The sequence below is a fragment of the Pseudonocardia phyllosphaerae genome (genome assembly GCF_046546475.1).
GTDB lineage: Bacteria > Actinomycetota > Actinomycetes > Mycobacteriales > Pseudonocardiaceae > Pseudonocardia > Pseudonocardia phyllosphaerae.
This window is the reverse complement of the sequence record NZ_JBKGXS010000005.1, coordinates 171,347-360,765: the sequence shown is the minus strand read 5'-3', so window position 1 is coordinate 360,765 and position 189,419 is coordinate 171,347. Positions and strand designations below refer to the sequence as shown.

Below are 189,419 nucleotides of genomic sequence, written 5' to 3'. Positions count from 1 at the left end.
CCCCCCCCCGACGTGCCAGCCCTCCATCGACGAGGTGAGGCCGTTCATCGAGTGGCTGCCCACCATCGGAACGCCGCCGATCACCTCGCCCGGGATCCCGCTGCCCTGCAACGTGTTCATCATCTGCACCCAGTTGCCCTGCTGGTCCACGATCGACAGTTCGCAACTGCCTGCAGGCTGGGTCGAGGCACCGGAGGCCGCCACCGCAGGCAGGCCACGGGTGAGGGCGACGTGCTGGGTCAGGTCGGTGTGCGCGCGGGCGTGACGCAGGATCCGGGCGTAACCGGCGATCATCTCCGGGGCCGTCATCGCGGCACCGGCGTCACCGAACAGGAGCGGATCGTTGAGCAGCCCGGTCTCCATCCCGGCCCGCCGCAGCGCGTGAGCCAGGTAGTAGAGCGACTCCGCCGATTCCCACCAGTGCCCGAGCGAGGTGACGTCGAGCTCGTCGAGCATGCCGAGCACGATCTGGCAGAACACACCCTGGCGCTCCGGCGGCGACTGCTGCACGACGGTGTGGCCGTGGTGCGTCCAGGTGTAGGGATCCGACCAGCGCGGCGGGATCGCAGTCATGTGCTCGGGCTTGATCGCCCAGCCGAGCGCGTTGGCCCGGGCCACGAACTGCTGGGCCCACTCCCCTGTCAGGAAGTGGTCGGGGCCCTCTGCGGCCACCTTGCGCATGGTGGTGGCGAGCTCGGGCGAGGCCCAGCGGTCACCGACCTGCGGCAGGTGCCCGTCCGGGGTGAAGTGGCGACGCCCGGACTCGGTGTAGAGGAAGAAGTCGACGGTCTGGGCCATCACCAGGTGCTCGAACGAGGTCACCTCGTGACCCTTCTCGGCCCAGTCCACGGCCGGCTCGCACAGCTGCGACCACGGCTTCGTGGCGAACCGCTCGTAGAGCGCCTTCATCCCGGGCATGAAACCGGGGATCACCCCGATCGGCACGCCGGGAGCCGGGGCATACAGGCCCTTCCCCATCGGCACCGGCGCGAACCGGGGCAGGCCCGGCACGATCGTGCCGCTGCTGTTGAGCTCGTGGATCCGGCCGCTGGCTGCGTCGTAGACCAGTGCGGTGACCGTCCCCGCATGATTGGTCATGTCCTGCTGGACGACCGCCTGGACCATGCACCCGGCGATCGCCGCGTCGACGGCGTTACCGCCGCCCCGCATGGTCTCGAGCATCGTGTCGGTGACCACGGCATGTTGGCTGGACGCGACCGCCTGCGAACCTGCGACCGCAGACTTGGGGCCGACACGGCCCTGCCCACTGCTGACCATGCGGGCCACGATGCCCGCGACGACCGTGTCGCACCAGCAGCAGTCGTAGCGCTACCCGGGTCGTGTGTCGCGACATCTGTCGAATTCAGACCGGTCGCTCCCGGAGTCGCCGGGCCCCTCGATCACCGGCTGGGCCCTGCCCTTCTGAGCCTCCGTGGCAGGTCCGGCGTGACGCGGCTCCCCGGTGACCCCCACCCCACCCGTGCCGTCGCCTGCCACCGCGCCACGTAGGTTTGGGGACGTGAAGGTTCTGCTGCTCGAGAACATCCATCAGGTCGCCGCCGACGCGTTCCGCCGCGCCGGCTTCGAGGTCGACGCGCGCTCCGGATCGCTGTCCGAGGACGATCTGGTCGCGGCGCTCCCCGACGTCGACCTGCTGGGTATCCGCTCCAACACCACCATCACCCCGCGGGTGCTCGACGCCGCGAAGAACCTGCACGCGATCGGCTGCTTCTGCATCGGGACCAACCAGGTCGACCTGCCCGCCGCCTCCGAGCGCGGCGTCGCCGTGTTCAACGCGCCGTACTCGAACACCCGCAGCGTCGTCGAGCTGGTCCTCGGCGAGATCGCCGTGCTGGCCCGCCGGCTGACCGAGAAGACCCAGCGCATGCACGAGGGCGTCTGGGACAAGTCCGCGAAGGGCTCGCACGAGTTCCGCGGCCGCACCCTGGGCATCGTCGGCTACGGCAACATCGGCACCCAGCTGTCCAACGTGGCCGAGGCCGTCGGCCTGCGGGTCATCTTCTACGACACCGCCGACCGCCTCGCGCACGGCAACGCCCGCCGGGTCGGCTCGCTGCGCGAGCTGCTCGCCCAGGCCGACATCGTCAGCCTGCACGTCGACGGCCGCCCCGGGAACGCCGGCCTGTTCGGCGCCGAGCAGTTCGCGATGATGAAGCCGCGCTCGATGTTCATCAACGCCTCGCGCGGCATGGTGATCGACGAGCAGGCGCTGCGCGACAACATCCTGTCCGGGCACATCGCCGGTGCCGCCGTCGACGTCTTCCCCGCCGAGCCCAAGGCGCAGGGCGACCCGTTCGACTCGCCGCTGCGCGGGCTCGACAACGTCATCCTCACCCCGCACATCGGCGGCTCGACGCAGGAGGCGCAGGAGGAGATCGGCCACTTCGTCTCGACGAAGCTGATCGACTTCGTCACGACCGGAGCCACTCCCCTGTCGGTCAACCTCCCGCAGGTCCCGGCCCCGAGCCCGGACAGCGCGTTCCGGCTCGCCTACCTGCACCGCAACATCCCCGGCGTGCTCGCGACGATCAACAAGCTGCTCGCCGACACCGGGGTGAACGTGCTCGGCCAGTCGCTGTCCACCAGCGGCGAACTCGCCTACGTGCTCACCGACACCGACCGCGTCCTGCCCGACGACGCGCTGTCGGCCCTGAGCCAGGCGCCGGAGACGGTGTGGCTGCGCTCCTGGAAGCTCTGAGCCCCGCGTGACCGGAGCGGCCCGTGTCCCTCAGAAGGATGTGGGCCGCTCCGTCGTCTCGGCCCGGGTGCCGCGGGTGCGCGCCTTCGCCGACACCGACGCCACGTCCGACGGGTGCACCGGGCCGTACTCGCCGTGGTAGACGACGTAGTGCTCGGCCACCGCCGGGCGCCGGAAGAGCCGCGACCCGCCGTCGGAACGCCGGTACACCAGCGGCGCGCACTCGTAGCCGAACACCGCACGGGCCCAGCCGTCGCCCTCCCCCTTGCCGAGCGCGACCGCCGACCCCGACGTCCGGTGGTGCGCGGCCACGGCGAGCCGCCAGATGCCGAGCCCTGGCGGTGTCTCGGCGTCCGGGTCGGCGCTGGCCACGAGCTGAAGCTCGGCGTCCTGCTCGCCGCCCGCGACGCTGACCTCGATCCGCCGCCCCGCGGTCTCCGGGTCCGGGTACCAGTGCAGGACGGTGCGCAGCTCCTCCACCTCCGCGCGGTGCGCGGCGTGGATCCGCTGGGCCAGCTCGACCGTCCGCTTCCGGCGCAGGACGGCGTTGACCAGTTCGCCCTCATCCGTCATTCGGTGACCCCATCGTCGTGCCGCACGTCACAGCCGTCCTTCACAGTAGTTCAGGGGTGACCGGCGGGGCGAGACCCGCGTCACGGGAAGCGGCGTCGTCGCCAGGGTTCGGACCTCCAGATGATCATCGGTGCGTCGGCGCCCGCAAGCCGGTGTCGGCGGGGCCACAGGGCACCCGCGGCGCAGGCACCCGGCGGCATGGGTCACGCTGGACCGCGTGAGCACACCCGACTGGGTCCGCCACGCCATCTGGTGGCACGTCTATCCCCTCGGCGCGACGGGGGCGTTCCCCTCCGGGGACAAGGAGCCCGACGGCGCGCTGCACGACCTGCGCCGGCTGGTCCCCTGGCTCGACCACGCGCAGCGCCTCGGCACCAACGGTCTGCTGCTCGGCCCGGTTTTCGCCTCGGCCACCCACGGCTACGACACCGTCGACCACCTGCGCATCGACCCGCGCCTGGGCACCGAGACCTCGTTCGACGAGCTGGTCGCCGCCGCGCACGAGCGGGGCCTGCGGGTGCTTCTCGACGGCGTGTTCAACCACGTCGCCCCGGACCACCCGTGGGCCGTCGCGGCGCGGGAGAACCCGGACGGGCCGGAGGCGGCGCTGTTCCGCCGCGACGAGCACGGCGGGATCGCGACGTTCGAGGGGCACGGCGGGCTGCTCGCGCTGGACCACTCCCGGCCCGAGGTGCGCGACCACGTCGTCGAGATCATGGAGCACTGGCTGGAGCGCGGGATCGACGGCTGGCGCCTCGACGCCGCCTACACCGTCCCGGACGAGTTCTGGGCCGACGTGCTGCCCCGGGTGCGGCAGCACTTCGGCGACGCCTGGTTCCTCGGCGAGGTCATCCACGGCGACCACCCGGCGATCACCGCCGCGACCACGATCGACGCGCTCACCCAGTACGAGCTGTGGAAGGCGGTCTGGTCGAGCCTCAACGACCACAACCCGCACGAGCTGGCGTGGGCCCTGACCCGCCACGACGGGTTCGTCGAGGCCGGGTCGGTGCCGCAGACCTTCGTCGGGAACCACGACGTCACCCGGCTCGCCACCGTGCTCGACGACCGCAGGCAGCTGCCGCTGGCCGTCGTCGTGCTGTGCACCGTCGCGGGCTCCCCCTCGGTCTACGCCGGCGACGAGTGGGCCCAGCAGGGCCTCAAGGAGGAGCGCGAGGGCGGCGACGACGCCGTGCGCCCGGAGCTCCCGGTCGACGGCGAGCTGCCCGCCGACGCCGACCAAAACGTCCTCGCACTGCACCAGGAGCTGATCGGGCTGCGGCGCAGGCACCCCTGGCTGTACGCGGCCCGCACCGAGATCGAGGAGACCACCGACCGGCGGCTGGTCTACGTCAGCCACGGCGAGCTCGACGGCACCGCCGGCGCGCTGCGGGTCACCCTCGACTACGGCGACGGCGACGCCGCCCCGTCCTGGTCGGTCGACGAGGTCTGACCCGCCGACCTCCTGACCCGCCGACCTCCTGACCCGCCGACCTCCTGAGCCGACGGGCTACAGCTCGAGCCTCAGGTACACGCTGTTCGGGTCCTCGGCGTAGCCGGCGAACGGTGGGCACGGGACGAAGCCGTACCGGGCGTAGAGCCGCCGGGCGGGGGCGAAGAAGTCCTGCGCGCCGGTCTCCAGGCTCAGCGTGCGGTAACCGCGGCGACGGGCCTCGGTGATCAGGTGCTCCAGCACCGCGGCGGCCACGCCCCGTCCGCGGAACCGCGGGTCGGTGCGCATGGACTTGACCTCGCCGGCGTCCGGGGCGAGCTCGGACAGCGCGCCGCACCCGAGGATCTGTGCGCCGTCCCGCACGGTCCAGAACGTCACCGAGGGCTCGCGCAGACCGTCGAGGTCCAGCGCGTGCATGCTCTCGGCGGGCGACTGGCGGGCCATGTCCGCCAGGTGACCGGCGAGGAAGTCGGCGATCTCCGTGCCGGACAGGTCGTCGATACCGATACGCACCCGGCCATCCGACCACGGGTCCGGTGCGCCGCTGCACCCAGGTCAAGAGTGCCTCAAATATGCGTCCCCCTGTTCGCGGCGCCGTTATCGTCGTCACACGCGTTTTCACCGGGGAGGAGAACACCATGGACGTGGTCGTCGCGGTACTCCTGGTCGTGTTCCTTGCGGCACTCGCGATGCGGATCGGCAGCGCGGGACCGCGCCGCGGAGGTGGCCGGTACCTGGTGACCCGTCCCGGCCCGCCCGGCCCGGACCGGCGGTCACCGCGGCTCTGAATCGATGTTGCACGGGCGTTCCCCACACGATTCCGGCGTCGATATGCTCGGCGGAGACCGCTCCGCGAGTCGGCGCCGGAAAACGATGAAGGGACCCACGTGGCATCTGTCGAATCGACCCGGATCGTCGACGACCTGACCGGTGGCACCGCGGACGAGACCGTGGTCATCGGGATCGACGGCGGCCGTTTCGAGATCGATCTGTCTGCGGCCAACGCCGAGCGGCTACGGGCGGACCTGGCACCGTTCCTGGCCGTCGCCCGCCCGGCCGACACCCCGGGCGCGCGGCGTGCCCGTGGCCGCGCGCAGCGTTCGACGCGGGCGGTCGAGACCGGCGGGCCGGGCACCGACGCGGCGGCCCGCAAGGAGAACCAGGCCGTACGGGAGTGGGCCCGCGAGCACGGGTACCCGATCTCGGCCCGCGGCCGGATCCCCGCCGAGGTGCTCGACGCCTACCGCGCGGGACGCCCCGGGGCCCTGCCCACGGTCCCGGCCGAGCGGGCCCCCGCACCGGCTCGCGAGACGGAGCCTGAACCGGCTCCAGAGGCGGAGCCCGCGCAGGCCGAGCCCGAGAGCACCGGCCCGACCCGGACCTCCCCCTTCCAGGCCGCCGAGGCCCCCGCCGCCGAGCAGCCGTCCCCCCGGGACTCCGAGGACGACCCCGGCGTCCCGATGATCCACTTCAGCGGCTGAGCCCGCGGCAGACGGGACGGGGCGCGCGACCGGTGGTCGCGCGCCCCGTCCTCGTTGTTCCGGGCGCGGCTACCGTTCCGGCGACGGGATGCCGGGCGGCGGCGCGGGCAGCGGACCGGGGCTGAACCGGCCGGAGCGCTCGACGTCACGGCGCTCCAGCGTCGGCTCTGCCGCCTTCGGGCGGTACGGCGAGATCGACTGCACCCGGCCCCAGTCGCGGGTCGGGTCACCGTCGAGGTAGGTCCGCAGCTCGGTCTGCTTGCCGATCAGCTGGATCCAGCCCAGCGGCCCGCCGGCCTGCGGCGACGACCAGCCCTCGCCGTCGAACCGCATGCGGCTGCCGTCGGCCTGCAGCCGGTAGGCGGGGATCTCGGCGATCCCGCCGCTGGTGGTGAACGGGCGCAGGCACGGGCTGGCCAGCGACACCGGGTACTCCAGGAACATCGGCTGGTCCCCGACGAGGCGGGACAGCGGCGCGAGCTGCGGCGCCCGCATCGGGGCGACGGCGAGCCAGCCGTCGGCACCGAGCGAGTTGTCCTGCGCGACGAGCCGCACCTGGGTGGCGGTGCGGGCCTCCTCGGGCAGGTCGAAGCGCATCTCGCGCCAGGGCCCCTCGTCGCCGCGGCCGTCGTCGACCACGTTCTGGGCCACGACGCGCACGCGGCCGTCGGCGAGGGTCGTCGCGTACTGGATGGTCAGGCGGTTCCCGCCGCCGAGGCGGCCGGCGACGGTCAGGACCAGCGGTGTGGTCCCGGCCCGCTGGCCGTCGGTGAGCTTCGACCATTCGGTGCGCAAGGTGCCGGTCGTCTTCCCGGACTTGTCGTAGCTGCCGAACGCGGGTGCGGAGTCGCCGCCCAGGCCGCCGGACAGGACGTACTCGTACCCGGAGACGCCGCTGCCGCCGCCGGTGGGCGGCACGCCGTCGCGCTTGAAGCCGGAGCCGCCGCTGGTCGGGACGAGCAGCTGGGCGTCGGGACTGTTCGCCGGGACGGTGCCGGGCGCGAGCGGGGTGGGCTTGCTCTTCGAGCCCGGCTTCGGCGGCTGCGCCACCTTCGGCAGCAGGTCCGGGCGTGCCGGCGGGGCCATACCGGTCGGCTCGGGCGCGGGATCGAGGACGCCGTCCACCGGGCGGCGCTCGGCGAACACCCGGCTCGACAGACCGCAGGAGCCGCCGAACGGGTGGGTCAGCGCGTCCTCCCCCATCGACCACGTGTCGGCGCGGGCGTCGATGGACTCGGTCACCGAGTACAGGTTGAACCCGACGAGCAGCAGGCACAGGAGCGCCAGCGGCGCGGACGTGAGCCGCAGCGCCCGGGTCGCCCGCAGCGCCGGGAAGTTCCAGTTCCGGTTCTCGTGCTTCTCCCACCACGGCCCGACGACGGGCAGCCGCTCGATCCAGGGATGCAGCCAGGCCAGCTGGTCGGGGTGGCGTTCCTCGCGGATGCCGCGCAGGTGCTCGATCGCGGCCCACACCGCGAGCAGGAACGCGATCCCGACCAGCCAGGTGGAGAGCTCGTAGTCCTTGTAGGTGATGACCCCGTTGTTCCAGGGCACGTCCCAGTTGTTGGTGTACCACCACATGTTCGGCCCGGCCGAGGACAGCGCGGCCACCACGAGCACCGCGGACAGGAACGCCAGCCGGTTGCGCAGCGAGCGCAGCGCATCGGTGCCGGTGGCGATCGCGGCGAGCGCGATCATGCCCGAGCCGAGGCCGACCAGGTCACCGAAGTGGTGGGTCCACTTGGTCGGGGTCAGCGCGAACACGACGAACGAGATCATCGTGGACGCGACGAGGCGCTGCGCCGGGCCGAGCGCCGCCCCGGGGATGCGGGACTTGCGGACGAGCACGATGAAGCAGGCCAGCGTGCACAGGATGACCAGCAGGATCGGGAACCGGCGGGCGATGGAGCCGTCCGCGCCGCCCATGAACAGCGGGGCGTAGCGGGTCGCGACCTCGGTGTACCAGGGCCAGTTCGGCCCGATGTCCTCGCGCAGCGTCGTCGACTCCGACACCGCGGCCCAGGACTGGTCGGCGTAGGCGACCATCAGGATCGCCGACCCCGATGCGAGCAGCGGAGCCAGCACGGTCAGCGTGCCCTCGGTGCGGCAGCGGTCGCGCAGCAGGTGGAACAGCGGCCGCACCGCGGCCAGGAACGGCCCGACGGTGATGAGCCCGGCCGGGTTGGCGCCGATGGCCAGGGTGGCGGCGATCAGGCCGAGCGCCAGCGGGATCAGCCGGCGCAGTGCGACCGCCCGCTCGACCGACACCAGGGACAGCAGCGAGCACACCACGACGACCGGCTCGGGCCGCAGCCCGGAGTTGTAGGCCATCCAGAACGCCAGGAACACCGACGCGGCGGCCCAGGTGGCCGCGTGCGAGCGGCGGGCCTGGCGACCCAGGCGCGGCAGCAGGCCGCGGCTGACTAGCCACCACGAGGCGATACCCATGATCACGCCGGGCAGGCGCAGCCACAGCAGCGAGTCCGAGACCCGCACCCAGAAGGCGTAGAGGTCGTAGAACCAGCCGAAGGGGGCCTCGGCGGCGTCGTACCAGCGGTAGTAGTTGCCGACGTAGCCCGAGGTCGGGACGTCGCGGGCGATGCCGAGGGTGAAGCCGTCGTCGGTGGTCTGGCCACCGATCACCATCCAGACCAGCAGCACGCCGACGACGAGCACGTCCACCGCGCCGGGCCGGGCCCGGGACCACCACCGTCGCAGCCGGGGCGGCCAGCGGCCCGCGACCAGGCCGCCGATGTGCTCACGGAAGGCGCGGTGCGGGCGCCTGCCCCGGCGCCGGTCGACCCCGGCCAGCGCCCACAGCGCCCCGGCCAGGCTGACCGTGGCGGCGACGGTCACGGCGGTCTTCCAGAAGCTGGGGCTGGTGTCCCACCGGGTGTCCGGGGTGACCCGGACCGCGGTGCCGCTGGTCGGGTCCTTGGCGCTGTCGAGGTCGGAGTAGATCCCGACCGACTGCGGGCGGATGTCGGCGGCGAAGGTCTGCGCGCCGATGCCCAGGTCGGCCACGGTCTGGACGCCGTCGGTGCGGATGGAGACCGTGCAGTCGCGGCGCAGCGGGGCGCTCGTCAGCTCCATGCCGCGGTTGAGCAGGGTGAGCTGGCCGTTGTCGACGGTCAGCGTCATGCCGAGCCGGGCGCCCTCGGAGGACTCCGGAGGGACCGAGGAGAACACCGTCGCCGCGCCGGGGCTGCGGTCGTCGAGGCTGGTGATCGCCGCGCACGGGACGACCACCGACATCGACTGCGGCCGCAGCGCGACCAGCGGCGCGTTGACGTCGCGGGTACCGGTCTGCGCCGACGGCCAGACGATCGTGTTCTCGTGCTGCACCACCGGCAGGAACGGGACCGCGACGGCGAGCACGAACGCGATCAGCCCGAGTACGCCGGCCAGGTAGCGGCGCGTGCGGACACGCCCCGTCGTCGTCGGGGCTCGCTCCGTCGTGACCGGATCCGAGGTGAGCACCGAACGACGGTATCGAGGAGCCCGATGTGACCTCGGACGCGCCCCCGCAGCGAGGTGATCAGCCGGCCGGGTGCCGGTGCCGGTCGCGGAAACGGCGCCCGTGCAGCCACCAGCCCAGCGTGCGGGTGATCCACGGCAGCAGGACGTAGGTCATCAGCGGCGTCAGCAGCAGCGTGGTCGCGGCGACCCGCAGCACGACCGGCCAGTCCGCGATCAGCGTGCCCAGGGTGACCGTGAACAGCAGGTTCAGCGGGAAGAAGACCAGCCAGATCGTCGTCGCCTGCTTCCAGCGCGGCGGGGTCACCGGCGCCGGGCCCGCGGTCTCGACCTGCTCCGGTGGGTCGAACCAGCCCTCGATGCCGGTACGCCGCTCGGTGCGGGTCATCTCCGCGAGGCCGTCGGCGGACGAGAGCCACCAGCGCCGCTCGGGGCTCGCCTCCCAGCCGGCGAGGGCGTCGTGCGAGGCGAACCGGGCGAGCATGTGCCACTCGTCGGAGCCGTCGCGGGAGCGGACCCAGCCGCCGCCGAGGAACCCCGGGAAGCCCTCGGCCATCAGCAGGCCGGAGCGGATCCAGGCGGTCATCTCCGTGGTGTGGGCGGGGTCGGCACGGCGGGTGAAGGAGACGGTGACGGGCAGGTCGGTGCTCGTCGGGTCGAGGGTGGCGGTCGGACCGGCGGGGGTGGTGCCGGTCGGCTGGTCGCCGGTGGGGGTGTCATCGGCCATGCCCACCAGGATGACGGCCCCGCTCCCCCAGGTCGACGGCGGCCGGTGCAGGTCACAGGATCGCGCGGCCCTGTCGCGTCCGGCCTGCCGGTGCGTGCCCCTCCCCTCGCCCGGCCGGCTTCCGGCGTCGTGACCGGGTTTCGGTGTCGTCGTTCCGTTGACCGAATGACGGCGTCAATGAAACATTGACTGTAGAGTCGCGGCGTTGCCAGGCATCGCTTCAGGAGACTCCGTCGTCAGACGACCGCGACGTCGAGCAGCGACCGCAGCGGCTCCGGGTCCCCGCCGGCGGCGGCACGGGAGGCCGCGGCGTTGGCGTCCGGGGCGATCCGGGCCCAGGTGCGGGAGAGCGAACCGACCGAGCACGGGGTCGCTGTCCAGCTGGGCGACACGGAACGAGCTGATCCGGCGTTCCGCACGGGCGAGCACGTCCGGGTCGGTCAGGCCGAGGCGGTTGCGGAGGACACCGTGCTCGAGATCCAGATAGGGATCGAGGGTCACGTCCGGAAGTACTCGAGGGTCAGCCTGACCGCCTCGTCCGGCGTCAGCTCCTCCCGGGCGATCGCCGCGAGCATCGCCCGGCCCTCGTCCTCGACCTCCAGGCCGTCCACGGCCAGGTTGCCCAGCGCACTCTCGACGGCCTCCGCCCAGCTCAGGGCGGCTCCGGAGGGCGCGGTCGACGAGCTCACGACCGCGAGGGTACGGCACGACACCCCCTCGCAGCGCCGTCCGGGCGCCACTCCCCTCCCCAGGGCCGGCGGGGTACGGATCGGTGCTGCCGGGCCAGTCCCGTCGCGGCCGGGGCGACGCGCCGGGTCGCCGCTTCGTTGACTTTTCGCTGGCGTCAATGAAACATTGACTGGGTGGATGGAGGGACGACATGAACTTCGAGGAAGCCCAGCGCTGGCTGGAGCGCGCCGACCCGCAGATCGCGAAGCGGCGCGCGGCCCCGACCGAGCAGCTCGAACAGCTGAAGCAGGAGGCCGCCGACGGCGGCCTGACCCGCGACGCGGCCGCGGCCTGGTACGCGATCGTCCAGGAGACCCGGCGCCTGGCCGACGTCTACGAGCGCCACCTGATCCGCACGCTGCGCTCGGACGGGCTCACCTGGCAGCAGGTCGCCGACGCCGTGCAGGCGCAGATGTCGAGCCGGCAGGCCGCCCAGGCCAAGTGGAAGCGCCTCATCGACCCCACCCGGCGCACCACCAACGGCAACATGCGCCGCGGCGGCCGTCCGCCGAACCCGCCGCAACCGGGCTGAGCCGGGCCTCGCCGCCCCGCCGGTCCGTCCGCCGGGCACGCCCGATCGGGGCGCATCCCGCCCGCACGAAGCGTCGTTGATCAGCCGACGGAGCGTGATCGACAACGGCCGAAGGCGGGCACACACATGGGACGACGCTGGGCGACGACCGGCGCGATGGCGCTGGTGACGGCCGTGGCGAGCCTGGCACTCACGACACCGGCGGCCGCGGCCGAGCCGCCTGCGGTGCCGGCTCCCGTCCCGGCGCCGGCCGCGCCCGCCCCGCTGCCCGGCGACGACCCGTTCAACCCCTCCCCGCCCGGCGCCAACGACTGGAACTGCCGGCCGGGCGCCGAGCACCCCAACCCCGTCGTCCTCGCGCACGGGCTCACCGCCAACCGCGGCGACAACTGGGGCTACATCGCCCCGGCGCTCGAGCAGCGCGGCTACTGCGTCTTCGCCCTCACCTACGGGCAGAACCCGGCGGTACCCGCGGCGTTCCGCGGCATCGGCGGGCTGACGGCCATGGAGGACAGCGCCCGCGAGTTCGGCGGGTTCGTCGACCGGGTACTCGCCGCGACCGGCGCGAAGAAGGTCGACATCGTCGGGCACTCCGAGGGCTCGCTGATGCCGAACTACTACATCAAGTTCCTCGGCGGGGCGAAGCACGTCGACCGCTACGTCGGCATGACCCCGCTGTGGGACGGCACCCGGCTCTACGGCGTCGACCAGCTCAACCGCACCGCGCGCGGGCTCGGCCTCGACCCGGCCCTGGCCGCCACGCTCGACCCGTACTGCACGTCGTGCCGGCAGTTCCTGCGCGGCTCGGACTTCCTGAAGAAGATGAGCTCCGGCGGTGGCCCGGCCGTCCCCGGCGTGACCTACACGATGATCATCACCCGGTTCGACGAGGTGGTCATCCCCTACACCTCGGGCCTGCTCGACGGCGCCCGCAACATCGTCCTGCAGCGCGGCTGCCCCACCGACGTGGCCGAGCACATCGCCGTCTCCTACGACCCGGTGACGCTGCAGCACATCCAGAACGCGCTCGACCCGGCGCACGCGGCCCCGGTGCGGTGCGTGCCGTTCGGCCCGCTGAGCCCGCTCGCCCGACGCTGACCGTGCGGCCCGACGACCTCGCCGCGGCCGCCCGCTCCGGCACGCCGGTGACCGGCCCGGCCCTCGACGAAGCCGACCTGCACGACACCGGCCTGGCCGGGCTGCAGCTCACCGGCGGCTCGTTGGCCGGGGCGAACCTGCGCAGCGTCCGGCTCGACGGCGCCCGGCTGTACGGCGCGGACCTGCGCACCAGCGACCTCGGCGAGATCACCGCCGACACCCCGGCCGAGCTGCGGGGTGCGGTCGTCTCCCCCGCCCAGGCCGCCGCGGTGTGCACCGCGCTGGGCCTGACCGTACTGGAGTGAGCCGGCCGGAGTGAGCTGCCTGGGGTGAGCTGCCTGGGGTGAGCTGCTCAGTGGTCGCGCACGTCGTGGCCGCTGTGCTCGAAGGCCGAGCGCTGGGCGTCGGCGATCTGCCCGGCGATCCAGCCGTCGGAGCCGACCGCGGAGCCGGGCCCGTCCGAGGAGCCCGAGCCGTCCGGGTCCCCGGTGTCCGACGGGTCGCCACAGCCACCGACCGACACCGGGCCGACCTGCAGGCCGTCCCCGGAGCAGGTGCCGTCGCCGGCCCCGGACCGCGTGCCGGGGTCCGAGCCCGGGCCGGCGTCCGAGCCGGAGTCGTCGGCCGGGGACGGCGTGGCCGAGCGCTGCTGCGGGGTCCCGGCGGGCCGGTCCCCGGAACGCGTGTCCGGCGACGATCCGGAATCGGGCGACGATCCGGAGTCCGACGACGTGCGCGGCGCGGGCACGCCCGCCGGTTCCGGTGTGCGCGGCGAGGGGACGGCCGGTGCTGTGCGGGACGGCTGCCGGGCGATCTCCCGGTGATAGGCGGCCAGTGCCTCGTCGCCCGCCGCGCGGGTACGGGCGGAGCGCTGGGCGGCGTCCTGACGCACCTGGGCGACGACGGCCTCGACGTGGTCGGCGGAGGCGTCGGCACGCTGCTGGTGGGCGTTCGTGGCGTCCTGGGCGCCTGCGACGACGCCGAGCGCGACGTCGCCACCGCCGGGGAGTGACCCCAGAGCGGGCGTCGCCGCGGATGCGGCTCCGGGCAGCGAGGATCCGAGGTGCTCACCGTCGCCGGTGCCGAGCAGCAGGCCGGTCGTGATGCCCGCGACACCGACGAGGGGCACGGTCGCGAGCAGCGCTCGGCGGGCCGTGCCGTTGTGCAGGCCGTGCTGCAAGCTCTCCTGGAGACGCCTGTGCCGTCCGGTCATCGTTCCCCCCTCCCTGCTGATCCCGTAGCCCGCTGCGGAGGCGGCGAAACCTCCACGCCGATGTGACGTACGTTCAGCGGCAGCAGTTCCGCCGTTCGGCGGAGGCGCCCGAGCCGATGATGGCCGGGGCCCGGGCGGTCCGGCCAGCGCTACGGGGCAGGGTCACCCGCACGGGTCGGAATCGGGTGTGGTATTGCCCTCGTTCAGGGGCGCTGGAACATGGCGGTGACCGGGCCGTCGACCCGGTAGCCGTGCCTGCGCAGCCAGCCGTCGAGCTTCGACTCGACGGTGCGCAGGTCCGGCCGCTTGGCCGGATCGGTGCGCAGCTCCTGCTTGAGCAGCGACAGGTGCGCGGTGCGCGTGGGCAGGTGGGTCAGCTTCGCGCCGGAGGCGGCCGCCCGCAGCCCGGCGACGGCGTCCTGGGCCTCGCCGCGGGGCGCGTGCCCGCTCAGCGCGAACGACACCGCCGCGGCCAGCTGCCACGCGTCCGAGGCCGGGGACGCCGGCTGCCCCGCCGCGGTCTCCGGCGCCAGGTAGTCCGGCGTGCCGAGGACGAATCCGGTCTGGGTGAGCGTGGTGTCGCCCTGCTTGCGGGCGATCCCGAAGTCGATCAGGTGCGGGTGCCCCTGCGGGTCGACGACGATGTTGCCGGGCTTGATGTCGCGGTGCAGAACCCCGGCCCGGTGCGCGGTGTCCAGAGCCCCGGCGACGCCGGCCCAGATGCGGGCGGCGGAGACGTCGTCGACCGGGCCGCGCTCGGCGACGAGCTGGCCGAGCGAGACGCCGTCGATGTACTGCATGACGATGACCAGCCCCTCCATCCCGGCCAGGCCGGGATCGGCCGAGGCGGGCAGGAGGTCGTAGATCTGCACGCAGCAGGGATGGCGCATCGCGCCCAGGGCCGCGGCCTCGCGGCGGATCCGCTCCTCGGTCTCGGCGTCCGCGGCGTGCGCGGACTTGATCGCCACGGTCCGGCCGAGCTTGGCGTCGTGGGCCAGCCAGACGCCCCCGAAACCACCGGATCCGAGCCGGCGCAGCAGCCGGAACCGGGCACCGCGCACCGGCACGGTCGGCGGCGGTCCGGGCACCGGCGCAGCGGCGGTGTTGCGGCGGGTGGGAGCCGGGGTGCCCGACGAGCGCATCGGGCCCGCGGCGGGGTGCGCGGCCGGCCCGGTGGGCGGCGGCCCTGCGGGCGGCAGCGGCGGTGCGGAGGGCGGGGGCGCAGCCCGGGTGGGCAGCTCGACCGGTGCCTCCGGGGCGCGCCCGGAGAACCGGCCGGCCAGGCGCTCGGCGAGGCTCGGCCCCGCAGCGGCCACCGCACCGGCGCCCGGAACGGCGCCGTGGTCCGGAGGTCCCCCGTAGCCCGGGGCGCCGTGACCGGACTGCCCCGATGGCGCGCGCGGTGCGTCACGGCTCGCGCGGATCCGCTCGATCCGCGCCCGCGACGGCAGCGGCACCAGGGCCACCAGCAGCACCCCGGCCAGGCTCGCGGCGAGGATCCCGACCCACAGGTGCTCGGCGGTGCCCGCGGGCACCGCGGCGGTCAGCAGGATCAGGGAGAACGTCGAGAGCCAGAAGAACTTGGCGGGCCAGCGCGGGCCGCGGCGCAGCGCGCTGCGGGCCTGCACCGCCACCAGCAGGACGGCGAGCAACGGCACCACGCCGAGCAGCGCGACCGCGGTGACCGAGGTGACGACGTCGCCGCCGCCGACGATGCCCGCGACGCTGCCGCGCCCGAGGTAGCTGCTCTGGGTGCCGACCGAGGAGCAGGTGGCGACCCGGATCGAGGCGCTCTGCGCGGCGGTCAGCCCGGGGACGGTGCGCCCGGCGGTGGCGTCGGCGAACACCCCGCCCGCGCCCACGAACACGGCCAGTGGCAGCAGCCCGGCCGACAGCACCCCGATCCCGGCGACGAGCACGGACTCGGCGCCGCTGTAGCCGGTCGAGGAGCCGGAGCCGATCGAGCGGCGCAGCAGGATCACCACGACCGCGCCGATGGTGGGCAGCAGCCCGGCGAGGACGCCCAGCGCGGTCACCGACCAGGCCCAGTCACCGGGGCAGACGTCGGGGACACCGAGACCGCGGAACCCGGCCAGCAGGCTCGCGACGAGAGCGGTCAGCGCCTCCACGCGCCCGTCACCTCCCCGTCACCGTGCGTCCCCCGGCCGCCGGGTAGACGGCCCTTCACCCACTATCGCATCACGAGGGTGCCGGGCCCGGGGGCACGGGGCAGGGTCGGCGCACGCGGGGAGTCAGCGCACGAAGCGGTCCAGGTCGCCGGTGAAGCGTCCGAGCAGCCCCGCCAGGTCGCGCCGGTCGGCCTCCGGCCAGTGCTGGATGACCTCGCGCAGCGGGGCGAGGCGGGCCTCACGGACCTCGGCGCGGGCCTCCCGGCCTGCGTCGGTGAGCGCGACGTTCACCGACCGCGGGTCGCAGGCCCGCGGGGTCACCTCGACCAGCCCGGCCCGGGACAGCCGCGAGACCTGCCGGCTGGCCGTCGGCTTGGAGACGCCGAGCCGCCCGGTGAGCTCGGTCAGCGACATGGCGCCGTCGTCGTCGAGCAGCACCATGGCCGGGTAGGTGTAGCGGTCGACGGCGCTGTTCGGGCCGTAGCCGTTGGCCCACACCGATTCCATCGTGCGCCGCACGAGCAGGGTGATCTGCTTCTCCAGCGACTGCAGGGAGGTGTCGGGTACGGCGGCCACGGCGGGGCGCTCGGCCGTGGCGGTCGCCGTGGCCGTGGCTCCGGCGGTGGCGGTTGCAGTGGCGACGCCGCCGTCGGCCGCAGCGTCGTCGCGAATCGGACTGATCGGACTTCCCGTCATGTTCTACACCCTACAGGTATTTCCGCCCGCAACGTTGCCTCACACAACCAGACACACCGGACATGGCGGATGGGCGCGCTGCGCAGCCGTCCGGTTCACTGGGGGGCATGGGACTGACCCGCAGCTTCGGCCCGCTGTCGCCGCACGCCCCGGTGACGGTGAACTACGCGCTCGACGGCCCGCCGCACAAGCTGCTCATGCACCCCTTCCCCCGCCGCGTACGGGCGGTGGCCGGTGGGCGGACGCTGCTCGACACCCGTCGCGGCACGCTGGTACACGAGTCCAACCTGCTGCCGGTGCTCTACGTGCCGGAGGAGGACGTGGACACCTCGCTGCTGGTGCCCAGCGACCACACCACCTTCTGCCCGTTCAAGGGCGGCGCGACCTACCGGTCGCTGAAGACCGGCGACACGACCGTCGAGAACGTGGTGTGGACCTACCCGGAGCCGATCGAGGCCGCGGCCTGGCTGCGCGGGCTGGTCGCGGTGTACTGGAACGCCGCCGACGCCTGGTACGACGAGGACGAGCAGGTCTTCGCCCACCTCACCGACCCGTTCACCCGGGTCGACATCCGGCCGGCGAGCCGGCACGTCGTGGTCACCCACACCGCGCCGGACGGGCTGGAGACGGTGCTCGCCGAGTCGGGGCAGGCCGGGTCGTCAGGGCAGCCGATGGTGCTGTCCGAGACCGGACTGGCGAACCGCTGGTACCTGCCCCGCGACGACGTCCGGGTCACCCTGGCCCCCAGCGACACCCGCACCCGCTGCCCGTACAAGGGCGAGGCGGTCTACGAGAACGCGGAGCTGCCGCCGGACGTGGTGCTGACCGACGCGTTCTGGCACTACCCGGACCCGCTGCCGGAGTCGGCGCGGATCGCCGGGCTGGTGTCGGTGACCACCGGCGCCCGCGACGACGGCTCCACGGTCACCGTGACCGTGGACGGGGAGCCGGGCTAGCCCCTCCGGCCTGCTCAGCCCTCGTCGTCGGGCGGGATGAGCGCCTCGAGCGCGGGCAGCGCGGCCTCCAGGGCGGCCCGCTGGGCGTCGTCGAGCCGGTCCAGGCGGCGCCCGATGAGCGCGGTGCGGTGGCTGCGGACCTCGCGGAGCCGGTCGCGGCCGTCGTCGGAGATGCTGATCAGGACGCCGCGGGCGTCGTGCGGGTCGGGGGCGCGCAGCACCATCCCGGCCTCGTCGAGCGCGGACAGCACCCGCGACATCGTCGGGGCGGTGACACCCTCCTGGCGGGCCAGCTCGGACAGCCGCAGCGGCCCGTTGAGCTCGACGGTCACCAGCGTGGACAGCTGCAGCGGGGGCAGCGAGGCGCTGTCGTCGATCCGGATGCGGCGGTGCAGCCGCCCGACGGCGAGGCGCAGCCGCGACGCCAGCTCGTCCTCACGTGAGGCGAAGCGGTCGTCGGACTCGATCGTCCCGGCACCCGGCCCGGTGTCACCGTTCATCTGCACATGGTGCCAAACGGGTCGTGAGCATCACCATCGACCCCGTACGGGTGTCGCTCACAGTTTGCGCAGGCGGACCCGGGTGACGTCGTGGTTCGGGCCCTTGGTGAGCACCAGGCTCGCCCGCGACCGCGTGGGCAGGATGTTCTCCACCAGGTTCGGCTCGTTGATCGAGGCCCAGATCGTCTCGGCCCGCGCGACGGCGGCGTCGTGGTCGAGCTCGGCGTAGCGCCGGAAGAACGACTGGGGGTCGCGGAACGCGGTGGAGCGCAGCCGCAGGAACCGCTCGACGTACCAGCGGCGGACGTCGGCGGTGGCGGCGTCGACGTAGACGGAGAAGTCGATGAAGTCCGACACCGTCAGCGCCCCGGCCACCGCGGGCTGCAGCACGTTGAGTCCCTCGATGATCAGGATGTCCGGGCTGCGGACGACGAGCTGCTCGTCGGGGACGATGTCGTAGGTCAGGTGCGAGTAGACCGGGGCGGTGACCTCGGGGCGGCCGCCCTTGATCTCGGAGACGAAGCGCAGCAGCTTGCGGCGGTCGTAGGACTCGGGGAAGCCCTTGCGCTCCATCAGCCCGCGGGCCTGCAGCTCCGCGGTCGGGTACAGGAACCCGTCGGTGGTGACGAGCTGGACGTCCGGGTGCTCCGGGGAGCGGGCCAGCAGCAGGCGCAGCAGCCGCGCCGTCGTCGACTTCCCGACGGCGACCGACCCGGCCACCCCGATCACGAACGGTGTGCGGGCCCCGCCGGCGCCGAGGAAACGACGGTAGGCGCGGTAGAGCCGGCCGCCCTCCTCGACGTGCAGGTTCAGCAGCCGCGACAGCGGCAGGTAGACCTCGCGGACCTCGTCGAGGTCGACGAAGTCGCCGAAGCTGCGCAGCTGGTCGAGCTCCTCGGCCGAGAGCGGCACCCGGGTCGACGACGCCAGCTGCGACCACGACCGGCGGTCGAAGTCGACGAACGGCGACGCGCTCCCCCGGGCCAGCCCGGAGGGCCTGCGGGAGCCGTAGGGCAGCGCGTTCACTGGTCCACCGAGGTCAACGCGTACTCGATCACCTGGGCCGGCGTCGTGATCACGTGCAGGACGGCGTCGGCGACGGTCTCCGGATCCAGCCCGACGGCGGCGAGCCGCTCGGTGAACCGCGCGCGCAGCGGCCCGTCGGGCCAGTCGTCGGCGATCGGGGTGCGGACGAAGCCGGGTGCGACGGTGCTGACCCGCACCCCGCGCGGGGCCAGCTCCAGGCGCAGGCCGTCCGACGCGGCGTGCACGGCGTGCTTGGTGGCCGCGTAGACCGCGCCCTCGGCGGTCGGCACGCGGCGCCCGGACATCGAGGACACGTTCACCACGACCGGCGCGGTGCCCTCGGCCAGGTACGGGGCGGCGGCCTGGGTGACGACCAGCAGCGCGACGACGTTCAGCGCGAACATCGACCGCCACTGGTCCGGGCCGGTGGCCCCGTCGCCCGCGACAGGCCCGCCGTGGAAGACCCCTGCGGCGTTGACCAGCGCGTCCAGCCCGCCCAGCTCCAGGGCGGCCCGCTCGACGGCGGCGCGGGCCGCGGCGTCGTCGGTGAGGTCGGCCGGGACCGCGACCGCGCCGGGCAGCTCACCGGCCAGCGCCTCGAGCTCGTCGGCCCGCCGGGCGACCAGCGCGACGCCGGCACCGGCGCCGGCCAGGGCCCGAGCGGTGGCCGCACCGATCCCGGAGGAGGCACCGGTGACCAGGATCCGGCGGCCCGTCAGCGGGGGGCCCGGATCCTGGGACGGGGGCGTCGTCGCCGTGGTCATGGGTGCCCAACCTAGTCCCCACCGCCGGATCCGATCGTCGTGACGTCGCTCTCGGGGCGGTATCGGCGGCCGAGTATCCTCCCGTCCGAGTTCCTACGACCGCTCGAGGAGATCCCGACCGGTGACCGTCCTGCTCTCCCTCCTCGGCCTCCTCGTGGTCGCGGCCCTCACGCTCGGAACCGCCGTCTCGGTCGCCTCCGAGTTCTCGCTGACCGCGCTGGAACGGAGCCGGATCGACGCGGCCGTCTCCCGCAACGGCGACCGCCGCACCAGGGCGGTCCAGCGGGCCCACGGCAACCTGTCGTTCCAGCTGTCCGGCTGCCAGCTCGGCATCACCGTCACCACGCTGGCCACCGGTTTCGTCGCCGAGCCCGCGATCGCGGAGCTGATCCGCCCGCTGCTGGAGCTGGTCGGGCTGCCCGGCGGGCTCGCCTCGGGCGCGGCCACCGTCCTCTCGCTGATCATCGCGACGGCGCTGTCGATGACCTTCGGCGAGCTCGTCCCCAAGAACATGGCGATCGCGCACCCGATGGGCGTCGCCCGCTCGGTGGTGTGGCTGCAGGCCGGGTTCGCCGGCGCGTTCCGCTGGCTGATCACCCTGCTCAACACGGTCGCGAACGCCGTCGTGCGGCGGCTGGGCATCGAGCCGGCCGAGGAGCTGCGCTCGGCCCGCTCCCCCGACGAGCTGAGCTCGCTGGTCCGGGCCAGTGCCGAGAGCGGCAGCCTCGACGCAGGCACCGCGGAGCTGCTGGAGCGCTCGCTGCGGTTCACCGACCGCGTCGCGGAGGACCTGATGACGCCGCGGGTGCGGGTGGTGACCGTCGACGCCGAGGACACCGCCGCGGACCTGTTCGCCGTGGCCCGCCGCTCCGGGTTCTCCCGTTTCCCGGTGATCGACGGCGACCCGGACGTCCCGCTCGGGCTGGTGCACGTCAAGCAGGCCTACGGCGTCCCGGTCGCCGAGCGCGGCACGACCACGGTCCGCGAGCTGGCCCGCCCGGTCGAGTCGGTGCCGAGCTCGCTCGACGGCGACCAGCTCATGACCCGGCTGCGGTCGGCCGGGCTGCAGACCGCTGTCGTCGTCGACGAGTACGGCGGCACCGCGGGCCTGGTGACCATGGAGGACCTGGTCGAGGAGATCGTCGGCGACGTCCGCGACGAGCACGACCGCGCCGAGCAGAACAACGTGCGCCGCCTCGGCCCCGGCGTCTGGGCGCTGTCCGGGCTGATGCGCACCGACGAGGTCGCCGAGGCCACCGGCTTCGAGATGCCCGACGGCGAGTACGAGACGGTCGCCGGGCTGGTCGTGGCGCGGCTGGGCCGCATCCCCGACGTCGGCGACGACCTGCAGGTCGACGGCTGGTGGCTGACCGTGCTGCGCCGCGACCGCAACCGGGTCGCCGAGGTGCGGGTATCCCGCAGGCCACCACCCGAGTCCGCCGACGGCCACGGGGCCCAGCCGACGCAGCCGACGACACAGCAGAAGCAGGGGGCGCGCGCATGACCGGGGACCTCCTGGCGCTGCTCGGCGCCGTCGTACTGCTCGGGGTGAACGCCTTCTTCGTGATGGCCGAGTTCGCGCTGATCTCCGCCCGCAAGGACCGGCTGGAGGCGATGGCCGACGCCGGGTCGTCCGGTGCCCGCACGGTGCTCGACGCCTCCGCGCACCTGTCGCGGATGCTGGCCGCCTCCCAGCTGGGCATCACGATCGCGTCGCTGCTGCTCGGCCGGCTCGGCGAGCCCGCCGTCGCGCACCTGATCGACACCCCGCTGACCGCGGTCGGCGTGCCGGAGGCCGTGGTCTCGCCGATCGGGTTCGTGGTGTCGCTGGTCGTCGTGGTGATCGCGCACATGCTGCTCGGCGAGATGGTGCCGAAGAACATCTCGATCGCCGGGCCGGAGCGGGCCGCGATCCTGCTGGTGCCGCCGTTCCGGGTGTGGACGACGATCGCCCGCCCGTTCATCGACCTGTTCAACTGGGTCGCGAACACCACGCTGAAGCTGCTCGGGATCACCCCGAAGGACGAGCTGGAGACCGCGTTCACCTCCGGCGAGCTGTCGGAGATGATCGACGACTCGCGCCGCGAGGGTCTGCTCGACGACGAGGAGTCCGCCCGCATCGAGCGGACCCTGGAGTCGGCGCACTCGGAGGTCGCCGACGTGCTCATCCCGCTCGACGACGTCGTCTGCCTGGAGCAGAACCCGACCGTCGACATGCTCACCGCGGCCGTGGAGCAGACCGGATTCTCCCGGTTCCCGGTCCGCGGGCCGCAGGGCCGGCTCACCGGGTACCTGCACGTCAAGGACGTCCTGGACCTCGCCGACGCGGGCGGGGCGATCGTGCCGCCGCAGCGGATCCGCAGCCTGCCGGTCGTCGACGCCGGGGCGCGGCTGGACAAGGCCATGGGCACCCTGCGCGGCGCCCGGGCGCACCTGGCCCGCGCGGTGGACCAGGGCGGACGTACCGTCGGGGTCGTGACCATGGAGGACGTGACGGAGGCCTTCGTCGGCACCGTCCGGGACGCGACCCACGCACCGGGAGCCTGATGCGGTACCTGTCCGGTCCGCAGTGGCGGGCCCGGGCGCAGGCGCACCGCGAGCGGGTGCGGGCGTGGACCGGGCCGCACCGGGAGCGACGCCGGCGCGGCGAGCCGCATCCGGTGTGGGACTTCCTGTTCACCTACTACTCGCACCGCCCCGCGCTGCTGGAGCGCTGGGCGCCCGGTGTCGGCGTGACCCTGGGCGACGCCGAGGAGTTCGCCGACCGGCCCGGCTACGTGCGCACCGGCGACGGCGTCCGGTTCGACCCGTCCGCGGCACCGGAGCGGCTGCGCACCACCGCCGGGTTCGTGCACCGGCTGCTCGCGGCGACGGCGTCCCGCAGACCGCGGCTGGGCTGCTTCGGGCTGCACGAGTGGGCGATGGTGTACCGCACCGAGCGACCCCGCCACGAGGTCCCGCTGCGGCTGGGTGCCGAGGGAACCGACGCCGTCGTCGAGTCGATGCCGATCGGCTGCACCCACTACGACGCCTACCGGTTCTTCACCGACGCCGCCGCCCCGCGCAACGCGCTGCGCCCCACCCGGGACACGCAGGTGGAGCTCGAGCAGCCGGGGTGCCTGCACGCCACGATGGACCTCTACAAGTGGGCGTACAAGCTGGACCCGGCGGTGCCGTCGGAGCTGGTCGCGGACTGTTTCGCGCTCGCCGCGGACGTGCGGGAACTGGACATGCGGGCCAGCCCGTACGACCTGGCCGCGCACGGGTTCGAGCCGGTCCGGATCGAGACCCCCGACGGGCGCGCCGCCTACGCCCGCGCCCAGGCCGGGTTCGCCGAGCGCGCCGCCCCGCTGCGGGAGCGGCTGCTCGGCGTGTGCGACGCGCTGCTCTAGTCGCCGCCGTGGTGGTCGCGCACGTCCAGTGACCGCAGCCGGTTCAGCGCGGCGGCGACCTCGTGCCGGCGCGGGAGCGCGAAGTCGGCCAGGGAGCCGTGCGCGATGGCGGCAGGTCCGTCGGCCCGCAGGTCCTCGTCGAGCAGGTCGAGGGCCTCGGCGACGGTGCGGCCGTCGAGCTGCGGCGCCAGGTGGGCCAGCGCGAGCCCGACGCCGTTGGTCTGCGACGGGTCGGCGAGCTGGGACACCGCGGACAGGTCGATGTCGTCGCCGCCGAAGGTGAGCCGGCCACGTCCGCGGGCGGTGACCTTGCGTTTGCCGCGCGACTCCGGGTCGACCGAGCGCGGGTCGATCTCGCGGTGTGCGAACTCGGGGAACTCCCGGTCCTCCCCCACGGCCTCCCCGGCGATGGCGTGCGCCCGGTCGGTGACGGCGTGCACCTCGTAGTCCTGCAGCAGGATCACGGTGTCGGCGCGGGCCAGGTAGTCGCCGGACCCGCCCATGACCAGCACGGTGGAGACCCCGCGGTCGGTCCACAGTGACCGGATCCGGTCGACGAACGGCACCAGCGGCTCGGCTTCGATGAGCTCGCGCATCCGGTCGTCGCGGATCATGACGTTGGTGGCGGAGGTGTCTTCGTCGATGAGCAGGACGTCGGCGCCGGACTCCAGGGCCTCGATCGTCGACGCGGCCTGTGAGGTCGACCCGGACGCCGACTCGGTGGAGAAGTCCTTCGTGGACCGGCCCGAGGGCAGTTCGGAGACGAAGGCGCGGACGTCGACGCGTTCGACGGAGCGCTCGTCCTCGGCGCGGATGGACACCGCGTCCGGCCGGGTGACGACGAGCTCGCGGCCGTCGCCGGGGACGTGGTCGTAGACGCCGGTCTCCAGGGCGCGCAGCAGGGTGGACTTGCCGTGGTAGCCGCCGCCGACGATCAGGGTGACGCCCTCGGGGACGCCCATGCCGGTCACGTCGCCGCGGTTCGGGGTGGGCAGCGTGACGCGCAGGTCGGCCGGGCTCGCGAACGGCACGGCGTCGCGCATCGGGCGGTCGTCGATGCCCGACGCGCGGGGCAGGACGGCGCCGTCGGCGACGAACGCGACCAGCCCGTGCTCCGGGAGCGCGGCGCGCAGGGCGTCGGCGTCCTCGATGGTCTCGACGAACGTCTCTGCGGCCTGCTGGTCGGCGTGCTGCCAGGTCAGGGCCTGGTCGACGGCGTGCGGGAGCTGCTCGGTGAGCATCCGGGCGGCGGAGTGGCCTGCGATGCGGCGGCCCTGGCCGGGCATCGGGGCGCCCAGCTCGACGACGATGTCGCCGGTGTCGCGGTCGATCGTGATCGCGCTGCGGTCCAGGACCTCCTGGTGCCCGGCGTCGACGGTGAGCGGGGTGCCGTGCAGCTCGCGGCGCAGCGCGCGGAGCAGGAACCCGCCGAGCGCACGAGCCCGGTCCGGGGTCGCGTACAGCTCGGGTGGGAACTGCGCGGTGGTGCCGGGCATCCGGACCCGCAGCCGCGACGGCGGCGCGAACGGGTCGGACTGGATGCGGCGGATCTCGAGCACGAACCCGCCGGACCCGCCGGACCCACCGAGGTCCCAGCGGCCGGTGAGCGACTTGTACCGGCCGTAGCTGGCGCCGTCCATGCCGTGCAGGTCGGCGGCCAGGGCGCGGCCGTCGCCCCGCTGGGCGGTGGGCGGCGGGTCGGACGGCCGGTCGCGGCGGCCGCCGCCGGGACGGCCGCCGCTCGGGCGGGTGCGGTGTGAGCGGGTCATGCGGGTCCTTCCCCGGGTGCGGAGCCCGGACGTGCGGGAGCGTTCTGTTCTACGTACCCGCTCGTCGGGTTCCTGCACCCGGGGAAGGTCAGGCGGCTCAGCGCAGGATGAACGGCTTCACGCCGAGCTGGCTGCCGGTCGGGGTGTCGACCGTGCCGGAGCACGCGGGCATCCCGAACGGGACGAACAGGGCCGCGGTCTCGCCGGGCGGGTAGACGCGGAAGCCGCGGGCGTCCACCGGCTTGCACGTGGCCGGGTCCTGTGTCTCCGCCGGCACGATGCTCAGCTCGGCGCTCGCCCGCTGGCCCGGCGCGATCGGGAACGCCTCCCCCTGCGGCCCGACCAGGTCGGCGGGCTTGCCGACCTGGGTCCCGGCGTCGCCGGCGACGTAGGAGACGCCCGGGAAGCCCTTCATGTAGCAGGTGCGGTCGCCGACGTTGGTCACGACGAGCCCGGCGTAGACCCGGTAGCCGTCGCCGTCGTGGGTCTCGATCCGGCCCTGCAGCTCCGAGGTGTGGCAGCGCTCGGCGCCCTGTGCCGCAGCGGGTGCTGCAGGCGCGGCGGCGGGCTCGGCCGCCGAGGCGACGGAGCCGCCGGCCAGCAGCGAGGTCAGCACGGTGGCGCCGGCGGCGAGCCCGGCCAGGCCTCGTGCGGCGGTGCGGATGTGTGCGGTGCGGTTCATGTCGTCCCCCAGATCGTCATGTTCCCTATTGTCATCCTGCCTACATGAGATAAGACGCTCGGCACCCCGCACGGTTGCGCCGGGATCCCGGTCATCGGGAATTTTTCTGACCTGTTTTCGCGCGCACGAAAAAGGCCCGGGTGAACGGATGTCCGTTCTCCCGGGCCTTTCCCTGTACGGCGGATCAGGGTGCGCGGAACGCCTTGACACTCGGCTGGCCGACGCCGGGCGCCGAGCACCCACGGGTCTCGTACGGCGCGAACAGCGACGCCGTCTCACCGGGCGGGTAGACACGGAAGCCGCGGACCGGGACGGGCTTGCAGGTGGCGGCGTCGTAGGCGTCGACGTTCGACGTCGCGAACTCGGCGTGGGCCGCCTGCCCGGGGGCGATGGCGATCGGATCGCCCTGGTCACCGATCATTGTCGCCGGTGAGCCGACCTGGTGACCGTCGTCGCCTGCGACGAAGGAGAGCCCCGGGAAGCCCTTGATGTAGCAGGTCCGGCCGCCGGTGTTGGTCAGGTTCACCGTCCCGAACGCCGACCCGGCGCCGGAGTCGGTGTAGGTCGCCGACGCGGCCAGCTCCGAGGTGTGGCAACGCTCGGCGCCCGCGGCCGCCGCCGGCTCGGAGGCCGAGGCCGCGGAGCCACCGGCGACCAGCGCCGTCAGCACGGTTCCGCCGGCCAGAATTCCGCTCATCCAGCGTGCGGTGCGACGGTTGTTGGTGCTCTTCTCGCGGTCCATGGTATTCGCCCGAATTGTCATGGTGCAGCTACGGAATTCAGCTCTCGCCGAATGCCTTGATCTGGAGCTGGCCTGCGGCCGGGCCGGTCTCGACGGTGCAGCCCTTTCCGGGCTCGGGAATGAACAGGGCCGTCGGCTCGCCGTACGGCTGGACCCGGAAGCCGCGGGTCTCGACGGCGTTGCAGTCGGCCGGGTCGTAGGCGTCGACGTTCGTGGCTCGCAGCTGGGCGCTGCTCGTCCGGCCCGGCTCGAGCCAGACCTTCTGCCACGACTCGCCGATCCGATCGGCAGGGGCGCCGACTCGGGCCCCGTCGTCACCGGTCACGTACTCGACGTTCGGCGTGCCGAAGACGTAGCAGGTGTGGTCGCTGTTGTTGGTCAGGTTCACCAGGGCGTAGTTCGAGCCGGCGGCGCTGTCCTGCCAGTTCAGGGATCCGGCCAGCTCGGACGTGTGGCACCGCCCGACGCCCTCGTCAGGGCCGTTGCCGGTGGGCTCGGCCGCCGAGGCGACGGAGCCGCCGGCGAGGAGCGCCGAGAGCACGGTTCCCCCGGCGGCGAGCGCGGCCGCCCAGCGGGCGGTGCGGCGGGTGATGGTGGCGTTCGCGTGGTCCATGTCGTTCCCCCGAATCCTCATGGTGCGTACACCGGAGAAGACGGCCGACACCGCGCAGGGTTGCTCCGGGAAACGACGACGAACCGTCGCGACCCGCCCACGAGACACCGTTTCCGCAGGTCGGAGCCCTGGCGGTACGCGTCGAAAATTGCGAGAGCCGGGCACGAACCGGAGACGCCGACCCCCTCCCACGTCCCCGGCGCGATTGGGCCCGGGTCTCGGCCCGGCGCGGGGGCCGGTGGGTCGGGACCGAGGTAGCTGTGCCCGGTGGGCGTGGTGGTGCGGAACCCGTCCGGTGTCCGCTCCACGGTCCATCCGGGTTGTTCGCGGACGTGGTTGTGGAACTCGCACACCCCTCGCCCGTTGTCGAACTCGGTGTGCCCGTCGTCGGCGGCCCGTAGTACGTGGTCGATGTGGCGGACCGGGGCGTCGCAGTACGGTTCGGTGCAGCGGTTGCGGCTCCGCGCCCGGATGAACTCGGCGAGCGGGCCGGTGAAGGTGCGCCGGCGGGAGTCACCGCCGATCACAGTCCCGTCGCGGGTCAGTAAGCGGCGCAACGCCTTCCGCCCAGTGGTCGACGCCAGAATGTCCGCGGGAATCGGCCCGTAGCCGGGGATCTCCGCCGGCAGCGGGCTGTCCGGATCCAGCAGCGCAGCCAGCGGGACCATCACCTGGACTTCGACGTCCACGTCGGTCGCGGTCGTCTTACCGGTCAGTCGCTCGACCAGGGTGTCGGCCATGACCTGCGCCCGCGTACGCGTCAACGGCGCCGGGGCGCAGGACAGGTTCGTGAACGCCTTCTGCAACGCAGCCAGGCACGCAGCACCCTGGGCGACCGGCAGATACGCCGTCAGGAACGCCATCCCGTCGGTGGCCGGCCGCAGCGTCACCCGCCGCTCGGACTTCGCCTGCTCGGCACGGTCGCGGAACTTCTCCGGCGCGATCTCGGCGACCAGGCGGCGCACCAGGTCACGCAGCCGCCCGATGCCGCGGCCGGTGAGGTCGTGCTCGGCCAGGCGGGCGTCGAGCAGGGCCCGGTCTCGGGCGGACAGGTCACCGGCAGCCGTGACGATGGCCGCGACCGTGTCCTCGGAGATCTCCCCGGCCACGAACAGTGCCCGTAGGTGGGTGAACCCGTCGTGGAGATCGCGGGCGACCCGCATCCGCGACCGTGCCGTGAACGGCGAGATCTTGCAGGCCAGCCCGATCTGCGAGGCGACGGAGCGTTCCAGCTTCTCCGGCTCGCCGGCGCCGGCGGCGATCTGGTTCGCCACGTGGGTGCGGGCGAAGTGCCGCATGCGGGTCGCCCGCAACGCGGCCAGGGAGTTGTTGAGCGCGTCGAGCTGCTGCAGCTCGTCGATCAGCTCGGCCTCGGGGACGTCGGGGTCGCTGAGTGTCGCTTGTTCGATGGCGACCTGCATCAGGGTGTAGTCGACCCGCGGCACGCCACGGTCACCGGTGTCGGTGACGGGTGGTTCCTGGACCGCGGTCATGCTGCCAGCGTACCGGAAATCGAACGAGCGTGCGAATTGCGTTCGCCATCGCAAACGCTGCGACCTGCAACGATGCTGCGAGGAGCCCAGTGATCGCCACGTTCGTGACGAGGCGGTCGCCCAGCGGCCGTCCTGTCACGATCCCGGCGATCTTCGGACGGCGAGTCCGGCCTCCCGCATCCGGCAACCGGCGGTGCCCGAAGCGCGCGGGTCGCGAGCGAGGATCCCTCCTCACCGCACGTTCCTAGCGTCCGCGTCGAGCACCGAACGCCGACGACAGGAGCGCCGCGATGCACGAGCTGAACCAGCCCCACAACCTGCACCAGAACCCGGCCCGCCGGAGCCCGGCTCGTCGGAACGCACTCATCGGCACCGTCTGCGGAGCCGTGGTGTGGGTGGTGGTCGCCGCCGTCTCGTACACCTCGGCCCCGTCCACCGTGACCGCCGCGAAGCTGGGCGACGCCGTCTCCCACGAGCTGACGATGCAGCTCGGCGAGCCGGAGGGCTCGGTGCGGTGCCCGGCCGACGTCCCCCTGAAGGCGGGCACCACCACGCGGTGCACCTACATCGGCGACTACGAGCAGTACGGCGTGACCGTCACGATCACGAAGATCAACGCCGGCCTGCTCGACGACCGCACGTTCGCCTTCTCCTACGCCGTCGACCCCACACCGCTGCCGTGATCGCTCAGCCGGTGAACGCCTCGACCTCCAGCCGGCTCCCGTCCGGGCAGGCCTGCCCCGGGTGCGCGACGAACAGCGAGTCGGTCTCGCCCGGCGGGTAGACGCGCAGGCCCTTCGTCGGGACGGGCTTGCAGGCCTTCTTGCCGTCGTCGCCGGTCGCGGAGCCGTTTCCGGTAGCGGAGTCGTTGCCGGACCGGCGCAGCGCCGCCGACGCCGTCGCGCCGGGATCGAGCTCCACCGCGCTGCCGTGCCCGCCGGTCTGCGTCGCGGGCGCGCCGACCTGCTTCCCGCCGGACCCGACGTAGGAGACGCCTGGGATGCCCTTCACGTAGCAGGTGCGCGAGCCGGTGTTGGTGACGACCAGCGACGAGCCGGTCAGCGAGCCGCGCAGCTCCGAGGTGTGGCAGCGCTCGGTGTGCGTGGAGCCGCTGCCCGCACCGCCGCCGCCCGAGTCCCCGCCGCCCGCGTTCCCGCCACCCGAGCCGGCCTCCCCCGAGCCACCGTCACCCGTGTTGCCGCCGGAACCGTCGCCGCCCCCGGGACCGTTGCCGTCGCCCGCACCGCCGGAGCCACCGGAGCCGTCCCCGAACTCCCCGGAACCCGACCCCGACCTGGAGCCTGAGCCGGCGGAGCCGCTGCCGCCGGACCAGCCGGACCCGCCACCGGCGAAGTCGGCCCCGCCGATTCCCGAGCCACCCGAGCCACCCGAGCCACCGGAACCGCCGCCGTCCCCCGCCGGCACCGCGGGCGCGGCGGGCGGCGACACGCTCCCGAACGGCACCGTGCCGGCCGCCGACGGCCACTCCCCGCCGCCGTCGGTCCCGCAGCCGGCGACCAGCAATGTCCCCGCCACCGCGAAGCCGACGAGCCACCGCGTCGTCTTGTTGCGCGCGTCCATGTCAGTCCCCCGATCGTCATGGTGCGTCCGGGGTTCAGACGTGCGGGACCCGCCACGGTTGCGCCGGGACGCACCTTGACCTGAAGTCCGGTCGAGGTCCGAGGATGGTCGCCATGAGCGTCTACACCGACTCCGAGCTCGAGTTCCTGCAGGTCAAGGGCCGCCTCGGCCGACTCGGCACGATCGGGCCCGACGGCGGCCCGCAGCTGCGCCCGGTCTCCTTCCGCGTCGACCCGGCCACCGGCGCGATCGACGTCCCGGGCCGCCGGAACCCGGACACGCAGAAGTGGCGCAACGCCGGGCGCCGCCCGCAGGTGTCCTTCGTCGTCGACGACACCGGCGACGGGCCGGGCTGGTCGCCGCGCGTCGTCGAGGTCCGGGGCGTCGCCGAGCTGCTGCCCGACGAGCACCCGGCCGATCTGTTCCCCGGCGTCGGTCCGGGTGTCATCCGGATCCACCCGCGGCGGATCCTGTCGCACGTCGACGGGACGGAGAACAACCGCAGCGTGCCGTCGGCGGGGCAGCCACTCCGGGCGTGAGGCCCTCTGCGGCACCGGCACCGTCAGGCACTCCCCGGCGATGCCATACCGGTCACGCCAGGCGCACCCGGCTCACCGCGCCGTGGCCGGCGCCGGTGCCCCGGCGCGGTCCTGCACCTGCTCGATGTCGTCGAGGCTCAGGTGCGCGGTCTCCCGCGCGGAGTACGCCGACGCCGCCGAGATCAGGCAGATCGCCGTGCCGAACACGGCCACCGCCACCCAGCCGGCCGCGGTGTCACCGGCCAGCGCCGCCGCGATCGACGGCGCGAAACCGCCGAGGGCGAACCCGACCTGGGTCCCGACCGCGGTGCCGGTCAGCCGGACCCTGGCCGGGAACATCTCGGCGTAGAACGCGGGCCAGACACCGTTCACGGCGCTGTAGATCACGCCGGACAGCAGGATCCCGGCGGCGAAGACCAGGACGACGGTGCCGGTGGTGATCGCCCACAGGTATCCCGCCAGCACGACCGCCGAGCCCACGGCGCCGAGCAGGAACACCGGTCGGCGTCCGACCCGGTCGGCCAGCGTCGCGAACAGCGGGATCGCGGCGAGGGCGACGACGTTGGCGCACACCACGACCCACAGCATCGTCGACCGCTCGAGGCCGACGGTGTTCACCGCGAACGACAGCGCGAAGACCGTCATCAGCGTGCTCACCGACGCGACGGTGGCGGCGAGCGTCACGCGCAGCAGGTTCGGCCAGTGCGAGCCGAACAGGGCCGCGATCGGCAGCTGCTCGGGCGGCGCGTCCGGCGCGGCGATCTCGGACCGGAACACCGGGGTCTCGTGCAGCGTCCGCCGGATCAGCGCACCCGCGACCAGCACGACGACGCTCGCCCAGAACGGCACCCGCCAGCCCCAGCTGAGCAGTGCGTCCTCGGGCAGCAGCGCGACCGGCAGGAACACCGCCGTGGCGAGGATCTGCCCGCCCTGGGTGCCGGAGAGGGTGAAGCTGGTGAAGAACGCCCGCCGGTGCTGCGGCGCGTGCTCCAGGGTCATCGAGTTCGCGCCGGCCTGCTCGCCGCCCGCGGAGAGCCCCTGGAAGATCCGGCAGACCACCAGCAGCGCCGGGGCCAGCGCGCCGATCGTGTCGTAGGAGGGCAGGAAGCCGATCGCGACCGTCGCGATGCCCATCATCATCAGCGTCGCGACCAGGACCTTCTTGCGGCCGAGCCGGTCGCCGATGTGACCGAACATCACCGCGCCGAGCGGACGGGCGACGTAGGCGACGCCGAACGTGGCCAGCGAGAGCAGGGTGCCCGCGGCCGGGCTGGACGCCGGGAAGAAGACCTTGTTGAACACCAGCGCAGCGGCGGTGCCGTAGATGAAGAAGTCGTAGTACTCCAGCGCGCTGCCGGTCCACGCGGCGAGCGCGGCGCGCGCGGGCTGCGCGGCCGGGACGTGCGGCGGGGTCGCCCCCGGAGTGGTGGACGAGGGACTCACGGGTCCTCCAGGCGTGTGCGTCGTTGCAGGCACGGGATGTCGGTACGCGCCGTCGATCCGGCGCTTATGTACCGTCTGGTTACGTACCGAATGGTGAGTTGCCTGGCGTCACCCTGTCAAGGACCGGATTCCCGGCACCCCTCAGCCCTGCCCCACGTACGCGGTGAGGTACTCCACGACCAGGTCACCGACCATGCGCCGGTAGTGCTCGCGCCGCGCCGGATCGAGCAGGTCCCGGTCGAAGATCGCGGCGAAGGTGTAGCGGTTCGCCAGCCGGAACACGCAGAACGAGCTGATGATCAGGTGCACGTCGAGGGCGTCGACGTCGTCGCGGAACACCCCCGCCGCGCGGCCGCGCTCCAGGATCTCCCCCAGGACGTCGACGGCCGGGCCGGCCAGCCCGGACAGCACCGGCGAGCCCCGCAGGTGCTCGGCGTGGTGGATGTTCTCGATGGCGACCAGCCGAATGAAGTCCGGGTGCGTCTCGTGGTAGTCGAAGGTCAGCTCGGCGACCGCCCGCACGGCCTGCACCGGGGTCAGCCCGGCGACGTCCAGACTCCGCTCCAGCGAGCGTATCCCGACGTACGCACGCTCGAGAACCGCCAGGTAGAGACCCTGTTTCGAGCCGAAGTAGTAGTAGAGCATCCGCTTGGTGGTGCGGGTGCGCGCGGCGATCTCGTCGACCCGGGCGCCGGTGTAGCCCTGCTCGGCGAACTCCGCCGTCGCGACGTCCAGGATCTCGGCACGGGTCCGCTCCGGGTCGCGCTGCCGACCGCCGTCCTCCGGCGCTGCCACCACGGCGAACCTCCTCTGTTCGGGCTCCGCGGAGCCCGGCCGACGCTACCGGCCGGTCGGGCGACAGGGCTGGTGCGACCCGCGCCCCGTCCGGTACAACTAACCAGACGGTACAAACAACAGGAGGCATCGTGCAGCGCAGCCAGACCGCCGCCCGCACCGTCCTGACCGGGTTGATCGGCGCGGGGATCGGCCCGTCGCTGTCCCCGGCCCTGCACGAGCGGGAGGCCGCCACTCTCGGCCTCCCGCTGCGCTACACCCGCTGGGACCTCGCCACTCTCGGGGTCCGACCGGCGGACGTGGGGATGCTGCTGGATCGGGCCCGCGGCGAGGGGTACGCGGGCCTGAACATCACCCATCCCTGCAAGCAGCTGGTCATCCCGCACCTGGACGAGCTGTCCCCGGACGCCGCCGCGATCGGGGCGGTCAACACCGTCACCATCGGGGCCGACGGCGCGCTGACCGGCCACAACACCGACTGGACCGGGTTCCGCGACGGTCTGCGCGCCGGGCTGCCGGGGGCCGCCACGGCCCGGGTCGTGCTCGTCGGCGCGGGCGGGGCGGGGGCCGCCGCCGGGTACGCGCTGGCCCGCGACGGGGTCACCGGCCTGCACGTCGTCGACGCCGACGCCGGGCGGGCCGCCCACCTCGCCGCGTCCCTGCGCCCGCACCTGGCACCGGGCGCCACCGCGACCGGGCACGCCGTCGCCGCGCTCGCCGACCTGCTCCCCGCGGCGTCGGGGGTGGTGCACGCGACGCCGGTCGGGATGGCCGAGCACCCCGGCCTGCCGTTCGACGCCGCGCTGCTCGCCGGGTGCCCGTGGGTCGCCGAGATCGTCTACCGGCCGCTGGACACGGCGCTGCTCGGCGCGGCGCGCGCCGCAGGCTGCGGCACCGTCGACGGCGGGCGGATGGCCGTGCACCAGGCCGCCGCGGCGTTCGAGCTGTTCACCGGGCGCACCCCGGACCCGGCCCGCATGCTCGGCCACCTGGCCGAGCTCGCCACCGCCGAGGAGGCCTCCCGTGCCTGATGCCCCGCTCCCGACCGCCCCCAGGTTGTCGATCGCCACCGTCTGCCTGTCCGGGACGCTGGAGGACAAGCTGCACGCGGCCGCCACCGCAGGTTTCGACGGCGTCGAGATCTTCGCGCCGGACCTGGTCGCCGACCCGCTGTCGCCGGCCGGGATCGGGGCTCGCTGCCGCGACCTCGGGCTGTCGGTGGATCTCTACCAGCCGTTCCGCGACGTCGACTCCACCGACCCGGGCCGCTTCGCCGCCACGCTGCGCCGCGCCCGCGCGGCCTTCGAGGTGATGGCCGGGCTCGGCGCCGACACCGTGCTGGCCTGCTCGTCGGTCGGGCCGGACGCGGTGGACCCGTCCGTCGAGCCCGAGCTGCTCACCGGGCAGCTGCGGACCTTCGCCGAGCTGGCCGCGTCCTACGGCGTCCGGGTCGCCTACGAGGCGCTGGCCTGGGGCACCCATGTCAACACCTGGGAGGCCTCCTGGGACGCCGTGCGCGCCGCCGACCACCCCGCCCTCGGACTGTGCCTGGATTCCTTCCACGTACTCGCCCGCGGCTCCGACCCGGCCCCGATCGCCGGCGTGCCCGGCGAGAAGATCTTCTTCCTGCAGCTGGCCGACGCCCGCGAGCTGTCGATGGACGTGCTGTCCTGGAGCCGCCACCACCGGCTGTTCCCCGGTCAGGGCGGGTTCGACCTGCCGGGCTTCCTCGCCCCGGTGCTCGCCGCCGGGTACACCGGGCCGCTGTCGCTCGAGGTGTTCAACGACGTGTTCCGGCAGGCCGACCCGGTCCGCACCGCCGTCGACGCCCGCCGGTCGCTGATCGCGCTGGCGGAGGAGACCGCGCACCGCGGTGCCGGCACCGACCCGGTCGGGATCGCCGCGCCGGAGCCGGCCGGGCCGGCGTTCGTCGAGATCGCGGCGGGCCCGGAGCTGGGCCGGGTGCTGCGTGCGCTCGGGTTCGACCGCACCGGGGTGCACCGCACCAAGCAGGTGGAGCGCTTCGAGCAGGGCGAGGCCCGGATCCTGGTGAACGCCACCGGTGAGCACAGCGGCAGCGCGATCGCCGCGATCGGGCTGGAGTCGGCAGACCCGGCCGCGTCGGCGCGGCGCGCAGAGCGCCTCTGCGCCCCGCCGCTGCCGCGTACGACGGGGCCGGGCGAGGTACACCTGACCGAGGTGGCGGCCCCGGACGGCACCTCGGTGTTCTTCTGCCACCCCACCGGGGACGACGTCTGGTCCGGCGACTTCGTCGCCACCGACGAGGCGCCCGGACCGAGCCTCGGGGTCACCGGCATCGACCATCTCGGGCTCACCCAGCCCTACGACGCGTTCGACGAGGCGGTGCTGTTCCACCGCACCGTGCTGGGCCTCGAGCCGGTCGCCGATGGCGAGTTCGCGGCCCCGTTCGGGCTGGTGCGCACCCGGGCGCTGGCCGACCCGGCGCGCCGGGTCCGGCTCGCGCTGACCGTGTCGCTGCTGCGCCGCGGCGGCTGGGGCCCGGCCGTCGCCGACCCGCAGTACGTGGCCCTGGCCTGCGACGACGTCGTCGCCACCGCCCAGGCGGCCCGCACGGCCGGGGTGCCGCTGCTGGCGCTGCCCGCGAACTACCACGACGACCTCGCCGCACGTCTGGACCTGCCGGCCGCGACGGTCGAGACCTACCGCGAGCTGGGCGTGCTGCACGAGCGCGACGCCGACGGCGACCTGATCACGGTGTGCACCGAGCTGCTCGGCGGCCGGGTCTTCCTCACCCTGGTGCAGCGCACCGGGTGCCACGACGGCCACGGCTGGGCCGACGCCCCCGTCCGGATGGCCGCACACCGCCGCAGCCGGCTGGCGGGGGCGCGGGAGCCGGTTCAGGTCGCCTGATCGGTCACCGGCCGCGCGGCGAGCCGCGCGGAGTAGATCGAGTACCCGTCGAGCTTGCGGCTCACGGCGGTCGCGACGAACACCGCGGCCGCCAGCGGCACCGCGACCTGCAGCCCGGTGCCGGTCAGCTCGAGTGCCATCACCAGCCCGGCCAGCGGGGCCTGCATCGACGCGCCGATCATCGCGGCCGCCCCGACCAGGGCGAACACCCCGACCGGGGTGCCCGGCCACAGCGCCGACCAGGCGCCGCCGAGTGCGGCACCGGCGACCGCGCCGGTACACAGCGTCGGGGTGAACAGCCCACCGGAGGCGCCGGAGCCGAGGCACATCGCCGTCACCAGCGGCTTGGCCAGGGCGAGCAGCGCGAACAGTGCGAGCGGTCCGGTGCCGGACAGGGCCTGCGCGGTGAGGTCGGCGCCGTTGCCGTAGAGCTGTGGGAGCGCCAGGCCGAGCGCCGCGAGCACGGCGAAGGCGGCGAGCGGGGTGCCGAGACGCCACCACGTCGAGCGCGGCTGGTGGCAGGACACCCAGCCGACCAGCCGCACCCACGCCGTCGCCAGCCCGCCGAGGACAAGGCCGGCGGGCACCGACCAGACCAGCAGCGACGGCGTCGGCACCGGGGTGCCGAGTCCGGAGTAGACCGGGCCGACCGGCAGCCCCACCCAGGCGACGACCGTCGCGATCGCCGAGCACGCCAGCGCGGGCAGCACGACCGGCAGCCGCACCGTGCCGACCAGCACCTCGGCGATGAACAGCGCTCCACCGATCGGGACGTCGTACACGCAGGCCAGTCCCGCCCCGGCACCGCAGGCGACCAGGAGGCGTCGCTGCTCGACGGTCAGGCCGCCGCGGCAGGCGAGCACGCTCGCCCACACCCCGCCGATCAGCTTCGGCGCGGCCTCGCGGCCCAGCGACGCCCCCAGCCCGACGACGATCTCCGACAGCACCGAGGTCCCGGCGCTGCGCCGCACGCCGAGCCGGGCGTCACCGGTCCACACGGCGTCGTCGACGTCGGTGCGGCCGGGCACCCAGCGGCGCAGCAGGAACCATCCGCCACCGGCCAGCACCCCGGCGAGCAGCAGCGGCCACACCCGCCCCCACGGCCCGGCCCGTTCGACGGCGGCCTGGAAGCCGGTCCCCGCACCGGGGCCGTAGGCGAGCTCGGCGACGGCGTGCAGCAGCGCCATGAGCGCGGCGCCGGCCAGCCCGGCGCCGATCCCGGTCAGCACCAGCAGCGCCCAGAACCGCGGGGTCAGCCGGCAGTCGCCGTCCCCGGTGACGTTGGGCTGGTCGGTGGCCGCCCGCTTCGACCCGATCCGGGTGCGGAGCACCGGGGCCGGGACACGACGCCGTTCGCTGGGCCTGCGGGACACCCCCTCATCATGACCCAACCTGTCCGGACATGTGTCCCGGCCCCCGGGAAACGTCAGGCGAACGCCTCCGGCGAGGGGCAGGAGCACACCAGGTTCCGGTCCCCGTGCGCGCCGTCGATGCGGCGCACCGGCGGCCACACCTTGCGGTCGTGCACGCCCGGCGCGACCCCGGTCGGGTACGCGGCCAGCTCCCGCGGGTACGGGTGGTCCCACTTGTCGTCGGCCAGGCAGGCGGCGGTGTGCGGGGCGTTGCGCAGCGGGTTGTCCTCGGCGGGCCACTCCCCCGCGGCCACCCGGTCGATCTCCCGCTTGATCGAGATCATCGCGGCGACGAACCGCTCGATCTCGGGCAGGTTCTCCGACTCGGTGGGCTCGACCATCAGCGTCCCGGCGACCGGGAAGGACATGGTCGGGGCGTGGATGCCGTGGTCGATGAGCCGTTTGGCGACGTCGTCGACGGTCACGCCGGTGTCCCGGGTGATCCCGCGCAGGTCGAGGATGCACTCGTGGGCGACCGCACCGCCGGCACCGGTGTAGAGCACCGGGTAGTACGGCGTGAGCCGGGTGGCGACGTAGTTGGCGGCCGCGACGGCGGTGAGCGTGGCGCGGCGCAGCCCGTCGAGGCCCATCATCCGCAGGTAGGCCCAGGAGATCGGCAGCACGCCCGGGCTGCCGTAGCGGGCCGCGGAGACAGCGCCCACGCCGCCGTCGTCGCGCGGCTCGCGGCCGGGCAGGAACGGCGCCAGGTGCTCGGCGACGGCCACCGGCCCGACGCCCGGTCCCCCGCCGCCGTGCGGGATGCAGAACGTCTTGTGCAGGTTCAGGTGCGACACGTCGCCGCCGAACGCACCGGGCCGGGCCAGCCCGACCAGGGCGTTGAGGTTGGCGCCGTCGACGTAGACCTGGCCGCCCGCGTCGTGCACGGCGCCGCAGACCTCGCGGACCGCGGCCTCGTAGACGCCGTGCGTGGACGGGTAGGTGATCATCAGCGCGGCGAGCCGGTCGCCGTGCTCGTCGATCTTCGCGCGCAGGTCGCCGAGGTCGACGTTCCCGTCGGTGTCGGTGCCGACGACGACCACCCGCAGCCCGGCCATGATCGCCGAGGCGGCGTTGGTGCCGTGCGCCGAGGCGGGGATCAGGCACACGTCGCGCTCGTCGTCGCCGCGGGAGCGGTGGTACGCGGCGATGGCCAGCAGCCCGGCGAGCTCGCCCTGGCTGCCCGCGTTGGGCTGCAGCGAGACCGCGGCGTAGCCGGTGAGGTCGGCCAGCCAGGTCTCCAGCTGCCCGATCAGCTCGCGGGTGCCCGCGGTGTCGGCCTCGGGGGCGAACGGGTGCAGGTCGCTGAACTCCGGCCAGGTCACCGCCTCCATCTCGGCGGCGGCGTTGAGCTTCATGGTGCACGAGCCCAGCGGGATCATCGTGCGGTCCAGGGCGAGGTCGGCGTCGGCGAGGCGGCGCAGCCAGCGCATCAGCGAGGTCTCGGAGCGGAACTCGTGGAACGTCGGGTGCGTCAGGTAGTCACTGGTGCGGTGCAGCGCTCCGGGCAGCGCGTCGGGGGTGTCCCGGTCCAGTGCGGCCACGTCCGGCTCGGTCACCCCGAACGCCGACCAGACGGCCCGCAGGTGCTCGACGGTGGTGATCTCGGAGGTGGCCACACCGACCTCGTCGGCCGAGACCCGGCGCAGCGCGATCCCGGCGTCGTGCGCGGCGGCGACGACGGCGTCGGCGCGGCCCGGGACACGGGCGAGCACGGTGTCGAAGAAGTCGTCGTGCACGATCTCCACTCCGCCGTCGCGCAGCCCGGCGGCCAGCACCGCGGCCATCCGGTGCGTGCGGCGGGCGATGCGGGCCAGACCGTCCGGACCGTGGTGGACGGCGTAGCAGGCGGCCATGACGGCGAGCAGCACCTGCGCGGTGCAGATGTTCGAGGTCGCCTTCTCCCGGCGGATGTGCTGCTCGCGGGTCTGGAGCGCCAGCCGCAACGCGTAGTGGCCGTCGGCGTCACGGGAGACGCCCACCAGGCGGCCGGGCAGCTGGCGGGCCTGGCGCTGCCCGACTGCGAGGTACGCGGCGTGCGGGCCGCCGAACCCGAGCGGGACGCCGAAGCGCTGGGTGGAACCGACGGCGGCGTCCGCGCCGAGCTCCCCGGGCGGGGTGAGCAGGGTGAGCGCGAGCAGGTCCGCGGCGACGGCGACCAGGGCGCCGCGCTCGTGCGCGGCCGCGATCAGCGACGACGGGTCCGCGACCCGCCCGGACGCGCCCGGGTAGGCGAGCAGGACGCCGTAGAACTCGCCATCGGGCAGCTCGCCGCCGGACAGGTCGGCGACGACGAGCTCGATGCCCAGCGGCTCGGCGCGGGTGCGCAGGACCTCCAGGGTCTGCGGCAGCGTGTCGGCGTCGACGACGAACCGCGCGGACTTCGAGCGCCCGGCCCGGCGGAGCAGGGTCATGGCCTCGGCGGCGGCGGTGGCCTCGTCGAGCAGCGACGCGCCGGCGACCGGCAGCCCGGTCAGGTCGGACACCATCGTCTGGAACGCCAGCAGCGCCTCGAGCCGGCCCTGGCTGATCTCCGGCTGGTACGGCGTGTACGCGGTGTACCAGGCCGGGTTCTCCAGGACGTTGCGGCGGATCACCGACGGGGTGCGGGTGCCGGAGTAGCCGAGCCCGATCATCGGCACTGTGACGGTGTTGCGCGCGGCCATCGCCCGCAGCTCGGCGAGCATGTCGGCCTCCCCGGCCGCCGCGGGCAGCGAGGCCCCGGCCGGGCTCTCGTCGCGGATCGCGGGCGGCAGCACCCGGTCGGCGAGCTCGTCGAGGGTCGAGACGCCCAGCGTGTCGAGCATCGTGGCGAGCTCGGCGGGCTCCGGACCGATGTGCCGGTCGGCGAACGGGACACCGGTGGCCAGGTCGGCCAGCGTCTCGTGGGACTCCTGCGGGGTGCTCATGGCGCCTCCTGGGCAGGTCGGGGCGGGCGGTCGGCCCCTCCCCCTCTGTCAGTGCCCGTGGTGCGGGCGCCTGAGAGATTCACCCGAGGCTTCGGGCTTTCCCCGTCGGCGGACGGGCTCCCCGTGAGCGCCCGTCGCTTTCCAGAGGTGTCTCGACCGCGCGGTCCGTGTGCCTGAGAGATTCCGGGAAGGGGATTGCTCCTTCGGCGCCCGGCTGTGTGCACCGGGTCTCTCCCGCACGGGGTCGTCGACGTCCGGTGCCAGCGTAACGCCGATCTGCGTAGTTCCACGGCGCCGGTGAGGTTTCCGCCTCGTCACACTTGCGCCATGACCGCTTCGCAGAACACTCCGAACACCACGCCCGCGACGACCGCCGCGTTCCACATGCAGGCGATGGTGTCGTTCGGCGTCTCGCTGGCCGCCGTCGTCGTGGGGACGCTCTACCTGCCCGTCGACGCGTGGGTGAAGGCGTTCCTGGCGATCGCCGTGCTGTACGCGATCACCTCGGCGTTCACCCTGGCCAAGTGCGTCCGGGACCGGCAGGAGAGCCTGACCGTGGTCAACCGGGTCGACCAGGCGCGGATGGACAAGCTGCTGGCCGAGCACGACCCGTTCCGAGCCGTCGCGTAGGCCTGCCGGAGCGGCGCATCAATACCGTCGCGTAGGCCTGCCGGAGCGGCGCATCAATACCGTCGCGTAGGCCTGCCGGAGCGGCGCATCAGCACCGTCGCGTGAGCTAGGAGATCGCCTTGCGCGATCGGCGGCGGGCCAGCTCGTCCTCGGGGGACTCGTCGACGACGCCGCCGTCGGCCCGCTCGGCCGGGAAGTCCTTGATCACGCCGGTGATCTCGCGCATCGCGCCGGAGACGGCGATCCCGAAGACACCCTGGCCGCCCTGGAGCAGGTCGACGACCTCCTCCGGGGAGGTGCACTCGTAGACGGTGGTGCCGTCGGAGAACAGGGTGATGCCGGCCAGGTCCCGTATCCCGCGCCGGCGCAGGTGCTCGACCGCTATCCGGATGTTCTGCAGGGACACCCCCGCGTCGAGCAGCCGCTTCACGATCTTGAGGACGAGCACGTCCTTGAACGAGTACAGCCGCTGGCTGCCGGAGCCGGCGGCGTTGCGGATCGACGGCGCCACCAGGCCTGTACGGGCCCAGTAGTCCAGCTGCCGGTAGGTGATACCGACGACCTGGCAGGCGGTCGGGCCGCGGAACCCGACCAGCTGGTCGGACACCTCGTCCAGTCCGTCGCCGACCAGCGGGTCCGGGAACAGCTCTCCCTGGTCCGGCCCCTCGGGTGGCGTCTGCACCGCGCGGTCTCCCTCGCCTCGGCCCACTCGTGAGTTCCACGAGTGTCATCAGTTCCGACGACGGTAGGCGCGCCGAACGGGGCGGTCAACGCGGCTCGCCGCGCCCTACCTACCGGACGGCGCACCGATCGTGGCCGTGCGTGACCTATCCGGGCTGCGCGCCCCGGAAGTCCTCCGGGGACACCGAGTCCAGGAACTCGCGGAACTTCTCGACCTCGTCCTCCTGCTCGTCCGGGATGACGAGCCCCGCCTCGGCCAGGACGCTCTCGTCGGCGTGCACCGGGACCCCGGTGCGCAGGGCGAGGGCGATCGAGTCGCTCGGGCGGGCGGAGACGGTCACGCCGCCGTCGAAGATCAGCTCGGCGTAGAACGTGCCCTCCTGCAGGTCGGTCACCCGGACCTGCTCGAGGCGGCGCCCGAGGGCACCGATGACGTCCTTCAGGAGGTCATGGGTCAGCGGACGGGCCGGCTTCACGCCCTGCTGCTCCAGGGCGATCGCGGTGGCCTCGACCGACCCGATCCAGATCGGGAGGTAGCGGTCCCCGTTGGTCTCCCGGAGCAACAGGATCGGCTGGTTGGCCGGGAGCTCGACCCGGACCCCCACGACGCGCATCTCGCTCATCAGCCCGCCTCCCCGGCCCTGAAGGGCCTGCTGGCCGGCGCGGGGGGATTCGCAACCCCGGCCGCCCTGGTCGCCTTTGCCTCCACCACCGACACCTTCCGACGCTACACGGGCCGCGGCCCGTACGCGCACCTCCGGACGGGGTGCGACGGCGCCTTTTCGACGATCGTCACACGGCCGTCCGGCGGGCGCGGACGGGTCAGGCGTCCGCTCAGTCGTCCGCGCCGTCGCGCGGGCCGGTCAGGAAGACCAGCCGGAACTTGCCGATCTGCACCTCGTCGCCGTTGGCGAGCACGGCGGTGTCCACCGGCTCCCGGTTGACGTAGGTGCCGTTGAGGCTGCCGACGTCGACGACGACGAACTCACCGGCGTCGCGACGGAACTCGGCGTGGCGGCGGGAGACCGTCACGTCGTCGAGGAAGATGTCGCTGTCGGGGTGCCGGCCCGCGCTCGTGGTCGGCACGTCGAGCAGGAAGCGCGAGCCGGCGTTGGGGCCGCGCCGCACCACCAGCAGGGCCGACCCGGCGGGCAGCCCGTCGACGCCGGAGACCGGCTGCTCCTGGGCCGGCTGCTCCGCGTCGGCGAGGAAGTCCGCCCGGAAGACCGACGTGGTCTCCGGTGCGCGCTCCGGTGGCACGTCGCGCGGGTCGTTCGTGGTCACCTCGGGGACTCCTCCTCCGGTACGGGCCCCGGACGGGGTCCGGGCGGGAACTGCGTGGGCGGACGGTGTCGCGGTACGAGATGTCGCGTACGGGTTCGAGAACCTACCCGTACCGCACACCCCGGCGATACTCCGGCGTGGCGGCGGATGCCGCCGGGCCCGCCGGTGCGGCGGGCGGTGGGGGCAGCCGGCCGGCCGTCGCCGGGTGCTGTCGAGCGCTGACGAGCGCTGTCGAGCACTGTCGGGCACTGACGAGCGCTGTCGGGCAGCCGGTCGGTGCTGCCGGTCAGGCGTCGTCGGTGAGGCGCCGGTAGGCCTCGGCGTCGAGCAGGCCGTCGAGGGTCACGCCCTCGGCGAGCCGCAGGTCGGCGATCCAGCCCTCGGCGTAGGGGCCCGAGTTGACCAGCTCCGGGCCGGCGTCCAGGGCCTCGTTGACGGCGACGACCTCACCGGCGACCGGCGCGAACAGGTCCGAGACCGACTTGGTCGACTCGATCTCGCCCAGCGCGTCCCCGGCGGCGACCTCGTCGCCGACCGACGGGAGCTGGACGAACACGACGTCGCCGAGCTGGGACTGGGCATGGTCGGTGACACCGATCCGCACCACGCCGTCCCCGGTCTCGCGCACCCACTCGTGGGCCTCGGTGTAGATCAGGTCCGACGGAATCTCCGAACTCACACGGCGAGCCTAGCCCCCGGCGCCCGGGTGATCCATTCGGGCCCGGACCGCTCCCCCGGACGCGTCTGCCGGGCCGTCGCCGGGGCCCGCGGCCGGGGCGAGCGGACGCCGCACGGCCAGCACGAACTCCGCCAGGTAGAGCGCACCGGTCCAGAGGTAGAGGCCCACGCCCCAGGCCGCGAACGCGTGCGCGATCACCCGGACGACGGACTCCGTGGTGCCGGTGCCATCACCCAGCAGGAGCAGCGGGAACGCGTAGAGCAGCACGAAGGTCGCCGCCTTGCCGAGGTAGACGACCTCGAACGGCCCGTAGCCCCGGTGCCGCAGCACGAACACGCACACCGCCAGCACCAGGTCCCGGGCCACCAGGACCGCCACCGCCCACCAGGGCACGATGTCGCGCACCGCCAGCCCGATCAGCGCAGCCAGGATGTAGAGGCGGTCGACGGCCGGGTCGAGCATCTCGCCGAACCGGCTGTACTGGTCGAGGAGCCGGGCCAGCTTGCCGTCGAGCCAGTCGGTCACCCCGCCGACGGCGAGCACGACGATCGCCCACGCGTCGGCCTCCGGGCCGACCATCAGCCACAGGAACAGCGGGATGCCGAGCAGCCGCAGCACGCTCAGCGCGTTCGGGACGGTCAGGAAGCGGTCGTCGCCGGTCGGCGGGCCCGCGTGCTCCCAGGCCGCGTCCCGCACGGTGTCGCGCACCGTGTCCCGGACGGTGTCCCGGGCGTCGCGGACCGACTCGCGGGCGTCGCGGACGGTCTCGCGCGCGTCGCGCAGCACCGTCTCGCGGGTCGTCTCCCGCTTGTTCTCCCCGGCCACCCGGTCAGCCTAACGTCGCGTCCGGGATGTGCTGAACGCCCGCTCGGGGTGAGGATGGGCCGGTGACCGACGTGACCGAGAACCAGAACACCGGCCCCTCGCTGCGCGACGCCCTCAAGGGCGCCCAGGATCCGCTCAAGCAGCAGTACCGCGACGACCCGGAGTCCGCCGTCGTCACCCTGCACGCCGACGGCGAGCTCGGCGCAGGCGTCGCCTGCAAGGTCGACACCGGCCGGGCGATCGCCGAGGCGGGCCTGCACCCGGCCACCGGCGGCGACGGCACCCAGCTGTGCTCGGGCGACATGCTGCTCGAGGCGCTGGTCGCCTGCGCAGGCGTGACCCTGCGCGCGGTCGCCACCGCCCTGGAGCTGGAGGTCACCGGCGCCGTGCGGGCCGAGGGCGACCTCGACTTCCGCGGCACCCTCGGCGTCGCCAAGGACGCCCCGGTGGGGTTCCGGGCCATCCGGCTGACCTTCGACCTGGACACCCACGGCGCGACCGAGGAGCAGCGCGCGACCCTGGTGAAGCTGACCGAGCGGTACTGCGTGGTCCTGCAGACCATCAAGGGCAGCGCGACGACGTCGGTGGAGATCACGGGTTCGTGACCCGGTCTGCGTCGCCCGGTCGGCATCCCCCTGTCACCGGTCGTCGCACCGCTCGTCGCGCGTCGGCGACAGTTCGGCGCGCTACGCCGCGGTAGGTCTCGGGGCGCCCAGTCGGACGTCCGTACGGTTCTCGCTGCGTCCCCCGGGCCACCTCCCCCCGTGGTGCCCGGGAGACGAGCGGGAACAGTCGAGACTCGGGCGGGCTCCCCCGGCCGCCGCGGTAGGTGACACGTGATCAAGGTTGCGGACGATCTGTCGTCCGGCGATCACGTCTGCGCGATCCCGGACAGCCCCGAGCACCTCGGCGAGCTGACCGCAGGGTTCGTCTCGCAGGGCGTGGCCCGCGACGAGCGCATCGTCTTCTACGACGACGACGGCGCGGCCGACCGCCTCCTGCGCCGGCTCGACGAGGACGGCCACGACGTCGAGTCCCTGCTCCGGTCCCGCCAGCTCGACATCATCCCGCCCGAGGGCACCCGCAGGATCTTCGCGCTGCCGCTGCCCGACGTGCACGCCGGCGTGAGCGACGAGGTCGCCCGCAGCCTGGCCGGCGGCTGGAACGGCATGCGCTTCACCGGGCAGATGCACGGCACGATCGCGCCGGGCGCGGTGGCCAGCCTGCCGGAGTACGACGGCCTGCTCGCCCGCCTGGTCCGGGAGAACGACCACGCCCTGACCGCGCTGTGCACCTACGACCACGCGCACTTCCCCGGCGACCAGATCGAGATCATGCAGGCGCTGCACCGGGACCACCTGGCCCCGGTCGGCGCCTACGACGACGGCCTGCTGCGCATCGTCCGCCTCGGCCCCGGTCACGCCCGCCTCGCAGGCGAGATCGACCACAGCAACCGCACCAAGATCACCTCGCTGCTGCACTCCTCGCTCGACGCCGTGCTGCGCTCCCCCGACGCCTCCGCCGAGATCGGCCTGGACCTGGCCTCGGTCCGGTTCGTGGACGTCGCGACGGCGGCGGCACTGGTGCACGCGGCCGAGGCGTTCCCGGCCACCCACCGGCTCGTGCTGCACCGGGTGCGCCCGCGGGTGCAGCGGGTGCTGGACCGGTGCGGCGCCGCGTTCTCCCCCCAGCTGAGCTTCACCGACGCGCCCCTGCCCGTCGCGCCCCCGCCGTTCGGCTGATCAGGAAGGGACACCCGGCATGGAGATCCGTTCGGCCTCGCGCCGCGGCTACGCGCACGCCCTGGTGCACGCCGACGACGCGGAGGAGCTGCTCACCCGGACCCTGCCGACGGTCCGGGCCGCGGTGCGCGACAGCGGCGCCCAGGTCGTGCTGGCCGTCTCCGACCCGGTCGGGACCGGCGTGCGCGAGGCCCTGGACGGCACCGGCGCCGTGGTCAGCCGGCTGACCACGCTGACCCGCTCGGCCCGCGAGTCCGGGCAGACGGTCGCGGCGTGGCGGGCCCGGGAGCTGCGGGCGCTGTCGTCGTCGGGCCGGCCGGTGGTGCTGCTCTGCGAGCACGACGACAGCCTCGACGGCGTCGACGGCGGGTTCTGGGTGGAGTACGAGGCCGCGCTGAACATCTCGCTGTCCGGGCTGCCGGTCACCCAGATCTGCGCCTACCCCCGGATCCCGCTGCACGCCAGGGTCGGTGCCGCGGCGCTGGCCAACCACCCCCTGCTGCTCAGCGGCAACGAGCTCGTGCCGAACCCGGACTTCCGCCCCGCCGACGAGGTCATGGCGACCACCAGGATCGCGCCGCCGCACCTGCTCGGCCCGCCGGACGTGCGGCTGAGCTACAACACCTTCGAGCTGTCCCGGGTGCGCGACGCGGTGTCCGACGCCGCCCGCGCCGTCCGGCTGGACACGGTGCGTGGCGAGGACATGGTGCAGGCGGTGAACGAGGTCGCCACCAACGCGGTCGAACACGGTGCGCCGCATGCGGATCTGTCGGTGTGGGCCGGTTCGGAGGGGCTGGTCTGCGAGGTGCACGACCACGGCCGGATCACCCAGCCGCTGATCGGGCTCGCGCCGCCGCACCCGTCGCAGTCGCGCGGGCGGGGCACCTGGATCGCCCGCCAGCTCTGCGACAGCCTGCACGTGTGGCGGGCCGCCGACGGCACCCACGTCCGGCTGCTCGCCCACACCTGACCCATCCCTGAGCCGCCCCCGCTCAACTCCGGGGACGATTGCGCAGCGCACGGCCCCGCGGGTCGCCCACCCGGGCCTCACGCCCGGCCATCGCCTGGGCTATCGTGGGTGCCGAGAACACCGCACGGGAGACGACGCCCGCCGTCCGTGCAGGTGGGGTTCGCCATGCCCTCTCCGCGCCCCGCGGCCTCCCGCCCGGGTGGCGCGCCCGGGTTCGTGCGGACCACCAGTGGGCCGCACGTGCGAGAACCGCCCGTCACCACGCGTGACCGAGACCTGGGAAAAGGCATGTCCGACGTCTGTTGTCCCCCCGACCACCGCGTACCGCACGTCAGCGTGCTGGGTGCCTTCGGCCTGCGCGCCGGGGAGAAGTCGATCCCGCTGCCGGTGGACTCGCGGCGCCTGGTGGCCTACCTGGCCGTCCACCCGCGTCCGCAGCCGACCGCCGCGCTGGCCGCCGACCTGTGGGCCGGGGTCGGCCCGCAGCCCGCCGCGCGCCTGCTCGACGAGGCCGTGCGCGGCGTGGACGTGCCGGGCCTGCTCGCCGCCGACGACCGCGGCCGCCTGCACCTCGACGACGGCGTCACCACCGACCTGTCCGAGGCCCTGCTGCTCATCCGCGGGCTCAGCGCGGCGAGCGCGCTGCGCACCGCCCGCGAGATCGGCGCACCGGACACCACGCTGCTCACCGCCGACGTGCTGCCGTCGTGGACCTCGACCTGGCTGGCCGTGGAGCGGGAGCGCTTCCGCCAGCTGCGCCTGTCCGCGCTGGAGGGCCTGTCCGCCACGCTGACCGCCGCCGACCGGCACGACGACGCCGTCGCCGTCGCCCGGCGCGCCGTGGACGGTGCGCCCAGCCGCGGCCGCGCCCGGCGCGCGCTGGTCGAGGCCCTGCTCGCCGGCGGCCACGTCTCCGAGGCCGTCACCGAGTACGACGAGTTCCAGTCGCTGCTGCGCAACAGCGTCGGCGCCACCCCCGACGCCGAGCTGGACCGCCTGCTCGCCCCGCTCGACGCCGGCTGGCCGCTCGGGCCCGGCCTGCACCGCCCCGCGGAGCGCTGGGGCGTCGGCATGCCCGGCTTCCGGGCCGCGAGCCGTCCGGCCGGGCGCCGCCTGGCCGCCGGGGTGCCCGCCAGCGCTCGCTGAGCTCACCGAGCTCGCTGAGATCACTGAGATCACTGACGGGCACACCCGCTACGGGTGGAACACCGGGCGGCGTTTCTCCGCGAACGCGGCCAGCCCCTCGGCACCCTCCGCGCCGGACGCGCAGGTCGCGATCGAGTCGGCCTCCGCGGCGAGCTGCTCGGCGAACCCGGTGTCCCAGGTCCGGGCCAGCAGGCCGCGGATCCGGCCGAGCGCGTCGGTCGGGCCCTGGGCGAGCCGGTGCGCGAGCGTCGCGGCCTCGTCGGCGACGGCGTCGTCGGCCACGACCGCGGTGAGCAGCCCGAGCCCGGTCAGGGCGTCGGCGTCGAGGACCTCGTCGGTGAGCAGGATCCGCCGGGCGCGGGCCTGCCCGACCAGCCGCGGCAGCAGCCAGGTCATGCCGCCGTCCGGGGAGAACCCGATCCCCGGGTAGGCCGGGCGCATCCGCGTCGACGTGCCGCCGACGGCGAGGTCGCAGACCAGCGCGACGCTCATGCCCGCGCCCGCGGCCCAGCCGGGGACGCTCGCCACCGTCGGCACCGGCGAGGCCGCGAGGGGGCGCTGCAGGGCGTGGAAGGTGTCGGCGAGGCCGTGCACGTAGGCGTAGCGGTCCTCGGCCGAGGCGAAGGCGCGCACGTCGCCGCCGGTGCAGAAGTTCTCGCCGTCGCCGTGCACCAGTACCGCGCCGGTCCCGGCCGGGTCGAGCGACTCCAGCGCGGCGGTGACCTCCTCCATCGCCGGGCCGTCGAGAGTCCCGTGCCGGCCGGTGGAGATCCGGCAGCGCAGCACCCGCCCGTCGCGGGTCACGGCGCTCACGCGAGCTCCCGCAGCTTCGGCGCGACGTCCTCGGTGAACTGGGTCAGGAACCGGCGCTGGTCGTCCCCCGGCCCGTGGACGACGAGGTGGTTGAGCCCGGCGTCGACGTAGGGCTTGATCTGCGCGACGGCCTCGTCCGGGTCGGACGCGACGATCCACCGCTTCGTGACCTGCTCGATCGGCAGCTCGTCGGCGAGGCGCTCCATCTCCTGCGAGGAGCTGACCGAGTTCTTCTGCTCCGGGGTCAGCGACAGCGGCGCCCAGAACCGGCAGTTCTCCCGCGCGGCCTCCGGGTCCCGGTCGTAGCTGATCTTGATCTCGATCATCCTGTCGATGCCGGCGGCGTCGCGGCCTGCCTTCTGCGCGCCCTCCTCGACGCCGGGCAGCAGCTTGTCGGTGTAGAGCTCCATGCCCTTGCCCGAGGTGCAGATGAAGCCGTCGCCGAACCGGCCGGCGAAACGGGCGACCATCGGGCCACCGGCGGCGACGTAGATCGGGACCGGCCGCTCGGGCCTGTCGTAGATCGTCGCGTCGACGAACGTGTAGTACTCGCCCTCGGTGGACACGGTGTCCTCGGTCCACAGCGCGCGCATCATCTTCACGGCCTCGCGCAGCCGGGCGAACCGCTCCTTGAACTCCGGCCACTCGCGCCCGGACACGGCGATCTCGTTGAGCGCCTCACCGGTGCCGACGCCGAGCGCGACCCGGTCGCCGGTCAGCAGCGCCATCGTCGCGAACTCCTGGGCGAGCACGGCGGGGTTGTAGCGGAAGGTGGGGGTGAGCACCGAGGTGCCGATCTGCACCCGGTTCGTGCGCTCCCCCACGGCGGCCATCCACGGCAGCGCCGCGGGGGCGTGCCCGCCGTTGTCCCGCCACGGCAGGAAGTGGTCCGACGCCCAGACGCTGTCGAGGCCGAGCTCCTCGGCCAGCACCGCGTACTCGACGAGGTCGCGGGGGCCGAACTGCTCGGCCGACGCCTTGTATCCGATCTTGAGATCCACGGATGAGTCCTTCGTGCGTGATCGCTGCGGCGCGACCGGTGGGTACGCCGCTGTCCCTGCGAGCCTTGCTACACCCGCACGGACCGTTCCGCAGCCCGCCGGTGCCGACGACACCCTCCGGCGGTGACCGGTACCACGCCGGCGGCGGCAGGGACCGACTCGCGGGACCGGGCGTGGGCGCGGTACCGGGGCTCGTACGATCGGGACGTGGTCGCCCCGGACGAGATCCCGCTCCCTCCCGAGCCGGACGACGAGTACGGCTTCGAGCCCCCGCCGGACGACCCCTGGGGCCCCGGACCCGGACCGGGTGCGGAACCGGAGGCACCGCCGGAGCCGGTCGCCGAGCGGTTCCGCAGCTCGGACCCGCAGGAGATCCTGCGCCGCGTCTTCGGCTACGACAGCTTCCGCGGGGACCAGCAGGAGATCGTCGAGACCGTCGTCGCGGGCGGCGACGCGCTGGTCCTGATGCCGACCGGTGGCGGCAAGTCGTTGTGCTACCAGGTCCCGGCGCTGGCCCGCGACGGCGTCGGCGTCGTCGTCTCGCCGCTGATCGCGCTGATGCAGGACCAGGTCGACGCGTTGCGCGCCCTCGGCGTCCGCGCGGGGTTCCTCAACTCCACCCAGGACCCCGACGAGCGCCGCCTGGTCGAGCAGCAGTTCCTCGCCGGGGAGCTGGACCTGCTCTACCTGGCGCCGGAGCGGCTCAAGGTCGCCGCCACCGTCTCGCTGCTCGAGCGCGGCACGATCGCGCTGTTCGCGATCGACGAGGCGCACTGTGTCGCGCAGTGGGGGCACGACTTCCGGCCCGATTACCTGCTGCTCTCCGAGCTGCACCAGCGCTGGCCGGCCGTCCCGCGGATCGCGCTGACCGCGACGGCGACCGAGGCCACCCGCGCCGAGATCGCGCAGCGGCTGCAGCTCACCGACGCACGCCAGTTCGTGTCGAGCTTCGACCGGCCGAACATCCAGTACCGGATCGTGCCGAAGAACGAGCCGCGCAAGCAGCTGCTGGACCTGCTGCGCACCGAGCACCCCGGCGACGCAGGCATCGTCTACTGCCTGTCCCGCAAGTCCGTCGAGCAGACCGCGGAGTTCCTGTCCGCGCAGGGTGTCGCCGCGCTGCCGTACCACGCGGGGCTCGACGCGGCGGTCCGGCAGCGCAACCAGGCCAGGTTCCTGCGCGAGGACGGGCTGGTGATGGTCGCGACGATCGCGTTCGGGATGGGCATCGACAAGCCCGACGTCCGGTTCGTCGCGCACCTGGACCTGCCGAAGTCCGTCGAGGGCTACTACCAGGAGACCGGCCGCGCGGGCCGCGACGGGGAGCCGTCGACGGCGTGGCTGGCCTACGGGCTCCCGGACGTCGTGCAGCAGCGCAAGATGATCGACGACTCCGAGGGCGACGCCGCGCACAAGCGCCGCCTCGGGCAGCACCTCGACGCGATGCTCGCGCTCTGCGAGACCACCGAGTGCCGCCGCGTGCAGCTGCTGCGCTACTTCGGCCAGCAGTACCCGGCATCGCGCTGCGGGAACTGCGACACCTGCCTGACCCCGGTGTCGTCGTGGGACGGGACCGTGGCCGCGCAGAAGGTCCTGTCCACGGTCTTCCGGCTCAAGAAGGAGCGCAACCAGGAGTTCGGCGCCGGCCAGGTGATCGACATCCTGCTGGGGAAGCGCACCCAGAAGATCGAGCAGAACCGGCACGACCAGCTCAGCGTGTTCGGCGTCGGCACCGACCTGACCGAGCCGCAGTGGCGCAGCGTGCTGCGCCAGCTCGTCGCGCGCGGACTGCTCGCCGTCGGCGGGCCGTACTCGACGCTGCGGTTCACCGACGCCTCGATGCAGGCGATGCGCGGCGAGGAGACGCTGATGCTGCGCACCGAGCCCGAGCGGGCGGCCCGGTCGTCGTCGCGGAGCAGGTCCGGCGGGTCGTCGAAGCCGCAGGTGGAGCTGTCCGCGGCCGCGGCGCCGGTGTTCGAGCGGCTGCGGTCGTGGCGGGCCGCGGCGGCGAAGGAGCAGGGCGTGCCCGCCTACGTGATCTTCCACGACGCGACGCTGCGCGAGATCGCGTCACGGGCGCCGGCCGACCGCGGCGAGCTCGGCACGATCTCCGGGATCGGCGAGGGCAAGCTCAACCGCTACGGCGACCAGGTCATCGCGGTGCTGCAGGAGAGCGCGTCGTGAGCGGGCCGCTGATCGGGCTGACGTCCTACACCGAACGCGCCACCTACTGGGTCGTCGAGGACGAGGAGACGGTGCTGCTGCCGCGCGGCTACGTGGACATGGTGTCCGCGGCCGGCGGGGTGCCGGTGCTGCTGCCGCCGACCGCGTCCGCCGCGGACGCCGTGCAGCGCTGCGACGGGCTGCTCGTGACCGGCGGTCCGGACATCGGCGCCGACCGCTACGGCGCCGCCGCGGGCACCCACGACGACGCCCCGCGCGTCGAGCGGGACGCCGCGGACCTCGCGGTGCTGCGCCGCGCGCTGGAGCGCGGGATCCCGGTGCTCGGGGTGTGCCGCGGGCACCAGATGCTCAACGTGGCGCTCGGCGGGACGCTGCACCAGCACCTGCCCGACACCGTCGGGGAGCAGGTCGCGGCCGAGCACTCCGCCGGGCAGGGCGTCTACGCGCCCGTGACGGTGTCCCCGGAGCCGGGGTCGTTGTTCGCCCGGCTGCTCGGCGACGGCCCGGTGGCGGTGCGCTGCCACCACCACCAGGCGATCGACCGGCTCGGCGAGGGGCTGCGGGCCACCGCGCGCGCCGGGGACGTGATCGAGGCCGTCGAGTACGCCGGGCCGGCCTGGGTGCTGGGTGTGCAGTCGCATCCCGAGCGCAGCCCGGACGACCTGCGGATCGCGACGGCGCTGGTCGACGCGGCCCGCACCTACCGCGACACGGGCCCTGCGAAGGTCCGGCGGGTCGGCTGAACTCACGGACCGCAGCTGTCCGCATGGGCTCGTAGCGTTCCCGCCATGTCCACCACGAGCACCGAGATCGACTGGAACGCCGAGCTCCGCGACCAGCTCGTCTTCCACTGGGACCAGCAGCTGCGCGACCGGCTCGACGGCCTCACCGACGAGGAGTACCTCTGGGAGCCGGTGCCCGGGATGTGGAGCGTCCGGCCGCGCGGGCAGTCGGTGACCCCGCCGGGCGCCGGGGCCGGGGACTTCGTCATCGACTTCGCGTTCCCGCAGCCCGAGCCGCCGCCGGTGACGACGATCGCCTGGCGGATCGCGCACCTCGTCGTCGGGGTGTTCGGGATGCGGGTGCACGCCCACTTCGGCGGCCCGGAGATCGACTACTTCTCGTACCGCTACCCCGGCACGGCCGGCGAGGCCCTCGCCCAGCTCGACGAGCAGTACGACCGCTGGCTCGACGGCGTCACCGCGCTGGGCGCCGACGGCCTCGCCCGGCCCTGCGGTCCCGCCGAGGGGCCGTACGCCGAGGCGCCGTTGGCGACGCTGGTGCTGCACATCCACCGCGAGGTCATCCACCACGGCGCGGAGATCGCGCTGCTGCGGGATCTCTACCGGGCGGGGCCCGCGCTGAGCGCATGATCGTCGCGACCGAGGGATCCGGTGCCGGATGTGGCACCGGATCCCTCGCAGACGTCGATCATCACGGTCATTCAGCCACCGCGGCGTTCGCGTGCTGATCAACAGCACCGCAGCCCGGGGCGGGCGGCAGCACCCCGGCCAGGTACGCGGTGACCCGCGCCGGGTCGGTGGTCCGCAGGGCGACGTAGTTGTCCGGGCGGACCAGCACCAGCTCACCGGTGCGCGGGGCGATGGCGTCGGCGACGTGCCCGAGGTGGTCGACGACCGTGTCCGCACCGGTGGCGGCGGATCCCGGCGGCAGCACGGTCACCGCCCGCACCCCGGCGGGTGCGTCCGGGGTGCTGCCGAAGCCGACGAGCGCCCACCCGGTGTCCGCCGACCGCCAGGCCGCCGTCAGGCGGATGCGGCGGCCGTCGGCGTCGCGCACGACGGGGTCGGGCATGCGGTCCCCGGCCTGCACATCCCCGGCCCGCGCACCGCTCGCCGGCGGACCACCGGCCTCCACGTCACCGGTCTCCGCACCATCGCACCCCACCCCGTCGTCCGGGGCCGCGGCGAGCGGGCCGTCGCGGTAGGACAGATCCAGCTGTAACGCCGTCTCGCCCTGGGCGCCGCGCCGGGTCAGGCCGCGGCCCAGCAGCTCGGTCGAGAGCCCCAGCACCCCGGCAGCGATCGGCAGCCGCTCGGCGGTGTAGCTGTCCAGCAACGACTCCGGCGCCCCGTGCAGCACCGCGGCGAGCTTCCAGCCGAGGTTGATGCCGTCGCCGATGCCGGTGTTCATGCCCTGTCCGCCGGCGGGCGAGTGGACGTGCGCGGCGTCGCCGGCGAGGAACACCCGCCCCACCCGGTACTGCTCGACCATGCGGACGTTGAGCCGCCACCGCGAGCTCCAGCGGACCTCGCGGACCCGGACGTGCCCGGCACCGGCGTCGTCGAGCACCTGCTGGTAGACCTCGGGGGTCAGCGGCCCCGGGATGTCGACGCCCTCGGTGGACTGGAACTGGAACGTGTCGGTCCCGGCCAGCGGGCACAGTGCCACGAACGGCGCCCACTGGTGCCAGCTGTCCCGCTCCAGGCCCTCGACGACGAGGTCGCCGAGCAGCAGCCGCACGTCCTCGCGGGTCTCCCCCAGGAACGACACCCCGAGCTGGTGGCGCACGGTGCTGGATCCGCCGTCGGCCCCGACGAGGTAGTCCGCGGTCAGCTCGGTGCCGTCGTCGAGCACCACCCGCACGCCCGCGGTGTCCTGGCTCAGCGACGCGACCCGCGAGTCCCAGCGGACCGGCACACCGAACCCGGCGAGGTGGTCGCGCAGCACCTCCTCGACCCGCCACTGCGGCAGGACCAGGCTGCGGTCCCAGCGCGCGTCGGTCCGGGTGCGCCCCACCGTGAGGCTCTCCTCGACGCCGACGGGCTCGCCGTCGTCGTCGGTGGTCCACCGCATCACCCGCAACCGGGACCGGCCCAGCGAGACGAGCCGGTCGGCCACCCCCCACCGGTCGAGCAGCTCCAGGGTGCGGGGCTGGATCCCCTTTCCTCGCGAACCGGCCGCGGGACCGGCTGCGCCGTCGAGGACGGTCACCGCCACTCCCTGCCGGGCCAGCTCGCCCGCCGTCGCCAGCCCGGTCGGGCCGGCACCCACCACGATCACCTGTGTCGTCGTCATGCGGACCACGCTACACCCGATTCTGAGACTGAGTACCAGTTCGGATCGAGTATCTTTTGCTACCAGGTGTGCAACACTGGACGACGTGAGCGGAAACGGACAGGCGCCCGCCCGGAACCCGGGCCTGCGCGAGCGCAAGAAGGCCCGCACCCGCGCCGACCTGCAGCGGCACGCGTTGCGGCTGTTCCGGGACCGGGGCTGGGAGGCCACCACGGTCGACGACATCGCAGCCGCGGCGGAGGTCTCGCGCAGCACGTTCTTCCGGTACTTCGCCACCAAGGAGCAGGTCCTGCTGCACGACGAGGTGGACCCGCTGATGGCCGAGGCGATCGCCGCGCAGCCGCCCGGCACCCCGCTGCTGACGGCGCTGCGCCGCGGGGTGCACGAGGCGTTCTCCTCGCTGTCCGACGAGGCACGCGAGCTGGAGGAGGTGCGGATGGAGCTGGGCCGCACGGTGCCCGAGCTCGCCACCGCGGCGGGACGGCACTACACCGTCGCCGGGCTGGCCGAGCCGCTGGCGCACTGGCTCGGCCGCTCCCCCGACGACCCGGAGCTGGTGGTGTTCTGCGGGGTCCTCGTCGGCGGGCGGCTCGCCGCACAGCGCATGGCCGAGCGCGACGGGATCGCCTACATCGACGCCCTCGACTCCGTCTACTCCCGCCTGGAGGACGGCATCCCGCTGGCAGACACCCCGATCCCGGCCGGCGGGTCCTAGCCGTCCCGGCCGATCCGCTTCAGCACCGGCGGCAGCTCGGTGGAGCTGAGCACGCCGAGCCGCTGGGTGGCGCGGGTGATCGCGACATAGAGGTCGTTGAGCCCGCGCGGGGACTCGTCGAGCATCTCCTGCGGCTCGACGACCAGCACGGCGTCGAACTCCAGGCCCTTCGCCGCCGTCACCGGCAGCACGACGACGGGGGCGTCCAGGTCCTCGGGGTCGGCGCCGTCGGCGACCACCCCGGCCGCGACCAGCGCGTCGCGCACGGCACCGACCCGGGCCGACGGAGCGAGCACCGCGGTCCGCCCGGTGCCCTCCACGGCGTCGAGCCCGGTGCGGGCGACGGCGTCGCGCTCGGCGGCGGCCCGGCGGGCCAGCTCGGCGTCGGCGGCAGGGGTGCCCGGCACGTCCGGCAGCGGCGCCGCCCACGGCGGCACCCCGGTGGAGCGCACCGACGACGGCGGCTCCAGCGACGCGTCGATCTCGGCGAGCACGTCGTCGGCGACGTCGGCGATCTCCGACGGCGTCCGGTAGTTCACGGTCAGCTGCTCCAGCCGCCAGCGGCGCGCCACGAACGGCGACAGCACCTCGTCCCAGGAGCCCGCACCGCCGCGGTCACCGGTCTGCGCGATGTCCCCGACCAGCGTCATCGACCGGGTGGGCGCCCGGCGCATCAGCATCCGCCAAGCCATCGCGGACAGCTCCTGCGCCTCGTCGACGATGACGTGGCCGTAGGTCCACTCGCGGTCGGCGGCGGCGCGCTCGGCGGTGGAGTCGTAGCGGGAGACCTGCATGCGCTCGGCGAGCCGGTCCGCGTCGATGATGTCGGTGGCGCGCAGCAGCTCCGGATCGAGGTCCTCCTCCAGGTCCAGGACGTCGAGCACGCCCTGGGCGTACTCGACCTCCTCACGCAGCGCGGCGGCCTCGGCCGCGGCCTGGGCGGAGCCGTCGTCGCCGAGCAGCTCCGCGGCCTCGTCGAGCAGCGCGACGTCGGCCGCGGTCCAGCGCTGGTCGTAGGGCACGTCGTCGCCGGGAGCGGGGCGCTCCAGCAGCGCCCGCTGCTCGGCCGGGATGCGGCGGGCCACCTGGTTGAGCCGCTTGCGGTCGGCGAACAGGTCGGTGAGCAGCTGCTCCGGTGACAGCGTCGGCCAGAAGCTCTCCAGGTGCTCGGCCAGCGCGGGTGCCGAGCCGAGCTCGTCGCGGATGTCGTCGACGTCGCGCCGGTCCAGCAGCCCCTGCCCGACGCGCTGGGCGACCTGCTCGGCCAGCAGCCGCAGCAGCTCCTTGCGGAAGATCCGCCGGGCCTCGTTGTGCGGTTTGCGGGAGCGCCGGGCCCGGGTCCGGGCCTGGGACACGGTGTCCTTGTCCAGCACGACGAGCTGCTGCTCGACCTCCAGCTCGATCGGCTGCCGCGGCACCTGCTGGCGGTCCCGCACCGCCGCGGCGACGACCGGGGCCATCTCCGCGCTGCCCTTGAGCGCGGCGGCGGCCGGGTCCTCCGTGCGGCGCGCGTCGAGGCCCGGGTAGAGCTGCGCGACCGTCCCCAGCACCACCGAGGTCTCCCCCAGCGACGGCAGGACCTGGCCGATGTAGCGCAGGAACGTCGGGTTCGGCCCGACGACGAGCACGCCGCGCCGGGCCAGCCGGTCGCGGTGGGTGTAGAGCAGGTACGCCGCGCGGTGCAGCGCGACCGCGGTCTTGCCGGTACCCGGGCCGCCCTGCACGACCAGCACCCCGGACGGCTTGGACCGGATGATCCGGTCCTGCTCGCCCTGGATCGTCGCGACGATGTCGCCCATCCGCCCGGTGCGCGCCTCGGACACCGCGGACAGCAGCGCCGCCTCGCTGGTCAGCCCGGTGCTGGAGCGGGCCGCCTCCTCCTCGGTCATCTCGGCGAGGTTGAGCGGCTCGTCGTCGATCGCGACGACCTCGCGCAGCCGGGTCCGCAGGTGCCGCCGGCGGCGCATGCCCTCCGGGTTCGCCGCGGTCGCGGTGTAGAACGGCCGCGCCGCGGGCGCGCGCCAGTCCATCAGCAGCGGCTCGTACTCGTTCTGCTCGTCGAGCAGCCCGATCCGGCCGACGTAGCGGGTCTCGCCGTCGTCGGTGTCGAGGCGGCCGAACGCCAGGCCGTGCTCGGCGGCCCGCAGCGCGGCGAGCCGGTCGGCCAGCAGCGCCGCGGCCGCGTCCCGCTGGGTGATCGCCTGCGGGGTACCGACGGTCTCGTCGCGCAGGGTGTCCGCGAGCCGCCGCGAGGTGTCCTTGCGACGGTCCTCGAGCAGCTCGTAGAGCATGCCGACGTAGGCCTTCTCGGCGGTCAGCTCGGGGTCGTCCCCGGCGGGAGCGGAAATGGGTTCGGGCACGGTGCGGGGATCCTCCACCGAGTGACGAGCACGTACGCGTCCCCGGCCGTCCGGGACCGGCCGGACCTACCCTCCGTCCGGCGACGCGACGTACCAACGTACCAGCGGCGCCGCGGCCCCGCCCGTACCCGAGACCCGTGCCCGGCCCCTCCGCTCAGCCGCGGGAGCGGGGCGCCCGCCCGTAGGGCTGCTCGACCGGCTCCACCCACTCCTGCGGCGGGATCGCCACGGTGACCGGCTGCTCGTCGTCGAGCGCGATCGGCTCGCCGTGGTGGCGGAACCGCATCGGGGCGCCGTCGAGCAACTGGTACTCGACCTCGTCCGGCGTGATCGACACCCGGATCCGGCGGCCCTGCCACTTGAGCCCGAACGCGATGCGCGACAGCGACGACGGCAGCCCCGGCGCGAACGACAGCCCGTCGAGCTCACAGCGCATGCCGCCGAAGCCCAGGGTCACCGCCGCCCAGGTGCCCGCCATCGACGCGATGTGCATGCCGTGGTCGGTGTTGCCTGCCAGGTCGTGCATGTCGACCAGCGCGGCCTCGGCCAGGTACTGGTAGGCCAGGTCGAGGTGCCCGGTCCGCGCGGCCATCACCGACTGTGTGCACGCCGACAGCGACGAGTCCCGCACCGTGATGCCCTCGTAGTAGGCGAAGTTGCGGCGCATCTGGTCGTCGGTGAACGCGTCCGGGCGGATCTGCATGGCCAGCACCAGATCCGCCTGTTTCACCACCTGGGTGCGGTACAGCTCGAAGTAGGGGTAGTTGAGCAGCAGCGGGTAGTTCTCCGCCGGGGTGTGCTCGAAGTCCCACCGCTGGTGGTCGGTGAAGCCCTCGGACTGCGGGTGCACGCGCAGCCGCTCGTCGTAGGGGATCAGCATCGCGGTGGCGGCGTCGCGCCAGGACGCGACCTCCTCCGAGTCGACGCCGAGCCGGCCCGCCGCGCGCGGGTGCTTGGCGGCGACCTCGGCCGCGTAGCGCAGGTTCTGCTGCGCCATCAGGTTGGTGTAGACGTTGTTGTCCGCGATCGCGGAGTACTCGTCCGGGCCGGTCACGCCGTCGATGCGGAAGTTGCCCGCCGAGTCGTGGTTGCCCAGCGAGCGCCACAGCCGCGCCGTCGCGACCAGCAGCTCCAGGCCGACCTCGAGCTCGAAGTCGGTGTCACCGGTGGCGGCGACGTGCCGCTTCACCGCGTCGGCGATGTCGGCGTTGATGTGGAACGCCGCGGTGCCCGCCGGCCAGTAGCCCGAGCACTCGTCGCCGCGGATGGTGCGCCACGGGAACGCCGCGCCCTTGAGCCCGAGGGTCTCGGCGCGGGCGAACGCATTGGGCAGGATCGACTTCCGCCAGGCCAGCGCGTCGGCTGCGGCGTCGGGCGCCAGGAACGACAGCACCTGCAGGCAGAACGTCTCGGTGTCCCAGAAGGTGTGACCGTCGTAGCCGTCGGCGGTCAGGCCCTTGGCCGGGATGCAGCGGCGCTCGGCGCGGGCACCGGCCTGCAGCACGTGGAACGTGGCGAGCCGGACCGCCTGCTGCAGCTCGGCGTCGCCGTCGATCTCGACGTCGGCGGTGGCCCAGAAGTCGTCGAGGTACTCCTGCTGCTGGGCGACCAGGCCGTCCCAGCCGGTGTAGCGGGCGGCGGCGATCGCGGCGCGGACCTGGTCGTAGACCGCGGGCAGGCTGCGCCGCGAGGACCAGCCGTAGGCCAGGTACTTGATGACCTTGAGCGTCTCGCCGGGCTTGACCCGGGCGATGATCGTGGTGCGGGCCAGGTCCTCGTTCGCGTCGGTGGACACCTCGAAGCCGTCCGGCCCGAAGACCTCGTGCTCCATGGCCGCGGCGCAGCGCAGCCCGGACTGGCGGGTGCGGTGCACCAGGGTGGCCCCGGAGTCGCCGGCACGGGACTGCTCGGGCTCCAGGACGTTGTCCAGCGCGGTCTCCAGGCGCGGGTCGTCCGGGTTGCGGCCGGGCAGCTGCTCGTTGGCGACCAGCTCGGACTGCAGGACGAGCAGGGCGCCGTCGCCGTTGTCGTCGTCGCCGGCGTGGACGACCTCGACCTCGTAGCAGATCGCGGCGATCGCCCGCTGGGTCAGCGACACCATCCGCGTGGAGCGGACCTTCACCGCGCGCCCGGCCGGGGACTCCCACTCGACGTCGCGCTGCAGGGTGCCGCTGCGCATGTCCAGCACGCGCTCGTGACGGCCCAGGGTGCCGTAGCGCAGGTCGAACGGCTCGTCGTCGACCAGCAGCCGGATGAGCTTGCCGTTGGTGACGTTGATGATCGACTGCCCGGACTCGGGGAAGCCGTAGCCGCCCTCGGCGTAGGGCAGCGGGCGGACCTCGTAGAACGAGTTCAGGTAGGTGCCGGGCAGGACGTGCGGCTCGCCCTCGTCGAGGTTGCCGCGCAGGCCGATGTGCCCGTTCGACAGGGCGAACACCGACTCGGTCTGGCCCATCGCGTCCAGGTCGAGACGGGGTTCGCGCACGACCCACGGCTCGACGGTGAAGGTGGGCAGGTGCTCGGGCTTCACGTGCGCTCCAGCAGGTCGGCGAGATCGGTGACGACGACGGTGGCGCCGCGCTCGCGCAACGCCTCCGCCTGGTCCAGTCGGTCGACGCCGACGACGGCGCCGAAGCCCCCCGCGTGGCCGGCCTCGACCCCGGCGAGGGCGTCCTCGAAGACGACGGCGGCGGCGCGGTCCACGCCCAGGTCCTCGGTGGCCGCGACGAAGGTGTCCGGGGCGGGTTTGCCCGGCAGGCCGCGCTCGCGGGCGGTGACGCCGTCGACGCGGTGGTCGATGAACTCCTCCAGCCCGGTGACGCGCAGGATCATCTCGGCGTTCGCGCTGGAGGACACGACGGCGGTGGCCAGCCCGGCGTCCTTGACCGCCTCCAGGTAGCGGCGCGAGCCCGGGTAGACGTCGACGCCCTGAGTGATCTTGAGCTGGACGAGGTCGTTCTTGCGGGTCGACAGGCCCCAGAGGGTCTCCGCGGCGCCCGGGTCGTCCGGCGTGCCCTCGGGCAGCTCGATGCCGCGGGAGGCCAGGAACTGGCGGGTCCCCTCGAGCCGCGGGCGGCCGTCGACGTAGGCGCCGTAGTCGGCGGACACGTCGAACGGGGTGAACCCGTCGCCGTCCCGCGAACGCAGGAACTCGTCGAACATCTGTTTCCAGGCGGCGGCGTGCACGCTCGCGGTGTCGGTCAGGACACCGTCCAGGTCGAACAGGCACAGACGCGTGCCGTCAGGGAGCCCCAGCATGGCGCGCACCCTATTGGTAGCCGAGGGCGACCGTCGCCCCCGGGCGCAGGTGTGTCACGCGGCTGTTCCGCACCGTTCACGCCCCGGGCGCGGCGAGCGGCACCGCGGTGGCCGCGACCGGGTCGTTCGTCGCCGTGTGCAGCGTCGTCTCCACGGTGCAGGAGCCGGAGCCGACCCGCACGTGGACCGCTCCCCCGCCGGGCTCGGGCTCGATGCGTTCCTGGACCGCCCGGCGCACCGCGGCGAGCACCGACAGCGGCAGCACCCGCGTCCCGGGGTCGACACCGGCGGCCCGCGGGTCGTCGACGGTGGTGTCCAGCCGGGCGCCGAACCGGGTCCGCTCGATCTGCAGGTACGCCGACACCGCGGCCAGCTCCTCGTCGAGCCGGATCGCGTCCTCCCCGGCCCGGTCGGCGGCCCGGGACAGGTCGGCGAAGCCCAGCAGGAGCTCCCGGGCGCGCGGCGGGTCCGTGCGCACCAGCGAGGCGATGGTGTTGAGGGTGTTGTAGACGAAGTGCTGCTCCAGGCGCCGGGACAGCGAGTCGTGCCAGGACAGCGCGTCGGTGGAACGGTCCGCCGTGGCCCCGTGATCGTCGGTCTGCCGGTCATCGGTGCCGGATGTGGCACCGGACCCCGGCGAACCGTCGATCACCGGGTCGGCCGGGTCGTGGTCGGCACCGCCGGGTCGGGTCCCGCCATGATCGGCGTCCGCGAGGTTTTCAGTGCCGGATGTGGCACCGGATCCCTCGCCCGCGGTGATCTCCCGGTCGGTGCGGTCGGGGTCGGGGCGGTCGGGGTCGGGGACGCCGGAGCCGGGATGGGTGATCCCCGCGCCGCCCGCGGACGCAGCGGACCCGGTTCCCCCGGGGCGGCCGGCACCGTCGCGCCCCGGTGCGCCGTCCCGCGACCCTCCCGATGCAGCCCCTCCCGACGCACCCGGCCGGGCACCCGCCGAGCCCGCGCGCAGCCGCCGGGCGGCGGTCATGGCGTCCAGCAGGTCCTCGTCGCGCTCGTCGGGGGCCACCAGCCCGCGCCAGGACGGCAGCGCGAGGCGCCCGGTGGCGGTCCGTCCCCGGTGCTCGACGGCGGCGACCAGGCCCGGCTGCAGCCACACGGCGTCGGCGGCGATCCCGTCCGGGACGTCGGCGGGCGCGGTCCGCGAGGCAGGCGCGGCGACGACGGTGCGGGCGTCGGCGTCCGCGGCGCCGACACCCACCCGGCCGACGTAGCGCAGCTCGCCCGGATGCCCGGCGCCGCCGTCGGCGGTCTCGACCGCGGGCAGCGCCAGCAGCACCGCGGAGATCCGGTCGCCGCCACCGGCGCGGGCCGGGCCGTAAGCCGGCAGATACCCGGCGACGAGCACCTGCCGGCGTCGGCGCAGCGGCACCCGCAGCCAGTTCCGGGTGCGGCGTCCGGGCTGGTAGGGCACGTCGAGCCGCTTGAGGTTCAGCTCGTCGAGACCGAACTTCTCCGCGGTGCGCGCGACCAGGTCGGCCTCGTCCAGCCCGAACGACGGCGGCACCAGGATCGACGCCCCGCCCAGGTCCAGCTGCTCGAGCAGCGCCCGGCGGCGCCGGTAGGGCAGCTCCAGCACCCGCTGCCCGCCGGACCACAGCAGGTCGGTGACGACGTAGCCGACCGGGACCTCGGCGCGCAGCGCGTCGTCCGGGGTTAGGGTGGCGGTGCGGCGCAGCAGCGGCCCGCGCGACGGGCGGCCCGCCTCGTCCAGGGCGACGACGACGCCGTCGAGCACCATTCCGCCGGGCGGCGCCTTGCCGGTCAGCTCGTGCAGCTCCGGGAACGACGCGGCGACGCTGCGCGCGGTCGACGACAGCAGCCGCAGCTTCCGGCCGGGTTCGGCGTAGGCGACGCAGCGGTGCCCGTTCCAGCCGAACTCGACCGCCCAGCGCTCCGGGTCGGCGGCGTCGGACAGCTCGCCGGCCGCGGGGAGCATGGGCGGCACGAGCTCCGGCATCGTCGTACCGGATCCCCCCGCCACGGGTGACACCGTAGCCGGGCCTGCGACGACGGGCGCCGACGCCACGGTGGGAGCCGGGCACGGCCACCACGGGTGACGGGCACAATGGCCCCACCATGCCTGCCACGACGACGCTGACCGACCGGCTCCCGCGCAACCCCGACGCCGACCCCGCCGACCTGGTCGAGACCTTCGCCGACTGGGCGTTCGACGAGCGGGGCGTCTCGCTCTACCCGGCGCAGGAGGAGGCGATGCTGGAGCTGGTCACCGGCGCCAACGTCATCCTCTCCACCCCCACCGGGTCCGGGAAGTCCCTGGTCGCGACGGGTGCGCATGCGGCGGCGATGGCCCGTGGCGAGCGCAGCTTCTACACCGCGCCGATCAAGGCGCTGGTCAGCGAGAAGTTCTTCGCGCTGTGCGAGACGTTCGGCGCGGACAACGTCGGCATGCTCACCGGCGACGCCGCGGTCAACGAGAAGGCCCCGATCATCTGCTGCACCGCGGAGATCCTGGCGAACCTGGCGTTGCGCACCGGGTCCGGCGCCGACGTCGGCCTCGTGGTGATGGACGAGTTCCACTTCTACGCCGACCCCTCGCGCGGCTGGGCGTGGCAGGTCCCGATCGTCGAGCTGCCGCAGGCGCAGTTCCTGCTGATGAGCGCTACGCTGGGCGACACGTCGTTCTTCCGCGACGACCTGACCCGGCGCACCGGGCGGGAGACCGCGGAGATCACCTCGGTGGAGCGGCCGGTGCCGCTGCACTTCCGCTACGTCCTCGAGCCGCTGCACGAGACGATCACCGAGCTGCTCGAGACCCGCGAGGCGCCGGTCTACGTCGTGCACTTCACCCAGCAGGCCGCGGTGGAGCGGGCGCAGGCGCTGATGAGCGTCAACGTCACCACCAAGGAGGAGAAGGCCGCGATCGCCGAGATCATCGGCGGTTTCCGGTTCACCTCCGGGTTCGGGCGCACGCTGTCCCGGCTGGTCCGTCACGGCATCGGCGTGCACCACGCCGGGATGCTGCCCCGCTACCGGCGGCTGGTGGAGACCCTCGCCCAGGCCGGGCTGCTGAAGGTCATCTGCGGGACCGACACCCTCGGCGTCGGGATCAACGTTCCGATCCGCACGGTGCTGTTCACCGCCCTGTCCAAGTACGACGGCCGCCGCGTGCGCCCGCTCAAGGCGCGCGAGTTCCACCAGATCGCCGGGCGCGCGGGCCGGGCCGGGTACGACACCGTCGGGACCGTCGTCGCCGAGGCACCCGAGCACGAGATCGAGAACGCCAAGGCCCTCGCCAAGGCCGGGGACGACCCGAAGAAGCGTCGCAAGGTGCAGCGCAAGCAGCCCCCGGAGGGCTTCGTCGGGTGGTCGCAGGCCTCGTTCGAGAAGCTGCAGGAGGCCAGGCCCGAGGCGCTGACCAGCAACTTCGAGGTCACGCACGCCATGCTGCTCAACGTGATCGCCCGCGGCGGGGACACCTACGCGGCGATGGAGCACCTGCTCACCGACAACCACGAGCCGCGCAAGCGGCAGCTCAGGCACATGCTGCGCGCGATCGCGATCTACCGGGCGCTGCGTACCTCCGGGGTCGTCGAGGAGTACGCCGTCGAGGGGGCGGAGCGGCCGCGGGTGCGCATCGTCGACGAGCTGCAGCTGGACTTCGCACTGAACCAGCCACTGTCGCCGTTCGCGCTGGCCGCCATCGAGCTGCTGGACGCCGAGTCCCCGGACTACGCCCTCGACGTGCTGTCGGTCATCGAGTCCACCCTCGACGACCCGCGCCAGATCCTGGCCGCGCAGCAGAACAAGGCCCGCGGCGAGGCGATCGCGGCGATGAAGGCCGAGGGCATGGAGTACGAGGAGCGGATGGAGCGCCTCGAGGAGGTCACCTACCCGCGCCCGCTCGACGAGATGCTGCACGCCGCACTGGAGACCTACCGGCAGGGTGCGCCGTGGGTCGCCGACGCCGCCCTGTCGCCGAAGTCGGTGGTGCGGGACCTGTGGGAACGCGCGATGACGTTCACCGAGTACGTCTCGCACTACCAGCTGGCCCGTTCGGAGGGCCTGGTGCTGCGCTACCTGGCCGACGCCTACCGGGCGCTGCGCCAGACCGTGCCCGAGCACGCGCGCACCGAGGAGCTGTCCGACCTGATCGAGTGGCTCGGCGAGCTGGTCCGCCAGACCGACTCGTCGCTGCTCGACGAGTGGGAGAAGCTCGCCGCGGGCTCCGACGGCACCGACGCCGCCGACGGCGAGGTCACCCCGCCCGGGGCGGAGGTCGCGGCCGGGCCGGCCGGGGTCACCGGCAACAGCCGCGCGTTCCGGGTCATGGTGCGCAACGCGATGTTCCGCCGGGTCGAGCTGGCGGCGCTGGGCCGCTACCAGGAGCTGGCCGAGCTCGACACCGACAACGGCTGGTCCGCCGACCGCTGGCGGGCGGCGCTGGAGCCGTACTACGAGCTCCACGACCGGATCGGGATCGGGCCGGACGCGCGCGGCCCGGAGCTGTTCGACCTGACCGAGGAGTCCGACCGCTGGCTGGTGCGCCAGGTGTTCGACGACCCGGCGGGCGACCGCGACTGGGCCATCACCGCCGAGGTCGATCTCGCCGCGTCGGACGAAGCGGGCGAACCGGTCGTATGGATCACCGACGTCACCGACCGACCATGATCATTTCACTCGTTCGCGCCATCGGTCGGCACTCCTGGTGGAACCACGGGGGCGCGACGGCTCGGCTACCGTGACTGCCGGTCGGAAGCGAATACCCCACCGGGGTGAACGGGGGACGGGACATGGCGCCTGGTGACGGTGACTCCGTGGTCGCCGGTCCCCGGGACGGGGCCGGCGCGATGCGCGCGGCCGCCTTCGAGTCCGCCGGTGTCGGGCTGCTCACGTTCGACCCGGATGGATCGGCGCTCGCGGCCAACCCCACCGGTGCGGCGCTGCTCGGTTACTCCGTCCGGGAGCTGGCCGGGATGAGCGTCGCCGACTTCGTGCCGCCGGCGGAGGCCCCGGAGGTCTGGGCGGAGCGCAACCGGCTGCTCGACGGGTCGCTGGACAGCCTGCGCGTCGTCCGCCCGATCCGCACCGGCCACGGCACCGAGATCTGGATCGACGCCACGGTCACCGCACTGCGCGAGGGCACCCGGGACGACGCCGGGCACGCCACCCGGTTGATGGCGGTGATCACCGATGTCACCGATTCGCTGCGCGAGCAGCGCCGCCTGGAGCACCTGGCCTCGCACGACCCGCTGACCGGGCTGCCGAACCGGTCGCTGTTCTTCGACCGGCTGCAGGCCGCGATCGACGACGGCGACCACCGCCCCGGCGTCTGCTACCTCGACCTCGACGGGTTCAAGGTCGTCAACGACACCCTCGGCCACCAGGCCGGGGACCGGTTGCTGCAGGTCCTGGGCGCGCGACTGCGCGACGACCTCGGCCCGGAGGGCAACCTGGTGGCCCGGATGGGCGGCGACGAGTTCGTGGTCCTGGTCCCGGACACCACCGACCGGGCCGCGCTGGAGTCGGTGGCCGTGCGGGCGCTGGACACCGTCCGGCAGCCGGTGCGGCTCGACGGCCGCGACATCGTGATCTCCGCCAGCGTCGGCGTCGTCCGGCACGACGGCGAGCTGTGCCCGGACGAGATGATGCGCGCCGCGGACACCACCCTGTACTCGGCCAAGCGCGAGGGCCGCGGCCGCTACGCCTCCTACGACCGCGAGCGCCACCGCTCCGACGTGCGCCGCTTCGAGCTGTCCGCACAGATGCCCGAGGCGCTGCGCCGCGACGACTTCCTGGTCGTCTACCAGCCGCTGGTGCGCCTGGCCGACGAGCGGACCGTCGGGTTCGAGGCGCTGGTGCGCTGGCAGCGGCCCGACGGCGAGCTGATCGGCCCGGACCGGTTCATCCCGGTGGCCGAGGAGACCGGGCTCGTCGTCCCGCTGGGCCGCCGGGTGCTCGACGAGGCCTGCCGGCGCGCCCGCGAGTGGGCCGACGCCGACCCGGACCACCCGATACTGATGAGCGTGAACGTCGCCGCCCGCCAGATCAGCGAGTCCGACCTGGTCGCCGACGTGAAGGCGACGCTGGACCGGCACGACTGGCCCGCCGAGCGGCTGCAGATCGAGCTGACCGAGAGCGACCTGATGACCGGGACGGGACGGCCGTCGGCGACGCTGCGCGAGCTCGACCGGATGGGCGTGCGGATCGCCATCGACGACTTCGGCACCGGCTACTCGAACCTGGCCTACCTGCGCCACCTGCCGGTGCGGTCGCTGAAGCTGGCCGGGCACTTCGTCGCCGGGTCCGCCGAGCGCGACGACGTCATCCTCCGCACCCTGATCAGCCTGGCCTCGGCGCTGGACCTGGAGGTCACCGCGGAGGCGGTCGAGACCGAGGAGCAGGCGCGGCGGCTGCGCGGCTACGGCTGCACGAACGCGCAGGGCTGGTACTACGCACCCGCGGTCACCGCGGACCGGGCCCCGGCGCTCATCCGGGACCCGTTCCTGCGGGACTCCTGAGACTCAGGCCCGTACTGCGGCCTCAGCCCGCGTTGCGCTCGTCGCGCCAGGCGATCCAGTCGCGCAGCCGGCCCAGGTCGAAGGCGGGGCCGTCCTGGCCGACGGTGAACAGCCGGACGCCGGCGTCGTAGAGGCCCTGGCCGTACTCGTCCGGGGCGCCCTCGACCGCGCAGGAGCGCTCGATCTCGGCCGGGTCGCGGCCGATGTCGCGGCAGTGCCCGTCGAGCACGGCGTTCTTGTGGGTGATCGTCTCGGCGTCGCCGAAGCCGTGCCAGATCGTGGCGTGCTCGGCGGTGTAGCGCAGCGTCTTCTTCTCCCCGCCCCCGCCGATCAGCACCGGGATGTCGCGGGTGGGCGGCGGGTTGAGCTTGTGCCAGCGGCCGCGGATGCGGGGCAACGCCTCGCCGAGCGCGTTCAGCCGGCTGCCCGCGGTGCCGAACTCGTAGCCGTACTCGTCGTAGTCGCGCTCGAACCAGCCCGAGCCGATGCCGAGGATCAGCCGGCCGTCGGAGATGTGGTCGACGGTGCGGGCCATGTCGGCCAGCAGGTCGGGGTTGCGGTAGCTGTTGCAGGTGACCAGGGCACCGATCTCGACCCGCGACGTGGCCTCGGCCCAGGCGCCGAGCATCGTCCAGCACTCGAAGTGCTTGCCGTCGGGCTCGCCGTAGAGCGGGAAGAAGTGGTCCCAGTTGAAGACGATGTCGGCGCCGGCCTCCTCGGCGGCGGCGACGGCGCGGCGGATGTCGGCGTAGTCGGCGTGCTGGGGCTGCAGCTGCAGCCCGATCCGGATCGGGCGGGGGTCGTCGGTCATGACCCCATCCTGGCGCGCGTGCCGGAGTCGCGCAGTGCTGTCCACCGCCGCTGTCCGCCGCCGCTGTCCGCCGCTGTGCGGTACCGGGCCGTACGGAGCCTGCCGGGTCAGAGCCTGCGGAGCCCGGCGAGGACCCGGTCCATCAGCTCGAGGTCCGGCCCGTCGTCGGCGACGACGTCGTGCACGGTCAGGCGGCCCTCGCCGGCGAGGTCGTCGATCAGGATCCGGGCGACGCCGAGCGGGACCGAGGTCAGCGCCGCGACCTCGGACACCGAGCGCGGTGAGCGGCACAGGCTCAGCACGGTCGCCTTCTCCCCCGCCTCGGGCCGTGCCGCCCGGGCCGGGACGGTCGAGACCAGGGTCTCCAGACGCAGCTCGGTGCGGGCGCGGGTGCGGCCGCCGGTGAGTACGTACGGACGGACCGGGGTGAACGCCGGCTGCTCGACCGGCTCGTCGCCGACCGGCTCGTCGGCCGGGTCGTCGAGCACGGCTGCAGGTGCGGCCGGGATCGGGGCGGTGTCGGCGTCCGGGTCCGTGTCCGGGTCGTTCTCCGGGTCGGCGTCCGCGCCGGCTGTCTTGGGGCGTCCGACGACGGTTCCGACCGCGGTGGCCCCGAACGCGGCAGTCGCGACCGATGCCGCGCCCTGTTCGGCGTCGGCGTGTGCTGTGCCGGCCGGTGCGGAGCCCGCTGCCTCCCTCGCGGCGGCGCGCTGCGCGGCCCGTTCCCTGCGGGAGGGGCGCTTCGGCTTCGTGACCGCCCGGCCGCCGAAGCGCGCGCCGGTGAGCCCGACGACGTCGTCGTCCGGGTCGGCCTCCGGCAGCACCGTCTCGTCGGCGACTTGTTCGCCTTGTTCGCCTGATTGTTCGGCCGGTGGCTCGGGCGGGCCGTGCGGGTGCTCGGGGTCCGGCGCGTGCCGCGATCGTGGCGTCCCGAACCGGGCACCGGTGCGACCGACCTCGCCTCGACCCATCGTGACTCCGTCCTGCAACCTGCGTATTCGTCCTGCGACGCAACACCGGCGCACGCGTCGTACGCCGCTGATAGCGGCATTCCGGACACACCGTTCCGGAGCCGTACTTCCGATCGATGTCCGTCGTGTGTCGTACGTGTGACGGGGTCACCGAATCGCGCTCGGCGGTCGCAGCAGACGACTTGTTCTAGTACATTGCAAACAAGTTGGAGCGAGTCCGGACGACGAGGGGGTTCCGAGATGAGCACGCAGAGCACCGGGCCGGCCCGCGGACGCGGCATCGACCGCACGACCGCGACCGCAGCAGGAGGGATCGTCGCCGCGGTCGTCACCCTGGTGGTGAGCGGGGCGGCGATCGGCAACCGCGAGGCTGCGACGGCGACGATCGTCGGGCTGGTGATGGTGGTGATCTTCGGGGCCGCGATGACGCTGGCCGTCGCCACGAACCCGACGCACCGCCGCTCCCGGGCCGCCTCCTGCTGGGCGTTCCCGCCGGTGATGTTCTGGGTGACGGCCGCGCAGTCGCTGCCGTGGCCGGGAGTCTGGCTCACCGTGCTGCTCCCCGTCACCGCACTCGCCTGCTACGGGCTCGGCCGGGTCCTGGCGGGCCCCGACCGGTTCGTGCCGGCCGCGACACCACCGCCCGCGGACGCTCCGCGCCTGCCGCTGGCCGACGGCGAACGGGTGCTCTGGTCTCGCTCGATGACCTCCCACCCGGCGCTGCTGCTCACCGGCGTGCTGGTCCTCTCCGCCGTGCTGGAGTTCTGGCTCGCCGCGACCACCACCCCCGCCACCCTGGTCGTCGCGATCCTGATGAGCGGCGCCGCGGCCCGGGCCGCCACGAAGGCGTTCGCACGGGTACGGATCGGCGCCGACGGTGTCGTCGTCGAACAGCCGTGGCTGCGCACCCGCCTCGCGGGCGCCGCACCGGAGGAGATCCTGGTGGCCCGCGCGGTCACCGTCGACCCGGCGCAGCTGCGCTGGACCGACTACGGCGTCCTGAACACCTCGAGGGTGCTCGGTTTCCGCGCCACCCGCCGCGGCGAGGCGCTCGCGCTCGACCTCACCGGCGACCGCGAGTTCCTGGTGACCGTGCCCGACGCGGCGACCGCCGCCGGACTGGTCAACACCGAGCTCGACCGGCGCCGGGCCGGGCACGGGGAGGCGCCCGCATGCTGATCCGGGTCGACCCGTCGTCGACGGTGCCGCTCGGCGACCAGGTGGCGGTATCGGTCCGGCGCGCCGTCGCCGACGGGCACGCCACCGCCGGGGACCGGCTGCCGCCCGCCCGGGAGGTCGCGTCGGCGCTGGGGATCAACCTGCACACCGTGCTGCGCGGCTACCAGCAGCTCCGCGACGAGGGGCTGGTCGACCTGCGGCGCGGCCGGGGCGCCGTCCTGACCGACCGGGCCACCGGCGGCCGCGCCGAGCTCGACCGCAAGGCCGGGGAGCTGGCGCAGCTGGCACGGCGCCTCGGGCTCGACGAGTCCGACGCCCTCGGTGCCGTCCGCGCCGCTTTCCAGTGAGCCGGCGGCGCCGCGGCCCTGGTCAACGGCGAGCTGGACCGGCAGCGCGCCGCTTGAACAGACCATGATCGGCCCGACCGAGGGGTCCGGTGCCGGATGTGGCACCGATCCCCTCGGTCGTACCGATCATGGATGGCTGCCCGGCCCGGCGCTCAGCCCAGCGGGCTCCGTGGCAGCAGCCGGTCCGCGATGATCTTCTTCTGGATCTCGCTGGTGCCCTCGAAGATCGTCGTCAGGCGGGCGTCGCGCCAGTGCCGTTCCACCTGGTGCTCGGTGGTGTAGCCGTTGCCGCCGTGCAGCTGGATACCGTCCGCGGTGACCTCGGCGGCCATCTCGGTCGCCATCAGCTTGGCCATCGCGGCCTCGCGGGCGCACGACTCGCCCTGGTCCAGACGGTGCGCGACGTGCTGGTAGAAGCTGCGCGCCTGCTCCACCCGGGCCGCCATCGACGCGAGGGTGAACCGCACCGCCTGGAAGTCACCGATCGGGTGCTCGAACTGGCGGCGCTGCTGCAGGTAACGGATGCAGTCCTCGACCGCCGCCCGCGCCAGCCCGACGGCGCGGGCCGCGGTGTGCACGCGGGCGATGTTCAGCCACGCCTGGGCGTCGGCGAAGCCCTCGCCACCGGAGCCGAGCTGGTTGGCGACCGGGACGCGCAGGCCGTCGAACTCGAGCTCCCAGGTGACGAAGCCGTGGTAGCCGATCTTGTCGATCGGGGTGCCGGTCAGGCCGTCGGGGAAGGTGTCGCGCTCCTTCTCGACGACGACCGTGGCGAGCCCCGCGGAACGCTTCTCCCCCGGTGCCGGGTCGTCGGTGCGGACGAGGACCTGGATGAAGTCGGCGGCCTTCGCGTTGCCGGTCCAGCGCTTACGGCCGGTGAGAACGTAGTCGTCGCCGTCGCGCACCGCCCGCGTCTCGACGGCGGCCAGGTCCGACCCCGCGTCCGGCTCGGACAGCGCGATCGCGCCGATCCACTCACCGCGGGCGCTGCGGCGCAGCAGCTCCGCCCGGCGCTCCGGGTCCGCGACGTTCGTCCCCGCGCCCTGCGCACGGGCGATGATCGACCCGACGCTCATCCACGCCCGGGCCAGCTCCTCGGCCACCATGCAGTACTCGAACGCGCCGAGCCCCAGCCCGCCGTACTCGCGCGGCACGGTGATCCCGAAGAAGCCGAGCTCGCCCATCTCGTCGAGCAGCGCGCGCGGGATCTCGCCCTTCTGCGGGTCGAGCTCGTCGGCCACCGGCAGTACCCGCGACATCGCGAACTCGCGCGCCTGCTTCTGCAGCGCCTCGCGCTCGGGGGTGACGTACGGCGAGGTGAGCACCGGGATCGGCGGCTCCAGAACGTCGTCGTTCGTGGGGTCGGTCATGGTCGGAGTATCGCCGCTCCCGGGGCCCGATGCGGCCCACGAAGGCATGGCAAACCTCACGAACTCACCCGCCGGGGAGGGCCTTCGCCATGTCGTCGAGCACCCGGCGGGCTGCGACCGGACCGGCGTTGAGGTACCAGACGTCGTCGTCGACGGCGACGGCGTGCTTGTCGCGGACCGCCCGCAGCGACGGGCCGAGCCCGGTGCGCAGCAGCTCCGGCAGCGGCGCGCCGGGCTTCGCCTTCTGCTCGCCGTAGAACAGGTACTGCGCGTCGGCCTGCGCGAGCTCCTCGGGGCCGATGTCGCGGGAGGTCTTCGCGAACTGCTGGCTCGGCGGGCGCGGCAGGCCGGCGTCGGCGGCGATGGACCCGACGAACGAGGGCACCCCGAAGATCCGGACGCGGTCGGGCTGGATGCGCAGCAGCGACACCGTCACCGGGCCGGCGCGCCGGCCCAGGTCCTGGGCGCGGCGCACCTCGTCGTCGATCAGGCCCTGGGCCGCACCGGACCGCCCGAGTGCGGCGCCGAGCAGCAGCAGGTCCTGCTTCCAGTTCACCCCGGTGCCCTCGGTGAGCACGGTCGGGGCGATCGCCGAGAGCTGCGGGTAGAGCTTCTCCGACGACGCCTTGTTGGCCAGGATCAGGTCCGGCTTCGCCGCGGCGATCGACTCGGGCTGCGGGGCGGTGCGGCTGCCGACGTCGGTGAGCGCGCCCAGCTCGGCGGCACGCTGCGGGAACGCGGCGGGGAGGTAGGCGGGCACCAGCTGGGCGCCGGACGCCCGGGCCGTACCGACCGGCATGACATCCAGCGCGAGCAGCCCGTCGAGCTGTCCGGTCGCGACGGCCACGATCCGGCGCGGGGCGGCCGGGATCGTCGTCGTGCCGCCGAAGTGGGTGACGGTGCGCGGGAAGACGCCGTCGGCGTCACGGCTCCCCATCCCCTCGGGCAGCGACGACGGCGCGGTGACCGGGCCTGCCGCGGCCGGTTCCGGGGACGGAGCCGGGGCGGAGCCGCACCCGGCGAGCAACAGGAGGGCCGCGAGCGGCGCGGCGATGTAGGAGAGCCTCACCTACACATCATGCCAGTGCCGGTCCGGCACACGGGGCACACGCCCCTGCTCGGCCGAACGGGTACGACCCGACATCACAGCCGGCCCTGCCGCACTGTGCACCACCTCCCGGCAGGCCCTGCACCGCACCGGATCACGGACCTCGCGGTGATCGCCCGGTCGGCCCCGGCGCCCCCGTGCGCCCGACGATCCCCGGCTCTGCGCCGGTTGACGTGTGCCCGATACCCCGCTTCACTGCTCTCGTCTCGTGAAATTATTCCTCCGCATCGTGAAATCCAGCGGAGATCACCGTATTCACCGCCGGACGGCCAAGGAGGGCCCCGTGCAGGAGACCGCCAGACAACGACGTCGGCCCTGGTACTCGTCACTGTTCGTACTCGTCCTGATCGGCATCGGGCTCGGGATCCTCACCGGGCTGCTGTTCCCGGGCGTGGCCGCGCTGCTCGGCCCGATCGGCGAGGGCTTCATCAAGCTGATCAAGATGCTGGTGTCGCCGCTGATCTTCCTGGTGGTCGTCACCGGCATCGCCAAGGTCGGCGACATGCGGTCGCTGGGCACGATCGGGATCAAGGCACTGGCCTGGTTCACCGCGGCCACGTCGGTGGCGCTGCTGCTCGGCATGGTCGTCGGCAACCTGGTGCAGCCCGGAGCCGGGATGGGGATCAACCCCGCGACCCTCGACACCTCCGCGCTCGACGAGAAGACCGCGGGCGGGCACCTGCCGAGCGGGACCGAGTTCGTCATGGACATCATCCCGACGAGCGTGGTCGGTGCCTTCGCCGAGAACGAGCTGCTGCAGGTCCTGCTGTTCGCCGTGCTCTTCGGGGTCGCGCTGGCGGCGATCGGCCGCGAGCGGGCACCGATGGTCTTCGACTTCACCGACCAGGCCCTGTCGATCATCTTCAAGATCGTCGGCTACGTCATGTACCTGGCGCCGCTCGGCGCGTTCGGCGCCATGGCGCACACCGTCGCCGTCTACGGGGCGAGCTCGCTGACGTCGTTCGGGATGCTGCTGCTCGCCGCCTACGGCGCCGCGGTCGTGTTCATCGCGCTGCTCGCCGTGGCGGTGCGGCTGATCGCAGGCGTGAGCATGATCAAGTTCCTCCGCTACGCCCGCGAGGAGTTCATGCTGGCGCTCGGCACCGGCTCGTCGGAGGCGGTGATGCCACGCATCATCCGGAAGCTGGACGACGCCGGGTGCGACCGTGCCGTCGTCGGGCTCGTCGTGCCGACCGGGTACTCGTTCAACCTCGACGGCGCCGCGCTCTACCTCTCACTGGCGATGATGTTCCTGGCCCAGGCCGTGGGCGTCGACCTCGACCTCGGGACCCAGCTCGCGATCGTCGGCATCCTGATGCTCAGCTCGAAGGGCATGGCCGGGGTGCCCGGCTCGGCGTTCGTCGCGCTGTCGGCGACCGCCGCCGCCGTCGGCGCGTTCCCGGTCGCCGCGGTCGCCCTGCTGCTGGGCGCGGACCGGCTGATGGACTCGATGCGGGTGTTCACCAACCTGCTCGGCAACTGCATGGCGACGTTCGTCGTCGCGCACTGGGAGGGACGCCTGGACCGCGAGCGGATGGCCGCGGTCCTGGACCGGCGCATCGTCCCGGACGCCGCCACCCTCCCGGAGGCGTCGACCGGGGAGCAGCGGCTCGGCACCGCCGCCGGGGCCACGACCGGTGGAGCCTCCGGGACGCCGATCGAGGTCACCCGGCACTGGCAGGCCGCCGAGCGCAGCTGAGTGTCACAGGTGGGGCGGCGGCACGGGGGCCGTCGCCCCACCGACCTGATCCGCGACCGCGGAGCGGCGACGACCACCCGCACCAGCTCGCCCCCGGGTCACACGCTCACCGATTCACGGAGACGCGCACCGGATCCGGCGCGCGTTCGCCGCTCGGGTGAGCGTCTGCGGCCGGTTTCCGGCACCGCTCCCCGGCACTACGGCACGGCGTCAGCCCAGGACGTCGAGAATCGTCTGCGCCGCGAGCGTCGGGGTGAGGCCACCGCTGCGGACGTCGGCGGTCAGCTCCGGCAGCTTCCCGGCCAGCTGCGGGTCGCGGACGACCCGGTCCATCAGCCGGTCGCGGACCATCTGCCACATCCACTCGACCTGCTGGTCGGCTCGTCGCGACGCCAGCTCGCCGGCCTTCTCCAACGCGGCCCGGTGCTCGGTCACCTTGTCCCACACCTTGTCCAGGCCCATCCCGGTGTGCGCGGAACAGGACAGGACCGGAGTGGTCCAGTGCTCGGAGGTCGGCGCCATCATGTGCAGCGCACCGGCCAGCTCGCGGGCGGCGGCGCGGGCGTCCTGCTCGTAGGGCCCGTCGGCCTTGTTGACCGCGACGACGTCGGCCAGCTCCAGGATGCCCTTCTTGATCCCCTGCAGCGAGTCACCGGTGCGGGCGATCGTGAGGAACAGGAACGTGTCGACCATCCCGGCGACGGTGATCTCGGACTGCCCGACGCCGACGGTCTCGACCAGCACGACGTCGTAGCCTGCGGCCTCCATCACGACCATCGTCTCCCGGGTGCGCCGGGCGACGCCGCCGAGCGTGCCCGCCGTCGGCGACGGCCGGACGAACGCGTCGGCGTCGTTGGCGAGCTTCGGCATCCGGGTCTTGTCGCCGAGGATCGAGCCGCGCGTCCGGGTCGACGACGGGTCCACGGCCAGCACCGCGACCCGGTGCCCGTTCCCGGTGAGCGTGGACCCCATCGCCTCGATGAACGACGACTTCCCCACCCCGGGCACCCCGGAGATCCCGACGCGCACCGCCGCCCCCGACTTCGGGGTCAGCTCCAGCAGCAGGTCCTGGGCCGCGCGCTGGTGGTCCGGCCGGGTCGACTCGACCAGCGTGATCGCGCGGGCCAGCAGCGTGCGGTCGCCGGCGAGCACGCCACGGGCGAGCTCCCCGGCGTCCGGGACACGGGGCGCCATCAGTCGGCGTACACGCTTCCGGCCTCGGCGGCGCCGCTGCCGGGATCGTGGCCGAGCGCGGCGGCGAGCTTGCCGAGCAGGTCGACCGCCGCCTCGGCGATGACGGTGCCGGGCGGGAACACCGCGGCCGCCCCCATCTCCAGCAGCTCCGGCACGTCGGCGGGCGGGATGACGCCGCCGACGACGACCATGATGTCCTCGCGGCCCGCCTTCGCCAGCTCGGCGCGCAGCTCGGGCACCAGCGTCAGGTGCCCGGCGGCCAGCGAGCTCGCCCCGACGACGTGCACGTCGGACTCGACGGCCTGGCGCGCGACCTCCTCGGGGGTCTGGAACAGCGGCCCGACGTCGACGTCGAAGCCGATGTCGGCGAACGCCGTCGCGATGACCTTCTGGCCGCGGTCGTGGCCGTCCTGGCCCATCTTCGCGACCAGGATGCGGGGCTGGCGGCCCTCGTTCTCGGCGAACTCGCTCACCAGCTCGCGGGCACGTTCGATCGCCGGGCTCTTGCCGGCCTCGTCGGAGTACACACCGGAGATGATGCGGATCTGACCGGCGTGGCGCCCGAAGACCTTCTCCAGCGCGTCGGAGATCTCCCCGACGGTGGCCATGTTCCGGGCGGCGTCGACGGCCAGGTGGAGCAGGTTCTCGTCGTCCGAACGGCTCGTGCCCTCGGCGATCTTCTCCGCCGCGTGGGTGAGCGCCCGCAGCGAGCCGTCGACGGCGCGGTCGTCGCGCTCGGCCCGCAGCCGTGCCAGCTTGTCCAGCTGCTCGCGGCGGACGTTGGCGTTGTCGACCTTGAGGACCTCGATCTGCTCGTCGGCCTCGACGGCGTACTTGTTGATCCCGAACACCGGCTGGCGCCCGGAGTCGATCCGGGCCTGGGTCCGCGCCGCGGCCTCCTCGACGCGCATCTTCGGGATGCCGGCGTCGATCGCCTGCGCCATGCCGCCTGCGGCCTCGACCTCCTCGATGTGCGCCCACGCGCGGCGGGCGAGGTCGTAGGTGAGCCGCTCCACGTAGTACGAGCCGCCCCACGGGTCGACGACGTTCGTGGTGCCCGACTCCTGCTGCAGCAGCAGCTGGGTGTTGCGCGCGATCCGCGCGGAGAAGTCCGTCGGCAGCGCGAGCGCCTCGTCGAGGGCGTTGGTGTGCAGCGACTGGGTGTGGCCCTGGGTCGCGGCCATCGCCTCGATACAGGTGCGGATGACGTTGTTGTAGACGTCCTGCGCGGTCAGCGACCATCCGGAGGTCTGCGAGTGCGTGCGCAGGCTCATCGACTTGGCGTTCTTCGGGTCGAACCGGTGCACGAGCTTGGACCAGAGCAGGCGCGCGGCCCGCATCTTGGCGACCTCCATGAAGAAGTTCATGCCGATCGCCCAGAAGAAGCTCAGCCGCGGCGCGAACTTGTCGACGTCCAGCCCCGCGTCGACACCGGCCCGCAGGTACTCCACACCGTCGGCGAGGGTGTAGGCCAGCTCCAGGTCGTTGGTCGCCCCCGCCTCCTGGATGTGGTACCCGGAGATGGAGATCGAGTTGAACTTCGGCATCTTCCGGCTGGTGAAGCTGAAGATGTCGGAGATGATCTGCATCGACGGCTGCGGCGGGTAGATGTAGGTGTTGCGGACCATGAACTCCTTCAGAATGTCGTTCTGAATGGTTCCGGTCAGCTTCTCCGGGCTCACCCCCTGCTCCTCGGCCGCGACGATGTAGAGCGCGAGGACGGGCAGCACGGCGCCGTTCATCGTCATCGACACCGACATCTTGTCCAGCGGGATGCCGTCGAAGAGCTGGCGCATGTCCAGGATGGAGTCGATCGCGACCCCGGCCATGCCGACGTCGCCTGCGACGCGCGGGTGGTCGGAGTCGTAGCCGCGGTGGGTGGCCAGGTCGAACGCGATCGACAGGCCCTTCTGCCCCGCGGCCAGGTTGCGCCGGTAGAACGCGTTGGACTCCGCGGCGGTGGAGAACCCGGCGTACTGCCGGACCGTCCACGGCTGGTTGGTGTACATCGTCGCGTACGGCCCGCGCAGGTACGGCGTGATGCCCGGATAGGTACGCAGGAAGTCCAGGCCGTCGAGGTCGGCGGGGGTGTAGAGCGGCTTGACGCCGACACCCTCCGGGGCCTCCCAGGTCGGCGCGTCGCCGGTCCACTCCCGGCGCGGCGTGGTGTCCGAGCCCAGCGGGATGCCGGTGAAGTCGGGGATGGCACTCACTTCGGGCCCTCCAGCGTGGTGACGACGTCGTCGATGACGGCCAGGGCGTCGCAGCCGGCGAACAGGTACCCGTCGACCCCGGGCACCTCCTCCTTCGGCTTCCCTGCCAGCAGGATCCGGGTCGCGCCTGCCTCGCGCAGCGCGGAAGCGGTCTCGGCCGCCCGTTCGCCGTAGAGCGTGTCGGACGAACAGAGCACCGCGACCGGGGTACCGGCCGCACGGAACTTCTCGACGACCTCCGCGGCGGCCTCGGTCGGCCCCGCCTGCTGTGCTGTTCCGGTCGGCCCCGCCTCCGTTGCCTCGACGCCGCCGGCGCCGAGCAGGTTCCGGGCGAAGCCGACCCGCGCGGTGTACGCGGCGAGCGGGCCGAGCGTGGCGAGGAACGCCGTCGGCCGCGACCCGGTCTCCGCCAGCATCGCGTCGGAGCGGTCCCGGTAGGCCTCGTAGGCCTCCGCGGGGCGGTACAGCGGCAGCCCGCCGCGTTCGACGGGTTCGGGCAGCGGGGTGCGCTCGACCGGCTTCTCGTGCAGGTCGGGGAACTCCGAGACCCCGGTGAGCGGGGCCTTGCGGCGCGCCACGTCGGACTCGCGCTTCGCCCGGACCTCGGCGACCTTCCCGTCGAGGAACCCGGACTCGAGCGCGGCGAGCGCGCCGCCCGCGGCCTCGATCTCCTGGAAGAACGCCCACGCGACCTGCGCGAGGTCGTCGGTGAGGTGCTCGACGTAGTAGGAGCCCCCGGCCGGGTCGATCACCCGGGCCAGGTGCGACTCCTCGATCAGCAGGCCCTGGGTGTTGCGCGCGATCCGCCGGGAGAACGGCAGCGACTGGCCCAGCGCCGCGTCGAACGGCGGGACGGTGACCGCGTCGGCCCCGCCGACGCCCGCGGCGAACCCGGCGACGGTGCCGCGCAGCATGTTCACCCACGGGTCGCGACGGGTGAACAGGGCCTCGGACACGACCGCGTGCTGGTACTGCGGCACGTCGGTGACCCCGGAGGCCTCCAGCACCCGCGCCCACAGCCGGCGGGCGGCGCGCAGCGAGGCGATCGTCGGGAACTGCTCGGGGGTGGCGGTGAAGCGGAACTCCAGCAGCCGGGCAGCCGTCGCGACGTCGAGACCGTTCTCGGTGAGGGTGCGCAGGTAGGCGACACCGGCGGCGAGCGACCAGCCGAGCTCCTGACCGGCGGAGCCACCGGCCTCGCGGACCACGGAGGCGTCGACGGTGATCGCCCGGACCAGCGGGAACGTCTCGGCGACCCGGCGGGCGACCGGCAGCACGGTGCCGAGGTCGGGGCCGTTCCCGGCGCGGGCGCGCAGCCCGATCGGGTCCACGCCCAGCGAGCCGCGGAACTCCGCGTCCTCGACGCCGAAGTGCTCGGCCAGGTCCAGGTAGGCCTGTGCGGCGTCGACGGCGTCGATCCCGGCGTCGAGCGCGACCGGGGCGAGGTCGAGGTAGACGCCGTCGAGGGTGGTGGCGAGCTCGGAGATCGGCACCCCGCCCTCGCCGACGCGCAGCCAGACCGAGTTCACGCCGCACTCGAGGTCGGCGAGCAGCGCTTCGCGCACCGCCTTCGGGTCGGTGCCGGCATGGCGCTGGCGGACGTCCCAGCCCTCGGGGACGTGACCGTCGGTGAGCGGGCCGCGGGTGTAGGGCCAGGCGCCGGGGACGCCGGTGTCCGGCAGGCCCTCGACGTCCTCGGCGGCGTAGAGCGGGGCGACGCGGATGCCGTCGGCGTCGGTGCGGGTCAGGGTGTCGACGCCGGCCGTGGGGGCCGCGTCCTCGCCGATCTTCCCGGACTTGCGCACCACACCGTTCACGGCCTCGAGCCACTGCTCGCGGGTCACCGGGGCGAACCCGCCTGCCAGCTCCAGGTGCTCCGGCTCCGCCGGTCCGTCCGGACCGGGGGCGGCCGCGTCGCGGTCAGTGCCCGTCATCTGATTCTCCTCAACGGCCCGGGGCCTCGTCGCCTCGCGGGGCGACGCACGCGGCGCCGCCGAAGTTGCCGGGAGTCTAGGAGCCCCGCCGCGCCACCGGCAGCTGCTGTGGCGTGACGCGCACGGTCTGTGAGATAGCCGACGCGTCGGCACCCGCTGACACGTCGCGACTCCCTCTCCGGGAGTATTCCCGGCGGGAGAGGTGACGAGGCGGACGCCGGGCGCCGGCCCTCCGCGTGTTCTACCTGCGGTAGAAATGAAGGTGGACACGACAGGGCCGGGAGGCGGACGACATGGGCGCGCAGGACGGGCGGGAGTGGCCCTCGCGCGACGAGGACCGCATGATGGAGCCCGTGACCTCGCCCACAACCGGCGGTGGCGGACCGCCGGCGGCCGGTGGGCCGCCGGTCGACCCGCGCCTGATGAAGGTCGCGAGCGCGGTCCGCACCCACCTCGTCGTCGCCGCGGGCTGCGGGGTCCTGGCCACGATCCTGATCCTCGCCCAGGCCTGGCTGGTGTCCCGGGCGATCGCCGGCGCGACGCCGTCGTTCGACCTGGCCAACAAGCAGACCGGTCCCGGTTCCGGGCTCGACGTGCTGCTGCCGCTGGTGCTCGCCGTGGCCGGGATCGCCGTCGCCCGCGCCCTGCTCTCCTACTTCGCCGAGGCCGCCGCGCTGCGCAGCGCCGCCCGCGCCAAGTCCCAGCTGCGGATGCGGCTGGTCCGTGCGGTCGCCGCCGCACCTGCCGACCCGTCGCGCTCCACCGGTGAGACCGTCACGCTCGCCACCCGCGGCCTCGACGCCCTCGACGACTACTTCGCCCGCTACCTGCCCCAGCTCGTGCTGGCCGTGCTGGTCCCGATCGCCGTGCTGGTCGTCGTCGCCGACGCCGACTGGATCTCCGCGATCGTCATCGCCGTCACCATCCCGCTGATCCCGCTGTTCATGGCGCTGGTCGGGATGCACACCCGCGCGCGGGTGGACCGGCAGTGGCGGCTGCTGTCCCGGCTCGGCGGGCACTTCCTCGACGTCGTGCAGGGCCTGCCGACGCTGGCGCTGTTCCGCCGCGCGCAGGTCGTCGCCGGGAAGGTCCGCGAGACCACCGACGAACACCGCCGCGCCACCATGACCACGCTGCGGGTGGCGTTCATGTCGGCGTTCGTGCTGGAACTGCTCGCGACGATCGCCGTCGCGCTCGTCGCCGTCGAGGTCGGGATCCGGCTGCTCTACGGCGACCTCGACTACGCCACCGCGTTGTTCGTGCTGGTACTGGCCCCGGAGGCGTACCTGCCGCTGCGCGAGGTCGGCGCCCGGTTCCACGCCAGCATGGAGGGCGTCGCCGCCGCCCGCCAGGTGTTCGACGAGCTGGACCGGCCCGTCGCCGGGGCCTCCGGCGGCTCCGCGCCGGTGCCACCCGCGGCGAGTGCCGGGCGCGGCCTGGGCATCGAGGACCTGCGGGTGCGCTACCCCGGCGCAGGCGCCGACGCGCTGGCCGGGGTCACCCTGGGCGTGCGGCCCGGCGAGTCGGTGCTGCTGCGCGGCCCCTCCGGAGCCGGCAAGTCCACGCTGCTCGGGGTGCTGCTCGGCTTCGTCGCCCCCACCGGCGGACGGGTGCTGGTGGAGTCCCCGGACGCCGCTCCCGCCGACCTGGCCGGGCTGGACCTCGACGCGTGGCGGCGCACCGTGGCCTGGGTGCCGCAGCGCCCGCACCTGTTCGCCGGGACCGTCGCCGACAACGTCCGGCTCGGCGAGCCGGACGCCTCGGACGCCGCACTGGCCGACGCCGCCCGCCGCTCCGGGCTCGACGCCGTCGTCGCGCGGCTGCCCGAGGGCTGGGACACCGTGCTCGGCGAGGGCGGCGCCCGGCTGTCCTCGGGCGAGCGGCAGCGGGTGGCGCTCGCCCGCGCGTTCCTGCGTGACGCCCCGCTGGTCCTGCTCGACGAGCCGACCGCGCACCTGGACCCGGACTCCGCCCGCGCCGTGCGGGCCGCCGCGGCCGAGCTGCTGCGCGGGCGCACCGCGCTGGTCGTCGCGCACGACGCCGGCTGGGCCGAGCACGTGCACCGCATCGTCGAGGTGACCGGCGGGACCGCCGCCGAGGCAGCCGGTTCCACCGGCACCGGCACCGGCACCAGCTCAAGCACCGGCGCCGGCACCGGGGCCCTGCCCTGCGGCTGCGACCCGGCCACCGCCCGGCACACGCACGCCGAGGTGACCTCGTGAGCGCCCTCGCGATCCGCGTGACCCCGTCCGGCGGGGAGCGCGTGCCGACCGGCCCGTGGAACCTGGCGCGCCTCGTGCTGGGACCCCGGTGGCGCGGCGTCGCCGGGGGCGCGCTGCTCGGCGCCGCGGCGACCGCCTGCGGGGCCGGGCTGCTGAGCCTGGCCGCGTGGCTGCTCGCCTCGGCCGCGCAGCACCCGCCGATGATGATCCTGTCGGTGGCCGTGGTGCTCACCCGCGCACTCGGCGTCGGGCGCGGGGTGGCGCGCTACCTCGAACGCCTCGTCGGGCACGACGCCGCACTTCGCGCGCTGGCCGACATGCGCGACCGCGTCTACGCCCGCCTCGCCGCCACCGAGCCGATCCGCAGGTTCCGCTCCGGGGACCTGGTGACCCGGCTGGTCAGCGACACCGACTCGGTGCAGGACCTGGTCGTCCGCGGGGTGATCCCGGTGGTCGCCGCGGCGCTGACCGGCGCCGGTGCGGTGCTGCTCGGGCTGATCCTGCTGGTCCCGGGCGGGCTGCTGCTCGCGGCCGGGCTGGTGCTGTCCGGGATCGTCGTCCCGGCGGTGGCGACGGCGCTGTCCCGCGGGCCCGCCGCCCGCGCCGCCGCGGCCCGTGCCCGGCTCTCCACCGGTCTGGTCGACGTCGTCGACGGCGCCCCGGACCTGGTCGCCTACGGCGCGATGGACCGCGCCGTGGACCGCGTCGCCGACGCCGACGCCGAGCTCACCCGCTCCGCGCAGCGCGACTCGGTGCTGCTCGGGTTCGGTGCCGGGGCCGCCGCGCTCGTCGCCGGTCTCACACTGGCCGGGACGCTGCTGCTCGGCGTCGCCGCGGTCGCGGACGGGACCATGCAGGCCGTCCCGATGGCGGTGCTCGTGCTGACCGCGCTGGCCGCGTTCGAGATCACCAACCCGCTCCCGGCGGCCGCGGCGAAGCTGTCCGGGGTCCGCTCCGGGCTGACCCGGCTGGTGCCGGTGCTCGCCGCCGAGCCGTCGGTGGCGCCCCGCGAGCCGGGCGCGGCCCCGCTCCCCCGCCGCGGCGCGCTCGCCGTGCGGGACCTGGTCGCCGGCTACCCCGGCACCCCGGTGCTCGACGGCGTGACCCTCGACGTCGGCGAGGGCGAGCACGTCGCGCTGGTCGGTGCCAGCGGCTCGGGCAAGTCGACGCTGGCCCAGGTGCTGTTCCGGTTCCTCGACCCCGCCTCCGGCTCGGTCACCCTGGGCGGACAGGAGATCCTCACCCGCCCGCCGGACGAGGTACGCGCGGTGATCTCCGGCGTGCCCGCCGACCCGCACGTCTTCGACTCCACGGTCCGGGAGAACCTGCGCCTGGCCGCCCCGGACGCCACCGACGCCGACCTCACCGCGGTGCTCACCCGCGTCGGCCTGACCCTGCCCCTCGACGCCGAGGTGGGCGCGCACGGCGCCCGGCTGTCCGGGGGCATGCGGGGCAGGCTCGCACTGGCCCGCGCGCTGCTCACCGACCCCGCGCTGCTGGTGCTCGACGAGCCGACCGCGCACCTGGACCCCGACACCCGCGACGCCGTCCTCGACGACCTGCTGGCGGCGGCGGCCGGCCGGGCGGTGCTGCTCATCACGCACGACCCGGAGGTCCTGGACCGGGTCGACGCGGTGTACACCCTGCGTGACGGACACCTCACGCGCGGTACCGGGGCTGGGCACGGTCACGCCGAACCGGCCGCCTACGCTGCGCCGAACACCTGAGGGCCGAACACCTGAGGGCCGCGGCGTACCGCGGCGCACGACGGTCCTCCGTCCTCTCAGGTGGATCACAGCAGCCCGCTGCCACCCTGGCTCCGGGCTCGCCGCGGGCGGCCCGTCCGTGTCAGGAAACCGTGCAAGAGAACGAGGTCCCACCCCGTGCGAGCGTCACGCCGTCACCGCCCGACGACGTCAGCGTCCGAGCCGCCCTCCTCCGGTGACCCGGCCCGGCGGGGACCGGTCCGGCGCACATCCGCCCTCGCCGTCGTCCTGGCGGTGCTCGCGGTGCTGGTGGCGTCCTGCACGTCCGGGTCCGGATCGGACGAGCCGTCCTCGGAGGTGGAGGCCGCGGCGCGCGCGCTGAACCTCGACCAGGGCTGGACGTGGAGCAAGCAGCCCGAGCCGATGGAGCTCGGCGTCACCCACACCCAGCAGAGCCTGGACGACACCGAGAACGCCGAGGCCCGCGCCCGCGGCACCCAGGTGCTGTCGAGCCTGGGGCAGGAGTACCAGAACCAGCACATCATGGGCTTCGGGGCGCTGAACCCCGAGCCGTCGCCCGGTCAGTACGACTGGAGCTCGCTGGACCGCCGGATGGACCTGACCAAGGAGACCGGCGGCAAGGCGATGCTGACGCTGTGCTGCGCCCCGGACTGGATGAAGGGCGGCCCGCCCGGCGGCACCCGCTGGGACAAGCTCGAGGACAACGTCAAGCCGCCGTTCTACAAGGACTTCGCGAAGCTGACCGCCGAGGCGGTCAAGCGCTACCCGCAGGTCGACCGGGTCGCGGTGTGGAACGAGCTCAAGGGCTTCTACCACGAGGACCAGAACCGCTGGGACTACGAGGGCTACACCGCCATGTACAACGAGGTCTACAAGGCGGTGAAGGCGGTCCGGCCGGACGTGCAGGTCGGCGGCCCCTACGTCGTCATGAGCTCGGTGGCACCGGACTCAAGCGACGCCTCCGACGTCCGCGGCCCGTGGGGCGCACTGGACAAGCGCCCGCTCGACGTCCTGGACTACTGGCTCAAGCACAACGTCGGCGCCGACTTCATCGCCGTCGACGGTTCCACCACCAACCGCGGCCAGCAGGACGCGATCTCTCCGGTCGACGTCGGCGCGCAGAAGTTCGCCACGATCGACGACTGGATCAGCAGGCGCACCGAGCTGCCGATCTGGTGGCTGGAGTTCTACGCCAACGTCCCGGCCGACGCCAAGGCAGGCTACGACGCCCCGGCCAGCGCGGTCAGCACCCTGGCCGTGCTGCAGTCGATGGCGCGCTCCGGCACCTCGGGTGCGCTGCTGTGGGGTCCCGAGGGCAGCGACGACCTCAAGTACTCGTCGCTGTGGAGCCCGGCCACCGACGCCGACGGCGGGCAGCCGACCCCGCTCACCGAGGCCTGGAAGTGGCTGGTGCCGCGGCTGCGTTCCGGGGACGTGGAGCTGGGCCGGATGCAGGGCAGCACGCTCGGCGCGTTCCGCGACGCCGACGGCGCGGCGCTGATCGTCAACTTCAGCGGCGACCCGGTCCCGGTGCCCGGACACGACGACATCCCCGGCTGGGCGGTCGTCCCGATCCCGGAGAAGTGACCGGAGAAGTGACCCCCGGTAGCAGCCGGGCAGCGGTGGCCGGCCCCCGAATCGGGGCCGGCCACCGCGGGGGCCTCAGGCCTTCGGGCCGCCGGCCACGTAGATGACCTGGCCGGACACGAACGACGAGCGCTCGTCGACGAAGAACGACACGGCGTTGGCGATGTCCTCGACGGCGCCGGGGCGCTGCACCGGGATCTCCTTGGCCCGTGCGGCCTTGAACTCCTCCCAGTCCACGCCGACCCGCTCGGCGGTCGCCCGGGTCATCTCCGAGGCGATGAAGCCGGGCGCGATGCAGTTCGCGGTGATCCCGAACTTGCCCAGCTCGATCGCGAGGGTCTTGGTGAAGCCCTGCAGGCCGGCCTTGGCGGTGGAGTAGTTCGCCTGACCGCGGTTGCCCAGCGCCGAGGTCGAGGACAGGTTCACCACGCGGCCCCAGCCGGCGTCGACCATCGACTTCTGCACGGCGCGGGTCATCAGGAACGAGCCCTTGAGGTGCACGCCCATCACGGCGTCCCAGTCGCCTTCGGTCATCTTGAACAGCAGGTTGTCCTTGGTGATGCCTGCGTTGTTCACCAGGATCGTCGGGGCGCCCAGCTTCTCGGTGACCGCGGCGACGGCGGTCTCGACGGCGTCGGGGTCGGACACGTCCGCGCCGAACGCGGCGGCGGTGCCCCCGGCGGCCTCGATCGCCTCGACGGTCGCCTTGGCCGCCGACTCCTCCAGGTCCAGCACGGCGACCTTGTGGCCGTCGGCCGCGAGCCGGATCGCCGTCGCGGCACCGATGCCGCGGGCCGCCCCGGTGACGATCGCGGTCCTCTGCTGCTGGGTCATGTCTCTCCTCGACTCACGTCTCGCTGTCCCGCACGTCGGCGGGCGGTCCGTCCGGGAGAACCCGGTGCGACGCCGTCGGGGCGCGGGGAGCGGCTCGGCGACGTCGCCGGTCCCGATCGTTTCACTCCCGCGGACCCGCTGCGGGACCGGCGGTGCGGCGTTCGTCACCCCGGACGGGTGATCGTGTGCATTAACGTCGACACGTCCGTTCCCGACCAGGAAGGTTTTTCATGGCCGCCGAGCGTTCTGCCTTCCGGCTCGCCCTGCCGGAGCCCACCGCGTCCTACGAGCAGGACGCCGAGTACTGCGTCGTCGACACCGGCTCCGGCTGGGTCGAGCACCGCTTCCACGACTACGACCGGCTCTACACGATCCCCGGTCTCTACGAGAAACTCTTCTACGAGATCCTGCAGTGCCAGTCCCCGCCGGTGGTCTGCGACCTGCTCGCCGCGCAGCTGCGGGCCCAGGACGTCGACCCGTCGAGCCTGCGGGTACTCGACGTCGGCGCAGGCAACGGCATCGTCGCCGAGGAGCTCAAGGCCCGCGGCGTCGGCAAGGTCGTCGGTGTCGACATCATCCCGGAGGCCCGCGAGGCCGCGGAGCGCGATCGCCCGGGCACCTACGCCGACTACCACGTCGTCGACCTCACCGCGCTGGGCACCGACCGGGCCGCGGCCATCGCCTCCGGTGGGTTCGACGCACTGACCTGCGTCGCCGCGCTCGGGTTCGGCGACATCCCGCCCGAGGCGTTCCGTGCCGCGTTCGACATGGTCGCCGACGACGGCTTCGTCGCCTTCACCCTGCGCGACGACTTCCTCACCGAGGGCGACACCTCCGGCTTCGCCGGGCTGATCTCGTCGCTGCTGGACTCCGGGGAGCTGGAGGAGCTCGACTCGACCGTCTACCGGCACCGGCTCGCGACCAGCCGCGACCCGCTGCTCTACCGCGCCGTCGTCGCCCGCAAGCGGCGCCGGGCCTGACCACCGGGACCCGTGCCCCGGTGAGTTCCATGATCATCGCGGGCACGGGCCCGCCACGGTGGGTTAGGGTCCGCCCGTGAGCGTGCTGGAGCGTTTCCGACTGGACGGCAGGGTCGCCGTGGTCACCGGTGCCTCGTCCGGGCTCGGTGTGGCGTTCGCCAAGGGCCTGGCCGAGGCCGGGGCCGACCTCGTGCTCGGCGCCCGGCGGGCCGACAAGCTCGCCGAGACCGTGGCGATGGTCGAGGGCATCGGGCGGCGCGCGGTCGCCGTCGCCACCGACGTCGCGAAACCCGAGGACTGCCGCGCACTCGCCCAGGCCGCCGTCGACGAGTTCGGCCGGCTCGACGTGCTGGTCAACAACGCCGGCGTCGGCACCGCGGTGCCCGCGCTCAAGGAGACCCCCGAGCAGTTCACCTCGGTCGTCGACGTCAACCTCAACGGCTGCTACTGGATGGCCCAGGCGTGCGCGGCGCACATGGAGCCCGGGTCGAGCATCGTGAACATCTCCAGCGTCCTGGGCATCACCACCGGTGGCCTGCCGCAGGCCGCGTACTCGGCGTCGAAGGCGGGCCTGATCGGGCTGACCCGCGACCTGGCCCAGCAGTGGGCCACCCGGCGCGGCATCCGGGTGAACGCGCTGGCACCCGGGTTCTTCGCCTCGGAGATGACCGAGCAGTACAAGCCCGGCTACCTCGAGGCGATACAGCAGCGGATCCCGATGGGCCGCACCGGCGACCCCGAGGAGCTCGCCGCCGCCGCGGTGTTCCTCGCCTCCGACGCCGGCGCCTACCTGACCGGGCAGACCGTCCCGGTCGACGGCGGCATCACGATCACCTGACGACTCCCCCACCCGAGGGCACCGCCGGAGCCCGCACCCGAACTAGGGTCGAGCGCGGCACCTGCCCCCGACCTCTCCAGGAGCGCCCGTGGACGACCTGCAGATCGCGAAATCGGTCTCGCTGCGAGCACCGGCCGACGTGGCCGCCGACATGGGTGTGGCCCCCGACCTGCTGGAACCCTACGGCCGCGACGTCGCGAAGATCCGTCTCGACGCCGTCGAGGCACTCGCCGACCGCCCGCGCGGCAAGTACGTCATCGTCTCCGCGGTCACCCCGACCCCGCTCGGCGAGGGCAAGACCACCACGACCGTCGGGCTGGGGCAGGCCCTGGTCCGCACCGGCCGCAGCGCCACCGTCGCGCTGCGGCAGCCCTCGCTCGGCCCGACGTTCGGGATCAAGGGCGGCGCGGCGGGCGGCGGCTGGTCGCAGGTCGTGCCGATGGAGAAGCTCAACCTGCACCTGACCGGCGACTTCCACGCCGTCACCGCGGCGCACAACATGCTCGCCGCGATCGTCGACAACCACGTCTACCAGGGCAACGAGGCCGGGCTCGCCCCGCACGGCATCGCCTGGAACCGGGTCATCGACATCAACGAGCGGGCGCTGCGCCATGTCGTCACCGGCATGGGCGGGCGGCTCGACGGGATCCCGCGCGAGTCGTCGTTCGACATCACCTCGGCCAGCGAGGTCATGGCGATCCTCGCGCTGGCCACCGACCTGCGGGACCTGCGCGACCGGCTGGGCCGGATCGTCGTCGGCTACACCGGGGAGGGCAAGCCGGTCACCGCCGAGGACGTCCAGGGCGCCGGGTCGATGGCGGTGCTGCTGCGCGACGCGATGGCCCCCAACCTGCTGCAGACCCTGGAGGGCACGCCCGCGCTGGTGCACGCCGGCCCGTTCGGCAACATCGCGCACGGTAACTCCTCGGTCGTCGCGGACCTCATCGGCATCCGCTCCGGCGACTACCTGATCACCGAGGCCGGGTTCGGCGCCGACATGGGCGCCGAGCGGTTCTTCAACATCAAGTGCCGGACGTCGGGGCTCACCCCGGACGCCGCCGTGATCGTCGCGACCGTGCGGGCGCTCAAGGCGCACTCCGGACGCCACAAGATCGTCGCCGGGCGGCCGCTGCCCGAGGAGATGCTCGCCGAGAACCCCGACGACGTGCACGCCGGCGGCGCCAACCTGCGCAAGCAGATCGAGAACATGCGCATCCACGGCGTCTCGCCGGTCGTCGCGATCAACGCCTTCCCCACCGACCACCCGTCCGAGCACCGGGCGATCGCCGAGATCGCCGAGTCGATGGGCGCCCGCTGGGCGGTGTGCACGCACTTCGCCGACGGTGGCGCCGGCGCGACCGAGCTGGCCGACGCCGTCGCCGAGGCCGCCGCGGAACCGAGCGAGTTCGCCCTGCTCTACCCGGACGACGCCTCGCTGGCCGAGAAGATCGAAACCGTCGCGACGAAGATCTACGGCGCCGACGGCGTCGACTACACCCCCGCGGCGCGCCGCCAGCTGGACTCGCACGAGGCCAACGGGTTCGGGTCGCTGCCGGTGTGCATCGCCAAGACGCACCTGTCGCTGTCCTCGGACCCGGCGCTCAAGGGCGCCCCGACCGGCTGGCGGCTGCCCGTGCGCGAGGTCCGCGCGTCGGTGGGCGCCGGGTTCGTCTACCCGATCTGCGGGGACATGCGCACGATGCCGGGGCTGGGGGCCAACCCGGCCGCGTACAAGATCGACATCGACGACGAGGGCGACATCGTCGGGCTGTTCTGAGGTCGCGGATGTGCCGGGGCCACGGCGTTCCCGGGCCGCACGCACCCCGGGGGCGCGCATGTCCCGGGACCACGGCACGGCCGCCGGCACCCCACCTCCCCGAAATACCTCACCTGCTGAGACGTCGCCCGGCGACGTCTCAGCAGGTCGTCTCAGCCAGTGAGGTGTCTCCGGGGCGCGACCACCGAGCGCCCCGGAGACCGGCCTCCGCGCAGCCCGGGGATGCTCGGCCCGGCGGGATGCTCAGCCCTGCGGGACGTCGTCCGTGCGCGGGGTGATCCCGGAGCCGGGCACCAGCTTCCAGCCCTCGAGGGCCTTCCGGACCTGCTCGGCGGCGTCGATGTTGAGCGGGCCCGAGGTCCACATGGCGTAGGGCAGGTTGAGGAACCGGTTCGCCTTCACCGCGGGCAGGTCCCGGGTGTCCGGGCGGCTGCGCAGCAGCGCGACCTTCTGCGCGAACGTCTGCGGCGGGTAGTCGACGAACACGATCGCCTCCGGCTGGGCGCGGGTCACCCGCTCCCAGGACACCTTGGTCCAGGTGTCGTCGACGTCGGAGAGCACGTTGCCAGCGCTCGCCGCGGACAGCACCGCCTGCGGACCGCCGAAGCGCCCGGAGGAGTACGGGGTGTCGGTGCCGGAGTCGAACAGGAACACCGGCGGTGGTGTCGGGGCCTGCGGGGCGGCGCGCAGCGCGGCGAGCCGGGCGTCGATGTCGGCGACGACGCGGTCGGCGTCGGCGGTGCGGCCGGTGATCGTGCCGAGGTTGCGCAGGTCGGTGCGCAGCGCCTCCCACGGGTCGACGGTGCCGCGGCCCTTCCCGTCGGGGTGCCTGCAGCTCTCGGTGAGGACGTAGGGCGCGATGCCCTCGCCGCGCAGCCGCTCCGGGGTCACGCCGGTGGCCTCCTTGTAGCCGTAGCTCCAGCCGGCGACCATCACGTCCGGGTCGTTGGCGAGCACGGTCTCCAGCGCGGGCGCCGCCGGCGCGACCTGGTTGAGCGCGTCGACGGCCGGGGCCCCGTAGTGCCGGCGCAGGACGTCGGCGTCGCGCTGCAGGCTCGACACCGCAGCGACCTGCTGCTGGGCGCCGATCGCGAGCACCATCGAGATCATGTTGCCGTCGTTGACGAACATCCGCCGCGCCGGCGACGGGAACGGCGTGTCCTGCCCGCAGTCGCGGACGGTCACGGTCGCGCCCTCCGGCGCCGCCGCCGGATCCGGCGGTCCCCCGCAGGCGGTCAGGGCGGTGACGACGGTGGCGCCGGTGAGCAGGAGCGCAGCGGTGCTGGTCAGGCGGTTCACGGGGTCCCTTCCGGGGGTGCGGGGTCGAGCAGCAGGCGGGTCTCGCCGGTGACCGGGTGCCGGACGCGTGTGGCGGAGACGCCGAAGACGTCACGGACGGTGTCCGGGTCGAGGTCGGTGACGGCGGGGCGGGCCCGGCCGTCGTCGAGGACGACGAGGCGGTCGCAGTGCCGCACGGCCAGGTCCAGGTCGTGCAGCGCGACGACGACGGTGCGCCCGGTGCCGGCGACCAGGCGCAGCAGCGCCATGGCGTGCCGGACGTCGAGGTGGTTGGTGGGCTCGTCGAGCAGCAGCAGGCCGGCGTCCTGGGCGAGGCCGCGGGCGAGCAGTACCCGGCGCCGCTCGCCGCCGGAGAGGTGCTCGACGGGGCGGTCGTCGTAGCCGGTCAGGTCCACGGCGGCGAGCGCGCCGGCGACGGCGGCGTGCTCGTCGGCGTCTCCCCCGGCCCACGGCGGGCGGTGCGGGAGCCTGCCGAGCGCGACGGTCTCGGCGACGGTGAGGTCGGCGGGCGGGTCCTCCTCCTGCCCGACGAACGCGATCCGCCGGGCCCGGGCGCGGGCGGGGAACTCCGCGAGCGGGTGGCCGTCGAGCAGGACCCGGCCGCTCGCCACCGGGCGGATCCCGGCCAGCGCGCGCAGCAGCGTGGACTTGCCGCTGCCGTTCGGCCCGACCAGGCCGAGCACCTCCCCCTCGGCGACGGCGAGGTCGACGTCGGTGAGCACGGTCCGGCGGCCGTTCACGCAGGTCACACACTCGGCGACGAGGCTCACGTCGTGCCTCCGTAGCGGTAGCGGCGGCGGCCCATGAGCAGCAGGAACACCGGTGCTCCGACCAGGCCGGTGAGCACCGACAGCGGCATCTCGACGGGCCGGACCGCGACCCGGCAGACCGCGTCGACCAGCACGAGGAACAGCGCCCCGGCCAGCGCGGTGACCGGCAGTAGTACGCGGTGCCGGGAGCCGACGACCATCCGGGCCAGGTGCGGCACGATCAGCCCGACGAACCCGACCGCACCGGCGACGGCGACGAGCGCCCCGACCGTGCACGCGCACAGCACGAACAGCGCGATCCGGGCCTCGCGGACCGGGACGCCAAGCCCGGCGGCGGTGTCCGGTCCGGCGGCCAGCGCGTCGAGCCAGCCGCTGAACGCCAGGAGCAGCCCGACGACCAGGGCGACGGTCACCAGCGGCACCGGCAGGACGCTCCATTGGGCGCCGGCGAGGCTGCCGAGCAGCCAGAACAGCACCGACTGGGCCGCGGCCGGGTCGCCGGCGCGGAACACCAGCCAGGAGGCGAGCGCGGAGAACGCCGAGCCGAGGACGGTGCCGGTGAGGATGAGCCGGATCGGGGTGAGCCCGCCCTGCGCGACGGCGATCGCCCCGACCAGCACGCCCGCGCCGAGTGCACCGAGGAACGCTCCGCTGAACAGCGCCCAGGTCCCGGCCGCGGCGAGCGCACCGGTGGTGATCACCGCGGTGGCGCCGACCGAGGCGCCGTAGGAGACACCGAGCAGGTAGGGCTCGGCGAGCGGGTTGCGGACCAGGGTCTGCACCGCGGCGCCCGCAACGGCGAGCCCCGCCCCGACCAGCATCGCGAGCAGCGTCCGCGGCAGGCGCAGCTCCCAGACGATCGTCGCGATCGGCCCGTGCCGGCGCCCGGTGAGCGCATCGACGACCGAGGCCACCGGCAGAGCCTCGGCCCCGGCGGCGAGCGAGCCGATGGCGGCGAGCACCAGCAGCACCGTCAGGACGACGGCGACGACGACCGGTCGCCGGGATCGCTGCCGCTGGAACACCTGCACATCTGATCACACGACCGTGGTGGGGCCGAGGGCCACGGGCAGTGACGTGAGCCTGGGGCCCTGGATGCCACCGGGGTCGGCGAGGGTCAGCACACAGGGGTCGGCGGCGAGCCGAGCCCGCGGGAAGTCCTCGCGGAGCACGGTGAGCAGCACGCGCAGCTCCAGGGTCGCGAGGTGGGCGCCGACGCAGAAGTGCGGGCCGTGCCCGAACGCGAGATCGGAGCTCGTGCCGTTCCGGGCTCCGGCTCCCTGCATCCCGGCTCCGTGGACACCGGCTCCGTGGATACCGGATCCCTGCATCCCGGCCCCGTGGATACCGGCCCCGTGGATACCGGCGATGTCGACAAGGACGGGGGCGCCGGCGGGGATCGTCGTGCCCGCCAGCTCGACGGCTGCGGTGGTGTAGCGCCACAACGTGAACGGGGCCGGTGGGTGGTCGTGCAGGACGTCCCGGACGAGGTCGTCGGGATCCGTGGGGGCGGCGGCAGTGCCGTCGGGGGCGAGACCGCCGAGTGTGGGGGCGCCGGGCGCGAGAGCCCGGACGAGCAGTGCACCGAGCGCGGACTCGGTGGTGAGCTGCCCGGCGAAGACCAGGCCGAAGAGCAGGTAGGCGAGCTGGTCGTCGTCGAGCGGGGTGCCGGCGTCGGCGGCGTTGTCCCGCAACGAGTCCGCGAAGCTCCCCGGCTCCCGGGCCGCCGCGGCGCACACACCCAGCAGCGCACCGAACGCCGCCCCGCGCACGCCCGGGTCGGCATCGAGCATGCCGCGGCAGGCGGTGACACTCGCGTTGAGCCGGTCCCGCGGAACACCGACGACGTCCAGCACGACCGTCAGCGGGTACCGGACGAGGAACTCGGCGGCGAGGTCCCGGACCCCGTCGCCCTCCGCGGCGGCCGCCTCGGCGTGCAGCAGCTCCCTGGCCGTCGCGGTGACCCGGTCGGTGTGGGCGGCGACGGCACGGTGGCTCAGCAACGGAGCGTGGGCGTGGCGGAGAGCCCGGTGGACGGGCCCGTCGGTCGTGGTCAGGGACAGCCGCTCCGACGCCGGCGGCTCCCCACCGACCTCCGGCGCCGGACGGTCCGGAGCCAGCAGCGCCGGGTCCTTCCCGAACCGCGGATCGGTGAGCACGGTGCGTGCGAGGTCGTCGTCGGTGACGACCCACGCGGTGCCGCCGGCCGGCGCCGGGATCTCGGCGACCGGGCCGGCGACGTGCAGCCCGGCACGGCCGGGTGCGGGGGCGGTCAGCGGGCGGACACCGGGAGCGAAGGGATCGGTCATATGACCGTTGTTCCCGCCGTCGCGGACAACCCCGGTCCTGGATGCAGGGTTTCGATGCCGGTGATCACGGGCCGGCTCGCGCCGGCCGGAGCAGGGTGCCCGTTCGGGGATGCCTCAGGTACTGAGACGTTCGGCCGGATGCCGTCCGGAGTGGCATCCGGCGGGATGTCGTCCCGCCGGATGTCGTCCCGCGGGATGCCTCAGCAGGTGAGGTATCTCTGGGACAGGGGGTACGCCTCGCGCCAGGTCTGATCCGGTGTCTCTGATCCGGTGTCAGCACCCCGGTCCTGCAGCCATCCGGCCCCGGCCTGACAGCAGCCCGGCCCTGCAGCCACCCGGACCCAGGCTGGCGGCACCCGGGCCCGGCGGCACCCGGGCCCGGCGGCACCGGCTCAGTCGAGCAGCACCGAGCGCAGGTCGAGGCGCCGCAGCACGCGGTCGGCGGCGTGCGGGTCGACCCCGGGCTCCCGGCGCGCGGAGAGCACCTCGGCGCGGGCCGCGGACAGCGCGGATGCCTGGGCGTCGTTCACCTTGCGGCGGGCGGCGCGCAGGGTCGCGAACCGCTGCCGGTCCTCGTCGGTCTGCGTGTCACCGGACAGCACCGACTCGAGCCGTTCGAGGCGCTCGCGCATGCCGGCGGCGACGTCGTCGGGCAGGCCCTGGACGCGTCGTTCGAACTCCATGGTCGCCAGCGCTGCGCGCTGCGCCCGGACGACGATCTCGCGCTCGGCGAGGCGCTCGGCGTCTGCCTCGTCGTCGATGTGCAGGGCGTGGACCAGCATCGGGAGCGTGAAGCCGGGCACGAGCAGCGTCACGAACAGCACCGACACCGCGATCAGGACGATCTCGGTGCGGGCCGGGAATGGCTCGCCGGTGTGCGTGGTGACCGGGATCGACAGGGCCAGCGCCAGCGTCGCGAGCCCGCGCATCCCGCACCAGGTCAGCAGCACGACCTCGCGCCCGGAGCGGGGTGCGGTCGACTCGTCGGACGAGCGGCCGAGTGCGAACCACGCCGCGCCCATCCAGAGCGCCCGCACCACCACGACCACGACGCACACCAGCGCCGCGTGCCCGAGCATCCGGGGCAGGTCGTCCCCGGCGGCCAGCACGACCTGCCGCAGGTCCAGCCCGATGAGGCCGAACGCCACACCGGTGACCATCAGCTCGACCACGTTCCACAGGCCCGACTGGGTGAGCCGCTCGGCGGCCTCGTCGGCGTCGGCGTGTGCACGCAGCTGCAGCGCCAGCACGACGACGGCGATGACGCCGGACGCGCCCACCTCGTCGGCGGCCAGGTAGGTCGCGAACGGCAGGACCAGGGTCAGCGCGCTGCGGCCGGTGGCGTCGGTGAGCCGTCCCAGCACGGTGCGCGCGAGCCAGGCGACACCGAGCCCGATCACGACCGCGCCGATCGCGCCGAGCACGAACCGCAGCGCGAGCGCACCGGCGCTGAGCTCCCCACCGGACGTCGCGGCGAGCACGGCGGCCTGGAACACGACCAGCGCCGTCGCGTCGTTGAACAGGCCCTCGCTCTGCAGCACCGCCAGCAGCCGTCGCGGGATCGAGACCTGGCCGGCGACGGCCTCGACCGCCACCGGGTCGGGCGGGGCCACCATCGCACCGAGCGCGATCGCCGCGGTCAGCACGATGCCGGGCACCAGCAGCCACGCCAGCCCGGCGACCGCGGCCGCCGTGACCAGCACGAGCGCGACGGCCAGCCGGACGATCACCGTCCAGCGGGCCCGGAACACCGCCCACGAGGTCCGCTGCGCCGTCGCGAAGAGCAACGGGGGCAGGAACAACGGCAGGATCAGGTCCGGTTCGACCGTGAACCCGTCGGGCAGCCCGGGGATCAGGGCCGCGATCGCACCAAGGACGACCATCAGCGCGGGCCAGGGCAGCCGCAGTCGCTCGCCGATCCCGACCAGCACCACCGCCGCGAGCATCAGTCCCACGACCACCAGCAGCATCTCCACGGCAGTACACCTTGCCCGATCCGGTCCCGGCGCGGTCGTCCCCCGTGTCGCGCCACGCCGTGCCACGATGCCCGCGACGACCGTGCCGCCGATCCGAGGAGCGCTCCGCCCCATGCCCCGCAACCCCTACGACGACGTGCCCACCGTCCCGTCGTTCACCCTGACCAGCACCGATGTGACCGACGGCGCCGCGCTGGCCACCCCGCAGATCTCCGGGATCTTCGGTGCAGGCGGCGAGGACGTCTCCCCGCAGCTGTCCTGGTCCGACGCACCCGAGGGCACCCGCTCCTACGTGATCACCTGCTACGACCCGGACGCCCCGACCGCGTCCGGCTTCTGGCACTGGGCGGTGTTCAACATCCCGGCGACGACGACCGAGGTGCCGACCGGCGCGGGCGACGACACCGGCTCGGGCCTGCCCGCCGGTGCCGTCCAGCTCCCGAACGACGCGAGCCTGCGCCGCTTCCTCGGTGCCGCCCCGCCGCCCGGGCACGGGCCGCACCGCTACTTCTTCGCCGTGCACGCGCTCGACGTCGAGTCCCTGGACATCCCGGAGACCTCGACGCCTGCGTTCCTGGCGTTCAACCTGTTCGGGCACACGCTGGGCCGTGCGGTGCTCGTCGGGACGCACGCGAACCTGAGCTGACGGCGGCTCCGGTGGGGTCGGGCCCGGGCCCAGGCCCGGGCTCGAGCTCGGACTCGGACGTCGATCGGCACCGAACCGGCGTGGCTACGCGATCTCGCACCCGGTACGCCGTACGTAGTACGCTGTACCGAGACAGCGACCACCCGACGCTCCGGAGGAGCCGTGACCGACCCGCGCCGTGCCATCCGCGCCCCGAAGCAGCTCAAGGAGATGAACGCCGGCCTGCTCGAGCAGCGCGACCGCGGCGAGCTGCCGTTCACGCTGCCCGTGCTCACCGTCCCCGGGCGGCGCAGCGGCGCACCGCGGCACACCCCGCTCACCGTGTACGCCCTCGACGGCCGTCGCTACGTGGTCGGCGGGTTCCCGGGCGCGGACTGGATCCGCAACGTCCGCGCGGCCGGCGGGCACGCCACCCTGGACCCCGGCACGGGAGCCGAGCCGGAGGCCGTCGTGCTCACCGAGGTCGGCGACGACGAGGCCCGCACCGTGCTGGCGGCGTGGCCCGAGGTGACCCCGCAGGGTGCGGAGATCATGATCGAGAACGAGGTCGCCCGGGACGCGTCGCCGGAGGCCTTCGCCGAGCTCGCCGGCGTCTGCCCGGTGTTCCGGATCGACCCCGCCTGAACCACCCGGCCGAGGTCGTTCGCCTCGGTCAACGATCGTGGCCGTTCTCACGGGCCCGGGCCGGCGCAACGGGCCCGGGCCCGACCTACGCTCGTCCCGTGATCCCCCGGCGCCGGCTCCGCAGTGACGACTCCCCGGCGCCGGCGACCCAGTGACGGCGGCCCGGTGACGGCCCCGGCGACGGCGGCCGGTTGGCGTCTCTCCTGGTGGCGGTGGGTGCTGCTGGCGGCGGTGACCGCCGGTGCCAGCGTCGTCCTGGACCGGGCCGGGGTGCCGAGCCCGGCCCTGTTCGCGGGCCTGCTGATCGGCACCGTCCTCGCGCTCGCCGGGCTCGCCCCGCGCCGCGTCGCCCGCCCGGTGACGTCCGGGGCGCAGGCCGTCGTCGGCGTCGTCATCGGGGTGCTGGCCCGGCCGGACACGCTCGGTGCGGTCGCCGCGCAGGCCGTCCCGGTGCTGCTGATCAGCCTGGCGACGCTGGTGGTCAGCATGGCGGCCGGGCTGCTGATGGGGCTGCAGCGCGGCGTCACCCCGCTCACCGGGATGCTCGCGCAGACCGCGGGCGGCGCGTCCGGGCTCGTCGCGATCACCCGCGAGCTCGGCGGCGACGAACGCCTGGTCGCGGTGATCCAGTACCTGCGCGTCGGGCTCGTGACGGCGACGATGCCGCTGGTCGCCGCGCTGGTCTTCGGCGCCCACACCGCCCCGGCGACGACGGGGCCCGCCGGCGGCGCCGGCCCGGCCTGGTGGGTGGGCCTCGCCGTCACCGCGGTGTGCGTCGGGATCGGTCTGCCGCTGGCGCGCCTCACCCGGGTCCCGGCCGGTGCCCTGCTCGGCCCGATGGCCGTGGCGGTGGCACTGGGGCTGACCGGGTGGACCGACGGCGCATCCGTCCCCGGCCTGCTGGTCGACGTGGCCTACGCGGTGATCGGCTGGCAGGCGGGGCTGCGGTTCACCCGTCCGGCGCTGGCGACGGTCGCCCGGGTGCTGCCGCTCGCGACCGCGCTCATCCTCGCGGTCGTCGCGCTGTGCGCCGGGCTGGGGCTGCTGCTGTCCGCACTGACCGGGATGACGCCGCTGGAGGGCTACCTCGCCACCACGCCCGGCGGGATCTACGCGGTGCTGGCGACGGCGATCTCCTCCGGCGTCGACGTCACCTCGGTGGTCGCGGTGCAGGTCCTGCGGGTGATCCTGATGCTGGTGGTGTCGCCGTACGTCGCCCGCCTGGTCGGCCGGCGCCTCGGGGCCGACGTACCGGGCTGATCGGGGAGCCCTGGTCCGGCCGCCGACCGGGCCGGCCACCGCCGAATACCTCATCTCCTGAGACATCTCCTGGGACATCTCGTGCCGGTGTCTGCGTATGGCGACCGACAGCAGCGCACGCCCTCACCGCACCCGCGCGACCCGCCCGGGCGGCGGCGCCGGGACCGCGCCCGGGTGCAGCGCCGACGCGATCGCCTCCACCCCGTCGACCAGCCGCGGCCCCGCCCGGACCACGTAGGACGCCGAGTCCACCGCCCACACCGGCACACCCGCCGGGAGCCGGTCGAGCACCGCCTCGGCCTGAGACCGCGCGTCGTCGAGACCGAAACCGCAGGGCGCGACCAGCACCAGGTCGACGGGTTCCGCCCCGGGGCCGCTGAGCGCGTCCCAGTCCACCGCGACGCTGCGCCCGCCGGGCACCGCGGCCACCGGCACTCCCCCGGCGGCGGTGACCAGGTCCGGCACCCAGTGCCCCGGCACGAACGGCGGGTCGGTCCACTCCAGCATCAGCACCCGCGGGGACGGCGCGTCCGGCACCGCCGCGGCGACCGCGTCCAGCCGCGCCCGCAGCTCCCCCACCAGCACCGACGCCCGATCCGGCACCCCGGCGGCGTCCCCCACCGCGGTGATCGCGTCGAGCACGTCACCGAGCCGGTGCGGGTCCAGCGACAGCACCCGCGCCCGCGTCCCGATCTCCGCCTGGGCCTGCGCGACGGTCGCCCCGGGCAGGGCGCACACCGCGCACAGGTCCTGGGTGAGGATCAGCTCCGGGTCGGCGGCGGCGAGCGTCGCCCGGTCCAGGTCGTAGAGCGGAAGCCCGGCCGCCGCGCGCTCGCGCACCACGGCGTCGATCTCGGCCGGGGCCGGTTCACCGCCCGAGCCCCGCAGCGCGGTGTCGACCACGACCGGCACCCGGGACCGGATCCCGGCGGGCTCGTCGCACTCGAAGGTGACGCCCACGAGATCACCGGCGAGCCCCAGCCGTCCGGCGATCTCGGTCCCGGCCGGGAGCAACGACGCGATCCGCACCCGTCCAGCGTAGGCACCCGCGTCCGACACGCCCTGCCGTCGCACCCCCGGATACGGCAGGCTGACCCCAGCACCCGCACAGCAGCACCCGTACGACCAGGAGGACCACCCCGATGACCGTGCACGACCGCGCCGGCACCCCGGCCCGCGACGAGGACCTGGTCGACGTGCCCGCCCTGCTCGCGGCCTACGCCGACACCCACCCCGACCCGAAGATCGACGTCCAGCGGGTCGCGTTCGGCACGTCGGGGCACCGCGGCTCCGCCCTGGACGGCACGTTCAACGACGACCACATCGCCGCCACCAGCCAGGCGATCGTCGAGTACCGCGCCGCGCAGGGCACCGACGGCCCGCTGTTCCTGGGCCGCGACTCGCACGCGCTCTCCGAGCCGGCCTGGCGCACCGCCGCCGAGGTCTTCACCGCCAACGGCGTCACCCTGATGATCGACGCCCGGGACGGCCTCACCCCGACCCCCGCCGTGTCGCACGCCATCCTCGCCGCCAACGCCGGGCGCGCGGGCGGACCGGGCAACGGCCTCGCCGACGGGGTCGTCGTCACCCCCTCGCACAACCCGCCCCGCGACGGCGGCTTCAAGTACAACCCGCCGGACGGCGGCCCGGCAGGCACCGAGGCCACCACCTGGATCGCGAACCGCGCCAACGAACTGCTCGAGGCCGGGCTGTCCGGTGTGCAGCGCACCGCCCGGATCGACGCGCAGCGCTACGACTACCTCGACGCCTACGTCGCCGACCTGGCGAATGTGCTCGACATGGACGCCATCCGCGACGCCGGCGTCGTCATCGGCGCGGACCCGCTCGGCGGCGCGTCGGTCGACTACTGGGGCGCGATCGCCGAGCGCTACGGGCTCGACCTGACCGTGGTGAACCCGGCCGTCGACCCCGCGTTCGGGTTCATGACCCTGGACTGGGACGGCAAGATCCGGATGGACTGCTCGTCGCCGTACGCGATGGCCTCGCTGGTGTCGCGGATGGAGCAGGACGCGCCGTTCCGCATCGCCACCGGCAACGACGCCGACGCCGACCGGCACGGCATCGTCACCGCCGACGGTGGCCTGATGAACCCGAACCACTACCTCTCGGTCGCGATCGGCTACCTCTACCGCAACCGCCCGGACTGGCCGGCCGCTGCGGCGGTCGGCAAGACCGCCGTCAGCTCGTCGATGATCGACCGGGTGGCCGCCGACCTGGGCCGCACGCTGCTGGAGGTGCCCGTCGGGTTCAAGTGGTTCGTGCCCGGCCTGCGCTCCGGGGAGATCGCGTTCGGCGGTGAGGAGAGCGCCGGGGCGTCGTTCCTGCGCCGCGACGGCTCGCCCTGGTCCACCGACAAGGACGGCCTGCTGCTCGCCCTGCTCGCCGCGGAGATCACCGCCGTGACCGGGAAGACCCCGTCGGAGCACTACGGCGAGCTCACCGCCCGCTTCGGCACCCCCGCCTACGCCCGCACCGACGTCGCCTGCACCCGCGAGCAGAAGAGCGCGCTCGGCAAGCTCGACGCCGGCGACGTCACCGCCACCGAGCTGGCCGGCGACCCGATCACCGCGAAGCTGACCCGTGCGCCGGGCAACGACGCCCCGATCGGCGGGCTCAAGGTCGTCACCGACACCGGCTGGTTCGCCGCGCGCCCGTCGGGCACCGAGGACGTCTACAAGGTCTACGCCGAGAGCTTCCGCGGGCCCGAGCACCTCGCCCGCATCCAGGCCGAGGCACGCGACGTCGTCGCCGGCGCCCTGGGCTCCTGAGGTGTACGGACAGCCTGAGAGGATGCGCCGGTGAGCACGCAGAAGCAGCGCGGTTTCGGGATCGACATCGGTGGCTCCGGGATCAAGGGCGCCCCCGTCGACCTGGAGAAGGGCAGGTTCGCCGAGGAGCGGACCCGGATCGCGACCCCGCAGCCGGCCACACCCGAGGCCGTCGCCGAGGTCGTGAAGGAGATCCTCGACCACTACGGGTGGGACGGGCCGTTCGGCTGCACGTTCCCCGCGGTCGTCCAGCACGGCGTCACCCGCACCGCGGCGAACGTCGACGACTCCTGGATCGACTGCGACGCGGCGAAGCTGCTGCGCAAGGTGACCGGGCGGGAGGCGGTGCTGGTCAACGACGCCGACGCCGCCGGGGTCGCCGAGGTCGAGTACGGCGCGGCCGGCCCCGACGCCGGCGTGGTGCTGGTGACGACGCTGGGCACCGGGATCGGCTCGGCCCTGGTCGTCCGCGGCACGCTGGTGCCGAACACCGAGTTCGGCCACATCGAGGTCGACGGCCACGACGGCGAGTCCCGCGCGGCCGACTCCGCCCGCGACCGCGAGGAGCTGTCCTGGGAGGAGTGGGGCGAGCGGCTGACCCGCTACTACCGGACGCTGGAGAACCTGGTGTGGCCGGACCTGATCGTCGTCGGCGGCGGGGTCAGCAAGAAGTTCGACCGCTGGTCCGAGCACGTGCACATCCGGACGCCGATCACCCCGGCGAAGCTGCTCAACGAGGCCGGGATCGTCGGCGCGGCGCTGCTCGCCCACCGGGCGTAGCAGCCCGCGCCGCTCGCCGGCCCACGCCGGCCGGCCGGCTCCCTAGAACTGCGTGGACCCCGCCGACACCGTCGCACCGGAGCGGCGGGGGGCGCCGTCCCACACCGCGACGGGCTCGCCGCGCTGCTCGCCACCGCCGAGCACGACGCTGCGGTGCGAGACCGGGCCGTGCAGCCGCAGGCGCTGCGAGACCGGGTCGTGGCCCGCTGCGGCGACCAGCACGGTGATCCACTCGCCGTCGCGGCCGCGGACGGCGAACCGGCCGTCCTCCGAGCCGGAGGCCACGTCGACCTGGGCGCCCGCGCCGTCGACGACGGTCACACGGGCCCGCGGCACCGGGTCGCCCGCGGTGTCGACGACCCGCCCGATCAGCGTCGGCACCGGCTGGGTCAGCAGCCGGGACTCGCGCAGCGCGTCCTGGTAGGCGCCCTGGTAGGCACCACCGACCGCGGCCTCGTCGGCCATCGCCTCGGCGATCCGGTGCTCGTCCGGCACCGGCCCGCCGTCGACCTCGGCCTCGGTCCCGCCCTGCTCGGTCTCGGCGCGGGCCGCGGCCCGGCGCTCCTTCCACACCCCGAGCGCGACGAGCACGACGCCGAACGCCCACCAGGCCAGCAGGCCCAGGACCGGGACGGTGACCGCGGTGCCGTCGAAGTAGAGGATCCCGCGGGCGGCGTCGATGGCCTGGCCCAGCGGCATGACGTGGTGCAGCACCTGGAAGAACCCGGGGACCATCTCCTTCGGGATCGCGCCGCCGGAGGACGGGATCGACAGCAGCAGGAACAGGCCCATCGCGACGCCGGGCAGCGCCCGGCGCACGAACGGCGCCAGACCGAACGAGGTCCACGCCACGGCCTGGGAGAGCAGGAAGCCGACCAGCAGCAGACCCGGGTGGGCCGGGATCGCGTCGATCGACATGCTGAACAGCCAGCAGACCACCGCGGCCGAGGCGCCGAAGCCGACCAGTGCCAACAGCTTGGTCCGCCGGGACAGCGTGACCGCCTGGACCATCATCATGACCGCGATGTAGCCGGAGATGTTCCAGGCCATCGCGATGTAGAACAGCGCGGTGCCGAAGCCGTCACCGGGCGCGGTCGGCGCCAGGTCGACGACGGTCAGCGGGGCGCCCGTGGCACTCGACAGCGGCGAGAAGACCGCCTGCAGGACCTGGGAGAGCTGCATGCCGTCGGCCTTGGCGACGAACAGCGTGTGCGACGACGGGTCGTAGCCTGCCGAGACGGTCCGGTCGAAGACCTGGCCGCGGATGTCGTCGGCCGAGGCGAGCGGGTGGACGTCGAACCCGCCGGGCACCGCCTGCCCGAGCTGCTGGGAGACCGCGGCGGCCCCGTCCTGCCCGACGACGCCGACGGCGATGCCGTGCGGCGCGGGCGCGTGGAAGGGCAGCAGGTAGAACAGCATGAACCCCAGCACGAGGAAGGCCGGGAACCACAGCGCGAGCGCCAGGTCCTTCGCCGTGCGCACCCGCGAGGACCTGTCCCGTTCCTCCTCGACCGTCTCCTGACTCGCCACGACTCTCCTCCACGTCCCGGCACGCCGGTGCCGCCACTTCGTTTGCAGTGCTATCTACTGTAACGCTAAACTGCAGTCACTGCAAAAATGCAGGGGACGCATGATCCGGGAGGGTGTCCGTGCTCGGCGAGGAGAGCGAGTGCCACGGGTTGCGGGAGCGCAAGAAGGCCCGCACCCGCCGGGAGCTGCGTGCCGCGGCGCTGGAGCGGGCGCGCGTCCAGGGCCCGGACGGGTTCACCGTCGAGGAGATCTGCGCCGACGTCGACGTCTCCCCGCGGACGTTCTTCAACCACTTCCCCACCAAGGACGCGGTCCTGTTCGGCTGGAGCGACTCCGGCCTGGCGGAGCTGGCCGAGACGGTCAGGGCCCGGGCGGGCGACTCCGCGCTGGCCGTCGCGACCTCGGTACTCGGCGACGTCGCCGCGGCGCTGACGACCAGCCCGATCTGGCACGGGCAGCTGCAGCTGATCCGCACCCACCCCGAGCTGAACGCCAGGATGGCCGAGGCCGGCCGGACCGTGGAGACCACCGTGGCGCAGGCGCTGGCCGAACGCGGCGGGCGCGACGGCCCCGGTGTGGACGACCGGATCGCGGCGGCGACGGCGATGGGGCTGCTGCACGTCACGGTGCTGACGTGGCTGGACGACCCGTCCGGGCCGGACGCGCGGGTGCTCTACGACGACGTCGTCGCCCGGGCCCGGGACGCGTTCGCGTCCCCGGCCGTGGTGCCGGGCGGGCTCAGCCCTTCCCGGTGAGCCCCTGCACGGTGGCCTCGGCGCCGGCGTCGTAGAGCGACTCCAGCGCGCGGCGGAACGCGGCGGCGAACCGCTCGTCGGTCGCCAGGTCGCCGAAGACGGGACGGTAGGAGAGGAACGCCAGCGGGGTCGTGCGCTCGTCGCGGGCCAGCGGGGTCAGCTCGCCGGCGAGCCGGTCCTGCTGCTCGATCTCCGCGCCCTGCTCGTCGGTGCCCTCGGCGTAGCGGCACCAGCCGGCGACGACGGCGGCCGCCCGGTCCACCGGGCCGTCGAGGCGCAGCTGCTCGCGCACCACCGGCAGCAGGAACACCGAGATCCGGTCCGACGAGCCGAAGTTGATCCGCTTCAGGGTGTCGGCGACGGCCGGGTTGGCGAAGCGCTCGAGCAGGGTGTCCTTGTAGGCGTCGAGGTCGACGCCGGGGACCGCCTGCAGCGTCGGCGTCGCCTCGAGGTCCATGTAGTCGCGCAGGAACCGGGCGAACACCGGGTCCTGGGCGACCTCGTGCACGTAGCGGTGCCCGGCCAGGTAGCCGAGGTAGCCGAGCGCCTGGTGGGTGGCGTTGAGCAGGCGGAGCTTCATCAGCTCGTAGGGCACGACGTCCGGGACGAGCTGCACGCCGACCTTCTCCAGCGCCGGGCGCCCGGCGGCGAAGTCGTCCTCGAGCACCCACTGGGTGAACGGCTCGCAGACCACCGGCCAGCCGTCCTGCAGGCCGAACCGCTCGGCGAGCGCCTCCCGGTCGGCGTCGGCGGTGGCCGGGGTGATCCGGTCCACCATGGAGTTCGGGAAGGTGACGTTGTCCGCGACCCACGCGCCCAGGTCGGCGTCGCGCAGCTGGGCGACGCCGGTGAACACCCGGCGCGCGGTGTCCCCGTTGCCCTGCATGTTGTCGCAGCTCATGATCGTCAGCGGGCCGGTGCCGCGCTCGCGGCGCCGGTTCAGCGCCTCGACGACCAGGCCGAAGGCACCGCTCGGCGGGTCGCCGGCGGCCAGCGCCGCCAGGTCCTCACGCACGCCCGGGAAGTCCGGAGCGAACTCGCCGGTGGTCTGGTCCACGGCGTAGCCGCCCTCGGTGATCGTCAGCGAGACGATCCGGGTGTCCGGGTGCGCGATCTTCTCGATGACGGCCTCGGGGTCGCCGGGCGCGTAGAGGTACTCGACGAGCGAGCCGATCACCTGCGGGACCAGCGAGCCGTCGGCGTTCTTCTGCACCAGCGTGTAGAGCCCGTCCTGGGCGTCGAGGACGTCGCGCATCCGGGAGTCGCCGTCGAGGACGCCGACGCCGCAGATGCCCCAGTTCACCGCGTCCGGGTCACCGGAGGCGAGCAGCGCGTCGACGTACATCGCCAGGTGCGCGCGGTGGAACCCGCCGACGCCGAGGTGCACGATCCCGGTCCGTACGGCGCCGTCGGTCCGGGCGTACCCGGGGACCTCCACGCCCTCGATCCCGTCGGTCCAGATGGTCCCGTCCAGCGCGCACATGCGGCCGACCCTACTCCCGGGACCGGGGCCGCACCCGGCACCGGACACGCCCGTCCGCGGCAAATCCCGACCCCGCGTACGGGGTGTGCCACAGCGCGGACGGCCCGCGAGGCGAAGGCCCGTCGGGCGAGGGCCCGTCGGGCGAGACCCATCAGGGGAGGGTCCGCCAGGCGAGGGCCGCCAGGCGACAGTCCGCCAGGCGAGGGTCCGTCAGGCGAAGGTGAGGACCTCGTCGGTCTCCAGGCGCGGGAGCCGGTCGAACCAGGCGTCCTCTGCGGGGTGGCCGAGGTTCACCACGAGCAGCGTCCGGTAGCGCCCGCCGGGGGTGAACTCGGCGGTGACGGCCTCGGCGTCGAACCCGGCCATCGGGCCGGTGGCCAGGCCGTGCGCGCGGGCGGCGAGCAGGAAGTAGCCGATCTGCAGGGTGGCGTTGAACGTCGCCATCTGCTCGCGGCCCTCGCGGCCCTGCCCGTCGAGGCTCTCCCTGAAACCGGGCCTGATCGGGAACGTGCGGTCGGCGTGGGTGTGGAAGTCCAGGTCGACGGCGAGCAGCGCGACCGCCGGTGCGGACTCCACCTTCGGCCGGTTGCCCTCGGCCATCAGCGGGAGCAGCCGCTCCTTGCCCTGCTCGGAGCGGACGTAGGTGACCCGCAGCGGCTGGGTGTTCGCCGCGGTCGGCGGCCACTGCGCCAGCTCCCAGATCGCGCGCAGGGTCTCGTCGGGGACCGGCTCGGCGGTGAAGGCGTTCGCGGTGCGGGCCTCGGTGAACAGCGCGGCGCGGCCGTTCTCGTCGAGGTGGGGCAGCCGCACGGGGGACTCGGTGTCTACGCTCACAAGACGATCCAACGTTCAACCAGATGATGATGTTCCGGAGTGCCGGGTGAGCGGCGTCACCGGTGCCGGGTCGCTCAGCCGGTGGCCTGCACACCCCAGCGCAGCACCTGCGGCTCCCCCGGCTGCAGCTCGATCAGGCAGGCGCCGGTATTGAGCGCGTCCGGCGGGCAGGTCATCGGCTCGACGGCGATCGCGCGCGAGGCCTCGACCGTCCCGTCCGGGCCCTGGCGCGGGAACCCGTCCGGGGTGAAGACCTGCACCCAGGCGAACACGGGCTCGGCCCACACCTCGGTGCCGCCGCCGTCGGGGGCGGTGACCCGGTGCCGCACCAGGTCGTCACCCTCGGCCGGGATGCAGGCGCCGAACGCGTCGTCGAGGTCGACGTCGGACACCGGTGTGCCGGAGAACGGGCTCTCCAGCGAGACCGGCCGCCCGTCGGGCAGGCCGTCGGTCAGCGGCAGCACCATCTGCGCGGCGAGGGTCAGCTCCAGCTCGTCGGTGGGCACGTCGCCGACCCGCAGGTACGGGTGGAACCCGAGCCCGCACGGGACGGGTGCGTCGCCGAGGTTCTCCAGCTCGGTCTCCACGGTCAGCCCGGACGACGCGACGACGTAGGTGATCGTGACCCGCACCGGCTGCGGCCAGCCGGGCTGCACCGCCGCGGTCGCGGTGAGGGTGACGCGGTCGCCTGCGCGGTCGACGAGCGTCCAGGGCACGTGGCGGAGCAGGCCGTGGATGGCGTTGCCGCGGGCCGGCTCGGTCAGCGCGAGCTGCTGGTCGGTGCCGTGCAAGGTCCAGTGCCCGCCGCGGACCCGGTTCGGCCACGGCGCCAGCACCGCACCGGAGCCCATCGGCGGGCGGGACGTCGGCGGATGCGGCTCGACGCGCACCCGGCCTCCCTGGGAGAAGCCCGCCAGCCCGCCACCGACCTCGTCGACCTCGGCCCAGGCGTCGCCGGAGACGATCACGAAGCGCTCACCGCACGCGTCCATCCGCGCAGTCTGCCGCCTGGGTACCCGGCCCGCCACGGTGGGGCGGCGGCCCCGGGCGAGCGGCCCGGGCGAGCACCACCGGGTGAGCAGCCGGGCGAGCGGCTCAGCCCGCGAGCGGGGTGGCGCGCGCGGCCTGCGCGTCGACGACGGCCTCGACCCGGGCGGGCGCGCCCAGCTCGGCGACGGTGAAGTCGACGCCCGCGTCGCGGGCGAGGCGCACCAGGTGCTCGTGGTGGGTGAACAGCAGCACCTGCGGGCCGCCGGCCAGCTCGGCCAGCACCCGGATCGCGGCGGGGGCGCGCTCGTCGTCGAAGGTCATCAGGACGTCGTCGAGCACCACCGGCACCGGTGGCAGCCCGGCCGCGGCCCGGTCGGCCTGCAGCTGCTCGATCCCGGCCAGGCGCAGCGCGAGGAACACCTGGTCGGCGGTGCCCTCGGACAGCTCGGTCGGGCCGAGCTCCTCGCCGTCGCCGCGGACCGCGACCAGCGTGCGCGCGCCACCGCCCTGCTCCGACGGCGGGCGCAGCGCGACGAACCGGCCACCGGTGAGCCGTTCCAGCAGCACCCCGGCCCGGACCAGCAGCGGCGACGCGTGGCTGCGCTCGTAGGCCTCCAGCTCGCGGCGCAGGATCTCGCGCTGCAGGTGCAGCACCAGGTAGCGCTCGGTGGCGTCGGCGACGCCGGCCAGCTCCTCCTGCGCGCGGGCGTGCAGCTCGGCGGCGCCGTCGGTGCCCTCCAGCTCACGGCGGCGGGCGCGCAGCTCGCCGAGCTGCTCGCGGACCTCGTCCTGCTCGGTGCCGAGCTCGCGTTCGTGGGCCTCGGCGCGGTCGCGGGCCTCGGCCAGCGCACCCGGCTCGGTCGCGGGTGCAGTGGCGATCACGTCGTCGGCGGGGAGGTCGGGTGCGGCGGCGGCGAGCAGCCGGGCCTGTTCGGCGGCGCGGGCGTCGAGCTCGGCGACGACGGCGCCCCGCTCGGCCGCGGCCTCCAGCCCGCCCGGCTCCATGGCCTCGGTCAGCGCCAGCTCGACGGCGAGCCGGTCCAGCACCGTCGTCGCCGACGCGGTCTCCCGCGCGGCCCGGGCGGCGGCGTCCTCGGCACGGACGATCTCGTCGTCGAGGTGGCCCGCGGACACCGCGGCCTTGGTGACCTCGCCGACCCGGTCGGCCAGCTCCCCGAGCCGGTCGACGGGGGCGGCGCCGGTCGGGGCGCGGTCGAGGTGCCGTTCCACGAGGGTGGTGACGGCCTTGCGGTGGGCGGTGACGGCGCGTTCGAGGCGGCGGGCCTCGTCGTCGTGCCGGCGGGCGAGCGAGCCGTCCTGCTGGGCATCGGTGACGGTGTCGCGGCGGATGTCCCAGCCTGCGGGCTCCAGGTCGGTGGGCAGCCCGGCGCCGCGCAGCGCGAACCGCCAGCGCTGGGCGGCCAGCGCCCGCTCGTGCCGAGCGGCGTCGGCGGCCCCGCCGGCGCGCTCGGCCTCGCTGCGCAGCCGGGCCAGCAGGAACCGGCGTTCGCGGACCCGTTCGGCGTCGTCGACGAGGCCCTGCGCGGCCTCCAGCAGCACGTCGAGCGGGGCGTCCTCCCGCGGGCGCCCGGCGGCCGCGAGCGCCGCGGCCAGGGCACGCTGCTGCTCGTCGGCCTGGTCGCCGAGCCGGACCAGGCGCTCGTCGGCACGGGAGACCTCGTCCTGGGCGCGGGCGGCGTCGGCCAGCGCGGAGGCGACGGCGTCGGCCTCGTCCGGGTCCGGGACGGCGACGCCGTGCGCCCGCCACAGCGTCGCCCAGGCGGCCTCGGCGGTGCCGGTGTGTGCGCGCAGCTCGGCCACGCCCGCCTCGGCCTCCTCGGCGGCGGTGACCGCGTCGGCCAGCTCGGTCTCGCGGTGTGCGAGCTCGGCGACCCGGTCCGCGGAGGCGATCATGTCGTCGGCGACCCGGTCCGCGGCGGCGACGGCGGTGGCGAGCCGGTGGGTGGCGTGCTCGTCGGGGCGCTCGGACTCCAGCAGCGCGGTGACCGCGGCGTCCCGCTCGGTGCGGGCGGCAGCGAGTGCCTCGGGGCCGACGGCGGGCCCGTCCGCGGCGACGGCGTCGCGGTCGGCCACGGCCCGGTGCCGGCGCTCCTGTGCCTGTGCCGCAGCACGTTCGGCGGCGCGCAGGTCCTGCTCGGCGGTGCGCAGCGCGGTGCGGGCGGCCCGCACCTCACGCACCGGCGGGGCGAGCACCTGGCCCACGGGCTCGTGCCCACCCCGGTACCCGGCCGCGAGCAGGGCCTCGGTGCGGCGCGCGGCCGCGGCATCCCGGTCGGCGACCGCGGCCCGGCACAGCGCGGCGGCCGATCCCTCGGCCTCGATGGTGCGCCGGACCTCGGCGACCCGGCCGACCCGTTCGGGGTCGAGCCCGCCGCCGATCTCGGCGTTGGTGCGGACCTCGGCGAGCGCGGCGGCGTGCGCGGCCTCGGCGCGGTCGGCCTCGACGGTGGCGTCGTGCAGCCGGCGGGCGGCGTCGTCGAGGTCACGGGCGCGGTCGGCGGGCAGGTGCACGGCGGCGAGCCGCTCCCCGGTGCTGCGTCCGTCGTCGGCGACCAGGCCGGCCAGCGCGGCCTCGGCCTTGCGGTGCAGGTCGGCGGCCTCGGCGCGCAGCCGGGCGGCGCGTTCGGCGTCGGCGGCACGGGCCTGCGCGGCGGACTCCAGCTCCCGGACGCGGCTCGCGTCGGCCAGCAGCGTCTCGTCGAGATCGAGCTCGGCACGCTCGGCACGCAGCTCGTCGGCGCGGGCGCGGTGGGTCTCGCGGCGGCTCTCGGCCTCGTCCCGGGTGGCGACGGCGGCGGTGTACTCCCCCAGCGCCTCCTCGGTGAGCGCGGCCCCGGCAGCGGTCAGGTCGGTGCGTTCGGCGCGCAGCCGGGCCAGCTCACGCGCGGGCTCGAACGCGCGGACGGCCTGGCGGGCCCGGTCGGCGTCGATCCCGGCGGTCTCCCGGCTGCGGGCGAGCTCGGCGGCCCGGCGCTCCAGGCGGGTGATCTCCTCGGCCAGGGCGGTGACGTCCCCGGCACGGGCGGTCCGCTCGGTCGCGGCTTCCTCGGCGCCTGCGTAGCGGGCGTAGGCGGCGCGGACCTCGACGGACTTGGCGCCGCGGTGGTCCTTCCACAGCGCGTCGGCCTCGGCGTCGAGCGCGGCGACCAGGGCGCGGGCGTCGCGGCCGCTGCGCGCGGTGAACACCAGCTCGGCGAGGTCGCCGCCGCCGGAGCAGAGCCTGCGGCCGCCCTCGCGCAGCTCCTCGTGGCCGAGCCCGAAGCCCTCCCGCCACCGTTTGCGGGCCTCGGCCCCGGACGCGCCCCACGGCCCGTCGCACGGGGTGGGGTCGCCCTCGCCGGGCACGGCGTGCAGGCCGCGGGTGGTGCGCCGCAGCTGCTCCTCGCCGTCGCCGGTGGTGACCGTCGCGGAGACCGCGAGCCGGGCCGGGCTGACGGCGTAGGCGTGCCGCACCGGCCGCGGCATGCCCCAGAGCAGGTCGGACAGCGCGTCGAGCAGGGTGGTCTTGCCTGCCTCGTTGGGCCCGGCGACGATCGTCAGCCCGTCACCGAGGGTCAGGGTGCGGTCCTCGTAGGCGCCGTAGCGTTCGAGCACCAGCGACCGCAGCCGCCCGGTCCGGGTCCCGGTCGTGGTCTCCACGGCAGTGCTCACCGGCGCTCCGTCCCGGCCATCCGGGCCAGGAGCTGCTGCTCCGCGGTGCGGGCGAGCGCGGCGAGGCGCTCGTCGTCGCGCAGGTCCAGCAGCCCGGCCTCGCGCAGCCGCCGCCCGACCTCGCGGTCCAGCGGACCGGCGAGCTCCCGGACCCGCTCGGGGTCCTCGGCCAGCCCGGTCGCCGACGCCGACACCGCGGCCACCAGCTCCGGGTCCACCGCCAGGGCCTCGGCCGGCGGGCGGGCGCGCAGCCGCACCTTCTCCAGCACCGCCCCGGACTGCTCGGCGATCAGCTCCAGCTCGGTGCGGACCTTCGCGACGTCGGTCAGCTCGGCCGCGGCCGGGCCGGCCCCGGTCAGCGTCACCTGCGCGACGACGGCGCGCGGCGCGGCCGCGGCACACCGCTCCCGCAGCTCCCCGGCGACGGCCTCGAAGACCTCGTCGGCACCGGAGTACCCGGCGATGTCGATCTCGACGAGCTCCCAGCGGGCCACGTCGAGCACCAGCGGGTCGACCTGCGCACGCCCGCCCGGCTCGACGTCGACGAGCAGCGCGCCCTTCGCGCCGCGTTCCTGCGGGTGGCGGCCCTGCAGGTTCCCGGAGAACCAGGCGGGGTGCGCGCCGCCACAGACCTCGCGCTGCTCGTGCACGTGGCCGAGGGCGAAGTACTCGTAGCCGCAGCCGGACAGGTCCTCCGGGCGGCACGGGGCGTAGGTGTCGTGCCGGTCGTCGCCCTGCACCGAGGTGTGCAGCATGCCCACGTTGACCAGGCCGGGGATGCGGTCCGGGTAGGCAGGCACCAGGTTCTCGACGACCGCCCGGCGCGCGAAGCCCTGCCCGTGCACGGCCAGGCCGGCGTCGTCGAGCACCTTGGTCTCGGGGGCGTCGACCGAGAGCCGGTGGGTGTTGGGCGGCAGCCGCAGCGAGCGGGTGATCTCGGACTCCGCGTCGTGGTTGCCGTTGATCAAAAAGACCGGGATGCCCTCGTCGTGCAGGCGGGCGAGCTGGCGGACGAAGAAGGCGCCGGTGGCGTAGTCCTTCCAGTCCCCGTCGTAGACGTCGCCGGCCAGGACCAGCGCGTCGGCCCGGTGGTCGACGACCGCGTCGACCAGGTTCTCGCAGGCCCGCCGGGTCGCGGAGCGCAGCGTGCCGGCCAGCTCGGTGTCACCGAGGCGGGACAGGCCGCGCAGCGGGCTGTCCAGGTGCAGGTCGGCGGCGTGCACCAGGCGCATCGCGGTCTCCTCTCCGGTGGTCCGGTCGGCGGGCCCGGCTCCGGGTGAACCGAGGAGGGGGAGTCTAGGAGAGGGCACCGACAGGAATCCCCGGCGACACGTCCCGTCGTTGCGGCGCAACGGAAACCCCTGGTCGTGGGCGTGTCGCGGGTGGGAGGTGCCACAGCGGCGCCCGTCACGTTCGCGTGTGTGCGGCGGCCACGGCGGGCAAGGTATGGGAACCCTTACCTGACGTCTCCCCTCTCGAACGGTGACCGATGATCCTCATCTGCGAACGCTGCTACGGCGCGGTCGACCCGGAGACCGAGCCGTACGTCCGGCTGGCCCACATCGAGCACGCCGCCGCCGACGGCACCGTCTCCTGGCGCGACGCCGTCGCGCACACCGGCGGCTGCGTCCCGGCCGGCACCGTGGTCCCGGCCTCGGAGCGGGGGCACCTCGCATGACCCACGACCTGCTCTGCGAGCGCTGCTTCAACCCGATCGACCGCACCCGCGAGCCGTTCCGCGCGCACTCGCGCGGCGGAGTGACCGCCGGCGGCGGCCCGGTCACGACCTACGTGCACGCACTGCCCTGCGAGCTGCCCGACACCGGCGACTGGGACACCGCACGCCGCGGCCTGTCCCCCGCCGCGATCCGGCACGCCGCAGCCCAGTCCGACCACCGCTGAGACGAGCGCCGCTCACCTCTCCTGCTGGTACACGTCCGGCACGCCGTCCCCGTCGTCGTCGCGGTTCTCGGCCTCGCTGATCCGCCGGTGGTGCGCGTTGCGCAGCCGAAGCACCACCGTGGCCAGCACCGCGGCCACCAGCGACCCGGTCAGCACGCCCACCTTCACGTGGTCGTCCTGCGGCGTCCCGGTGCCGAACGCCAGCTCCCCCACCAGCAGTGACACCGTGAACCCGATCCCGGCGAGCTGGGCGAGCCCGAGCAGGTCCCACCAGCCGAGGTCGTCGGCGAGGCGGGCGCGGGTGAAGCGCTGCACCAACCAGGTCGAGCCGAGGACGCCGACGGTCTTGCCCACCACCAGGCCGGCGATGATCCCGGCGGTCACCGGGTCGGCGAGCGTGGCGCCGAACCCACCGCCGTCGACGACCGACACCCCGGCGGCGAAGAACGCGAACACCGGCACGGCGAACCCCGCGGAGATCGGGCGCCAGAAGTGCTCAAACCGCTCGTTCGGTGAGTTCCCGTCGGTCGTGGAGTCCCCGCGCCGGGCGAGGACCGGCACGGCGAACCCGAGCAGCACCCCGGCCACCGTCGCGTGCACGCCGGACTCGTGGACCAGCACCCAGGTGACCAGGGCCAGCGGGACCAGCAGCCACCAGGCCCGGACCCCGCGCTGCACCGCCAGCGTGAACAGGGCCAGCGGGACCAGCGCCAGCAGCAGCGGCACGAACGACAGCTCGTCGGTGTAGAAAACCGCGATGACGGTGATCGCGAGGAGGTCGTCGACCACGGCCAGGGTGAGCAGGAACATCCGCAGCGCCGACGGCAGGCTCGACCCGATCACCGCGAGCACGGCGACGGCGAACGCGATGTCGGTGGCGGTCGGGATCGCCCACCCGACCAGGCCGACCGGGTTGCCCGCGTTGACCGCGAGATAGATCAGCGCCGGGGCGATCATGCCGCCCACCGCAGCGGCGACCGGCAGCAGTGCCTTCGCCGGTTCCCGCAGGTCACCGGCGAGGAACTCACGTTTGAGCTCCAGGCCGACGACGAAGAAGAAGACCGCCAGCAGGCCGTCGGCGGCCCAGGTGGCCAGGGACAGGTCCAGGTGCAGCGCGGCGGGCCCGACCCGGTACTGCGCGAGTGCGGTGTAGGCCCCGCGCCAGGGCGAGTTCGCGAACAGCAGCGCGAGCGCCGCGGCGCCGACGAGCAGGGCGCCGCCGACGGTCTCGGCGCGCAGGACGTCGCCGATGCGGCGGGCCTCGGGCCACGAGCCGCGGGAGAAGAGCCGGTGGGGAGAGTTCACGATGCTCCGGAGGGCGGTGGTTCTGGGCAGGGGTCGTCGACCGCCGACCAGACTTCCCGGCACACCGGTGACGATCCTACCCGGGCGTCAGGATCGCGTCAGGACATGCGACCGCGGAACCGGTCCGGGGCCACGATGGCTCCATGACCGATTCCGCGGGGCTCTTCCTCGTTCTCGCCTACGTCGTGCTGGCCGTGCTCGCCGCACTCTCGGTGTGGCGCGACCGGCCCGGACGCCGGGCCGCCCCGACCGGGACCGGGGCCGTTCAGCCCAGGGCGGCCGCCTCGGCGGCCAGCGACCGGATCTTCTCCCAGTCACCGGCGGCGACGGCGTCGGCCGGGGTCAGCCAGGACCCGCCGACGCACGCCACGTTCGGCAGCGCCAGGTAGTCCGGGGCCGTGGCCGGGGTGACGCCCCCGGTCGGGCAGAACCGCAGGTCCGGCAGCGGACCGGCGACGGCCTTGAGGAACGGGCGCCCGCCCGCGGCCTCGGCCGGGAAGAACTTCATCGCGGTGTGCCCGCGCTCGGCGACGCGCAGCATCTCCGAGATCGTCGAGGTGCCGGGCAGGATGTCGAGCCCGGAGTCCTCCATCGCGTCCAGCAGCGCCGGAGTGGTGCCCGGGCTGACCAGGAACCGCGCGCCCGCGTCGACCGAGAGCCGGACGTCGTCGGGAGTACGGACGGTGCCGGTGCCGACGACGGCGTCGGGGACCTCGGCGGCGATCCGGCGGACGGCCTCGGCCGCGGCCGGGGTCCGCAGGGTCACCTCGATGACGGGCAGACCGCCGTCGACCAGTGCGCGTGCCAGCGGGACCGCCGTCTCGGCGTCCTCCAGCACGACGACCGGGACGACCGGGGCCAGGTCCAGCAGCTTCTCGCTCATGTGTCCTTCCGGGAGGTGGATTGGAGGGATCGCTCAGTGCGGCAGGGCGACCGAGGCGCCCTCGTCGGCGGGCCCGACGGCGTTGCGGAACGCAGCGAACAGCTCGCGCCCGGTGCCGTAGGTGGGCCCGGACGGTCCGGCCGGCACGGCGGGCTCGCGGGCGGCGAACTCGTCGGCGTCGACCAGCAGGCTCAGCGAGCCGTCGAGGGTGTCGACCCGGACGACGTCGCCGTCGCGGACCCGGGCCAGCGGCCCGCCCCGGGCGGCCTCGGGAGTGACGTGCAGCGCCGCGGGGACCTTGCCGGACGCGCCGGACATGCGGCCGTCGGTGACGACGGCGACCTTGTGCCCGCGGTCCTGCAGCACTCCCAGCGACGGGGTGAGCTTGTGCAGCTCGGGCATCCCGTTGGCGCGCGGCCCCTGGTAGCGGACGACGGCGACGAGGTCGCGGTCGTCCAGGTCGCCCGCCTTGTACGCGGCCAGCAGCTCGTCCTGGTCGTCGAACACGACGGCCGGAGCCTCGACGTAGCGGTGCTCGGGCTCGATCGCGGAGGTCTTGGCGACCGCGCGGCCGAGGTTGCCCTCGAGCAGGCGCAGGCCGCCGTCGGGCGCGAACGGGTCGGCGACGCCGCGCAGCACCGACTTGTCCAGGCTCTCGGTGGGCCCCTCGCGCCACACCAGCTCGGTGGAGTCGGGCCCGTCCAGGAACGGCTCGCGGGTGTAGCGGGACAGGCCCGGGCCGTCGACGGTGTGGACGTCGTCGTGCAGCAGACCGGCGCCGAGCAGCTCGCGCACGAGCAGCTGCATGCCACCGGCGGCCTGGAAGTGGTTCACGTCGGCGCTGCCGTTGGGGTAGATCCGGGTGAGCAGCGGCACGACCGCGGACAGGTCGGCGAAGTCGTCCCAGGTGACCTGCACGCCCGCGGCGGCGGCCATCGCGACCAGGTGCATGGTGTGGTTGGTCGACCCGCCGGTGGCGAGCAGCGCGACGATGCCGTTCAGCACGGCCTTCTCGTCGATGATCTCGCCGATGGCGCGGGTCGGCTCCCCCGCGGCGGCGACGGAGCGGCGGGCCGCCTCGGCGGTCAGCGCGTCGCGCAGCGGGGTGCCCGGGTTGACGAACGACGCGCCGGGCAGGTGCAGCCCCATGACCTCCATCAGCAGCTGGTTGGAGTTCGCGGTGCCGAAGAACGTGCAGGTCCCGGGGCCGTGGTAGCTCTGCGACTCGGCTTCGAGGAGCTCCTCGCGGTCGGCCTCGCCCGCGGCGAAGCGCTGCCGGACGGCGGCCTTGGCCTTGTTCGGCAGGCCCGAGGTCATCGGGCCCGCCGGGGCGAGGATCACCGGGAGGTGCCCGAAGGACAGCGCCCCGATCACCAGGCCGGGGACGATCTTGTCGCAGACGCCGAGCAGCACGGCGGCGTCGAACATGTCGTGGCTGAGCGCGACGGCGGTGGACATGGCGATGACGTCGCGGGAGAACAGCGACAGCTCCATGCCCGCGCGGCCCTGGGTGATGCCGTCGCACATGGCGGGCACGCCGCCGGCGACCTGGGCGACACCGCCGGCCTCACGGGCGGCCTGCTTGAGCAGCGCCGGGTAGGTCTCGAACGGCTGGTGCGCCGAGAGCATGTCGTTGTAGGCGGTGACGATCGCGACGTTGCGGGCCGGGGTCGCGGTGAGCGTGAGCTTGTCGGGGCCACAGGCGGCGACGCCGTGGGCGAGGTTGGCGCAGCCGAGGTCGCCCCGGCTGGGACCGGCCGCGGGACCCTCGGCGGCGGCGGTGCGGATGCGCTCCAGGTAGGCGGCGCGGGTGGTGGACGAGCGGGCGACGACCCGCTCGGTGACCTCGGTCAGAACCGGGTGGGTAACGGTCACGGTGCGTCGATCTCCAGGTGGTGGGCGGTGACGAACCCTGCGATACGCACTCTAGCGAGGGACTTAGGTATTCACAATTCGTTAGTCCTTGGTCATCAGCGTTTTACCAGCTCAAAGCACTGTGGTTCACTGGATGAATGCGAGGACGCACTCCGACCAGCGCACCGGCCACCGCCGGGGAGATCTTCCGGCTGGTCCGTGACGGCGTCGCCGGTACCCGGACCGAGATCGGCCGGGAGACCGGCCTGTCCCGCACCGCCGTCGCGGCCCGGGTCGACCGGCTCCTCGCCGACAACCTGGTCACCGAGGTGCTCGGCGCCGCCGCGACCGGCGGCCGACCCGCGGCGCGCCTGGAGTTCAACTCCTCCGGCGGCACCGTGCTCGCGATCTCGGTGGGCGTGAGCCGCAGCAAGGTCGCGGTCTGCGATCTCACCGGCGCCGTGCTCGCCGAGGACGTCCTGGACCAGCCCGCCTCCGTCGGCCCGTACCGGCTGCTCGGCGACGCGGTCACCGCCTGCGAGAAGCTCCTGCTCAGCGGCGATCTCGACGACACCGGCATCCGCGGCATCGGGCTCTCGGTACCCGGCTCGGTGGACAGCGCGAACGGCTGGTCGGTCGGGGTCCCGTCACTGCCGGGCTGGGAGCGCGTGGAGCTGCCGCCGCTGCTCACCGAGCGCTTCGCGGTGCCGGTGCGGGTGGACAACGACGTGAACGTGATGGCACTGGCCGAGCACGCCGCACACCCCGATGTCGACGACCTGCTCATGGTCAAGATCGGGTCCGGGGTGGGCGCCGGCCTGGTGTCCGGCGGCGACCTGCAGCGCGGCGCATGGGGCGCGGCCGGGGAGATCGGGCACACCCCCGTGCACGACGGCCCCGGCGTCGGTTGCGGCTGCGGCAACGTCGACTGCCTGGAGGTGCTCGCCTCGGGGGCGGCGCTGGTCCGCGACCTCGCCGCGCAGGGCCGGGACGCGCACACGATCGCCGACGTCGTCGCGCTGGTGAAGCAGGGCGACCCGGACGCCGTCCGGCTGGTCCGCATCGCCGGGCGCCGGCTCGGGGAGGTGCTCGCCGCCGCGGTCAACCTGGTGAACCCGGCACTGGTGGCGATCGGCGGGGACCTGGTCGGCGCGTTCGACCCGCTCGTCGCCGGGGTGCGCGAGGCGATCTACCGCCGCTCGATGGCCGCGGTCACCCAGAACCTGCGCATCGAGCCGGGCCTGCTCAGCGGCCGCAGCGGCGTGATGGGCTGCGCCATCCTGGTGCTCGACGAGGTGCTCTCCCCCACCTCGATCGACGGCGTCCTGTCCCGGGTGTGAGCGGTGCGCCCTCAGCGGGCGGCGGGCGTGCGCAGCTGGTCGAACCGCATCGGGCGGTGGAGGGTGAAGCCCATCGCGCGGTAGAGCCGGATCGCGTTCTCGTTGTCCTCGGCGGCGTGCAGCACCGGCAGCTCCCCGCGCTCGACGACAGCGTGTGCGACTGCACGCACGAGTGCCCCGGCCAGGCCGCGGCCGCGCCACGCGGGGTCGGTGCAGACCGCGGAGATCTCGGTGGCCCGGCTCCCGTCCGGGGCCTGCACCCGCATGCGCTCCCCCGCCATCGCGACCAGCCTGCCGTCGCCTGCGACGTCGCGGACGCCGAGGAACCCGCCCAGCTCCGCGGTGCGCGCCAGCCACGGCCCCGGACGGGTGCGCCCGGCCAGCTCGGCCATCTCCGCGTGGTCGTCCGGGCCGAGTGCGACCGCGCCCGGGTACGGCTCGGTGCGCAGCCCGGAGCCCTCCATCTGCACCCCGGGGAACGGCCGCTCCAGCGCCCAGCCCGCGGGCGGCTCCGGCGGGGTGTCCCCCGCCCGCACCAGGACGACGAGCGCGCCCGGCCCGCACAGCGCGGCCAGGTCCGCCCAGTCCCCCGGCCCCGGCTCGGCGGGCAGCCCGCCGAACGGCGAGACCTCCGCGGTGAACCGGGCCGCGCCGCCGCGCACCGCGCCGAACGACGCCAGCCGCCCGCCCAGGGCGACGGGCACGGGGCAGGCGAGCGCGGCGTCGAGCGCCGGGGACGGGGACCGCACGTTCACGCCGACGATCTTCCTCTCCGCGCGCAGCCGCACACACCGGCCCCGCAGCACCCGGGGCCGGCACAGCACCGAGGACTACAGCACCGAGGACTACCGTGGGCCGGTCAGGCCCGCACGGAGGAGTACCCCGCATGACCCGCCCCGCCCCGCACACCGCGTCCACACCGGACGGCCCCGCAGCGGCCGGTTCCGCACCGGCCGGACCCGCACCGTCGGCGGACACGGTCGCCGCCGCGTTCACCGAGCGCACCGGCCGTCCACCGGCCGGGGTCTGGGCCGCGCCGGGCCGGGTCAACCTGATCGGCGAGCACACCGACTACAACGACGGCTTCGTGCTGCCCTTCGCCATCCCGCAGCGCACCGTGCTGGCGGCCGCACCTGCGCCGGGCGGGACGAGCACCGTCCGCTCGGCGCAGGAGGACGGCGTCGTGGAATTCACCGCCGCCACCGTCGCGCCCGGGGACCTGCCGGGCTGGGCGGCCTACGTCGCGGGCACCGTCTGGGCGTTCCGGGAGGCCGGGTACCCGGTGGCCGAGCTCGACGTCGAGCTGGACTCCGACGTGCCGGTCGGGGCCGGGTTGTCGTCGTCGGCGGCGGTGGAGTGCGCGGCCGGGGTCGCGCTCGCCGGGCTGGCCGGCGTCGAGGTGGGCCCGACCGAGCTGGCCCGGATCGCGCGGCGTGCGGAGAACGCGTTCGTCGGCGCGCCGACCGGCGGGATGGACCAGATGGCGTCGATGCACGGCCGTGCCGGGCGGCTGGTCTTCCTCGACACCCGCGACGACGTCGTCGAGCTCGTGCCGTTCGACCTGCCCGCGCACGGCCTGGAACTGCTGGTCATCGACTCACGTGCCCCGCACGCGCACGCCGGCGGCGAGTACGGCGCCCGCCGCGCGGACTGCGAGGAGGCCGCCCGGGTGCTCGGCGTGCGGGCGCTGCGCGACGCGACCCCCGACGACGTCACGGTCATCGCCGACGACCGGGTCCGGCGCCGCGCCCGGCACGTCGTCACCGAGAACGCCCGGGTACTCGAGGTCGTGCGGCTGCTGTCCGCGGGCGCGGACCCGCGGGAGATCGGCCCGCTGCTCGACGCCTCGCACGTCTCGATGCGCGACGACTTCGCGATCACCGTCCCGCACATCGACGTCGCGGTGGAGGCGGCGCGGGCCGGTGGCGCGGTCGGAGCGCGGATGACCGGTGGCGGCTTCGGCGGCTGCGTCATCGCGCTGTGCCCGGCCGAGGCCGCGACCGCCGTCACCGACGCGGTCCGGGCCGCCTACGCCGAGCGCGGCTGGCTCGCGCCGACCGTGTTCCCGGGTACGCCGAGCGACGGAGCCGGCCGCCTGGGCTGACCCGCCCGGCCGCCGCCCGCCGCGGCCGGAAACCGCTCGGCGCACGACCCGGAGACGAGACCCCTTCCGCTTTTCGGGTACCGATCGGAATCGGTACAGTAAGCAACCGCGGCTCCGACCCGGGCCGCGATCAGGCACCGATCACGTCACTCGACACACAAGGAGACGGCTCGTGCCGCACCCTCCCGTCATGGACCCCGCCGACATCGTCGTGTTCGGCGGCACCGGCGACCTCGCCATGCGCAAGCTCCTCCCCTCGCTCTACCTGCGCGACCGGGACGGCCAGCTCGGCGCAGGCACCCGGATCGTCGCCGTGTCCCGTTCCGGGCTCGACGACGCCGACTACCGCGACAAGGTCGACTCCGAGCTCCGCCGCACCGCTCCGCGCTGGTCCGGTGGCGACGAGGTCCCCGAGGGCCCCACCCTGCGCCGGTTCCTCGACCGCCTCCACCACGTCACCCTCGACGTCGCCGACGACGACTGGTCCCAGCTCTCGGACCTGCTGGGCAAGCCCGACGACCGCATCCGCGTGCTCTACCTGGCCTCGGCCCCGCAGCTGTTCGGCCGGATCTGTGTCGGCAGCGAGCAGGCCGGGATCGTCGACGACCGCACCCGCGTCGTCCTGGAGAAGCCGCTGGGCACCGACCTCGCGTCCGCCCGGGAGATCAACGACGAGGTCGGCTCGGTCTTCGCCGAGGAGCAGATCTACCGGATCGACCACTACCTCGGTAAGGAGACGGTGCAGAACCTGCTGGTCCTGCGCTTCGGCAACTCCCTGTTCGAGCCGCTGTGGAACGCCTCGCAGATCGACCACGTGCAGATCACCGTGTCCGAGTCGATCGGCGTCGGGAACCGGGCCGACTACTACGACGGCTCCGGCGCGCTGCGCGACATGGTGCAGAACCACCTGCTCCAGCTGCTGTGCCTGGTCGCCATGGAGCCCCCGGCCAAGATCGACGGCGAGGGCGTCCGCAACGAGAAGCTGAAGGTCCTGCAGTCGCTCAAGCCGCTCGAGGGGGCCGACGTCGTCCGCGACACCGTGCGCGGCCAGTACGTCGAGGGCCTGGTCGACGGCGAGGCTGTCCCGAGCTACGGCACCGAGCTGGCCGAGTCCCGTGCCGGGACCGAGCGGGAGCGCGAGACGTCGACGACCGAGACGTTCGTGGCGCTGCGTGCCGAGGTCGCGAACTGGCGCTGGGCCGGCGTGCCGTTCTACCTGCGTACCGGCAAGCGGCTGGCCAAGCACGCGTCGGAGATCGTCGTGCAGTTCAAGCCGGTCCCGCACTCGATCTTCCCCGCGTTCGGCGAGGAGATCCCGGCGAACCGGCTGGTGCTGCGGCTGCAGCCCGACGAGGGCGTCCGCCTGCACATGACCGCCAAGCAGCCCGGCCCCGGCGGGATCCGGCCGATCGCCGCGCCGCTGGACCTCAGCTTCGCCCGTACCTTCGGCGACCGGCTGCCGGACGCCTACGAGCGTCTACTGATGGACGTGCTGCGCGGCAACCCGACCCTGTTCATGCGTCGCGACGAGATCGAGGCCGCCTGGACCTGGGCGGAGCCGATCATGCGGACCTGGGAGTCGACCGACCAGCGGCCGCGGCCCTACGCCGCCGGGAGCTTCGGCCCGGCCTCGGCCACCGCGCTGATCGAGCGTGACGGCCGCGCCTGGCACGAGGAGTACTGAGGCTCCGGCCCCGCGGGTGCCGCGGCTGCACCTCCGGTCCCGCTGCCGCCGGCCTGGGCGGAGCCGCAGCCGGTGAGCACGGTCGCGGCGGTGAGAAGTGCGGCCACGCCCGAGGACAGCCGGGCGCGGTGGCGGATGATCAGGACATGGCCGCCTCGTTCACGTATTGCACGGCGTCTCATTCGTGTTGATCACTTGTGCCGCCGCGAGGTGTGCGCGCCAGGAGAGGAACCCCCGATGACCCGCTCCCGCCACCGCGCCCGGCTGTCCTCGGGCGTGGCCGCACTTCTCACCGCCGCGACCGTGCTCACCGGCTGCGGCTCCGCCCAGGCCGGCGGCAGCGGGACCGGAGGTGCAGCCGCGGCACCCGCGCGGCACGGCGCCGCCAACGCGATCACCGACGTCCCCGGCATCCGGGTCGGCCAGTACAACCGGGTGGGCGGCGGCTACGCCACCGGGACCAGCGTGGTGTGGGCACCCGACGGCGCGGTGGGCAGCGCCTACATCGGCGGCGGCTGGCCCGGCACCATCAACTCCGACGTCCTGCAGCCCGGGAAGAAGGACCAGCGGCTCGACGCCGCCGTCCTCTCCGGCGGCAGCTTCTTCGGCCTCGAGGCCTACGGCGGGGTCATGGAGTGGCTGCGCGGCCACCGGCACGGCCTCGTCGTCGGGCCCACCCCCGACCAGGTGGACCCCCTGGTGGCCCAGGCGATCGTGTTCGACCTCGCCCGCGGTGGCCGGTTCACCGCCCACCCCGATCAGACCTTCGGCACCAAGGCGATCGAGGCGGCCCGGACCGGGCCGGTCGCGCAGGGCAACGTCGGAGCCGGGACGGGCACGATCTCCAGCGCGAAGCAGGAGGTCGGGCCCCGGCTCAAGGGCGGCGTCGGTACCGCCAGCACCGTGCTCGACGGCGGCGTCACGGTCGGTGCCGTCGCCGCGGTCAACGCGATCGGCACCCCGGTCGACGCAGGCACCTGCGCGCTGCGGGGCACCGGGCAGAACGTCGGGAACGAGTTCGCCGGCTACCGGCCGCCCAGCGAGCAGGACTGCGCCGCGCTCAACGCCCGGACGGCCGCCGCGGGCGGCGCCCCGCCGAGCAGCCGGAGCGCGCCGGCGTCGCACCCCAACACGACCATCTCGGTGGTCGCGACCGACGCGAAGCTCAGCCGCGAGCAGGCCCACGAGCTCGCGAGGACGCTGAACGACGGCTACACCGACGTGCTCCGGCCGTTCAACTCCGTCGACGACGGCGACTCGGTGTTCGCCATGTCCACCGACAAGGTCGCGATCTCCGACGAGCAGTTCCGGCAGCTGCTGGCCGCGGCCAGGGGCCTGTCCGGCCGGGTCGTCGCGCACGCAATGCTCGACGCGACCTCGACCCCGTTCGCACCGAGCTACTGCGACGCCCTGCCGTCGGCGTGCGTGAAGTAGGCGGGCGACCGGCGCTCACCGCTCCCCCACGACCCCCTCGGTGATCGCCGCGTCGATCGCCGCGGAGTCGTAGCCCAGCTCGGCGAGGACGTCGCGGGTATCGGTCCCGGCCCGGTGCACCGACGGCACCGCCCGTCCCGGCGAGCGCTCCAGGGTGACCGGCACCCCGATCCCCCGGTAGCCGTCACCCTCGACGACGAGCCCCCGGTGCCGCACCTGCGGCGAGCTCAGGGCCTCGCCGACGTCGTGCACCGGCGAGACCGGGACGCCCTGGGCGAGCAGCTCCGTGGTGACCTCGTCGCGGGTCCGGCCCCCCAGCAGGGCGACGAGCCGCTCCCGCAGGGTGTCGCGGTTCCGCACCCGGTCCGGGTTGTGCCGGAACCGCGGGTCCTCGATCAGCTCGGGCGCCCCGAGTGCCCGGGCGAGCAGCCCGAACTGCCGGTCGTTACCCACGCCGATGAACACCGGGCCATCGGCGGCGGGGAACGCGTCGTAGGGCGCGACGGTCGGGTGCGCGGACCCCGAGCGTGGCGCCTGGGAGCCGTCCGCGAGCCACGTCCCGGAGTGCGGGTGCAGCAGGCTGACCGCCGAGTCCAGCAGCGAGACGTCCACCAGCTGGCCGAGCCCGGAGGTCTCCCGCTCGTAGAGCGCCAGCAGGATCCCGGAGAACGCGTGCATCCCGGTCACCGCGTCGACGACCGGGACCCCCACCCGCGTCGGGGGTCCACCGGCCGCACCGTTGATGCTCATCAGTCCCGAGTACGCCTGCAGCACCGCGTCGTAGCCGGGCATCCCGCCGAGCGGACCGTCGACACCGAACCCGGTGATCCGGCAGTGCACCAGCCGCGGGAACCGCTCGCGCAGGGTGTCGCGGTCCCAGCCCCAGCGTTCCAGGGTGCCTGCCTTGAAGTTCTCCACGACGACGTCGGCGCGGTCCAGCAGCCGGTCCACCACCTCGCGCCCGGCCGCCCCGCCGAGGTCGACGACGACGTTGCGCTTGTTGCGGTTGAGGTTCGTGTAGTACGCGCTGGTGCCGTTCGCGAGGAACGGCGGGCCCCAGTGCCGGGTCTCGTCACCGGCCGGGCCCTCGACCTTGATCACGTCGGCACCGTGGTCGGCCAGCATCTGCGCGCAGTACGGCCCGGCCAGCACCCGCGAGAGGTCGACCACGCGCAACCCGTCCAGGCTCGGTCGTGTTCCCATCGGTTCTCCCCCCCCTCAGTACGACCGCGGCAGGCCGAGCACGTGCTGGGCGACGTAGTTGAGCACCATCTCCTGGCTGATCGGTGCCAGTCGCAGCAGCCGAGCCTCCCGGAAGTAGCGCTCCACGTGGTACTCACGGGCGTAGCCCATCCCGCCGTGGGTCTGGACCGCGGCGTCGGCGGACTGGAATCCGGCGTCGGCGCACAGCCACTTCGCCATGTTCGCCTCCCTCCCGCAGGGCAGGCCCTCGTCGTAGCGCCAGGCGGCGTGCCGGGCGACGAGCTCGGCGGCGTCCAGCCGGGTGGCGGCCTCGGCCAGCGGGAACGCGATGCCCTGGTTCTGCCCGATCGGGCGGTCGAACACCACACGCTCACCGGCGTAGCGGACGGCACGGCCCAGCGCGGCCCGCCCGATGCCCAGCGCCTCGTGCGCGAGCAGGATCCGCTCGGGGTTGAGGCCGTCGAGCAGGTAGCGGAACCCCCGGCCCTCCTCGCCGACCCGTGCCGCGGCAGGCACCCGGAACCCGTCCATGACGACCTCGTAGGACGACACGGCGTTGCGTCCCATCTTCGGGATCGCCCGCAGCTCGACCTGCCCGGACGCGACCCCCTCGTCGAGGTCGACGAGGAACAGGCTCATCCCGTCCGTGGGTTTCGCCCCCGCGGTTCGCGGTGTCGTGCGCGCGATCAGCACCATCTTCTGCGACCGGCCCGCCTTGGTGATCCAGACCTTGCGGCCGTCGATCACGTAGTCGCCACCCGCCTCCCGGCGGGCGAACGTGGAGATCCGGGTGGTGTCGGTGCCGGCGTCGGGTTCGGTGACGCCGAAGCACACGTGCAGCGACCCGTCCGCGGCACGGGGCAGGACCTCGGAACGCATGGCCTCGTCGCCGTGCTTCACGATGGTGTTCAGCCCGAAGATCGTCAGGTGCATCGTGCTGCAGCCGTTCATCCCGGCCCCGGACGCGGCGACCTCCTCCAGCAGCAGCGCGGCCTCCAGGACGCCGAGCCCGCCACCGCCGTAGGTCTCGGGCACGGCGATGCCGAGCCACCCGGCGTCGGCGAATGCGTCGTAGAACTCCTCCGGGAACCGTACGGCCTGGTCGTGCTCGGCCCAGTACTCGTCGTCGAACCGGGCGGCGAGCGCGCGCACCGCCTTCCGGATGTCCTCCTGCTCGGTGGTCAGCGCGAAGTCCACACCGCTCCCTCCTCGTCCGAAGGGGCCGGGGCGACGGTGTTCGCCATCCGTCCCCGCTGGTTGAACAGCACACCCGCCGCGATGCAGAGCGCGGCGGCCAGGAACATCAGTGACACCGGCCAGGACGCGTGCCCCGGGGTCGCCGCGACCACCGCGAGCGCGCCGAGTGGGGCCAGACCACCGACGACGCCGGCCACTTCCCGGCCGATGCCGAGCCCCGAGGCGCGGACCTCGGTCGGGAACTGCTGGGCGAAGTACGCACCGGACGCGGCGAGCATCACCGGCATGATGATCCCCGTCCCGACGACGAGCACCGCGATGATCGCGACGGGTGAACCGCTGTCGAGCGCCCAGAAGAACGGGAACGCCAGCACCGCGACACCGGCCGCCCCCGCGCCGACGACCGTGCCGGGCGCGAAGCGGTCGCAGAGCCTGCCCGCGAACGGGACGACGACGATCGCGACCGCGCTCGCGATCGTGACGCCGAGCGGGCCGACGTTGGCCGCGACACCGCGGAACTGCACGAGATAGGTGAGGCTGAAGGTCTTGTAGACGTAGCTGCCCGCCAGGTAGCCGATCGTCACCAGTCCGACGACCACCACCCCGCGCCAGTGCCCGCGGAACAGGTCGCGCAGTGGTGTCGTCGCGGGCCGGGCGGCGGCGCGGTCGGCGACCTTCGCGAACTCCGGGGTCTCCGGCATCCGGGCCCGTACCCACACCCCGATGGCGACGAGCGCGAAGCTCGCGAGGAAGGGGACCCGCCAGCCCCACTCGACGAGCCAGGTGCGGTCGAGGCTGGTCAGGATCGTGACGACGAGCGACGCGGCGAACAGGCCGACGTTCACCCCGAACGCCGGCCAGGCGGCGAACCGGCCGCGCCGCGCGGCGTCGGAGTGCTCGTAGCTGACCGCGATCGCGCTTCCGAGCTCCGCGCCTGCGCCGAGCCCCTGCGCGATCCGCAGCACGACGAGCAGCACCGGGGCCAGCACACCGATCGTCGCGTAGGACGGGATCAGCCCGATCAGCCCGGACGAGACGCCCATCAGCAGGAACGTCACCGCCAGGACCCGCTTGCGGCCGATCCGGTCACCGAGCAGCCCGAACAGCAGTCCGCCGAGCGGGCGGACGACGAACCCGACGGCGAAGGTCGCGATCGCGGCCAGCGCCCCGGCGACGGGGCTCTGCGCCGGGAAGAACACCGCACCGAAGACGACCGCGGCCATCGAGGCGAAGAGGTAGAAGTCGAACCACTCCAGCGCGGAGCCGATCACGACCGCCGGGACGACGGTGCGGGCCGGCGCCGGCGAGGGTCCGGAGTGCGCGGGGTCAGGGGTCACGGCGTCCGTCCTCTGCGTCGTTGCAGTGCACGTGTACGTATTTACGAACGGTCGTACGTCATTCCGTATCGCGATGCTAAGTTGTCGGCGATCGTGAGGTCAACTACGGAAAGGGCGGACGCCGTGGCCCAGCAGCACCGGACCGTCAGCCGGGTCCTGCGGATCCTCGAGGCGGCCGCGACGAGCGAGGACGGGATCACCCTGGCCGGGCTCGCCACCGAGCTCGATTCGCCGAAGACCTCGGTGCACGGGTTCGTGAAGGGCCTCGTCGCGGAGGGCTACCTGACCGAGGGCGGCGGCCGGTACTTCCTCGGCCCGGCTCTGGGGGCGCTCATGCCCGACGCGTCGGCGACGCTGAGCCGCTACGCGCTCCCGCTGATGCGCGAGCTGCGCGACGAGGTCGGCGAGACGGTGACCCTCGCCGTGCGCGTCGGGGACTCGCTGGTCAACACCGAGTCGGTGCGCTCGGAGAACGTGATCGGCTACTCGGCGCCGCTGCAGCTGCGCCGACCACTGTGGCCGACGAGTGCGGGCAAGGTGTTCCTCTCCGCGGACCCGCACGCGCGGGCGACGCTGGAGCGGATGCTCACCGCCGGGCCGGAGTACCCGGTCCCCGACCTCGACGCCGAGGTGCTGCCCGAGCTGGCCACGATCGCGCGCACCGGCATCGCGCACAACCGGGGTGAGACCGTCGGGGACGTCAGCGCCGCCGCGGTCGGGCTGCGCCGCGCCGGGCGGCTGGTCGCGGTGCTGTCGATCGCCGGGCCCCGGGAACGGCTGGGACCGCGCCTCGACGAGGTCGGGGAGCTGCTGCGGGCCCGGCTGGACCGGGCGGAGCGCTGAGTCAGCTCCGGCAGCGCTCCGCCGAGTACAGGTGCGAGTCCGGGAAGTGCCGGGCCGCCAGCGCCTCCCCCACGATGATCACCGCGGTGCGCTGGATCCCCGCCTCGTCGACGGCCTTGGGCAGGGCCTCCAGCGTCCCGCGCAGCACGATCTCGTGCGCCCGCGACGCGTGCGCCACGACCGCGGCCGGGCAGTCGCCGCCGTAGCTGGGGGCGAGCGCGTCGACGACCTCCTGGATGCGGTGCACGGCCAGGTGCAGCACGACGGTGCCGCCTGCCGAGCCCAGCTTGTCGAGGCCCTCGTTGTCGGGCATCGGGGTCGCGCGGGCGGCGATCCGGGTGAGCGTGACGGTCTGCGCGACGGTCGGCACGGTCAGCTCGCGGCCGAGCGCGGCGGCCGCGGCGGCGTAGGCGGGGACGCCGGGGCAGACGTCGTAGGGCACGCCCTCGGCCTCCAGCCGGCGCATCTGCTCGGCCACCGCGGAGAACACCGACGGGTCCCCGGACGCGAGCCGGGCGACGTCGAGCCCGTGCCGGTGCGCCCGCACCATCTCCTCGACGATCTCGTCGAGGGTCATCAGCGCGGTGTCGGTCGTGCGCGCCCCGGGCGGGCAGATCGCCAGCATCTCCGGCGGGACGAGGCTGCCGGCGTAGAGGCACACCGGCGAGGCCGCGATGAGGTCACGGGCCCGCAGCGTCAGCAGGTCGACCGCGCCGGGGCCGGCCCCGATGAAGTGCACCGTCACGGCAGGTTCTCCTTCTCGTACGTCCAGATGGTCACCGGCATCGCCGGGCGCCAGCCGTGGAATCCCCCGACCGGCTCGGCCCGCGACACCTGCACGCGCACCAGCTCGCCGCCGTGCGCAGCGTGCGCCGCGGCGAGCGCGGCCTCGCTCTGCACGGTCACCGCGTTCGCGACGATCCGCCCGCCCGGCCCCAGCGCGTCCAGGCACGCGTCGAGGACACCGGCGCGGGTCAGCCCACCGCCGACGAACACCACGTCCGGCCGCTCCAGGTCGGCCAGCGCGTCCGGCGCCGGACCCACGACGACCTTCAGGCCGGGAACACCGAGCGCAGCGGCGTTGGCGGCGATCCGCTCCGCGCGCTCCGGGCGGGACTCGACGGCGACCGCCCGGCAGGTCCGGTCCGCGCGCATCCACTCGATCCCGATCGAGCCGGATCCGGCGCCGACATCCCACAGCAGCTCGCCGGGCCGCGGCGCGAGGTGGGCGAGGGTGACCGCGCGGACGTCACGCTTGGTGAGCTGGCCGTCGTGGACGTAGGCGTCGTCGGGCAGGCCGGGGGTCTCGCCGAGCAGCCGGGTGCCGCGCTCGGGCACCGCCTCGACCGCGACGACGTTCAGCGCGTCGGACTCGCCGCGCCAGCCCGCCGCGGTCCCCGTGACGACGCGCTCGTCGGCCGCACCGAGCCGTTCCAGGACGGTCATCCGCGACGGGCCCCAGCCGGCGTCGTCGAGCAGGGCGGCGATCTGCGACGGCGACCCGGCCCCGGCGCTGAGCACCAGCAGCCGGGCCCCGGGCGCGAGCGCGCGGCGCAGCGCGTCGAGCGGACGCCCGACGACCGAGAGCACCGTGACGTGCTCGGAGCCCCAGCCGAGCCGGGCGCACGCCAGCGCCGCCGACGACGGGTGGGTCAGCACCCGCAGCCGCTCGGGTCCGGCGATCCGGGCCAGCGTCGCGCCGATCCCGAAGAACATCGGGTCGCCCGAGGCGAGCACGGCGACGCGGCGGCCGTCGTACTCCTCGAGCAGGCCGGGCAGCGCCGGGACCAGCGGCGACGGCCACGCCCGGCGCTCGCCGGTGACGTCGTCGGGCAGCAGGTCGAGCTGGCGCGGGCCGCCGAGGAGCACCTCGGCGTCGTGGAGAGCGGCGCGGGAGGGTTCCGGGAGCCCGGCCCAGCCGTCGGCGCCGAGGCCCACCACCGTCAGGGGCGCGTCACCCATCGGTCTTGTCGGTGACGCCCGCGCTGTCGAAGGTGGCGACGTCGTTCAGTGCGCGGGCCGCGCCCTGCAGCACCGGCAGCGCGAGCAGCGCACCGGTCCCCTCGCCGAGCCGCATGTCCAGCTCCAGCAACGGGGACAGGCCGAGATGGCCGAGCGCGGTGACTGCGCCGGGCTCGGCGGACCGGTGCCCGGCCAGGCAGTACTCCACACAGGACGGTGCGAACGCGGCGGCGACCAGCGCGGCGGCACCGGCGCTGACGCCGTCGAGCACCACCGGGACGCCGAGCGCGGCGCCGCCGAGGATCAGTCCGGCCAGCCCGGCGTGCTCGTACCCGCCGACGGCGGCCAACGCCCCGAGCGGGTCGCTCGCCTCGGGCCGGTGCAGGGCGAGCGCGCGGCGGACGACGTCGGTCTTGTGCGCGAGCATCTCGTCGTTCACCCCGGTGCCGCGCCCGGTGACCTCGGACGGGTCGGCCCCGGTGAACGCGCAGATCAGCGCGGCGGCGGGGGTGGTGTTGGCGATGCCCATGTCACCGGTGATCAGGCACCGGTTCCCGGCGGCGACCAGGTCGCGGGCGACCTCGATGCCGTGCTCGACGGCCTGGCTCGCCTGCTCGCGGGTCATCGCGGGCCCGGCGGTCATGTCGGCGGTGCCGCGGGCGACCTTGCGCGGCAGCAGCCCCGGCAGCGGCGGCAGCTCCGCGGCGACCCCGGCGTCGACGACCTGGACCTCGGCGCCGAGCTGGCGGGCGAAGGCGTTCACCACGGCCCCGCCGGCCAGGAAGTTGACCACCATCTGCGCGGTGACCTCGCGCGGCCACGGCGTGACGTGCTGGGCGTGCACCCCGTGGTCCCCGGCGAACACCGCGACAGCGGCCGGGCTGGGCACCGGCGGCGGGCAGGTCCCGGCGATCGCGGCGAGGGTGGCGGCGAGGTCCTCGACCCGGCCGAGCGCGCCGCGGGGCTTGGTCATCCGGTCGAGCCGGTCGCGCGCGGCGGACCGGGCGCTGTCGTCGGCCGGGGTGATGCGGGCGATCGTGCTGTCCAGCAGCGTGGCAGGCGTGGTTCCCGGCAGACCGCGAGCCGCCCAGCTCTCCTGGTGCACGGTCCACTCCAGCGGGCGCCGGCGGGCCCAGCCGTGGCCCTCCAGCTCGGGACGGTCGGGGAAGTCGTCGACGTGGCCGACGCAGAGGTAGGCGACGACCTCGACGTGGTCGGGCAACCCGAGCAGCTCGTGCAGGTCGGCCAGACCGGCGTCGTCGAAGAAGCTGACCCAGCCGACGCCGAGGTCCTCCGCACGGGCCGCGAGCCACAGGTTCTGCACCGCCGTGGCCGCGGAGTACAGGCCCATCTCCGGGCGGTCGTAGCGACCCAGGGTGTGCCGTCCGCCGCGCGTCGGGTCGGCGGTGATGACGATGTTGAGCGGGGTCTCGCGGATCGCCTCGATCCGGATCGAGCGCAGCTTCTCCGCGCGTGCCGCAGGCAGCGACGCGGCGTAACGCTCGCGGTGGGCGTCGACGAGTTCGTACACGCGCTCACGGGTGCGCGGGTCGCGGACCAGCACGAAGTCCCACGGCTGGGAGAACCCGACGCTCGGCGCGGCGTGCGCGGCCTCGAGCACGCGGGTCAGCACGGCGTCGTCGATCGGATCCGGACGGTAACCGGTGCGGACGTCCCGCCGGTGGTGCACGACGTCGTAGAACCCCTGCACCGCGGCGAACCTCCCGGTCATTGCGCCCAGCCCCGACGTGGACGGCGGTCGAGCCGACCACACGCATGCACGCATGGTCAACCGACGGCCCGGTGCCGGTCGGGCACCTCACACACCGTCACATGCGGGTCCGGTCATGGGCCCGGCCATACTGTGCCCATGAGCTGTCCCTGCGGAACCGGCCGCCCCGAGGACGCGTGCTGCGGGCCCGTGCTCGACGGACGCCCGGCCCCGACCGCGGAGGCCCTCATGCGCAGCCGCTACACCGCGTTCGTGCGCGGCGACGCGGCGTACCTGCGGTCGTCCTGGCATCCGTCGACGCGGCCGCGGAAGCTCCGCCTGGAGCCGGGCTCGGTGTGGACCGGCCTGGAGATCGTCGGCCGGTCGGGCGGAGCGCTGTTCGACACCGACGGCGTCGTCGAGTTCCGGGCGCACCGGGTCGACGGAGTACTGCGGGAGCGCAGCCGGTTCGTCAAGGAGGACGGGCGCTGGCTCTACCTCGACGGTGACGTCTCGTGAGATGCGCCGTGCCGTGACGGTGCGCCGTCTCGTGCCGGGGTAACGCCCGGGCACCCCCCGCCGAGCACCTCTCGGTTCGTGACGAGGGGGGCGGGATGGCGAATCCGAATCAGCCGCGGGACAGCAAGGGACGCTGGACGAAGTCCCCGTGGCCGATCGCGTGGACGTTCGTCCTCGCGATCGCCGTCGCCGCCGGTGGTGGCGGGGTCGGTGCGGCGACCGCCGGCTCCTCGCTCTCCTCGGGCGCCTCGTCGTCCGGCTCCTCGTCGGCCGGTTCCGGGAAGTCCTCCTCGGCGCGCTCCGGGAAGTCGAACTCGGCGAGGTCCGAGCGGGCCCGCTCCGCCCGCGACCGGCAGCAGAGCGCACTCGTCCGCCGCCTGGCCCGCGACGCCCGTGTCGTCCGGCGGCTCGACGCCTCCGCAGGCACCGACTGCGCCGCGGTGTCCTACGGCCGGGCCCGCACGTTCTTCCGGACGCACCCGTGCGAGTCGGTGGTCCGGCTGCTGGTCGAGGTCCGCGAGGGCGCTGCGCGGGCCTACGTCGCGGTGGCGGTCGTCGAGATGCCGACGACCGACGACGCCGAGGCGTGGCAGTCGCTGGTCGACACCCACGGCACCGGCAACATCCGCGAGCTGCGCACGCCCCGCCCGGTGCACTGGACCGGCCGCTGGTACCGCTCGGACCGCGACGGCCGGATCGTCACCAACGCGCAGGCCGAGCCGGTCGTGCCCGGTGGCGCGGCCGGGCGGCTCGCGGCTGCGGCCGCGGCCGCGGCCGACGCGGTCACCGGCTGACCCGCGGCACGAAGCTGCCGCACAGCCGCCAGCCCGACGCGGTCGGCTCCCAGTGCAGGTCGTCGCCGCCGAGCCGGCTGTCTCCGGGGCGCGGATCCATCGTCTCCAGCCGGGTCCAGAGCTCCTCGTGCGCCTGGCCGAACGCCCGTAGCGCCGCCCCCACCCGCACCAGGAACCGGCCGAACCGCTCGCCGTCCGTGCTGCTCATGACGTCGAGCGTGCGCCGGCGGACCGCCACACACGAGTGGCGCCTCCGTCGACGTCCGGCAAGATCCTGCCACGTCCCACGATGATCGTCGTCACAGCCGTGCGACGGACCGGCGGGGCTAGCGTCGGGACCGTGGAACGACCGCTGGACGGGCCCGCCGACGCGCCCACCCCCGGACCGCTCGACGGCGTGCTCGTCGCCGACTTCTCCCGCGTGCTGGCCGGGCCGTACGCGACGATGATGCTCGGCGATCTGGGCGCCACGGTGATCAAGGTCGAGGGTCCGCACGGGGACGACACCCGCACCTGGAAGCCGCCGGTCGACGACGGCGGGATCGCGACCTACTACCTCTCGATCAACCGCAACAAGCGCTCGGTCGTGCTCGACCTGACCGACCCCGGCGACCTCGCCGCGGCGCAGGAGCTGGCCCGGCGCGCGGACGTCGTCGTGGAGAACATGAAGCCCGGCGGGATGACCCGCTTCGGGCTGGACCACCCGACCGTCGCCGCGACGAACCCGTCGGTCGTCTACTGCTCGATCTCCGGGTTCGGCACGCACGGCGGAGCACACCTGCCGGGCTACGACCTGCTCGTCCAGGCCGTGTCCGGGCTGATGAGCCTCACCGGCGACGCAGGCGGCCCGCCCTACCGCGCGGGCGTGGCGGTGTTCGACGTGCTCACCGGCCTGCACGCCGCGTACGCGATCGCCGCCGCGCTGCGGCACCGCGAGCGGACCGGCGAGGGCCAGCTGCTGGAGACGAACCTGCTGTCGGTGGCGATGTCGACGCTGGTCAACCAGTCCGAGGCCTACGTCGGCGCCGGCGCGGTGCCGCACCGGATGGGCAACGAGCACCCGAGCGTGTTCCCGTACCAGCCGATGCCGACCGGCGACGGCGAGCTGATCGTGATCGCCGCGAACGACGGCCAGTTCCGCAAGCTCGCCACCGTGCTCGGCGACCCGGCGATGGCCGAGGACCCGCGGTTCACGACGATGTCGGACCGGATCTCCCACCGCGGCGAGATCGAGCAGCGGCTGCGCGCCCGGCTCGCGACGCGCTCGGCGCAGGACTGGTACGCCGCGCTCACCGAGGTGGGCGTGCCGTGCGGGCCGATCAACTCCGTCGACGGCGGTGTCGCGCTCGCCGAACGGCTGGGGCTGGAGCCGGTCGTGCGCGCCGACGACACCGCCGCCACCCCGACCGTCCGCAACCCGGTGACCTGGTCGGCGACGCCGCCGTCGTACCGGCGCTCTCCCCCGCCGCTCGGCGCGGACTCCGCCGAGGTCCGCGCCTGGCTCGCTGACGGATAGCCAGACTCTCCATATTCGGATAGTCTGAGTATCCGAATCGAGGAGGGGCATCATGGCGCCGTACACCCGGACCACGCACGCGACACCCGCCGACGGGACCGAGCTGGTCGTCTTCCTGATCGGCATGCGGATCCGGAAACCCTGGCGGGTCGACGCCTGGGCACCCGTGGCCGCCGCGATGCCGCGGATGTTGAAGGAGCTCTCCGCGGACCCGGCGTCCGGACTGCTCGGGTACCGCCTCACCCTCGGCGAGGACGGGCCGCTGGTGATCCAGTACTGGCGCGACCACGAGTCCCTCTACGGCTACGCCCGTGCCGCCGACCGCAGGCACCGTCCGGCCTGGGCGGCGTTCAACCGCCGCGCCCGCTCCGCTCCGGGGGCGGTCGGGATCTGGCACGAGACGTTCGTCGTGGCCGCGTCGGAGACGATCTACGGGGACATGCCGGCCTCCGGCCTGGCCAAGGCCCTCGGGGTACGCAGCCTGGACCCCGCGAGCACCGCAGCCGCCCGCCTGGCCGGCCCGGCACCCGCCTGATCGGCGCAGACGCGCCCCGTCACGGCTGCAGCGCCGTCACAGCACCCGACGCACCACCGGCACCCGCCGCACGGCCCACGCCGCACCCCAGCACGCGACGACCGAGCAGGCGAACAGCAGCGCCGCCTTGCCGAGTGCCGACGCGGCGACCCCGGCCAGCGCCACCCCGAGCCAGGCGACGATCGGGGCGTGCAGGACGTAGACGGCGTAGGCGTTCGACGACAGGAACCGCGCGACGGGCCCGGACCGGTTGCAGCACCGCCGTGCACCGACCAGCACCGCCGTCGTGATCGAGGCCGCGAACAGGCCGCCGAGTACCGCGACCAGGGCGGAGGTGGCGGTACCCCGGCCCGTCGCCGCGTCGCCGCCGGCGGTCAGGACGGCGAGCCAGCCGGGCCCGGTCAGCAGCGCGAGCACCGCCGCACCCACACCGGTGCGCCCCCGGAGCCGGGTGAACCAGTCCCGCCTGCCCCCGGCGATCCCGGCGGCGAAGCACAGCGCGTACTGCGGGAGCAGCCACACCGACGGCAGCCCCGGCCAGAACGTCCCGAGCGGCGCGACGGTCCACCACAGCCACGACGCCACCCCGATCAGCAGCCCGAACCCGCCGACGGCGAGCAGCCCCGGCGCCCGCCCCGGCACCACCGGCGCGGGCGAGCGCAGCAGCCGGATACCGGCGTAGACCAGCGAGAACGCCAGCAGCACCAGCACGAACCAGAGCGGACCGGGGTCGGGCCGCGCCATCGCCCAGAGCAGCGCGTTGCCGTCGCCCGGCTTCCACGCGGGCAGGTAGAAGATCGGCCGCAGCACCACGGCGAACGCCAGGAACGGCACCCCGAGGCGCAGCAGCCGGCCGCGGACGAACCCGGCGACACCGTGCCGGTCCACCGACCCGGGTACGAACCAGCCCGAGACCAGGAAGAACGCGCCCATGAACCACGCCTGGTTCAGCCCGAGGAACAGGTCCAGCAGCCCGGCCGAGGTGTCGTCGGGGCGCGGGTACTCGGTGTAGGTCCACACCGGGATGTGGGAGTAGGTGACCGCGCAGTGGTGCGCGACCACCAGCGCGGTGAGGCCGACGCGCACGGCATCCGGCCAGGCGGTCCGGCCACGCGCCGGGGCGCCGCCGGCGTGATCTGCCGTGCGGCCTGCTGTGCGATCTCCTGCTGTGCGATCTATCGGGCCGGGTCCTGCCCCGGCCGCTCCGATGGTGTCCATTCCCCGTCCCCCCGGGGTCGTCGGATGGCAGCCACGAGCAGGTCTGCCAGCTGGTCGGCGTGCGCGAGCAGATCGGTGTCCGGGCAGGCGATCCAGTAGCCGAACATCGCGTCGACGGCGGCCTGCACCGTCACCGCCATCACCCGGTGGTCGAACGCGCGGACCTCCCCGGCCCGTTCGGCGCGCTCGTACATCTGCTCCAGGCCGCGGTAGAGCACCTCGTTGTCGGCGACGGAGTAGCGCAGGCTGCCGTCCTTGCGCCGCAGGTGCGTGACGACCTCGGTGACCGCGACCAGCTCGTCGCGGTGCGCGAGACCGTCCCGGGCGACGGCACGCACGTGCTCGCGCACCGTCTCCAGCGGGCCGAGCCCCTCGAGCTGCGGCACGATCCGTTCGGCGATCCCGGTGTAGACGGCCGTGACCACTTCCTCCATCAGCTCCTCCTTGCCGGAGAAGTGGTAGGAGATGACGCCCTTCGAGACCCCCGCGGTCCGGGCGATGGCCGCGAGCGAGGCGTTGCCGAACCCCGCTGCGGCGACGGTCTCGACCGCGGCGGCGACGATCTGCCGCCGTCGTGCCTGCTCGATGAACGACTTCTGGCCGTCCGCCCGGGAATCTGACCGCACGGCCAGAAATATAGCCGTGCGGTCAGTCCTCGGCAACCGTGTCCGAGTTGCGTTGCACGACGCGACGGTCGGAGGATCCTCCCGTGTCATCAGGAACGACGACGGCGAAGCGGCCGTCCCAGTGGGCCATCTGGTTCTTCGGCGCCCTCGGCGGAATCCTCTGGGGTTTCGACACCGGCGTGATCTCCGGGGCGATGCTGTTCATCCCCCGCGACATCCCGCTGACCTCGCTCGAGCAGGGCATGGTCGTGTCCGGCCTGCTGGTCGGCGCGATGCTCGGCGCGGGCGCCTCCGGACGGCTCGCCGACACCCTCGGCCGCCGGCTGCTGATCCTCATCGGCGGGATCGTGTTCATCATCGGGACGCTCGGTGCCGCGCTCGGCGTCAACGTCTCGATGCTGGTGATCTTCCGGTTCGTGATGGGCATCGGCGTCGGGATCGTGTCCGTCGTCGTCCCGATGTACCTGTCCGAGCTGGCCCCGGCACGGATCCGCGGCCGCCTGACGTCGCTCATGCAGCTGCTGGTGACCGTCGGCATCTTCCTCGCCTACGTCACCGACTATGCGTTCGCCGACCTCGCCGCCTGGCGCTGGATGATCGGGCTCGGTGTGATCCCCGCGGTGATCCTGGCGGTCGGGATCTACACCCAGCCGGAGAGCCCGCGCTGGCTGGTGTCGAGGAAGACCGGCGGCGAGGCCGACGCCCGCGTCGTGCTGGAACGGCTGCGCGGCACCCCCGAGGCGGCCGAGGCCGAGCTCGCCGAGATCCGCGAGAACGTGCGGATCGAGGAGGAGAACACCGAGCCCGTCGGGCTGCGCACGCTGTTCGCGCCCCGGCTGCGCCGCGTCGTCGTCGTGGGCATGCTGCTGGTGTTCTTCCAGAACTTCGTCGGGATCAACACGATCATCTACTACGCGCCGACGCTGCTCACCGACGTCGGCTTCGGCGCCACCGGCGCGATCGGCGCGAACGTCGCCATCGGCGCGGTGAACATGCTGATGACGCTGCCCGGCATGTACCTCATCGACCGCGCCGGGCGCCGCCCGCTGCTGCGCTGGGGCGCGGTCGGCATGTGCGCCGCGATGATCGTCCTGGCCGTCACCAACCTGGTCGGGCTGTCCCAGGGCCCGCTGCTGCTCGGCCTCACGCTCGCCGGGATCGTCGTCTACATCGCGTCGTTCTCGATCTCCTGGGGCCCGGTGCAGTGGGTGCTGCTGCCCGAGCTGTTCCCGCTGCGGGTGCGGGCCGGCGCGGTCGGGTTCTGCGTGACGTTCAACTGGCTGTTCAACATGACCGTCGCGCTGCTGTTCCCCAGCCTGCTGGAGATCTTCGGTGCCGGCTGGAACTTCGTGTTCTTCGCCGTGACGACGGCGCTGGCCTACCTGTTCTCCACGATGCTGCTGCCGGAGACCAAGGGCCGGACGCTCGAGGAGATCGAGAGAAGCTTGCGGAACGAGCCTGTGCACTGAGCGGGACCTCACCACGCCGATCACGGCCGAGCCGGCCTGAGCGGTCACCGCTCTCCGGATCACACCGCCCTCCGGATCACACCGCCCTCCGGATCACACCGCTGAGGTGTGCGCCCGCACCTCCGGCGGGTCGTGCCGGTAGCGCTGCACCCCGACCGCACACAGCTGGCCGGTGCAGCCCTGCGCGAACCCGGAGGTCCCCCGGTCGCGGGTGACGGCGTTCGGATTGCCGTGCACGCACAGCCCGTCGTCGCCGTACTCCGGGCGCTCCGGGTCCGGCCGCGGGTCCCACCACGCGCCGGTCGGCAGCTGCAGCACCCCGGACGCGATGTCGTCGGTGAGCCGGGCCGCGGCCAGGCAGGCGCCGCGGTCGTTGAAGATCCGCACGACGTCGTCGTCGCCGATCCCGAGCGCGGCGGCGTCACCGGGGTGGATGCGGACGACCTCGCGTCCGGAGCGTTTCGCGCCGGCGCTGTGCGCGCCGAAGTCGAGCTGGGAGTGCAGCCGGGTCGCGGGCTGGTTCGCGACCAGCCAGAACGGGTGCCGCTCGTCGGGCACCTCGGCCGGGGCGATCCACGCGGGGTGCCCGGGATGGTCGTCGAGGCCGTACGCGGCGATCCGGTCCGAGCCGACCTGGATGCGGCCGGACTCGGTGGGCAGCGGGTGCCCTGCGGGGTCGCGGCGGAACCGGGCGAGGATGCCGCCGTCGGCCGGGCGCCGGGGCAGCAGGAGCTCGCCGCGCTCCCAGAACTCCTCGAACTCCGGGGCCTCGTCGCCGCGCTCGGCCAGCGCCTTGCGGGTCCGGTCGTACATGTGGGCCAGCCACTCCTGCGACGTCCGGCCCTCGCTGAACGTGTGCCCGTGGCCGAGCCGGGCCGCCAGGTCGGTGAACACGTCGTAGTCGTCGCGGGCCTCGCCGGGCACCGGCACGAGCTGCTTCATCGCGACGACGAGCGGGTCCCAGTTCGTGGCACCGATGTCGTCGCGCTCGATGGTCATCGTCGAGGGCAGGACGACGTCGGCGTGCCGGGCGGTCGCCGTCCAGACCGGGTCGTGCACGACGAAGGTGTCCAGCGCCGCGACCGCGCGCCGCAGCCGTCGCAGGTCCTGGTGGTGGTGGAACGGGTTGCCGCCCGCCCACCAGGCCATCCGGACGTGCGGGTAGGTCCGTTCGGCGCCGTCGTAGCGGTAGGTCTCCCCCGGGTGCAGCAGCATGTCCGCGACCCGGGCGACGGGAATGAACTCCCCCACCGGGTTCGGCAGCCGCGGGAACGTCGGCACCGGGACGGCGTTGCGGGTGCGGCCGTGGTCGGCCAGCGAGCCGAGGCCGTAGCAGAACCCGGCGCCGGAGATCCCGATCTGCCCGAGCACCGCCGCCAGCGCGGCACCCGCCCACACCGGCTGCTCGCCGTGCTCGGCGCGCTGCAGCGACTGCGCGACGGTGACCAGGGTGCGGCCGTAGGCGATCCGCCAGACCAGCTCCCGGATCGTCGCGACCTCGAGGCCGGTGATCTCCGCGGCCCACGCGGCGTCCTTGACCGGGGCGGCGAACAGGTACTCCCGCAGCCGCTCCCAGCCGTCGCAGTGGGCGGCGAGGAACTCCTCGTCGTGCCGGCCGTCGGCGACGAGGCTGTGCATCAGCGCCAGCATCAGCGCCACGTCGGTGCCCGGGCGGATCGGCAGCCACGTCGCGTCGACGTCCTCGGGCAGGTCCGGGCGCAGCGGGCTGACCAGCACGAACACCGCGCCGCGGTCACGGGCCGCGCGCATCGCCCCGCGTTCGACGTGCCGGGACACCCCGCCGGGTGCGATCGCGGAGTTCTTCAGCGCCATGCCGCCGAACGCGAGCACCGTGTCGGTGTGCGCGGCGACCTCGTCCCAGCTGGTGACCGCGCGCGACGCCGCGTCGAACCCGCCGAGGACCTGCGGCAGGACGACCTCGGCGGCGCCGCCGGAGTAGGAGTTGACCGAGCGGGTGTAGCCGCCGGTCGCGGCGAGGAAGCGGTGCAGCTGGCCCTGGGCGTGGTGGAACCGCCCGGCCGACGCCCAGCCGTAGGACCCGCCGTAGACGGCGGCGTCGCCGTGCGTGGAGCGGACCCGGTGGGTCTCGGCGGCGAGCCGGTCGAGCACGGCGTCCCAGGAGACGGTGAGGTAGTCGTCGCGGCCGCGTGCGTCGCTCGGGCCGGGGCCGCGCTCCCACCAGCCGCGCCGCACGGCCGGGGCGCGCACCCGCGCCGGGTGCCCGACGGCGGACGGGATGTTGTCCAGTACCGGGGACGGGTCGGGGTCGCCCGCGTGCGGCCGGATCCGCAGGCGCCTGCCGTCGTAGCGGCCCTCGAACACACCCCAGTGGGCGCTGTGGCTCAGGGCTTCCGGGGCCGGGCCGCTCGTGCCGGGGTCACTCACCGCGTCGCTCACCGGGTTCCACGGTAGGCGCGCGGGCGCCGGACCGGAAGGGAGCGCCTACGCTGGTACCGATGTCCACTGCCGCCCCCGGTGGGTCCGACGCGCCCGGTCGCGTCCCCGATCTCACCGCTCTCGCCCTGCTCGCCGCCGTCGCCCGCACCGCCAGCCTCGCCCACGCGGCCCGGGAGGTGGGCCTGTCCGTGCAGGCCGCGACGGCGCGGATCCGGTCGGTGGAGCACCTGGTGGGCGCGCCGGTGCTGGCCCGGGAGCGCCGCGGCCGCCGGTCGAGCCGGCTGACCCCGAAGGGGGCGCTGCTCGCCGAGTGGGCCGCCCCGGTGCTCGCTGCGGCCCGCGACCTCGACGCCGCCGTCGGCGCGCTGCGCCCGGCCCGCGCGGACGAGGACCCGGTCGTCGTGGCCGTCGCGCCGACCGCCGCGGAGTACAAGCTCCCCGGCTGGCTGGTGGAGCTGCGCGAGCGCACCGAGGCCGGCACCGGGCACCCCGCCCAGCCGGTCTCCCTGGTCGATGCCGAGGACCCGGCCACCGCGGTCCGCGACGGCGACGCCCAGATCGGGTTCGTCGAGCTCACCCCGGGCGACGGGGCCGGAGCGCTGGACAAGCTGCACGCCGCCACCGTCGGCAGCGACGACCTGGTGCTCGTCGTCGCGCCCGGGCACGACTGGACCGGTGGCGGGCCCGTCGCGGTCGCCGACCTCGTGGCGACGCCGCTCGTCACCCGGCGTCCGGGGCAGGGCGCGCGGGCGTCGTTCGAGGCGGCGCTGGCCGCGGTGCCGGGCCCGGGTTCGCCGGAGGGCGGCACGCCGGAGACCGGCACGGCACAGACCGGCCCAGCAGGGACCGGCGCCGGGGACGGCCGGCTGCAGCTCGTCGAGCCGCTGCGCGAGGTCGCGACCGACGCGGCGCTGCTGGCCGCGGTCCGCGCCGGTGCCGGGCCCGCGGTGCTGGCCCGCGAGGCCGTCGCCGAGGATCTCGCGGCCGGGACCCTGGTGGAGGTCCCGCTCGCCGGGGTCGACCTGAACCGGGAGTTCCGCGCGGTGTGGCTGGAGGGCACGACGCCCCGCGGCACCGCCCGTGACCTGCTGCGGATCGCCACCGGCGGCCGCATCCGCTGAGCGGACGGGCCGGGCGCCCGCCGCGTCCCGGCCGGCGCCCGTCCGTCGTCCCGGTCGGCTCTGGTCCGCGGTCCCCGTCAGCTCTGGTCCGCGGTCCCGGTCAGCTCCCGGCCGCGGTCCCGGTCAGCTCTGGTCGCCCCGCAGCCGCGACGCCAGCTGCTGCAGGTCGTCACGGAGCCGGAAGAGGTGGTCGAGCTCCATGCCGGTCGCCGCGATCACCGTGTTCTGCGCCTTCGTGGCCTGCGACCGGAGCGCCCGGCCGGCCTCGGTGATCTCCACCTGCACGGTGCGTTCGTCGTCGGGGCGCCGGGCCCGGGTCAGCAGGCCACGCTCCTCCAGCCGGTGCAGCAGCGGCGACAGCGTGCCGCTGTCGAGGAACATCCGCTCCCCCAGCTCGCGCTGGGCGATGCTCTCCTCGGCCCAGAGCACGAGCAGGACGGCGTACTGGCTGTAGGTCAGGCCGATCTCGTCGAGCACCGGGCGGTAGCACCCCGTCATCGCGCGGGACGCCGAGTGCAGCGCGAAACACAGCTGCTCGTCGAGAGCGAGGGGCTCGACCGTGGCGGGCTCGTCCATCCGGACAGAGTAGAAGACGATATCCGATCACACCGAGCCGCCCGTCACCGAGCGTGTCGAGCGGGCACGGAACTACGGCATCCGGGGACCGGACGGATGTGTGGGTCCGGGCTCGCGACCGCCCCCGATGCGGTCGCGAACCCGGACCCGGCGACGACGGAACGAGAGGCTCCCCAGCACCCGTTCCATCAGGTGGTCCGCGGCGCGCCCGGCACCCGGAAGGGTGGGTCGCGCTCGTCACATGTTTACCCGGCCGTCGCCCGTGCCACACGTTCCACCTGCGGTTTCACCCGCGTCGCGGAGCATGACCCCGGAGCGTGCCCCGTACGGAGCCCGGGGCTGGGCCGTCAGGGTGACTCCGGGTGGGTGAGACAAGGCCATCCGGTGCAGGTCCGCATGCCGGGCGTGGTCAGGCCCGGACGGCCGCGTCCAGGATCGACTTCAGGAGTGCTGCACGGTCCGCGCCAGGATCCCCAGCGTCGCCTTCAGCGCGGCGTCGGACAGCAGCGGGAACAGGCCCATCTCGCGGTACCGCGGGTCGATCTCCGACCAGTCGCAGTACGAGGTGACCCGGGTGCCGCCCTCGACCGGCTCCAGCCGGTAGCCGTAGACGTGGCCGATCGGCGGCCGGATGGTGCCGAGGATCGTCCAGGAGATCGCGCGGCCGGGCTCGAGGTCGCGGATGGTGACGGTGACGTCGTAGCGCCCCATCGGGCGGTCGCCGAGCGACTCCCGGTCCATGTGGACGACGAAGCTGTCGCCCGGCGCGGACACCGGCTCGCCCTCGGCGGACTGCAACATCCCCGACGAGTCGATCGCGACGTGGCCCGCCGGGTCGCACAGCACCCGGAAGATCTCCGCCGGGCTCGCCTCGATCACGCGCGAGACCTCGATGCGGTCGGCTGCGCCGGTGTCCGGGCCCTGGCCGGCCGGGTCCTCGCCGCTCGTCCCGGTCACGATCTCCTCCGCCACGGGGACGATCATGCCGGATCCCCGGTGAGTGCGCGCGCCCACCGGGGATCCGGATGCGGGGTCCCGGCCCGGGCCTGCTCGCTCGGGAGTCGCCGCTCGCTCCGTCCCGGCCCGCGAACCTCAGCTCTGCTCGCCGAGCGGGAACCGCAGGACGGCGCCGAGGCCGTCGTCGAGGGGCACGTCGTCGCCGTCGCGCACCAGCACCACGTCGGCGTCGGTGGCGGCGGCCGCGCGGATCAGCGCGTCGGCGGGCGTCGCGGACGCGGTCGCCTGCTGCCCGAGCTGGTCCAGGTCGGCGCCGCTGATCGCGACCGCGGAGGCGTCGGCGCCGAGGACGACCTCGGTGCCCGGGGTGGCCGACGCGTCGAGCAGCAGCGTCTCCACCGCGTGCGCCCGGGTGGCGGCGACGACGGCGTCGAGCCCGGTCACGGCGAGGCCGTCGGAGCGGCCCTGCGCGGTGCGGAACGAGTCGAGCCCGGCGACGCGGCGCTGCTCGCGGACCTCGTCGGCGGCGGCACGCACGGTGTCGTCGACCTGCTCGGGCACGGTGCCGCCGGTGTTCTCGATCTCGGCCATCACCTCGGCCGCGGCCGGGCTCAGCTCGTCGCGCAGCCGGGCTCGCGACGGCGCGTCCCCGGCGACGACGAGCAGCCCGGCGTTCCCGCCGCGTACCAGCTTGTCGACACGCTCGGCGACGGCCTGGGCGTTGCGCTTCCAGGTCTCCTCGACGCGGGCGTCGGCGCTGCCCTCGCCGGGACCGGCGATGTTCGCCTTGTGCACCGGGCCGGACGCGTCGGAGGAGACGGTCTCCACCTCGCCGTCGACGGCGCGGATCTCGCCACCGGTGTGGTCGATCGCCACGACGACGGTCGGCACGTCCTCACCGACCGCGGCGAGCAGCGGCAGCAGGTCCGGCACCTGGCCCCAGGCGGCGGTGCCGCGCTCCGGCGGGACCTCGGTGTGCCGGTCGAGCAGCACACCGCCCGGTCCGGCGACGAGGACCCGCCCGGCGGTGCCGTCCGGGGCGTCGGCGCCGGTGACGGCGTCGTCGAGGACGGTCAGCGTCGCCTCGTCGGCGCCGGCGTCGGCCAGGCGGGAGTACAGGTCACGCCACCGCAGCCGGTACTGCTCGGTGGCCTCGGCGGTGTCGTGCGTGGCGTCGAGGACGACGGTCGCGAACGGGCCGTCGGTCTCGGTCAGGGGTCGGATCCAGTCGAGTCGCATCCCCGCTGTGCTTCCCGGGTGTGCGGCGTCGAAACTCGCCACGGGAGCCGGATCGGTCGAGACGGATGAGTCAGGCCCGGTGAGCCTCCCGGCCGGCTGACCGCCGTGCCCCAGGCCCGGCGACCGGGCCGGCCCCGCGCTCAGCCCGACCAGGCCTCGGCGGTGTCGGTGAGCGCCGCGGCGACGTCGTCGGGGCCGCGCCCGGCCGTCCCGTCGCCCGCCCCGCCGGGGTCACGCGGCCGGGTCCGCCGGTCGGCCGCCGACAGCGCCCCGGTGACCCGGCCGCCGGACCACAGCGGCACCGCGACGGCGACCGCCCCGGGCAGCAGCGCCCCGCTCGCGCCGCGTTCGGAGCCGGTGTCGCGGATCCGGGCGCACACGTCGAGCAGCGTCGACGCGGCGGCCGGGTCGCCGTCGTGCACGGTCAGGACGATGCGTTTGCGCTCGTCGGCCGGCAGGTGGGCGAGCAGCACGCGCCCGGCGGCGGTGTCGGGCAGCGGTGCGCGCAGCCGGGCGGACAGCGCGACGTCGAACGCCTCGTCGGCACCGGCCCAGTCCAGGTAGACGGAGTTGTCCCCGACCCGGGCGGCGAGCAACACCGGTAGCCGGACGACCGAGGCGAGGTGGGCCAGGGCGTCGTGCGGGACGGCGGGCACCGGCGGCGTCCCGGCACGGGCGGCGAGCATCCACGGCGCGGGGCCGAGGGTGTAGCGGCGGTCGTCCTCGTCGAGGTAGCCCGCGGCGACCAGGCCGTCGACGAGCTTCTGCACCGACGACACCGGGGCGTCGACGGCGCGGGCAAGCCGGGACAGCGTGCTGCCCGGCCGCCGCGTCGCAGCCTCGAGCAGCCCGGCGACGCGGTCCACGGTGCGGTGCCGGTTACGCATATGGGTAACTCTAGCTCGCATCGGGGAAGGTCGTTAGCAATACTCACGTTGACCGTGATCGACGGACGATCACAACGGAGGGACGTGGACGTGGACACAGCGGTGAATCCGGGGGCACTCGACGGGCTGCGGGTCGTCGACCTCGCCTCGGTCGTCATGGGGCCCTACGCGTGCCAGATCCTCGGGGACCTGGGCGCGGAGGTGATCAAGGTCGAGCCGCCGGCCGGTGACATGACCCGGCGGACGCGGCCGCAGCGCAACCCCGGCATGGGTGCGCTGGCGCTCAACGTCAACCGCAACAAGCGGTCGCTGGCGATCGACCTCAAGTCCGAGGCCGGCCGGGCCGTGCTCGACGACCTGCTGGCGACCGCGGACGTCCTGGTCACCAACATGCGTCCCGGCGCGCTGGCCCGCCTCGGCCTCGCCCCGGACGCCGTGTCCGAGCGCTTCCCGCGGCTGGTGCACGTGCGGGCGCAGGGCTTCCGCAGCGACTCCGACCAGGCCGACCGCGCCGCCTACGACGAGATCGTGCAGGCGTCGTCGGGGATGGTCGACCTGATGCGCCGGGCGACGGGCACCGCGTCGTACGCCCCGACGATCCTGGCAGACAAGGTCTGCGCACTGACCATCGTGTACTCGACGCTGGCCGCGGTGATCCACCAGCGGGCCACCGGCGAGGGGCAGCTGGTGGAGGTGCCGATGACCGACACGCTGCTCGCGTTCAACATGGTCGAGCACCTGGCCGGGCACACGTTCGTCCCGCAGGAGGGCCCGACCGGCTTCAACCGGTCGATGGCCGACGGGCACGAGGCCGTCGCCACGAAGGACGGGTGGGCCTGCATCCTGCCCTACACCCCGGCCAACATCGCCGACTTCTTCCGCGCCACCGGGTACCCGGAGCTGGCCGAGGACCCGCGGTTCACCGACTCCGCGGCGCTGTCCCGCCACCAGCCCGACCTGTACGCGCTGATCCGCGACCTCGCACCGGAGCGCACCACCGACGAGTGGGCGCAGCTGTGCGCCGAGCACTCGATCCCGTTCGCGCCCGTCCTGTCGGTCGACGACGCCGAGAACGACCCGTACGTCGTCGACGGCGGGCTCCTCGCCGAGGCCGACCACCCCACAGAGGGCCGGTACCGCTCGATCGGTTTCCCGGTGCGCTTCGCCGCCACCCCGGCGGGCCTGCGCTCCCCCGCCCCGCAGCTCGGCGCCGACGGTGCCGACGTGCTCCGCGAGCTGGGCCGCACCGACGAGCAGATCGCCGACCTGCTCGGCACCGCCGCGAACGGAGGGAACTCCTGATGACCACCACCCCCGGCAGCACTCCCGACAGCACGGCCACCGGGAGCTCGGCCCCCGGTGCCACGTTCACCGATCCCGCGTCCCGGCTGGAGCCGCTGCCCGCCGACGTCTACGGCTACGCCGGCCTGCTCGACGACACCGACCGCGAGATCCTCGCCCGGGTCCGCCGGTTCGCCGAGGAGCGCATCGCTCCGATCGCCGACGACCACTGGGCCCGCGCGGAGTTCCCGCACGAGCTGATCGACGGGTTCGCCGAGCTCGACGTCGTCGGGCTGGCCCGGGACTGGCCGGACCGCCCGGCCCGCTCCCGGCTGCTGACCTCGTTCATCTCGCTGGAGCTGTCGCGGGTGGACCCGTCGCTCGCGACGTTCTTCGGCGTGCACGCCGGGCTCGCACTGTCCTCGATCGACCTGTGCGGCTCCGAGGAGCAGAAGCAGCGCTGGCTGCCCGCGATGCGCCGGATGGAGAAGATCGGCGCGTTCGCGCTGTCCGAGCCGCACGGCGGGTCCGACGTCGCAGGCGGTCTGGAGACGACCGCCGTCCGCGACGGGGACGACTGGATCCTGAACGGCGCCAAGCGCTGGATCGGCAACGGCACGTTCGCCGACCTCGTCGTCGTCTGGGCCCGGGACGTGACCGACGGCCCGGACGGCCCGGTGCGCGGCTTCGTCGTCGAGACCGAGCACGGCACCGGGGTGCCCGGGTACACCGCGACGAAGATGGAGGGCAAGCTCGCGCTGCGCACCGTGCAGAACGCCGACCTCACCTTCGACGGCGTCCGGGTCCCCGAGGCGGACCGGCTGCCGGGCGCGAACTCGTTCAAGGACACCAACCGGGTGCTGCGGGTGACCCGCGGCGGCGTCGCCTGGAACGCGGTCGGCGCGATGGCCGGGGTGTACGAGCTGGCCCGGGACTACGCGCTGGAGCGGGTGCAGTTCGGCTCGCCGATCGCCTCGTTCCAGCTGATCCAGGACCACCTGGTGTCGATCCTGGGCAACGTCGTCGCCGCGCTCGGCATGGCCGTGCGGGTGGCGCAGATGCAGGACGACGGGACCTTCCGCGACGAGCAGGCCGCGCTGGCGAAGCGGCAGGCCACGATCATGCTCCGCGACTCGGTCGCCCGGGCCCGCGAGGTGTTCGGCGGCAACGGGATCCTGCTGGAGAACAAGGTCGCCCGGTTCTTCAACGACGCCGAGGCCCTCTACTCCTACGAAGGCACCAAGGAGATCAACACCCTGGTCGTCGGCCGGGCCGCGACCGGGATCGGGGCGTTCGTCGGCCGCGCGCCGCGGAAGGGTTGAGGAGCCCGCAACAGGACCGTCACCGGAGCCGCGGCGGGGGTCGGCTAGTGTTCGCCGACCTCCGCCGCCCTGCCCCACCGGGAGCCCTGCCGCATGGCGCCAGCACCGTCCGAGCACCCTGCCCCGCCGGCAGCCGGCTTCCCGCCCGGGGCGGTCCCGGCGCCGGCCGTGGCCGGACCGGACCCTGATCCCGAGTACGCCCGCAAGGCCGTCTTCGCCTCCGCGCTCGGCTACGGGCTCGACGGGTTCGACCTGCTCATCCTGTCGTTCGCGATGAGCGGGATCATCGCCACGTTCGGGATCACCGGCACCGTCGCGGGCCTGTTCAGCACGCTGACCCTGGTCGGCGCCGTGCTCGGCGGTGTCGTGTTCGGGCCGCTGTCCGACCGGTTCGGCCGGATCCGGATGCTGACCTGGTCGGTGGTGCTGTTCTCGGTGTTCACCGGGCTGTCCGCGCTGGCGGTCGGGCCGGCCGACTTCGCCGCCTACCGCTTCGTCGCGGGCATCGGGATCGGCGGCGAGTTCGGGATCGGCATGACCCTGGCCGCCGAGGCCGTCGCCGCACACAAGCGCGCACGGGCGACGTCGTGGGTCGGTGTCGGTTTCCAGTGCGGTGCTCTGGCCGCGGCACTGGCGTCGGCCCCGGTGATCGCGCTGTGGGGCTGGCGGGCGCTGTTCGTCATCGGGGTGCTGCCCGCGCTGGTCGCGTTCGTGCTGCGCCGCCGGCTGCACGACACCCCGGCGTTCGAGGCGTCGCGTGCCGAGCGGCGGACGGTGGCGGCCTCGTTCCGGCTGCTGCTGGCCGACCGGCGGACGACGCGGGTCACCGTCGCGATGATCGTGCTCTGCTCGGTGCAGAACTTCGGCTACTTCGGAATCATGACGTGGCTGCCGACCTACCTGTCGACACAACTCGGCATGGGCGTCACCAAGGGCGCGCTGTGGACGGCGGTGACCGTGCTCGGCATGACGCTGGGCATCCTCACCTTCGGCCAGGTCGCCGACCGGGTGGGCCGCCGCCCGGCGTTCTGGATCTTCCAGCTCGGTGCCGCGGTGTCGGTGCTCGTCTACAGCCGGCTGACCGATCCGACGGCGCTGCTGCTCGGCGGCTTCGTCATGGGCGCGTTCGCGAACGGCATGCTCGGCGGCCTCGGTGCGCTGATGGCGGAGCACTACCCGACCGCCGCCCGCGCCACCGCGCAGAACGTCCTGTTCAACATCGGCCGTGGCATCGGCGGACTGGCGCCGGTGACGATCGCCGCCGTCGCCGCGACACACGGTTTCGGCTTCGCCCTGGCGCTGCTGCCGGTGATCTACCTGCTGGCGTTCGTGACGATGTTCGCGGTGCCGGACCGCAGCAGGGCGCAGCTGTAGGACGCCCGTCACGCGACCGTGGGCCACCCGGCCGTCGACCCTGCCGGGCCTCCGCAGGCTCGGTCCGGCACCGCCGGCCCATCGGCCGCTGCACCAGTTTCCCGCACGGCCGTCAGAACGGCGGCGCATCGGACGCATCGTCGTCATCGGCCGTCACCTCACTGCGCAGCCGGCTGTCACCGGTTGTCACATCGCTGCGCACGCCGCCTGCTCCGGGTGCCTCCATCGCGTCCAACAGCCGCTGGTCCGAACGCGGGTAGTCCTCCCCGGCGAAGTCGCTGTAGTCGAACGGGTACGTCGTCGTCCGGCGACCGTCCGGGCTGACCCAGGTGAGGCCGCCGTCCGGCTCGGAGATCACCTGCCAGCCCGGGACGTCCTTCAGCTTGTGGTGGTGCACGCAGAGCCCGTGCAGGTTGTGGTCGGCGGTGACGCCGTCGCCGCCCCACGGCAGGAAGTGGTCGAGGTCGCGCAGCGGGCGTGAGCACCGCGGGCCGCGGCAGGCGTCGCCCTCGCGGGCGTGCACGAAGTCCCGCAGCCCCACAGGCGGGCGGTAGGTGTCGCGCCCGTGGTCGAGCACCGTGCCGGACAACGGGTCGACGACCAGCCGCTGCAGCACGCCACCCGCGGCGAGCGCGCGGGCGGCGAGCGGGCTGATCGGACCGTGCCCGAGGATCTCGCCGGAGCCGTCGCCGCCGAGCAGCGTGTCCAGCGGGACCACCACCTTGATCAGCGGGCGGCGGCCGATCACGTCGTTCGGGTCGGGCTTGCGCGCCAGCACCTCGGCCACCGCGGCGGCGACGACCTCGTCGGAGACACCGGCGGAGCCGCGCCACGGCGCACCGCCGTCCGGGATCGCGCCGGAGACCGAGGTCGCACCGGAGGCAGCTGCGACAGCGTCCGCCGCCTCGATCGCCGTTGCGACGACCCCGGTCGCACCAGTTGCGGGCACGGCCGCACCCGGCCCACGCCCGTCACCGGTCCGCCCGCTCAACACCTCGTCGACGGCGGACCGCACCGCGGACAGGTCGGTGATCGCGATCGTGCCCTGCAGCAGCTGGTGCGCGAGGTCCGAACGGCGCTGGGCCAGGGTGCGCGGGTCCTCGGTGCCGAGCGAGCGGGCGAGCCGGTCCAGTGACCGGTACGACGCCTCGGTCTGCTCGGCGCTGCCGAACACCCACAGCGACGCCGTCCCGTCCTCCCCCGGCTGCACCGTCACCCGGCGCTCGGACAGCGAACGACGCTGACGCCGCTGCGCCCCATCCGGATCGACGTTCGTCACGGCGCGCCGCACCCGGGCCCGGAGCTGGGTCGGCGACGCGGTCAGCGCGCCGGGCAGCACCCTGGCCTGCACGGCACGGGCCTGCTCGTCGTCGAGAACGGCGGTCAGCTCCGCGATCGCCAGAGCGGCACGCTCGCTGATCCGGCCCGCCTCCCACTCGTCGAGGGTCTCGGGCAGCACCTCGACGAACCGCTTGGCGACCGACATCTGGTTCGACGCCTGGTCGGCGCTGATGCCGAGCGCCATGGCGACCTGGTCGGGCAGCCACCGCGACACGTCGGCCTCCGCCCACTCCGCCGCGCCCGGTGGCGCCGCCCGGCTGCCCGGCGGATGGCGGCCGACGAGCTCACCGGTCATCCGGGTCAGCACCGCACTCACCCATCGCCCGACGCGCGACGCGGCCTCCATGACGTCGAGAACCTGCTCGTCGGTCAGCAGCTCGGGGATCGCCACCGCGAGTTCCACCCGCGACGCGGCCACCCCTCCGGGTCGCTCCTCGGCAGGCGAGAGCAGACCGGCAGACGCTATATTATCGAGCATGTGTTCGATTATAGACCCCCTCGCGACAACCGTGCCAGTAGAAGTTGTGGTCACCCGGCGCAGGAAACCGACCGGTGGGCGGGTGAGGCAACTCGCAGCACACCGTTTCCGTACGTGGCACACGCTGCGGCATGTGCTGCGTACGGAAACGGTGTGCTGCGCCGCGGGGTCGGCGCACCGGGCCGGATCTCCGCGCTCGGCGTGCGCGATCCGGGGTCGTCACCTCGCCCGGTTCCGCCACCGCGACGGATCGATCCCCGCGCCCGCAACACCGGCCGCACCGGCGCCCCTCACACCCGGCACCTCTCCCACCCGACGCCCCTCACACCCGGCCGCGCCCCACCCGACGGCCCTCGCACCCGGCCGCGGTTCACACCCGGCCGCGCCTCACACCGGGCCGGCCCTCACACGCGGCGCCGTCGCCCCTGCCCGAGCACGCGCACCGCATCCCGCAGCGCCCCCAGCCCGGCCCGCTGCGGCGCGTCTCCGGGCAGCACCTGCAGGTAGGCGTACACGAACTCCCCGTACAGCCCCGCGAGGTGCGTGACCAGGAGGTCCTGTACCGCGGCGCGGTCACCGAGGCCGTCGGTGCGCCACCGCAGCGCGGCCTCGACGAGCGGTCGGTGCGGGCCGTCGTAGGCGTCGGCGGCGATCTCGTTGCGGCCGATCTCCCCGGTGCGCAGCGTGTGCAGGAACCGCACCGGGAACAGCACGGTCTTCGTCACCGGACGCGGTCCGCCGCGCAGCAGCTCCGCCGGATCGGCGATCCCGGCGAGCCACTCGCCGTCGAACCGCTCGACGGCGAACCGGGCCGCCTCGGCCACCAGCGTCGCGCGGTCCGGCCGGGTCGCCCCGGCGCCCACGTCGGCGCCGGCGAGCCGGGCGATTCCGGAGTCCAGCAGGTCCAGCCGGTCCACCGCGGGCAGCCGGTACGGCAGCCGGTCACCACCGCCGTCGCGGACCACCTTCGGCGTCGCCCAGAACACCGACAGCCGTTCGGCGAACGTCCCGGGCACCCGGTGCCGCACCCGGGAGGCGACGTCGTGCACACGGGAGGCCGTACCGTGGTCGACCGAGCCGAGCACCAGGGCCAGATCCACGTCGCTGACCAGCGGCGCGAAGCCGCCGTGCGCCAGGCTGCCCAGGGTGTACGCGGCGAGCAGATCGTCGCCGAACTCGTCGCGAGCCGCGGTGCAGGCGGCGTCGAGCACCGCCTCCGGACCGGTGTCGGGGACGGCGTCGTCGCGCATGGTCCGCAGCGTCGCACGCACCCCGCCGACGCGCGACGAACCGCGGTGCGCCCATAGGCTCGGTCCCGTGCCCGACAGCGCGAACAGCGAGCCCGACGGGGCCACCACCGTGACGACCGGCGTGGGGCGCGCAGGACTCCCCCGCGACCAGGTGCCCGCCCACTTCGACGACGGCGCAGGCGACTACGACCGGCTCGTCGGCCTGAACCCCGGCTACCACGACCACCTGTGCATCTCCGCCCGCCGGATGCGGCTCCCGCACGACGGCGCGGGCCTGCGCCTGCTCGACGCCGGCTGCGGCACCGGCGCGTCCACCGCGGCCCTGCTCGCCGCGGCGCCGCGCGCGGAGATCGTCGCCGTCGACGCGTCGGCCGGGATGCTGGAGCGCGCGCAGGCCAAGCCGTGGCCGTCGACGGTGACGTTCGTGCACTCCACCGCCGAGACCCTCGCCGAGCACGGCGTGACCGGCCCGTTCGACGGGATCCTGGCCGCGTACCTGCTGCGCAACCTCGACGACCCGGACGCCCAGCTCCGCCGGTTCCGCGACCTGCTCCGCCCCGGCGGGGTGCTGGCGCTGCACGAGTACTCGGTCGCCGACTCGGCGCGGGCGCGCCTGGTCTGGCACGCCGTCTGCTGGGGGATCATCGTGCCGCTCGGCCGGATCACCACCGGCGAGACGGCGCTCTACCGGCACCTGTGGCGCAGCGTGAACGCCTTCGACGGCGTCGGGGCGCTGCGGGACCGGCTGCGCACCGCCGGGTTCGACGCCGTCACCTCCGAGACCATGACCGGCTGGCAGGACGGGGTGGTCCACACGATCCTGGGCACCCGCCCGGCCGACGACCCCGCCGCGGCACACGACGCGGGGCCTGCGAACGGCGCCCACGGGGCGGCCTGATGACCCCGCCCCGCGACCCCCGCCGCGTCACCCATCCCGCGCGCCCCGGAGCCGGGGACGCGGGCACCCGCGGCGAGCGGCCGCGTGTGGTCGTCGTCGGCGGCGGCATCGCCGGGCTGGCGGCGGCGACGGGGCTGGCCGAGCGCGGCGTCGTCGTCGAGGTGTTCGAACGCGAGCCCCACCTGGGTGGGCGTGCCGCGTCGTGGACCGAGCAGCTGCCCGGCGGCGAGCCGGTGTCGATGGGCCGCGGGTTCCACGCGTTCTTCCGGCAGTACTACAACCTGCGCAACCTGCTGCGTCGTGCCGACCCCGGGCTCGAGCACCTGGTCGCGCTGGACGACTATCCCCTCGTCGACGCCGACGGCCGCCGCGACACCTTCCGCGGCCTGCCCCGCACCCCGCCGTGGAACGCGGTGCTGTTCGCGCTGCGCTCGCCGACGTTCCGGTTCTCCGACCTCGCCCGGCTCGACCCGGTCGCCGCCGCCCCGCTGGCGAACGTGTCGGTGCCGGAGATCTTCACCGCGCTCGACGACACCGACGCGCAGTCCTTCCTCGAGTCCATCCGTTTCCCACCGGCGGCCCGGCACCTGGCCTTCGAGGTGTTCTCCCGCAGCTTCTTCGCGCCGCCGTCGCAGATGTCGGCGGCCGAGCTGGCAACGATGTTCCACCTCTACTTCCTCGGCTCCTCCGAGGGCCTGATGTTCGACGTCCCCGACGACGGGTTCGCCGAGGCACTGTGGGAACCGTTGCGGCACTACCTGTCCGCCCGCGGCGTCACGTTCCGGACCGGGGTCGCGGTGTCCTCGGTGGACTGTGACCCGGGCGAGTACCACCTCGGGCGCGGACGGTTCCACGTGAATCATCCGGACGGCGGTACCCCGTGCGACGGAGTCGTCCTGGCCACCGATGTGCGCGGCCTGCGCGACATCGTCGCCGCCTCCCCCTCGCTCGGCGACCCCGCCACCGACGAACGACCGGCCACCCGCGACCGCCCCGCCACCCACGAACGACCGGCCACCCGCGACCGCCCCGGCAACCACGAACGACCCGGCTCCCACGAACACCCCAACGCCCGCGAACGACCCGGCGCCCGCGAACAGCCCGGCGTCCGCGAACAGCCCGGCGATCACGGACGACCCCACGACCGGTGGCGCGACGACGTCGCCGCGCTGCGCTCCGCGCCCCCGTTCCTGGTGCAGCGGCTCTGGCTGGACCGCCCGGTCCGTGCCGACCGGCCCCCGTTCCTCGGCACCGGCGGGCTGGAGCCGCTCGACAACGTCTCGGTGCTCGACCGCTACGAGCACGACGCCGCGCGGTGGGCCGCCCGGCACGGCGGGTCGGTCGTCGAGCTGCACGCCTACGCCGCCGAGCCGCCCCCCGGAACCGGGACCGCACGCACCGACGAGACCGCCCACGTCGACGACCTGCGCAAACGCTGTCTGGACCGGCTCCACCAGCTGTACCCGGAGACGGCGGCTGCGACCGTCGTCGACGAGAAGGTGCAGTGGCGCGCGGACTGCCCGCTGTTCGGCGTCGGGGACTTCGCACGACGCCCCCGGGTGACCACCCCGGTCGACGGGCTGGTCCTGGCCGGTGACGGCATCCGCATCGACCTGCCCGTCGCCCTGATGGAACGCGCCGCCACCACCGGCCTGGCCGCGGCGAACCGGCTGCTCGCCTGCTGGGGGCTGGCCGGGCACCCCCTGGAGACCGTCCCCACGACCGGCCGGTTCGGCCCGCTGCGCCGCGCCGCCGCCCGCGCGATGCGCCCCCGACGGGAGACCCCCTGATGCTCACCTCGCTCCGGTCCCGGATCGCCACGACGCTCGCCGCGCGCTGGCCCGAGCGGTGGCCGCTGCAGCCGCTGCCGCCGTCGGACTGGGCGCGCCAGGAACCCACCTACGCCGGCGCCGACCCGAAGCTGATCGCCGCGGCGCTCGAACGGGCGCAGGCCCGCCCGTCCGGGAACTGGTTCGTGCTGGCCTCGAGCCGGGAGGTGCGCGCGGACCGCCCGTTCGGCACCCGGGTCGCCGGCTCCGAGCTGGTCGCCTGGCGCGAGGACGACGGCACCGTGCGCGTCGGGCCGGGTGCCTGCCCGCACCTGGGCGCGCCCATGGCACTGGCCGCCGTCGACTGCGGGGAGCTGGTGTGCCGCTGGCACGGGCTGCGCCTCGGCGCCTCGTCGGGGCCGGGCTGGCCGGTCCTGCCCGCCCACGACGACGGCGTGCTGGTCTGGGTCCGCCTCGACGACGCCGGCGGCGAGCCCCCCACCGACGCGCCGGTGGTCGGCGCCCGCCCGTCGGGCACCACGCTCGACGCCGTCACCACCCTGACCGGTACCTGCGAGCCCGAGGACATCGTCGCCAACCGGCTCGACCCGTGGCACGGCGCCTGGTTCCACCCGTACTCCTTCCAGCGGCTGCGGGTGGACTCCGCGCCGCCGGTCGGCCTGGAGCACGACGCCGGCGACCGCTTCCTGGTCACCGTCACGTTCAAGGCCGGTCCCGGTCTCGGCGTCCCGGTGCTGGCCGAGTTCGTGTGCCCGGAGCCGCGCACGGTCGTCATGCGGATCCTCGACGGCGAGGGCGCCGGGTCGGTCGTCGAGACCCACGCGACGCCGCGCGGGCCCGGCCGCGACGGGCTGCCGCGGACGTCGGTGATCGAGGCCGTCGTCGCCGGGTCGGACCGGCCGGGCTTCGCGCTGGCGTCGCGGGCCGGGGCGCTGATCCGCCCGGCGATGGCGCACACCGCGGCGAAGCTGTGGCGCGACGACCTGGACTACGCCGAGCGCCGCTACGCGCTGCGCACCGGCCTCGTCTGATCCCGCTGCCCGTGCGGCTACGGCGCGAGCGCGGTGACCCCGGCCCGGCGCACCGCCCGCGGCGACGCCCCGAACCACCGCCTGCTCGCCCGGGACAGCGCGGACTGCTCGGTCAGCCCCACCATGGCCGCGACCTGCGTGAACGGCAGGTCGGTGCGCAGGATGAGGCGTTCGGCGGCATCCCGGCGGGCGTCGTCGACGACCTTCTCGAACGTCGTCGACTCCGCGGCCAGGTGCCGTTGCAGGGTCCGCGGGTGCATCCGCAGCAGCGCCGCCACCGACCCCACGCGCACCGTGCCGCTGCCCAGCGCCCGGTCGACCGCGGTCCGGACCCGCTCGGTCACCGACCGGCCGGGCCGGTCGAAGTGGGTCTCCAGATAGTCGATCGCGATCGTCCGGACGGTCTCGTCGCCCCCGGCGAGCGGGCGCCGGACCAGGTCCGCGGGCACCCGCAGCACCGCGGCCGGACGGTCGAACCGCACCTCGGCACCGAAGAAGTCCCGGTAGCGCGCGGCCCCGGCGAGGTCGGGGTGCGGCAGGTGCACCGAACGCAGCCCGTAGGCACCGCCGGAGAGCAGCAGCACGATCCGGTGCATCACCCCGACGCCGAGGTCCGCGACCTGCGGCGGCAGCGGGTCGGAGCTGCCGTACTCCAGCGCGGTCACTCCGGGCACGTGCTCGGGGTCGGCGACGGCGCCGATGTGCAGCGCGGGGCTGTGCACGTAGAGGTAGCGCGACGCGCAGTCCAGCGCGTCGCCGAGGGTGGAGGAGTTCTGCACGGCCACCGAGAGCGGCCCGAGGATCTCCGGGCCCTGCCGCTCGGCCAGCCGCAGCCCCAGGTCCGGGCAGCCCAGCTCGGCGGCGCCGGTCTCCAGGATCCGGGCCACCGCGCGGGTGGGGACGAGCGCGTCCGGCCCGCCGCCGGCGTCGCCGGTGCCCCAGCCGGGCCCGCCGGACGACGTCCCGTCGACCGCGGCGAGCGGCACCCGGAACCGGGTGAGCAGCCCGACGCCGTCGCCGCCGAGCTCCTCGACCAGCTGCGGCAGACCGCGCAGCGCAGCCGCCCGGGTGAGTGATTCCCGCCCCATGACGCGTCAGGATAAATTGTTGTCGTGTCCGGTCAAGTTACCGGCGGTACGGTCGGGCACACTCGTGCACGGACCGACGTCACCGCAGACAGTCACCGCTCAGAAGGAGGTCGCAGATGACCGCGACGCAGGACCGGCCGGACACCGCTCCCCCGGCGGCCGAACACCACGACGTGCTCATCGTCGGCGCCGGGCTGTCCGGTGTGGGTGCCGCGTGCCGGCTGCAGCAGGAGCTGCCCGGCAAGGGCTACGCCATCCTCGAGGCCCGCGAGGACCTGGGCGGCACCTGGGACCTGTTCCGCTACCCGGGCATCCGCTCGGACTCGGACATGTACACCCTGGCCTACCCGTTCCGGCCGTGGCGCGGGCGCAAGTCGATCGCCGACGGCGCCGACATCCTGTCCTACATCCGTGAGACCGCCGACGCGTTCGGCGTCCGCGACCACATCCGGCTCGGCACCAAGGTCGTCGGCGCGTCCTGGGACTCCGACACCGCCCGCTGGACCGTCGACACGCAGACCGCGCAGGGCCCGAAGCGCTTCACCTGCAGCTTCCTGTTCCTCTGCTCCGGCTACTACGACTACGACACCGGCTACCAGCCCGAGTTCCCGGGCATGTCCGACTTCGCCGGGACCTGGATCCACCCGCAGTTCTGGCCGACGGACCTCGACGCGACCGGCAAGAAGGTCGTCGTCATCGGCTCCGGCGCGACCGCGGTGACCCTGGTGCCCGCGCTGGCCCGCACCGCCGAGCACGTCACGATGCTGCAGCGCTCCCCCACCTACCTCACGGTGCTGCCCAGCCAACCTCCCGCCGCGGACCGGCTGCGCCGGCTGCTGCCGCCGAAGGTCGCCCACGCGCTGCTGCGGCTCGGTTTCGCGCTGGGAACGCAGGTCTTCTACCAGGTCGCGCGGCGCAACCCGGAGAAGGTCAAGGGCATGCTGCGCGGGCTCGCGCTGAAGTTCCTGGGCGACGAGTCCTACGTCGACCAGCACTTCACGCCCAGCTACGAGCCGTGGGACCAGCGCCTGTGCGTGATCCCCGAGGGCGACTTCTACCGGTCCATCAAGGACGGGTCGGCCTCGGTGGTGACCGACCGGATCGACCGCGTCACCGAGAAGGGCATCCGGCTCGCCTCGGGCGAGGAGCTCGAGGCCGACATCATCGTGTCGGCGACCGGGCTGTCGCTCAAGCCGATGGGCGGGCTGACCGTGCACGTCGACGGCGAGCAGGTCGACATCGGCAAGACCGTCACCTACCGCGGGCTGATGCTGTCCGGGATCCCGAACCTGGCGTTCTGCATCGGCTACATCAACGCGTCCTGGACGCTGCGCGCCGACCTCGTCGCCCGGTACGTCCCGCGGCTGCTCGGCCTGATGGAGCGGGAGAACCTGGCCATCGCGACGCCGCTGCCCTCGGTCGAGCCGGACCGCCCGCTGCTGGACCTGGAGTCCGGCTACGTGAAGCGCTCCGAGCACCTGTTCCCGCGCCAGGGCCGCTCCGAGCCGTGGCGGCTGCGGCAGAACTGGCTGCTCGACGCGATCGGGCTGGGCCGGGCGAACCTCAAGCAGGACATGCTGTTCACCCCCGCCTCGGCGCTCGGCGCCCGTTCGGCGCGGGTGACGCCGCCGTCGCAGGCCGGGATCGCCGTGGACGGCGCCGGACAGGCCGGGGAGCACGCGCAGCAGCAGGTGAGCGCATGAGCCGCACCCCGTTCCGGTTCGCCGAGGGCACCGCGGTCGTCACCGGCGCCGCGGCCGGCATGGGCGCGCACGTCGCGGCCCTGCTCGCCGAGCGCGGCAGCGACCTGGTGCTCGTCGACCGCGACGGCGAGCAGCTCGCCGCCGTCGCCGACGGCATCCGCGCGAAGCACCCCGGGCTGACGGTGGAGACCGAGACCGTCGACCTGGCCGACCGCGACGCCGTCGACGCCCTCGGCGCCCGGATCCTCGCCGCGCACCCGGAGCTGCGGCTGCTGGTGAACAACGCCGGCGTCGCGCTCGGCGGCGACTTCGGCCGGCTGACCCTCGACGAGTTCGACTGGGTCATGGACATCAACTTCCGCGCCCCGGTGCGGCTGACCCACATCCTGCTCCCGGCCCTGACGACGCGGCCGGGCGCGCACGTGGTGAACATGTCCAGCCTGTTCGGGCTGATCGCGCCGCCCGGGCAGACCGCGTACTGCGCGTCGAAGTTCGGGCTGCGCGGGTTCTCCGAGTCGCTGCGCGCGGAACTGGCCCAGCAGGGCGCGTCGGTCACCACCGTGCACCCCGGCGGCATCCGGACGACCATCGCCCAGACCGCCCGGGTGGGGGTGAACATCCCGGCCGACGAGGTCGAGCGCGGCAAGCGGGACTTCCAGAAGCTGCTGACGTTCCCCGCCGACCGGGCCGCGGAGATGATCGTCGAGGCGATCGCGGCGCGGAAGCCGCGGCTGCTGATCGGGGCGAGCGCCGTCGTCCCGGACCTGCTGGTGCGTCTCGCGCCGGCGAACAGCATGCGCCTGTTCAGCAAGGTCGTCGGCGCGGCGGGCATACGGAGGAGCAGGGCCCGGAGGGGCGGCACGGCCCGGAAGGACAGTGCCGGGCAGGATGACAGCGCCCGGCAGGACGGCACCCGGGAGAACAGCACCGCGGGAGCACGATGAGCACGAGCACCACCACGTCCGGCCCGGCGGCGGGCGCGCTCGACGACCTGGCACCCACCCGGTTCGTCGACGCCGCCGGGACCCGGATCCGGATCCGCGAGTCCGGCGACCCCGCCGCGCCGCCGGTCCTGCTGCTGCACGGCATCGGCCGCAGCCTGGAGGACTGGGACCCGCAGCACCCGCGCCTCGCCGACGGGTACCGGGTGATCGCCGCGGATCTTGCCGGGTTCGGCTTCTCCGGCCGCCCGCCCGGCCGCGCGTCGCTGGAGGTACTGGCCGACACCGCGGTCGCCGTGCTCGACGCCGTCGGCGAGACCCGGCCGGCGCACCTGATGGGCAACTCGCTCGGCGGGGCGGTCGCGCTGCTGGCGAGCACCCGCCACCCGCAGCGGGTCGCGTCGCTGGTGCTGGCCGACCCGGCCGGGTTCGGCCGCCTGGTCACCCCGGCGCTGCGGGTGCTGGGCGTGCCGCTGCTCGGGCCGTGGCTGCTCGGCCACCTCGACGTCGCCGCCGTCCGCCGCGGCGAGCGCGCGCTGTTCGTCGACCCGGCCCTGGTGACCGAGGAGCGGGTCGCGCTGGCCGTCGAGCTGGGGCGGCGCCGCGAGCACCTGGACACCTTCGTCGAGATCGCCACCGAGCTGGGCACCGTCGCCGGGGTGCGCCCGGGGTGGCGGCGCGCGCTACTCGCCGACGCCGCGGCGAACCCCGCGCCGACGCTGGTCGTGTGGGGCGAGCGGGACGTCATCCTTCCCGCGGCGCAGCTGCGCACCGCGGCCCGGCAGCTGCCCGGGGTGCAGACGCACGTCTTCGGCCGGACCGGGCACATGCCACAGATCGAGCGCCCGCAGGAGTTCGCGACGCTGGTGCGGGAGTGGCTGCCGCGCTGAACCCGGTACTGCTGAACCGGTACTGCTGAACCGGTACCGCTGAGCCGGGCACGGCACCTCAGGACACGGGGCGGCGCACCAGCATCTCCAGCGACACCCGCGCCGGCACCAGGTACGGCAGCACGAGTGCCGCCGGCCCGTGCACGGTCAGCCAGGTCCGGGTGCCGCCGCCGGAGGGCCGCACGCCGTGGTCGAGCGACAGCGCCAGCGGCCCGAGCCGCACGTCCCAGGACCAGGTCGCGGTGGCCTCGTCGACGGCGGTGACGGTGAACGCCACCGTCACCCCCAGCGGCCCGCGCACCCGCCCCAGGCTGCCCCGCCGGATCCGGGCGTCCGAGCAGTCGACGCCGGTGATGTAGGGCGCCCACTCCGGCCACCGGGCCGGCACGGCGTAGCGCTCCCACACCGCGTCGGCGGGCTGCGGTCCGCGGGCGTGCAGCGTGGTGCGCATCCTGCCGATCCTGGCGTGCCCGCGCTTCCCGCGCTCGTCCGGCGGCCCACGGGTACGGTCGGGTTCGTGCGGATCGTCCGGGCCGTCGCGGGTGTGCTCGCCGCCGTCACCGCGGCGGGGGCGCTCACCGCGTGCGGTACCGGGCCGAACCCGGTCACCGGCGCGCTGTCGCAGGCCACGGCCCCGGTCGCGGCCACCACCGACGGCCTCGTGCCGGTCACCGTCGGCGTCCCGGGCGGGCTCGGCGCGGCCCCGCTGGACACACCCCGCCAGGCACTGGTGCCGCAGGGCTGGACGATGCGCGTGTTCGCCCGGATCCCGAACGCGCGCATGGCCGTCTGGGCCCCGGACGGCACCCTGCTCGTCTCCGTGCCCGACGACGGCGCCGTCTACCGGCTCTCCGCCGACGGCACCCGCCGCGACGTGCTGCTGCAGGGCCTGAACCAGCCGCACGGGCTCACCTTCGCCGGGTCCACGCTGTACGTGGCCGAGAGCAGCCGCGTCGTCGCCCACGACTACGCAGGCGGCAGGCTCGGCGCCGCGCGGGTCGTCGTCGACGGGCTGCCGGACGCGCGCAGCCCCGATCTGAAGGGCGCCTACGCGCACGCGCTCAAGTCCGTGGCCGTCGGCCCGGACGGCGCGGTGTACGTCTCCGTCGGCTCCACCGGCAACATCACCGCCGAGGACCTCGACGCGCGCCCGCCGCGGGCGTCGATCCTGCGGGTGCCGCCGGGCGGCGGCCCGGCCGAGCCCTATGCCGTCGGCGTCCGGAACGGGACCGGGCTGGCGGTCGCCCCGGACGGCGCGGTCTGGACCGCGGTCAACGGCCGCGACAACGTCCCCTACCCCTACGACCGGCCCTACGGCGACTCCGCAGGCTCCGCGTACGGAAAGGTGATCGACTCCTACGTCACCGCGCACCCGGCCGAGGCGCTGGCCCGGCTCACCCCGGGCCGCAACCTGGGCTGGCCGTACTGCAACCCCGAGCCCGACGTCCGCCCCGGCGAGCCGGGCAGCCCGCAGCGTTTCTCCGACCTGCCGCTGATCCCCGACGCCGGCACCAACCAGGGCGGGCGCAGGCTCGACTGCGCGGCGCTGCCCCGCATCGAGCAGGCGTTCGGCGCGCACTCCGCGCCGCTGGGGCTGTCGTTCACCCGCGGTGCCCTGCCCGAGCCGTGGGCCGACGGCGCACTGGCCGGGGTGCACGGCTCGTGGAACGCGACGCCGCCGCGGGCGCCGGAGGTGTCGTTCTTCGGCTGGTCCGGGGGCACACTGGGCCCGCAGCGCACCCTGGTCGGCGGTTTCCAGGACGACGCCGGGGACCGCTGGGGCCGCCCCGTCGCCGCCGTGACCGGCCCGGACGGCGCCGTCTACATCACCGACGACGACGCCGGCGCGGTCTACCGGCTCGCCCCACCCGGCCGCTGAGCCCGCCACCCTGCTGTCCGCCACCCTGGCGTCCGCCACTGCCCCCGCCCGCGTGCCAGGATCACCGGTGTGGACGCCGATGTCATCGTGGTCGGGGCCGGTCTCGCCGGGCTCGTCGCCACCGCCGAGCTCGCCGACGCCGGGAAGCGCGTCCTGGTCCTCGACCAGACCTCCGAGCAGAACCTGGGCGGGCAGGCGTTCTGGTCGCTCGGCGGGCTGTTCCTCGTCGGCACCCCGGAGCAGCGCCGCACCGGCATCCACGACTCGGAGGAGCTGGCGCTGTCGGACTGGCTCGGGACCGCCGGGTTCGACCGCGGCGCCGACGACCCGGCCGGCCCGGACTTCTGGGCGCGGCAGTGGGCGACCGCGTACGTGCACTTCGCCTCCGGTGAGAAGCGGGCATGGCTGCACGGCCAGGGCGTGCGGTGGCTGCCGGTCGTCGGGTGGGCCGAGCGCGGCGGGCACCTCGCCGACGGCCCCGGCAACTCGGTGCCGCGGTTCCACCTCACCTGGGGCACCGGGCCCGGTGTGCTGGAGCCGTTCCTGCGCCGTGTCGCCGCGCACGCCGACGCCGGCCGGGTCACCTTCGGGTTCCGGCACCGGGTCGACGCACTGGTCACCTCCGGCGGCACCGTGCAGGGCGTCGAGGGCGCGGTGCTGGCCGCCGACCGCGCCACGCGCGGCGCACCGCCCGCCGACCGGGACGTGATCGGCGAGTTCACGTTCCGGGCACCGGCCGTGCTCGTCACCTCCGGCGGGATCGGCGGCGACCACGACCTCGTCCGCGCGAACTGGCCGGACCGGCTCGGCACCCCGCCCGCGCACATGATCACCGGCGTCCCCGACTACGTCGACGGCCGCATGCTGGCCATCACCGCCGCGGCGGGCGGGCGGATCGTGAACCCGGACCGCATGTGGCACTACACCGAGGGCGTCGCCGACCACTCCCCCGTCTGGCCAGCGCACGGCATCCGGATCATCCCCGGGCCGTCGTCGCTGTGGCTGGACGCGACCGGGCAGCGGCTGCCTGCCCCGAACTTCCCCGGCTTCGACACCCTCGGCACCCTCGCCGCGCTGCGCGCCACCGGCCACGACCACTCCTGGTTCGTGCTGACCCGCGCGATCGCGGAGAAGGAGATCGCGCTGTCCGGGTCCGAGCAGAACCCCGACGTGACCGGCAAGGACCTGCGCGCCACGCTCGGACGGGTGCGGCCCGGGATGCCAGGGCCGGTGCAGGCGTTCCTGGACTCCGGCAGCGACTTCGTCGTCGCCGACGACCTCGACACCCTGGTCGGGCGGATGAACGACCTCACCGGCGGCGCCCCGGAGATCGACGCCGCCGAGGTCCGCCGCCAGGTACTCGCCCGGGACCGGCAGCTGGCGAACCCGTTCGCGAAGGACCTGCAGGTCGTGTCGATCCACAACGCCCGCCGCACGCTCGGCGAGAAGCTGGCCCGCACCGCGCCGCCGCACGCGCTGCTCGACCCCGCCGCCGGGCCGCTGATCGCGATCCGGCTGCACGTGCTCACCCGCAAGACGCTCGGCGGGCTGCAGACCGACCTCTCCGGCCGGGTCCTCGACGACTCAGGCGCCCCGGTACCCGGGCTGTGGGCGGCCGGGGAGGTGGCCGGGTTCGGCGGTGGCGGGGTGCACGGCTACCGGTCGCTGGAGGGAACGTTCCTCGGCGGGTGCCTGTTCTCCGGGCGGCAGGCCGGGCGCGGCATCGCGCTCACCCTGCGGGACTGACGCTCACGGCTGCGCTCACAGCAGGTCGCTGCGGCTGATCATCCCGATCAGCCGGTCCCGGTCGTCGATCACCGGGACGACCCGGAAACCGCGCTTGACCAGCAATCCCTCCGCGTTGAGCAGCGGCTCGTCGGGGCCGAGCACCTCGATGTCGCGGGTCATGACCTCCGCGGCGGTCCGCGGCCGGCTGCGCCGCCCGGCCTGCAGGGCGCCGCTCATCAGGTCGGCCTCGGACACGATGCCGTCGAGCCGCCCGTCGTCGAGGACGACCGGCAGGGCGGTGTAGCGGAACGCCAGCAGCGTGTCCGCGACCTCCTCCACCGGCGTCCACGGCGACACGGTGACCAGGCCGTGGTCGGTCATCACGTCAGCGACGGTCAGCGTCGTCATGTCCCGGCCGTGGATCCGGCCGGCGCCGCGCGGTGCGAGCGCCTCGGGCCGCGTGCCCCCGGTCGTGCCCTTCCCGCGCAGCCAGCGGGTGGCCCGGCCGACCCGGCTGTCGTCCTGGGCGCCGCGCAGCACGTCGCTGCGGGTGACGACGCCGACCAGGATGTCCCGGTCGACGATCGGGACGACCCGCAGCTCGCCGTAGGAGCGCATCTCCTGGGCCAGCATCGTCAGCGTCGAGCCCGGCCGCAGCCACACCACGTCGACGGTCATCGCGTCGGCGACGGTGGCGTCCGGGTCGTCGCGGTGCCGCAGGACGTCGACCAGGCTGATCATTCCGACCAGCGCGTACCGCCGGTCGACGACCGGCAGGGCGGAGTAGCGGAACTCCGCCATCCGGTCCCGGGCCCGGGACAGCGGGGCGTCGGCCCACACGGAGACGACGCGCTCGGTCATGACGTCGCGGGCTCGCAGCACCATGATCCGACCGTATCCCGGGACCCGGCCCCGTGTCCGGTACCGGCGCCGCTTCCCGATACGGGAACTAGCCGCGCTGCTCGATGTGCCCGAAACGGTGCCGGGTCCGGCTGATCGCCTGCTCACGCAGCACGGTCAGCAGCTCCCGGCGGCCGTCGACGAGCACCGGTGCGTCCACGATCGACGCGCCCGCCTGCGCCGCGGCGACCCGCAGCTCATCGGGCACGGTGCCCACGGTGCGGATCCGCTCCCCGTTGACCGGCTCGAGCACGTCGCCGCCGCGGGTGGCGCCGGGCAGCGGGCCGTCCGGGGTGCCGGGACCGTGCAGCCGGACCGGGACACCGGCCGTCGCGGCGGCGAGCAGCACCCGCAGCACGTCGGCGCGGGTCGCGTCCTCACCCGCCCACACGGCGAGCCCGGGCAGCGGCCGGTAGCGGAACACGTTGGACTCCGCGGCCAGCCCGGTCGGGTCGTGCTCGACCGAGAACTCGTCACGCCAGGCGGCCGCGTCCGAGGCCGCGGCACGCTCCAGACGGTCCCGGTCGGCGTCGGACACCGCGCCCGCGGCGGACAGCACCCGCGCCGCGGCGGCCGACGGTGCCGGCGCGTCCGCCGGGGCGGTGACGGTGCCGGGGCCGTCGTGCCAGGAGCCGAACTGGGCGACGTAGTTCGGGCCGCCGGGCTTGGCACCCGGCCCGATGACCGAGCCCTTCCAGCCCCCGAACGACTGCCGCTGCACGATGGCGCCGGTGATGTGCCGGTTGACGTAGCCGTTGCCGACCTCGGCGCGCTCGGTCCACCGGGCGATCTCGTCCTCGTCGAGCGAGTGGATGCCGCCGGTGAGGCCGAAGCCGGTGTCGTTCTGCCAGTCGATGGCCTGGTCCAGGTCGCGGGCGGCCATCAGGCCCAGCACCGGGCCGAAGCACTCGGTGCGGTGGAACCAGCTGCCCGGCTTCACCCACAGCCGCACACCCGGGGTCCAGAGCTTCTCGCCGATGCGGCGCGGCTCGACCAGCCACCGCTCCCCCGGCTCCAGCGTGGTCAGCGCCCGGACCAGCTTGTCCGACGGCTCGTCGACCAGCGGGCCCATCGTCGTCGACAGGTCCGAGCCGGGTCCCACGCGCAGGGTCCGGACGGCGTCGACGAGCTGGCGGCGCAGCCGCCGCCCGGTCCGCGACCCGGTCGCGGCCGGCCCGACGAGGATGCCCAGCGACGCCGCCGAGCACTTCTGCCCGGCATGCCCGAACGCCGAGCGCACCAGGTCCGCGACGGCCAGGTCCGGGTCCGCGGCCGGGGTGATGATCAGCGCGTTCTTGCCGCTGGTCTCGGCGACCAGGTTCAGGTCCGGGCGCCACGAGCGGAACAGAGCCGCGGTCTCCGAGGACCCGGTGAGCACGACCCGGTCGACCTCGGGGTGGGTGACCAGCCGGCGTCCGGCGTCGGCCTCGTCGGTGGGCAGCAGCTGCAGCGCCTCCGCCGGGATGCCGCCGCGGTGCAGGGCAGCGACGCCGACCTCGGCGCACCGCTGCACCTGCGGGGCCGGCTTCATGATCGCCGGGGCGCCCGCGGCCAGCGCCGCGAGACAGCCACCCAGCGGGATCGCGACCGGGAAGTTCCACGGCGGCGTGATCGCGACGACCCGGTCCGGGGTGAACGGGGCACCGTCGAGCTCCTCGGCCCGCTCGGCGTAGTACGCGGCGAAGTCGATCGCCTCGGAGATCTCCGGGTCGGCCTCGGCGACGGTCTTGCCGCCCTCGTCGATCATGACGGTGAGCAGCTCGCCGCGGGCGGCGGCCAGCGCGCGGGCGGCCCGGCGCAGGATCGCGGCCCGCTCCGTCGCGGGCACCGCGGCCCAGCCGGACGCCTGCGCGCGGGCGATCGCGGCGTCGACCTCGGCCGGGTCGGTGACCACCGGGGTCGCGACGCGCGGCGCGGTCGTGGTGACCGCACGGCGGGCCCACTCGCGGTTCGCGGCCAGCGACGGGTCGGTGTCGGGCTCGTTGCGGAACCCGGGCTCGACCGGGCCGCCGGGCAGCGGGCCGTCCTTCTCCGCGGGGGCCTCGACGAGCCGGTCCTGGGTACGGCGCGGGGTGTCCGGCACGGCGTCGCGGTCGCGCACCGAGTCCAGGAACCGCTCCCGGTAGGCGGCGGGCCCGGAGTCCGGGGCGAACAGCGTGTAGAGGTAGTTCTCCGGCGACGCGTTCTCCTCCAGCCGCCGGACCAGGTAGGACACCGCGGTGTCGAAGTCGCCGCGGTGCACGACCGGGGTGTAGAGCACCAGCTTCGAGCCGGGGCCGTCGGCGGGCAGGTCGCCGGAGACGGCGCGGGCGAACGCGGGCGCCATGCCCTGCAGCATCTCGACGTCGATCTGCGCGCGGGCGCCGCGGGCCTCCGCCAGCTCCAGGGCGAGCGCGACGTGGTGCAGGTGGTGGCTGGCGACACCGAGGCGCAGCGGGTGCCGCCCGTCGATCGCGGCGCCGCCTGCGACCCGGTGGCCACCGATGGCGCGGTCGAGCAGGCGGACGTAGTTGGCGTCGACCTCGGCCTTGGTCGAGAACGGCGTCTGCGGCCAGTCGTGCAGCTCGCCGTCGACCTTCTCCATCGCCAGGTTCGCGCCCTTGACCAGGCGCACCTTGATCGGGGCACCGCCGTCGGCGGCGCGGCGGGCGGCGAACTCGCCCAGCTCGTCCAGCGCGGCGACCGAGTCGGGCAGGTAGCCCTGCAGCACGATTCCGGCCGGGAGGTCGCGCAGCTCGGGGCGCGAGAGCAGCGTGGTGAACAGCGAGACCGTGAGGTCGAGGTCCTTGTACTCCTCCATGTCGAGGTTGACGAAGACCCCGCGGGCCCGGGCGGCGCGGTAGAGCGGCTCGAGCCGCTTCACGAGACGGTCGCGGCTGCCGTCGTGGTCCCAGTGCACCAGCTGCGAGGCGACCGAGGACGCCTTCACCGACACGTGGTCCACACCCGGACGGTTCAGCAGCTCCAGGGTGCGGTCCAGGCGCCGGTCGGCCTCGGCCTCGCCGAGCACGGCCTCGCCGAGCAGGTTGAGGTTGAGCCGGTAGCCCTCCCGGGTCGCGGCGTCGAGCCGCTGGGACAGGGCGCGCCCGCCGGCGTCGACGACGAGGTGGCCGACGAGCTGGCGCAGCCGGGCGCGCGCGGCCGGGACGACGACGTGCGGCAGCGCCGTCGCGAGGCGGCCACCGGCCTGCAGGAGCAGCCGGTCCAGGCCACCGACGAACGCGGGCAGGTCGGCACCGGACCCGGCGAGGCGCGACAGCTCACGAGCGGCGACGCGGTCGTCGGCGGGCCGGGCGACGCGGTCGACGAAGCGCAGCGTGAAGTCGACCCCGGCGGGGTCGTGCATCAGCGCGGCGAGCCGCTGGGTGGCGTCGTCGGTGGCCTTGTCGCCGGTGGCCCGGTCCCCGATGGGACGGCCGCCGGAGTCGCCGGTCGCCTGGTCTCCGGTGGTGCCGGTCCAGCGGCGCACGCGCTCCACGGCGCGCTCGGTCAGCACGTCGTCGAGGGCGGGGACGGGGTCGGTGGAATGCACGCTCACGCCGCACAGTCTGGACCACGTGTCAGGACCGTGTCACGCCTACGGACCTTACATTCATGTTGCAGGCTCACACGGGGGCCGCGGGCGCGTTGGGTGGCGACGCCGGAGGCGAACCGGGACCATCGAGACACGAGGGACACGACCACCGGCGCCGGCCGGGCGGGGTGCCGGCGTCCGGGAGACCGCGGACGGGCCCCGACGCTCCCCGACGACCAGGAGGCGACCGCGTGAGCACCCCACCCCGGGACCCGGGCCAGTATCCGGGCGAGCCCCAGCCCGGCGACCAGCCGACGCAGCGCTATCCGCAGGAGCAGTACCCGCAGCAGGCTCCCGACCAGCAGCAGTACGGCGGGGCACAGCAGTACGGCGACCAGCAGTACGGCGGGGCGCAGGAGTACGGCGGCCGGCAGCAGCAGTACGCGCAGCAGCCGGCGGGATACCCGGAGCAGCCCGGATACCCGCCGGGCTACCCGCAACAGGGCTACCCCGACCAGGGCTACGACTACGGGCAGGGCTTTGCGACCCCCCGCAACGGGATGGGCATCGCGGCGCTGATCTTCGGGATCCTGGCGCTCCTGCTCGGGCTCGTCCTCATCGGCGGCGTCCTCGGGCTCATCGCGATCGCGCTCGGCATCATCGGGCTCGCCCGCGCGAAGAAGAACCCGGCGAGCAGCAAGGCGCTGCCGATCACCGGGCTGGTCCTCGGCGTGCTCGGCGTGCTGCTCACCGCGTTGGTGGTGCTCGGCGCCTGGACCGCGTTCACCAGCTTCGGCGGCGACCAGCTCGTCAACTGCCTCGAGCGGGCCGGTGCCGACCAGTCGCAGGTCCAGCAGTGCCGGCAGGAGTTCCAGCAGGGCGTCGAGCGCCAGACCGGCGACTACTGACCCGGGCGCGCCGGTCGTCGCGGGTGGTGGTCGGATGGGGCCGTGACCGACCCCAGCCCCGGCAGTGCCGACAGCACCGACAGCACCGACAGCACCGACAGCACCGGCAGCGCCGGCAGCGCCGGCAGTGCCGGCAGTGCCGGCAGTGCCGGCAGTGCCGACAGCGCCGGCAGTGCCGACCGCACCGCCCGTGACGACCGCGCGCACACCGGCATCGAACGCGCCCTGGTGATCGCCGCGCATCCGGACGACATCGACTTCTCGTGCAGCGGGACCGTCGCCGTCTGGACCGACGCCGGCGTCGACGTGACGTACTGCCTGGTGACCGACGGCGACGCGGGCGGGTTCGACCCGGCCGTCCCGCGCTCGGAGATCGGCGGCATCCGGCAGGCCGAGCAGCGGGCCGCCGCGGCCGCCGTCGGGGTCACCGACGTGCGGTTCCTCGGCTACTCCGACGGCCGGGTCACCGTCACCCTGGAGCTGCGCCGCGACCTCGCCCGGGTGATCCGCGAGGTGCGCCCGGACCGCGTCGTGATCCCGCAGCCGGTCCGCGACCTGCACAGCATGTACGGCAGCCACCCCGACCACACGGCCACCGGAGAGGCCGCGATGTGCGCGGTCTACCCCGACGCGCGCAACCCGTTCGCCTACCCCGAGCTGGCCGACGTCGAGGCACACACCGTGCCCGAGACGTGGATCATCGGCGCCCCGGACGGGACGACGCCGGAGACGGCGCGGCACGTCGACATCACCGACGTCATCGACCGCAAGATCGCCGCGCTGCGCGCGCACGAGAGTCAGACCGCGCACATGACCGAGCTCGACGACATGATCTACAAGTGGAACGGCGCCAGCGGCCGGTCGGCGGGGTTCCCCAGCGGCCGGATGGTGGAGTCCTACCTGGCGCTCGACACCCGCTGAGCTCGGCCGCCGCCGATCCCGGCCGCTGCGGGGCGCCCCGCAGCGCGGTCAGGCGGCGGCGCGGATCCGGACGTGCGTGCCCTCGTCGTCGCCCCAGACGTGCAGGACGTCGCAGAGCTGGCGGGCGATCCAGATGCCGCGGCCGTGGTCGGCGGCCGGGTCCGGCGGCGCGAGGCCGGGCAGCGGGTCGCCGAGCCGGCCGGTGTCGTGCACCTCGCAGACGACGTCGTCGCCGGGGGTCCACACCATCAGCCGGGCCGGGCCGCAGCCGTGGTGCACCGCGTTCGTCGCGACCTCGTTCACCGCGACAGTGACGTCCTCGGTGCGGGCCGGCCCGAAGCCCTGCCCGTGCAGCGCGCCGGTGACGGCCCGGCGGACCTCGCTGAGGTGGACGGCGTCGAACGGCAGGTCGGTGACCGGCGGCCCGAGCGCGGCCGGAACCGGTGCCGGGCAGGCACCGAGCAGCCCGCGGGGGTCGGGGTGCCCCGGCCGGCGCCGCAGGACACCGCCGACGAGCTCCACCGGGTGCGCCCGCTCGGCGAGCTCGGCGGGTGACCCGTGCGCGGCGCGGGGCACGAAGCACACCAGCAGCACCGGCAGCGGGGCCAGTGCGACGTCCACCGCCGCCTCGACCTCGCACCGGTAGACCCCGGCCGCGTCACCGAGGACGCCGTCGGGTTCGGTGAGCACGGTCAGCGGCCCGCCCGCGGAGTCCAGGTGCGCCCGCAGCCGGCGGGCGACGAGCGCGGCATCGGTCTGCCCGGACGGCCCGTCCGGCCCCGGGTCGCGCGGCAGCCGGATCAGCCCGGCGACGGCGTCGGCCCCCAGCTCGGCGGCGATCCGCCTGCGCAGCGCCACCTCGGTCACCGGGCGCAGCCCGACCGCGACCCCGCCCCCGGAACGCAACGCGGACAACGCCTGCGCGGTCAGCTCGTCGAGCAGGCCCGCCTCGTCGTCGTAGCGGCAGACGGCATGGCAGAGACCGGTGACACCCGGTGCGCCGGCGGTGGTGCTCACGCCGCGCCCGCCCCGAGCTCGCGGGCCTGCGCCCCGGTCAGCGGGCTGCGCTCCCGGACCCGCACGTCGAGCTGCGGCGCGAACGCCGAACCGCACCGGTCGAGCAGCCGCGCGACGCCGGGCCGCACGTGGTCGAGCCGCAGCCGCAGGGTCACCGGCAGCTCCGCGGCGGCGTGCACGACGCTCACCGCGGCGGCGACGTCGCAGAACCGCAGCGCGGACAGGTCCGCGACCAGCACACCGGCCTCGGCCTCCTCGTCGGGGACCTCGTCGCCGCGCAGCAGCCGGTCGATCAGCCTCCCGAGCACCCGGCGGACCTGCGGGCGGTTGGCGTGGTCGACCTCCCCGGCCAGCCGGACCCGCGCCGGGCCGTCGGTGGTGATGCGGAGCAGGCTGTCGTCGTAGAGCGGGACGGGCTCGATCTGCACGGTGTGCGCCGCACACATGTCGGCGACGACGCGCTCGGGGAACCGGAGCCGGTCGTAGACGCAGAGCACGCGGGCGGGGCGGCCCTCGATCGTCGTCGCGACGACGTGGTCGTGCTCGAGCAGGTACTCGGCGGAGTTGGTGAGCGCGTGGCAGGTCTCGCCGGTGAAGCGCAGCCCGGACCAGCCGTCGGCCAGCGCGCCGTCGACGGTGGCGGTGACCAGGCCGGGGACCTCGTCCAGCGGCATGGTCACGGCGTGCCGGGTCGACTCCGGCGGGGCCAGCTGCAGCTGCCCGGAGCGCAGCGGCCCGTGCAGGTCGACGCCGTCGTCGTGCATGCGCCCCAGGACGTCGTCGGCCGAGCCGTCGTCGAAGAACGTGACCCGCTCCCCCGCGACCAGGCCGCCGGCCAGGAACTCCGCGGTGGTCTCGAATCGCTGCTCGTCGCTGACCGGCACGGTCAGCACGTGCTGGGCGGGCGGGTCGAACGCCGAGCGGAGCGCCGGTCCGGTGGGGGTCGCCGCGGTCATCCCGACCCCCTCCTGCGCCCTCGTGGCGCCGTTCCTCGTGCCGGTCGAACCTGCCCGGCCACGATATGTGATCGGCAGCACCACCGCGACCGTCCCGCGCCACCGATCGGCCACTTGCACGAGGCGCACCGAGGCGTAGAGTTAGCCGGACCGAACTCGTCTGTTCGGTCGTGCTCGATCAGGAGGTGGTCGCGGTGTTCCGAGCCGCACCCGAACCGCGCCCGGCGCAGACCCGGACCGTGGCGCTCGCCGCCGTCCTGATGATCCTGCTGGCCGCTGCGACGATCGTGTCGGTCTCCGTCGCGCCGCCCGCGGTCACACTGCTGCTGGCCGCCGCCGCGCTGCTCGTCCGGCCGCTGGTGGTGCTGCACCACCGCAGCGCCGCGCGCCGCGCCGGAACACTCGCGCACGCCCGTCGCTGACCCGCGCCCACCGACCCGCGCGCTCACGCAGAAGCGCCCGGCCCCGTTCGGGGCCGGGCGCTTCCGCGTTCTCGGGGGGCTTCCGTGTTCTCGGGGGTTCTCGGGGGCTTGAGTGTTCTCCGGGTCAGACCGCCGGGGCGACCTGCAGCAGCGCCGGCAGGTCCGCGACCCCTCCGAGGACGTGCGTCGGGGACGCCGCGCCGAGCTCGTCGCGGGTCTGGGCGCCGGACAGCACCCCGACGACGAGCGCGGCGCCCGCGTTCCGCCCGGCCTCGACGTCGAGCACGGTGTCGCCCGCGGTGAGCACCGCGGCCGGGTCGGTGACCCCGGTCAGCTCCATCGCGCGATGGATCATCGCCGGGTCCGGCCGGCCGGCGCCGACCTCCTCGGCGCACACCACGCCGTCGAGCTCGCCGGTGAACTCCCGCGGCAGCGCCGCGAGCAGCGGCCCGGTGACCTGGCGGTCGAACCCGGTCGTCAGCACGACCGAGGCCCCGGCGCCGCGCAGGGCCGCGAGCGCGGCGGGCACCCCGGGCAGCGGCTCCGGCGGGGCCGCCGCGTAGGCCTCGTGCAGCCGAGCGACGAAGTCGTCGTGCAGCCGCTCGATCTGCTCGGCGTCGTCGGTGCCGGTCAGCGCGGCCAGCGCGGCCCGCTTGTCGGCCCCCATCCAGCGGCGCAGCTCGGCATCGGCCGGCGGGTGCCCGGCGTCGGTGGCAACGGCGGCGAGTACGCGGTACACCGCACCGCCCTCGTCGACGGTGGTCCCGGCGATGTCCAGGACGGCCAGGCGGATGGTGGGCACGGAATCGGTCACGAGGCACTCCCGAGGCGGCGGCGGACCAGGGCGGACAGCCGGTCGACGACGACGATCAGCACCAGCACGACGAGGATGTGGGTGAGCATCTCGTCGAACCGGAACAGCTGGATGGACTGGTTGATGAGGAACCCGATACCGCCGGCGCCGACGAGGCCGAGCACCAGCGAGGCACGGACGTTGACGTCGAGCCGGTAGAGCAGCAGCCCGACCATCTGCGGGACGACCGACGGCAGCAGGGCGTGCGTGGCGATCTGCAGCTTCCCGGCACCGGCCGAGCGCAGCACGGTCGGCGGGCCCGGGTCGGCGTCCTCCAGGGTCTCGGCCCAGAGCTTGCCCATGACGCCGACGTTGTGCAGGACCAGCGCGAGCACGCCGGGGAACGGGCCGAGCCCGACCGCGGTCACGAAGATCAGCGCGAACACGACGTCCGGGACGGCGCGCAGGAACGACAGCACGTTGCGCGCGACCTGGTAGGTGACCGGGCCGGGCGCGGTGCCGCGGGCGGCGAGCAGGGCCAGTGCCAGCGCGAACGGGATCGACAGCGTCGTGCCCATCAGGCCCATCGAGAACGTGACCAGGGCGCCGTTCAGGCTGGGGCCCAGCACGTCCCAGGACACGTCCGGCGGGACGGCGTCGGCGATGAACCGGCCCATGCCGCCGACGCCGTCGAGCAGCGTCGAGAACGACATCTCGGTGACCAGCCAGGCGACGACGTGCACGGCGACCAGCACGACGGCGGCGACGGCGATCACGGCGGTGGTGCGCGGCCGGCGGGGCCGCGGCGGGACGGGGAGGCTGCGGACCTCCGGGGCGGCGACGGTCACGGCGTGACCTCCAGGACGGAGTCGGGGTAGAGCAGGTCGACGGGCTGGGCGGGGTCGCCGTCGAGCACGACCTCCCCGGATCGGAGCCCGACGACGCGGTCGGCGTGCCGGGCCGCGAGGTCGGGCTGGTGCAGGACGGCGAGCACCGCGAGGTGCTCGGTGTGGGCGAGCTCGGCGAGCAGGCCGAGTACCTGCTCGGCGGCGGCCGGGTCGAGCGCGGACACCGGCTCGTCGGCGAGCAGGACGCGGGCCCGCTGGCACAGCGCCCGGGCGATCGCGACCCGCTGCTGCTGGCCGCCGGACAGCGACCCGGCGACGTCGTGGGCGCGGTCGGCGAGGCCGACCCGGTCCAGGCAGCCCATGGCCTCCTCACGGACGGCCTTCGGGAACTGCACCGGCAGCAGCGACCGCAGCAGCGGCAGCCGGCCGAGTGCACCGGCACAGACGTTGTCCAGCACGGTCAGCCGCGGCACCAGGTGGATCTTCTGGAAGACCAGGGCTACGTCCAGGCGCCCGCGCGGGCGACCGTCGACGCGGATCTCGCCGGACACCTCGCCCTCGTCGCCGATCAGCCCGGCGGCGGCACGCAGCAGGGTGGACTTGCCGCAGCCGTTCGCGCCGAGCACCGCGAGCAGCTCGCCCGCGGCCACGTGCACGTCGACGCCGTGCAGGATCTCGGTGTCGCCGTAGCGCACGCGGGCGCCGGCGATCTCCAGCATCGGGGCCGCCATCAGCCGGCGTCCTTCTCGGTCAGGCCGAGCTTCTGGGCGAGCTCGAACAGCGGCTGGTAGTTCTGCTGCGAGGCCGGGACCAGCGCGCCGGGCGGCTCGACGTCGAGCAGGTCGGCCATCTGGCCCACCGACTGCTTGTCCAGGTGCAGCAGCGCGTCGACGACGGCCTGGCGCAGCTGCGGGTCCATCGAGGACCGGACGGTCACCGGGTCGTTGGGGATCGGCGCGGACTTCCAGATCTGCCGGAACTTCGAGGGGTCGAACGTGCCCGCCTTCGTCGCCGTCGCCAGCTGCTGGCTGTTGATCTCCGCGGCGTCGGTCTTGCCGTTGGCCAGCGACAGCAACGCCTGCGGGTGCCCGCCGGCGTAGTCGACCCGGACGTCGGGCTTGCCCAGCCCGGCGTCGACGAGTGCCTGGCGGGGCAGCGCGTCGCCGGAGGTGGAGCCGACCGCGCCGAGGGCCAGGGTGCGGCCGCGCAGCTGGGCCACCGAGGTGATGTCGGAGGACTTCGGGACCCAGATCCCGCCGGTGTAGGTCGACAGCTTCCCGTCGGCGGTGCCGAAGGACGCGACGGCCTCGGCACCGGCCTTCTGCGAGGCGAACACGTAGCCCAGCGGGCCGTAGATGCCGATGTCGAGCTTGTCGTTGCGCATGGCGAGGACCTCGGCGGCGTAGTCCTCGGTGACCTGCACGTCGACCGGGCAGTTCAGCTTCTTGCCGACGGCGTCACCGAGCAGGCGCGCGGCCGGGACGAGCTTGCCGGGGTCCTCGAACGGCTCGACTCCGAGGGTGAGCTTGCCGTCCGGGCAGGTGGGCGAGGAGGCGGCGCCACCTCCGCCGCCGCAGGCGGTCAGGGTGAGGCTCGCGGCCAGCAGCAGGCCGGCGAGCACGCGGGTGCGCATCAGGGTTCTCCTGGGAGGAAGAGGGTGGCTCAGAGCAGGCGGTCGAGCACGGCGGGTGCCAGGCCGAACGCGGTGGTCATGCCGATCCCGGAGGTGACGGACACGGCCGTCGTGGCAGGGGCGGCGGGGCGGATCAGGAACTCGCCGGGGGCGTCGGCGTAGACGCCCTGCCAGCGGCGCACCACGGTGAAGCCGGTGCCGAGCAGGGCCCGGGTCTCGGCCAGGAGCAGGTCGTCGAGGGACTCCGACGACCAGGGCTCCGGGGTGCGGTCGTAGGCGTGGGTGTCCCCGACGACGAGGTCGCCGTCGGGGAGCTGGGTGAACATGTGGTTGACCACGGCGCCCGGCAGCTCCGGACGTTCGCGGGTCAGCTTGTCGCGCAGCGCCGCGGCGGCCGTGGTGCCGGCCATCGCGGAGTAGCGCAGCATCGAGGTGCCGGTGAGCACCGCAGGGCCGACGCTCAGCGGCCGGTCCGGCCGGACCTGCAGCATCTGCAGGACGCACCGGCGCAGCCCGGCCTCGTCGGCGAGGTCCGGGAAGAGCCGGTCGACGTCGTGGCCGACGCAGACCAGGACCTGTCCCGCGGCCACGTCGCCGCGCCCGGTGCGGACGACGGCGCCGTCGGCCGCGCCGTCGATCCCCACCACCGGGCAGCCGAAGCGGACCTCGGCACCGGGCTGCTCGTCGAGCCACGCGGCGATCGCGGCGACCGCGCGACGCTGCTCGACCCGCAGGTCCAGCGGCAGGAACGCACCGCCGTGCAGGCCGTCGGCGGCGACCGGGACCCGGGCGGTGACCTGCGCCGGATCCAGCAGCTGCACCTCGTCGCCGCGCTGCGCGCCGAACTCCTCGAGCACGGCACGCTCCTCGGCGGACCGGGCGACGACGACGGTGCCGGTCTGGTCGGCGGCGAAGCCCGCCTCCTTGCCCAGGCGCAGCCAGGTGTCGCGGCCACGACGGCCGTAGGCGAGCGCGTCGCCGGTCTGGGCGGTCACGCAGCCGTGGCCGAAGTTGCGCACCGACGCGCCGACGGCACGCTCGTCGCGCTCCAGCACGGTCACCGACAGCCCGCGGGCCACGGCCTCCACCGCATGGGCGAGGCCGACGACGCCGGCGCCGACGATCACGAGGTCACTTCTCGGGGTCACGACGATGACGGTGGCAGCCGCCCGCAACCCCTCGCAACACTTGTAGATACAAGTCGATACCTGTTCACCTGCAGGACTTGTGTCGTCCCCTCAGAATGACCACCGGCTTGTACAGTCAGGTTCGTGGGTACACCGTTGCACCGAACCCTGGCCGCCGAGCTCCGCGCGCGCATCCGCGGCGGCGAGATCGGCGTCGGCGAGATGCTGCCGTCGGAGGCCGCGCTGTGCGAGGAGTTCGAGACCTCCCGCGGGCCCGTACGCCAGGCGCTGGCCGCGCTGCGCGACGAGGGTCTCATCGGTGGCGGGCAGGGCCGCCGGGCGGTGGTGCTCGACGCCGTGCCCGCGCAGCCGTTCGAGTCGTTCCAGTCGTTCACCCGGCGCGCCGAGCTGACCGGGCACACCCCCGGCCAGCGGCTGCACGAGATCGCTCTGCGCCGGCCGGACTCCGCGGTGGCGGCGAACCTCGACCTGGAGCCTGCGGACTTCGCGGTGCAGCTCGTCCGGCTGCGGCTGCTCGACGACCGCCCCGCGATGCTGGAGCGGATGACGTTCGTGGAGCAGGTCGGGCGCTCGCTGCTGGAGGCCGACCTGAACGCGGGCTCCATCTACGCGCTGCTCACCAGCCAGGGCGTCGACCTGCACGCGGCCCGGCACACCTTCGACGCCGTCGCCGCCGACGAGCTCGACGCGGAGCTGCTGCGGGTGCAGGTCGGCCACCCGCTGCTGCGGGAGCGGCGGCTGACCTGGAACTCGGCCGGGGAGCCGCTGGAGTTCTCCGAGGACCGCTACCGCCCCGACCTGGCGACGGTCACGATCACCAACTCCCGCTCCGGCCAGGCGGGGTTCACCCGGGAGTAGGGCGCCCCGGGGGGCACCGCGCCGCACCGCAAAGCACCGCACCGCACCGTCATGATCGCGGGCCCCACCGGACGGCACCACCATGATCGGCACCGCCATGATCGCTACGTTCGTGACGCACCGGCCGCCCGGCGACCGCCCTGTCACGAACGTGCCGATCATGCGGCATCCGGGCTCCGCCGATCATGCGGTGCCGCCGGCCGCCGGTGCCGCCGGTTCAGGGGCGCACCGCCTGGCGGGGGGCCGCACCCGGGCGGCCTGCGGCGGCGAAGGCGGCGTCGATGTCGTCGAGGGCGTAGGGACCACCGACCAGCGACGCGAACGGGTACCGGTCGTGGTTGCCCACCAGGAACTCCACCGCCGCGGCGAGGTGGCGGGGCGCGTAGTTGTGCACGCCGGTGACGGTGTGCAGACCGCGGACCACGCGCTCCGGGTCGAGCTCGACCGCGGGCCCCGGGGACACCGATCCGGCGAGCACGAGCGTGCCGCCGACGTCGAGCCTGTCGAGACAGGTCCGCACGGCGGCGGCCGCACCGGACAACTCCAGGGCGACGTCGACCACACCGCCCGGAGCGCCGTCGCAGGTGGCGGCCGCCCCGAACGCGACGGCCTGCGCGCGCCGCTCGGGGTGCGGGTCGGACACGACCACCTCGGCGCCGGCCCGGGCGGCCATCGCGGTGGCGGTCAGCCCGAGCATCCCGGCCCCGGTGACCAGCACGCGGTCCCCCGGCCCGACCGGCCCGGCGGCGTCGAGGACGGCGGCCACCGTCGCCGTGGCACACGAGGCGGGCGCGGCGACGACGTCGGGCACCGCGTCGGGCACGACCTCGACGGCCGTGCCCGGTGCGAGCAGGCAGTGCGTGGCGAACCCGCCGGTCAGCGGGTGTGCGGGGTCGAGCGGCTGGTGGCCGTACTTGAGCAGGTCGGTGCACTTCTGCGGGATCCCGCGGGCGCAGCGGCGGCAGTGCCCGCAGCTCGCGGCGACCGACCAGACGACCCGGTCACCGGGGTCCACCGTGGTGCCCTCCCCCGCCGCGACGACGTGCCCGACCTGCTCGTGCCCGAGCACCCCCGGGACCGGCGACGACCGCCGCCCGCGGGTGGTGTGCAGGTCCGAGCCGCACACCGTGGCCAGGTCGATCGCCACCAGGACCTCGCCGGGCCCGGGCTCGCGCGGCACGTCGGCGTCGACGACGCGGAACGGCGCGCCGGGGCCGTCCCAGCGGGCGTAGCGGGCGGGGAGCGTGGCAGCAACCATGACCCCAGCGTCGCACCACGGCCCGCCCCGGTCCACCAACTTGTCAAGACAAGTGCGTGAACGATTCCGAGGGCGGCCCAACGGGTAGGCCACCTCCGTGACCGAGGAACTCAGCAAGCAGCCGACCCCCGACGAGGCCGAGGACGCCGCGTACTTCCCGTCGCCGTTCTCCCTCAACGCCTACACCGCTCCGACCACCGGTTTCGCCGGGCTCGCGACCGAGCGCGGCGCCTACACCGGCGGCCGCTGGAAGGTCCTGGTGCTGGCCACCGACGAGCGCTACCTGCTCATGGGCAACGGCTCGATGTTCTCCACGGGCAACCACCCGGTGGAGACGCTGCTGCCGCTGCACCACGTCCTCGAGGCCGGGTTCGACGTCGAGATCGTCACCCTGACCGGCGAGCCCGCGAAGTTCGAGTGGTGGGCCTACCCCGGTGAGGACGAGGCCGTCGCCGCGACCTGGACGACCCTGCGCGACCGGTGGCGCTCGCCGCGCTCGCTGATCGACGTCGTCGACGGCGGGCTGGACGACTCCGACTACCTGGCGGTGTTCGTGCCCGGCGGGCACGGCGCGCTCAACGGCCTGCCGGACAGCCCCTACGTCCGCGACCTGCTGGAGTGGGCGATGAACGACGACCGCCTGGTCGTCTCGCTCTGCCACGGCCCGGCCGCGTTCCTGGCGACCACGCTGGACCGGGAGTCGTCGGTGTTCGACGGCTACGAGGTCTGCGTCTTCCCGGACTCCCTCGACGCCGGCCAGAACGTCGACATCGGCTACCTGCCCGGCCCGATGCCGTGGCTGCTGGCGGAGAAGCTGGCCGAGAACGGCCTGCGGATCGCCAACGACGACATGTCCGGCGCCTGCACCACCGACCGCAACGTGATCACCGGGGACAGCCCGCTGGCCGCCGACGAGCTCGGCCGCCGGATGGCGACCGCGCTGGTCGAGCGGGCCGAGAAGGCCTGACCCGCCGCAGTCTCACGACCGGGCGAGCAGCCGCCACACCCGGTCCCGGGTGAACGGCTGGTGGTACGGCCGTACCCCGGTCGCCCGGGCGATCGCGTTGCCGATCGCCGGGGCGACCGGGTTGTACGGCGCCTCGCTCATCGACTTCGCGCCGAACGGGCCCAGCTCGTCGTGCGTGGCGGCGAACAGCACCTCGGTGTCGGGCACGTCGGCCATCTGCGGCACCCGGTAGGTCCGGAACGCGGGGTTGGCGACGCGGCCGTCGTCGTCGACGAGGACCTCCTCGTAGAGCGCGCTGCCCAGCCCCATCGCGGCACCGCCCTCGACCTGCCCGCGCAGCTGCGCGGGGTTCAGCACGGTGCCGGCGTCGACGGCCTGCACCGAGCGCAGCACCCGCACCGCACCGGTCCGGATGTCCACCGCGACCCGCACCCCGTGCACGGTCGCGGTGATCGCCCGCTCCTCCCCCGGCTCGTGGAACCCGCACGTCACGCCGTCCGGGTGGTCGGCCAGCAGCGCGGCGAAGCCGATCTCGCCGGACGGGGTGCGTACCCCGGTGGCCGTTACCTCCGACGCGCCCGGGCCCGCGAGCTCCCGTAGCCGGTCCCGCAGCGCGATCGCCGCACCGTGCAGCGCCTTCCCCGCGACCGTGGTGCCCGCGGAGCCGAACGCGCCGGTGTCGTAGCCGCAGGCGTCGGTGTCGCCCTGGCGGAGGGTGACCCGGTCCGGGGTGGTGTTCAGCGCCGCCGCCACGACCTGCCGGTGCGTGGTCGAGGTGCCGTTGCCGAACTCGACGGTCCCGACGCCGCAGCGGTAGGTGCCGTCCTGCAGCGCCGTCACCGTCACCGTGGACGCGTGCCCGAACGGCGCCATCGTCGTCATCATCGACAGCGCCATGCCCTCCCCGGTCCGCCACTGCGGGCCCACCGGTTCCGGCTCCGTGCGCAGGTCCGGCGGCGGATCCCGGCGCAGCGCGTCCTGCACCAGGTCCAGGCACTGGTCCATGCCGTAGCTGGTCCAGTACAGGTCCTGTTCGGGCTCCGGGTGGTGCGCGACGTGCAGCGGGTCCCCGGCACGCACCATGTTGATCCGCCGCAGGTCGAACGGGTCGACGCCCAGCTCCTGCGCCAGCTCGTCCATCGCGGACTCGACGCCGAGCAGCACCTGCCCGAGCCCGTAGCCGCGGAACGCGCCGGAGGGCACGTTGTTGGTGTAGACGGCCTCGGCGTCGAGGTGCTTGACCGGGCAGTTGTAGACGCTGACCGACTCGGCGACGGCGTGGAACAGCACGCCGCGGGAGTGGTTGCCGTAGGCGCCTGCGTCGGAGAGGACGTCGAGCTTCATCGCGGTCAGCCGCCCGTCGCGGGTCGCGCCGAGGGCGACGCCGACCCGCATCGGGTGCCGGACGGCGGTGCGGGTGAACTCCTCGGCCCGGGTGAACTCGTGCACGACCGCGCGCCCGGTGCGCAGCACGGCCAGCCCGACGAGGTCCTCGGCGAACATCTCCTGCTTGCCGCCGAACCCGCCGCCGAGCCGCGAGGCGTGCACCCGCACCCGGTCGGGGTCGAGGCCGAGCACCCTGGCCAGCTCGGCGCGGGTGAGGAACGGGACCTGGGTGCCTGCCCGGAGCACCAGGCGGCCGTCGTCGTCGAGCGACCCGACGGCGCCGTGGCACTCCAGCTGCGCGTGCGACACCCGCGACGTCCGCCAGGTCCCGGACACGGTCACCGCGGAGGCGGCCAGTGCGGCGTCGACGTCGCCGCCGTGCCCGCCGTGCAGGGCGAGGACGACGTTGCGGGACGCGTCGTCGACCCGATCGGCGGGGGTGCGGTCCGGGTGCAGCAGCGGCGCGCCCGGTGCGCGGGCGGCGTCGGGGTCGAGCACCGCGGGCAGCACCTCGTAGTCGACGTCGATCAGCCGGCACGCCGCCTCGGCCTGCGCGGCGGTGTCGGCGACGACCGCGGCGACCCGCTGCCCGACGTGCCGGACGACGTCGTCGAGCATCCGGGTGTCGTCCGGGTCGTCGTCGCGGTGCTCGTGGCGTGCCGTGGAGTAGCGCACGTCCGGCACGTCGCGGTGGGTCAGCACCAGCTGCACCCCCGGTGCGGCCTCGGCCGCCGCGGTGTCGATCCCGCGGATCCGGGCGTGCGCGTGCGGGGAGGTGAGGACGCGCAGGTGCAGTGCACCCGTGCGGTCCCCGGCCGGGCCGGTGCCGGTGTCGAGACCCGTGTCGGGGCCGGTGTCGAAGGTGAACGGCTCGGCGCCGGTGACGATCCGCTCCGCGGCGGGCGGCCGCGCCGAGGTCCCCACTGCACCGGATCCCACAGCGCCGGATCCCACTGCACCGGATCCCACAGCGCCGCACGGTCCGGCACCGGACGTGGCATCGGCAGGCGCACACGCCGCGGCGCACGGCGAGCCGCACGCGCCGCGCACCCCGGCCTCGATCGACTCCCGGATCGCCCGGTAGCCGGTGCAGCGGCACAGGTTGCCCTTCATCCGCCGCGGCAGGTCCGCGAGGTCGTCCTCGTCCAGTGTGGACGCGGTGAGGATCTGGCCCGGGGTGCAGAACCCGCACTGGTAGCCCTGGTGCTCCAGGAACGCCTGCTGCACCGGGTGCAGCGTGCCCTCGGCACCGGCCAGCCCGGCGACGGTGGTGAGGTGCGCGCCGTCGAGCCGCTGGGCGGGGATCAGGCAGGAGTGCACCGCCCGGCCGTCGACGAGCACGGTGCACGCCCCGCAGTCCCCTGCGTCGCAGCCCTTCCGGACCTCGGTGTGCCCGTGCTGGCGCAGGAACGTCCGCGCGCACTGCCCGGCCCGCGGCTCGCCCGCGTGCTCGGTGTCGTACTCGGTCTCGTTCACCCAGAACTTCATCCGGCGAGCTCCTCCACGATCTCGGCCAGCAGCACGCCGGAGACGGCGCGCCGCCAGTCGGCGCTGCCGAGCGGATCGGTGTACCAGCCGCCGAGGCCGTCCACGTCGGACCGGACCTGCCCGGGTCCTGGCAGCTCCGGGTAGCGCAGCACGGTGGGTGCGGCGGTGGCGGCGGTGATCCCCAGGACGCACGAGCCGTCCGGGTCGACGCGGCCGGTGAGCACCGCGCCGGAGCGGCCCAGCTCGGCGAGGGCGATCTTGCGGAACGCGGTGCGGGCGTCGACCGCCGGGGCCGGGAGCTCCAGGGCGCGCAGCACCTCGCCGTCGCGCAGGCGGTTGGTGCCGTTGCCGGTGACCAGGCGGGCGACCGGAATCCGGTACTGCCCGCCGTCGGGCGTCCAGACCAGCGCGACGCCGTCGAGGGCGACACACAGCGCGACCATCCCGGCCGCGGCGAACGAGCGGCACACGTTCCCGCCGACGGTGGCGGTGTGCCAGATCTTCCAGGACGCCAGCAGCGCGTGCGCGCACTGCGCGAACAGCGGACGGCCGGTGGCCTCGCCGTGGGCGGCGAGGTCGGCGATCGGGCAGGTCGCGGCGATCTCCACACCGCCGTCCGGGAGCGTGGTGATCGGCTCCCAGCCCATCGTCGTCAGGTCGACCAGGCCGGTCACCTCCGGCTGCGGCTCCGAGAACAGCCAGGTCCCGCCGCCGAGGATCCGCTCCCCCGGACCCAGGGCGAGGTCGTCGCGGTGCCGGGCCCGGCGGAACCCGGTGACGGTGGTCAGGTCCACGGCTCAGCCCGCCTTCGCCACGAGGTCGCGCTGTACCGACGCACACCGCGCCGCGACCGCCTCGGTGTCGACGGTGACAACCCGGTCGTGCTCGACGACCGGGCGCCCGTTCACCAGCAGCAGCTCCAGCGGCGGCGCCGCCCCGAGGACGAGCGCGGCGACCGGGTCGGCGATGCCGGCGTGGCCGAGGTCGTCGAGCCGCCACAGCGCGAGGTCGGCGAGCTTGCCGGTCTCGATGGTGCCGATCTCGTCCTCCCGGCCCAGCACCCTGGCACCGCCGAGCGTGCCCAGCTCGACGGCCTGGCGCACCGACATCGCGCGGGGGCCGCCGCGGGCGCGGGCGAACAGCGTCGCGAGCTTGACGTCCTCGAGCAGGCTGGTGCCCTCGTTGGACGCGGCACCGTCCACGCCGAGCCCGACCCGGGCACCGGCGTCGACGAGGTCGCGGACCCGGGCGATCCCGGCGCCGAGGCGGCCGTTGGAGGTCGGGCAGTGCGACACCCCGGTGCCGGTTGCGCCGATGGTCTTCACCGCCGCGTCGTCGAGGTGCACGGTGTGGGCGAACCACACGTCGTCGCCGGTCCAGCCGAGGTCGGCGACGTACTGGGTGGGGGTGCAGCCGAAACGCTCGGCGCAGAACTCCTCCTCGTCGTCGGTCTCGGCGAGGTGGGTGTGCAGCCGCACCCCCAGCTCCCGGGCCAGCTGCGCGGACTCGCGCATCAGCTCCCCGGTCACCGAGAACGGCGAGCACGGGGCGAGCGCGATCCGCAGCATCGAGTCGAACGAGGGGTCGTGCCAGCGGGCGACGGCGTCCGCACAGGCGGCGAGGATGGTGTCCCGGTCCTCGACGACGTGGTCCGGGGGCAGTCCGCCCGCGCTGCGGCCCAGGTCCATCGAGCCGCGTGTCGGGTGGAACCGCAGCCCCACCTCGGCGGCGGCCCGGATCTCGGCGCCGAGCACGTCACCGCCCTCGCGGGGGAAGACGTAGTGGTGGTCGGTGCTGGTGGTGCAGCCCGACAGCGCCAGGGTGGCGAGCGCCCCGGAGGCGCCGGTGCGCACGGCGTCCTCGTCGATCCCGGCCCAGACCGGGTAGAGCGTGGTCAGCCACTCGAACAGCGTGTGGTCGACGGCCAGGCCGCGGGTCACCCACTGGTAGAGGTGGTGGTGGCAGTTGACCAGCCCGGGGGTGAGCAGACAGCCGCGGCCGTCGACGACCCGTCCGGTGCGCGCCCACTCCGGTGCGGGGCCCGCGCCGACGGCGGCGATCCGGTTGCCCACGACCACCACGTGCCCGTCCGGGTACTCGTCCCCGGCGACGGTCAGCACGTGGGCGCCCTCGATGACGGTCTGCATGGGTCCAGGGAACCGCGTCCGGGTCACGGCCAGAAGGCGCCGCCGTGACGAATCGCCGTCACGGCCCGGTGAACGCGTTGTAGGTTCCTCCAATGCGGTTGTCCGAGCTGGTGGAACGCCCCGAGCTGCGGCTGCGGGTCCTGCACGGCGACGCGCAGCAGCTCGACCGACCGGTGCGCTGGGTCTACACGACCGACCTGCCCGACCCGTCGCAGTACCTGGGCGGCGGTGAGCTGGTGGTCTCGGGGATGGTGTGGCGGCGCAGCGCCGCGGACACCGAGCGGTTCGTCGCCGCGCTGGCCCGCGCGGAGGTGGCGGCACTCGCCGCCGGGGAGGCGCTGCACGGCGAGGTGCCCGGCGACGTCGTGGCGGCCTGCCGCCGGCACGACGTGGTGCTGCTCGCCGTCCCGACCGACGTGTCGTTCTCCCAGCTCACCGAGGTCGTGGTGGGCGCGCTGTCCGCGGCGCGCGGCGACCGGCTCGCGCACACCCTGGGCCGGCACCGCCGCCTGCTCGACGCGCTCGCCGGAGGCGCCGGGCTCGACGAGCTGACCGCGACGGTGTCCGCAGGCACCGGGCTGGTGTGCCGGGTGCTGACCGCGGGCGGGCGCCCGATCGCGGGCCCGCCGCAGGACCCCGCCGAGCGGGACGCGGTGGTCACCGCGTTCCTGACCGCCGAACGGCTGCCGGCGACGGCGGCGGGGCACGTCCTGCTCCCGGTCGGGCCGGGGACGTCGCGGGTGACGGGCTGGCTGGCCGCGGCCGCCGTCGGCGGCGCCGGCCCCGGAAACACCGCCGGCGGCGCCGGCACTGGCGACACCGCCGACGCCGCTTGCCCTGGCGACACCGCAGGCCCTGGCGACGCGACCGGCACCGCCGGGATGGCCGGTACCGGTGACACGGACGGCACGGCAGGCACCGAGCCCGGTACCGACGTGCTGGGCGCGCTCGGGGAGCTCGCCGCGATCGCCGCACTGGACCGGGCGCGCCGCCGGGAGGGCACCGCGGTGACCCGGCCGATCGCCGAGGACGCGCTGGCCCGGATCGCCGCCGGTGCGGGCGACCGCACCGAGACCCGGGTGCGGCTGCGTCAGGCCGGGGCGGAGCCGGACGGGACGCCGACGGTCGTCGTGCTCGCCGTGCAGGGTGGCCCGGACCCGGCGGGCACCGCCTACGAGCTGCTCGCCGACGCGGTGCCCGGTCCGGCCGCCGTCGGGCTGCTGGACGGGTCGGCGGTGGCCGTGCTGCCCGGCGCCGACGACGCCGAGGCCACCGTCGCGGCGCTGCAGCGCCTCGGCCCGGGGCTGGGGCCACGGCGGCTGCACGCCGGGGTGTCCCGGCCGTCGGGCGCGTCGGCGCTGTCCGGGGCGCTCGGCGAGGCCCGGCACGCCGCCGGGGTCGCCGCGACCCGGCCGGGCCCGGTCGCGGTCGCCCGGGCCGGGGAGGTCACCTCGCACGTGGCGCTGCTGGCCGGGGTCCCCGACGACGTCCGCCGCGCCTTCTCCGAGCAGGTGCTGGGCCCGGTGCTCGAGCACGACGCGCGCTCGGGCACCGGGCTGCGGGAGACCCTCGAGGTGTTCCTGGACGAGTCCGGGTCGTGGAGCCGGACGGCGGCGCGGCTGCACCTGCACGTCAACACCGTGCGGTACCGGATCGGGCGGGTCGAGGAGCTGACCGGTCGCGACCTGGGCCGGTTCACCGACCGCGTCGACCTGCACCTGGCGCTGCAGCTGCGCCGCTGACCCACCCGGCGGGGCTCACACCACCAGGTCGTCGAACCGGTGGCCCGCCACCTTGGCGATCTCCACCAGCGCCGCGGCGTGCTCCTGGGCCGGCGGGTGCCCGAGGCGCTGGCGGGCGAGGGCAGGCAGCGCCGAACGGTCACCGGCGTCCCGCAGGCAGACGATCAGCGGGAACCCGAACCGGTCCCGGTAGACCGCGGCGACCGCGGCCAGCTCGCTGC

162 protein-coding genes and 1 riboswitch (1 of these 163 cut by a window edge) are annotated in these 189,419 nt (G+C 74.4%); of the genes, 71 read left to right on the top strand and 91 right to left on the bottom strand.

The genetic code is table 11. The features are described from left to right. The coding region (locus ACLE50_RS13700) for a gamma-glutamyltransferase (RefSeq protein WP_410943891.1) at positions 1 to 1,197 on the bottom strand (1,197 nt) is incomplete at its 3' end. 322 nt (positions 1,198 to 1,519) lie between these two features. Between ACLE50_RS13700 and serA the strand changes: the two genes are divergently transcribed. Next, positions 1,520 to 2,719 carry a phosphoglycerate dehydrogenase gene (gene serA, locus ACLE50_RS13695; protein WP_410943890.1) on the top strand — a complete coding sequence of 400 codons (1,200 nt, stop codon included), beginning with the start codon at positions 1,520 to 1,522 and terminating at the stop codon, positions 2,717 to 2,719. A 30-nt stretch (positions 2,720 to 2,749) separates the two neighbouring features. Here the strand turns inward: serA and ACLE50_RS13690 are convergent, their stop codons facing one another. Next, positions 2,750 to 3,292 (bottom strand): hypothetical protein, encoded by a 543-nt coding sequence (locus tag ACLE50_RS13690; RefSeq protein WP_410943889.1) that lies wholly within the window; start codon positions 3,290 to 3,292, stop codon positions 2,750 to 2,752. Between the two features lie 217 nt (positions 3,293 to 3,509). Here ACLE50_RS13690 and ACLE50_RS13685 point away from each other — a divergent pair, with 217 nt between their 5' ends. After that, complete coding sequence (locus ACLE50_RS13685) at positions 3,510 to 4,745, top strand: alpha-amylase family glycosyl hydrolase (protein ID WP_410943888.1); 1,236 nt, start codon at positions 3,510 to 3,512, stop codon at positions 4,743 to 4,745. Positions 4,746 to 4,802: 57 nt separating this feature from the next. Here ACLE50_RS13685 and ACLE50_RS13680 read toward each other — a convergent pair whose 3' ends face one another. Beyond that, on the bottom strand, positions 4,803 to 5,258 hold the full coding sequence (locus ACLE50_RS13680) for a GNAT family N-acetyltransferase (protein ID WP_410943887.1): 456 nt from the start codon (positions 5,256 to 5,258) through the stop codon (positions 4,803 to 4,805). Between the two features lie 125 nt (positions 5,259 to 5,383). On the opposite strand from ACLE50_RS13680, the gene ACLE50_RS13675 reads away from it, so the two are divergent. Together ACLE50_RS13675 and ACLE50_RS13670 are read left to right on the top strand one after the other, a co-directional pair. Then, on the top strand, positions 5,384 to 5,533 hold the full coding sequence (locus ACLE50_RS13675) for a hypothetical protein (RefSeq protein WP_410943886.1): 150 nt from the start codon (positions 5,384 to 5,386) through the stop codon (positions 5,531 to 5,533). 99 nt (positions 5,534 to 5,632) lie between these two features. Beyond that, on the top strand, positions 5,633 to 6,226 hold the full coding sequence (locus tag ACLE50_RS13670; protein ID WP_410943885.1) for a histone-like nucleoid-structuring protein Lsr2: 594 nt from the start codon (positions 5,633 to 5,635) through the stop codon (positions 6,224 to 6,226). Between the two features lie 69 nt (positions 6,227 to 6,295). Here ACLE50_RS13670 and ACLE50_RS13665 read toward each other — a convergent pair whose 3' ends face one another. The 4 genes from ACLE50_RS13665 to ACLE50_RS13650 form a co-directional block, all read right to left on the bottom strand. Next, entirely contained in the window at positions 6,296 to 9,706 is a 3,411-nt protein-coding gene (locus ACLE50_RS13665; RefSeq protein ID WP_410943884.1) for an arabinosyltransferase domain-containing protein, read from the bottom strand. A 58-nt stretch (positions 9,707 to 9,764) separates the two neighbouring features. After that, positions 9,765 to 10,430: an antibiotic biosynthesis monooxygenase gene (locus tag ACLE50_RS13660; protein ID WP_410943883.1), complete on the bottom strand. Its 666-nt coding sequence runs from the start codon at positions 10,428 to 10,430 to the stop codon at positions 9,765 to 9,767. A gap of 236 nt (positions 10,431 to 10,666) precedes the next feature. Next, positions 10,667 to 10,822, bottom strand: a complete 156-nt coding sequence (locus ACLE50_RS13655) for a hypothetical protein (RefSeq protein WP_410943882.1) — start codon at positions 10,820 to 10,822, stop codon at positions 10,667 to 10,669. Between the two features lie 105 nt (positions 10,823 to 10,927). Continuing rightward, the gene (locus ACLE50_RS13650; RefSeq protein WP_410943881.1) at positions 10,928 to 11,119 is read right to left on the bottom strand and encodes an antitoxin VbhA family protein; all 192 of its coding nucleotides are present in this window, start codon (positions 11,117 to 11,119) and stop codon (positions 10,928 to 10,930) included. 191 nt (positions 11,120 to 11,310) lie between these two features. Between ACLE50_RS13650 and ACLE50_RS13645 the strand changes: the two genes are divergently transcribed. From ACLE50_RS13645 to ACLE50_RS13635, 3 genes are all read left to right on the top strand, one after another. After that, positions 11,311 to 11,691, top strand: a complete 381-nt coding sequence (locus tag ACLE50_RS13645) for a hypothetical protein (protein ID WP_410943880.1) — start codon at positions 11,311 to 11,313, stop codon at positions 11,689 to 11,691. A gap of 126 nt (positions 11,692 to 11,817) precedes the next feature. Further along, positions 11,818 to 12,789 carry an esterase/lipase family protein gene (locus ACLE50_RS13640; protein WP_410943879.1) on the top strand — a complete coding sequence of 324 codons (972 nt, stop codon included), beginning with the start codon at positions 11,818 to 11,820 and terminating at the stop codon, positions 12,787 to 12,789. A gap of 2 nt (positions 12,790 to 12,791) precedes the next feature. Beyond that, positions 12,792 to 13,094, top strand: a complete 303-nt coding sequence (locus tag ACLE50_RS13635) for a pentapeptide repeat-containing protein (protein ID WP_410943878.1) — start codon at positions 12,792 to 12,794, stop codon at positions 13,092 to 13,094. 47 nt (positions 13,095 to 13,141) lie between these two features. On the opposite strand, the gene ACLE50_RS13630 is transcribed toward ACLE50_RS13635, so the two are convergent. The 3 genes from ACLE50_RS13630 to ACLE50_RS13620 form a co-directional block, all read right to left on the bottom strand. Further along, positions 13,142 to 14,002, bottom strand: a complete 861-nt coding sequence (locus tag ACLE50_RS13630; RefSeq protein ID WP_410943877.1) for a hypothetical protein — start codon at positions 14,000 to 14,002, stop codon at positions 13,142 to 13,144. 203 nt (positions 14,003 to 14,205) lie between these two features. Then, complete coding sequence (locus ACLE50_RS13625) at positions 14,206 to 16,131, bottom strand: serine/threonine-protein kinase (protein WP_410943876.1); 1,926 nt, start codon at positions 16,129 to 16,131, stop codon at positions 14,206 to 14,208. Positions 16,132 to 16,254: 123 nt separating this feature from the next. Next, on the bottom strand, positions 16,255 to 16,827 hold the full coding sequence (locus ACLE50_RS13620; RefSeq protein ID WP_410943875.1) for a MarR family winged helix-turn-helix transcriptional regulator: 573 nt from the start codon (positions 16,825 to 16,827) through the stop codon (positions 16,255 to 16,257). 107 nt (positions 16,828 to 16,934) lie between these two features. On the opposite strand from ACLE50_RS13620, the gene ACLE50_RS13615 reads away from it, so the two are divergent. Beyond that, positions 16,935 to 17,783 (top strand): DUF427 domain-containing protein, encoded by an 849-nt coding sequence (locus ACLE50_RS13615; protein WP_410943874.1) that lies wholly within the window; start codon positions 16,935 to 16,937, stop codon positions 17,781 to 17,783. A gap of 14 nt (positions 17,784 to 17,797) precedes the next feature. Here the strand turns inward: ACLE50_RS13615 and ACLE50_RS13610 are convergent, their stop codons facing one another. From ACLE50_RS13610 to ACLE50_RS13600, 3 genes are read right to left on the bottom strand one after another with little or no spacing between them, the layout of a single operon-like run. After that, positions 17,798 to 18,283 (bottom strand): MarR family winged helix-turn-helix transcriptional regulator, encoded by a 486-nt coding sequence (locus tag ACLE50_RS13610; RefSeq protein ID WP_410943873.1) that lies wholly within the window; start codon positions 18,281 to 18,283, stop codon positions 17,798 to 17,800. A gap of 57 nt (positions 18,284 to 18,340) precedes the next feature. Beyond that, positions 18,341 to 19,309: a type I pantothenate kinase gene (gene coaA / locus ACLE50_RS13605; protein WP_410943872.1), complete on the bottom strand. Its 969-nt coding sequence runs from the start codon at positions 19,307 to 19,309 to the stop codon at positions 18,341 to 18,343. Continuing rightward, positions 19,306 to 20,073 carry an SDR family oxidoreductase gene (locus tag ACLE50_RS13600; RefSeq protein WP_410943871.1) on the bottom strand — a complete coding sequence of 256 codons (768 nt, stop codon included), beginning with the start codon at positions 20,071 to 20,073 and terminating at the stop codon, positions 19,306 to 19,308. Before ACLE50_RS13600 ends, coaA begins: the two co-directional genes overlap by 4 nt. Before the next feature lie 121 nt (positions 20,074 to 20,194). Between ACLE50_RS13600 and ACLE50_RS13595 the strand changes: the two genes are divergently transcribed. From ACLE50_RS13595 to ACLE50_RS13585, 3 genes are read left to right on the top strand one after another with little or no spacing between them, the layout of a single operon-like run. Then, a complete protein-coding gene (locus ACLE50_RS13595) occupies positions 20,195 to 21,577 on the top strand; it encodes a hemolysin family protein (RefSeq protein ID WP_410943870.1) in 1,383 nt (460 codons plus the stop codon). After that, entirely contained in the window at positions 21,574 to 22,620 is a 1,047-nt protein-coding gene (locus tag ACLE50_RS13590) for a hemolysin family protein (RefSeq protein WP_410943869.1), read from the top strand. The genes ACLE50_RS13595 and ACLE50_RS13590 overlap by 4 nt, the downstream gene beginning before the upstream one ends. Further along, complete coding sequence (locus tag ACLE50_RS13585) at positions 22,620 to 23,465, top strand: 3-methyladenine DNA glycosylase (protein ID WP_410943868.1); 846 nt, start codon at positions 22,620 to 22,622, stop codon at positions 23,463 to 23,465. Before ACLE50_RS13590 ends, ACLE50_RS13585 begins: the two co-directional genes overlap by 1 nt. Here ACLE50_RS13585 and ACLE50_RS13580 read toward each other — a convergent pair. The 5 genes from ACLE50_RS13580 to ACLE50_RS13560 all read right to left on the bottom strand — a co-directional run bounded on the left by ACLE50_RS13580 (position 23,462) and on the right by ACLE50_RS13560 (position 28,764). Then, positions 23,462 to 25,234 (bottom strand): ABC-ATPase domain-containing protein, encoded by a 1,773-nt coding sequence (locus ACLE50_RS13580; RefSeq protein WP_410943867.1) that lies wholly within the window; start codon positions 25,232 to 25,234, stop codon positions 23,462 to 23,464. The two genes, ACLE50_RS13585 and ACLE50_RS13580, sit on opposite strands and share 4 nt — an antisense overlap. 97 nt (positions 25,235 to 25,331) lie before the next feature. Beyond that, positions 25,332 to 25,916, bottom strand: coding sequence for a DUF4232 domain-containing protein (locus tag ACLE50_RS13575; protein WP_410943866.1), 585 nt, complete (start codon positions 25,914 to 25,916; stop codon positions 25,332 to 25,334). Between the two features lie 184 nt (positions 25,917 to 26,100). Continuing rightward, positions 26,101 to 26,658: a DUF4232 domain-containing protein gene (locus ACLE50_RS13570; RefSeq protein WP_410943865.1), complete on the bottom strand. Its 558-nt coding sequence runs from the start codon at positions 26,656 to 26,658 to the stop codon at positions 26,101 to 26,103. 37 nt (positions 26,659 to 26,695) lie between these two features. Beyond that, entirely contained in the window at positions 26,696 to 27,271 is a 576-nt protein-coding gene (locus ACLE50_RS13565) for a DUF4232 domain-containing protein (protein WP_410943864.1), read from the bottom strand. Between the two features lie 17 nt (positions 27,272 to 27,288). After that, the gene (locus ACLE50_RS13560; protein ID WP_410943863.1) at positions 27,289 to 28,764 is read right to left on the bottom strand and encodes an HNH endonuclease; all 1,476 of its coding nucleotides are present in this window, start codon (positions 28,762 to 28,764) and stop codon (positions 27,289 to 27,291) included. Positions 28,765 to 29,054: 290 nt separating this feature from the next. Between ACLE50_RS13560 and ACLE50_RS13555 the strand changes: the two genes are divergently transcribed. Next, complete coding sequence (locus ACLE50_RS13555; RefSeq protein ID WP_410943862.1) at positions 29,055 to 29,447, top strand: DUF4333 domain-containing protein; 393 nt, start codon at positions 29,055 to 29,057, stop codon at positions 29,445 to 29,447. Positions 29,448 to 29,451: 4 nt separating this feature from the next. Here ACLE50_RS13555 and ACLE50_RS13550 read toward each other — a convergent pair whose 3' ends face one another. Beyond that, positions 29,452 to 30,345 (bottom strand): DUF4232 domain-containing protein, encoded by an 894-nt coding sequence (locus ACLE50_RS13550; protein WP_410943861.1) that lies wholly within the window; start codon positions 30,343 to 30,345, stop codon positions 29,452 to 29,454. Between the two features lie 113 nt (positions 30,346 to 30,458). Here ACLE50_RS13550 and ACLE50_RS13545 point away from each other — a divergent pair, with 113 nt between their 5' ends. After that, complete coding sequence (locus ACLE50_RS13545; RefSeq protein ID WP_410943860.1) at positions 30,459 to 30,884, top strand: PPOX class F420-dependent oxidoreductase; 426 nt, start codon at positions 30,459 to 30,461, stop codon at positions 30,882 to 30,884. A gap of 72 nt (positions 30,885 to 30,956) precedes the next feature. Here ACLE50_RS13545 and ACLE50_RS13540 read toward each other — a convergent pair whose 3' ends face one another. Together ACLE50_RS13540 and ACLE50_RS13535 are read right to left on the bottom strand one after the other, a co-directional pair. Then, a complete protein-coding gene (locus ACLE50_RS13540) occupies positions 30,957 to 32,327 on the bottom strand; it encodes an MFS transporter (RefSeq protein WP_410943859.1) in 1,371 nt (456 codons plus the stop codon). Positions 32,328 to 32,468: 141 nt separating this feature from the next. Beyond that, complete coding sequence (locus tag ACLE50_RS13535; protein ID WP_410943900.1) at positions 32,469 to 33,122, bottom strand: TetR/AcrR family transcriptional regulator; 654 nt, start codon at positions 33,120 to 33,122, stop codon at positions 32,469 to 32,471. 131 nt (positions 33,123 to 33,253) lie between these two features. Here ACLE50_RS13535 and ACLE50_RS13530 point away from each other — a divergent pair, with 131 nt between their 5' ends. Together ACLE50_RS13530 and ACLE50_RS13525 are read left to right on the top strand one after the other, a co-directional pair. Continuing rightward, positions 33,254 to 34,153 carry a shikimate dehydrogenase gene (locus tag ACLE50_RS13530; protein ID WP_410943858.1) on the top strand — a complete coding sequence of 300 codons (900 nt, stop codon included), beginning with the start codon at positions 33,254 to 33,256 and terminating at the stop codon, positions 34,151 to 34,153. Next, positions 34,146 to 36,014 carry a sugar phosphate isomerase/epimerase and 4-hydroxyphenylpyruvate domain-containing protein gene (locus ACLE50_RS13525; RefSeq protein ID WP_410943857.1) on the top strand — a complete coding sequence of 623 codons (1,869 nt, stop codon included), beginning with the start codon at positions 34,146 to 34,148 and terminating at the stop codon, positions 36,012 to 36,014. The genes ACLE50_RS13530 and ACLE50_RS13525 overlap by 8 nt, the downstream gene beginning before the upstream one ends. Here the strand turns inward: ACLE50_RS13525 and ACLE50_RS13520 are convergent. Together ACLE50_RS13520 and gcvP are read right to left on the bottom strand one after the other, a co-directional pair. Further along, positions 36,002 to 37,387 (bottom strand): chloride channel protein, encoded by a 1,386-nt coding sequence (locus tag ACLE50_RS13520; RefSeq protein ID WP_410943856.1) that lies wholly within the window; start codon positions 37,385 to 37,387, stop codon positions 36,002 to 36,004. The genes ACLE50_RS13525 and ACLE50_RS13520 overlap by 13 nt on opposite strands. Before the next feature lie 53 nt (positions 37,388 to 37,440). After that, positions 37,441 to 40,332: an aminomethyl-transferring glycine dehydrogenase gene (gene gcvP, locus ACLE50_RS13515; RefSeq protein WP_410943855.1), complete on the bottom strand. Its 2,892-nt coding sequence runs from the start codon at positions 40,330 to 40,332 to the stop codon at positions 37,441 to 37,443. 151 nt (positions 40,333 to 40,483) lie between these two features. Then, a riboswitch (glycine riboswitch) is annotated at positions 40,484 to 40,579 on the bottom strand. An 80-nt stretch (positions 40,580 to 40,659) separates the two neighbouring features. Between gcvP and ACLE50_RS13510 the strand changes: the two genes are divergently transcribed. Then, positions 40,660 to 40,962 (top strand): YiaA/YiaB family inner membrane protein, encoded by a 303-nt coding sequence (locus ACLE50_RS13510; protein ID WP_410943854.1) that lies wholly within the window; start codon positions 40,660 to 40,662, stop codon positions 40,960 to 40,962. Between the two features lie 106 nt (positions 40,963 to 41,068). Here the strand turns inward: ACLE50_RS13510 and ACLE50_RS13505 are convergent, their stop codons facing one another. The 5 genes from ACLE50_RS13505 to ACLE50_RS13485 form a co-directional block, all read right to left on the bottom strand. Then, the gene (locus ACLE50_RS13505; RefSeq protein ID WP_410943853.1) at positions 41,069 to 41,644 is read right to left on the bottom strand and encodes a MerR family transcriptional regulator; all 576 of its coding nucleotides are present in this window, start codon (positions 41,642 to 41,644) and stop codon (positions 41,069 to 41,071) included. 145 nt (positions 41,645 to 41,789) lie between these two features. After that, entirely contained in the window at positions 41,790 to 42,266 is a 477-nt protein-coding gene (locus tag ACLE50_RS13500; protein ID WP_010224693.1) for a bifunctional nuclease family protein, read from the bottom strand. A gap of 211 nt (positions 42,267 to 42,477) precedes the next feature. Next, a complete protein-coding gene (gene garA, locus ACLE50_RS13495; RefSeq protein WP_410943852.1) occupies positions 42,478 to 42,927 on the bottom strand; it encodes a glycogen accumulation regulator GarA in 450 nt (149 codons plus the stop codon). Between the two features lie 286 nt (positions 42,928 to 43,213). Next, entirely contained in the window at positions 43,214 to 43,606 is a 393-nt protein-coding gene (gene gcvH, locus ACLE50_RS13490; RefSeq protein WP_410943851.1) for a glycine cleavage system protein GcvH, read from the bottom strand. 9 nt (positions 43,607 to 43,615) lie between these two features. Then, positions 43,616 to 44,431 (bottom strand): CDP-alcohol phosphatidyltransferase family protein, encoded by an 816-nt coding sequence (locus ACLE50_RS13485; RefSeq protein ID WP_410943850.1) that lies wholly within the window; start codon positions 44,429 to 44,431, stop codon positions 43,616 to 43,618. 62 nt (positions 44,432 to 44,493) lie between these two features. Here ACLE50_RS13485 and ACLE50_RS13480 point away from each other — a divergent pair, with 62 nt between their 5' ends. From ACLE50_RS13480 to ACLE50_RS13465, 4 genes are all read left to right on the top strand, one after another. Further along, positions 44,494 to 45,036: an OsmC family protein gene (locus ACLE50_RS13480; protein WP_410943849.1), complete on the top strand. Its 543-nt coding sequence runs from the start codon at positions 44,494 to 44,496 to the stop codon at positions 45,034 to 45,036. A 231-nt stretch (positions 45,037 to 45,267) separates the two neighbouring features. Then, positions 45,268 to 46,173 carry an MEDS domain-containing protein gene (locus ACLE50_RS13475; protein ID WP_410943848.1) on the top strand — a complete coding sequence of 302 codons (906 nt, stop codon included), beginning with the start codon at positions 45,268 to 45,270 and terminating at the stop codon, positions 46,171 to 46,173. Between the two features lie 19 nt (positions 46,174 to 46,192). Then, positions 46,193 to 47,143 carry an ATP-binding protein gene (locus ACLE50_RS13470; RefSeq protein ID WP_410943847.1) on the top strand — a complete coding sequence of 317 codons (951 nt, stop codon included), beginning with the start codon at positions 46,193 to 46,195 and terminating at the stop codon, positions 47,141 to 47,143. Between the two features lie 336 nt (positions 47,144 to 47,479). Beyond that, entirely contained in the window at positions 47,480 to 48,289 is an 810-nt protein-coding gene (locus ACLE50_RS13465; RefSeq protein WP_410943846.1) for an AfsR/SARP family transcriptional regulator, read from the top strand. Positions 48,290 to 48,337: 48 nt separating this feature from the next. On the opposite strand, the gene ACLE50_RS13460 is transcribed toward ACLE50_RS13465, so the two are convergent. Then, on the bottom strand, positions 48,338 to 49,102 hold the full coding sequence (locus tag ACLE50_RS13460) for an enoyl-CoA hydratase/isomerase family protein (RefSeq protein ID WP_410943845.1): 765 nt from the start codon (positions 49,100 to 49,102) through the stop codon (positions 48,338 to 48,340). Further along, complete coding sequence (gene fgd, locus ACLE50_RS13455) at positions 49,099 to 50,103, bottom strand: glucose-6-phosphate dehydrogenase (coenzyme-F420) (protein ID WP_410943844.1); 1,005 nt, start codon at positions 50,101 to 50,103, stop codon at positions 49,099 to 49,101. Before fgd ends, ACLE50_RS13460 begins: the two co-directional genes overlap by 4 nt. A gap of 372 nt (positions 50,104 to 50,475) precedes the next feature. Here fgd and recQ point away from each other — a divergent pair, with 372 nt between their 5' ends. The 3 genes from recQ to ACLE50_RS13440 are packed head-to-tail and all read left to right on the top strand — an operon-like array spanning position 50,476 to position 53,660. Next, positions 50,476 to 52,287 (top strand): DNA helicase RecQ, encoded by a 1,812-nt coding sequence (gene recQ, locus ACLE50_RS13450; protein WP_410943899.1) that lies wholly within the window; start codon positions 50,476 to 50,478, stop codon positions 52,285 to 52,287. Continuing rightward, positions 52,284 to 53,030, top strand: a complete 747-nt coding sequence (locus tag ACLE50_RS13445) for a gamma-glutamyl-gamma-aminobutyrate hydrolase family protein (protein WP_410943843.1) — start codon at positions 52,284 to 52,286, stop codon at positions 53,028 to 53,030. The genes recQ and ACLE50_RS13445 overlap by 4 nt, the downstream gene beginning before the upstream one ends. Before the next feature lie 45 nt (positions 53,031 to 53,075). Continuing rightward, positions 53,076 to 53,660: a DinB family protein gene (locus tag ACLE50_RS13440; protein ID WP_410943842.1), complete on the top strand. Its 585-nt coding sequence runs from the start codon at positions 53,076 to 53,078 to the stop codon at positions 53,658 to 53,660. Between the two features lie 67 nt (positions 53,661 to 53,727). On the opposite strand, the gene ACLE50_RS13435 is transcribed toward ACLE50_RS13440, so the two are convergent. Then, complete coding sequence (locus tag ACLE50_RS13435; RefSeq protein WP_410943841.1) at positions 53,728 to 55,326, bottom strand: FAD-dependent monooxygenase; 1,599 nt, start codon at positions 55,324 to 55,326, stop codon at positions 53,728 to 53,730. Positions 55,327 to 55,411: 85 nt separating this feature from the next. Here ACLE50_RS13435 and ACLE50_RS13430 point away from each other — a divergent pair, with 85 nt between their 5' ends. After that, complete coding sequence (locus tag ACLE50_RS13430; RefSeq protein ID WP_410943840.1) at positions 55,412 to 56,041, top strand: TetR family transcriptional regulator; 630 nt, start codon at positions 55,412 to 55,414, stop codon at positions 56,039 to 56,041. On the opposite strand, the gene ACLE50_RS13425 is transcribed toward ACLE50_RS13430, so the two are convergent. From ACLE50_RS13425 to ACLE50_RS13410, 4 genes are all read right to left on the bottom strand, one after another. Beyond that, positions 56,038 to 58,332 carry a HelD family protein gene (locus tag ACLE50_RS13425; protein ID WP_410943898.1) on the bottom strand — a complete coding sequence of 765 codons (2,295 nt, stop codon included), beginning with the start codon at positions 58,330 to 58,332 and terminating at the stop codon, positions 56,038 to 56,040. The genes ACLE50_RS13430 and ACLE50_RS13425 overlap by 4 nt on opposite strands. A 223-nt stretch (positions 58,333 to 58,555) precedes the next feature. Then, positions 58,556 to 60,931: a glycoside hydrolase family 65 protein gene (locus ACLE50_RS13420; RefSeq protein ID WP_410943839.1), complete on the bottom strand. Its 2,376-nt coding sequence runs from the start codon at positions 60,929 to 60,931 to the stop codon at positions 58,556 to 58,558. Further along, the gene (locus ACLE50_RS13415) at positions 60,928 to 61,659 is read right to left on the bottom strand and encodes a beta-phosphoglucomutase family hydrolase (RefSeq protein WP_410943838.1); all 732 of its coding nucleotides are present in this window, start codon (positions 61,657 to 61,659) and stop codon (positions 60,928 to 60,930) included. The genes ACLE50_RS13420 and ACLE50_RS13415 overlap by 4 nt, the downstream gene beginning before the upstream one ends. Before the next feature lie 76 nt (positions 61,660 to 61,735). Further along, positions 61,736 to 63,658, bottom strand: coding sequence for a histidine kinase (locus ACLE50_RS13410; RefSeq protein ID WP_410943837.1), 1,923 nt, complete (start codon positions 63,656 to 63,658; stop codon positions 61,736 to 61,738). A gap of 95 nt (positions 63,659 to 63,753) precedes the next feature. Between ACLE50_RS13410 and ACLE50_RS13405 the strand changes: the two genes are divergently transcribed. Together ACLE50_RS13405 and ACLE50_RS13400 are read left to right on the top strand one after the other, a co-directional pair. Then, the gene (locus ACLE50_RS13405) at positions 63,754 to 66,306 is read left to right on the top strand and encodes a DEAD/DEAH box helicase (protein WP_410943836.1); all 2,553 of its coding nucleotides are present in this window, start codon (positions 63,754 to 63,756) and stop codon (positions 66,304 to 66,306) included. A gap of 146 nt (positions 66,307 to 66,452) precedes the next feature. Next, positions 66,453 to 68,156 carry a putative bifunctional diguanylate cyclase/phosphodiesterase gene (locus ACLE50_RS13400; protein ID WP_410943835.1) on the top strand — a complete coding sequence of 568 codons (1,704 nt, stop codon included), beginning with the start codon at positions 66,453 to 66,455 and terminating at the stop codon, positions 68,154 to 68,156. Between the two features lie 22 nt (positions 68,157 to 68,178). On the opposite strand, the gene ACLE50_RS13395 is transcribed toward ACLE50_RS13400, so the two are convergent. Further along, complete coding sequence (locus ACLE50_RS13395) at positions 68,179 to 68,967, bottom strand: LLM class F420-dependent oxidoreductase (RefSeq protein ID WP_410943834.1); 789 nt, start codon at positions 68,965 to 68,967, stop codon at positions 68,179 to 68,181. 107 nt (positions 68,968 to 69,074) lie between these two features. Then, positions 69,075 to 69,938, bottom strand: a complete 864-nt coding sequence (locus ACLE50_RS13390) for a DUF742 domain-containing protein (RefSeq protein WP_410943833.1) — start codon at positions 69,936 to 69,938, stop codon at positions 69,075 to 69,077. 240 nt (positions 69,939 to 70,178) lie between these two features. On the opposite strand from ACLE50_RS13390, the gene ACLE50_RS13385 reads away from it, so the two are divergent. After that, complete coding sequence (locus tag ACLE50_RS13385; RefSeq protein ID WP_410943832.1) at positions 70,179 to 71,117, top strand: hypothetical protein; 939 nt, start codon at positions 70,179 to 70,181, stop codon at positions 71,115 to 71,117. Continuing rightward, complete coding sequence (locus ACLE50_RS13380; protein ID WP_410943831.1) at positions 71,111 to 71,464, top strand: GntR family transcriptional regulator; 354 nt, start codon at positions 71,111 to 71,113, stop codon at positions 71,462 to 71,464. The genes ACLE50_RS13385 and ACLE50_RS13380 overlap by 7 nt, the downstream gene beginning before the upstream one ends. A 152-nt stretch (positions 71,465 to 71,616) precedes the next feature. On the opposite strand, the gene ACLE50_RS13375 is transcribed toward ACLE50_RS13380, so the two are convergent. Further along, entirely contained in the window at positions 71,617 to 72,834 is a 1,218-nt protein-coding gene (locus ACLE50_RS13375; protein ID WP_410943830.1) for an acyl-CoA dehydrogenase family protein, read from the bottom strand. A 64-nt stretch (positions 72,835 to 72,898) separates the two neighbouring features. After that, positions 72,899 to 73,903, bottom strand: a complete 1,005-nt coding sequence (locus tag ACLE50_RS13370; protein WP_410943829.1) for an ABC transporter substrate-binding protein — start codon at positions 73,901 to 73,903, stop codon at positions 72,899 to 72,901. Between the two features lie 322 nt (positions 73,904 to 74,225). Between ACLE50_RS13370 and ACLE50_RS13365 the strand changes: the two genes are divergently transcribed. After that, complete coding sequence (locus ACLE50_RS13365; protein ID WP_410943828.1) at positions 74,226 to 75,641, top strand: cation:dicarboxylate symporter family transporter; 1,416 nt, start codon at positions 74,226 to 74,228, stop codon at positions 75,639 to 75,641. A gap of 210 nt (positions 75,642 to 75,851) precedes the next feature. On the opposite strand, the gene meaB is transcribed toward ACLE50_RS13365, so the two are convergent. The 3 genes from meaB to ACLE50_RS13350 are packed head-to-tail and all read right to left on the bottom strand — an operon-like array spanning position 75,852 to position 80,982. Beyond that, positions 75,852 to 76,835: a methylmalonyl Co-A mutase-associated GTPase MeaB gene (meaB, locus tag ACLE50_RS13360; protein ID WP_410943827.1), complete on the bottom strand. Its 984-nt coding sequence runs from the start codon at positions 76,833 to 76,835 to the stop codon at positions 75,852 to 75,854. Then, positions 76,835 to 79,048 carry a methylmalonyl-CoA mutase gene (gene scpA, locus ACLE50_RS13355; protein WP_410943826.1) on the bottom strand — a complete coding sequence of 738 codons (2,214 nt, stop codon included), beginning with the start codon at positions 79,046 to 79,048 and terminating at the stop codon, positions 76,835 to 76,837. The genes meaB and scpA overlap by 1 nt, the downstream gene beginning before the upstream one ends. Further along, positions 79,045 to 80,982, bottom strand: a complete 1,938-nt coding sequence (locus tag ACLE50_RS13350; protein WP_410943825.1) for a methylmalonyl-CoA mutase family protein — start codon at positions 80,980 to 80,982, stop codon at positions 79,045 to 79,047. Before ACLE50_RS13350 ends, scpA begins: the two co-directional genes overlap by 4 nt. A 353-nt stretch (positions 80,983 to 81,335) precedes the next feature. Here ACLE50_RS13350 and cydD point away from each other — a divergent pair, with 353 nt between their 5' ends. The 3 genes from cydD to ACLE50_RS13335 all read left to right on the top strand — a co-directional run bounded on the left by cydD (position 81,336) and on the right by ACLE50_RS13335 (position 86,518). Then, entirely contained in the window at positions 81,336 to 83,204 is a 1,869-nt protein-coding gene (gene cydD, locus ACLE50_RS13345) for a thiol reductant ABC exporter subunit CydD (RefSeq protein ID WP_410943824.1), read from the top strand. Next, complete coding sequence (cydC, locus tag ACLE50_RS13340; protein WP_410943823.1) at positions 83,201 to 84,931, top strand: thiol reductant ABC exporter subunit CydC; 1,731 nt, start codon at positions 83,201 to 83,203, stop codon at positions 84,929 to 84,931. Before cydD ends, cydC begins: the two co-directional genes overlap by 4 nt. Positions 84,932 to 85,204: 273 nt before the next feature. Beyond that, positions 85,205 to 86,518, top strand: coding sequence for a GH39 family glycosyl hydrolase (locus tag ACLE50_RS13335; protein WP_410943822.1), 1,314 nt, complete (start codon positions 85,205 to 85,207; stop codon positions 86,516 to 86,518). A gap of 75 nt (positions 86,519 to 86,593) precedes the next feature. On the opposite strand, the gene fabG is transcribed toward ACLE50_RS13335, so the two are convergent. Further along, positions 86,594 to 87,352 (bottom strand): 3-oxoacyl-ACP reductase FabG, encoded by a 759-nt coding sequence (fabG, locus tag ACLE50_RS13330; RefSeq protein WP_410943821.1) that lies wholly within the window; start codon positions 87,350 to 87,352, stop codon positions 86,594 to 86,596. A 230-nt stretch (positions 87,353 to 87,582) separates the two neighbouring features. On the opposite strand from fabG, the gene ACLE50_RS13325 reads away from it, so the two are divergent. The 3 genes from ACLE50_RS13325 to ACLE50_RS13315 all read left to right on the top strand — a co-directional run bounded on the left by ACLE50_RS13325 (position 87,583) and on the right by ACLE50_RS13315 (position 90,947). Then, positions 87,583 to 88,332: a class I SAM-dependent DNA methyltransferase gene (locus ACLE50_RS13325; RefSeq protein ID WP_410943820.1), complete on the top strand. Its 750-nt coding sequence runs from the start codon at positions 87,583 to 87,585 to the stop codon at positions 88,330 to 88,332. A gap of 76 nt (positions 88,333 to 88,408) precedes the next feature. Beyond that, positions 88,409 to 89,170: an SDR family NAD(P)-dependent oxidoreductase gene (locus ACLE50_RS13320; RefSeq protein ID WP_410943819.1), complete on the top strand. Its 762-nt coding sequence runs from the start codon at positions 88,409 to 88,411 to the stop codon at positions 89,168 to 89,170. 88 nt (positions 89,171 to 89,258) lie between these two features. Next, positions 89,259 to 90,947 carry a formate--tetrahydrofolate ligase gene (locus ACLE50_RS13315; protein ID WP_410943818.1) on the top strand — a complete coding sequence of 563 codons (1,689 nt, stop codon included), beginning with the start codon at positions 89,259 to 89,261 and terminating at the stop codon, positions 90,945 to 90,947. Positions 90,948 to 91,190: 243 nt separating this feature from the next. On the opposite strand, the gene ACLE50_RS13310 is transcribed toward ACLE50_RS13315, so the two are convergent. From ACLE50_RS13310 to ACLE50_RS13290, 5 genes are all read right to left on the bottom strand, one after another. After that, complete coding sequence (locus ACLE50_RS13310) at positions 91,191 to 92,246, bottom strand: ABC transporter substrate-binding protein (protein ID WP_410943817.1); 1,056 nt, start codon at positions 92,244 to 92,246, stop codon at positions 91,191 to 91,193. After that, positions 92,243 to 93,016, bottom strand: coding sequence for an ABC transporter ATP-binding protein (locus ACLE50_RS13305; protein WP_410943816.1), 774 nt, complete (start codon positions 93,014 to 93,016; stop codon positions 92,243 to 92,245). Before ACLE50_RS13305 ends, ACLE50_RS13310 begins: the two co-directional genes overlap by 4 nt. Further along, positions 93,013 to 94,041, bottom strand: a complete 1,029-nt coding sequence (locus ACLE50_RS13300) for a FecCD family ABC transporter permease (protein ID WP_410943815.1) — start codon at positions 94,039 to 94,041, stop codon at positions 93,013 to 93,015. Before ACLE50_RS13300 ends, ACLE50_RS13305 begins: the two co-directional genes overlap by 4 nt. A 12-nt stretch (positions 94,042 to 94,053) precedes the next feature. Next, positions 94,054 to 95,325 carry a cytochrome P450 family protein gene (locus tag ACLE50_RS13295; RefSeq protein WP_410943814.1) on the bottom strand — a complete coding sequence of 424 codons (1,272 nt, stop codon included), beginning with the start codon at positions 95,323 to 95,325 and terminating at the stop codon, positions 94,054 to 94,056. Between the two features lie 392 nt (positions 95,326 to 95,717). Next, a complete protein-coding gene (locus ACLE50_RS13290; protein ID WP_410943897.1) occupies positions 95,718 to 97,295 on the bottom strand; it encodes a Na+/H+ antiporter in 1,578 nt (525 codons plus the stop codon). Between the two features lie 118 nt (positions 97,296 to 97,413). Here ACLE50_RS13290 and ACLE50_RS13285 point away from each other — a divergent pair, with 118 nt between their 5' ends. The 3 genes from ACLE50_RS13285 to ACLE50_RS13275 all read left to right on the top strand — a co-directional run bounded on the left by ACLE50_RS13285 (position 97,414) and on the right by ACLE50_RS13275 (position 99,831). Then, positions 97,414 to 97,947, top strand: a complete 534-nt coding sequence (locus ACLE50_RS13285; RefSeq protein ID WP_410943813.1) for a YbhB/YbcL family Raf kinase inhibitor-like protein — start codon at positions 97,414 to 97,416, stop codon at positions 97,945 to 97,947. A gap of 162 nt (positions 97,948 to 98,109) precedes the next feature. Continuing rightward, complete coding sequence (locus ACLE50_RS13280) at positions 98,110 to 98,571, top strand: nitroreductase/quinone reductase family protein (RefSeq protein ID WP_410943812.1); 462 nt, start codon at positions 98,110 to 98,112, stop codon at positions 98,569 to 98,571. Positions 98,572 to 98,736: 165 nt separating this feature from the next. Continuing rightward, entirely contained in the window at positions 98,737 to 99,831 is a 1,095-nt protein-coding gene (locus ACLE50_RS13275) for an AbrB family transcriptional regulator (RefSeq protein ID WP_410943811.1), read from the top strand. Between the two features lie 123 nt (positions 99,832 to 99,954). Here ACLE50_RS13275 and ACLE50_RS13270 read toward each other — a convergent pair whose 3' ends face one another. Continuing rightward, the gene (locus tag ACLE50_RS13270; protein WP_410943810.1) at positions 99,955 to 100,860 is read right to left on the bottom strand and encodes an ABC transporter substrate-binding protein; all 906 of its coding nucleotides are present in this window, start codon (positions 100,858 to 100,860) and stop codon (positions 99,955 to 99,957) included. A 113-nt stretch (positions 100,861 to 100,973) separates the two neighbouring features. Between ACLE50_RS13270 and pgm the strand changes: the two genes are divergently transcribed. Both pgm and ppgK read left to right on the top strand, forming a co-directional pair. After that, positions 100,974 to 102,620: a phosphoglucomutase (alpha-D-glucose-1,6-bisphosphate-dependent) gene (gene pgm / locus ACLE50_RS13265; protein WP_410943809.1), complete on the top strand. Its 1,647-nt coding sequence runs from the start codon at positions 100,974 to 100,976 to the stop codon at positions 102,618 to 102,620. A gap of 30 nt (positions 102,621 to 102,650) precedes the next feature. After that, positions 102,651 to 103,400, top strand: a complete 750-nt coding sequence (gene ppgK, locus ACLE50_RS13260) for a polyphosphate--glucose phosphotransferase (protein WP_410943808.1) — start codon at positions 102,651 to 102,653, stop codon at positions 103,398 to 103,400. Positions 103,401 to 103,442: 42 nt separating this feature from the next. On the opposite strand, the gene ACLE50_RS13255 is transcribed toward ppgK, so the two are convergent. Further along, positions 103,443 to 104,930 (bottom strand): ABC transporter permease, encoded by a 1,488-nt coding sequence (locus ACLE50_RS13255; protein WP_410943807.1) that lies wholly within the window; start codon positions 104,928 to 104,930, stop codon positions 103,443 to 103,445. Positions 104,931 to 105,043: 113 nt separating this feature from the next. Here ACLE50_RS13255 and ACLE50_RS13250 point away from each other — a divergent pair, with 113 nt between their 5' ends. Further along, positions 105,044 to 105,685: a TetR/AcrR family transcriptional regulator gene (locus ACLE50_RS13250; protein WP_410943806.1), complete on the top strand. Its 642-nt coding sequence runs from the start codon at positions 105,044 to 105,046 to the stop codon at positions 105,683 to 105,685. Here ACLE50_RS13250 and ACLE50_RS13245 read toward each other — a convergent pair. From ACLE50_RS13245 to ACLE50_RS13225, 5 genes are all read right to left on the bottom strand, one after another. After that, positions 105,669 to 107,168 carry a mannitol dehydrogenase family protein gene (locus tag ACLE50_RS13245; RefSeq protein ID WP_410943805.1) on the bottom strand — a complete coding sequence of 500 codons (1,500 nt, stop codon included), beginning with the start codon at positions 107,166 to 107,168 and terminating at the stop codon, positions 105,669 to 105,671. The two genes, ACLE50_RS13250 and ACLE50_RS13245, sit on opposite strands and share 17 nt — an antisense overlap. 210 nt (positions 107,169 to 107,378) lie before the next feature. After that, positions 107,379 to 108,002 (bottom strand): malonic semialdehyde reductase, encoded by a 624-nt coding sequence (locus ACLE50_RS13240; RefSeq protein ID WP_410943804.1) that lies wholly within the window; start codon positions 108,000 to 108,002, stop codon positions 107,379 to 107,381. 74 nt (positions 108,003 to 108,076) lie between these two features. Next, entirely contained in the window at positions 108,077 to 108,994 is a 918-nt protein-coding gene (locus tag ACLE50_RS13235; RefSeq protein WP_410943803.1) for an aldose 1-epimerase family protein, read from the bottom strand. A 103-nt stretch (positions 108,995 to 109,097) separates the two neighbouring features. Beyond that, positions 109,098 to 112,664 carry an AAA family ATPase gene (locus tag ACLE50_RS13230; protein WP_410943802.1) on the bottom strand — a complete coding sequence of 1,189 codons (3,567 nt, stop codon included), beginning with the start codon at positions 112,662 to 112,664 and terminating at the stop codon, positions 109,098 to 109,100. After that, positions 112,661 to 113,896 carry a metallophosphoesterase family protein gene (locus ACLE50_RS13225; protein ID WP_410943801.1) on the bottom strand — a complete coding sequence of 412 codons (1,236 nt, stop codon included), beginning with the start codon at positions 113,894 to 113,896 and terminating at the stop codon, positions 112,661 to 112,663. The genes ACLE50_RS13230 and ACLE50_RS13225 overlap by 4 nt, the downstream gene beginning before the upstream one ends. 257 nt (positions 113,897 to 114,153) lie before the next feature. Between ACLE50_RS13225 and ACLE50_RS13220 the strand changes: the two genes are divergently transcribed. Next, entirely contained in the window at positions 114,154 to 114,342 is a 189-nt protein-coding gene (locus ACLE50_RS13220; RefSeq protein ID WP_410943800.1) for a hypothetical protein, read from the top strand. Then, positions 114,339 to 114,566, top strand: coding sequence for a hypothetical protein (locus tag ACLE50_RS13215; RefSeq protein WP_410943799.1), 228 nt, complete (start codon positions 114,339 to 114,341; stop codon positions 114,564 to 114,566). The genes ACLE50_RS13220 and ACLE50_RS13215 overlap by 4 nt, the downstream gene beginning before the upstream one ends. Positions 114,567 to 114,578: 12 nt before the next feature. On the opposite strand, the gene nhaA is transcribed toward ACLE50_RS13215, so the two are convergent. From nhaA to edd, 3 genes are all read right to left on the bottom strand, one after another. Continuing rightward, positions 114,579 to 115,871, bottom strand: a complete 1,293-nt coding sequence (gene nhaA / locus ACLE50_RS13210) for a Na+/H+ antiporter NhaA (protein ID WP_410943798.1) — start codon at positions 115,869 to 115,871, stop codon at positions 114,579 to 114,581. 265 nt (positions 115,872 to 116,136) lie between these two features. Continuing rightward, positions 116,137 to 116,754, bottom strand: coding sequence for a bifunctional 4-hydroxy-2-oxoglutarate aldolase/2-dehydro-3-deoxy-phosphogluconate aldolase (eda, locus tag ACLE50_RS13205; protein ID WP_410943797.1), 618 nt, complete (start codon positions 116,752 to 116,754; stop codon positions 116,137 to 116,139). Between the two features lie 33 nt (positions 116,755 to 116,787). Then, positions 116,788 to 118,629 (bottom strand): phosphogluconate dehydratase, encoded by a 1,842-nt coding sequence (gene edd / locus ACLE50_RS13200; protein ID WP_410943796.1) that lies wholly within the window; start codon positions 118,627 to 118,629, stop codon positions 116,788 to 116,790. Between the two features lie 137 nt (positions 118,630 to 118,766). Between edd and ACLE50_RS13195 the strand changes: the two genes are divergently transcribed. Beyond that, entirely contained in the window at positions 118,767 to 119,948 is a 1,182-nt protein-coding gene (locus tag ACLE50_RS13195) for an ROK family transcriptional regulator (protein WP_410943795.1), read from the top strand. An 11-nt stretch (positions 119,949 to 119,959) separates the two neighbouring features. Here ACLE50_RS13195 and ACLE50_RS13190 read toward each other — a convergent pair whose 3' ends face one another. Beyond that, complete coding sequence (locus tag ACLE50_RS13190) at positions 119,960 to 120,703, bottom strand: GNAT family N-acetyltransferase (protein WP_410943794.1); 744 nt, start codon at positions 120,701 to 120,703, stop codon at positions 119,960 to 119,962. Between the two features lie 131 nt (positions 120,704 to 120,834). On the opposite strand from ACLE50_RS13190, the gene galK reads away from it, so the two are divergent. From galK to ACLE50_RS13175, 3 genes are all read left to right on the top strand, one after another. Continuing rightward, positions 120,835 to 122,052, top strand: a complete 1,218-nt coding sequence (gene galK / locus ACLE50_RS13185) for a galactokinase (RefSeq protein ID WP_410943793.1) — start codon at positions 120,835 to 120,837, stop codon at positions 122,050 to 122,052. Between the two features lie 190 nt (positions 122,053 to 122,242). After that, entirely contained in the window at positions 122,243 to 123,736 is a 1,494-nt protein-coding gene (zwf, locus tag ACLE50_RS13180) for a glucose-6-phosphate dehydrogenase (RefSeq protein ID WP_410943792.1), read from the top strand. A 237-nt stretch (positions 123,737 to 123,973) separates the two neighbouring features. Beyond that, positions 123,974 to 125,170 (top strand): P1 family peptidase, encoded by a 1,197-nt coding sequence (locus ACLE50_RS13175; RefSeq protein ID WP_410943791.1) that lies wholly within the window; start codon positions 123,974 to 123,976, stop codon positions 125,168 to 125,170. 15 nt (positions 125,171 to 125,185) lie between these two features. Here the strand turns inward: ACLE50_RS13175 and ACLE50_RS13170 are convergent, their stop codons facing one another. Genes ACLE50_RS13170 through ACLE50_RS13160 form a run of 3 tightly spaced genes read right to left on the bottom strand, consistent with a single transcriptional unit; the run spans position 125,186 to position 128,907 of the window. Continuing rightward, positions 125,186 to 126,373, bottom strand: a complete 1,188-nt coding sequence (locus ACLE50_RS13170) for a CaiB/BaiF CoA transferase family protein (RefSeq protein ID WP_410943790.1) — start codon at positions 126,371 to 126,373, stop codon at positions 125,186 to 125,188. 15 nt (positions 126,374 to 126,388) lie between these two features. Further along, a complete protein-coding gene (locus ACLE50_RS13165) occupies positions 126,389 to 127,570 on the bottom strand; it encodes an acyl-CoA dehydrogenase family protein (RefSeq protein ID WP_410943789.1) in 1,182 nt (393 codons plus the stop codon). Then, on the bottom strand, positions 127,555 to 128,907 hold the full coding sequence (locus tag ACLE50_RS13160) for an MFS transporter (protein ID WP_410943788.1): 1,353 nt from the start codon (positions 128,905 to 128,907) through the stop codon (positions 127,555 to 127,557). The genes ACLE50_RS13165 and ACLE50_RS13160 overlap by 16 nt, the downstream gene beginning before the upstream one ends. A 123-nt stretch (positions 128,908 to 129,030) precedes the next feature. Between ACLE50_RS13160 and ACLE50_RS13155 the strand changes: the two genes are divergently transcribed. Then, a complete protein-coding gene (locus tag ACLE50_RS13155) occupies positions 129,031 to 129,750 on the top strand; it encodes an IclR family transcriptional regulator (RefSeq protein ID WP_410943787.1) in 720 nt (239 codons plus the stop codon). Between the two features lies 1 nt (position 129,751). Here ACLE50_RS13155 and cobM read toward each other — a convergent pair whose 3' ends face one another. Genes cobM through cobT form a run of 3 tightly spaced genes read right to left on the bottom strand, consistent with a single transcriptional unit; the run spans position 129,752 to position 133,444 of the window. After that, entirely contained in the window at positions 129,752 to 130,495 is a 744-nt protein-coding gene (gene cobM / locus ACLE50_RS13150) for a precorrin-4 C(11)-methyltransferase (protein ID WP_410943786.1), read from the bottom strand. Then, complete coding sequence (cbiE, locus tag ACLE50_RS13145; protein WP_410943785.1) at positions 130,492 to 131,712, bottom strand: precorrin-6y C5,15-methyltransferase (decarboxylating) subunit CbiE; 1,221 nt, start codon at positions 131,710 to 131,712, stop codon at positions 130,492 to 130,494. Before cbiE ends, cobM begins: the two co-directional genes overlap by 4 nt. Then, the gene (gene cobT / locus ACLE50_RS13140; RefSeq protein WP_410943784.1) at positions 131,705 to 133,444 is read right to left on the bottom strand and encodes a nicotinate-nucleotide--dimethylbenzimidazole phosphoribosyltransferase; all 1,740 of its coding nucleotides are present in this window, start codon (positions 133,442 to 133,444) and stop codon (positions 131,705 to 131,707) included. Before cobT ends, cbiE begins: the two co-directional genes overlap by 8 nt. Positions 133,445 to 133,582: 138 nt before the next feature. Between cobT and ACLE50_RS13135 the strand changes: the two genes are divergently transcribed. Continuing rightward, complete coding sequence (locus ACLE50_RS13135) at positions 133,583 to 133,942, top strand: YchJ family protein (RefSeq protein ID WP_410943783.1); 360 nt, start codon at positions 133,583 to 133,585, stop codon at positions 133,940 to 133,942. A gap of 95 nt (positions 133,943 to 134,037) precedes the next feature. Further along, entirely contained in the window at positions 134,038 to 134,736 is a 699-nt protein-coding gene (locus ACLE50_RS13130; RefSeq protein WP_410943782.1) for a hypothetical protein, read from the top strand. Here the strand turns inward: ACLE50_RS13130 and ACLE50_RS13125 are convergent. Further along, the gene (locus ACLE50_RS13125; protein ID WP_410943781.1) at positions 134,726 to 134,944 is read right to left on the bottom strand and encodes a hypothetical protein; all 219 of its coding nucleotides are present in this window, start codon (positions 134,942 to 134,944) and stop codon (positions 134,726 to 134,728) included. The genes ACLE50_RS13130 and ACLE50_RS13125 overlap by 11 nt on opposite strands. A gap of 132 nt (positions 134,945 to 135,076) precedes the next feature. Here ACLE50_RS13125 and ACLE50_RS13120 point away from each other — a divergent pair, with 132 nt between their 5' ends. Together ACLE50_RS13120 and ACLE50_RS13115 are read left to right on the top strand one after the other, a co-directional pair. Further along, on the top strand, positions 135,077 to 136,252 hold the full coding sequence (locus tag ACLE50_RS13120) for a CaiB/BaiF CoA transferase family protein (protein WP_410943780.1): 1,176 nt from the start codon (positions 135,077 to 135,079) through the stop codon (positions 136,250 to 136,252). A 52-nt stretch (positions 136,253 to 136,304) separates the two neighbouring features. Beyond that, positions 136,305 to 136,787 carry a DUF4188 domain-containing protein gene (locus ACLE50_RS13115; protein ID WP_410943779.1) on the top strand — a complete coding sequence of 161 codons (483 nt, stop codon included), beginning with the start codon at positions 136,305 to 136,307 and terminating at the stop codon, positions 136,785 to 136,787. A gap of 36 nt (positions 136,788 to 136,823) precedes the next feature. On the opposite strand, the gene ACLE50_RS13110 is transcribed toward ACLE50_RS13115, so the two are convergent. Further along, positions 136,824 to 138,005 (bottom strand): acyltransferase family protein, encoded by a 1,182-nt coding sequence (locus ACLE50_RS13110; RefSeq protein ID WP_410943778.1) that lies wholly within the window; start codon positions 138,003 to 138,005, stop codon positions 136,824 to 136,826. Further along, positions 137,963 to 138,631 (bottom strand): TetR/AcrR family transcriptional regulator, encoded by a 669-nt coding sequence (locus ACLE50_RS13105; RefSeq protein ID WP_410943777.1) that lies wholly within the window; start codon positions 138,629 to 138,631, stop codon positions 137,963 to 137,965. Before ACLE50_RS13105 ends, ACLE50_RS13110 begins: the two co-directional genes overlap by 43 nt. Before the next feature lie 83 nt (positions 138,632 to 138,714). Here ACLE50_RS13105 and ACLE50_RS13100 point away from each other — a divergent pair, with 83 nt between their 5' ends. Continuing rightward, complete coding sequence (locus ACLE50_RS13100; RefSeq protein ID WP_410943776.1) at positions 138,715 to 140,100, top strand: sugar porter family MFS transporter; 1,386 nt, start codon at positions 138,715 to 138,717, stop codon at positions 140,098 to 140,100. A gap of 93 nt (positions 140,101 to 140,193) precedes the next feature. Here the strand turns inward: ACLE50_RS13100 and ACLE50_RS13095 are convergent, their stop codons facing one another. Next, on the bottom strand, positions 140,194 to 142,518 hold the full coding sequence (locus ACLE50_RS13095) for a molybdopterin-dependent oxidoreductase (protein ID WP_410943775.1): 2,325 nt from the start codon (positions 142,516 to 142,518) through the stop codon (positions 140,194 to 140,196). 59 nt (positions 142,519 to 142,577) lie between these two features. On the opposite strand from ACLE50_RS13095, the gene ACLE50_RS13090 reads away from it, so the two are divergent. Then, on the top strand, positions 142,578 to 143,639 hold the full coding sequence (locus ACLE50_RS13090; protein ID WP_410943774.1) for a LysR substrate-binding domain-containing protein: 1,062 nt from the start codon (positions 142,578 to 142,580) through the stop codon (positions 143,637 to 143,639). 123 nt (positions 143,640 to 143,762) lie between these two features. On the opposite strand, the gene ACLE50_RS13085 is transcribed toward ACLE50_RS13090, so the two are convergent. The 4 genes from ACLE50_RS13085 to ACLE50_RS13070 all read right to left on the bottom strand — a co-directional run bounded on the left by ACLE50_RS13085 (position 143,763) and on the right by ACLE50_RS13070 (position 147,298). Then, positions 143,763 to 144,215 carry a MarR family winged helix-turn-helix transcriptional regulator gene (locus ACLE50_RS13085; protein ID WP_410943773.1) on the bottom strand — a complete coding sequence of 151 codons (453 nt, stop codon included), beginning with the start codon at positions 144,213 to 144,215 and terminating at the stop codon, positions 143,763 to 143,765. Between the two features lie 441 nt (positions 144,216 to 144,656). Then, complete coding sequence (locus ACLE50_RS13080) at positions 144,657 to 145,199, bottom strand: SRPBCC family protein (RefSeq protein WP_410943772.1); 543 nt, start codon at positions 145,197 to 145,199, stop codon at positions 144,657 to 144,659. Positions 145,200 to 145,307: 108 nt separating this feature from the next. Beyond that, positions 145,308 to 146,411 carry a baeRF2 domain-containing protein gene (locus ACLE50_RS13075; protein ID WP_410943771.1) on the bottom strand — a complete coding sequence of 368 codons (1,104 nt, stop codon included), beginning with the start codon at positions 146,409 to 146,411 and terminating at the stop codon, positions 145,308 to 145,310. 140 nt (positions 146,412 to 146,551) lie between these two features. After that, on the bottom strand, positions 146,552 to 147,298 hold the full coding sequence (locus ACLE50_RS13070) for an IclR family transcriptional regulator (RefSeq protein WP_410943770.1): 747 nt from the start codon (positions 147,296 to 147,298) through the stop codon (positions 146,552 to 146,554). A gap of 90 nt (positions 147,299 to 147,388) precedes the next feature. Between ACLE50_RS13070 and ACLE50_RS13065 the strand changes: the two genes are divergently transcribed. The 3 genes from ACLE50_RS13065 to ACLE50_RS13055 all read left to right on the top strand — a co-directional run bounded on the left by ACLE50_RS13065 (position 147,389) and on the right by ACLE50_RS13055 (position 151,275). Further along, positions 147,389 to 148,600, top strand: coding sequence for a CaiB/BaiF CoA transferase family protein (locus ACLE50_RS13065; protein ID WP_458788553.1), 1,212 nt, complete (start codon positions 147,389 to 147,391; stop codon positions 148,598 to 148,600). A gap of 95 nt (positions 148,601 to 148,695) precedes the next feature. Then, positions 148,696 to 149,901 carry an acyl-CoA dehydrogenase family protein gene (locus tag ACLE50_RS13060; RefSeq protein WP_410943895.1) on the top strand — a complete coding sequence of 402 codons (1,206 nt, stop codon included), beginning with the start codon at positions 148,696 to 148,698 and terminating at the stop codon, positions 149,899 to 149,901. A gap of 93 nt (positions 149,902 to 149,994) precedes the next feature. After that, the gene (locus tag ACLE50_RS13055) at positions 149,995 to 151,275 is read left to right on the top strand and encodes an MFS transporter (protein WP_410943769.1); all 1,281 of its coding nucleotides are present in this window, start codon (positions 149,995 to 149,997) and stop codon (positions 151,273 to 151,275) included. A gap of 112 nt (positions 151,276 to 151,387) precedes the next feature. On the opposite strand, the gene ACLE50_RS13050 is transcribed toward ACLE50_RS13055, so the two are convergent. Then, positions 151,388 to 153,007, bottom strand: a complete 1,620-nt coding sequence (locus ACLE50_RS13050; RefSeq protein ID WP_410943768.1) for an HNH endonuclease — start codon at positions 153,005 to 153,007, stop codon at positions 151,388 to 151,390. 491 nt (positions 153,008 to 153,498) lie between these two features. Continuing rightward, on the bottom strand, positions 153,499 to 154,344 hold the full coding sequence (locus ACLE50_RS13045; RefSeq protein WP_410943767.1) for a hypothetical protein: 846 nt from the start codon (positions 154,342 to 154,344) through the stop codon (positions 153,499 to 153,501). A 67-nt stretch (positions 154,345 to 154,411) separates the two neighbouring features. Between ACLE50_RS13045 and ACLE50_RS13040 the strand changes: the two genes are divergently transcribed. The 3 genes from ACLE50_RS13040 to ACLE50_RS13030 are packed head-to-tail and all read left to right on the top strand — an operon-like array spanning position 154,412 to position 158,063. Beyond that, positions 154,412 to 155,242, top strand: a complete 831-nt coding sequence (locus ACLE50_RS13040) for a class I SAM-dependent methyltransferase (RefSeq protein ID WP_410943766.1) — start codon at positions 154,412 to 154,414, stop codon at positions 155,240 to 155,242. Then, complete coding sequence (locus tag ACLE50_RS13035) at positions 155,242 to 157,032, top strand: FAD-dependent oxidoreductase (RefSeq protein WP_410943765.1); 1,791 nt, start codon at positions 155,242 to 155,244, stop codon at positions 157,030 to 157,032. Before ACLE50_RS13040 ends, ACLE50_RS13035 begins: the two co-directional genes overlap by 1 nt. Further along, complete coding sequence (locus ACLE50_RS13030) at positions 157,032 to 158,063, top strand: DUF5914 domain-containing protein (RefSeq protein ID WP_410943764.1); 1,032 nt, start codon at positions 157,032 to 157,034, stop codon at positions 158,061 to 158,063. Before ACLE50_RS13035 ends, ACLE50_RS13030 begins: the two co-directional genes overlap by 1 nt. 17 nt (positions 158,064 to 158,080) lie before the next feature. On the opposite strand, the gene ACLE50_RS13025 is transcribed toward ACLE50_RS13030, so the two are convergent. After that, positions 158,081 to 159,151: an AraC family transcriptional regulator gene (locus ACLE50_RS13025; protein WP_410943763.1), complete on the bottom strand. Its 1,071-nt coding sequence runs from the start codon at positions 159,149 to 159,151 to the stop codon at positions 158,081 to 158,083. Positions 159,152 to 159,267: 116 nt separating this feature from the next. Here ACLE50_RS13025 and ACLE50_RS13020 point away from each other — a divergent pair, with 116 nt between their 5' ends. Genes ACLE50_RS13020 through ACLE50_RS13010 form a run of 3 tightly spaced genes read left to right on the top strand, consistent with a single transcriptional unit; the run spans position 159,268 to position 162,685 of the window. Beyond that, positions 159,268 to 160,854: a flavin-containing monooxygenase gene (locus ACLE50_RS13020; RefSeq protein ID WP_410943762.1), complete on the top strand. Its 1,587-nt coding sequence runs from the start codon at positions 159,268 to 159,270 to the stop codon at positions 160,852 to 160,854. Continuing rightward, positions 160,851 to 161,798 (top strand): SDR family NAD(P)-dependent oxidoreductase, encoded by a 948-nt coding sequence (locus ACLE50_RS13015; RefSeq protein ID WP_410943761.1) that lies wholly within the window; start codon positions 160,851 to 160,853, stop codon positions 161,796 to 161,798. The genes ACLE50_RS13020 and ACLE50_RS13015 overlap by 4 nt, the downstream gene beginning before the upstream one ends. Then, positions 161,795 to 162,685, top strand: a complete 891-nt coding sequence (locus ACLE50_RS13010) for an alpha/beta fold hydrolase (protein ID WP_410943760.1) — start codon at positions 161,795 to 161,797, stop codon at positions 162,683 to 162,685. The genes ACLE50_RS13015 and ACLE50_RS13010 overlap by 4 nt, the downstream gene beginning before the upstream one ends. A gap of 58 nt (positions 162,686 to 162,743) precedes the next feature. Here ACLE50_RS13010 and ACLE50_RS13005 read toward each other — a convergent pair whose 3' ends face one another. After that, positions 162,744 to 163,136, bottom strand: coding sequence for an SRPBCC family protein (locus tag ACLE50_RS13005; protein ID WP_410943759.1), 393 nt, complete (start codon positions 163,134 to 163,136; stop codon positions 162,744 to 162,746). Between the two features lie 66 nt (positions 163,137 to 163,202). Between ACLE50_RS13005 and ACLE50_RS13000 the strand changes: the two genes are divergently transcribed. Continuing rightward, complete coding sequence (locus ACLE50_RS13000) at positions 163,203 to 164,564, top strand: PQQ-dependent sugar dehydrogenase (RefSeq protein ID WP_410943758.1); 1,362 nt, start codon at positions 163,203 to 163,205, stop codon at positions 164,562 to 164,564. Positions 164,565 to 164,633: 69 nt separating this feature from the next. Beyond that, positions 164,634 to 166,310: an FAD-binding dehydrogenase gene (locus tag ACLE50_RS12995; protein ID WP_410943757.1), complete on the top strand. Its 1,677-nt coding sequence runs from the start codon at positions 164,634 to 164,636 to the stop codon at positions 166,308 to 166,310. A 15-nt stretch (positions 166,311 to 166,325) separates the two neighbouring features. On the opposite strand, the gene ACLE50_RS12990 is transcribed toward ACLE50_RS12995, so the two are convergent. After that, positions 166,326 to 167,177, bottom strand: a complete 852-nt coding sequence (locus ACLE50_RS12990; RefSeq protein ID WP_410943756.1) for a CBS domain-containing protein — start codon at positions 167,175 to 167,177, stop codon at positions 166,326 to 166,328. A gap of 64 nt (positions 167,178 to 167,241) precedes the next feature. Then, entirely contained in the window at positions 167,242 to 170,730 is a 3,489-nt protein-coding gene (locus ACLE50_RS12985) for a proline dehydrogenase family protein (protein WP_410943755.1), read from the bottom strand. A gap of 227 nt (positions 170,731 to 170,957) precedes the next feature. Here ACLE50_RS12985 and ACLE50_RS12980 point away from each other — a divergent pair, with 227 nt between their 5' ends. Together ACLE50_RS12980 and ACLE50_RS12975 are read left to right on the top strand one after the other, a co-directional pair. After that, complete coding sequence (locus ACLE50_RS12980; protein WP_410943754.1) at positions 170,958 to 171,614, top strand: hypothetical protein; 657 nt, start codon at positions 170,958 to 170,960, stop codon at positions 171,612 to 171,614. Between the two features lie 42 nt (positions 171,615 to 171,656). Then, a complete protein-coding gene (locus ACLE50_RS12975; protein WP_410943753.1) occupies positions 171,657 to 172,535 on the top strand; it encodes a PIG-L deacetylase family protein in 879 nt (292 codons plus the stop codon). 48 nt (positions 172,536 to 172,583) lie between these two features. Here ACLE50_RS12975 and ACLE50_RS12970 read toward each other — a convergent pair whose 3' ends face one another. Then, complete coding sequence (locus ACLE50_RS12970; protein WP_410943752.1) at positions 172,584 to 173,552, bottom strand: ATP-binding protein; 969 nt, start codon at positions 173,550 to 173,552, stop codon at positions 172,584 to 172,586. Further along, positions 173,549 to 174,508 carry an MEDS domain-containing protein gene (locus ACLE50_RS12965; protein WP_410943751.1) on the bottom strand — a complete coding sequence of 320 codons (960 nt, stop codon included), beginning with the start codon at positions 174,506 to 174,508 and terminating at the stop codon, positions 173,549 to 173,551. Before ACLE50_RS12965 ends, ACLE50_RS12970 begins: the two co-directional genes overlap by 4 nt. 170 nt (positions 174,509 to 174,678) lie before the next feature. Between ACLE50_RS12965 and ACLE50_RS12960 the strand changes: the two genes are divergently transcribed. After that, entirely contained in the window at positions 174,679 to 174,930 is a 252-nt protein-coding gene (locus ACLE50_RS12960) for a hypothetical protein (RefSeq protein WP_410943750.1), read from the top strand. A gap of 124 nt (positions 174,931 to 175,054) precedes the next feature. On the opposite strand, the gene ACLE50_RS12955 is transcribed toward ACLE50_RS12960, so the two are convergent. The 5 genes from ACLE50_RS12955 to ACLE50_RS12935 are packed head-to-tail and all read right to left on the bottom strand — an operon-like array spanning position 175,055 to position 179,352. Further along, positions 175,055 to 175,744, bottom strand: coding sequence for a phosphonatase-like hydrolase (locus ACLE50_RS12955; protein WP_410943749.1), 690 nt, complete (start codon positions 175,742 to 175,744; stop codon positions 175,055 to 175,057). Then, positions 175,741 to 176,571, bottom strand: coding sequence for a phosphonate ABC transporter, permease protein PhnE (gene phnE, locus ACLE50_RS12950; RefSeq protein WP_410943748.1), 831 nt, complete (start codon positions 176,569 to 176,571; stop codon positions 175,741 to 175,743). The genes ACLE50_RS12955 and phnE overlap by 4 nt, the downstream gene beginning before the upstream one ends. Continuing rightward, complete coding sequence (locus tag ACLE50_RS12945) at positions 176,568 to 177,302, bottom strand: phosphonate ABC transporter ATP-binding protein (protein ID WP_410943747.1); 735 nt, start codon at positions 177,300 to 177,302, stop codon at positions 176,568 to 176,570. Before ACLE50_RS12945 ends, phnE begins: the two co-directional genes overlap by 4 nt. Further along, positions 177,302 to 178,204, bottom strand: coding sequence for a phosphate/phosphite/phosphonate ABC transporter substrate-binding protein (locus ACLE50_RS12940; RefSeq protein ID WP_410943746.1), 903 nt, complete (start codon positions 178,202 to 178,204; stop codon positions 177,302 to 177,304). The genes ACLE50_RS12945 and ACLE50_RS12940 overlap by 1 nt, the downstream gene beginning before the upstream one ends. A gap of 29 nt (positions 178,205 to 178,233) precedes the next feature. Further along, positions 178,234 to 179,352 carry a TIGR03364 family FAD-dependent oxidoreductase gene (locus tag ACLE50_RS12935; protein WP_410943745.1) on the bottom strand — a complete coding sequence of 373 codons (1,119 nt, stop codon included), beginning with the start codon at positions 179,350 to 179,352 and terminating at the stop codon, positions 178,234 to 178,236. Between the two features lie 123 nt (positions 179,353 to 179,475). Between ACLE50_RS12935 and ACLE50_RS12930 the strand changes: the two genes are divergently transcribed. Continuing rightward, positions 179,476 to 180,210, top strand: coding sequence for a GntR family transcriptional regulator (locus ACLE50_RS12930; protein ID WP_410943744.1), 735 nt, complete (start codon positions 179,476 to 179,478; stop codon positions 180,208 to 180,210). Between the two features lie 217 nt (positions 180,211 to 180,427). Here the strand turns inward: ACLE50_RS12930 and ACLE50_RS12925 are convergent, their stop codons facing one another. Continuing rightward, the gene (locus tag ACLE50_RS12925) at positions 180,428 to 181,468 is read right to left on the bottom strand and encodes an alcohol dehydrogenase catalytic domain-containing protein (protein WP_410943743.1); all 1,041 of its coding nucleotides are present in this window, start codon (positions 181,466 to 181,468) and stop codon (positions 180,428 to 180,430) included. A 97-nt stretch (positions 181,469 to 181,565) separates the two neighbouring features. Here ACLE50_RS12925 and hchA point away from each other — a divergent pair, with 97 nt between their 5' ends. Then, positions 181,566 to 182,435: a glyoxalase III HchA gene (hchA, locus tag ACLE50_RS12920; RefSeq protein ID WP_410943742.1), complete on the top strand. Its 870-nt coding sequence runs from the start codon at positions 181,566 to 181,568 to the stop codon at positions 182,433 to 182,435. Between the two features lie 12 nt (positions 182,436 to 182,447). Here hchA and ACLE50_RS12915 read toward each other — a convergent pair whose 3' ends face one another. The 3 genes from ACLE50_RS12915 to ACLE50_RS12905 are packed head-to-tail and all read right to left on the bottom strand — an operon-like array spanning position 182,448 to position 187,456. Next, positions 182,448 to 185,309: a molybdopterin-dependent oxidoreductase gene (locus ACLE50_RS12915; protein WP_410943741.1), complete on the bottom strand. Its 2,862-nt coding sequence runs from the start codon at positions 185,307 to 185,309 to the stop codon at positions 182,448 to 182,450. Then, positions 185,306 to 186,103 (bottom strand): FAD binding domain-containing protein, encoded by a 798-nt coding sequence (locus ACLE50_RS12910; protein WP_410943740.1) that lies wholly within the window; start codon positions 186,101 to 186,103, stop codon positions 185,306 to 185,308. Before ACLE50_RS12910 ends, ACLE50_RS12915 begins: the two co-directional genes overlap by 4 nt. Positions 186,104 to 186,106: 3 nt before the next feature. Further along, a complete protein-coding gene (locus ACLE50_RS12905; RefSeq protein ID WP_410943739.1) occupies positions 186,107 to 187,456 on the bottom strand; it encodes an 8-oxoguanine deaminase in 1,350 nt (449 codons plus the stop codon). 92 nt (positions 187,457 to 187,548) lie between these two features. Here ACLE50_RS12905 and ACLE50_RS12900 point away from each other — a divergent pair, with 92 nt between their 5' ends. Further along, positions 187,549 to 189,198 (top strand): PucR family transcriptional regulator, encoded by a 1,650-nt coding sequence (locus ACLE50_RS12900; protein WP_410943738.1) that lies wholly within the window; start codon positions 187,549 to 187,551, stop codon positions 189,196 to 189,198. A gap of 15 nt (positions 189,199 to 189,213) precedes the next feature. On the opposite strand, the gene ACLE50_RS12895 is transcribed toward ACLE50_RS12900, so the two are convergent. Next, a protein-coding gene (locus ACLE50_RS12895) for a solute carrier family 23 protein (RefSeq protein WP_410943737.1) crosses the window boundary here: on the bottom strand, positions 189,214 to 189,419 show its final stretch. 1,708 nt of this gene lie beyond the right edge of the window; only the last 206 of its 1,914 coding nucleotides appear in the window; its start codon lies off the right edge, out of view — the gene reads right to left on this strand; its stop codon occupies positions 189,214 to 189,216.

Coding starts and splice junctions, on each gene's coding strand:
- ACLE50_RS13690 (WP_410943889.1), bottom strand. CDS start 3,292: ATGACGGATGAGGGCGAACTGGTCAACGCCGTCCTGCGCCGGAAGCGG.
- ACLE50_RS13675 (WP_410943886.1), top strand. CDS start 5,384: ATGGACGTGGTCGTCGCGGTACTCCTGGTCGTGTTCCTTGCGGCACTC.
- ACLE50_RS13660 (WP_410943883.1), bottom strand. CDS start 10,430: ATGGCCGATGACACCCCCACCGGCGACCAGCCGACCGGCACCACCCCC.
- ACLE50_RS13645 (WP_410943880.1), top strand. CDS start 11,311: ATGAACTTCGAGGAAGCCCAGCGCTGGCTGGAGCGCGCCGACCCGCAG.
- ACLE50_RS13640 (WP_410943879.1), top strand. CDS start 11,818: ATGGGACGACGCTGGGCGACGACCGGCGCGATGGCGCTGGTGACGGCC.
- ACLE50_RS13630 (WP_410943877.1), bottom strand. CDS start 14,002: ATGACCGGACGGCACAGGCGTCTCCAGGAGAGCTTGCAGCACGGCCTG.
- ACLE50_RS13620 (WP_410943875.1), bottom strand. CDS start 16,827: ATGACGGGAAGTCCGATCAGTCCGATTCGCGACGACGCTGCGGCCGAC.
- ACLE50_RS13615 (WP_410943874.1), top strand. CDS start 16,935: ATGGGACTGACCCGCAGCTTCGGCCCGCTGTCGCCGCACGCCCCGGTG.
- ACLE50_RS13610 (WP_410943873.1), bottom strand. CDS start 18,283: ATGAACGGTGACACCGGGCCGGGTGCCGGGACGATCGAGTCCGACGAC.
- ACLE50_RS13600 (WP_410943871.1), bottom strand. CDS start 20,073: ATGACCACGGCGACGACGCCCCCGTCCCAGGATCCGGGCCCCCCGCTG.
- ACLE50_RS13590 (WP_410943869.1), top strand. CDS start 21,574: ATGACCGGGGACCTCCTGGCGCTGCTCGGCGCCGTCGTACTGCTCGGG.
- ACLE50_RS13585 (WP_410943868.1), top strand. CDS start 22,620: ATGCGGTACCTGTCCGGTCCGCAGTGGCGGGCCCGGGCGCAGGCGCAC.
- ACLE50_RS13580 (WP_410943867.1), bottom strand. CDS start 25,234: ATGACCCGCTCACACCGCACCCGCCCGAGCGGCGGCCGTCCCGGCGGC.
- ACLE50_RS13575 (WP_410943866.1), bottom strand. CDS start 25,916: ATGAACCGCACCGCACACATCCGCACCGCCGCACGAGGCCTGGCCGGG.
- ACLE50_RS13570 (WP_410943865.1), bottom strand. CDS start 26,658: ATGGACCGCGAGAAGAGCACCAACAACCGTCGCACCGCACGCTGGATG.
- ACLE50_RS13565 (WP_410943864.1), bottom strand. CDS start 27,271: ATGGACCACGCGAACGCCACCATCACCCGCCGCACCGCCCGCTGGGCG.
- ACLE50_RS13560 (WP_410943863.1), bottom strand. CDS start 28,764: ATGACCGCGGTCCAGGAACCACCCGTCACCGACACCGGTGACCGTGGC.
- ACLE50_RS13555 (WP_410943862.1), top strand. CDS start 29,055: ATGCACGAGCTGAACCAGCCCCACAACCTGCACCAGAACCCGGCCCGC.
- ACLE50_RS13550 (WP_410943861.1), bottom strand. CDS start 30,345: ATGGACGCGCGCAACAAGACGACGCGGTGGCTCGTCGGCTTCGCGGTG.
- ACLE50_RS13545 (WP_410943860.1), top strand. CDS start 30,459: ATGAGCGTCTACACCGACTCCGAGCTCGAGTTCCTGCAGGTCAAGGGC.
- gcvP (WP_410943855.1), bottom strand. CDS start 40,332: ATGAGCACCCCGCAGGAGTCCCACGAGACGCTGGCCGACCTGGCCACC.
- ACLE50_RS13510 (WP_410943854.1), top strand. CDS start 40,660: ATGACCGCTTCGCAGAACACTCCGAACACCACGCCCGCGACGACCGCC.
- ACLE50_RS13500 (WP_010224693.1), bottom strand. CDS start 42,266: ATGAGCGAGATGCGCGTCGTGGGGGTCCGGGTCGAGCTCCCGGCCAAC.
- ACLE50_RS13470 (WP_410943847.1), top strand. CDS start 46,193: ATGGAGATCCGTTCGGCCTCGCGCCGCGGCTACGCGCACGCCCTGGTG.
- ACLE50_RS13440 (WP_410943842.1), top strand. CDS start 53,076: ATGTCCACCACGAGCACCGAGATCGACTGGAACGCCGAGCTCCGCGAC.
- ACLE50_RS13435 (WP_410943841.1), bottom strand. CDS start 55,326: ATGACGACGACACAGGTGATCGTGGTGGGTGCCGGCCCGACCGGGCTG.
- ACLE50_RS13425 (WP_410943898.1), bottom strand. CDS start 58,332: ATGCTCTACGAGCTGCTCGAGGACCGTCGCAAGGACACCTCGCGGCGG.
- ACLE50_RS13415 (WP_410943838.1), bottom strand. CDS start 61,659: ATGCTGGGGCTCCCTGACGGCACGCGTCTGTGCCTGTTCGACCTGGAC.
- ACLE50_RS13405 (WP_410943836.1), top strand. CDS start 63,754: ATGCCTGCCACGACGACGCTGACCGACCGGCTCCCGCGCAACCCCGAC.
- ACLE50_RS13395 (WP_410943834.1), bottom strand. CDS start 68,967: ATGACCGACGACCCCCGCCCGATCCGGATCGGGCTGCAGCTGCAGCCC.
- ACLE50_RS13390 (WP_410943833.1), bottom strand. CDS start 69,938: ATGGGTCGAGGCGAGGTCGGTCGCACCGGTGCCCGGTTCGGGACGCCA.
- ACLE50_RS13385 (WP_410943832.1), top strand. CDS start 70,179: ATGAGCACGCAGAGCACCGGGCCGGCCCGCGGACGCGGCATCGACCGC.
- ACLE50_RS13380 (WP_410943831.1), top strand. CDS start 71,111: ATGCTGATCCGGGTCGACCCGTCGTCGACGGTGCCGCTCGGCGACCAG.
- ACLE50_RS13375 (WP_410943830.1), bottom strand. CDS start 72,834: ATGACCGACCCCACGAACGACGACGTTCTGGAGCCGCCGATCCCGGTG.
- meaB (WP_410943827.1), bottom strand. CDS start 76,835: ATGGCGCCCCGTGTCCCGGACGCCGGGGAGCTCGCCCGTGGCGTGCTC.
- ACLE50_RS13350 (WP_410943825.1), bottom strand. CDS start 80,982: ATGACGGGCACTGACCGCGACGCGGCCGCCCCCGGTCCGGACGGACCG.
- fabG (WP_410943821.1), bottom strand. CDS start 87,352: ATGACCCAGCAGCAGAGGACCGCGATCGTCACCGGGGCGGCCCGCGGC.
- ACLE50_RS13325 (WP_410943820.1), top strand. CDS start 87,583: ATGGCCGCCGAGCGTTCTGCCTTCCGGCTCGCCCTGCCGGAGCCCACC.
- ACLE50_RS13295 (WP_410943814.1), bottom strand. CDS start 95,325: ATGACCGATCCCTTCGCTCCCGGTGTCCGCCCGCTGACCGCCCCCGCA.
- ACLE50_RS13290 (WP_410943897.1), bottom strand. CDS start 97,295: ATGCTGCTGGTGGTCGTGGGACTGATGCTCGCGGCGGTGGTGCTGGTC.
- ACLE50_RS13285 (WP_410943813.1), top strand. CDS start 97,414: ATGCCCCGCAACCCCTACGACGACGTGCCCACCGTCCCGTCGTTCACC.
- pgm (WP_410943809.1), top strand. CDS start 100,974: ATGACCGTGCACGACCGCGCCGGCACCCCGGCCCGCGACGAGGACCTG.
- ACLE50_RS13245 (WP_410943805.1), bottom strand. CDS start 107,168: ATGTGCGCGCTGGACGGGACCATCTGGACCGACGGGATCGAGGGCGTG.
- ACLE50_RS13235 (WP_410943803.1), bottom strand. CDS start 108,994: ATGGACGCGTGCGGTGAGCGCTTCGTGATCGTCTCCGGCGACGCCTGG.
- ACLE50_RS13225 (WP_410943801.1), bottom strand. CDS start 113,896: ATGCGCCTGGTGCACGCCGCCGACCTGCACCTGGACAGCCCGCTGCGC.
- ACLE50_RS13220 (WP_410943800.1), top strand. CDS start 114,154: ATGATCCTCATCTGCGAACGCTGCTACGGCGCGGTCGACCCGGAGACC.
- ACLE50_RS13215 (WP_410943799.1), top strand. CDS start 114,339: ATGACCCACGACCTGCTCTGCGAGCGCTGCTTCAACCCGATCGACCGC.
- eda (WP_410943797.1), bottom strand. CDS start 116,754: ATGAGCGAGAAGCTGCTGGACCTGGCCCCGGTCGTCCCGGTCGTCGTG.
- ACLE50_RS13195 (WP_410943795.1), top strand. CDS start 118,767: ATGCGAGGACGCACTCCGACCAGCGCACCGGCCACCGCCGGGGAGATC.
- galK (WP_410943793.1), top strand. CDS start 120,835: ATGACCCGCCCCGCCCCGCACACCGCGTCCACACCGGACGGCCCCGCA.
- zwf (WP_410943792.1), top strand. CDS start 122,243: ATGGACCCCGCCGACATCGTCGTGTTCGGCGGCACCGGCGACCTCGCC.
- ACLE50_RS13175 (WP_410943791.1), top strand. CDS start 123,974: ATGACCCGCTCCCGCCACCGCGCCCGGCTGTCCTCGGGCGTGGCCGCA.
- ACLE50_RS13170 (WP_410943790.1), bottom strand. CDS start 126,373: ATGGGAACACGACCGAGCCTGGACGGGTTGCGCGTGGTCGACCTCTCG.
- cbiE (WP_410943785.1), bottom strand. CDS start 131,712: ATGGGTGACGCGCCCCTGACGGTGGTGGGCCTCGGCGCCGACGGCTGG.
- cobT (WP_410943784.1), bottom strand. CDS start 133,444: ATGACCGGGAGGTTCGCCGCGGTGCAGGGGTTCTACGACGTCGTGCAC.
- ACLE50_RS13135 (WP_410943783.1), top strand. CDS start 133,583: ATGAGCTGTCCCTGCGGAACCGGCCGCCCCGAGGACGCGTGCTGCGGG.
- ACLE50_RS13130 (WP_410943782.1), top strand. CDS start 134,038: ATGGCGAATCCGAATCAGCCGCGGGACAGCAAGGGACGCTGGACGAAG.
- ACLE50_RS13125 (WP_410943781.1), bottom strand. CDS start 134,944: ATGAGCAGCACGGACGGCGAGCGGTTCGGCCGGTTCCTGGTGCGGGTG.
- ACLE50_RS13115 (WP_410943779.1), top strand. CDS start 136,305: ATGGCGCCGTACACCCGGACCACGCACGCGACACCCGCCGACGGGACC.
- ACLE50_RS13110 (WP_410943778.1), bottom strand. CDS start 138,005: ATGGACACCATCGGAGCGGCCGGGGCAGGACCCGGCCCGATAGATCGC.
- ACLE50_RS13090 (WP_410943774.1), top strand. CDS start 142,578: ATGTCCACTGCCGCCCCCGGTGGGTCCGACGCGCCCGGTCGCGTCCCC.
- ACLE50_RS13085 (WP_410943773.1), bottom strand. CDS start 144,215: ATGGACGAGCCCGCCACGGTCGAGCCCCTCGCTCTCGACGAGCAGCTG.
- ACLE50_RS13080 (WP_410943772.1), bottom strand. CDS start 145,199: ATGATCGTCCCCGTGGCGGAGGAGATCGTGACCGGGACGAGCGGCGAG.
- ACLE50_RS13075 (WP_410943771.1), bottom strand. CDS start 146,411: ATGCGACTCGACTGGATCCGACCCCTGACCGAGACCGACGGCCCGTTC.
- ACLE50_RS13070 (WP_410943770.1), bottom strand. CDS start 147,298: ATGCGTAACCGGCACCGCACCGTGGACCGCGTCGCCGGGCTGCTCGAG.
- ACLE50_RS13055 (WP_410943769.1), top strand. CDS start 149,995: ATGGCGCCAGCACCGTCCGAGCACCCTGCCCCGCCGGCAGCCGGCTTC.
- ACLE50_RS13045 (WP_410943767.1), bottom strand. CDS start 154,344: ATGCGCGACGACGCCGTCCCCGACACCGGTCCGGAGGCGGTGCTCGAC.
- ACLE50_RS13035 (WP_410943765.1), top strand. CDS start 155,242: ATGACCCCGCCCCGCGACCCCCGCCGCGTCACCCATCCCGCGCGCCCC.
- ACLE50_RS13030 (WP_410943764.1), top strand. CDS start 157,032: ATGCTCACCTCGCTCCGGTCCCGGATCGCCACGACGCTCGCCGCGCGC.
- ACLE50_RS13025 (WP_410943763.1), bottom strand. CDS start 159,151: ATGGGGCGGGAATCACTCACCCGGGCGGCTGCGCTGCGCGGTCTGCCG.
- ACLE50_RS13020 (WP_410943762.1), top strand. CDS start 159,268: ATGACCGCGACGCAGGACCGGCCGGACACCGCTCCCCCGGCGGCCGAA.
- ACLE50_RS13015 (WP_410943761.1), top strand. CDS start 160,851: ATGAGCCGCACCCCGTTCCGGTTCGCCGAGGGCACCGCGGTCGTCACC.
- ACLE50_RS13010 (WP_410943760.1), top strand. CDS start 161,795: ATGAGCACGAGCACCACCACGTCCGGCCCGGCGGCGGGCGCGCTCGAC.
- ACLE50_RS13005 (WP_410943759.1), bottom strand. CDS start 163,136: ATGCGCACCACGCTGCACGCCCGCGGACCGCAGCCCGCCGACGCGGTG.
- ACLE50_RS12990 (WP_410943756.1), bottom strand. CDS start 167,177: ATGGTGCTGCGAGCCCGCGACGTCATGACCGAGCGCGTCGTCTCCGTG.
- ACLE50_RS12965 (WP_410943751.1), bottom strand. CDS start 174,508: ATGACCGCGGCGACCCCCACCGGACCGGCGCTCCGCTCGGCGTTCGAC.
- ACLE50_RS12945 (WP_410943747.1), bottom strand. CDS start 177,302: ATGGCGGCCCCGATGCTGGAGATCGCCGGCGCCCGCGTGCGCTACGGC.
- ACLE50_RS12940 (WP_410943746.1), bottom strand. CDS start 178,204: ATGCGCACCCGCGTGCTCGCCGGCCTGCTGCTGGCCGCGAGCCTCACC.
- ACLE50_RS12925 (WP_410943743.1), bottom strand. CDS start 181,468: ATGGTTGCTGCCACGCTCCCCGCCCGCTACGCCCGCTGGGACGGCCCC.
- ACLE50_RS12915 (WP_410943741.1), bottom strand. CDS start 185,309: ATGAAGTTCTGGGTGAACGAGACCGAGTACGACACCGAGCACGCGGGC.
- ACLE50_RS12905 (WP_410943739.1), bottom strand. CDS start 187,456: ATGCAGACCGTCATCGAGGGCGCCCACGTGCTGACCGTCGCCGGGGAC.
- ACLE50_RS12900 (WP_410943738.1), top strand. CDS start 187,549: ATGCGGTTGTCCGAGCTGGTGGAACGCCCCGAGCTGCGGCTGCGGGTC.